The sequence below is a fragment of the Ruegeria sp. SCP10 genome (assembly GCF_040329495.1).
In the GTDB taxonomy this organism is placed as follows: Bacteria; Pseudomonadota; Alphaproteobacteria; order Rhodobacterales; family Rhodobacteraceae; genus Ruegeria.
On the sequence record NZ_JBDZYF010000001.1, the window covers coordinates 223,720 to 449,942 of the forward strand.

At 58.5% G+C, this 226,223-nt stretch carries 220 protein-coding genes, 3 tRNA genes and 1 pseudogene (2 of these 224 only partly in view); 104 read left to right on the top strand and 120 right to left on the bottom strand.

Annotated elements, in window-relative coordinates; all coding sequences use genetic code 11:
- Positions 1–653 carry the 3' end of a TRAP transporter large permease gene (locus ABLN87_RS01170; RefSeq protein ID WP_353006655.1) on the top strand. Its footprint begins 1,702 nt before the window's first position, so 653 of the gene's 2,355 nt are visible here — the last part of the coding sequence; the start codon falls outside the window, past its left edge; its stop codon occupies positions 651–653.
- A gap of 137 nt (positions 654–790) precedes the next feature.
- Here ABLN87_RS01170 and ABLN87_RS01175 read toward each other — a convergent pair whose 3' ends face one another.
- The 4 genes from ABLN87_RS01175 to ABLN87_RS01190 form a co-directional block, all read right to left on the bottom strand.
- Positions 791–1,180: a VOC family protein gene (locus ABLN87_RS01175; protein WP_353006657.1), complete on the bottom strand. Its 390-nt coding sequence runs from the start codon at positions 1,178–1,180 to the stop codon at positions 791–793.
- A 6-nt stretch (positions 1,181–1,186) separates the two neighbouring features.
- Positions 1,187–2,011 carry an arginyltransferase gene (locus ABLN87_RS01180; protein WP_353006660.1) on the bottom strand — a complete coding sequence of 275 codons (825 nt, stop codon included), beginning with the start codon at positions 2,009–2,011 and terminating at the stop codon, positions 1,187–1,189.
- Between the two features lie 75 nt (positions 2,012–2,086).
- Positions 2,087–2,518: an RDD family protein gene (locus ABLN87_RS01185; protein WP_353006663.1), complete on the bottom strand. Its 432-nt coding sequence runs from the start codon at positions 2,516–2,518 to the stop codon at positions 2,087–2,089.
- A gap of 65 nt (positions 2,519–2,583) precedes the next feature.
- A complete protein-coding gene (locus tag ABLN87_RS01190; protein WP_170530529.1) occupies positions 2,584–3,006 on the bottom strand; it encodes a DUF2852 domain-containing protein in 423 nt (140 codons plus the stop codon).
- 143 nt (positions 3,007–3,149) lie between these two features.
- Here ABLN87_RS01190 and ABLN87_RS01195 point away from each other — a divergent pair, with 143 nt between their 5' ends.
- Genes ABLN87_RS01195 through ABLN87_RS01215 form a run of 5 tightly spaced genes read left to right on the top strand, consistent with a single transcriptional unit; the run spans position 3,150 to position 8,417 of the window.
- The gene (locus ABLN87_RS01195; protein ID WP_353006666.1) at positions 3,150–3,536 is read left to right on the top strand and encodes a nuclear transport factor 2 family protein; all 387 of its coding nucleotides are present in this window, start codon (positions 3,150–3,152) and stop codon (positions 3,534–3,536) included.
- Positions 3,537–3,585: 49 nt separating this feature from the next.
- A complete protein-coding gene (locus tag ABLN87_RS01200; protein WP_353006669.1) occupies positions 3,586–6,381 on the top strand; it encodes a glutamine-synthetase adenylyltransferase in 2,796 nt (931 codons plus the stop codon).
- Positions 6,365–6,637, top strand: a complete 273-nt coding sequence (locus tag ABLN87_RS01205) for a hypothetical protein (RefSeq protein ID WP_353006672.1) — start codon at positions 6,365–6,367, stop codon at positions 6,635–6,637. Before ABLN87_RS01200 ends, ABLN87_RS01205 begins: the two co-directional genes overlap by 17 nt.
- Before the next feature lie 38 nt (positions 6,638–6,675).
- A complete protein-coding gene (locus ABLN87_RS01210; RefSeq protein ID WP_353006675.1) occupies positions 6,676–7,878 on the top strand; it encodes an RSP_2647 family RNA methyltransferase in 1,203 nt (400 codons plus the stop codon).
- A complete protein-coding gene (locus ABLN87_RS01215) occupies positions 7,875–8,417 on the top strand; it encodes an RSP_2648 family PIN domain-containing protein (protein ID WP_353006678.1) in 543 nt (180 codons plus the stop codon). The genes ABLN87_RS01210 and ABLN87_RS01215 overlap by 4 nt, the downstream gene beginning before the upstream one ends.
- A gap of 64 nt (positions 8,418–8,481) precedes the next feature.
- On the opposite strand, the gene ABLN87_RS01220 is transcribed toward ABLN87_RS01215, so the two are convergent.
- From ABLN87_RS01220 to ABLN87_RS01230, 3 genes and pseudogenes are all read right to left on the bottom strand, one after another.
- On the bottom strand, positions 8,482–9,177 hold the full coding sequence (locus ABLN87_RS01220; RefSeq protein ID WP_353006680.1) for a M48 family metallopeptidase: 696 nt from the start codon (positions 9,175–9,177) through the stop codon (positions 8,482–8,484).
- Positions 9,178–9,280: 103 nt separating this feature from the next.
- Positions 9,281–9,994, bottom strand: coding sequence for an FkbM family methyltransferase (locus tag ABLN87_RS01225; protein WP_353006683.1), 714 nt, complete (start codon positions 9,992–9,994; stop codon positions 9,281–9,283).
- 164 nt (positions 9,995–10,158) lie between these two features.
- Positions 10,159–10,317, bottom strand: a pseudogene (locus ABLN87_RS01230) (VWA domain-containing protein); the annotation flags it as partial.
- A 426-nt stretch (positions 10,318–10,743) separates the two neighbouring features.
- Between ABLN87_RS01230 and ABLN87_RS01235 the strand changes: the two are divergent.
- Positions 10,744–11,874: a tetratricopeptide repeat protein gene (locus tag ABLN87_RS01235; RefSeq protein WP_353006686.1), complete on the top strand. Its 1,131-nt coding sequence runs from the start codon at positions 10,744–10,746 to the stop codon at positions 11,872–11,874.
- An 86-nt stretch (positions 11,875–11,960) separates the two neighbouring features.
- Here the strand turns inward: ABLN87_RS01235 and ABLN87_RS01240 are convergent, their stop codons facing one another.
- The 5 genes from ABLN87_RS01240 to ABLN87_RS01260 form a co-directional block, all read right to left on the bottom strand.
- Positions 11,961–13,145, bottom strand: coding sequence for a vWA domain-containing protein (locus ABLN87_RS01240; RefSeq protein WP_353006689.1), 1,185 nt, complete (start codon positions 13,143–13,145; stop codon positions 11,961–11,963).
- 3 nt (positions 13,146–13,148) lie between these two features.
- The gene (locus tag ABLN87_RS01245; protein WP_353006691.1) at positions 13,149–13,319 is read right to left on the bottom strand and encodes a hypothetical protein; all 171 of its coding nucleotides are present in this window, start codon (positions 13,317–13,319) and stop codon (positions 13,149–13,151) included.
- A gap of 7 nt (positions 13,320–13,326) precedes the next feature.
- Positions 13,327–14,691, bottom strand: a complete 1,365-nt coding sequence (locus tag ABLN87_RS01250; RefSeq protein ID WP_417750378.1) for a DUF2927 domain-containing protein — start codon at positions 14,689–14,691, stop codon at positions 13,327–13,329.
- On the bottom strand, positions 14,691–15,080 hold the full coding sequence (locus ABLN87_RS01255; RefSeq protein ID WP_417750379.1) for a GNAT family N-acetyltransferase: 390 nt from the start codon (positions 15,078–15,080) through the stop codon (positions 14,691–14,693). The genes ABLN87_RS01250 and ABLN87_RS01255 overlap by 1 nt, the downstream gene beginning before the upstream one ends.
- 158 nt (positions 15,081–15,238) lie before the next feature.
- The gene (locus tag ABLN87_RS01260; RefSeq protein WP_353006697.1) at positions 15,239–16,084 is read right to left on the bottom strand and encodes an AAA family ATPase; all 846 of its coding nucleotides are present in this window, start codon (positions 16,082–16,084) and stop codon (positions 15,239–15,241) included.
- Between the two features lie 378 nt (positions 16,085–16,462).
- On the opposite strand from ABLN87_RS01260, the gene dksA reads away from it, so the two are divergent.
- Both dksA and ABLN87_RS01270 read left to right on the top strand, forming a co-directional pair.
- Positions 16,463–16,885: an RNA polymerase-binding protein DksA gene (gene dksA / locus ABLN87_RS01265; protein WP_170450050.1), complete on the top strand. Its 423-nt coding sequence runs from the start codon at positions 16,463–16,465 to the stop codon at positions 16,883–16,885.
- Positions 16,886–16,955: 70 nt separating this feature from the next.
- Positions 16,956–18,107: an FAD-dependent monooxygenase gene (locus tag ABLN87_RS01270; protein ID WP_353006699.1), complete on the top strand. Its 1,152-nt coding sequence runs from the start codon at positions 16,956–16,958 to the stop codon at positions 18,105–18,107.
- Between the two features lie 4 nt (positions 18,108–18,111).
- On the opposite strand, the gene xth is transcribed toward ABLN87_RS01270, so the two are convergent.
- Together xth and ABLN87_RS01280 are read right to left on the bottom strand one after the other, a co-directional pair.
- Entirely contained in the window at positions 18,112–18,891 is a 780-nt protein-coding gene (xth, locus tag ABLN87_RS01275) for an exodeoxyribonuclease III (RefSeq protein WP_353006701.1), read from the bottom strand.
- 207 nt (positions 18,892–19,098) lie between these two features.
- Positions 19,099–19,422, bottom strand: coding sequence for a HesB/IscA family protein (locus tag ABLN87_RS01280; RefSeq protein ID WP_170530516.1), 324 nt, complete (start codon positions 19,420–19,422; stop codon positions 19,099–19,101).
- A gap of 76 nt (positions 19,423–19,498) precedes the next feature.
- Between ABLN87_RS01280 and ABLN87_RS01285 the strand changes: the two genes are divergently transcribed.
- Complete coding sequence (locus ABLN87_RS01285) at positions 19,499–20,641, top strand: deoxyguanosinetriphosphate triphosphohydrolase (RefSeq protein ID WP_353006703.1); 1,143 nt, start codon at positions 19,499–19,501, stop codon at positions 20,639–20,641.
- On the opposite strand, the gene ABLN87_RS01290 is transcribed toward ABLN87_RS01285, so the two are convergent.
- The gene (locus tag ABLN87_RS01290) at positions 20,642–21,193 is read right to left on the bottom strand and encodes a hypothetical protein (protein ID WP_353006705.1); all 552 of its coding nucleotides are present in this window, start codon (positions 21,191–21,193) and stop codon (positions 20,642–20,644) included. It abuts the gene before it with no gap.
- A 133-nt stretch (positions 21,194–21,326) separates the two neighbouring features.
- On the opposite strand from ABLN87_RS01290, the gene argS reads away from it, so the two are divergent.
- The 6 genes from argS to ABLN87_RS01320 all read left to right on the top strand — a co-directional run bounded on the left by argS (position 21,327) and on the right by ABLN87_RS01320 (position 26,913).
- Positions 21,327–23,072 (top strand): arginine--tRNA ligase, encoded by a 1,746-nt coding sequence (gene argS, locus ABLN87_RS01295; protein ID WP_353006707.1) that lies wholly within the window; start codon positions 21,327–21,329, stop codon positions 23,070–23,072.
- Positions 23,073–23,158: 86 nt separating this feature from the next.
- Complete coding sequence (locus ABLN87_RS01300) at positions 23,159–24,190, top strand: SPOR domain-containing protein (protein ID WP_353006710.1); 1,032 nt, start codon at positions 23,159–23,161, stop codon at positions 24,188–24,190.
- Entirely contained in the window at positions 24,187–25,194 is a 1,008-nt protein-coding gene (gene nagZ / locus ABLN87_RS01305) for a beta-N-acetylhexosaminidase (RefSeq protein WP_353006713.1), read from the top strand. The genes ABLN87_RS01300 and nagZ overlap by 4 nt, the downstream gene beginning before the upstream one ends.
- On the top strand, positions 25,184–25,978 hold the full coding sequence (locus ABLN87_RS01310; RefSeq protein ID WP_353006715.1) for a segregation and condensation protein A: 795 nt from the start codon (positions 25,184–25,186) through the stop codon (positions 25,976–25,978). Before nagZ ends, ABLN87_RS01310 begins: the two co-directional genes overlap by 11 nt.
- The gene (scpB, locus tag ABLN87_RS01315; protein ID WP_353006717.1) at positions 25,971–26,621 is read left to right on the top strand and encodes an SMC-Scp complex subunit ScpB; all 651 of its coding nucleotides are present in this window, start codon (positions 25,971–25,973) and stop codon (positions 26,619–26,621) included. The genes ABLN87_RS01310 and scpB overlap by 8 nt, the downstream gene beginning before the upstream one ends.
- Before the next feature lie 64 nt (positions 26,622–26,685).
- Complete coding sequence (locus ABLN87_RS01320) at positions 26,686–26,913, top strand: hypothetical protein (RefSeq protein ID WP_170530508.1); 228 nt, start codon at positions 26,686–26,688, stop codon at positions 26,911–26,913.
- A 3-nt stretch (positions 26,914–26,916) separates the two neighbouring features.
- On the opposite strand, the gene ABLN87_RS01325 is transcribed toward ABLN87_RS01320, so the two are convergent.
- From ABLN87_RS01325 to ABLN87_RS01360, 8 genes are all read right to left on the bottom strand, one after another.
- Positions 26,917–27,996, bottom strand: coding sequence for a 2'-deoxycytidine 5'-triphosphate deaminase (locus tag ABLN87_RS01325; protein WP_353006720.1), 1,080 nt, complete (start codon positions 27,994–27,996; stop codon positions 26,917–26,919).
- A gap of 61 nt (positions 27,997–28,057) precedes the next feature.
- Positions 28,058–28,134: transfer RNA gene (locus tag ABLN87_RS01330), tRNA-Pro, on the bottom strand.
- 60 nt (positions 28,135–28,194) lie between these two features.
- Positions 28,195–28,779, bottom strand: coding sequence for a MerR family transcriptional regulator (locus ABLN87_RS01335; protein ID WP_353006722.1), 585 nt, complete (start codon positions 28,777–28,779; stop codon positions 28,195–28,197).
- Positions 28,780–28,797: 18 nt separating this feature from the next.
- Positions 28,798–29,100: an integration host factor subunit alpha gene (ihfA, locus tag ABLN87_RS01340; protein ID WP_008755922.1), complete on the bottom strand. Its 303-nt coding sequence runs from the start codon at positions 29,098–29,100 to the stop codon at positions 28,798–28,800.
- A gap of 96 nt (positions 29,101–29,196) precedes the next feature.
- Positions 29,197–30,168 carry a beta-ketoacyl-ACP synthase III gene (locus tag ABLN87_RS01345; RefSeq protein WP_353006724.1) on the bottom strand — a complete coding sequence of 324 codons (972 nt, stop codon included), beginning with the start codon at positions 30,166–30,168 and terminating at the stop codon, positions 29,197–29,199.
- A gap of 21 nt (positions 30,169–30,189) precedes the next feature.
- Entirely contained in the window at positions 30,190–31,278 is a 1,089-nt protein-coding gene (plsX, locus tag ABLN87_RS01350; protein ID WP_353006727.1) for a phosphate acyltransferase PlsX, read from the bottom strand.
- 24 nt (positions 31,279–31,302) lie between these two features.
- Positions 31,303–31,509 carry a 50S ribosomal protein L32 gene (gene rpmF / locus ABLN87_RS01355; RefSeq protein ID WP_170530503.1) on the bottom strand — a complete coding sequence of 69 codons (207 nt, stop codon included), beginning with the start codon at positions 31,507–31,509 and terminating at the stop codon, positions 31,303–31,305.
- A gap of 206 nt (positions 31,510–31,715) precedes the next feature.
- On the bottom strand, positions 31,716–32,252 hold the full coding sequence (locus ABLN87_RS01360) for a YceD family protein (protein ID WP_353006728.1): 537 nt from the start codon (positions 32,250–32,252) through the stop codon (positions 31,716–31,718).
- Between the two features lie 125 nt (positions 32,253–32,377).
- Between ABLN87_RS01360 and ABLN87_RS01365 the strand changes: the two genes are divergently transcribed.
- The 3 genes from ABLN87_RS01365 (at position 32,378) to ABLN87_RS01375 (ending at position 35,533) form a co-directional block, all read left to right on the top strand.
- Positions 32,378–32,815 carry an outer membrane protein assembly factor BamE gene (locus ABLN87_RS01365; protein WP_353006730.1) on the top strand — a complete coding sequence of 146 codons (438 nt, stop codon included), beginning with the start codon at positions 32,378–32,380 and terminating at the stop codon, positions 32,813–32,815.
- Between the two features lie 100 nt (positions 32,816–32,915).
- The gene (locus ABLN87_RS01370; RefSeq protein ID WP_353006733.1) at positions 32,916–33,656 is read left to right on the top strand and encodes a GNAT family N-acetyltransferase; all 741 of its coding nucleotides are present in this window, start codon (positions 32,916–32,918) and stop codon (positions 33,654–33,656) included.
- Between the two features lie 68 nt (positions 33,657–33,724).
- Positions 33,725–35,533, top strand: a complete 1,809-nt coding sequence (locus ABLN87_RS01375) for an ABC-F family ATP-binding cassette domain-containing protein (RefSeq protein ID WP_353006736.1) — start codon at positions 33,725–33,727, stop codon at positions 35,531–35,533.
- Here the strand turns inward: ABLN87_RS01375 and ABLN87_RS01380 are convergent.
- Positions 35,530–36,078, bottom strand: a complete 549-nt coding sequence (locus ABLN87_RS01380; protein WP_353006739.1) for a sugar O-acetyltransferase — start codon at positions 36,076–36,078, stop codon at positions 35,530–35,532. The genes ABLN87_RS01375 and ABLN87_RS01380 overlap by 4 nt on opposite strands.
- 9 nt (positions 36,079–36,087) lie before the next feature.
- Positions 36,088–36,843 (bottom strand): 3-hydroxyacyl-CoA dehydrogenase, encoded by a 756-nt coding sequence (locus ABLN87_RS01385; RefSeq protein ID WP_353006742.1) that lies wholly within the window; start codon positions 36,841–36,843, stop codon positions 36,088–36,090.
- A 213-nt stretch (positions 36,844–37,056) separates the two neighbouring features.
- On the opposite strand from ABLN87_RS01385, the gene ABLN87_RS01390 reads away from it, so the two are divergent.
- The gene (locus ABLN87_RS01390; RefSeq protein ID WP_353006745.1) at positions 37,057–37,884 is read left to right on the top strand and encodes a hypothetical protein; all 828 of its coding nucleotides are present in this window, start codon (positions 37,057–37,059) and stop codon (positions 37,882–37,884) included.
- Between the two features lie 81 nt (positions 37,885–37,965).
- Here ABLN87_RS01390 and tyrS read toward each other — a convergent pair whose 3' ends face one another.
- Positions 37,966–39,210, bottom strand: a complete 1,245-nt coding sequence (gene tyrS / locus ABLN87_RS01395; protein ID WP_353006747.1) for a tyrosine--tRNA ligase — start codon at positions 39,208–39,210, stop codon at positions 37,966–37,968.
- 87 nt (positions 39,211–39,297) lie between these two features.
- Positions 39,298–40,590 (bottom strand): MFS transporter, encoded by a 1,293-nt coding sequence (locus ABLN87_RS01400; RefSeq protein WP_353006749.1) that lies wholly within the window; start codon positions 40,588–40,590, stop codon positions 39,298–39,300.
- Between the two features lie 260 nt (positions 40,591–40,850).
- On the opposite strand from ABLN87_RS01400, the gene ABLN87_RS01405 reads away from it, so the two are divergent.
- The 3 genes from ABLN87_RS01405 to ABLN87_RS01415 all read left to right on the top strand — a co-directional run bounded on the left by ABLN87_RS01405 (position 40,851) and on the right by ABLN87_RS01415 (position 42,767).
- Positions 40,851–41,924, top strand: a complete 1,074-nt coding sequence (locus ABLN87_RS01405) for an anhydro-N-acetylmuramic acid kinase (RefSeq protein ID WP_417750380.1) — start codon at positions 40,851–40,853, stop codon at positions 41,922–41,924.
- Positions 41,925–42,004: 80 nt separating this feature from the next.
- Positions 42,005–42,295 carry a hypothetical protein gene (locus tag ABLN87_RS01410; RefSeq protein ID WP_353006754.1) on the top strand — a complete coding sequence of 97 codons (291 nt, stop codon included), beginning with the start codon at positions 42,005–42,007 and terminating at the stop codon, positions 42,293–42,295.
- Positions 42,296–42,305: 10 nt separating this feature from the next.
- The gene (locus ABLN87_RS01415) at positions 42,306–42,767 is read left to right on the top strand and encodes a hypothetical protein (RefSeq protein ID WP_353006756.1); all 462 of its coding nucleotides are present in this window, start codon (positions 42,306–42,308) and stop codon (positions 42,765–42,767) included.
- Between the two features lie 64 nt (positions 42,768–42,831).
- On the opposite strand, the gene ABLN87_RS01420 is transcribed toward ABLN87_RS01415, so the two are convergent.
- Together ABLN87_RS01420 and ABLN87_RS01425 are read right to left on the bottom strand one after the other, a co-directional pair.
- The gene (locus tag ABLN87_RS01420) at positions 42,832–43,722 is read right to left on the bottom strand and encodes a fatty acid desaturase (RefSeq protein ID WP_353006758.1); all 891 of its coding nucleotides are present in this window, start codon (positions 43,720–43,722) and stop codon (positions 42,832–42,834) included.
- Positions 43,723–43,725: 3 nt separating this feature from the next.
- Complete coding sequence (locus ABLN87_RS01425) at positions 43,726–44,145, bottom strand: cupin domain-containing protein (protein WP_353006761.1); 420 nt, start codon at positions 44,143–44,145, stop codon at positions 43,726–43,728.
- Positions 44,146–44,231: 86 nt separating this feature from the next.
- Between ABLN87_RS01425 and ABLN87_RS01430 the strand changes: the two genes are divergently transcribed.
- From ABLN87_RS01430 to eno, 5 genes are all read left to right on the top strand, one after another.
- Positions 44,232–45,650 carry a protein adenylyltransferase SelO gene (locus ABLN87_RS01430; RefSeq protein WP_353006763.1) on the top strand — a complete coding sequence of 473 codons (1,419 nt, stop codon included), beginning with the start codon at positions 44,232–44,234 and terminating at the stop codon, positions 45,648–45,650.
- Between the two features lie 76 nt (positions 45,651–45,726).
- Positions 45,727–46,431 carry an endonuclease/exonuclease/phosphatase family protein gene (locus ABLN87_RS01435; protein WP_353006766.1) on the top strand — a complete coding sequence of 235 codons (705 nt, stop codon included), beginning with the start codon at positions 45,727–45,729 and terminating at the stop codon, positions 46,429–46,431.
- Between the two features lie 84 nt (positions 46,432–46,515).
- The gene (locus tag ABLN87_RS01440) at positions 46,516–46,929 is read left to right on the top strand and encodes a Fur family transcriptional regulator (protein WP_170530477.1); all 414 of its coding nucleotides are present in this window, start codon (positions 46,516–46,518) and stop codon (positions 46,927–46,929) included.
- A gap of 137 nt (positions 46,930–47,066) precedes the next feature.
- Positions 47,067–47,945 carry a DMT family transporter gene (locus ABLN87_RS01445; RefSeq protein WP_353006768.1) on the top strand — a complete coding sequence of 293 codons (879 nt, stop codon included), beginning with the start codon at positions 47,067–47,069 and terminating at the stop codon, positions 47,943–47,945.
- A 138-nt stretch (positions 47,946–48,083) separates the two neighbouring features.
- Positions 48,084–49,358 (top strand): phosphopyruvate hydratase, encoded by a 1,275-nt coding sequence (gene eno, locus ABLN87_RS01450; protein ID WP_353006770.1) that lies wholly within the window; start codon positions 48,084–48,086, stop codon positions 49,356–49,358.
- 48 nt (positions 49,359–49,406) lie between these two features.
- On the opposite strand, the gene ABLN87_RS01455 is transcribed toward eno, so the two are convergent.
- The 4 genes from ABLN87_RS01455 to mazG all read right to left on the bottom strand — a co-directional run bounded on the left by ABLN87_RS01455 (position 49,407) and on the right by mazG (position 52,155).
- A complete protein-coding gene (locus tag ABLN87_RS01455; RefSeq protein ID WP_353006772.1) occupies positions 49,407–49,688 on the bottom strand; it encodes a hypothetical protein in 282 nt (93 codons plus the stop codon).
- 160 nt (positions 49,689–49,848) lie between these two features.
- Positions 49,849–50,298, bottom strand: a complete 450-nt coding sequence (locus ABLN87_RS01460; protein ID WP_353006775.1) for a GNAT family N-acetyltransferase — start codon at positions 50,296–50,298, stop codon at positions 49,849–49,851.
- Positions 50,295–51,236: a nucleoside hydrolase gene (locus ABLN87_RS01465; protein ID WP_353006777.1), complete on the bottom strand. Its 942-nt coding sequence runs from the start codon at positions 51,234–51,236 to the stop codon at positions 50,295–50,297. Before ABLN87_RS01465 ends, ABLN87_RS01460 begins: the two co-directional genes overlap by 4 nt.
- 61 nt (positions 51,237–51,297) lie before the next feature.
- On the bottom strand, positions 51,298–52,155 hold the full coding sequence (gene mazG, locus ABLN87_RS01470; protein WP_353008363.1) for a nucleoside triphosphate pyrophosphohydrolase: 858 nt from the start codon (positions 52,153–52,155) through the stop codon (positions 51,298–51,300).
- A 66-nt stretch (positions 52,156–52,221) separates the two neighbouring features.
- Here mazG and ABLN87_RS01475 point away from each other — a divergent pair, with 66 nt between their 5' ends.
- From ABLN87_RS01475 to ABLN87_RS01495, 5 genes are all read left to right on the top strand, one after another.
- Positions 52,222–53,385: a M20 aminoacylase family protein gene (locus ABLN87_RS01475; protein ID WP_353006779.1), complete on the top strand. Its 1,164-nt coding sequence runs from the start codon at positions 52,222–52,224 to the stop codon at positions 53,383–53,385.
- An 11-nt stretch (positions 53,386–53,396) separates the two neighbouring features.
- Complete coding sequence (speB, locus tag ABLN87_RS01480) at positions 53,397–54,371, top strand: agmatinase (RefSeq protein ID WP_353006781.1); 975 nt, start codon at positions 53,397–53,399, stop codon at positions 54,369–54,371.
- 89 nt (positions 54,372–54,460) lie between these two features.
- The gene (speB, locus tag ABLN87_RS01485; protein WP_353006783.1) at positions 54,461–55,408 is read left to right on the top strand and encodes an agmatinase; all 948 of its coding nucleotides are present in this window, start codon (positions 54,461–54,463) and stop codon (positions 55,406–55,408) included.
- Positions 55,409–55,464: 56 nt separating this feature from the next.
- On the top strand, positions 55,465–55,860 hold the full coding sequence (locus tag ABLN87_RS01490; protein ID WP_353006785.1) for a DUF1499 domain-containing protein: 396 nt from the start codon (positions 55,465–55,467) through the stop codon (positions 55,858–55,860).
- A 39-nt stretch (positions 55,861–55,899) separates the two neighbouring features.
- Positions 55,900–56,253 carry a DUF6404 family protein gene (locus tag ABLN87_RS01495; protein ID WP_353006788.1) on the top strand — a complete coding sequence of 118 codons (354 nt, stop codon included), beginning with the start codon at positions 55,900–55,902 and terminating at the stop codon, positions 56,251–56,253.
- Positions 56,254–56,256: 3 nt separating this feature from the next.
- Here ABLN87_RS01495 and ABLN87_RS01500 read toward each other — a convergent pair whose 3' ends face one another.
- The gene (locus ABLN87_RS01500; protein WP_353006790.1) at positions 56,257–56,547 is read right to left on the bottom strand and encodes a hypothetical protein; all 291 of its coding nucleotides are present in this window, start codon (positions 56,545–56,547) and stop codon (positions 56,257–56,259) included.
- 63 nt (positions 56,548–56,610) lie between these two features.
- Here ABLN87_RS01500 and prfA point away from each other — a divergent pair, with 63 nt between their 5' ends.
- The 4 genes from prfA to ABLN87_RS01520 all read left to right on the top strand — a co-directional run bounded on the left by prfA (position 56,611) and on the right by ABLN87_RS01520 (position 60,135).
- Complete coding sequence (prfA, locus tag ABLN87_RS01505; RefSeq protein ID WP_353008364.1) at positions 56,611–57,666, top strand: peptide chain release factor 1; 1,056 nt, start codon at positions 56,611–56,613, stop codon at positions 57,664–57,666.
- Positions 57,663–58,508, top strand: a complete 846-nt coding sequence (gene prmC, locus ABLN87_RS01510; protein WP_353006793.1) for a peptide chain release factor N(5)-glutamine methyltransferase — start codon at positions 57,663–57,665, stop codon at positions 58,506–58,508. Before prfA ends, prmC begins: the two co-directional genes overlap by 4 nt.
- 241 nt (positions 58,509–58,749) lie before the next feature.
- Positions 58,750–59,340, top strand: a complete 591-nt coding sequence (locus ABLN87_RS01515) for a DUF4167 domain-containing protein (RefSeq protein WP_170530454.1) — start codon at positions 58,750–58,752, stop codon at positions 59,338–59,340.
- Between the two features lie 237 nt (positions 59,341–59,577).
- A complete protein-coding gene (locus tag ABLN87_RS01520) occupies positions 59,578–60,135 on the top strand; it encodes a hypothetical protein (RefSeq protein WP_170530452.1) in 558 nt (185 codons plus the stop codon).
- 197 nt (positions 60,136–60,332) lie between these two features.
- Here the strand turns inward: ABLN87_RS01520 and rsmA are convergent, their stop codons facing one another.
- The 5 genes from rsmA to lptG form a co-directional block, all read right to left on the bottom strand.
- Entirely contained in the window at positions 60,333–61,175 is an 843-nt protein-coding gene (gene rsmA, locus ABLN87_RS01525) for a 16S rRNA (adenine(1518)-N(6)/adenine(1519)-N(6))-dimethyltransferase RsmA (RefSeq protein WP_353006798.1), read from the bottom strand.
- A gap of 84 nt (positions 61,176–61,259) precedes the next feature.
- Positions 61,260–62,225 carry a 4-hydroxythreonine-4-phosphate dehydrogenase PdxA gene (pdxA, locus tag ABLN87_RS01530; protein ID WP_353006801.1) on the bottom strand — a complete coding sequence of 322 codons (966 nt, stop codon included), beginning with the start codon at positions 62,223–62,225 and terminating at the stop codon, positions 61,260–61,262.
- A complete protein-coding gene (locus ABLN87_RS01535) occupies positions 62,222–63,475 on the bottom strand; it encodes a peptidylprolyl isomerase (protein WP_353006804.1) in 1,254 nt (417 codons plus the stop codon). Before ABLN87_RS01535 ends, pdxA begins: the two co-directional genes overlap by 4 nt.
- Entirely contained in the window at positions 63,466–65,625 is a 2,160-nt protein-coding gene (locus ABLN87_RS01540) for an LPS-assembly protein LptD (RefSeq protein ID WP_353006807.1), read from the bottom strand. Before ABLN87_RS01540 ends, ABLN87_RS01535 begins: the two co-directional genes overlap by 10 nt.
- The gene (gene lptG / locus ABLN87_RS01545) at positions 65,625–66,725 is read right to left on the bottom strand and encodes an LPS export ABC transporter permease LptG (RefSeq protein ID WP_353008365.1); all 1,101 of its coding nucleotides are present in this window, start codon (positions 66,723–66,725) and stop codon (positions 65,625–65,627) included. The genes ABLN87_RS01540 and lptG overlap by 1 nt, the downstream gene beginning before the upstream one ends.
- Before the next feature lie 229 nt (positions 66,726–66,954).
- On the opposite strand from lptG, the gene ABLN87_RS01550 reads away from it, so the two are divergent.
- The 3 genes from ABLN87_RS01550 to ABLN87_RS01560 are packed head-to-tail and all read left to right on the top strand — an operon-like array spanning position 66,955 to position 69,964.
- The gene (locus ABLN87_RS01550) at positions 66,955–68,421 is read left to right on the top strand and encodes a leucyl aminopeptidase (protein ID WP_353006810.1); all 1,467 of its coding nucleotides are present in this window, start codon (positions 66,955–66,957) and stop codon (positions 68,419–68,421) included.
- Positions 68,422–68,424: 3 nt separating this feature from the next.
- On the top strand, positions 68,425–68,883 hold the full coding sequence (locus ABLN87_RS01555; protein WP_353006813.1) for a DNA polymerase III subunit chi: 459 nt from the start codon (positions 68,425–68,427) through the stop codon (positions 68,881–68,883).
- 34 nt (positions 68,884–68,917) lie between these two features.
- The gene (locus tag ABLN87_RS01560) at positions 68,918–69,964 is read left to right on the top strand and encodes an aldo/keto reductase (RefSeq protein ID WP_353006816.1); all 1,047 of its coding nucleotides are present in this window, start codon (positions 68,918–68,920) and stop codon (positions 69,962–69,964) included.
- 69 nt (positions 69,965–70,033) lie between these two features.
- On the opposite strand, the gene ABLN87_RS01565 is transcribed toward ABLN87_RS01560, so the two are convergent.
- On the bottom strand, positions 70,034–71,020 hold the full coding sequence (locus ABLN87_RS01565) for a GlxA family transcriptional regulator (protein ID WP_353006819.1): 987 nt from the start codon (positions 71,018–71,020) through the stop codon (positions 70,034–70,036).
- Positions 71,021–71,151: 131 nt separating this feature from the next.
- On the opposite strand from ABLN87_RS01565, the gene ABLN87_RS01570 reads away from it, so the two are divergent.
- From ABLN87_RS01570 to ABLN87_RS01580, 3 genes are all read left to right on the top strand, one after another.
- Positions 71,152–72,069 carry a 3-keto-5-aminohexanoate cleavage protein gene (locus tag ABLN87_RS01570; RefSeq protein ID WP_353006822.1) on the top strand — a complete coding sequence of 306 codons (918 nt, stop codon included), beginning with the start codon at positions 71,152–71,154 and terminating at the stop codon, positions 72,067–72,069.
- A 117-nt stretch (positions 72,070–72,186) separates the two neighbouring features.
- On the top strand, positions 72,187–73,650 hold the full coding sequence (locus ABLN87_RS01575; protein ID WP_353006825.1) for a carnitine 3-dehydrogenase: 1,464 nt from the start codon (positions 72,187–72,189) through the stop codon (positions 73,648–73,650).
- Complete coding sequence (locus ABLN87_RS01580; protein ID WP_353006828.1) at positions 73,647–74,408, top strand: SDR family oxidoreductase; 762 nt, start codon at positions 73,647–73,649, stop codon at positions 74,406–74,408. Before ABLN87_RS01575 ends, ABLN87_RS01580 begins: the two co-directional genes overlap by 4 nt.
- 6 nt (positions 74,409–74,414) lie before the next feature.
- Here ABLN87_RS01580 and ABLN87_RS01585 read toward each other — a convergent pair whose 3' ends face one another.
- Positions 74,415–74,597, bottom strand: coding sequence for a hypothetical protein (locus ABLN87_RS01585; protein WP_353006831.1), 183 nt, complete (start codon positions 74,595–74,597; stop codon positions 74,415–74,417).
- Between the two features lie 85 nt (positions 74,598–74,682).
- Positions 74,683–75,555, bottom strand: coding sequence for a helix-turn-helix domain-containing protein (locus ABLN87_RS01590; protein WP_353006834.1), 873 nt, complete (start codon positions 75,553–75,555; stop codon positions 74,683–74,685).
- A gap of 108 nt (positions 75,556–75,663) precedes the next feature.
- On the opposite strand from ABLN87_RS01590, the gene ABLN87_RS01595 reads away from it, so the two are divergent.
- From ABLN87_RS01595 to ABLN87_RS01605, 3 genes are read left to right on the top strand one after another with little or no spacing between them, the layout of a single operon-like run.
- Positions 75,664–75,867, top strand: a complete 204-nt coding sequence (locus tag ABLN87_RS01595) for a DUF2061 domain-containing protein (RefSeq protein ID WP_353006837.1) — start codon at positions 75,664–75,666, stop codon at positions 75,865–75,867.
- Positions 75,860–76,762 (top strand): fatty acid desaturase, encoded by a 903-nt coding sequence (locus tag ABLN87_RS01600; protein ID WP_353006840.1) that lies wholly within the window; start codon positions 75,860–75,862, stop codon positions 76,760–76,762. The genes ABLN87_RS01595 and ABLN87_RS01600 overlap by 8 nt, the downstream gene beginning before the upstream one ends.
- A gap of 21 nt (positions 76,763–76,783) precedes the next feature.
- Positions 76,784–77,686, top strand: coding sequence for an EamA/RhaT family transporter (locus tag ABLN87_RS01605; protein ID WP_353006843.1), 903 nt, complete (start codon positions 76,784–76,786; stop codon positions 77,684–77,686).
- Here the strand turns inward: ABLN87_RS01605 and ABLN87_RS01610 are convergent.
- The 4 genes from ABLN87_RS01610 to ABLN87_RS01625 form a co-directional block, all read right to left on the bottom strand.
- The gene (locus tag ABLN87_RS01610; protein WP_353006846.1) at positions 77,683–79,041 is read right to left on the bottom strand and encodes a DEAD/DEAH box helicase; all 1,359 of its coding nucleotides are present in this window, start codon (positions 79,039–79,041) and stop codon (positions 77,683–77,685) included. The two genes, ABLN87_RS01605 and ABLN87_RS01610, sit on opposite strands and share 4 nt — an antisense overlap.
- A 184-nt stretch (positions 79,042–79,225) precedes the next feature.
- A complete protein-coding gene (locus ABLN87_RS01615) occupies positions 79,226–80,155 on the bottom strand; it encodes a glycosyltransferase family 2 protein (RefSeq protein WP_353006849.1) in 930 nt (309 codons plus the stop codon).
- Positions 80,152–80,907, bottom strand: coding sequence for a hypothetical protein (locus ABLN87_RS01620; RefSeq protein WP_353006852.1), 756 nt, complete (start codon positions 80,905–80,907; stop codon positions 80,152–80,154). Before ABLN87_RS01620 ends, ABLN87_RS01615 begins: the two co-directional genes overlap by 4 nt.
- A 49-nt stretch (positions 80,908–80,956) precedes the next feature.
- Complete coding sequence (locus ABLN87_RS01625; RefSeq protein ID WP_353006855.1) at positions 80,957–82,564, bottom strand: peptide chain release factor 3; 1,608 nt, start codon at positions 82,562–82,564, stop codon at positions 80,957–80,959.
- Between the two features lie 110 nt (positions 82,565–82,674).
- On the opposite strand from ABLN87_RS01625, the gene ABLN87_RS01630 reads away from it, so the two are divergent.
- From ABLN87_RS01630 to ABLN87_RS01670, 9 genes are all read left to right on the top strand, one after another.
- The gene (locus tag ABLN87_RS01630; RefSeq protein WP_353006857.1) at positions 82,675–83,037 is read left to right on the top strand and encodes a nuclear transport factor 2 family protein; all 363 of its coding nucleotides are present in this window, start codon (positions 82,675–82,677) and stop codon (positions 83,035–83,037) included.
- Positions 83,038–83,316: 279 nt separating this feature from the next.
- Entirely contained in the window at positions 83,317–83,784 is a 468-nt protein-coding gene (locus tag ABLN87_RS01635) for a hypothetical protein (RefSeq protein WP_353006859.1), read from the top strand.
- 55 nt (positions 83,785–83,839) lie between these two features.
- Entirely contained in the window at positions 83,840–84,619 is a 780-nt protein-coding gene (locus ABLN87_RS01640) for an SDR family oxidoreductase (protein WP_353006861.1), read from the top strand.
- Positions 84,620–84,621: 2 nt separating this feature from the next.
- Positions 84,622–85,734 carry a hypothetical protein gene (locus ABLN87_RS01645; RefSeq protein WP_353006863.1) on the top strand — a complete coding sequence of 371 codons (1,113 nt, stop codon included), beginning with the start codon at positions 84,622–84,624 and terminating at the stop codon, positions 85,732–85,734.
- 96 nt (positions 85,735–85,830) lie between these two features.
- On the top strand, positions 85,831–86,880 hold the full coding sequence (locus tag ABLN87_RS01650; protein WP_353006865.1) for a methyltransferase domain-containing protein: 1,050 nt from the start codon (positions 85,831–85,833) through the stop codon (positions 86,878–86,880).
- A 121-nt stretch (positions 86,881–87,001) separates the two neighbouring features.
- Complete coding sequence (locus ABLN87_RS01655) at positions 87,002–88,045, top strand: ABC transporter ATP-binding protein (protein ID WP_353006867.1); 1,044 nt, start codon at positions 87,002–87,004, stop codon at positions 88,043–88,045.
- Between the two features lie 112 nt (positions 88,046–88,157).
- On the top strand, positions 88,158–88,940 hold the full coding sequence (gene surE, locus ABLN87_RS01660; protein ID WP_353006869.1) for a 5'/3'-nucleotidase SurE: 783 nt from the start codon (positions 88,158–88,160) through the stop codon (positions 88,938–88,940).
- Positions 88,937–89,587 carry a protein-L-isoaspartate(D-aspartate) O-methyltransferase gene (locus ABLN87_RS01665; protein WP_353006871.1) on the top strand — a complete coding sequence of 217 codons (651 nt, stop codon included), beginning with the start codon at positions 88,937–88,939 and terminating at the stop codon, positions 89,585–89,587. Before surE ends, ABLN87_RS01665 begins: the two co-directional genes overlap by 4 nt.
- Positions 89,588–89,651: 64 nt before the next feature.
- Complete coding sequence (locus tag ABLN87_RS01670) at positions 89,652–90,833, top strand: peptidoglycan DD-metalloendopeptidase family protein (protein WP_353006873.1); 1,182 nt, start codon at positions 89,652–89,654, stop codon at positions 90,831–90,833.
- 63 nt (positions 90,834–90,896) lie between these two features.
- On the opposite strand, the gene ABLN87_RS01675 is transcribed toward ABLN87_RS01670, so the two are convergent.
- Complete coding sequence (locus ABLN87_RS01675) at positions 90,897–91,568, bottom strand: helix-turn-helix transcriptional regulator (RefSeq protein WP_353006875.1); 672 nt, start codon at positions 91,566–91,568, stop codon at positions 90,897–90,899.
- 21 nt (positions 91,569–91,589) lie between these two features.
- A complete protein-coding gene (locus tag ABLN87_RS01680; protein ID WP_353006878.1) occupies positions 91,590–91,895 on the bottom strand; it encodes a hypothetical protein in 306 nt (101 codons plus the stop codon).
- 221 nt (positions 91,896–92,116) lie between these two features.
- Between ABLN87_RS01680 and ABLN87_RS01685 the strand changes: the two genes are divergently transcribed.
- The 4 genes from ABLN87_RS01685 to ABLN87_RS01700 all read left to right on the top strand — a co-directional run bounded on the left by ABLN87_RS01685 (position 92,117) and on the right by ABLN87_RS01700 (position 94,629).
- Positions 92,117–92,332, top strand: coding sequence for a twin-arginine translocase TatA/TatE family subunit (locus ABLN87_RS01685; protein ID WP_170373887.1), 216 nt, complete (start codon positions 92,117–92,119; stop codon positions 92,330–92,332).
- A 6-nt stretch (positions 92,333–92,338) separates the two neighbouring features.
- Positions 92,339–92,797, top strand: coding sequence for a Sec-independent protein translocase protein TatB (tatB, locus tag ABLN87_RS01690; RefSeq protein WP_170530390.1), 459 nt, complete (start codon positions 92,339–92,341; stop codon positions 92,795–92,797).
- Positions 92,794–93,669, top strand: a complete 876-nt coding sequence (gene tatC, locus ABLN87_RS01695; protein ID WP_170530388.1) for a twin-arginine translocase subunit TatC — start codon at positions 92,794–92,796, stop codon at positions 93,667–93,669. The genes tatB and tatC overlap by 4 nt, the downstream gene beginning before the upstream one ends.
- Positions 93,670–93,786: 117 nt before the next feature.
- Positions 93,787–94,629, top strand: a complete 843-nt coding sequence (locus ABLN87_RS01700) for an ATP-binding protein (protein WP_353006882.1) — start codon at positions 93,787–93,789, stop codon at positions 94,627–94,629.
- Between the two features lie 61 nt (positions 94,630–94,690).
- Here ABLN87_RS01700 and ABLN87_RS01705 read toward each other — a convergent pair whose 3' ends face one another.
- The 10 genes from ABLN87_RS01705 to alr all read right to left on the bottom strand — a co-directional run bounded on the left by ABLN87_RS01705 (position 94,691) and on the right by alr (position 103,834).
- The gene (locus ABLN87_RS01705; protein WP_353006884.1) at positions 94,691–95,335 is read right to left on the bottom strand and encodes an SDR family NAD(P)-dependent oxidoreductase; all 645 of its coding nucleotides are present in this window, start codon (positions 95,333–95,335) and stop codon (positions 94,691–94,693) included.
- 41 nt (positions 95,336–95,376) lie between these two features.
- Positions 95,377–95,625: a hypothetical protein gene (locus ABLN87_RS01710; RefSeq protein WP_353006886.1), complete on the bottom strand. Its 249-nt coding sequence runs from the start codon at positions 95,623–95,625 to the stop codon at positions 95,377–95,379.
- 252 nt (positions 95,626–95,877) lie between these two features.
- Entirely contained in the window at positions 95,878–97,401 is a 1,524-nt protein-coding gene (gene purF, locus ABLN87_RS01715) for an amidophosphoribosyltransferase (protein WP_353006888.1), read from the bottom strand.
- Positions 97,402–98,046: 645 nt separating this feature from the next.
- Positions 98,047–98,637 carry a CvpA family protein gene (locus tag ABLN87_RS01720; protein WP_353006891.1) on the bottom strand — a complete coding sequence of 197 codons (591 nt, stop codon included), beginning with the start codon at positions 98,635–98,637 and terminating at the stop codon, positions 98,047–98,049.
- A gap of 40 nt (positions 98,638–98,677) precedes the next feature.
- Positions 98,678–100,039: a DNA repair protein RadA gene (gene radA, locus ABLN87_RS01725; protein ID WP_353006894.1), complete on the bottom strand. Its 1,362-nt coding sequence runs from the start codon at positions 100,037–100,039 to the stop codon at positions 98,678–98,680.
- Between the two features lie 93 nt (positions 100,040–100,132).
- Positions 100,133–100,582: a paraquat-inducible protein A gene (locus ABLN87_RS01730; protein ID WP_353006897.1), complete on the bottom strand. Its 450-nt coding sequence runs from the start codon at positions 100,580–100,582 to the stop codon at positions 100,133–100,135.
- On the bottom strand, positions 100,579–101,265 hold the full coding sequence (locus ABLN87_RS01735; RefSeq protein ID WP_353006899.1) for a hypothetical protein: 687 nt from the start codon (positions 101,263–101,265) through the stop codon (positions 100,579–100,581). Before ABLN87_RS01735 ends, ABLN87_RS01730 begins: the two co-directional genes overlap by 4 nt.
- 12 nt (positions 101,266–101,277) lie before the next feature.
- A complete protein-coding gene (locus ABLN87_RS01740) occupies positions 101,278–102,024 on the bottom strand; it encodes an ABC transporter ATP-binding protein (RefSeq protein WP_353006901.1) in 747 nt (248 codons plus the stop codon).
- Positions 102,021–102,803: an MlaE family ABC transporter permease gene (locus ABLN87_RS01745; RefSeq protein ID WP_170530368.1), complete on the bottom strand. Its 783-nt coding sequence runs from the start codon at positions 102,801–102,803 to the stop codon at positions 102,021–102,023. The genes ABLN87_RS01740 and ABLN87_RS01745 overlap by 4 nt, the downstream gene beginning before the upstream one ends.
- Positions 102,800–103,834 carry an alanine racemase gene (gene alr, locus ABLN87_RS01750; protein WP_353006903.1) on the bottom strand — a complete coding sequence of 345 codons (1,035 nt, stop codon included), beginning with the start codon at positions 103,832–103,834 and terminating at the stop codon, positions 102,800–102,802. Before alr ends, ABLN87_RS01745 begins: the two co-directional genes overlap by 4 nt.
- A gap of 228 nt (positions 103,835–104,062) precedes the next feature.
- On the opposite strand from alr, the gene ABLN87_RS01755 reads away from it, so the two are divergent.
- A complete protein-coding gene (locus ABLN87_RS01755; RefSeq protein ID WP_353006905.1) occupies positions 104,063–104,602 on the top strand; it encodes a GNAT family N-acetyltransferase in 540 nt (179 codons plus the stop codon).
- A gap of 3 nt (positions 104,603–104,605) precedes the next feature.
- Here ABLN87_RS01755 and ABLN87_RS01760 read toward each other — a convergent pair whose 3' ends face one another.
- From ABLN87_RS01760 to ABLN87_RS01780, 5 genes are all read right to left on the bottom strand, one after another.
- Positions 104,606–106,096 (bottom strand): replicative DNA helicase, encoded by a 1,491-nt coding sequence (locus ABLN87_RS01760; RefSeq protein ID WP_353006907.1) that lies wholly within the window; start codon positions 106,094–106,096, stop codon positions 104,606–104,608.
- A 200-nt stretch (positions 106,097–106,296) separates the two neighbouring features.
- Entirely contained in the window at positions 106,297–106,974 is a 678-nt protein-coding gene (locus ABLN87_RS01765; protein ID WP_353006909.1) for an orotate phosphoribosyltransferase, read from the bottom strand.
- Between the two features lie 285 nt (positions 106,975–107,259).
- Positions 107,260–107,736: a CinA family protein gene (locus tag ABLN87_RS01770; RefSeq protein WP_353006911.1), complete on the bottom strand. Its 477-nt coding sequence runs from the start codon at positions 107,734–107,736 to the stop codon at positions 107,260–107,262.
- Entirely contained in the window at positions 107,733–108,230 is a 498-nt protein-coding gene (locus ABLN87_RS01775) for a phosphatidylglycerophosphatase A family protein (RefSeq protein ID WP_353006913.1), read from the bottom strand. Before ABLN87_RS01775 ends, ABLN87_RS01770 begins: the two co-directional genes overlap by 4 nt.
- On the bottom strand, positions 108,227–109,357 hold the full coding sequence (locus tag ABLN87_RS01780; protein ID WP_353006916.1) for a bifunctional 2-C-methyl-D-erythritol 4-phosphate cytidylyltransferase/2-C-methyl-D-erythritol 2,4-cyclodiphosphate synthase: 1,131 nt from the start codon (positions 109,355–109,357) through the stop codon (positions 108,227–108,229). The genes ABLN87_RS01775 and ABLN87_RS01780 overlap by 4 nt, the downstream gene beginning before the upstream one ends.
- 184 nt (positions 109,358–109,541) lie before the next feature.
- Here ABLN87_RS01780 and dusB point away from each other — a divergent pair, with 184 nt between their 5' ends.
- The 7 genes from dusB to ABLN87_RS01815 all read left to right on the top strand — a co-directional run bounded on the left by dusB (position 109,542) and on the right by ABLN87_RS01815 (position 118,596).
- Positions 109,542–110,525, top strand: coding sequence for a tRNA dihydrouridine synthase DusB (gene dusB, locus ABLN87_RS01785; protein WP_353006919.1), 984 nt, complete (start codon positions 109,542–109,544; stop codon positions 110,523–110,525).
- Positions 110,522–111,604 carry a two-component system sensor histidine kinase NtrB gene (locus tag ABLN87_RS01790; RefSeq protein ID WP_353006921.1) on the top strand — a complete coding sequence of 361 codons (1,083 nt, stop codon included), beginning with the start codon at positions 110,522–110,524 and terminating at the stop codon, positions 111,602–111,604. The genes dusB and ABLN87_RS01790 overlap by 4 nt, the downstream gene beginning before the upstream one ends.
- Positions 111,604–112,971, top strand: coding sequence for a response regulator (locus ABLN87_RS01795; RefSeq protein WP_353006924.1), 1,368 nt, complete (start codon positions 111,604–111,606; stop codon positions 112,969–112,971). Before ABLN87_RS01790 ends, ABLN87_RS01795 begins: the two co-directional genes overlap by 1 nt.
- 99 nt (positions 112,972–113,070) lie before the next feature.
- Positions 113,071–115,359 carry a sensor histidine kinase NtrY-like gene (locus ABLN87_RS01800; RefSeq protein WP_353006929.1) on the top strand — a complete coding sequence of 763 codons (2,289 nt, stop codon included), beginning with the start codon at positions 113,071–113,073 and terminating at the stop codon, positions 115,357–115,359.
- Positions 115,356–116,765: a sigma-54-dependent transcriptional regulator gene (locus ABLN87_RS01805; protein WP_170530335.1), complete on the top strand. Its 1,410-nt coding sequence runs from the start codon at positions 115,356–115,358 to the stop codon at positions 116,763–116,765. Before ABLN87_RS01800 ends, ABLN87_RS01805 begins: the two co-directional genes overlap by 4 nt.
- 27 nt (positions 116,766–116,792) lie before the next feature.
- The gene (locus ABLN87_RS01810; protein ID WP_353006932.1) at positions 116,793–117,389 is read left to right on the top strand and encodes a helix-turn-helix domain-containing protein; all 597 of its coding nucleotides are present in this window, start codon (positions 116,793–116,795) and stop codon (positions 117,387–117,389) included.
- A gap of 43 nt (positions 117,390–117,432) precedes the next feature.
- The gene (locus ABLN87_RS01815; protein ID WP_353006935.1) at positions 117,433–118,596 is read left to right on the top strand and encodes an MFS transporter; all 1,164 of its coding nucleotides are present in this window, start codon (positions 117,433–117,435) and stop codon (positions 118,594–118,596) included.
- Here ABLN87_RS01815 and ABLN87_RS01820 read toward each other — a convergent pair.
- Positions 118,588–119,067 carry a hypothetical protein gene (locus tag ABLN87_RS01820; protein WP_353006938.1) on the bottom strand — a complete coding sequence of 160 codons (480 nt, stop codon included), beginning with the start codon at positions 119,065–119,067 and terminating at the stop codon, positions 118,588–118,590. The genes ABLN87_RS01815 and ABLN87_RS01820 overlap by 9 nt on opposite strands.
- Positions 119,068–119,163: 96 nt before the next feature.
- Here ABLN87_RS01820 and trkA point away from each other — a divergent pair, with 96 nt between their 5' ends.
- The 4 genes from trkA (at position 119,164) to hflX (ending at position 123,719) form a co-directional block, all read left to right on the top strand.
- Positions 119,164–120,540 carry a Trk system potassium transporter TrkA gene (gene trkA, locus ABLN87_RS01825; protein WP_353006941.1) on the top strand — a complete coding sequence of 459 codons (1,377 nt, stop codon included), beginning with the start codon at positions 119,164–119,166 and terminating at the stop codon, positions 120,538–120,540.
- Positions 120,540–122,078: a TrkH family potassium uptake protein gene (locus tag ABLN87_RS01830; RefSeq protein WP_353006943.1), complete on the top strand. Its 1,539-nt coding sequence runs from the start codon at positions 120,540–120,542 to the stop codon at positions 122,076–122,078. Before trkA ends, ABLN87_RS01830 begins: the two co-directional genes overlap by 1 nt.
- A gap of 130 nt (positions 122,079–122,208) precedes the next feature.
- Positions 122,209–122,448, top strand: a complete 240-nt coding sequence (hfq, locus tag ABLN87_RS01835) for an RNA chaperone Hfq (protein ID WP_010440340.1) — start codon at positions 122,209–122,211, stop codon at positions 122,446–122,448.
- Positions 122,448–123,719: a GTPase HflX gene (gene hflX, locus ABLN87_RS01840; protein WP_353006946.1), complete on the top strand. Its 1,272-nt coding sequence runs from the start codon at positions 122,448–122,450 to the stop codon at positions 123,717–123,719. Before hfq ends, hflX begins: the two co-directional genes overlap by 1 nt.
- 8 nt (positions 123,720–123,727) lie before the next feature.
- Here hflX and ABLN87_RS01845 read toward each other — a convergent pair whose 3' ends face one another.
- The 4 genes from ABLN87_RS01845 to hemB form a co-directional block, all read right to left on the bottom strand.
- Complete coding sequence (locus ABLN87_RS01845; RefSeq protein ID WP_353006949.1) at positions 123,728–124,117, bottom strand: SgcJ/EcaC family oxidoreductase; 390 nt, start codon at positions 124,115–124,117, stop codon at positions 123,728–123,730.
- A gap of 107 nt (positions 124,118–124,224) precedes the next feature.
- Positions 124,225–126,687 carry a penicillin acylase family protein gene (locus ABLN87_RS01850; RefSeq protein ID WP_353006952.1) on the bottom strand — a complete coding sequence of 821 codons (2,463 nt, stop codon included), beginning with the start codon at positions 126,685–126,687 and terminating at the stop codon, positions 124,225–124,227.
- A 161-nt stretch (positions 126,688–126,848) separates the two neighbouring features.
- Positions 126,849–127,421: a YSC84-related protein gene (locus ABLN87_RS01855; RefSeq protein WP_353006955.1), complete on the bottom strand. Its 573-nt coding sequence runs from the start codon at positions 127,419–127,421 to the stop codon at positions 126,849–126,851.
- A gap of 144 nt (positions 127,422–127,565) precedes the next feature.
- The gene (gene hemB, locus ABLN87_RS01860; protein WP_353006958.1) at positions 127,566–128,564 is read right to left on the bottom strand and encodes a porphobilinogen synthase; all 999 of its coding nucleotides are present in this window, start codon (positions 128,562–128,564) and stop codon (positions 127,566–127,568) included.
- A 118-nt stretch (positions 128,565–128,682) separates the two neighbouring features.
- Here hemB and ABLN87_RS01865 point away from each other — a divergent pair, with 118 nt between their 5' ends.
- Both ABLN87_RS01865 and mfd read left to right on the top strand, forming a co-directional pair.
- On the top strand, positions 128,683–129,207 hold the full coding sequence (locus ABLN87_RS01865; RefSeq protein ID WP_353006961.1) for a component of SufBCD complex: 525 nt from the start codon (positions 128,683–128,685) through the stop codon (positions 129,205–129,207).
- 21 nt (positions 129,208–129,228) lie between these two features.
- The gene (mfd, locus tag ABLN87_RS01870; RefSeq protein ID WP_353006964.1) at positions 129,229–132,684 is read left to right on the top strand and encodes a transcription-repair coupling factor; all 3,456 of its coding nucleotides are present in this window, start codon (positions 129,229–129,231) and stop codon (positions 132,682–132,684) included.
- Here the strand turns inward: mfd and ABLN87_RS01875 are convergent.
- The 5 genes from ABLN87_RS01875 to ABLN87_RS01895 all read right to left on the bottom strand — a co-directional run bounded on the left by ABLN87_RS01875 (position 132,681) and on the right by ABLN87_RS01895 (position 138,537).
- Positions 132,681–133,358: an SH3 domain-containing protein gene (locus ABLN87_RS01875; protein WP_353006967.1), complete on the bottom strand. Its 678-nt coding sequence runs from the start codon at positions 133,356–133,358 to the stop codon at positions 132,681–132,683. The genes mfd and ABLN87_RS01875 overlap by 4 nt on opposite strands.
- Positions 133,355–135,019 (bottom strand): tetratricopeptide repeat protein, encoded by a 1,665-nt coding sequence (locus ABLN87_RS01880; protein WP_353006970.1) that lies wholly within the window; start codon positions 135,017–135,019, stop codon positions 133,355–133,357. The genes ABLN87_RS01875 and ABLN87_RS01880 overlap by 4 nt, the downstream gene beginning before the upstream one ends.
- A gap of 42 nt (positions 135,020–135,061) precedes the next feature.
- Positions 135,062–136,288 carry a multidrug effflux MFS transporter gene (locus ABLN87_RS01885; protein ID WP_353006973.1) on the bottom strand — a complete coding sequence of 409 codons (1,227 nt, stop codon included), beginning with the start codon at positions 136,286–136,288 and terminating at the stop codon, positions 135,062–135,064.
- A gap of 78 nt (positions 136,289–136,366) precedes the next feature.
- Positions 136,367–137,023 carry a DsbA family oxidoreductase gene (locus tag ABLN87_RS01890; protein ID WP_353006976.1) on the bottom strand — a complete coding sequence of 219 codons (657 nt, stop codon included), beginning with the start codon at positions 137,021–137,023 and terminating at the stop codon, positions 136,367–136,369.
- Entirely contained in the window at positions 137,020–138,537 is a 1,518-nt protein-coding gene (locus tag ABLN87_RS01895) for a class I adenylate-forming enzyme family protein (protein WP_353006979.1), read from the bottom strand. The genes ABLN87_RS01890 and ABLN87_RS01895 overlap by 4 nt, the downstream gene beginning before the upstream one ends.
- Positions 138,538–138,601: 64 nt before the next feature.
- Here ABLN87_RS01895 and ABLN87_RS01900 point away from each other — a divergent pair, with 64 nt between their 5' ends.
- A complete protein-coding gene (locus ABLN87_RS01900) occupies positions 138,602–139,225 on the top strand; it encodes a helix-turn-helix domain-containing protein (RefSeq protein ID WP_353006982.1) in 624 nt (207 codons plus the stop codon).
- Here the strand turns inward: ABLN87_RS01900 and ABLN87_RS01905 are convergent.
- Positions 139,214–139,453 (bottom strand): hypothetical protein, encoded by a 240-nt coding sequence (locus tag ABLN87_RS01905; protein ID WP_353006984.1) that lies wholly within the window; start codon positions 139,451–139,453, stop codon positions 139,214–139,216. The genes ABLN87_RS01900 and ABLN87_RS01905 overlap by 12 nt on opposite strands.
- A 533-nt stretch (positions 139,454–139,986) precedes the next feature.
- The gene (locus ABLN87_RS01910; RefSeq protein ID WP_353006987.1) at positions 139,987–141,813 is read right to left on the bottom strand and encodes an extracellular solute-binding protein; all 1,827 of its coding nucleotides are present in this window, start codon (positions 141,811–141,813) and stop codon (positions 139,987–139,989) included.
- Between the two features lie 299 nt (positions 141,814–142,112).
- Between ABLN87_RS01910 and ABLN87_RS01915 the strand changes: the two genes are divergently transcribed.
- Both ABLN87_RS01915 and ABLN87_RS01920 read left to right on the top strand, forming a co-directional pair.
- Entirely contained in the window at positions 142,113–142,886 is a 774-nt protein-coding gene (locus ABLN87_RS01915) for a 3-hydroxybutyrate dehydrogenase (protein WP_353006990.1), read from the top strand.
- 60 nt (positions 142,887–142,946) lie between these two features.
- Entirely contained in the window at positions 142,947–143,975 is a 1,029-nt protein-coding gene (locus tag ABLN87_RS01920) for a patatin-like phospholipase family protein (protein ID WP_353006993.1), read from the top strand.
- Here the strand turns inward: ABLN87_RS01920 and ABLN87_RS01925 are convergent, their stop codons facing one another.
- The 3 genes from ABLN87_RS01925 to ABLN87_RS01935 all read right to left on the bottom strand — a co-directional run bounded on the left by ABLN87_RS01925 (position 143,976) and on the right by ABLN87_RS01935 (position 146,519).
- Positions 143,976–144,653, bottom strand: coding sequence for a DUF502 domain-containing protein (locus ABLN87_RS01925; protein ID WP_353006996.1), 678 nt, complete (start codon positions 144,651–144,653; stop codon positions 143,976–143,978).
- 64 nt (positions 144,654–144,717) lie between these two features.
- Positions 144,718–145,629, bottom strand: a complete 912-nt coding sequence (locus tag ABLN87_RS01930) for a pseudouridine-5'-phosphate glycosidase (RefSeq protein WP_353006999.1) — start codon at positions 145,627–145,629, stop codon at positions 144,718–144,720.
- Complete coding sequence (locus ABLN87_RS01935; protein ID WP_353007002.1) at positions 145,626–146,519, bottom strand: PfkB family carbohydrate kinase; 894 nt, start codon at positions 146,517–146,519, stop codon at positions 145,626–145,628. The genes ABLN87_RS01930 and ABLN87_RS01935 overlap by 4 nt, the downstream gene beginning before the upstream one ends.
- 152 nt (positions 146,520–146,671) lie before the next feature.
- On the opposite strand from ABLN87_RS01935, the gene ABLN87_RS01940 reads away from it, so the two are divergent.
- On the top strand, positions 146,672–147,787 hold the full coding sequence (locus ABLN87_RS01940; protein ID WP_353007004.1) for a hypothetical protein: 1,116 nt from the start codon (positions 146,672–146,674) through the stop codon (positions 147,785–147,787).
- On the opposite strand, the gene ABLN87_RS01945 is transcribed toward ABLN87_RS01940, so the two are convergent.
- Complete coding sequence (locus ABLN87_RS01945; RefSeq protein WP_353007006.1) at positions 147,780–148,403, bottom strand: thiamine phosphate synthase; 624 nt, start codon at positions 148,401–148,403, stop codon at positions 147,780–147,782. The two genes, ABLN87_RS01940 and ABLN87_RS01945, sit on opposite strands and share 8 nt — an antisense overlap.
- 163 nt (positions 148,404–148,566) lie before the next feature.
- Between ABLN87_RS01945 and ABLN87_RS01950 the strand changes: the two genes are divergently transcribed.
- From ABLN87_RS01950 to ABLN87_RS01965, 4 genes are all read left to right on the top strand, one after another.
- Positions 148,567–149,310, top strand: coding sequence for an RNA methyltransferase (locus tag ABLN87_RS01950; protein WP_170373836.1), 744 nt, complete (start codon positions 148,567–148,569; stop codon positions 149,308–149,310).
- 62 nt (positions 149,311–149,372) lie between these two features.
- Positions 149,373–150,518, top strand: a complete 1,146-nt coding sequence (gene ctaA, locus ABLN87_RS01955; protein ID WP_353007009.1) for a heme A synthase — start codon at positions 149,373–149,375, stop codon at positions 150,516–150,518.
- Between the two features lie 4 nt (positions 150,519–150,522).
- Positions 150,523–151,992, top strand: a complete 1,470-nt coding sequence (locus tag ABLN87_RS01960) for a carboxypeptidase M32 (protein ID WP_353007012.1) — start codon at positions 150,523–150,525, stop codon at positions 151,990–151,992.
- An 88-nt stretch (positions 151,993–152,080) separates the two neighbouring features.
- Positions 152,081–153,337, top strand: a complete 1,257-nt coding sequence (locus ABLN87_RS01965) for a DsbA family protein (RefSeq protein ID WP_353007014.1) — start codon at positions 152,081–152,083, stop codon at positions 153,335–153,337.
- Here the strand turns inward: ABLN87_RS01965 and trhA are convergent.
- Entirely contained in the window at positions 153,334–153,996 is a 663-nt protein-coding gene (gene trhA, locus ABLN87_RS01970; RefSeq protein WP_353007016.1) for a PAQR family membrane homeostasis protein TrhA, read from the bottom strand. The genes ABLN87_RS01965 and trhA overlap by 4 nt on opposite strands.
- A 131-nt stretch (positions 153,997–154,127) precedes the next feature.
- On the bottom strand, positions 154,128–156,824 hold the full coding sequence (gene gyrA, locus ABLN87_RS01975) for a DNA gyrase subunit A (protein WP_353008366.1): 2,697 nt from the start codon (positions 156,822–156,824) through the stop codon (positions 154,128–154,130).
- A 144-nt stretch (positions 156,825–156,968) separates the two neighbouring features.
- On the opposite strand from gyrA, the gene ABLN87_RS01980 reads away from it, so the two are divergent.
- Entirely contained in the window at positions 156,969–157,490 is a 522-nt protein-coding gene (locus ABLN87_RS01980; protein WP_353007019.1) for a DUF4760 domain-containing protein, read from the top strand.
- A gap of 62 nt (positions 157,491–157,552) precedes the next feature.
- On the opposite strand, the gene ABLN87_RS01985 is transcribed toward ABLN87_RS01980, so the two are convergent.
- Positions 157,553–158,506, bottom strand: coding sequence for a radical SAM protein (locus ABLN87_RS01985; RefSeq protein ID WP_353007021.1), 954 nt, complete (start codon positions 158,504–158,506; stop codon positions 157,553–157,555).
- Between the two features lie 175 nt (positions 158,507–158,681).
- Between ABLN87_RS01985 and zwf the strand changes: the two genes are divergently transcribed.
- From zwf to ABLN87_RS02005, 4 genes are all read left to right on the top strand, one after another.
- On the top strand, positions 158,682–160,136 hold the full coding sequence (zwf, locus tag ABLN87_RS01990) for a glucose-6-phosphate dehydrogenase (RefSeq protein WP_353007023.1): 1,455 nt from the start codon (positions 158,682–158,684) through the stop codon (positions 160,134–160,136).
- Positions 160,133–160,804: a 6-phosphogluconolactonase gene (gene pgl / locus ABLN87_RS01995; RefSeq protein WP_353007025.1), complete on the top strand. Its 672-nt coding sequence runs from the start codon at positions 160,133–160,135 to the stop codon at positions 160,802–160,804. The genes zwf and pgl overlap by 4 nt, the downstream gene beginning before the upstream one ends.
- Before the next feature lie 5 nt (positions 160,805–160,809).
- Positions 160,810–162,417, top strand: a complete 1,608-nt coding sequence (gene pgi / locus ABLN87_RS02000) for a glucose-6-phosphate isomerase (RefSeq protein WP_353007028.1) — start codon at positions 160,810–160,812, stop codon at positions 162,415–162,417.
- Positions 162,418–162,593: 176 nt separating this feature from the next.
- Positions 162,594–164,213 carry a long-chain-fatty-acid--CoA ligase gene (locus tag ABLN87_RS02005; RefSeq protein ID WP_353007031.1) on the top strand — a complete coding sequence of 540 codons (1,620 nt, stop codon included), beginning with the start codon at positions 162,594–162,596 and terminating at the stop codon, positions 164,211–164,213.
- Between the two features lie 21 nt (positions 164,214–164,234).
- Here the strand turns inward: ABLN87_RS02005 and ABLN87_RS02010 are convergent.
- The 3 genes from ABLN87_RS02010 to ABLN87_RS02020 form a co-directional block, all read right to left on the bottom strand.
- Positions 164,235–164,309: transfer RNA gene (locus ABLN87_RS02010), tRNA-Asn, on the bottom strand.
- A 129-nt stretch (positions 164,310–164,438) separates the two neighbouring features.
- Positions 164,439–164,513, bottom strand: a tRNA-Asn gene (locus ABLN87_RS02015).
- A gap of 77 nt (positions 164,514–164,590) precedes the next feature.
- A complete protein-coding gene (locus tag ABLN87_RS02020) occupies positions 164,591–165,505 on the bottom strand; it encodes an MBL fold metallo-hydrolase (RefSeq protein ID WP_353007033.1) in 915 nt (304 codons plus the stop codon).
- Between the two features lie 44 nt (positions 165,506–165,549).
- Between ABLN87_RS02020 and ABLN87_RS02025 the strand changes: the two genes are divergently transcribed.
- Positions 165,550–166,869, top strand: a complete 1,320-nt coding sequence (locus ABLN87_RS02025) for an ATP-binding protein (protein ID WP_353007035.1) — start codon at positions 165,550–165,552, stop codon at positions 166,867–166,869.
- A 57-nt stretch (positions 166,870–166,926) separates the two neighbouring features.
- Here ABLN87_RS02025 and ABLN87_RS02030 read toward each other — a convergent pair whose 3' ends face one another.
- The 6 genes from ABLN87_RS02030 to acs form a co-directional block, all read right to left on the bottom strand.
- Positions 166,927–168,339, bottom strand: a complete 1,413-nt coding sequence (locus ABLN87_RS02030) for a 3'-5' exonuclease (RefSeq protein WP_353007037.1) — start codon at positions 168,337–168,339, stop codon at positions 166,927–166,929.
- Between the two features lie 2 nt (positions 168,340–168,341).
- On the bottom strand, positions 168,342–168,860 hold the full coding sequence (locus tag ABLN87_RS02035; RefSeq protein ID WP_353007040.1) for a hypothetical protein: 519 nt from the start codon (positions 168,858–168,860) through the stop codon (positions 168,342–168,344).
- A gap of 73 nt (positions 168,861–168,933) precedes the next feature.
- A complete protein-coding gene (locus tag ABLN87_RS02040) occupies positions 168,934–170,757 on the bottom strand; it encodes a DUF294 nucleotidyltransferase-like domain-containing protein (RefSeq protein WP_353007042.1) in 1,824 nt (607 codons plus the stop codon).
- A 109-nt stretch (positions 170,758–170,866) separates the two neighbouring features.
- The gene (locus ABLN87_RS02045; protein ID WP_353007044.1) at positions 170,867–172,651 is read right to left on the bottom strand and encodes a sodium:solute symporter family protein; all 1,785 of its coding nucleotides are present in this window, start codon (positions 172,649–172,651) and stop codon (positions 170,867–170,869) included.
- A 7-nt stretch (positions 172,652–172,658) separates the two neighbouring features.
- Positions 172,659–172,943, bottom strand: a complete 285-nt coding sequence (locus tag ABLN87_RS02050) for a DUF4212 domain-containing protein (protein ID WP_170530242.1) — start codon at positions 172,941–172,943, stop codon at positions 172,659–172,661.
- A gap of 243 nt (positions 172,944–173,186) precedes the next feature.
- Entirely contained in the window at positions 173,187–175,151 is a 1,965-nt protein-coding gene (acs, locus tag ABLN87_RS02055) for an acetate--CoA ligase (RefSeq protein ID WP_353007046.1), read from the bottom strand.
- A gap of 427 nt (positions 175,152–175,578) precedes the next feature.
- On the opposite strand from acs, the gene ABLN87_RS02060 reads away from it, so the two are divergent.
- From ABLN87_RS02060 to ABLN87_RS02070, 3 genes are read left to right on the top strand one after another with little or no spacing between them, the layout of a single operon-like run.
- Positions 175,579–176,595: a C4-dicarboxylate TRAP transporter substrate-binding protein gene (locus ABLN87_RS02060; protein ID WP_353007048.1), complete on the top strand. Its 1,017-nt coding sequence runs from the start codon at positions 175,579–175,581 to the stop codon at positions 176,593–176,595.
- A 60-nt stretch (positions 176,596–176,655) separates the two neighbouring features.
- Positions 176,656–177,285, top strand: coding sequence for a TRAP transporter small permease subunit (locus ABLN87_RS02065; RefSeq protein ID WP_170530236.1), 630 nt, complete (start codon positions 176,656–176,658; stop codon positions 177,283–177,285).
- Between the two features lie 3 nt (positions 177,286–177,288).
- Positions 177,289–178,692, top strand: coding sequence for a TRAP transporter large permease (locus ABLN87_RS02070; protein WP_353007050.1), 1,404 nt, complete (start codon positions 177,289–177,291; stop codon positions 178,690–178,692).
- A gap of 260 nt (positions 178,693–178,952) precedes the next feature.
- Here ABLN87_RS02070 and ABLN87_RS02075 read toward each other — a convergent pair whose 3' ends face one another.
- The 3 genes from ABLN87_RS02075 to rocF are packed head-to-tail and all read right to left on the bottom strand — an operon-like array spanning position 178,953 to position 181,843.
- Entirely contained in the window at positions 178,953–179,993 is a 1,041-nt protein-coding gene (locus tag ABLN87_RS02075) for an ornithine cyclodeaminase (protein WP_353007052.1), read from the bottom strand.
- A 9-nt stretch (positions 179,994–180,002) separates the two neighbouring features.
- Positions 180,003–180,923 (bottom strand): citrulline utilization hydrolase CtlX, encoded by a 921-nt coding sequence (gene ctlX / locus ABLN87_RS02080; RefSeq protein ID WP_353007054.1) that lies wholly within the window; start codon positions 180,921–180,923, stop codon positions 180,003–180,005.
- Complete coding sequence (gene rocF, locus ABLN87_RS02085) at positions 180,923–181,843, bottom strand: arginase (protein ID WP_353007057.1); 921 nt, start codon at positions 181,841–181,843, stop codon at positions 180,923–180,925. The genes ctlX and rocF overlap by 1 nt, the downstream gene beginning before the upstream one ends.
- 86 nt (positions 181,844–181,929) lie before the next feature.
- Between rocF and ABLN87_RS02090 the strand changes: the two genes are divergently transcribed.
- The gene (locus tag ABLN87_RS02090) at positions 181,930–182,358 is read left to right on the top strand and encodes an Lrp/AsnC family transcriptional regulator (RefSeq protein ID WP_170530226.1); all 429 of its coding nucleotides are present in this window, start codon (positions 181,930–181,932) and stop codon (positions 182,356–182,358) included.
- 90 nt (positions 182,359–182,448) lie between these two features.
- Positions 182,449–185,058, top strand: a complete 2,610-nt coding sequence (gene mprF / locus ABLN87_RS02095) for a bifunctional lysylphosphatidylglycerol flippase/synthetase MprF (protein ID WP_353007059.1) — start codon at positions 182,449–182,451, stop codon at positions 185,056–185,058.
- A 3-nt stretch (positions 185,059–185,061) separates the two neighbouring features.
- On the opposite strand, the gene ABLN87_RS02100 is transcribed toward mprF, so the two are convergent.
- From ABLN87_RS02100 to ABLN87_RS02125, 6 genes are all read right to left on the bottom strand, one after another.
- Complete coding sequence (locus ABLN87_RS02100; protein ID WP_353007061.1) at positions 185,062–186,621, bottom strand: efflux transporter outer membrane subunit; 1,560 nt, start codon at positions 186,619–186,621, stop codon at positions 185,062–185,064.
- 11 nt (positions 186,622–186,632) lie between these two features.
- Positions 186,633–187,778: an HlyD family secretion protein gene (locus tag ABLN87_RS02105; RefSeq protein ID WP_353007063.1), complete on the bottom strand. Its 1,146-nt coding sequence runs from the start codon at positions 187,776–187,778 to the stop codon at positions 186,633–186,635.
- Positions 187,779–187,799: 21 nt separating this feature from the next.
- Positions 187,800–188,156: a DUF3302 domain-containing protein gene (locus tag ABLN87_RS02110; protein ID WP_170518099.1), complete on the bottom strand. Its 357-nt coding sequence runs from the start codon at positions 188,154–188,156 to the stop codon at positions 187,800–187,802.
- A gap of 35 nt (positions 188,157–188,191) precedes the next feature.
- Positions 188,192–188,761: a disulfide bond formation protein B gene (locus tag ABLN87_RS02115; protein ID WP_353007066.1), complete on the bottom strand. Its 570-nt coding sequence runs from the start codon at positions 188,759–188,761 to the stop codon at positions 188,192–188,194.
- Between the two features lie 10 nt (positions 188,762–188,771).
- Positions 188,772–188,927 (bottom strand): DUF5993 family protein, encoded by a 156-nt coding sequence (locus ABLN87_RS02120; RefSeq protein WP_353007068.1) that lies wholly within the window; start codon positions 188,925–188,927, stop codon positions 188,772–188,774.
- A 110-nt stretch (positions 188,928–189,037) separates the two neighbouring features.
- Positions 189,038–189,799: a DeoR/GlpR family DNA-binding transcription regulator gene (locus ABLN87_RS02125; RefSeq protein ID WP_353007071.1), complete on the bottom strand. Its 762-nt coding sequence runs from the start codon at positions 189,797–189,799 to the stop codon at positions 189,038–189,040.
- Between the two features lie 179 nt (positions 189,800–189,978).
- Here ABLN87_RS02125 and glpD point away from each other — a divergent pair, with 179 nt between their 5' ends.
- Together glpD and ABLN87_RS02135 are read left to right on the top strand one after the other, a co-directional pair.
- The gene (glpD, locus tag ABLN87_RS02130) at positions 189,979–191,556 is read left to right on the top strand and encodes a glycerol-3-phosphate dehydrogenase (protein ID WP_353007073.1); all 1,578 of its coding nucleotides are present in this window, start codon (positions 189,979–189,981) and stop codon (positions 191,554–191,556) included.
- A gap of 192 nt (positions 191,557–191,748) precedes the next feature.
- Positions 191,749–192,306, top strand: a complete 558-nt coding sequence (locus ABLN87_RS02135; RefSeq protein WP_353007075.1) for a DUF2087 domain-containing protein — start codon at positions 191,749–191,751, stop codon at positions 192,304–192,306.
- Between the two features lie 63 nt (positions 192,307–192,369).
- Here ABLN87_RS02135 and ABLN87_RS02140 read toward each other — a convergent pair whose 3' ends face one another.
- From ABLN87_RS02140 to metG, 3 genes are all read right to left on the bottom strand, one after another.
- Positions 192,370–195,507 carry an efflux RND transporter permease subunit gene (locus ABLN87_RS02140; RefSeq protein WP_353007077.1) on the bottom strand — a complete coding sequence of 1,046 codons (3,138 nt, stop codon included), beginning with the start codon at positions 195,505–195,507 and terminating at the stop codon, positions 192,370–192,372.
- Between the two features lie 3 nt (positions 195,508–195,510).
- The gene (locus ABLN87_RS02145; RefSeq protein ID WP_353007080.1) at positions 195,511–196,677 is read right to left on the bottom strand and encodes an efflux RND transporter periplasmic adaptor subunit; all 1,167 of its coding nucleotides are present in this window, start codon (positions 196,675–196,677) and stop codon (positions 195,511–195,513) included.
- Between the two features lie 284 nt (positions 196,678–196,961).
- Complete coding sequence (gene metG / locus ABLN87_RS02150) at positions 196,962–198,680, bottom strand: methionine--tRNA ligase (RefSeq protein ID WP_353007083.1); 1,719 nt, start codon at positions 198,678–198,680, stop codon at positions 196,962–196,964.
- A 256-nt stretch (positions 198,681–198,936) separates the two neighbouring features.
- Here metG and ABLN87_RS02155 point away from each other — a divergent pair, with 256 nt between their 5' ends.
- On the top strand, positions 198,937–199,653 hold the full coding sequence (locus tag ABLN87_RS02155) for an OB-fold-containig protein (protein WP_353007086.1): 717 nt from the start codon (positions 198,937–198,939) through the stop codon (positions 199,651–199,653).
- A 32-nt stretch (positions 199,654–199,685) separates the two neighbouring features.
- A complete protein-coding gene (locus tag ABLN87_RS02160; protein ID WP_353007088.1) occupies positions 199,686–201,362 on the top strand; it encodes a flotillin family protein in 1,677 nt (558 codons plus the stop codon).
- Positions 201,363–201,406: 44 nt separating this feature from the next.
- Here the strand turns inward: ABLN87_RS02160 and ABLN87_RS02165 are convergent, their stop codons facing one another.
- Complete coding sequence (locus tag ABLN87_RS02165; protein WP_353007090.1) at positions 201,407–201,628, bottom strand: hexameric tyrosine-coordinated heme protein; 222 nt, start codon at positions 201,626–201,628, stop codon at positions 201,407–201,409.
- 102 nt (positions 201,629–201,730) lie between these two features.
- On the opposite strand from ABLN87_RS02165, the gene ABLN87_RS02170 reads away from it, so the two are divergent.
- Positions 201,731–202,174: a MarR family winged helix-turn-helix transcriptional regulator gene (locus ABLN87_RS02170; protein WP_353007093.1), complete on the top strand. Its 444-nt coding sequence runs from the start codon at positions 201,731–201,733 to the stop codon at positions 202,172–202,174.
- A 14-nt stretch (positions 202,175–202,188) separates the two neighbouring features.
- On the opposite strand, the gene ABLN87_RS02175 is transcribed toward ABLN87_RS02170, so the two are convergent.
- From ABLN87_RS02175 to ABLN87_RS02200, 6 genes are all read right to left on the bottom strand, one after another.
- Positions 202,189–203,415, bottom strand: coding sequence for an MFS transporter (locus ABLN87_RS02175; RefSeq protein WP_170530197.1), 1,227 nt, complete (start codon positions 203,413–203,415; stop codon positions 202,189–202,191).
- Positions 203,416–203,497: 82 nt separating this feature from the next.
- Entirely contained in the window at positions 203,498–204,094 is a 597-nt protein-coding gene (locus ABLN87_RS02180) for a YceI family protein (protein WP_353007096.1), read from the bottom strand.
- Positions 204,095–204,324: 230 nt separating this feature from the next.
- Positions 204,325–204,951, bottom strand: coding sequence for an ImuA family protein (locus tag ABLN87_RS02185; protein ID WP_353007099.1), 627 nt, complete (start codon positions 204,949–204,951; stop codon positions 204,325–204,327).
- 48 nt (positions 204,952–204,999) lie between these two features.
- Positions 205,000–205,581: a retropepsin-like aspartic protease family protein gene (locus ABLN87_RS02190; protein ID WP_353007101.1), complete on the bottom strand. Its 582-nt coding sequence runs from the start codon at positions 205,579–205,581 to the stop codon at positions 205,000–205,002.
- Positions 205,582–205,622: 41 nt separating this feature from the next.
- Positions 205,623–206,243: a MarC family protein gene (locus tag ABLN87_RS02195; RefSeq protein WP_170530189.1), complete on the bottom strand. Its 621-nt coding sequence runs from the start codon at positions 206,241–206,243 to the stop codon at positions 205,623–205,625.
- Positions 206,240–208,093 carry an ABC-F family ATP-binding cassette domain-containing protein gene (locus ABLN87_RS02200; RefSeq protein ID WP_353007103.1) on the bottom strand — a complete coding sequence of 618 codons (1,854 nt, stop codon included), beginning with the start codon at positions 208,091–208,093 and terminating at the stop codon, positions 206,240–206,242. Before ABLN87_RS02200 ends, ABLN87_RS02195 begins: the two co-directional genes overlap by 4 nt.
- Positions 208,094–208,202: 109 nt before the next feature.
- On the opposite strand from ABLN87_RS02200, the gene ABLN87_RS02205 reads away from it, so the two are divergent.
- Positions 208,203–209,405, top strand: a complete 1,203-nt coding sequence (locus tag ABLN87_RS02205; protein ID WP_353007105.1) for a multidrug effflux MFS transporter — start codon at positions 208,203–208,205, stop codon at positions 209,403–209,405.
- A 103-nt stretch (positions 209,406–209,508) separates the two neighbouring features.
- Positions 209,509–209,931, top strand: coding sequence for a nucleoside-diphosphate kinase (gene ndk, locus ABLN87_RS02210; protein ID WP_008757405.1), 423 nt, complete (start codon positions 209,509–209,511; stop codon positions 209,929–209,931).
- A 52-nt stretch (positions 209,932–209,983) separates the two neighbouring features.
- Here the strand turns inward: ndk and ABLN87_RS02215 are convergent, their stop codons facing one another.
- Complete coding sequence (locus ABLN87_RS02215; protein ID WP_353007108.1) at positions 209,984–210,331, bottom strand: TfoX/Sxy family protein; 348 nt, start codon at positions 210,329–210,331, stop codon at positions 209,984–209,986.
- Positions 210,332–210,428: 97 nt separating this feature from the next.
- On the opposite strand from ABLN87_RS02215, the gene ABLN87_RS02220 reads away from it, so the two are divergent.
- Genes ABLN87_RS02220 through ABLN87_RS02230 form a run of 3 tightly spaced genes read left to right on the top strand, consistent with a single transcriptional unit; the run spans position 210,429 to position 213,160 of the window.
- Entirely contained in the window at positions 210,429–211,937 is a 1,509-nt protein-coding gene (locus tag ABLN87_RS02220; protein WP_353007111.1) for a CHAD domain-containing protein, read from the top strand.
- 3 nt (positions 211,938–211,940) lie between these two features.
- Positions 211,941–212,696 (top strand): ParA family protein, encoded by a 756-nt coding sequence (locus ABLN87_RS02225; RefSeq protein ID WP_353007113.1) that lies wholly within the window; start codon positions 211,941–211,943, stop codon positions 212,694–212,696.
- Positions 212,693–213,160, top strand: coding sequence for a CYTH domain-containing protein (locus ABLN87_RS02230; protein WP_353007115.1), 468 nt, complete (start codon positions 212,693–212,695; stop codon positions 213,158–213,160). The genes ABLN87_RS02225 and ABLN87_RS02230 overlap by 4 nt, the downstream gene beginning before the upstream one ends.
- A gap of 2 nt (positions 213,161–213,162) precedes the next feature.
- On the opposite strand, the gene ABLN87_RS02235 is transcribed toward ABLN87_RS02230, so the two are convergent.
- The 9 genes from ABLN87_RS02235 to ABLN87_RS02275 all read right to left on the bottom strand — a co-directional run bounded on the left by ABLN87_RS02235 (position 213,163) and on the right by ABLN87_RS02275 (position 224,757).
- Positions 213,163–214,527, bottom strand: a complete 1,365-nt coding sequence (locus tag ABLN87_RS02235) for an ATP-binding protein (protein WP_353007118.1) — start codon at positions 214,525–214,527, stop codon at positions 213,163–213,165.
- A complete protein-coding gene (locus ABLN87_RS02240) occupies positions 214,520–215,200 on the bottom strand; it encodes a response regulator transcription factor (RefSeq protein WP_170530173.1) in 681 nt (226 codons plus the stop codon). The genes ABLN87_RS02235 and ABLN87_RS02240 overlap by 8 nt, the downstream gene beginning before the upstream one ends.
- Positions 215,201–215,393: 193 nt before the next feature.
- A complete protein-coding gene (locus ABLN87_RS02245) occupies positions 215,394–216,830 on the bottom strand; it encodes a Do family serine endopeptidase (RefSeq protein ID WP_353007121.1) in 1,437 nt (478 codons plus the stop codon).
- A 742-nt stretch (positions 216,831–217,572) separates the two neighbouring features.
- Entirely contained in the window at positions 217,573–218,190 is a 618-nt protein-coding gene (locus tag ABLN87_RS02250; RefSeq protein WP_353007123.1) for a nucleotidyltransferase family protein, read from the bottom strand.
- A 31-nt stretch (positions 218,191–218,221) separates the two neighbouring features.
- Positions 218,222–220,639 (bottom strand): GcvT family protein, encoded by a 2,418-nt coding sequence (locus ABLN87_RS02255; RefSeq protein ID WP_353007126.1) that lies wholly within the window; start codon positions 220,637–220,639, stop codon positions 218,222–218,224.
- A gap of 122 nt (positions 220,640–220,761) precedes the next feature.
- Positions 220,762–222,078: an HlyC/CorC family transporter gene (locus ABLN87_RS02260; RefSeq protein ID WP_353007129.1), complete on the bottom strand. Its 1,317-nt coding sequence runs from the start codon at positions 222,076–222,078 to the stop codon at positions 220,762–220,764.
- Positions 222,079–222,141: 63 nt separating this feature from the next.
- Entirely contained in the window at positions 222,142–223,095 is a 954-nt protein-coding gene (locus ABLN87_RS02265; RefSeq protein WP_353007131.1) for a site-specific tyrosine recombinase XerD, read from the bottom strand.
- Between the two features lie 5 nt (positions 223,096–223,100).
- On the bottom strand, positions 223,101–224,618 hold the full coding sequence (locus tag ABLN87_RS02270; protein ID WP_353007134.1) for a hypothetical protein: 1,518 nt from the start codon (positions 224,616–224,618) through the stop codon (positions 223,101–223,103).
- Positions 224,608–224,757 carry a hypothetical protein gene (locus ABLN87_RS02275; RefSeq protein ID WP_170530159.1) on the bottom strand — a complete coding sequence of 50 codons (150 nt, stop codon included), beginning with the start codon at positions 224,755–224,757 and terminating at the stop codon, positions 224,608–224,610. The genes ABLN87_RS02270 and ABLN87_RS02275 overlap by 11 nt, the downstream gene beginning before the upstream one ends.
- Positions 224,758–224,836: 79 nt before the next feature.
- Here ABLN87_RS02275 and ABLN87_RS02280 point away from each other — a divergent pair, with 79 nt between their 5' ends.
- Entirely contained in the window at positions 224,837–225,424 is a 588-nt protein-coding gene (locus tag ABLN87_RS02280; protein ID WP_353007137.1) for a shikimate kinase, read from the top strand.
- Positions 225,425–226,223 carry the 5' portion of a 3-dehydroquinate synthase gene (aroB, locus tag ABLN87_RS02285; RefSeq protein ID WP_353007140.1) on the top strand. It continues 314 nt past the right edge of the window, so 799 of the gene's 1,113 nt are visible here — the first part of the coding sequence; the start codon lies at positions 225,425–225,427; the stop codon falls past the right edge of the window. It begins immediately after the preceding gene.

A 226,223-nucleotide genomic window follows, 5' to 3' on the forward strand; every position in this document is an offset into this window, starting at 1 on the left:
TCATCTGTCTGTTGCTGGGTGTGAACTTTGACCTGCGGGTAAACCAGAGCGGAGCAAACGCCGAAACTTGGATCGCCTTTGGTCTGGCCTATTCGGCTTATCTCTATGCGCTGTTTGGCCTGCTCTATGGCTGCTGGGTGCTGTTTTCGAGCGGGGTTTTAACCCCTGTGGTACGGGAAACGGCCAAGGTGACCTCGATGGTGTTCACCATCCTGATCGGATCGCAGTTGCTGAACCTGGTGGTGATCTCGTTCGGGGGTGAGCACTATATCCAGCAGTTCCTGAAGAGCTTTGACAACGAGTTCACGGTGTTCCTGATCGTGATGCTGGTGCTGTTCATTCTGGGCTTTGTGCTGGATTTCCTCGAGATCATCTACATCGTGATCCCGATTGTGGGCCCGGTGATCTATGGCGGATCGTTCGATCCGAAATGGGTGACCATCATGGTGGCGGTGAACCTGCAGACCTCGTTCCTGACGCCGCCCTTTGGGTTTGCGCTGTTCTATCTGCGCGGCGTTGCGCCGAAAGAGGTGACCACAGGCCATATCTACCGAGGGGTCGCGCCATTTGTGATCATTCAAGTGGTTGGGATCGCAATCCTGTGGTTCTTCCCGGCGATTGTGACCATCGTTCCGGATCTGATCCCGAATTGATCTGATCGGATCGTCAAATTGAAAAAGGGGGCCTGATGGCCCCCTTTTGCTTTTTGTGTTGGGGGTAAGGGGCCAGCCCCTTCTTGGCCTGTGGCCAATTCATCCCCGGGATATTTTCTGGCCAGATGAAGAGTGGATCAGGTGAACTGGATCAGATCCCATCGATTGCCGAACGGATCTTGCCAGACGGCGACAATGCCATAGGGTTCGGTGCGAGAATCTTCTTCGAAGTGCACACCGCTTGCGCGCATTGCTGTGTGATCACGTTGGAAGTCATCGGTTTGCAGGAAGAACCCGACGCGGCCTCCGGTCTGGTTGCCGATGGCAGCGTTTTGATCAGGACCAACGGCTTTGGCCAGCAGAAGCGAGGCGCCATTGCTGCCGGGTGGGACAACCCGCACCCAGCGTTTGCCGCCACCCAAATCGATGTCCTGTTCAAGGGTGAAGCTGAGCGTTTCGGTGTAGAAGGCGATCGCTGCGTCATAATCCGGCACCACAAGGGTGACGGCATGCAGGCTTTGTTTCATATCGGATCAGCCCTTGGTGGGGTGGCGGTCGGGCAACTGTATATTGGCAACCTGTTCCGCGATAGGGGCCGCAGAGAGCGGATGATGCGACTCATCTGAAAAGGTCGCAGGGTCCTGAACCTTTTGCCATTGTCCTTGAACATAGGCTTCGAGGCCTGAGAATTTGGCCTTGTATCCCATCTTCGGGCTGCCGGGCACCCAGTAGCCGAGATAGATATAAGGCAGGCCCGCCTCGCGCGCGATGTCGATGTGATCAAGGATCATATAGGTGCCCAGAGAGTTCTGCGGTTGCTGCGGGTCGTAGAAGGAATAGACCATGCTGAGCCCGTCATCGAGCACATCGGTCAGGCTGACGGCGATCAGGTCACCGGTTTCGGGGTCCAGATATTCGACCACGCGGCTGCGGATCGGGGTTTCCTCTATCATCGCGGCAAATTCGAACACATCCATATCCGCCATGCCACCATCGGCGTGGCGGGAATCGAGGTAGCGGCGGAACAGCTCGTACTGTTCATCTGTGGCCCAGGGCGACGTGGCGCGCCGCTGCAGGTAGGCGTTGCGTTTGGCAGCCCGTTTCTGGCTTTTGGTCGGACGGAAGGCGGCAACATCAATCCGGGCAGACAGACAGGCAGCGCAATCGGTGCAGGACGGGCGATAGAGCACGTTTTGAGACCTGCGAAACCCTTGTTGAGACAGGGAGTTGTTCAGCTGGTCTGCACCTTCGCCTTGCAGGGCGGTGAACAGCTTACGCTCCAGCCTGCCCTCAAGGTAAGGGCAGGGTTGTGGGGCCGTCACATAGAATTGTGGCGCAATTGGCAGCGTATGTCGCATGAAGGTCCCATGTAGCCTCGGACCTGATGATAGCAACGGTTTTTGGCGCCGCCAAGTGATTCACGCGATGGGTGGTCAGGCCCGTTGATTGATCATGACGGTGCCAAGGAAGGCGTCTGTCAGACCCTGACAGCGCGCGCTGGTCAGCATCATGATGACCGAGATGATCTGGACTACGAAAAACGTCATGCTGACAAAATATCCGGCGGTATGCGCAAGCGCTTTGCCCATATCCATACGCTCGCCAAACGCATCGCGCAATTCGATCCCCATGAAGCGCATGCCCAGCGTGGCCGAGCCGTTCGAGATGGTGATGACCCGATAGACAAAGCTGATGACCGCATAGATCAGGGGCAGAAAAAACAGCCCGGCACCAAAGGTCAAAAAGACGGGAACAATACACAGCAGCGAGATCAGCGCGATATCGAACAGCCAGGCGACAAAGCGTTTGGATGTGACGGACTGATAAAACTCGGGCTGTGTGTCAGGGTTGGGCAGGTGGGTCATAAACAGATTTCCGGAAATGAAGGTCGCGTTACCCTGTCCCGAAGGTCGGGACAGGGCAAGGGGGATCAGGCAGGTTCGCCTTTACCGTCCTCTTCGTGGTTGTCGCGGGCGCGTTCATCCATGAACTGGTCGAACTCGGCCTTGTCTTTGGCTTCGCGCAGGCGATGCAGGAAGGCTTCGAAATCTTGCTGCTCACGTTCCAACCGGGCCAGCGTGTCGGCCTTGTAGGCGTCGAATGCTGTGTTGCCCGAAGGTTTCATTGCGCTCATGTGGCTGTGCCAGGATTTGCGGCGGCTGCAAGATTTGCTGAACATGCGTTTGCTCCAGATCATATAGGCCAGAAGGGCGAGGCCCACGGGCCAGAAGAAGATGAAACCAAGGACCATGGCGGCGATCCAGGCACCTTTGCCTTTGTCGTCCATCCAGGCCTCGGCGCGGTGCAGCCATCCCGGGTTTGCAGGGACGGTAGGTTCGGACAATGCGGTCATTTGGTCTCTCCAGGGGTTGATGTAAATTCCTTTCACATTATCTAGATGGGAAGTGCTTGCGGGGTTGCAAGGGGTTTATGTGAAAAAGATTTACATTTCCGGATTTGGTTGACGACGTAAGCCTCGGGTCGCAGGGTGTCGACATGATGAATGAGAACACAACCGCACCGACGCTTGCAGAGATCTTGGAGCTGGAAAAGCAGGTATGGTCTGCTTTGGTAACAGGCGACGCCCACGCTGACAGGGCGCTTTTGAGCGCCGACTTTCTGGGTGTCTACCCATCAGGCTTTGCCAATCGGGACGATCACGTTGGTCAATTTGCCGATGCGCCTACGATGGCTGAATTCAGGCTGAGCGAGGAAAAGCTGCGGGTTCTGACTGCAGATATCGTCTTGCTATCCTATCGCGCCGATTACGTGCGACCTGGCGCTGCCGAGTGGGAGGCGATGCTGATTTCCTCGCTCTGGGAGCGTCGGCATGACAAGTGGGTTAACAGTTTCAGTCAGGACACGCCGGTTCAGAACGCGTGATGCGTTTGACCCATTGACCTTGGGGTGAGGCAATGCGCAGGGTCGCGATATGAGTCACAGTCTGGCCATTACCCGTTTGCCACGCGCGTTCGACCCGTCTTTGGGCGATGAAGCACGTGATTTGCTGGCGGATTTGACACCTGAACAAGGAGAGTTGATCGCCGGAACCGCCGGAACCAGCCCCTATCTGAAAGGGTTGATTGAGCGCGAGAGAGACTGGCTACCGAAGGCGTTGTCCGGTCCGGATCAGGCCATGGTTGAGCTTATGGATGTGGCGCGGGCTTTGGCCCCAGATCAGCTGAAGCGGGGTCTGAGGGTCGCCAAGCGCCGAATGGCGCTGCTGACAGCGCTGGCCGATATCTCGGGCGCGTGGCCCTTGGAAAAAGTGACCGCTGCGCTCACTGATTTCGGAGCGTTGGCGGCAGATGTCGCGGCGAAGGCTGAGATCGCCGCCCTGATCCGGCGCAAGAAACTGCCCGGAATGACCGAAGACGATGTCGAAACCGCTGCCGGGATGGTCATTCTGGCGATGGGCAAGATGGGCGCGCATGAGCTGAACTACAGCTCGGATATCGACCTGATCGTTCTGTTCGATGAAACACGTTATGACCCGGATGACTTCTACGATGCACGGCATGGGATGGTCCGCGCCACACGCAACTTCTGCGCCACGCTCAGCGACAAAACCGCTGACGGCTATGTCTTTCGCACCGATTTGCGCCTGCGCCCTGATCCGGCGGTGACACCGGTCTGTATGGCGATGGAAGCGGCCGAGCGGTATTATGAAAGCCTTGGCCGAACATGGGAACGCGCCGCCTATATCAAGGCGCGCGCGTGTGCAGGCGATATCGCTGCCGGAGAGCGGTTTCTGGAAACTTTGCGCCCCTTTGTTTGGCGTCGACATCTGGATTTTGCCGCTATTCAGGATGCGCATGACATGCGCTTGCGCATTCGTGAGAACAAGGGGACGGGTGGCAGCCTCTCGATTCCTGGCCATGATATGAAACTGGGACAGGGTGGCATTCGTGAGATTGAGTTCTTCACCCAAACTCGACAACTGATCGCGGGGGGGCGCGACCCGGATCTGCGGGTACGTGGAACGGTTCCCGGTTTGGCTGCTTTGGCTGCAAAGGGATGGGTGCCCGACGACGTCGCGTATAAACTGACCGATCACTATCGCGCGCATCGTGAGGTCGAACATCGCATCCAGATGATCCACGACGCCCAGACACATAAAGTGCCGCAATCCGAGGATGGTATCGAACGCGTTGCCTGCTTGATGGGGATCAGCAGCAGTGAACTAAGCGCCGACCTGACCCGCCGATTGACTGAGGTGCATAACCTGACCGAGGGGTTCTTTGCTCCCGGGCCCGGTGCAACTCCGACGCCAGAGCAGGAGGTCACGTTCGACAAAAGCATCCTGGCCCGTTGGGCCTCTTACCCGGCGCTGCGATCGCAACGGGGCAGGCGCATCTTTGACCGGCTCAAACCAGAACTCCTGTCGCGCCTCGCCAAAACCGCGCAACCCGAAGAGGCGCTGGTGGCTTTGGATGGGTTTCTGGCTGGCTTGCCTGCCGGGGTGCAGCTGTTTTCCCTGTTCGAGGCCAATCCGCAGCTGATTGATCTGTTGATCGACATCGTGGGTACGTCCCACGCGCTGGCCTCGCATCTGTCCCGCAATGCATCGGTCTTTGATGCGGTCATAGGCGGCAGTTTCTTTGCTGACTGGCCCGGGCAGCAAGACCTGCAGGCCGAGCTGGAACTGGCTTTGGCGGCAGAGGCCGATTATGAAACCCAGCTGGATCTGGCACGGCGCTGGTGCAAGGAATGGCATTTCAGGGTGGGGGTGCACCATTTGCGCGGGCTGATCGACGGCGCACAAGCGGGTCGTCAATACGCAGAACTGGCGCAGGCTGTTATCGCTTCGATCCTGCCTCGTGTGACCGAGGATTTCGCCCGCAAGCATGGCCCCGCTCCGGGGCGTGGTGCTGCCATTCTGGGTATGGGGTCGCTTGGGGCAGGGCAGATCAATTCGCAATCCGATCTGGATATGATCGTGATCTACGACCCGCTGGATCAGGAGATGTCCGAAGGTCCGCGCCCACTGGCCACCCGCACCTACTATGCGCGGTTCACGCAAGCACTGATCACGGCAATTTCGGCCCCGATGTCTCAGGGGCGGCTCTATGAGGTCGACATGCGCTTGCGCCCGTCAGGCAATCAGGGGCCGGTGGCGACCAGTTGGGCCAGCTTCACCAATTACCAGCAGAACGAAGCGTGGGTTTGGGAACATCTTGCCCTGACACGCGCTCATGTGGTGGCAGGTAATGCTGGGCTGGCTACGGATATCGAAGCCTTCAGGGCTGATTTCCTGTCGCGTCCGTGCGATATGAAGAAGGTTTTGCACGAAGTGGCCGAAATGCGCACGCGGCTTGCCGCCGCAAAAGCCCCTGCCGGAGTCTGGGACGCCAAAAATGGCCCCGGTCGCCTGATGGATATAGAGTTGATGGCGCAAACCGGCGCGCTGACGGCAGGTCTCGCGGATCGCGATGTGTCCTCCGGCCTTGATGGCGCCGTCGCTGCTGGGTTGCTGGATGTCGCGCAGGCACAAACTCTGAAAGACAGCTACGAACTATGCTGGTCCGTGCAATGCGCAGCGCGGCTGCTTTCGGGCAAGGTGATCGAGGCTGACAAGATTGGTGAGGGTGGTGCGGCTTTCCTGTGCCGGGCCACTGGGTTCGAACAGGTTGAGCAACTGCAATCCGCGCTGCAAGACACTTACACGACCGCTGCCGCAATCATCGGCCGCGTCATCAAAGAGGGCGAAGATGGCACTCAGCACTGATCCCAATGACCCAAAGGGCCTGATCCGCGAAGCCTATAACATCGAAGGTATCGCCCTGCCAGAATGCCGCAGCATCTTCCTAGATTGGGCGCTCAGCCTGCCGGAGGGGCAGGACCAAAAGCAGGCGTTGACCACCCTGCATGCCGCCTATGCCGCGCAGGATGCCGACCACCCGATGACACAGGTCATGGCCGAGGGGTTGCTAGCTTCAGAAGCGCCAAAACGACGTGGCGGTTGGCGCTCGCGCCCGCGTTAGGGCTTTTCCCCCGGCGCGCGCATCACTAAGAGGGGGCCATGACCAATACCACTGATCGCCCACGTATCCGACTGAAACCGAAAGCCAATGCGCGCGGCCTGCGACATGGGTTTCCCTGGGTCTATGCCAATGACATCGTCACCGACCGCCGCACTCGCAAAATCCCGGCCGGGGCGCTGGCCGTTCTTGAGGATGAAAAGCGCGCACCTATCGCTTTGGTCGCGGTGAACCCCGACTCAAAAATCATGTGTCGCGTATTGGATCGCGATATTGATGCCGATCTGAACGCCGATTGGTTCAAAACCCGCCTGCGCCGTGCGCTTGAGATGCGCGAACGCCTGTTCGACGCGCCATACTACCGCCTGATCCACGCCGAGGCCGATGGTTTCCCCGGCGTGATCATCGACCGTTTCGGAGACGCCTGTGTCATTCAGCCCAACGCCGCTTGGGCAGAAGCGCATTTGGAAATGCTCACCGATGCGTTGGTCAAAGTCACCGGAGTTACAACTGTCTTGAAGAACGCCTCAGGCCGCACCCGCGGTTTGGAAGGGCTGGATGACGTGAACCAAACCCTACGCGGTAGAGCACCACACGCACCGCTGCCGGTGCCCATGAACGCAGCAACCTATATGGCCGACCTGACCGGAGGCCAGAAAACCGGCCTGTTCTACGACCAGCGCCCAAACCACGCTTTCGCTGCCCGTTTGGTTCATCCCGAAGCAACGGTGCTGGATGTGTTTAGCCACGTAGGCGGCTTTGGCCTTGCCATGTTGGCCGGAGGGGCCGCGCTTGCGACATGCGTCGATGGCTCAGCCGCCGCTTTGGACTTGGCAAGCAAAGGGGCCAAAGCCACAGGCTGCGCGGATCGTTTTCAGACCCGCCAGGGCGATGCGTTCGACGTTCTGACCCAACTCGGCGAAGAGGGCGCCCTATACGATGTGGTCATATGCGATCCACCTGCCTTTGCGCCCTCGAAACAAGCGCTGGATGCAGGTCTGCGCGCCTATGAACGTATCGCGCGCCTAGCCGCTCCTTTGGTCAAGCCCGGTGGCTATCTGGGCCTCTGCTCCTGCTCACACGCCGCTGATCTGGGCCGCTTCCGCGATGCGTCCTCGCGTGGGATTGGCCGCGCTGGCCGGCAGGCACAGCTGATCCACACTGGTTTCGCAGGCCCCGATCACCCGCAACTGCCTCAACTGGCAGAAAGCGGTTACCTCAAAGCCGTGTTCTACCGTCTGTGAGGGCGGTTCTCGATACCTGCGTCATCTACCCGACAGTGATGCGAGAGATGTTGCTGGGCGCTGCAAGCCTGGGCCATTTCACCCCGATCTGGTCCGCCCGTATTCTGGAAGAATGGGCCCGCGCCGCCCGCAAGCTGGGTCCCGAGGGCGAGACGCAAGCCCGCGCTGAAATTGCCCTGACGCAGACGCACTGGCCACAAGCCGAACGCGCGCCCGCACCGGGGCTCGAAAACCGCCTTTGGTTGCCTGATGCTGCAGATATCCACGTTCTGGCAACAGCCATCGACGCCTCAGCCGACATTATCGTAACTGTAAACGCGAAGGACTTCCCGAAAAATATCCTGGCAGAAGAGGGACTCGACCGTCGTGATCCCGATGGCTTGCTGCACGGTTTCTGGCTCTCGGACTCCGACGGTATGGCCACTATCGCCAACCGCGTTCTCGATGAGGCCAACCGCCTCTCTGGTGACCAATGGAACCTGCGCGCGTTGATGAAAAAGGCGCGCCTCCCACGCCTGGGCAAAGCCCTTTCCCAATAGGCGTGATCCCCCTTCATCTGGCTATAAATATCCTGGGGAGCGCGAGGGGCTGGCCCCTCGCTGCCTAAGCCTGGCCACCCGCACTCCAACGCTGCTCTAGTGCCTCCAGCGCTGCAATCCGCTCACCCGTCTTCGGATGGCTCATCAACCATGCTGGCACCATTCCAGCCCGTTGCTGGGTCAGGTCCTCCAGTTTGTGAAACAAGGATTTTTGCGGTTCGATCCCGATCCCGGCCTTGGTCAGCAAGGCGGCGGCGTATTCATCGGCCTCATATTCATCCTGGCGCGACAAGCGCGAGGCCAGCAATGAGGTCAGCGCATTGGCGATCATCGCACCGATAAAGGGAATGAACCGGTTCAGCACCATGATCAGCGCTGTCCGCATCGCGTTCTGACCGGAAAAATCGATCATTCGCCGCTTGGCATGACCCAATGCCACATGCCCCAGCTCATGCGCGATCACGCTGGCCATTTCCTCGGCTGAAACTTCTCCGTTGCGAAACTTGCGATAAAACCCGCGGGTGATGAAAATGCGCCCATCGGGCGCGGCCAACCCATTCACCGGATCGATCTCATAGATATAGACCGGAACCCGCGCGATATCCAAAGCGGCGGCCAACCGGTCGGTCATGCGTTTCAATACAGGATCGGCCAGTTCGGTTGATTTCTGATCCAGCTCACGATGGGTGCGCCAGACCGAAATCCGGTACATCACAAGGCCATAAGCAATGACCAGCAGGATTGGTGTGAAACGCAACATGGCTCTGATATGGGGGCGCCGCAGCAGCAGGGCAACATAATTCTTCAGCAGATCAATTGCCTGGGAAACAGGTACACAGGCCCATCACCCGGATCCCTCGGTCTCACTCCGCGAAGTGATCCATGTTTAGAAAGGTGAGTACATCACCCGCTCGTGGGGCACGGATATCCAGAACAAACCCCTGATCCATCACGGCCTGAAACACCTTGGCCAGTCCGGTTTGACCGTAAATTCCCGGATGAACTTCAATCACAAGGCGAGGTACAGAGCGGAGGTCACATTTCTGGAAAAGCTCCAACTCGCCGCCTTCTATGTCGCAAATGATCATCGTCGGGGCAAACTTTGCAATTAACGCGTCGAAATCCAAAATCGGTACCTCGACTTTGTCAATGTAGGCGCGTTCGTCGCCATTCAGGGACGACGCCCAGAAGTTCTTTCGGATATAGAAATCGATTGTGTCGCCAGCTGAGGATTGCCCCAGAATGCCATGAAGGCACTCGGCCTTTTGGGAAACTTCGTTCGCTTCAAACGTCGTGCGTATTACGTCAATCAATGCGGGGTTTGCTTCGACTGAAACAACTTTATCCACCTTTTCGATCTGCGCGATCTTGGTCGACAAGAAGCCAACTCCAGCCCCGATATCCAGAACACGCTCGCCTTGTCCGATGCACCGCTCGGCATGACGCAGTTCTGCTGTTTCATACCGCCCCAATCTCATGGATTTCAAAATTCGACGTGTGAACAATCCGGGCGCCTTTTGAATCCTGACCCCGCGATAAGACACCGAGCCATCGTCTTCAAAGAACTCTTCTGACATCAATAAACCTCAGATCTGGCATGGAATATCGAACGCCCAGAAACGCAGGCGCAAGTTCCACTGTTCCGGATGCACATTAGTCGGAGTGGCCGGGTTGTAAAACCTTAAAGATCAACGGCCTTTTGCGCTCGAACCATCAGCGCGATGGCCTCAAGGAGCATCTCCTACCGCGTCAACTCACGCATGCCTTGTTCCAGGCCGGACAGGGTCATCGGCACCATGCGGTCCTCGAAAATCTCGCGGATCATGCCGATGGAATGGGTATATCCCCAGTATTTCACGGGCACCGGGTTGATCCACAGGTTTGACGCCCATTGTTCGCGCGTGTTTTGCACTCCTAATAAGAGAAGGCTCCAGACGCAACAAACGTCTTTCTGTTTGTTATGAGCTGCAAGTTCCCTTTTTAGGGACGCATGAAGTGACGCGGGTTGCCTCTCGTGATTGACGCGCGATGCTGAGAATGTATGTAACTCTAAAGAGTTATTCTGCCCCATTCCATACTTCGAAAGCATCTCATGAACAAAATTCGACTGGCCGCTGTAGGTGTCGCTCTGGCCGCCGTTGTTCTGGCGGTTTCCGCGCCCTTTGGCGTTGAAGCGAAAGCCCAGAAGTGCCTCTTAAGAGGCAATTCCAACAAGGAGGTCATCGCTGGTTGCACATCGCTTCTGGCCTATGACGATCTTGCAGAACACACTCGATCGCAGGCCCTGTTTCACCGCGCGCTGCGTCTGGCTAGACAAGATCCCGGTTTGGCCGAGGCCGACTATCTTGCAGTTCTTGAAATCACGCCGGATTGGACAGCGCCTCTACACAATCTGGGTCTGATCTACTTGAACAGAGATGAGTATGATAAAGCCTTGTCGCTGTTCAACCACCTTCTGGAGGTTGACCCGGCATCGGATTTTGGCCACAGCGGTCGGGCGAATACGTACTATGAAATGAAGCGGTATTCGGAAGCTTTGGCAGATACGAGGTTTGTTCTCGCGTCCGATCCCAACGCAGTGATAGATCAACATCGCGAAGGGCGAATTCTGGATAGGCTTGAGGATTTTGATGCGGCGCTTGAGGCATACTCCCGAACCGTTTTGCTTGACACCAACTATGCTCTAGTGCGACTGGATCGCGCCTGGCTATACTACCAGCATCTTGAACTGCCGTATCACGCAGAAGTCGACCTCAATCATGTTTTGGCTCTATACCCAAATGACCACGTTGCATGGGCCGTCCTTGGTGATGTCCTGCTGCGACTTGGTCGATACGCAGAATCTGAGACGGCGATTGAACGTGCTTTGGGAATCAAACCGGAATACGACTTCGCGCTCCGTACTGCAGAGCGGTTTGTACGGGAAACTGCCGAAGCAATAGCAAGGAGCGAAAGGCTGAGTACACCCGCTGCTCGCGAGATTGCTGGGCCTTCTTTTGGTACACTGCTGGCTCGAAGCTTTGCAGATCTTGGTGAGCCAGAGCGCGCGCTTGCCGAATTCGACACGGTTCTTGCGAAGCTACCGGACAATGCCTTTGCACACGCCGGGAAAGCAGATGTCTATTATGATCTCGGCAACGACGAAGCGGCAATCAGCTCACTTAATGATTTCTTTGAAGTTGCATCGAAACGGGAAGAGGGCAATGAAATCTCGGACGAGGTGATTGATCGACAATACACGAGACTCGGCTTTTCTCACCATCGTCTTGGGGACCCGCAAGCTGCGCTTGCCGCATGGCGCCGAGGTTTGGAAAGCGCAAGTTCAGTAGACATTTCGCTCTGGCAGCTTCGCCTTCAATCCGCTGGTCACTATGCGGGCGGGCCAGATGGTGAAATCAGTGATGCGTTGCTGGATGGGCTTTCAAAATGCGCGTCAGACCCTGAGTGCCTTGGCTGAACACAAAAGACGACGGCTAAGAAATGTCGCTCTATCGCAATGCATGTCAGTGAAGGTGGCTTTAGTCTCGAAGCAAATCTTGCGGCCTACCGGGTCAACTCACGCATGCCCTGTTCCAGGCCGGACAAGGTCATCGGCACCATGCGGTCCTCGAAAATCTCGCGGATCATGCCGATGGAATGGGTGTATTCCCAGTATTTCTCGGGCACCGGGTTGATCCACAGGTTTGACGCCCATTGTTCGCGTGCGCGTTGCAGCCAGACTTGACCGGCCTCCTGGTTCCAATGCTCGTTCGCGCCACCGGGATAGGCGATCTCGTAAGGGCTCATCGAGGCGTCGCCGACGAAGATGCATTTGTAGTCGGGGCCGTAGGTGCGCAACACTTCATGTGTGGGCGTCTGCTGGTCCCAGCGGCGGTGATTGTCGCGCCACACGCCCTCATAGAGGCAATTGTGGAAGTAGTAGTATTCCAGATGCTTGAATTCGGTCCGCGCGGCGGAAAACAGTTCCTCGACCACTTTGATATGTGGGTCCATTGACCCGCCAACGTCCAGAAACAGCAGAACCTTGACCGCGTTGTGACGTTCGGGCCGGGTCTTGACGTCCAGATAGCCATGTTCCGCCGTGGCGCGGATCGTGCCGTCGAGATCAAGTTCTTCGGCAGCGCCCTCGCGCGCCCAGCGGCGCAGGCGTTTTAGGGCGACCTTGATGTTGCGCGTACCTAGTTCGACAGTGTCGTCCAAGTTCTTGAATTCGCGCTTGTCCCAGACTTTCACAGCCCGCTGATGACGGCTTTCCTTCTGGCCGATCCGCACCCCTTCGGGGTTGTAGCCATAGGCCCCGAACGGAGAGGTTCCGGCGGTGCCGATCCACTTATTGCCGCCCTGATGGCGGCCTTGTTGTTCTTTCAGACGCTGGCGCAGAGTCTCCATCAGCTTGTCGAACCCGCCAAGCGCTTCGATCTCGGCCTTTTCCTCCTCAGACAGGTGCTTTTCGGCCATTTTCTCAAGCCAGTCGGCGGGAATGTCGACCGCTTCCAGAACCTGATCAAAGCTGATCTCACCCAATCCTTCGAAACTGGCGGCAAAGGCACGGTCGAACTTGTCAATATTGCGCTCATCCTTCACCATCGACACACGGGCGAGGTAATAGAACGCCTCGACATCATAGATGGCCAGACCCTTTTTCATCCCTTCCAGAAAGGTCAGATACTCCCGCAGAGAAACGGGTATGCCAGCCTTACGGAGGTTCTCATAAAAGGGCAGGAACATCGGTCAGATCACCAGTCGGACCAGGATCAGTGACATCACAAGTCCCAGCAAGGCAAAGGCAATGCCATAAACAGCTGCATACTGAGCTATATCGGCACCGTTCCCGTTGCGTTTGCGCGCGTTCCAAGCGCCAAGTATCGCACCCAAAACAGCCATTCCCAGAACTACCAGCATGTATTTGTCATCCGTCTATATTGTTACCGGCTGATCTGGTCGCGCGGCTTTCCGCCAGGGATTTCACCACCACATCTGCGCCAAAGCCGTATCGCGCCCACCCCAGACTGTCCAGCCTGACGGCACGTGCCTGCTGAACCTGACCGGCCTGCATAAGCGCTTCGGATTTCAACAAGAGGAGCGTCGCAAGAAGCGAAGCGTTTTCAGCTCGCGTCATCACATCAATGGCCTTATCCAGATCAGGTAACACGTTGGGGCCTTGATCCTGAGCCAGCGCGAATGAGGCGGTTTGCGCCGTGACATGGGCGCGATGTACCTCGGTTCCCGGCGTAGCATTCAGGAATTGCAGGGCGATCTGATATTGCTGAAGGGCTGCTGCGGGATCGCGGAACTGGGTCATGCGCCCCATCAGATAGTGCGGATAGGCACGGCGGTGATCGGTCCAACCCTGTTGCTGGCCAATCTCTGCGGCCTTTTGCGCAAAGCGGAATTGTCGAGGTGATCCGGGGCCGGGGCCAAGCGTTTTGTTGATAGCGTCAATCCACGCGCGCGGTGTTGTTGTGAAGGGTTGAACTGGCAACCTTTCTCCACGCAGGTTCAGGCGGCTCAGCACTGCGGGAAGGGCGGCCTCAACCTGTTCGCGCGTCATGCCTGTTTTTAACTCGGGCGCATAGGCCGTCCGCAGGATCAACATGTCAAAGCCGGTCAAGACGGTATGGATGTTATCGTCGTTGAACACGGAATCGGGCAGGTGATACAGGTCGTTCAGCGGCCCTAGCGCCTGCGCCAGTTCCTCGTGCAGGCAATCGCGCATTTCCTGCGGGCTGACGTCATAAGGGATGAATATGCCCAGGCGTTCCCGCTGACGCAGTTCGGTCCAGCTGCTTTTGGCCTTGCGACGATCCCGGCGGTATTCTTCGAGGCTGGAGGAATTAGGCACAACAAAGCACGCAGCATTCGGCAGGATACGGTGGATGTCGCGCTGGCTGACGGCCTCAATGGTGATATTGGCCTGACCTTCAGAAACTTGCCGGATATCGATCCCCGCTTCGCGCCGCAGACGGGTCAGCAATCTGGCGAGATCGCTTTGCATGCTGGGGGTGGGCTTGCCCGTCAGCCGCACTGTGACAGGGGTTTCAAATCGAGTGAAAGCGGGCAGCTGCATGCCACTTTCCAGGGCAAAGTGCAGATCGAGGAAATCAGCTGCTATGTTTTTGTTGGACCTGGCCGGAGGGGTGGGCCGAGACGTCGTAAAGCTGTTGGCCGGGGGCAGGGCCTGTTCAATAGTCGTCACATTGCCCGGCAGTTCAATCCGCTCGACCGATGCGCAGGCCGAGAGCAGGCATACCGCAGCAAGGGCGCCCCATCGCATCATGAGCGGTTGTACTTGATAAAGGGCGTCAGCGTGCCGATCCGGTCATAGAGCTGGCGTGCTGTCTGGTTATGATCCTGTGTCAGCCAATAGACCGTTGGCGCACCCTGCCGGTCGGCCTCGTCATACACCGCTTGGATCAACGCGCGCCCTACACCGGTCCCGCGCGCCTCGGGGCGGGCATATAGGTCTTGCAGATAGCAGACCCGCTCCACTTTCCAGGCGTGACGGTGAAACAGATAGTGCGTTAACCCAACCAACGCGCCGTTCTGTTCGGCAATGAAGCAGGAAAAATCCTGCGGATCGTCCCCAAGCAACCGTGCAAACGTGGATTCATAAATCTCATCGGGCAGGGTGGTTTCATAGAAGGCCAGATAGGCCTGCCACATCTCGGTCCATTGATCTTTGTCCGCAGCCCGCAAGGGGCGAATTTCTGGTGCGTTGGCCAAGCGATACGTCCCTATTGATAAACTGAGCCCGGGTTGCCCGATGCTGACATCCGCCCCGCCCCAAGGCAAGCCGCGTTCACGACCTATTCAACAGCAGGCTAACGCTTGTTGCGCGCCATAAAGGCCAGCCGCTCGAACAGATGGACGTCCTGTTCGTTCTTCAGCAACGCCCCATGAAGCTTGGGCAACGCGTTTGCCCCGTCGCGCTTTAGATCCTCGGGTGTCAGGTCCTCGGCCAACAGCAATTTCAGCCAATCCAACACCTCAGAGGTAGAAGGTTTCTTTTTCAAGCCTTGAGTCTCGCGGATTTCGTAGAATTGCGTCAGGGCCGTGGTCAGCAGAGCGTCCTTAATCCCGGGATGATGTACTTCGACGATCCGGCGCATCGTCGCCTCATCCGGGAAGCGGATATAATGGAAGAAACAGCGGCGCAGGAAGGCGTCGGGCAGTTCCTTTTCGTTGTTCGAGGTGATGATGACGATCGGGCGATGCTTTGCCTGGACCGTTTCACCGGTTTCGTACACGTGGAACTCCATCTTATCGAGTTCCTGCAAAAGGTCGTTGGGGAACTCGATATCGGCCTTGTCGATCTCATCGATCAGCAGCACGACCTTTTCGTCGGCGTCAAAGGCCTGCCACAGTTTGCCCTTGCGGATATAGTTCGACACATCATGCACACGCTCATCACCCAGCTGGCTGTCGCGCAGTCGGCTGACGGCGTCATATTCGTACAGGCCCTGCTGTGCGCGGGTGGTGGATTTCACATTCCACTCGATCATCGTCAGGCCCAAAGCACCTGCCACCTGTTTGGCCAGCTCGGTCTTGCCGGTGCCGGGTTCGCCTTTGACCAGCAAGGGGCGTTCCAGCGTCACGGCCGCGTTTACGGCGATGGTCAGGTCATCAGTGGCAACATATTCGGCTGTGCCTTGGAAACGTGCAGTCATGGGCCCCTCAAGCTCTTGCGCGCGGCTGCGCGTGGTGCAATCCCGGTTACAGAGAGCCAGTGATTTTGACAACCCGGGTCGCTGCGTCGACTCAACCGCAATTTGCCGTGCAAACGCCATCGCCTAACGCGATTCGCGGCGATTTTTCTGCTCCACTGATTGTGAACTGCCACAAAATCACCCTTAGAAGTTCACCGAAAAACGCGTTTTTTCCGTTTCAAGTATCACATTTAGACCAGTCAGGCGTTGGGCGCGCCTGACCTAAGTTTGTGTAGTGACAATCCCGTGCCCGTCGGATAAACGCTGCGCAGAAGGGGGTGCCAAATGTCAGGTGATACAACCGCGACCGACGTTTCTGGCCATACCGAGGGAGCAGATATGAAGCAGGAAGTTTTTCTGCCGGATGATTACCGCCCGGCCGAAGATGAGCCTTTCATGAATGATCGTCAGCTTGAGTATTTTCGACGCAAGCTGCTGGATTGGAAGACAGAGTTACTTGCAGGCAGCCGCGACACGATCGAAGGGCTGCAGGACAATACCCGAAACATTCCCGATGTCGCTGATCGCGCAAGCGAAGAGACCGACCGCGCGCTGGAACTGCGCACGCGGGATCGCCAGCGCAAGCTGGTCGCCAAGATCGACTCGGCCCTGCGTCGCATCGACGAGGGCGAATACGGGTATTGCGAAAAGACCGGTGATCCGATCTCGTTGAAGCGTCTGGATGCGCGACCCATCGCGACCATGACACTGGAAGCGCAAGAGCGCCACGAGCGCCGCGAAAAGGTTCACCGCGACGATTGATCGCTGAAAATCGCAAAAAATCGGAACGCCGGGGCCTGTCGCCTCGGCGTTTTTGCGATAAGCCCTAGGGATGAAACTCGACGGGCTGAAATTCTGCGTTGTGGGCTGTGGCATAGGTGGTCTGGCCGCCGCGCTTGCCTTGCAGCAACGCGGGGCGCGGGTGACCGTATTCGAGCGGGCCGCCGCCTTGGCCGAGGTGGGTGCGGGTTTGCAGATCAGCCCAAACGGGATGTGTGTACTGCGCGCATTGGATGTCGTGTCCGATACACCGGCGTTGGGCCAAAGGTCCTATGGAACCGTGCTGCGTGACTATCGCAACGGTCGAGTGATCAGCCGTCTGCCGGGTCCGAAGGCTGGGCCGACATATTACTATCATCGTGCTGATCTTTTGGACTTGTTGCACAAGGCGGCGCAAACCGCCGGGGTCGATATCCGTTTGGGCGCATGTGTCGCTGAGTTGCGCAAACACCCGACCGAGGTCGAACTTGTATTTGAAAGCGGCGAGCCTCTGCGCGCCGATTGCGTCATCGCTGCCGATGGCGGGCGCAGTACCCTCCGGTCCAGCTTGAACGGGTCTGAGACACCCGTATTCACTCATCAGATCGCTTGGCGCGCGACGATTCCATGGCAGGAGGCTGAGGCCGAACCGCGCGCCGCACTCACCATGGGTCCATGCCGCCATGTGGTGACCTATCCGCTACGTGACCAGAGTCTGATGAATATTGTTGCCATCGAAGAACGGTCGGATTGGCAGGAGGAAGGCTGGCGTAAACAGGGCGATCCGGATGATCTGCGCGCCCGCTTTGCGGATTTCGGAGGCGAAGTGCGCGACATATTGGCCGACGTGGAAGAAGCACATCTTTGGGCGCTTTTCCTGCGGCCTGTTGCGCGAACATGGCAGGATGGCCGCATGGCTTTGTTGGGCGATGCCGCGCATCCAACACTACCCTTCATGGCGCAAGGGGCATGCCTGGCGCTGGAAGACGCCTGGGTTTTGGCCCGGTGCTTTGACGACCACTCAGAGATGAGCAGCGCTCTGGCAGCTTATGAGGCGGCGCGTCTGCCGCGCGCAGAGCGCATTGTTGCAGCCGCTGCCGCAAATGCCCGCAACTTTCACCTTCAAGGCCCCAAAAGGATCGCGGCGCAGCTTGCGCTCTCAGTGATCGGCCCACATCTGTCGCGCCGCTATGAGTGGATCTACGGCCACGATGTGACGGCCTGACCAGTCAGATATCCAGATCCACCCAGACCGGCACATGATCTGATGGCTTCTCGTGCCCGCGAACTTCGGCATCGATCCGGCAATCCCGCATCAGATCAGCGGCTTGCGGCGTCAGCAGGAAATGATCGATCCGGATGCCGTCGTTTCGGTTCCAAGCACCGGCTTGATAGTCCCAAAATGAATAATGTCCGGGACCTTGCGTGCGGGCGCGAAAAGCTTCGGTAAATCCAAGATTCAGGATTTTGCGAAACGCCGCGCGGCTTTCGGGGCGAAACAGCGCATCCTCGCGCCAAGCGTCGGGGCGTTTGGCGTCCTCGTCCTGCGGGATGATATTGTAATCGCCGGCCATCAATGCGGGCTCCTCGCTTGCAATAAGGTCTTTGGCGCGCGCATAGAGACGCTCCATCCAGGCCAGCTTATAGTCGTATTTCGGCCCGGGCGCCGGATTGCCATTCGGCAGGTACAGCCCACAAATCCGGATCGCCTGCTTGCCGACAACGGTGGCCTCGATCCAGCGCGCCTGTTCGTCCTCGTCATCGCCGGGCAAGCCGCGCGAGACGTCCTCGAGCGGTAGCTTGGACAGAATGGCAACGCCATTAAAGCTTTTTTGGCCATGGGTTTCGACGTTGTACCCTCGGTCTTCAAACATCTCGCGCGGGAAGTTTTCGTCGACGGATTTGATTTCCTGCAACAGAACCACATCGGGCTGCGCGTCATCCAGCCAGCGGGGCAGCGCCTCGGCCCGCGCTTTGATGCCGTTGATGTTGAACGTGGCGATTTTCATACGCGGTCCTCCGATGCCTTAGGGCAACCTATCGCGCAGAACCGGCCCAACGGCAAGATGGAGGGTAGGGTTGCGAGGCTCTGCCTCGCGCTCCGAGGTATTTGGGAACAGAAGAAGGTGGGCGGTTTCTCATGCTTCTTCTGTTTGAAAATACCTCGGGGGAGGCGCGGCTTGCCGCGGCGGGGGGCAGAGCCCCCAGGTGTTACGTTACATCGAAAACGAAGTGCCACAGCCACAGGAAGACGTGGCGTTTGGGTTTTCGATCACAAACCGCGCACCAATCAGTTCCTGGGTGAAATCGATGACAGCATTTTCCAAAAACGGCAGAGAGATCGAATCTACGATGACTTTTTGCCCTTTGCCTTCCAGCACCAGATCGTCCTCTTTTGGCTGGTCCAGTGCAATTTCGTATTGAAAACCGGAACATCCGCCGCCTTCCACTGCGACGCGCAAAGCTTGCCCCTGATCCGCCGCACCGATTTCGGCGAGGCGCTCAAAGGCGCGTTCAGTCACTGTGGGGGGCAGATTCATGCCAGACTCCAAAGGTTTATTTCCTTCTCGCGCTGCAATATATGCAACCAAAGGACGGGCGACAAGGACAAGACCTTTGGACAGAGCGGGTTTTGCCTCGGATCCAGGCCGTGCCAGGGGGCGGCTGGTGCCAGAGGAAGAAAGCAGTTTCCGATCATGCTTTCAGCGGGATCGGGACAGGATCATTCATGCCAGCGCCTTTCGGCGGCTGAAACACAAGACGCAGGTCTTTGTCGAACATGAAGGTGACAGCTATCGCACCCGGCTGACGCATTCCATCGAGGTCGCTCAGGTGGCGCGTACGATTGCCGGCGCGCTTGACCTCAACCCGGAACTGACCGAGGCGGTGGCGCTGGCGCATGATCTGGGCCACACACCGTTTGGGCATACCGGTGAAGACGCCCTACACGCATTGATGCAGCCCTATGGCGGTTTTGACCATAACGCACAGGCCATTCGGATCGTGACCCGGCTGGAGCGACACTATGCTGAATTTGATGGCTGCAATCTGACCTGGGAATGTCTGGAAGGCATTGCGAAACACAACGGGCCGGTTGTCGGAGAGCTTCCGTGGGCCTTGGCAGAGTGCAATGCCGGTTTCGATCTGGAACTGTACACTCATGCGAGTGCCGAGGCGCAGGTTGCAGCGCTGTCAGACGACATTGCCTATAACAATCATGATCTTCTGGATGGCTTGCGTGCTGATCTGTTCACGGATGAGGACATTCAACAATTGCCGATCGTCGGCGATTGCTATGCTGAGGTGGATCGCAAATATCCGGGTCTGGATCCATATCGCCGCAGGCACGAGGCGCTGCGACGGGTGTTTGGCGTTATGGTTTCGGACGTGATCGACACCTCGCGGGACCTGATTGTCCAGTCCGGGGCGCAAACCGTCGAAGATATCCGCCATTTGGGCCATCCGGTGGTCCAGTTTTCAGCTGCGCTTTGGACACAACTGAAAGAGATCCGCGCCTTCCTGTTTGCGCGCATGTATCGCGCGCCCAGCGTGATGCAGGTTCGGGCCGAGGTCAGCGCGGTTGTTGAGGAACTGTTTCCGATTTACCTCAATGACCCCAAACAGATGCCTGTGCGCTGGCATGGGGATATCGAGGCTGCGCAGGATGAAACTGCACTGGCCCGGATCGTTTCAGACTATATCGCCGGGATGACGGATCGGTTCGCGCTGCAGGATCACGCCCGGCTGACCGGGCGTTGATTATTCAACCTCGATGTAAGCCAGCGCCCAGACCTGCTGCCCGGCTTGCTCTTGCGCCAGTTCTTCATCATCTGTCGGACGGAACACGATCATCGTTGGGCCGTAGCCGCCGATCCCCATCGGGAACCCATCGGCATGCGTGGCCAAGATGGGTTGATGTGACGTGATGCTGTCCCACGAAATCTCCGACTGATAGCCGTCCATGGCCATGGGTTTTGCGGTTTTGCCGACAGCGCCCGCCAAAGTCATAACATCTGCCAAAAGAGGCCCAGAAAAAGCGATCTGTCGCTGGTTGCCTTCGGGGCCGTAAGCGATAGTGATCTCGACCTGCTTCATGCTGTCCAGTGTCACCGCGTCGAACCCGGCGGCGCCCTCGTGCTGAACATCTAGAAAGCCCAGTAGACCGCCGTCATTCTCGCCACGGGGTGGCAGATTGGTTTCGGTCACCGCACCACCAAGCGTCAGCAGGACGTGACCGGTGGGGGCGGGCATCTCAGCCACCGCAGGCAGTGAGGTTGTCAGCAGCAGGGCAAGGGGCAACGCAAGGCGCATAAGGTAGTCTCCGATTGGTCAGGCCCTATCGAGATTAGCGGGCTCTGGTTTGAAGCCAAGCGCAAACTTGCGCGATCCATTGACCTTGACGCTTTGCGTGGTAAACCGCCGGGCAAGCAAAAGGACATCCGTAATGAACCTGTTTTCCGAGATCCGCGGCCTTGTACTGGACGCGCTGGCGCAGATGCAGTCCGAAGGCGCGTTGCCCGAGGGGCTGAGCTTTGACAACGTGGCGGTCGAGCCTCCGCGCGATGCGGCGCATGGCGACATGGCGACCAATGCGGCGATGGTGCTGGCGAAACCGGCGAAGATGAAGCCGCGTGACATTGCGGATGTGCTGGCCAGGAAATTGGCCGAGGACGCGCGGATCACCAGTGCCGAGGTGGCCGGGCCGGGTTTTCTGAACCTGCGGCTTGCGCCGACCGTCTGGCAGGGCGTTCTGGCGGCTGTGTTGGAGCAGGGCACTGATTATGGCCGTTCGACCATGGGGCAGGGGCAGAAGGTCAACGTGGAATATGTCTCGGCCAACCCGACCGGTCCGTTGCATGTGGGCCATACGCGGGGCGCGGTGTTCGGGGATGCTCTGGCGAGCTTGCTGGACTATTCCGGCCATGATGTGACGCGCGAATACTATATCAACGATGGCGGAGCGCAGGTGGACGTGCTGGCTCGGTCCGCCTACGAGCGGTATCGCGAAGCCAACGGTCTGAGCCCCGAGATTGCTGAGGGCCTCTATCCCGGTGATTACCTGATCCCGATCGGCGAAGCGCTGAAAGAGAAATACGGCGACAGCCTGATCGACAAGCCAGAGGCCGAGTGGCTGGAAGAGCTGCGGGAATTCTCGACCGACGCGATGATGGACCTGATCCGCGCTGACCTGAAGGCGCTGGGCGTTGAGATGGACGTATTCTTCTCGGAGAAATCCCTCTATGGCACGGGCCGGATTGAGGCCGCGCTGCAGTCGCTGACCGACAAGGGCCTGATCTATGAGGGCGTACTGGAGCCACCCAAAGGCAAGAAGCCTGAGGATTGGGAACCGCGCGAGCAGACGCTGTTCAAGTCAACCGAACATGGCGATGACGTCGACCGCCCGGTCAAGAAATCGGACGGTGCCTGGACCTATTTCGCCCCGGATATCGCCTATCATTATGACAAGGTGAGCCGTGGTTTCGACGCGCTGATCGACGTGTTTGGCGCGGACCATGGTGGCTATGTCAAGCGGATGAAAGCAGCCGTCTCGGCGCTGTCTGACGGCAAAGTGCCGCTGGACATCAAGCTGACCCAGCTGGTGAAGCTGTGGAAAAATGGCGAGCCGTTCAAGATGTCCAAGCGGGCCGGGAACTTTGTTACCCTGCGCGATGTGGTCGATCAGGTTGGCCCTGATGTGACCCGGTTCGTGATGCTGACCCGCAAGAACGACGCGCCGCTGGATTTCGATTTCGACAAGGTATTGGAACAAAGCCGCGAGAACCCCGTGTTCTACGTGCAATACGCCCATGCCCGCGTCATGAGCGTGCTGCGCCGCGCCGCCGAGGCCGAGATTGCCGCCGATGATGCGACCCTTGTGGGCGCGGATCTGGGCAAGATCGACCATGCCTCAGAGCTGGTTGTTGCCAGGAAACTGGCGGAATGGCCACGGCTGGTCGAGATTGCTGCGCGGACCAATGAACCGCACCGGGTTGCCTTCTATCTCTATGAATTGGCTGGGGATTTCCACGCGTTGTGGAATAAGGGCAATGACGAAACCCAGCTGCGTTTCATTCAGGATGGCGATGTTGCCACAAGCCAGTCGAAAATCGCACTAGCGCGCGCCGTTTCTGTTGTGATTTCAGCAGGCTTGGGTATTCTTGGCGTTACTCCGGCGCAGGAGATGCGGTAACCAATACCGCCCGAACCGCCGGTCTGAGGCAGACAAGAAATGACCCGCGCGCTTTGATTTCAGGCGCAATCGGGCGGTGAGGCAACATGGCGAGTTACGATTACTCGGGGCATCACGACCCCGAGCATATGCATTATCCGAATCAATCACAGGCTCAGGATGTGTATCCCGAGGATGAACCACGCGGTGCGTTTGGGCTCGCGCGGATGGTGAATGTTCTGGGGGCGGTGGCCTCTTTGGCGTTGGTTGCCGGTGTTGGTGTCTGGAGCTACAAGCTAGTGATGCGCGACGTCAGCGGTGTACCGGTCGTGCGTGCCGCCGAAGGTCCGATGCGTATTCAGCCTGAAAACCCCGGCGGGCAACCCGCTGATCATCAGGGGCTTGCGGTGAACGCCGTGGCCGCCGAAGGTACGGCTGCGGCCCCTGCGGATCGTCTGATCCTTGCACCGCGTCCAGTGTCGTTGACGGATGAAGACCTGCCAGCGGGCGAATTGCAGCCCACTCCGGCGTTGCATGTGGTGGAAGAACCGATCTCAAACCAGGAGGCTGCGGCGCTGCGGCAAAACGCGGTTGATGCTCTGGTGGCGGAACTGGCAGGCGAGGCGGCGCGTGCCGATCAAGAGGCCGCATCAGGTGTGCAGGTTGCATCCCTGGCCGCGCCCGAGGAAGAACCCGCCATCGACCCGGCCGATCTGGCCGCTGCATTGCCGGACCCGGCGATTGCGGAACTGCCCGGTGTGCGCCGGTCATTGCGCCCGCATACGCGCCCGGCGCGCCGCGCGCCTGCTGTCGATACCTCCGAGGCGTCGATCAATGCTGCGGTAAAGGCGGCTGTTGGATTGGATATCGACCCCGACACACTCAGCAAAGGAACCCGGCTGGCCCAGCTGGGTGCCTTTGAAAGCCCGGATGTGGCAAAGGCCGAATGGGTGCGTCTGAGCGACCAATTCGGTGAGTATATGGATGGAAAACAGCGTGTTATCCAGAAAACCTCAAGCGGAGGACGCACCTTCTATCGACTACGCGTGCTGGGGTTCGAGGATCTGAGCGATTCTCGTCAGTTCTGTGCCGCACTCGTTGCACAAGGTGCTGACTGCATCCCGGTCGCCGTCCGGTGACATTTGGCGCTGCGATCACCGATGCTGAGGGCCTGCGGTTAACCGACAACGAACGGGCCCTGTTCCGCGAGATGAACCCGTTTGGGTTCATCCTGTTTGCCCGTAACATCGACAGCGCCGATCAGGTCCGGGCTTTATGCGATGATTTCCGCGAGGCGGTCGGACGTAATTGCCCGATCACCATCGATCAGGAAGGTGGACGCGTTCAGCGTCTGCGCGCGCCTCTGGCCCGCGAGTGGATGCCTCCGCTGGATCACGCAGAGCGGGCCGGAGAACAGGCTGAACGGGCCATGTATTTGCGCTATCGCCTGATCGCGCATGAGCTGTTCGAGCTCGGGATCGATAGCAACTGCGCACCGACACTGGATCTGGCTCGGGCCGAAACTCATGCGTTTTTGCGGAACCGGTGCTATGGAGATGACGTGGACACCATCGGAAAGATCGGACGCGCCGTGGCGCAGGCGCATCTGGTTGGCGGTGTACTGCCCGTGGTCAAACATATGCCGGGTCATGGACGGGCGACACTAGATACCCATTTTGACCTACCTCTGGTCAATCTGCCTTTGGAAGCGCTGCAAGATACTGATTTCGCACCGTTTCGTGCGTTGAACGATCTGCCGATGGGCATGACGGCGCATCTAGTGTTCGGGCAGATTGACCCACTCCCGGCGACCATCTCGCCCGAAATGATGACGGTGATCCGAGACGTCATAGGTTTTGACGGTCTGATCATGACCGACGATATCTCGATGAAGGCGCTGAGCGGTTCTGCGGCCGAGCTGTCGCGTCAGGCGATTGAGGCCGGGTGCGACGTGGTTCTGCACTGCAATGCCAACTTGGCCGAACGCGCCGAGGTGCTTAAGGCCGCCGGTCAGATGACCGATCTTGCTCAGGCCCGCGCCGAACGGGCCTTGGCGATGCGCAAACCCCCGCAGGAACTTGACATCGAGGCCACCGAAGCGGAACTATCTGCCCTAATGGGCGGGCAGGTATATGAACGATAACCTTTTCAGCGAAGACCCGGTCTCGGTCGCCGATCGGCTGGCCGCCGAGGCGTTGATCGTTGATGTCGACGGGTTTGAGGGCCCGCTGGATGTGCTGCTAACTCTGTCGCGCACCCAGAAGGTCGACCTGCGGAAAATCTCGGTTCTGGCACTGGCGCAGCAATATCTTGCCTTCGTGGAAAAGGCCCGCGCGCTGCGGATCGAACTTGCGGCGGATTATCTGGTCATGGCCGCATGGTTGGCCTTCCTGAAATCCCGCTTGTTGCTGCCACCGGACCCGGATGACGAAGGCCCCTCGGGCGAAGAACTGGCTGCGCATCTGGCGTTCCAGCTGGAACGCTTGCAAGCCATGCGAGACGCTGCTGCACGTCTGATGGCACGAGACCAATTGGGGCGCGATTTTTTCAAGCGCGGGCAGGGCGAGGATGTCACCCGCATCCGTACGGTGACCTATTCCGCGACGCTGCTGGATCTGATGCAGGGCTATGCACGTATCCGCACACGCGATGAGTTCCGGCCCTTTGTGATGGACCGTGATGCGGTGTTCACCATGGAACAGGCGCTGGAACGGATGCGCCCACTGATCGGGTTTGCCGGGACCTGGACCGATATGGAGACCTACCTGCCGGACGGATGGGAGGCTGATCCAGTTCGCCGCCGCTCAGCCACGGCGGCGACCTTTGCGGCCTCGCTGGAGTTGGTGAAAGAAGGACATATGGAGATGAAGCAAAGCGAGACCTTTGCTCCGATCCAATTGCGCAAGAGGACCGAAACACGTGACTGACACCCCCGAAGAGACCGGCACCCTGTTTGAAGCGCCCCCGTTGGCCGAGCAGGAACGCATGGTCGAAGCGGTGCTGTTCGCCAGCGCTGCGCCAGTGACGGTTGCCGATCTTGAGGCGCGGATGCCTCATGGCAGCGACGCGGCGCAGGCGGTTGAACTGCTTCAGAAACGGTACGAAGGGCGCGGCGTGCGCGTGATCAAGGTGGGTGAGGCCTGGGCGATCCGCACGGCCCCTGACCTCGGATTTTTGATGCAGAAGGAAACGGTTGAAACCCGCAAGCTGAGCCGCGCAGCGATCGAGACGCTGGCCATTGTGGCCTATCACCAGCCCTGTACCCGGGCTGAGATCGAAGAGATTCGCGGGGTTTCTGTGTCACGCGGGACGATTGATCAACTGCTGGAAATGGAGTGGATTCGTCTGGGCCGTCGACGTATGACACCGGGTCGTCCAGTAACCTTTGTGGTGACCCCAGAGTTTCTGGATCATTTCGGGTTGGAAAACGCCCGCGATCTGCCGGGCCTCAAGGAATTGCGCGCCGCCGGGCTGCTGGAAAACCGCCCGCCACCGGGTGCCATGCCGTTGGGCGAGGGGCAGGACGAGGCAGAAGACGAGGATCAAACCGAGCTGTTCGAGGAAGAGTGATCAGCTGGCCCTTTTGTTGCCGCAGATGAACGCTATCTTGAGGCATAGGAAACGGAGTTGAGCAATGAATGCCAATCGGATCATCGACATGATCGTGCGACAGGTCATGCGCCGCCTAGTGAACAAGGGGATCGACAAGGGCATTGATATGGCCAGCCGTCGGGGTGGGAATCCGGATCAGGCACCCTCGGACGCGGGTACGCAGAAGAAAACCAGCGCGCCGCGTCACGGGCAAAACCTAAGACAAGCGCATCGGGTAACACGCCAGATGCGCCGGTTCATGAAGTTCTGAAGCTTAATCTACAGCCTTGAAATGCTTGGACAGTTTCAGGCCTTGTCCCTGATAGTTCGACGCGATGCCAGCGCCGTATAGCTGCGTGGGCATCTCGGCCATTTTCTCATAGACCAATCGCCCGACGACCTGCCCGTGTTCCAGCACGAAAGGTGCCTCGTGGCAGCGAACCTCAAGCACACCGCGTGATCCGGCACCGCCAGCCTCGGCATGGCCGAAACCGGGATCGAAGAAGCCTGCATAGTGCACACGGAACTCTCCGACCATGGCCAGATAAGGGGCCATCTCGGCGGCGTACATTGGTGGGATATGCACCGCTTCGCGGCTGACAAGGATGTAAAAGGCACCGGGATCCAGAATGATGCGCCCATCCTTTGTGCGCACCTCTTCCCAGTATTCCTGCGGGTCGTATTCGCCGATCCGGTCCAGATCGATAACGCCCGTATGCGGCTTGGCACGATAGCCGACCAGATCAGTATCCGGCAGTTGCAGATCGACCGAAAAACCCAGCCCATCTTGGATGACAGCAGGGCCATCGACCAGTGGCGAGTCTGCATGCAGATCGTTCAGTTCGGCGTCGGTTAGAACCGCCTGACCCTGACGAAACCGGATCTGGTTCAGACGCATGCCTGGACGGACCAGAACCGAGAAGGAGCGGGGGCAAATCTCGGCATAAAGTGGCCCGGTATAACCTGCCGGAATACGGTCAAACTCGGTCCCGCCATCGGTGATGGTGCGGGTTAGCAGGTCCAGCCGCCCGGTCGAGCTTTTGGCATTGGCCACGGCGCTGGTATGGCCGGGCAAGTCCAGTGCTTCCATCAGCGGCACGAGATAGACACAGCCTTTTTCCAGAACGGCCCCATCGGTGATATCGATCCGGTGCATCTCGAACTCGGTCAGACGGTCAGCGACGGATCGGGTTTCACCGGCCAAAAAGGATGCGCGAACCCGGTAAGCCACTGTTCCCAAACGTAGATCAAGGCTGGCTGGCTGCACCTGAGCAGGGATGACATCGGGTGTGGCGGTGATCTCACCGCGCGCGATCATCGCTTCGATCTGCTGGTTTGGGCATACACCTGTCATTCCGATCCCCCCTGATGCCAGAGCGGGATCTGGCCAATGTGCCACAAACGTCGGTGTGATATGGTCGGGCTAGCAGGACTCGAACCTGCGACCTTCCGTCCCCCAGACGGACGCGCTACCAGGCTGCGCCATAGCCCGACGTTGGAGTGTTCATAAAGAAATTCCCGGCAGGGGCAAGAGGAAAACAATGCCTTTTTCCTATCCCGCCGTCTTGGCTTCGACCCGGTCCAGCCAGTTGCGCAGGTCCCGTGCAATGGGTTCGATTTTGTTCAGAAGATCGGCGTCGAACTCGGTACGATTCCAGACCAATGACGTCAGGCCACCTGTCAGAGGTGCCGTGTCAAGCACGGGCTCTTGCGGCGCCGGATCAGCCACTGGCTCTGTTTCTGCGTCTGCTTGAGCCGCGACAGGTGCGTCGAGGTTCATGTCGATCTGTTCCGATGCAGGCGCAGGCGAGAAGGGGACAACGGTGTCTTCACCAGCTTGGGGCGCTGCCACGGGTGTGTCATCCAACCCATGGGACAGCCCAATGACATGGGCAACGCCGCGTTCGCGCAAAATCCGCTGAACGCCTTTGATCGTCACACCATCTTCATGCAGCAGCTTTTTGATGCCGCCCAGCAGCAGCATATCGTTCGGGCGATAATATCGCCGCCCTCCAGCGCGTTTGACGGGTTTGACTTGGGTAAACCGGCTTTCCCAGAATCGCAGAACATGGGCCTGTACACCGAGCCAATCCGCAACTTCAGAGATCGTGCGAAATGCGTCGGGGGATTTGCTCATGTCCGCAGAGCTCCGGCGTTACTTGCGATTCCCGGCGGCGACGCGATCTTTCATCAGATGCGACGGGCGGAAGGTCAGAACGCGGCGGGGTTGAATAGGAACCTCTTCGCCGGTTTTGGGGTTGCGACCGATACGGGCGGTTTTGTCCCGAACGCTGAAGGTACCAAAAGACGAAATCTTGACCTGTTCGCCACGCACAAGCGCATCGGACATGTGGTTCAGAACGCTTTCGACCAGCTGCGCGCTTTCATTGCGTGACAGGCCAACCTCGCGAAAGACGGCCTCGCTCAGATCCATTCGGGTCAGTGTTTTGTCGCCCATGTTTTTTCCCCTGTTGCTACCAAACCATAGGGTCAGGGCAAATTCACTGTCAATATCAATGAATTGCGCGCGGCTGTGTAAGCTGGAATGCGCTTGTTACCAGCGCAAAAGGACTGATCCCCAGGCCAAACCGCCACCGATCGCCTCGGTCACCAGCAAATCGCCCGGTTTGAACTGCCCGCGCTGCTTGGCCACGGACATGGCCAAGGGAATCGAGGCCGCCGAAGTGTTGCCGTGATCTTGTAGGGTGACAACAACGTGATCCATAGGCACACCCAGTTTCTTGGCGGTGCCCTGAATGATGCGGATATTGGCCTGATGCGGTACGATCCAGTCTACATCCTCATGCTTCAGCCCAACTTTTTCCAAACAGGTTTCGGCGGTTGAGGTCAAACGCTCAACCGCTTGTCGGAACAATTGGTTGCCCTTCATTCGCAGATAGCCGGTGGTCTGGGTCGACACCCCGCCATCGACATAGAGCAGATCCTTGTAGCGCCCATCCGAGTTCAGATCGGTGGCCAGAATCCCGCGATCGTCGGAGGTGCCATTGCCGTCCTGCCGTTCCAGGATCAAGGCACCTGCGCCGTCTCCGAACAGCACACAGGTCGACCGATCCGACCAGTCCATGATTCGAGAGAATGTCTCGGCCCCGATCACTAGAACGCGTTTGGCCTGATCAGACAGGATCAGCGCATTGGCATTGGTCATCGCATAGACGAACCCCGCACAGACCGCCTGTACGTCAAAGGCAAACCCTCTCGTCATGCCCAAGCGAGACTGCACCATCGTCGCAGCGGAAGGGAAGGTCAGATCCGCGGTTGAGGTTGCAAGCACGATGGCATCGATATCATCTACGGATAGCCCCGCATCGGCCAAGGCGGCCTCGGCGGCTTTGGTGGCCATATCCGAGGTTGTTTCCCCTTCGGCTGCAAAGTGGCGGCGTTCGATACCGGAGCGCGTTCGGATCCATTCGTCCGACGTATCCAGAGTTCGTTCGAACTCGGAATTCGGGACGATACGTTCGGGCAAATAGTGCCCCACACCTACAACGACTGAACGGCCTGCCATTCTTGGGTACTGCCTTCTTTGTTATTCTTCCGCCTGCGGCGCGGCATGCGCGGCATCTTGTGCAAGCTGGGCTGTTGATGCAACCCGTGCGGCCAATTTTTCGGCAAATCCGGACTCGGCCAGTGTAAAGGCCAGCTTGACGGCCGCCGAAACACCGGTTGCGTCCGCACCGCCATGCGATTTCACGACTGTGCCGTTCAGGCCAAGGAATACCCCGCCGTTAACTTGTCGAGGATCGATGCGTTTCTTCAGACGCCGCAACGAAGTAATTGCCAAAACCGATGCAAGACGTGAAAGAGGCGTATACTTGAACGCCTGCCGCAGCAGATCGCCGATCAGGCTGGCGGTGCCTTCACCTGTCTTGATGGCGACGTTGCCAGTGAACCCGTCTGTTATGATCACATCTGCCTTATCACCGGGAATATCGCTGCCTTCGACAAAGCCCACAAAATCGAAGTTTGCGGGATCGGCAAAGTCGGCGATCAAGGCATGCGCCTCTTTCAACTCGGCCCGGCCTTTGTGTTCCTCGGTGCCGACGTTCAGCAGGCCGATCCGGGGGCGATTCAGCGCCATACCGTTGCGGGCGTAAGAGGCCCCCATCAGCGCATATTGCAGCAGGTCCTTGGCATCGGCCCGGACATCGGCGCCCACATCCAGCATCACGTTGAAGCCCTGGGGATTGCGCGAAGGCCAAAGGATCGCAATCGCCGGACGGTTGACCCCCGGCAATTTGCGCAGGCGCATCATCGACAGCGCCATCAGGGCACCGGTGTTGCCGCACGAAACCGCCCCGTGTGCTTCACCCTGGCGCACGGCTTCCAGTGTCGACCACATCGACGTCTGCTTGCCGTTGCGAACAACCTGGCTGGGCTTATCTTCCATCGTGACCACGTCGGTGCAATCACGAAAATCGACGCGCCCATCCAGGACGCGCCGTTTCGCTACGAGCTTGCGTAGCGTGTCTTCGGGACCATGCAGCAGAAACCCGATATTGGGGTTCTTCTTCGCTGATCGCGCAAGGCCTGCAACAACAACTGCGGGACCTGCGTCCCCACCCATAGCGTCAACCGAGATGGTGATCCGTTCGGCGTGCGTGGGCTGTTCAGTCATTCCTGGGCCAGCGTTCAATCAGGCTTAGGCTGCTTCGTCGTCCAGGTCGATTTCGTCGGCCTGTGCGATCACCTCACGGTCATCATAATGGCCACATGCGCCACAGACGTGGTGAGGGCGACGCAGTTCGCCACAGTTCGGGCATTCGTTCGGGTTTGCAGCAACCAGAGCGTCGTGTGCGCGGCGGTTGTTGCGACGCGACTTGGAAACTTTGTTCTGTTGGACGGCCATGGTCTCAACCTTTGTCTGACTGTGGGCCAGCAGATTCGCTGCCGACCGGGTTTCGTATTTCATTTTATCGTGGTTTGACGCGCGTTTAGGGTACATGCCCCACGTTGTCCAACCTAAAATCCGATGAGCGCGCGAAAATACTGCGATTCTCGTCATGATCAAGCGATTTTTCTGACCGCCTGCTATGACAGGAAATCAAGGCTCTGTCACTCGTCTTTTTTCAGCGCATCCCGCAGTTCGGCCAACCCAGCAAAGGGTTTGGCATCTTCATCTGTCATCGCCTGTTTGCCGGGTTCTGTATAGTCAGCCTGACCCAGCTCGGCCCCGTCCTTGCGGGGATATTGAGGCAGGGCCAGCGACAGCGCTTCGATCATCACGATCTCGGGGTCGATCTCGGCCCCAAGCGGCTCAGTCTCGTCGCCTTCCGGGATTTCGTATTCCGGTTCGTCCGGATCGGACCAATCGGCCACATACAGGCGTGAAACAGGCATATCGATCCGGGTTGTCACCGGTTCCAGCGTCACGACACAGCGCTGGATCACCGTTGCACCCAATGTGCCGGTCAGGACCCAGTCGCGCCTACCATCGGCGCGCACTTGCCCAACAAAGCTAAGTTTGCGCAACCCAAGCAGGCCCAAATCCTGTTTGATTGCCTCAAGCGCGTCCTTTTCCGGGCGCAGCTCAAACGAGGTTGGGGTGTTTTGTGGCAGGTCGGCCACCCGCAGGGATGTAAAGTTCCCCATGTCCTGAGCCTTTCTATGTGTTGAACCGTGGCTGCGGTTTCTGTAATCGGATAGAAGCCGCAAGAGGCCAAGGCAAGAGGGTGAACAAGTTGATGGTTGGAATCAGGTCGAAATCGGCGATGCGAATGGTTGCGTTCCTTGCTTGCCTTACTGCGATTACCGCCTGTACGCCGATTTTCAGGAATCACGGTTATGTGCCGCCTGCGGATGAACTGGCCGAGATCAAGGTCGGCACCGACACGCGCGATAGCGTAACCGAGGCCATCGGCGCACCTGGCATTTCCGGTGTTGTGAATGATTCTGGCTTTTATTATGTGCGCTCACGCGTGCGCCATTACGGCCCCAAACGGCCCGAGGTCGTTTCGCGAGAGCTGGTTGCGATCAGCTTTGATCAGCGCGGGGTGGTCCGGAATATCGAAAGATTCGGGCTTGAAGACGGGCTTGTGATCCCGCTGGAACGCCGTGTGACCGAATCCAGCGTCGGCGACACAGGTTTCCTGCGTCAGCTGCTGGGCAATATCGGCAACTTCAACCCGGCGAACATTCCGGGCGCGTCCGAATAACATAGCTGACCGTCTTGTTTGCTTCACATGGCGGTCACATCTTCTGTGGTAACGGGAGCGTAACTCAGAAATCCGGTCCGCAAGCGCGGAGGAAGCGACCATGACCAAGGCCGTCTTGTTAAGCAAGGGACGCTATCAGGCGCGACTGGCGCAAAGTGCCGATGATCTGGAGGCAGCGCAGCGCCTGAGAACCCTGGCCTTTGGAACGGATCAGATCGATACGGACGCGTTTGATGCCGGCTGCGCCCATGTTCTGGTCGAGGATTTGCGGGCCGATGGGCAGTTGGTTTGCTGTTTTCGGATGCTGACCATGGCAAATGGTGCGGATATCGGGCGCAGCTATTCTGCCCAGTACTATGATCTCTCCAGTCTCGAAGATTTCGATGGCCGCATGGTCGAGATGGGGCGATTCTGTATCCATCCGGACTGGACTGATCCGGATATACTGCGCGTCGCGTGGGGTGCCATGACCGCCTTTGTTGACCAGAACCGGATCGAAATGTTGTTTGGCTGTTCCTCATTCGCTGGAACCGAGACCGCGCATTATCTCGATGCGTTTGCGATGCTGAAGCATCGCCATCTGGCCCCAAAACGGTGGTTGCCACGGGTCAAGGCGCCGGATGTCTTCCGCTTTGCTGCCCGGTTGCGGCGAAGACCGGATGCGAAAAAGGCGATGCTGAGGATGCCGCCCTTGTTGCGCACTTACCTGATGATGGGCGGCTGGGTCAGTGACCATGCTGTGGTCGACCGACATATGAACACGTTGCATGTGTTCACCGGGCTGGAGATTGGGTCGATTCCTCCAGCGCGGAAACGTCTGCTGCGGGCGGTGGCCGGGTAAGTCGCGTATTTCCGAAAAGGTGGAGCCGGGGCGTTGACGCCTTGTGCCTGCCGGTTTAGCTGGCGGGCATGGCGAGAATTCCTTTGTTGCAGATGTCCGACATTTCCCTGACCTTCGGGGGCGATCCGGTATTTTCCGAGCTTGATCTGGTGGTTCAGCCCGGCGACCGCGTGGCGCTTGTGGGGCGGAACGGTTCGGGCAAGTCTACACTCATGAAAGTGATGGCTAGTTTGGTTGAGGCCGATCAGGGCGATATCATCGTGCCCCCCGGCAAATCCGTTGGGTATATGGAACAAGACCCCGGAATGGAGGGGTTTGCCACGCTGGGCGATTATGCCTGCAGCGGGTTGGAGCCCGGCGAGCTGTACAAGGTGGAACGCGCGGGCGAGGGGCTGAAATTTGATCCCGAACGTGCGGTCGAAACCGCCTCGGGCGGGGAACGTCGGCGGGCAGCTTTGGCCAAGCTGATGGCCGAAGCTCCGGATTTGATGCTGTTGGACGAGCCAACCAACCATCTGGATATCGAGGCGATTGGCTGGTTGGAACGCGAATTGGGGTCAACTCGTGCAGCTTTTGTGCTGATCTCGCATGACCGTGCGTTTCTACGCGCGTTGACCCGGGCGACGTTGTGGATTGATCGCGGTGCCGTCCGGCGGCAGGAACAGGGGTTCGAGGCGTTTGAAGCCTGGCGCGACAAGATCTGGGAAGAAGAAGATCAGCAGCGGCACAAGCTGAACCGTTTGATCAAGTCCGAGGCCAAATGGGCCGTGGAAGGCATCAGCGCCCGGCGTAAACGCAATCAGGGCCGGGTTCGGGCATTGCAGGCCTTGCGGGCCGAAAAGGCAGCGCAGATCAAACGCCAGGGCTCTGCCGCGATGACGCTGGAGGCCGGACCGAAATCCGGCCGAAAGGTGATTGAGGCCAAGGGGTTGGTCAAATCCTTTGGCACCCAGCAGATCGTGCGGAATTTTGATCTGCTGGTGCAGCGCGGCGACCGTGTGGCCTTTGTGGGCCCCAACGGTGTGGGCAAGACCACCCTGCTGAAAATGCTGTTGGGGCAGGAATCACCGGATGAAGGCAGTGTCGCTTTGGGCACCAACCTTGAGTTAGCCGTATTCGACCAGACCCGCGCGCAATTGGACCCAGAGATGACCCTGTGGGACAGTCTAACCGGTGACCCCGAAATGCGGGTCTCTGGCAAGGCCGATCAGGTGATGGTGGGCGGGCAGCCCAAACATGTGGTGGGCTATCTCAAGGAATTCCTGTTCGACGAACAACAGGCCCGCGCCGCCGTTAAATCTCTGTCCGGGGGCGAAAAAGCGCGGTTGCTGCTGGCCAAACTAATGGCCAAATCCTCGAACCTTTTGGTGTTGGACGAACCAACCAACGATCTGGACGTGGAAACACTGGATTTGTTGCAGGAGCTGTTGGACGAGTATGACGGCACAGTTCTGCTGGTCAGCCACGACCGGGATTTTCTGGATCGCGTTGCCACGACGACCATTGCCATGGAAGGCACCGGGCGGGCCACGGTTTATGCCGGGGGATGGTCAGACTACATTGCTCAGCGTGGCGACGTGTATGAGAAAAAGGACGAAAAAGCAAAAGCTTCAAAGCCAAAGGTAAAGCAAGAGGTAAAGCCGAAAACAGGTCTGTCATTCTCAGAAAAACATCGGCTTGAGAAACTGCCAGCCGAGATTGCACGGTTGGAGGCCGAGATCGCGAAGCTGGAAGAATTGATGTCCGACCCCGAGTTGTTCACCCGCGAGCCGGTCAAGTTCCAGAAAGCAACTGACGCCTTGGTGGAACGGCAGGAAAAGCTGGTCTCGGCTGAAGAAGAGTGGCTGACGCTGGAAGAAAAGGCCGAGGGCGCTTAAGCGTTCATTGGCCGGGCAGGGTTGCCAACAACGGTTTCACCGGCGGCCACATCCTTTGTGACCACAGCACCCGCACCGACGATGGCATTATCGCCGATTGTCACGCCGGGCAGGATAAGGGCGCTACCGCCAACCCAGACGTTGTTACCGATTGTCACTGGCAGTGCGATTTCCAGCCCGCGGGCGCGCTCTGCCGGGTCTTTGGCGTGTTGCGCGCAATAGATTTGTGCCTGAGGCCCAAACATCGTGTCATCGCCGATCTGCACCCGTGCCGTATCCAGAACCACGCAGCCTGCATTGAAATAGACCCGTTTGCCCAAGTGAATATTGAGGCCATAGGCGCAGTGAAATGGTGCCTCGACATAGCAATCTTTGCCCGGATCACCCAGCAGTGCATGCAGCGCTGGGTCCATGTTGCCGCGCGTATCAGGATCGCACGAGTTATGTGCGTGAACCGCGCGCCGTGCCGCGGCGCGCAGGGATTCGAGTTCGGGATCGAGGCAGCAATACCACGCACCAGCCTGCATTCTTTCGCGTTCAGTCATGGGGCAGATTTACCGCATCCGCAGCGCTCCGTCGATGCGAATGACCTCTCCGTTTAGATACCCCATCTCGACGATGAAACCGGCCAGTCGGGCGTATTCCTTTGGATCGCCCAGACGGGCTGGGTTGGGCACGTCAGCGGCCAGTTGCTGCTGCACCTCTTCGGGTAGGCCTGCCAGCATCGGCGTCATGAAAATACCCGGCGCGATTGCCATAACCCGGATACCGGATGAGGCAAGATCGCGCGCCATCGGCAGGGTCATCCCGACCACGCCGCCCTTGGACGCGGCATAGGCCGCTTGGCCTTTCTGCCCGTCAAAGGCCGCAATCGACGCTGTGTTGATGATCACGCCGCGTGCGCCATCCGGTTCTGGCTCATTTTTGGCCATCTCGGCAGCGGCAAGGCGCGAGACGTTGAAGGTGCCGACCAGATTGATGTCGATGGTACGCTGGAACGCGTCCAGCGGGTGCGGACCGTCCCGGCCCACAGTTTTGATGCCATAGGCGATGCCTGCGCAATTCACCGCCGCATTTATCCGACCCATTTTCTCCATTGCCGTGGCGATGGCCGCCGAGACCGAGCTTTCCTCGGTCACATCGGTCTGTGCAAAATGCCCCCCGATCTCACGGGCGACCTGTACGCCGCGATCCTGATCACGGTCCAGAATAGTGACCTGTGCGCCTTGATCCGCAAAATGGCGGGCGGTTGCTTCTCCCAGCCCCGAGGCGCCCCCGGTGACGATGGCAGCGGTGTTTGACAGGTTCATGGCGGCCCTCCAATTTTTCTGAACAATTGTTCAATAACGGGGTGAGGCGGGATCTGTCCAGACAATTGACTCTGCCTCTCTGAACTATGGTGTCAGGTAACCCTAGGTTAAGAAATCTTCAGCTTGCGCTCATCCAGTTTTTACGGACCACCACCATCTGCTGATCGAATAACCTGACATGTTCGGGTGTTTCTAGGTCAGGAGGATCTGAAAATGTTAACGAGTACCAAAGGTAAACTGGGCGCATTTGCAATTGCGCCATTTGTTGGAATTCTGATGGCAGGCAGCGCGGCTGCCGCAACAGAAGTCTGTAACTGGAAAACCGCTCGCACGGCGGCGAATAACGGAGATTACGCCACACTCTGCGCCTGTTCGCAGGTCACGCCGAGTTTTCTGAAGCAACTGCAAAGGCGCGCAGATTTTGAGACGACCTTGCAGAATACCGGCGCCATGTGCCCGGGTCTTGCTGCCTTGTTGACGGATTTGCCAACGGCGTCGATTTCCGACCCGAACAGCAATCGCGGAGAAGACCGCAGCTCGGATGGCCCATCACAAGGCGCACCGGGTGCGGGTGAAAACGGTGATGGTGGTGATTCCGGTGGCGGAGGCCAAGGGCCGGGTAATGGCGGCGGAGACGATCCTGGCAATGGCGGTGGAGATGGCCCCGGAGATGGGGGCGGCGATCCCGGCAACGGTGGCGGTGACGGTCCTGGTGATGGCGGAGGCGATCCCGGCAATGGCGGCGGTGACGGTCCTGGCGATGGCGGTGGCGGCCCCGGTGATGGCGGTGGTGATAACCCCGGTAACGGGGGAGGAAACGGCCCCGGCAAAGGTGGTGATGGCCCTGGTAAGGGTGGCGGCAAAGGCGGCGATGGTCCCGGCAATGGCAACGGGAATGCTGGAAATCCCGGTAACGGCGGCGGAAACAACAATGGCTCGGGACCGGGTTCTGGCAACAACGGCAACAACAACGGTCAGGGCAATGGTTCCGGAAACGGAAAAGGCGGTGACGGCAAGGGAGGCGGTAAAGGAAAGCGTTAAACCATCTTGCTTCGCAATGGCACAAGAAAAAACGGCCACCATCTGGTGGCCGTTTGTCTTGTTGAACCTTTTGGCGTCAGTTTATCCCATTTGCACCAGCGCATGCCGTTTCTTGCCTGCGCTGAGTTTGATGGGTGAGGACAGGGCAGCCGCATCGATCATCAAACCGGCATCGGTCAACGGCGCGTCGTCCAGCTTGGCCCCGTTTTCGGAAATCAGGCGTTTGGCCTCTTTGCCGGATTTGGCAAGGCCGGATTTGACGATCAGTTGCACAATCGAAACCGGCAGATCATCGCCCGACAGGGTCAGGGTCGGCAGATCATCACCAACGCCGCCTTTTTCGAACACTTCGCGCGCGGTGGCCTCGGCGGTTACGGCGGCCTCAGATCCGTGCAGCAGGGTTGTGACCTCATTTGCCAAGCGGATTTTGGCCTCGTTGATCTCGGATCCTTGCAGCGCGGCCATCCGGTCGCATTCGTCCACAGGCAGCTCGGTGAAGATTTTCAGGAACCGGCCCACATCGGCGTCGGTGGTGTTGCGCCAGAACTGCCAGAACTCATAGGCCGACAGCATATCGCCGTTCAGCCAGATGGCACCGCCCTGCGATTTGCCCATCTTGCGCCCGTCGCTGGTGGTCAGCAGAGGGGTGGTCAAACCATAAATCTCATGATCCAGCACGCGGCGGGTCAGGTCGATCCCGTTGACGATATTGCCCCACTGGTCCGAGCCGCCCATCTGCAGAACGCAGCTATACCTGCGGTTCAGTTCGAGGAAGTCATAGGCCTGCAGGATCATGTAGTTGAATTCGAGGAAGGACAGCGATTGCTCCCGGTCCAGCCGGGATTTCACCGATTCAAAGCTCAGCATCCGGTTGACCGAGAAATGCCGCCCGATATCGCGCAGAAAATCGAGGTAGTTCAGGCTGTCGAGCCATTCGGCATTGTTCAGCATCAGCGCGCCGGTTTCGCTGTCGTCATAGGACAGGTATTTCGAGAACACCTGCTTCATACCCGCGATATTCGCGTCGATCTGCTCAGGGCCAAGCAAGGGACGTTCATCCGAACGGAAGGAGGGGTCGCCCACCTTGGTGGTGCCGCCACCCATCAGAGTGATGGGCTTGTGTCCGGTCTTTTGCAACCAGCGCAGCACCATGATGTTCATCAGGTGGCCCACATGCAGCGACTGCGCGGTGGCGTCATAGCCGATGTAAGCCGTCTGCACCCCAGAGATCAGCGCGTCGTCAAGGCCCTGATAATCGGTGCAGTCAGCCAGAAAGCCGCGCTCGATCATCGTGGCGATGAAATCCGATTTGGGGTGGTAGGTCATAGTTTGCCCTTTGGGTTTATGTTGCGGGGCACTGTATAGGCGGCAGATGGGGTAAGGGAAAGGCACCAATTCGCAAGAAATGATGGCCTAGTGCACCGGCGCTTCGCCTTTGGCCGGGGTGAGGGGCAGCTTGAACGCGTAGAGCATTGCGCAGACGTTCAAAATGGCCAATGCGATGATAGGCGTTACCGGGTCGTGCAGGTGTGCCACCGCTCCGAGGCCTGCCGCAAAGGCAATCCCGAACAGGCCCGCCGTCACATCGCCCAACGCGACCAGATAGGGGCGCTCTTTCTCGCCGGTCATTTCGATCAGATACAGGTAGCGGCCATAGATTACGCCGTTGCCACCCAGCGATAAAAGCAGAATGACAAAGGCGTAGATCCAGACATTGGAAGCATAGCCCATCATCGTGAACCCAAGCGCTGCGATAGCCGAGATTGCCGAGGTCAGGCAGCCCAGCCACATCACATGTTTGACCGAAACGCGACCACTCAGCCAACCCCAAAGAAGCGAGCCGATGACCACACCGGCGCTGGCTCCGATCACGAAATAGCTGAGCGAGTGTTTGGTGCCGATATGGTAGGTTGCGGCGTGGATCGTGTAGAATGGCATGGCCAGTTCGACCGAGACGAACAGCAGCCGCGCAATCAGGAATTTGCGATACCAGGGCATGGCCATTCCGGTTTCAAAACCAGTTGCCAGTTCTTTCAGCGGCTTTGGCTTTATTGCCGGTTTTGGCGGACTTCTTATTTCATCCTCGAACAGCTGCACACCGGCAAAGCTGATCCCGGCTGCAAACATGGCAATCACGCCGCACCACATGACCACGATATGCCGTTGCATCGGCTGGTCTGAGGACAACAGATCCTTGGTCGCCCATACCACGATGATTGCAAGCACACCCGATATGGTCGCCTGGGCAAAGACCATTCGGTTGCGTTTCGCCTCGGGGACCGAGGTGCCATAAATCTGGCTCGTCCCAAGGCTGGTAATGCCTTGACACAGGCCCATGATGATCGCCGTCAGCAGAAACAGCAAAATGACCATCGTTTGCGGCAGGTTGGTCGCAAACAGGGCGACGAGGGCCAGGATCGCTCCGGTCAGCAGGTTTGGGATATAGACCGCAACCTTTGCACGGGTGATGCGGTTGATCAGCGGCGAAACAAAGATTTCAGCGATCAACCGTGCGCCTGTGACGAACGGCAACAGCAGCCCTGCAACAAAGGCTGGCGCCCCCAAAGCCAGGTATAGAAAGGGCAGAACAAGGCGCGGGTTCACCAACTGGCCGCCAATCGTGGCCAGAGACCCGGACCAGAAGATCAGTTGATAATTGCGGCTTTCGACCGTGTGGACGTCCTTGGGTGCTTGTTGCTGTGCCATATGCTGCGTGTCGTTCGAAAGAGTCGGTGTATTGCGAAGATACTATGCTGACGTGAAACTGAAAATTGCTCAACCACCACATTAATCTTGGGTGTTGATCCCGGGTCGCGCATGGCAAAAAACACAAACCGCACGGGTATTCGCCTTGCCTTGGGATTCGAAAAGCGGGCAGTGTCGCAGCAGCATCTAACCCTTGGGCAGGAGAGCAGCAGGTGCGCCGAACCATAAGAACAAACGGACCGATCCGCGCGCTGGGTGCGATGTCGGGCACCTCGCTGGACGGGGTGGATACGGCGGTGGTCGAAACGGATGGGCACAGGATCTTTGGGTTCGGTGAAAGCGGCTATCGCGCTTATTCCGAGGCAGAGCGCGCGGTGTTACGGGCCGCATTGGGCCAGTGGCATGGCGCGGACGTTGATGCGGCGGCTGAGCTGGTGACTGTGGCCCATGCCGAGGCGCTGTCCGAGTTCGATGAGATTGATCTGATCGGTGTCCACGGCCAGACCTTAGCGCATGAACCGCGCGGACGTGGCACGCTTCAGGTGGGCGATGGGCTTGGGTTGGCGCAGGCGCTGGGCGTTCCAGTGGTCTGGGACTTCCGCAGTGACGACGTGTCGATGGGGGGTGAGGGGGCGCCACTCGCGCCATTCTATCACTTTGCCTGTGCCAAATGGATCGGCGCGGATGCGCCCCTGTGTTTCCTCAACCTCGGCGGCGTGGGCAATCTGACCTATGTGGACCCCAACTTTGACGGTCCCGAGATGCCGGGCGCATTGCTGGCCTTTGATACCGGGCCTGCGAATGCGCCTGTCGATGATCTGATGCAGGCGCGCCTTGGCCTGCCGATGGACCGAGACGGGGCATTGGCGCGGGAGGGGACTGTAGAAAATGGCGCCCTGGAGCTGTTTCTGGATGAACCGTTCTTTAGCAAAATGCCGCCGAAATCGCTGGACCGGAATGACTTTGCCGAGATGATCGGACTGGTTCAGGAACTCAGCGACGCTGACGCAGTAGCAACCCTGACAGGTATGTGCGCCGCCGGGGTGGTGCAGGGGATGGATCATTGCCCCAAACCTCCATCACGGCTGCTGGTCACCGGGGGCGGGCGGCACAATCCGGTACTGATGGAGATGTTGCGGGTGGCGCTCGACTGCCCGGTCGAACCGGTAGAAGCGGTGGGTTTGGATGGCGATATGTTAGAGGCGCAGGCCTTCGCCTTTCTTGCGGTACGAGTCGCGCGCGGTTTGCCGACCTCATGCCCGGGAACAACGGGGGTTCCAGCTTTGGTGGGCGGTGGTGTTGTCAGTGCGGTCTCGGCCCGAAGCGCTGGTTGAGGCGCGACCGGAAAACAGTTCAAAAAAACAACTCATTGTGCGACGGTTGGGTGGGACCCATGCAATGAAGGTAAGGTAGAATGGCCACAAAAGCCGAGCTTGAAGCCGAACTTGATAAGCTGCGAAAACGCAATGCTGAGCTGGAGGCAAAGACCGGATCAGCCCCAGAACCCGAAGATCAGAGCGAACCGGTCAAAACGTCGGATGAAATCCGCAGATTGCTGGCCGATCACGGGATCGATCTGAGCAAGGCGCAATCGCTGGGCGAGGATGTGGTCGAGGAGTTCGGGCGCTTGCAGAAAGACTATCCGCTCACTGCGCTCGTGATTGCCTTTTCGCTGGGCTACGTGGTCGGACGGGCACAGGGTTAGGAGTGACGCGATGAGCAGATTGAGCAGAAATCTGGTGACGATCTACCGAACCGAGCATCTGATCGCGCGTCGCCGTTTGGCTGTTATGCGTCAACAGACCATTTTGATGGTGCTGGCGGGAATATCGGCCTTGTCTGCCCTCGTTTTATTGGATGTTGCTCTGTTTCTGGCCTTGAAAGACGTGATGTCGCCCGCAGGGGCGGCTGCGGTACTGTCGTTCGGCAATCTTGCTTTGGCTGTATTGCTTGTCCTGATTGCGCGGCGATCGAATGTCGAAGATGAGGTCGCGCCGGCAGTAGAAGTTCGGGATATGGCGATAGCAGATATTGAAGATGAACTGGAGGAACTGGCTACCGAGGCGCGCGATGTTGCGCGTGCGGTCAAAGGCATTGGTGCGAATCCTCTGGGGTCACTCACTGCGGTGCTGGTTCCCCTGATCAGCCTGCTGCTAAAGTCCCGCAGCAAGGAGTAGGGGGCTCTGCCCCCGTCGCTGGGCGACTCCCCCGGGATATTTATGGCCAGATGAAGACTGGATCCTAGGAATTGAGGCTTCGGGCGTAGTCCTTGGTGAATTCGGTGTAACCGTTTGATGTGGATTTCAGGTGGGTTTGGGTCCAGTTGTGAAGCGCGGGAAGTTGGTGGAAGGGCACATTCGGAAAGGCGTGATGTTCTGCGTGATAGGGCATGTTCCAGGCCAGAAACCGGATCATCCGGTTGGTGAATGTGGTGCGCGAGTTTTCCAGCATGTTGGCCACGGGCGGGCAGAGGCCGTGTTCGGCTAGCAGATAGAGGCGCAGCGCAGGCTGGCAGATCAGCACCGGTAAAATCCAGAGCCAGAACAGAATTGGCGTGAAGAACAGGCTGAATATCGCCAGCGCATAGAGCCCCAGCAGAATGCGGGCTTCGGTGCGGATCGCGCCATGTTGGCGGGCAGGCAGATAGGGGGCGTCGATCCTCCCCCTTGCATTGCGCAGCAGTGTTTTGACCATCCCGAGCCAATAGGGCCAGCCGCTGAGATAGAGGAGTAGGCTGGTCCAATCCTCGGGGCGGGGTTTGCCTGCAAGTTCCGGGTCGTTTCCGGGGTGGTTGGTCCATTTATGGTGGGCCAGATGGAAGTATCGAAACCATGTGAAGGGCAGAATGATCGGCACCGAGACCAGATGCCCCGCTGCTTCATTAATCCAGCCGGATTTGAACGGGGTTTTGTGGGTGCATTCGTGGCTGAGCGTGAAGAGGAACACAAGCAGCAACCCCTGTGGGATCAGCAGCATTGGCCAAAGCGGGACCTGCACTGCGATGCCTGCCGTGCTTGCCCCCAGCAAAGCGACATAGAGCGTCAGGTGGCGCAGCCCGGCGCGGTCAGTCCTTTGTTGCAGTTGCTCTTTGGTCTGGGCCGGGATGGCTGCGATCAGGGCGCGGTGGTCCATCAATCACACTCTTGGAATTTCGAACCCGGGCGTGGCCAGTTCGAAGCCCTCAAACTCGAACCCCGGTGAAACGGTGCAGCTGACCAAAGTGAAATCGCCAGTGCTGCGCGCGGCTTGCCAATGGTTCTTGGGCACGATCAACTGCGGTGCACCTGCGGTCAGGTCCGGGGTCAGCAGGTGATCGGTGGCCGGACCCTGATCCGTTGCGCTGAGCGACAGGATGAGCGGCGCGCCCGCGTGATACAGCCAGATCTCGGTTGAATCTACGCGGTGCCAATGGCTGTTCTCTCCGGCTTGCAGCAGAAAGTAGATACAGGTGCCTGTGGCGCGGCCCGGATTATCGGCGCGCCAAGTTTCCTTGAACCAGCCGCCTTCTGGATGGCGTTGCAGGTTCAGGTGGGTGATGATGTCGTCGGCGGTCATAGTATCCTCGGCGTTTCTGTGTGGATTATGCACGGGCGGGCGTGATCTGCTATGGCAATTGTCGGCGCAGCTCATATGTTTGCGACATGACCCTGACGATCCCGTTTGACAACAGTTACGCCCGTTTGCCTGACGCATTCTTCTCCCGGCAAGCACCCGTGCCCGTGCGGGTGCCAACGCTGATCGCGTTCAACGAAGATCTGGCGCGGCTGCTGCAGATTTCGCCCGGCGAAGCGCAAGAAATGGCCGAAGTCTTTGGCGGGAATGCGCTGCCAAACGGGGCTGAACCCTTGGCGCAGCTTTATTCCGGGCATCAGTTTGGCACCTACAATCCGCAACTGGGCGATGGGCGCGCCGTGTTGCTGGGTGAGACCATTGGGGCTGATGGCGTGCGGCGGGATATCCAACTTAAGGGCTCGGGGCCCACGCCGTTTTCGCGCCGGGGGGACGGGCGCGCCTGGCTGGGGCCGGTTTTGCGCGAATATGTGGTGTCCGAGGCGATGCATGCGCTGGGCGTGCCAACCACCCGGGCACTGGCGGCCGTGGAAACAGGTGAGCCTGTCTATCGCGAAGCGGCGATGCCAGGTGCGGTGTTGACCCGCGTGGCCCGCAGCCATCTGCGGGTGGGCACGTTTCAGGTGTTTGCGGCGCGCGGGCAGTTGGAAAACCTGCGACGGCTGACTGACTATGCCATCGAACGCCACTACCCGCAGGCCGACGGGCCAATGGGCCTGTTGCGCGGGGTGCGTGATGCGCAGGCGCGGCTGATTGCGCATTGGATGAGCGTTGGGTTTATTCACGGGGTGATGAATACCGACAATTCCTCGATTGCCGGTGAGACCATCGACTATGGCCCTTGTGCGTTTATGGACAGCTATCACCCGAACACCGTCTACAGCTCGATTGACCGGATGGGGCGCTATGCCTATTCCAACCAACCGGATATCGCGGTTTGGAATCTGGCGCAGTTGGCGACCGCTCTGATCCAGCAGATGGAGGATAAAGAGGCCGCCGTGGAAGAGGCAACCGAGATTGTGCATGCGATGCCCGATTTGTTGCAGGAACAATGGCTGACGCGGTTCCGCGCAAAGATTGGTCTGACGCGCGCGGAAGAGGGAGATCAGGATCTGATCTCGGACCTGTTGAAGCGCATGGCTGAAAATCAGGCGGATTTCATCAATACGTTCCGTGCTTTGGCAGGCGATGCTGCGCGGGACCAGTTCACCGACCCGAGCGCCTTTGACGGCTGGGCGGACGGTTGGACCGAGCGCCTGGATAGGGAAGACGATCCACAAGTGGTGATGATCGCCGCGAACCCCGCTTTCATTCCGCGCAATCATCGCGTCGAGCAGATGATCGAGGCCGCTGTAAAGGGCGATTATACCCCGTTCCATCGACTGAACACGGTTCTGGCACAGCCTTATGAGGATCAGCCCGAGGCGGCAGACCTGATGCGGCCCCCGACATCCAGTGAGGTTGTTCAGGCAACGTTCTGCGGGACATGAGCGGCGCGGGCTTGTTTCGCGTCTGGCTTTGTCGCTACATAAAATGACCGTTTGCTCAGCTGCTTAGACTGCGATCATGACTTCAGCCCAGACCTTGCGTCTTGCCAGTTACAATATCCAGAAATGCGTCGGGCTGGATTTCCGACGTCAGCCGCAGCGGATCATGCAGGTCCTTGACGGGATGCAAGCGGATATCGTTGTACTGCAGGAGGCCGACAAACGCCTGCCACCGCGCCCTGCCGCTTTACCGCATTTCATGCTGGATGAAGCGGGCTGGCAGATCGTTGATCTGGGCGGGGCGGGCAGCCTGGGCTGGCATGGCAATGCGGTCATCTGGAGGGGCGACCAGATCTCGGTTCGCACAACAGGTCACCACGATTTGCCGGGGTTCGAGCCACGCGGCGCTGTTCGGGTCGAATTCGACACACAAATCGGGCCACTGCGGGTAATGGGGGTGCATCTGGGGTTGCTGCCTGCGTCCCGGCGTCAGCAGATCACGCATATCCGGCGGTGTGATGACGGGCTGGATGAAATGCCCACCGTGTGGGCCGGGGATTTTAACGAATGGTCACGCCAGCCCGTGCTGGACAAGCTGGTGCCCGAGATGCGGTTTTTGCCACCGGTTGCCAGCTTTCCCGCGGCGCAGCCGCTGGGAGCGCTGGATCGGATCGCCCTGGGGCAGGGGATCACGGCACTGGATCACGGGGCGCATCAGGATCGCCCAGCCCATATCGCCTCGGATCATTTGCCGATCTGGGCAGATTTGCAGCGTGCGGGATGATCTCAGCCTGAGGCGTCGAATCCCTGTAGCGCTGGGCGTTCAGACCGGTTATGACAGCAACCCAAGAAGCGGCTGAGGGGCACCATGTCGGATACGATTATCTCGCGTTGTGAGGCCAAGGGCCTGCGCATGACAGGCCAGCGGCGCATCATCGCGCAGGTGCTGGAACAGAGCGCCGATCACCCCGATGTGGAAGAGCTGTATGCCCGTGCCTCGGCACTGGATTCCGGTATTTCGATCGCCACGGTATACCGCACCGTCAAACTGTTTGAAGAAGCGGGGATTCTCGAACGGCTTGAGTTCGGTGACGGGCGCGCCCGCTATGAAGACGCAGAACGTGATCACCATGATCATCTGATCGACATGCAATCGGGCGAGGTGATTGAATTTGTCGATCCTGAGATCGAGGTTCTGCAGGAAAAAATCGCTGCCAAGCTGGGCTACAAACTGAAAGGCCATCGGCTGGAACTTTACGGTGTGCCGTTGGACAAAGACTGACATATCACAAAAAGCGATTGGTCGGCGCACGGGAATTCATTGAAAATTGAAGCAATTTTGCTTGCGACGTCGCAGGCGTTTCGGTTCTGGTGACCATCGGGCCTGCTGGTTTGCGGTCCGATCCAATGGATACGCGCATGAACAACGTAAACGGCATCTTGCTGCTTGTCGGGTCGATGGCAGCTTTTGCAATCGAAGATATGTTTATCAAACACCTGTCAGCCACTGTGCCGACCGGGCAGATTCTGATTGCGCTGGGCATCGTCTGTGGTGGCAGCTTTGCCATCTTGGCGGTCGCATCGCGTAAGCGGATCTTTGATCCGGCTGCATGGGGGCTCTTGCCGCTTGCGCGCGCGGCCTCTGAAGGGCTGGGCGCGGTGTTGTTTGTGACCGCACTGTCTCTGATCGATCTGTCAACGGTGGCAGCGGTGTTTCAGGCGCTGCCCTTGGCGGTGACAATGGGGGCCGCGCTGTTTCTAGGCGAACAGGTGGGCTGGCGCCGTTGGAGCGCCATTGGCGTCGGATTCATCGGCGTTCTGATGATCATCCGCCCGGGGCTGGAGGGGTTCCAGCCCGAAACCTTGCTGGTTGTTGCAACTGTCTTTCTGATTGCAGCGCGTGATCTGATCACCCGCAGGCTGGACGTTCGGGTCGCCTCGACCGTGGTTGCGATGCAGGCCTATATCGCCGCGATCATCGCCGGTGGCGTGTTGATGATAAGCACAGGGCAAACATATGCTCCGGTGCAATCGGCTCAGGTTTTGCCATACCTGGCCGCCTTTGTGTTCAGCATGTTGGGCTATTACGGCATCGTGGCTGCAATGCGGGTGGGTGAGGCGTCGGCCATGATGCCCTTCCGCTATACCCGGCTTGTGTTCTCGATGATCGCAGGCATGTTGATGTTCAGCGAGCGCCCGGATGCGCTGACCCTGGCAGGGGCTACGTTGATCATTGGCTCGGGGCTTTACACCTTTGTGCGCGAACGCCGGCTGGCGCGTCAGATGGTCCCGGCCTGATCCCGTGTTGGCGCAAACAGCAAACTGTTAGCCCTAAAGGCCAGAGAATATGGGTGTTAGCGATAACGCGATAGGTTTACTTTTTGCTGGTTGGTGCTATGAGGCGTGCAACTGATTTCAGCCATAGGGACGGGCCTCATGAGCACCATCATCGACATCCATGCACGCGAGATTCTGGACAGCCGGGGCAACCCGACGGTCGAAGTGGACGTGATTCTGGAAGACGGCACCATGGGCCGCGCCGCCGTGCCATCAGGCGCATCGACCGGAGCTTATGAGGCGGTCGAGAAGCGGGATGGCGACAAGGCACGCTACATGGGCAAGGGCGTGCTAGAGGCTGTCGCTGCGGTGAACGGTGAAATCGCCGAGGAACTGGTTGGGTTTGACGCGACCGAGCAGGTGGCCATCGACCAGGCAATGATCGAACTGGACGGGACGGAAAACAAGGGCCGTCTGGGTGCAAACGCCATTCTCGGTGTCTCGCTGGCAACCGCCAAAGCGGCGGCGGATTTCACTACTCAGCCCCTGTACCGCTATGTCGGCGGCACCTCAGCCCGCGTTCTGCCCGTGCCGATGATGAACATCATCAATGGCGGCGAACATGCCGATAACCCAATCGACATTCAGGAATTCATGATCATGCCGGTCTCGGCCGCGAATATCCGCGAGGCGGTGCGCATGGGGTCCGAGGTGTTCCACACGCTGAAGAAAGAGCTGTCGTCGGCAGGACTGGCGACCGGTGTGGGCGACGAGGGTGGGTTCGCTCCGAACATCGCAAGCACCCGCGAGGCGCTGGATTTCATCCTGAAATCCATCGAAAAAGCGGGCTACAAGCCCGGTGAGGAAATCCATCTGGCGCTGGATTGCGCGGCGACTGAATACTTCAAAGACGGCAAATATGTTCTGGCGGGTGAGGGCACGACCCTGACATCGGACGAAAACGCGGCCTATCTGGCTGCGCTGGTGAATGACTATCCGATTATCTCAATCGAAGATGGCATGTCCGAAGATGACTGGGACGGTTGGAAGGCCCTGACCGACGCGATCGGTGACAAGGTGCAACTGGTGGGCGACGACCTGTTCGTGACCAACCCCGCGCGTCTGGCCGAAGGCATCGAACGTGGCTGCGCGAACTCGATGCTGGTCAAGGTGAACCAGATCGGTTCGCTGACCGAAACGCTGCGCGCCGTCGATATGGCCCACCGCGCGCGGTACACCAACGTGATGTCGCATCGCTCGGGCGAGACCGAAGACGCCACGATTGCCGATCTGGCAGTTGCGACGAATTGTGGTCAGATCAAAACTGGCTCGTTGGCACGGTCGGACCGGTTGGCCAAGTACAACCAGTTGATCCGCATCGAGGAATCTCTGGGCGAAGTTGCCGAATACGCGGGCGCATCGATCCTGAAGTAAACAAAAAACGGGGGCCAAGCGCCCCCGTTTTTGCTGGTGCAGAAGGTGTTAGCCCTTGATCTTCTTGATGATCATGCCGACAACGACTTGAACAACCAGCCCGGCGACCCCGCCGCCGACAAAGTTTGCCGCAAGCGCACCAATATCCATTCCGCCTGCTGCTGCGCCGCCTGCGCCCAGCAGGCCGCTAAGCAACTGACCTCCGCCGACGCCGCCAACGGCACCGGCGAGCATGTTGCCCAGATTGCCCATATCCGAGCCTTTTACGATTTTACCACCGCCGGTGCCACCAATTGCACCGCCGATCAACTGTCCGATCAACTGTTCCATCTTCATACCCCTTCAAATGTTCGTTTTTTGGTGGTGCACGCTGTCTAATTGGCAGAGCAACAAACGGTCACGGGGAAAGATGGATCAAAAACAACCGTTATAGCCCTGAAAGCTGGGCCATGCGGACACAAGGGGTTGCGGAATGCAAAGAGTTGAGCGCTCAGAGGATCTTGCTCATCAGCATGTACCGCTCACGCGCTTTGAAGCCGGTGCGCAGATACAGCTTTTGCACAGCCTCATTTGTGCGATCGACCTCAAGATGCAGGGCGGTCAGGCCGGCGCCAGCCAGGGCTTTGGGCAGTTCCAGCAGAACTTCGGTTGCGATGCCTCGGCCCCGAACGGCAGGGCGGATGTAAATCTCATCGACAAACGCATCCATGCCGCCAAACTCGACCGACCAGCCAAAGGTGAGGATGACATAGCCCAGTGGCGCGCGACCCGGTCCGATCAGATAAACGCATCCATGCGGTATACCCTCCAGCAAGGGGGTTAGCGCGGCGCGGCGTTTCTGGTCGTCCTGTTCAATACCCTCTTCGCCATGGAAGGCCGAAACCAGCGTCATCAGGCGATCCAGATCCTCGGGGCGGGCCAGGCGGAGCGCGGCGGTCATAGGCGGGCCAGCCTTTCTGTCAGAAGCGTGAAAAAGCCATGCGCGTCCACGTTGCCCATGAACATGGCGTTTGGTGTACGGTCGGTTACGCCCCACCAATCCGCGACGGTCATGCCCAAAGTCAGTTCTGATTGCGTTTCGATTTCAACGTTGATGTGACGGCCCGAGAACAGCTCTGGCTGGATCAGATAGGCGGTCACACAGGGGTCGTGCAGCGGCGCACCTTCTGATCCGTATTTCTCCTTGTCGAACCGTTCAAAGAAATCGGTCATTTCGGCAACCGCATGGCCAACCTGGCTGCCGAGCGCGCGGAACGCATCGTTGCGATGGGGTGTGACCAGCGCATCATGGGTAACATCCAGCGGCATCACGGCGATATGAATGCCGGATTTGAACACAATTTCAGCAGCTTCCGGATCGACATAAATGTTGAATTCGGCGGCTGGTGTTATGTTTCCGACCTCGAAATACGCGCCGCCCATCAGGACGATTTCCTGTACCCGCTCGATGATATCAGGCGCTTTCTGGAACGCTGTAGCGATATTGGTCAGCGGCCCCAACGGGCAGAGCGTTACTGTGCCCGGCTCATGCGCGCGCAGGGTTTCGATGATAAAATCCACCCCGTGACCCTCGGCCAGAGGCATCTGTGGGTCCGGCAGAACAGGGCCGTCCAGCCCGGTTTTTCCATGGACATGTTCTGCTGTGACCAGCGGGCGTTTCAGCGGGCGCTCGCACCCAGCATAGACAGGGATATCCGTGCGCCCCGCCAGTTCACAAACGATGCGTGCGTTCTTGGCCGTCAGTTCCAGCGGGACGTTTCCGGCAACGGCGGTGATGCCCAGAACCTCGATCTCTTCCGGGCTGGACAGGGCCAGCAGAATGGCGACGGCGTCGTCCTGTCCGGGGTCGGTGTCGATGATGATCTTGCGCGGTGCCATTGTGCCTCCGGTGTCTTGAAGCGCGGACACTCGCAAGTGTCACCACACTTGTCCAGCGGTTTCAGGCCCCAATCTTCGCATTCGCAGGCAGAACTTTGCCGTTGGCGCGATGCTCTTCGGTTTTGACCTCATCCCACAGCGCATCCATCTCGGCCAGATCGCTTTGGGCAGGGGTTTTGCCGCGGTCGGCCAGCCGCGCCTCGACTTTCTCGAAACGGCGGGTGAATTTGGCATTGGTGCGACGCAGCGCGGTTTCAGCCTCGATGCCCAAATGACGGCCCAGATTCACCATGACGAACAACAGATCGCCAAACTCATCCTCGAGCGCGTCCGCATCCATACTGTCGCGCGCCTCTTCCAGTTCGGCAGCCTCTTCGGTGATCTTGGCAAGCACATGGCTGGCATCGGGCCAGTCAAATCCAACGCGGGCAGCGCGTTTTTGCAGTTTTTGTGCCCGCAGAAGGGCGGGCAGGTTGGCGGCCACACCGTCCAGCGCGCCTTTCTGTTCCTTGCCTGCGCGTTCGGCAGCTTTGATCGTTTCCCAATCCTTGGTCTGCTGATCAGCGGATTTTTCACGGGATTCGTCGCCGAACACATGCGGATGACGGGCGACCATCTTGTCGGACATGGTGCGGACCACGTCCTGAAAGCTAAAATGCCCAGCCTCTTCAGCCATTTGGGCGTGAAAGACGGACTGGAACAACAGGTCGCCCAATTCTCCCTTCAACTCATCGTAGGCCTCACGCTCGATGGCGTCGGCGACCTCATACGCCTCTTCGATCGTGTAGGGGGCGATGGTCGAAAAATCCTGTTCGATATCCCAGGGGCAGCCAGACTCCGGGTCGCGCAGGCGGCGCATGATTTCCAGCAGGCGCTCGATACCCGCATCGCTGTCATGGATCAGAGGATTTTCAGCCATTGCGAACCCTTTCGTTCCGGTGTCAGATGCATCCATTCCGCAGTCCCGATCAGGAGTCCACCCCAGATGCCCGTCGTCAACCGAATTGCCGATTTTGCCGCCGATATGGCCAAGTGGCGCCAGCACTTGCACACGATCCCTGAACTGGAGTTCGAATGCTATGAGACAGCCGCTTTCGTGGCAGAGCGTTTGCGGGAGTTTGGTGTGGATGAGCTGCATGAAGGGATCGCCAAAACCGGTATGGTGGCGATCATCAACGGGCAGGGCAAAGGCCCGACCATAGGGTTGCGCGCGGATATGGACGCGCTGCCGATCCCGGAGGAGACGGGCGTTGAATATGCCTCGAAAAACCCCGGAAAGATGCATGCCTGCGGGCATGACGGGCACACCACGATGCTGCTGGGCGCTGCACGCCACCTGGCTGAGACGCGGAATTTCGCGGGCCGTGTGGCGCTGATCTTTCAACCGGCTGAGGAAGAGGGCGGTGGTGCTGATGCGATGGTGCAGGAAGGCATCATGGACCGGTTCGATATCTCTCAGGTCTATGGTATCCATAACGATCCGGGAAACCCCGAGGGCGCATTTTACACTACGGCCGGGCCAATCATGGCCGCTGTCGATACGTTTGAGATTCATGTACAGGGCGTTGGTGGCCACGGGGCCTTGCCGCATCAGACCAAGGATCCGGTGATGGCGGCCTGTGGGATCGCGCAGGCGATCCAGACGATTGTCAGCCGCAACCATTATGCAGTCGATGATTTGGTGGTCTCAGTTACTCAAATCCATGCCGGGACCGTGAACAACGTGATCCCTGATACCGCCTATCTGAACGGCACGGTCCGCACGTTTGACCCGTCGGTGCAGAAGATGGTGATGGAGCGGATGGAGCAGATTGTAGCGGGGCAGGCGACTTCTTACGGGGTCGAGGCGACGCTGGATTATCAGATCGGCTATCCGGCGACTATCAATGACGCTGAGAAAACAGCCTTTGCCGCAGATGTGGCGCGCGAGGTCTCAGGCGAGGACCGCGTTGTCGACAATATGGGGCGCGACATGGGTGCCGAGGATTTCTCATACATGCTGCAGGCGCGTCCAGGGGCCTATCTGTTTCTGGGTCAGGGTGAGGGCGCCGGGCTGCACCACCCGAAATACAACTTCAACGATGATATCGCGCCGGTCGGGGCCTCGTTCTTTGCCCGGATCGTGGAAAAGGCGCAGCCGCTGGGCTGAGGGGACAAGACATGGCACTGGAAGACGCAAAACATCAGGTCGATGAGGCCTTTACCAACCCCGACCTCAAGGGCCTGTCCTATGAGAACACCTTTGGCGGCGCGACTTCGTTCCTGCGGCGGCTATATACCAAGGATCTGAAGGGTGTGGATATCGCCGTCACCGGAGTGCCCTTTGACCAAGCGGTGACGAACCGCCCGGGCACAAGGCTCGGCCCCCGCGCGATCCGCGAAGCGAGTGCCTTGCAATCCCCCGACGCGCCCTATGGCTGGCCCTTTGACGCGCTGAGCGAACTGGCCATCGTCGACTATGGCGATATGGCCTATGATTACGCCAATATTCCGGCCTTTCCGGACACGCTGACCGACCATATCCGCACGATTCTGGCGGCTGACGTGGCCTCGGTCACCTTGGGCGGCGATCACTATATCAGCTTTCCGATCCTGAAAGCCTATGCCGAGAAATACGGGCCCATGTCGCTGCTGCAGTTTGATGCGCATACGGACACCTGGGCGGACGATGATATGTCCCGCGTCGATCACGGCACCATGTTCTACAAGGCGGTGAAATCGGGGATCGTGGACCCGAAACGCTCGGTTCAGGTTGGTATCCGTACCAGCAACGAGGATACTCTGGGCGTCAATATCATCAACGCGCGCGAGGTTTACGAGTCCGGCCCCGCCGCCGTGGCGCAGAAGATCAAGTCCATTCTCGGCGGCCGTCCCGTCTATCTGAGCTTCGATATCGACGGTCTGGACCCAGCCTTTGCGCCCGGTACGGGAACGCCGGTTTGGGGTGGGATAACGTCGATTCAAGCGCAGATCATCCTGCGTGATATTGCCGGGATTAACATCAAGGGCGGGGATGTGGTCGAGGTCTCTCCGCCCTACGACACGTCTGGGGCAACGGCGATTGCCGGCGCGCATGTGGCGACGCAGATTATTTGCCTGCTGGGATGGAACAGGCTCATGGCTGACAAAAAGTAAACGCGCAACGGCGCGCGTTAACGGATGATTAGCCATACCTCCGGTATGTGCTTAAGCAAGTGAATGGACGGGATGGGACCCAAACGCGCATGACTGAATATAATCAACCCATTAGCGGCAACGACCTGGCGCGGTTTTCCGGGCCGAACACGTTCATGCGGCTGCCGCAGGCGACCTCGCTGGCGGGGCTGGGTGTGGCGTTGCTGGGCATACCGATGGATATTGGAACCTCGTGGCGGTCGGGCACGCGGTTCGGACCCAAGCAAATCCGCAGTGAAAGCGCGATGATCCGGCCCTATAACATGGCCACATCGGCAGCCCCGTTTGATGCATTGCAGATTGCCGATATCGGTGATCTGGCGATCAACACCTTCTCGCTGTCTGAAAGCCTGAAGATCATCAAGGACAGCTATGACGGAATACTAGCTCAGGGCGTGACCCCTGTCGCTATGGGTGGCGATCATTCCATCACCCTGCCGATCCTAAGGGCGATTGCCGCGAAACACGGGCCGGTGGCGCTGGTGCATGTGGATGCCCATGCGGATGTAAACGATGAGATGTTTGGCGAACGTGAAACCCACGGCACCGTCTTCCGCCGCGCCTATGAAGAGGGGCTGATTGTCCCCGATAAGACTTTTCAGATCGGCATTCGCGGCTCGGGCTATGCCGCCACCGATTTTACCGAGGCCAAGGGCTGGGGTTTTCGCCAGTTTCCCGCGTGGGAGTTGTGGCAGCAGAACCTGACGCAGATCGGCTCGCAAATCCGCAAAACGGTTGAGGATCACCCTGTCTACATCACCTATGATATCGACAGCCTTGATCCGGCCTATGCCCCTGGAACCGGCACGCCCGAGATCGGCGGTCTGACCACACCTCAGGCGCTGCAACTGATCCACGCCTTGCAGGGGATCAATGTGGTGGGCTGTGATCTGGTCGAGGTCTCACCGCCTTACGACCCCTCCGGCAATACAGCACTGACGGCAGCAAACCTTTTGTTTGAGTTGCTTTGCATCCTGCCGGGCGTGACGTCACGGTAGGGGTGTGGCCGAGGCGCGATGCCGATAGGCTGCACGCAAATGGATTGAGCGGACAGATGAAGATGGTGCTTTGGGTATTGATCGCGATGGGCGTTGCAATGAGCGCTTATATCCGTCTTTCGCCTTCAGACCCTGCGCGCTGGCACGTGGCCCCTGAAGGCGCGGAGAGAAATCTGCCGGGTGGAGTAGTTCGGATCGTCGAGACCGGTCCTGATGGGCTGGCGCGCCTTGACAGCATCGCTGGTGCAACACCGCGTACCCGCGTTTTGGCCGGTTCGGTGAGCGACGGGATGGTCACCTACATCACCCGCACTAAGGTGTTTGGCTTTCCCGACTATACCACAGCTCAGCAGGACGGAGACACGCTGCGAATCCATGGCCGGTTGCGCTTTGGCCGCAAGGATTTCGGGGTGAACAAAGCCCGCGTTGATGGGTGGTTGGCGCAGATATAAGTTATTGAAAACACAATTTTCTAGAGCCGTAAGATCTGAATGAGCGACTATAAGGAAAAACTTTGCAGAGCGTTTGACGAACTAGGGGTATTGGGTTTCGAACAATCGCACACATTACCCATAGGCTTTAGTATTGCGCGAAAGCTTGGCCTTCAGCCACGACCTTTGCCGTACATGTCAAACACTGGCCAGTTTATCTATTACTCGATGGGCTTTGGGCTTACCATGAACGGGTATATTTGCCTGCTTCATTGGTGGTTATGTCGACCTGTGGGCAGCATCGTCGTTCTAGGAATGTGCATCTTGGGTGGATTTGCTTTCGCAGCCTTTGTTTTGCTCTGGGAGCGTTTGTTTGGCGAAAAGAAAGCTGTGACTTCTTGGAATGAACTTTGAGGATCAAGAGTCAAACTCGTCGAACGGTAAAGGCACGATGTTCGGCCATTTCGTCTGCAAACCTGACGACAAACACCCCTCCTGCACCTCGCGCCACATCGGCACATTCAACGACATCTGGCACTGAGCCGTGAACATGCGGCCATCGACTTGCAGGCAAATCATCTCGCCCAGCTCCACGCGTGAACCGGCTTTGTCGGTGCAGTAGCAATCGCGAACCTTGCCATCCGGGCCGACATAGTCGGCCATTGCGGGCATGGCGAGCAGCGATAAAACGATAGTCAACCCCTTCATGCAGGGCAGCTTAGCACAAGGCAGGCCCTTGACCAAAGCCCCCGGATGATAGACACCGCCGGGATGATCCCCGAAGAACGCCTTGAGCAGATAACCCAGCGATTCCAATACCTCGAAGCGGCCATGGCCGATGGTGCCTCGGGCGGGGATATTGCGGCTTTGGCTAAAGAGTATTCCGACCTCAAGCCGGTGGTCGATCAGATCATGGGATGGCGACAGTTGGTTGCTGATCTGACCGAAGCCGAGGCGATGCTGGCCGACCCGGATATGAAAGAGCTAGCCGAAGAAGAAATCCCCGAGCTGAAGGCACGCATCCCCGAGGCAGAACATGCGCTGCAACTGGCGCTGTTGCCAAAGGATGCCGCCGATGCACGTCCGGCAATGCTGGAAATCCGTCCCGGAACCGGGGGGGATGAGGCCGCGCTGTTCGCCGGTGACCTTCTGCGGATGTATCAACGCTATGCCGAGGCACGCGGGTGGCGGTTTGAGATTATCGAGGAACAGGCCTCGGACCTTGGAGGGATCAAAGAGGTGGTGGCCCATATCAAGGGCGACAACGTCTTCGCCCGGATGAAATACGAATCCGGTGTGCATCGGGTCCAGCGTGTGCCGGAAACCGAAAGCGGGGGCCGTATCCATACCTCAGCCGCCACAGTGGCGGTTTTGCCCGAAGCAGAGGATGTGGACATCCAGATCGACGCCAATGACATTCGCATCGACACGATGCGATCTTCGGGCGCGGGAGGTCAGCACGTCAACACGACCGACTCGGCGGTGCGGATCACCCATTTGCCGACAGGTTTGGTTGTGACCAGCTCAGAGAAATCCCAGCACCGGAACCGCGAAATCGCGATGCAGGTGCTGAAGACACGCCTGTACGATCTGGAACGCCAGCGCATTGACAGTGAACGCTCGGCTGATCGGGCCAGTCAGGTGGGATCGGGGGATAGGTCTGAGCGGATCAGAACCTACAACTTCCCGCAGGGCAGGATGACCGACCACCGCATCAACCTGACGCTTTACAAGCTGGATCAGGTGATGCAGGGCGACCTGGACGAGGTGATCGACGCGCTGACCGCTGATGATCAGGCCCGGCTGCTGGCCGAGATGGCGCAATGACTGGCGCGCAAACGGCAGCGCAAGCGATGGTCGCCGCGACGGCCCGCCTGCGGGCGGCTGGCGTCGACGATCCGGCGCGCGATGCCCGTGTCTTGCTGGCGCATGCCGCCCGGATCGAAGCCAGCCGCGTGACGCTGATTGCGCCCGAGGAGTTAGCCCCCGATATTGCCGAACGCTATGATCAACTGATCTCACTCCGTGCGATCCGAGTCCCGGTTTCCCATCTACTGGGCGAGCGTGAGTTCTATGGACGCCGCTTCCGCGTAAGCAGCGATGTGCTGGATCCGCGCCCCGAGACCGAAGCACTGATCGAGGCCGCGCTCAGCGAGCCCTTTGATCATGTACTGGATCTTGGTGTGGGCTCTGGCTGCATTCTGATCACGCTTTTGGCTGAACGCACCAGTGCCACAGGCGTTGGAGTTGATTTGAGTGAAGCTGCCTGCCTTCAAACCAGCGCCAACGCCGTGCAGCACAAGGTGCAGGATAGGGTGGAGGTGGTCCAGTCCAACTGGTTCGCGACGATTGATGGACAGTTCGATTTGATCGTATCCAACCCCCCTTACATCTCGTTGTCCGAGATGACTGGGCTGTCGCCCGAAGTGCGCGAGCATGAACCCCGGATGGCGCTTACCGATGAAGGCGACGGGCTAAACGCCTATCGCCACATCGCCGCGGATGCGCCAGACTTTCTGCTGCCTGGCGGGCGGCTATTGGTTGAAATTGGTCCGACACAGGCCCAGCAGGTTTCAGCGTTGTTTGACGCGTCAGGCCTGTCTGACATCCGCATTGTCCCCGATCTGGACGGTCGTGACCGTGTGGTCGGGGCCCGTTTGCCAGGATGAAAACCAGAAACTGAGGCCGAAAAACGCCGGTTTATGTAAAAAACCTGCGAAAATTCTGAGAATCCTCTTGTCTGTCGGTGCCGGACATGCTTACTCAAGATTAGTCGGCGAGGTTGACGCTGTTGCAGCGCACCCCTGACGCCAAGCCCAAAAAGTCGAGATTCCGTCGCGGCAAACGCCTAAGAGCAGTGCAAAAACGGGGTTGATCGACATCGTATTAATAAGGCTGACGAAAAGTAAGATGAGATCTTCCAAATCCCGCTCGCGGGCCAAGAACAACCGCAATCGTCCTTCCGGCGGTAACGTCGTTAACCGTGTTTTTGACAGCTCGGGCCCCGAAGGCAAAGTGCGCGGTACCCCGCAGCAGATCATTGATAAATACAACCAGCTTGCGCGCGATGCGCAACTGTCCAACGACCGTGTTGCGGCCGAGAACTTTCAACAACACGCAGAGCATTATCTGCGCATGTTGAGCGAAGCGCAGCGTGAAATCGAAGCCCGCCGCGAAGAGCAGGAACGCCAGAATCGTGAACGTCAGGCCGAGCGGGATCGCGAACGCGCCGAACGCCAGGAACGCGAAGCGGCCCGTCAGGCGGACCCTGCCGAGGCACCCCAGCCCGATGTCATGGGTTTTGACGCGCCCGCTGCATCCCCGGAATCGGGTCTGGTGGAAACACCTGAAAATCAAGGTGGTGAGGCCGAAGCCCCTGAGCCGAAAGAGCGCAAGGAAAAAGCCCCGCGTCGACCGCGCCAGCGTAAGCCAAAGCCTGCGGCTGAAACCAATGACGAACCGGCCGCAAATGGCGGCGACACGCCCGAAGCGGCGGAGTGAGATAGCGTCAAAATGCGAAGAAGCCCTGCCGTTAAACGCAGGGCTTTTTTGTTGGATGTTAACATTCTGATTATACTACCAGCTGCGGGTGCTGCGGGCCCGAAATCAACGCAAGCCGCAGCGCGTTTGGACGTCGGGAAAGCTGTGACAGCAGGACCATCGCTTATTGAGAGTTTGTGCAAACTTCCGCAGGATGGCGCCTATGCCGTTCGCATAAACCATCCTTTGGGGGGCAGAGTGACAGAAGTTGCCGAAGACGAGCCATATTTCGATGTGCGTCAATCCGTTCGGCGAAGAAACCGAACACGGCTCATCATCGCTCCGTTGTTTGCCGTGGGTCTAATCTGGTTTGGGATACGGCTGCTGTCTGAAGACAAGATCCAATCACTCGATATTGACACAATCGAAGCGTTGACCGTTTGGTCCTTTTTCGGGGCCATAATGATAGGCACCGGGATTTACAGGCTGTTGAAGGAACTGGTCTTTGCGCTGCGCGCGTGGTCAACGACGGGCGAGTGGCATTTCCGGCTTACCGACCGCGATCTGCTTTGGCAGATCCCTGACCACGCACATGGCAAAGAGCAAGGTTTCGCCGCGCCGTTAACTGAGATCGAGCGGATAGAATTCAAGACCATTCAAAAACATGAAGACATGGATGAGCGTCAGTATTGGGTGCATTTCCATGCGCGGGATCCGATCCAACTCAGGTCATTCTCCGGCATCAGCCTGACTTGGTTGGTTGACAAAATACGGGCCGTTGGCGTGCCCTATGAGGAAACGTTTGAAAACTATTAGTTTCGCTAGGGCAGAACGCACACTTGTGGGCTCAAAGACCGACTAAGTCCATTGAAACGTGAACCTTTGTTATAGCGACGCGAATGGCCGCATTATCTTGCATGGCGGAAATATGCGTGCCGGTGTATATTGATTACCCGACGAACAAGAAGACCGAATTCCGACTTCGCGTGACCTTACAGGTCAGGTTCTCATTGTCAGCCTTTACGGATTTCCCGGGCCAAGGCACAAAACGCCTCCAACGGCACCTGCTCTGCGCGCTCTGTGGGTTTGATGCCAGATGCGATCAGGCGGTCTTCGATATCCGGGGCCACACCTTTCAGAGAAGCGCGAAGCATTTTGCGACGTTGGTTGAACGCGGCTGCGACCACGCGGGATAGGGTTGCGGCATCCGCAGGATAGCGCGGCTCTGGTAGGGCGGTCAGGTGAACCACGGCGCTGGAGACCTTGGGTGGCGGCGTGAACGCGCCAGGGGGCAGAGACATGGCAATGCGCGCTTCGGCCCGCCATTGGGCCAGGATGGCGAGGCGGCCATAGGCTTTGCTGCCGGGTTGGGCGATGATGCGTTCGGCCACTTCGCGTTGGAACATCAGGGTCAGGCTTTGCCAGAAGGGTGGCCATTGGGGTGGCGTAAGCCAGCGAACCAGAAGCTCGGTGCCTACATTATAGGGCAGGTTGGCGGCGATGCGGATCGGAGGGGTCAGGTGTTCGAGCGGGTCGATTTCCAGCGCGTCGCCGTTGATCACGTCAAGCTGGCCGGGATAGGCGGCGGCGATGTCGTTCAGCGCCGCGATGCAGCGCGTGTCTTTTTCCACCGCAACCACCTTGCGCGCGCCCTCAGAAAGCAACCCCCGGGTCAGGCCGCCGGGGCCGGGGCCGATTTCCAGCACATCGCATTGGGTCAGATCCCCTGCCTGGCGCGCTATTTTTGCGGTCAGGTTGAGGTCGAGCAAGAAGTTCTGGCCCAGCGATTTGCGGGCTGAAAGCTGGTGGGTGGCGATGACCTCACGCAGCGGGGGAAGGGTGTCGATAGCGCTCATGATCCGGTTATCGTCGCGCGGATTGATGGGCCAGCGCTAGAGGTATTTTGCCTCCGGCGGGGATATTTTCAGCCAGGTGAAGGATCAAGGTGTGCGCGCCATCTGTTGGGCCAGTTTCAGGGCCTCAATCAGGCTGGTGGGATTGGCTATACCTTGCCCGGCGATATCCAGCGCGGTGCCGTGATCGGGCGAGGTGCGGATAAAAGGCAGGCCCAGCGTGACATTCACGCCCCGGTCGAAATCCAGCGTCTTGATCGGGATCAGGGCCTGATCGTGATACATGGCGATGGCGGCGTCATAACGGGCGCGGGCGGCGGCGTGGAACAGCGTATCCGCCGGGTGCGGGCCGGTGACGGTGTAGTCGGGGCTGTCCAAGCCTTTTAACAGTGGGGCGATCCAATCCAGTTCCTCTGTGCCCATCTTGCCGCCTTCCCCTGCGTGCGGATTCAGCCCTGCTACGGCGATCCGGGGATGTGTGATGCCGAACTGTTGTTGCAGGCCCTGCGCAGTTAGCGCGATGGTTTGGATCAACAGATCTGGTGTCAGTTCTTGTGGCACGCGCGAGAGGGGGATGTGGATCGTGGCCGACACGACACGCAGCTGCGCGCTGGCCAGCATCATCACCACATGTTGGCGCCCGGCCAGAGCGGCGAGAAACTCGGTATGGCCGGGATAGGCGAAATCGGCCCCGTCGATCAGCGCTTTTTTGTTGATAGGCGCGGTACAGAGGGCCGAGGCCGCGCCCGATTTAACCAGAGAAACGCCGCGCTCGATTGCGTCAATGACCGAGGGCGCATTGGCCGGTTCCGGTTGACCCGGGATGTTGGAGACCGGGAAATCCACGTGCAGAACGGGCAGTGTTTGGGCGCTTGCGTCCATCGCGTCAGCCGGATCGGCGATCCGGGTGACTGGCGTATCTGCGGGCAGGTGGGTTGCGTCGCCAATCAGGAAAAACGGGCAGTCATCGCGCAGCTCGGCCCAGGCCTTGGCAGCGATTTCCGGGCCTATACCAGCCGGATCGCCACAGCTGAGCGCGATGGGCGCAATCATTGCTCGACGATAGTGGCGTCGGCACGCAGCTGTTCCAGAAGGCTTTCCGAGAAGGCTTGCAAGCGCTGCTGTGTCAGGGCGTTGGCCACGTCCACGCGCGATGTATCTTCGCCCAGATCGCGTGTGCGGTTGCACAGCATCAGAAACACCAGCGTTTGACCGTTGTTGCGGGTCAGGGTGGTCGATACTTCGTTGCGGTCCAGTTTGGCCAGTTCAACGGCGACATCGCGCGGGATATCAGATGGTGCGGCTTCGATCCGCTCCAACACTTCGGCGGGTTGTCCTTTGGCGACGCCGTAAAGATCATCGCAGGTGTCAATCTCTTCGCTCAGGCGCGCGGCCTGTGCCTGCGCGTCCGCACTGCGACCACCAGGCAAGTAGTAAATCGCATAGTCGATCTTGGAATAGTTTGGCGCCCCGGTTGAGACTTCGCGCACGCCGCGCATCTGGAACAGCGCAATGGCGTTGGGCAGACTCAGCGGTTCGGTTATCTCACTGTTTTTGAGACCCAGAAGAACGGGTTGCAGCGCGGGTGGTAGGTTACTGATGTTCAACCAGTCCAGACGACCGCCATTGTTGCGGGTGTCAGCGGCTGAATATTGCGCGGCCGCTGCCGAGAAGGCGTCATACCCTTCGAGGCGCGAGATTTCCTCTGCCAGCCGTTCCGCCTGCGCGACGGTTTGCTGATTCACCGGGATAATGATCTCGGACAGCAGAACCTGCAGACCACCACCGCCGGATTGCCCCAGGGCCCGGTTGATCTCGTCTTCACTGGGGCGGGCCTGCGACAGGAAGCGTGCGCTGATATAGTCGCGCCATGACAATTGATCCGCAACAAAATCACGAACGGTTTCAGGCTCGATACCCGCTTCGCCGAGCAGTTGCAGGAATTGTTCTGTGCTGAGCTGCCCGCGGGCGGCGAGCTGATCAATGCCAACCTGTACGTCCTCAGGTGCGGCTTGAACCCCGGCCTCGCGCATGGCCTGTTGGCGCAGGCGATCGTCGATCAGGGCCTGGCGTACTTCTGCTTCGGTCCCGCCCGGGACGCCGAGCGCAGTGAGAAAACCCAGCCGTTGTTCCAGCTCGAACCAGGTGATGATATCCTGATTGACGCGGATCGCAGGGGAAAACAGGCTTTGCGCACTGGCCTGCGGGGCAGAGGCCGCCAGAACAGCGGCAGCCAACCCCGATAAGATCGAACGGGCGCATCCGCCCCGGAGAAACCTGAAGAAACCTGAAATCAACTGCATTTTCTCTTGTACGTCTTTCCGCCGCCTTCAACGGCATATCCTGTCAGGGTAACGGTAAACCCGAATTCGGTCGAAGGCTCAATAGTCGTTGTTGAGGTAAAGCGTCTGTTTACGGACATGTTAAACTGAACGCATTCGTTCTGATAAGTCACACCCAGACCCAGGCGGATGGGTTCGGAATTGGCAAGATCGTAGCGGGCCGAAGCACGCGTCAACCAGTTCTGATCGATTTGGTGCCGCCCGCGCAACCAGATCTCGGACACTTCTTCATCCAGATTTTCAGCCGGATCAGGTTCTTGCCAGACATAGCTGCCTGATATCGCACTATTCTCACCTGTCCAGGCGCCGCGCAGCTCGGCGCGTGTAAAGCTGAAATCGCTATCGAGCAGGCCCCGCCCGGCCAGCGACCAGCCATTGGCGGTTTTAATCTGACCAGCCACCAGCAGATCGGATTTGGTACCCTGCAGGCCCGAGGTCAGGTTGAAATTCGGGTCGGCATCAGCGCGGAAGACCTGACCGATTGTGGCCAGGGCTTGCCACCCGTTCGATTTGTAGCGCGCCCAATTCACGCCAACCACCGCTGTCGCCCCGTCTTCGCGCTGATCTTCGGCAGGAAAGCGGGACAGGGACAACAGGTTGCCCTGATCGAATTCCTGAAACGTGCTTTCATCGATTGGAACATCTGTGTCCGAAACATCGGTCCAGCCGAATTGCACGATTGGTTCCAGAAACTGGGTCGCACCGGTTTGTTCACGCCGTGTCATGGGATAGCGCAGGGTCAGCGCCGCGCGGGGCGTGGTGCGCGTGACGTTGCTGGGAAATGCGTCGTCATTGCGGATGTTAAACGTATCAATCGCAGCGCCGATACGGGCATCCGCGCGCAGCCCCGATGCAAAGGTCCAGCTGCGCAGCCATTCCGCATCAAACGTCGCGCGCGCGATATCGCGCCCGACAACATTCTCGTCACTGGTGCGTTCATGGGCATGGGCCACAAAGGCAAGCCGCATTTCGCCCCCAACTGTGTTTGGGAAGAACCGTTTCTCGTAGTTCAGGTCAAACACGCGCGAGGGGATCTCATCCTGTTCCTCACTGTCGCGCAGTGTCTTGTAGTGGATCAGGCTGGTTTTGAAGGCCGTATCACGCTTGATCCGAGTCAGGGCGATTTCACTGCGCAGCCGGTCGAGATCGGGCAGGCCGTAATCCGCCAGATAGGCATCGTCCGACGTGGTCTTGAGGTCGAATGTCAGCCGGAAGTCATTCCTGAGATTGAAGAAGCCGTTGGCAAACAGATAGCCACGGTCCTGATCGCGCTGCACATCATCGCGGGTATAGGCACCTTCGAACTGGATGCGCCCGTTCACAAAGGCTTGCCGATAGCGATAGCCCAGCGTTCGGGTGCTGGCCGAGACAAACGGTGTCAGCGTCAGGTCCTTGTTGTCGCCCAGCTTGATGAAGTATGGCACTTGCAGACCCAGACCCAGCTGCGATGTTCTGCGGAAGGACGGTGCCAGAAACCCGGTCGCGCGTTCAAGCGTCGGGTCGGGTAGGCGCAGATAGGGAAAATAGAAGACCGGGTAGTCCAGCACGCGCAATTGCGCGCCTTCAAAGTAAAGCTGCCGCTCCAGCTGATCATGGGTCACTTTGCGCGCCCGGATTTGCCAAAGCGGAGGCTTTCCATTCGCACAAACATGGCAGGAGGTGGCCGCGACCTTGCTGAACTGTGTGTAGCGCCCCGAGGCGCGCCGCGCCTGGACCGAGGCGACCTGAACCTGCTGATCAAACACCATACGCGCACCGATCAGCAACCCGTTTTGCAAGCCATCATCCAGCTCGGCTGAATTTGCCAGCAAGGTTGTCCGCCCGCCCTGATCGATCCGAATGGGTCCCTCAAGTGACAGTTTTCCGGTTTCGCGGTCAAAGGTGATACGCTGCGCGCTGACCTTGGCATCACCCTGAAACGCCTCGACATTGCCTTCGGCGACCAGCACGCGTTCGGGCGTGATGAATATCTTATCCGCGACCAACAGGGCGGGCTCATCCTGTTGGGTGGCCTGATTGGTCGCGGGTGCTGGTGCAGTTTGAGCCAGCAGCGCAGCAGGGGCCGTGACAGCCAGGGCGCTTGCCATCAGCGCAGGCAGAATGCGCGGCATTAGCCGTCCTCCGCATGTAGCAACAGGCCGAGTGACAGTAAGATGGCAGCAACGGGCGGTGCCCAGGCGGCGACGTAGATGGGCAACTGTCCGTTTTCCCCGAGTATTTGCGCAAAGTTGCGCACGAAATAAATGGCAAACCCCAACAATACCGCGGTCAGCACCGCAGCGCCGGTGCCGCCGAAGCGTACATGCCGCATGGTAAAGGCTGCGCCGATCAGAACCATCGAAACCAGAAAGATCGGGCGAGCAAGTTGGACTTGTAGCCAGACCTCATATTGTTTGGTTGAGAAGCCGGCCTCACGCAGGTCCGCTATCAATTGGGGTAAATCGTAGACCGACACAGAATCCTGCTGCCCCAGAGTATCCAGAATGCGTTGGCGGGTCAGCGTCGTTGGAAGGTCAAGCTGAGCATGCTCAACCGACTGTGTCTCGGGGTTCTGGCCGTCTTCAAGGTTCCAGACTTTGGCGTTGCTCAGGACCCAGCTGCCATCGATCAATCGGGCCTGTTCGGCGGCAATCTGTTGTGTTGGTTTTCCGTCCGGGTTGAAAGAAACGATGGTCACATCGCTCAATTTCAACTCATCGCCATTTGCTGTACCGCGCGCGTGTATCACGGCCTGGCCCGTCTCGGTGCTTTGGCGCAGCCATAGACCCTCGCCGCTGATCGACAGCGCTGAGCTGCCATTGTTTCGATAGGAATCAGAAAGGCGGTTGTACTCTTCCGAGGTGGCTGCTGCGATCGGGTTCAGAAGGGTCACGGCCAGAGCCCCGATAACAAGCGCCAGCAAGACCGGGGCTACCAGCGCGCGTATGCCGGATCGGCCAGTCGCGCGGGTTACCACGAGTTCCGAGGTGCGCGCCAACCCGACAAACAGCGCTATGGTTGCCAGGATCACCAGCAGGGGCAGCATTTCGCTGATCGCGGCAGGTGTGTTCAGCAATGTCAACTGCAACAGTCGGCCAAAGGACAGATCAACCTCGTCGAACCGGCGCACTTGTTCGATCAGGTCGATCAGAATCATCAGTGTCAGAAAAATGCCGCCGATAACCAGAAAGCTCTGCATAAAGCGGCGGGCAAAATAGCGGTCCAAAATCACAAGCGTGACCCCGCTGGGTTTGCAGCGTTGGCGCTCAGGCCAATATTGCCCTTGCATAAACCCACGCGCGACGGTCTATGCCTGCCCTGTCGTGCCACTGTCGTCTCCCCCGAGCCTGCCGGATATTTTTGGGGGACCTTAATGCAATTGGCGGTCAGGGAAAACTGCTATCTGGTCAAGCCGGGCGGCGCGGGCTAGGTCTTGGGGAACACAGTTTCAGGAGCGCGCAATGAGCAGTCTAGTCCCAATCCGTTTTCAAGCCTTCGACGTGGAAGCCATGGCGCAGGCCGAAGGGCGCGTTGCCATTGTGATTCCCGCGGACCGCAAGATGAGCCCGGCAGCCCGTCGCGCTAATCGCCTGACCAAAGGGGCCGTTGCACGACTGGTCGAGAGCGACGCATTTGGCAAGGCAAAAACCGGCGATGTTATCTCGCTGGCTTGGCCGGTTGGAATGGCTGCCGAGGCGCTGGATGTTCTGGTCCTGCCCCGCCGCCCCGAGGCGGATGAAGCGCGCAAGGCTGGTGCCGTGTTGGCCAAACTGGCGGCCGGGCGCGAGATTCTGGTGATGGCAGGCAATCAGGCACGGGCCGAGGATCTGGCGATGGGGATCGCCCTGCGCAGCTATGATTTTGATGCGCATAAAACAAAGGATAGCGACGCCGCGGGCTCGGTCACAATCTCTTGCAACAAGCCCGAAGAGGCCGAGGCCCAGTTTGCACCGATGTATGCGGTTGCGGATGGGGTGCGGATGACCCGCGATTTGACCAATGAGCCTGCAAATGTCCTGACCACTAGTGAATTTGCCGCCCGTCTGGACGAGATGAAGTCTCTCGGCCTTGAGGTCGAAGTGCTGGACGAAGACAAACTGGCTGAGCTGGGCATGCGTACTTTGCTTTGCGTGGGGCAGGGTTCGGACAGCCCGTCCAAAGTGGTGGTGATGCAGTGGAATGGCGGTGACCAGGACGACGCGCCGCTGGCTCTGGTCGGCAAGGGGGTTGTGTTCGATACTGGGGGTATCTCGCTCAAGCCTGCTGGCGGCATGGAAGACATGACCATGGATATGGGCGGTGCAGGCGTTGTGGCCGGCACCATGCGCGCACTGGCCAAGCGCAAGGCTAAGGCTAATGTTGTCGGTCTTGTAGGTCTGGTCGAAAACATGCCCTCGGGCAATGCCACGCGACCGGGTGATGTGGTCAAATCGATGAAGGGCGACACCGTCGAGATCATCAACACCGACGCCGAGGGGCGTTTGGTTCTATGTGACGTCATGTGGTACGCGCAGGAACGGTTCGCGCCTGTTGGCATGATCGACCTTGCCACACTGACGGGTGCGATCATCATAGGGCTGGGGCATGAGAACGCAGGCGTATTCTCGAACAACGATACCTTCTGTGATGCCTTCCTGAGGTCGGCCAAGGCCGAGGATGAAGGCGCTTGGCGGATGCCGTTGGGGACTGCTTATGACAAGCTGCTGAAATCGCGTATCGCGGATATGAAGAACGTGGGCGGTCGACCTGCGGGTTCGATCACTGCGGCGCAATTCCTGCAGCGGTTTGTCAAAGAGGAGACACCGTGGATTCATCTCGACATCGCCGGGGTGGCCTCGGTCGCGTCCGAGACCTCCTACGCGCCGAAAGGGGCCACTGGCTGGGGTGTCCGTGCGCTCAGCCGCTTTGTGCAGGACAATTTCGAGTAAATTATGGGCGTCGTCTATTTCTACCACCTGACCCAAAGGCCGCTGGAGCACACCTTGCCGGTGCTGCTGGATAAGGCGCGGCAGGCCGGGTGGCGGATTGCGGTGCGGGGTACTGATCCCGCCCGGTTAGACTGGCTGGACGAAAAGCTTTGGCTGGGCCCCGAGGACGGGTTCTTGCCCCATGGCCGTGCAGGCGGGCCGCATGATGGGATGCAGCCGATCCTGCTGACCTCGGACAAACAGGCGGGCAATGAGGCCACCTGCGTTATGTCGGTGGACGGGGCCGAAGTGGTCCCGGATGAGGTCACCGCGCTAGAGCGTGTCTGTATCCTGTTCGACGGCAATGACGACCAGGCCGTTCAACACGCGCGCGACCAGTGGAAGACGCTTACGCAGGCGGGCTGTTCAGCGCAATATTGGTCCGAGGAATCGGGCCGTTGGGAAAAGAAAGCCGAGGCCTAGCGCACGGCGATTGCAGAAATCAGGAGAGTGACGGATGGAAATGAAGCCTTTGGGCCGCACTGGCATCATGGTGTCTGACCTGTGTCTGGGAACAATGACCTTTGGAACCCAGACTTCAGAACCCGAGGCGCATGCACAGATGGACCTGGCGCTGGGTGCGGGGATCAATTTTGTGGATGCCGCCGAGATGTACCCGGTCAACCCGATCTCGAAGGAAACTGTCGGCCGAACCGAAGAGATTTTGGGGAACTGGAACGCCGCGAACGCATCGCGACGAAGTGATTATGTGTTGGCCACCAAACATTCAGGTGCCGGGTTTGCCCATACCCGCGATGGCGCGCCAATTTCGGCACAGACCATTCCCGAGGCAATCGAGGGATCACTGCGGCGGTTGAAGACTGACTATATCGATCTCTATCAGTTTCATTGGCCCAATCGGGGCAGCTATATGTTCCGCCAGAACTGGGATTATGCGCCTTCGGGGCAAAACACTGGTGACGTGCTTGAAAATATGCAGGGCTGCCTGACGGCGCTGCAGGAGCAGGTCGAGAAGGGCAATATCAGGGCCTTCGGTCTGTCGAATGAAAGTGCTTGGGGCACGGCGCAATGGCTGCGGCTGTCCGAGCAGATGGACGCGCCGCGTGTGGCGTCGGTGCAGAATGAGTATTCGCTGCTGTGCCGCCACTTCGACACGGATATGGCTGAGCTGAGCATGCATGAGGATGTGGGCCTGATGGCGTTTTCGCCGCTGGCCACCGGGTTGTTGACCGGCAAATATCAGGGTGGTGCAGTGCCCGCTGGATCGCGCAAGTCGATCTCACCCGAACTGGGCGGGCGTGACTCGGACCGGGTTTATGACGCCGTGGCGGCCTATCTTGAGATTGCGTCGGGCCATGGATTGGACCCGACCCATATGGCACTGGCCTGGTGCCGGACCCGGCCTTTCATGATGTCGTCAATCTTTGGTGCGACGACGGTGGCGCAGTTGGAACATATTCTGGATGGTGATGATCTGACGCTGTCGTCGGAGGTTCTGAACGCAATTAGTCAGGCGCACCGCGCGCATCCCATGCCGTTCTAGGGGGCTCTGCCCCCGCCGCGCTGCGCGCGTCTCCCCCGGGATATTTTTGGCCAGATGAAGAGGATCCGGTCAGTGATGGGTGTGGGGCGAGCGCTCGTGCCTAAGGTCGCGGGCTGAGAGGCCATGGGCTGTGCGGAAGGCGCGGGCAAAGCTGGATTGTGAAGCGAAGCCTGTGGCCAGAGCCACATCCATCAAGGGCATGTCGGTGTCGGTGACCAGACGGCGCGCCTCGGCCAGCCTGAGTTGCAGGTAGTGATCCTGTGGCGTAGTGTTCAGGCGGAGGCGAAACTGTTGTTGCAATGTGCGCGGGCTGGTGCCCAGCCGATCTGCGATTGATGCAAGCGGCAGCGGGTCGTCGAGCGAGGCCTGCATCAGGCGGTTTGCCTTCGATGTCAGGGGGGTGTGGCGGTGCGGGGCGCCGGTGCGGCTTTGCGGTTTGGTCGGTTCGGGTGCGCCCTCGTAGAGGAACAGGCCCGAAACGCGCGCAGCGAAACCCGCGCCATGACGTGCCGCTATGATGTGCAGCATCATCTCGACCGCAGGGATGGCGCCGCCCGAGGTCAGGCGATTGCCGGACACGGTGAAGCGGTCTGGGCGGACGTCGATGTCAGGGAAACGGGTGGCGAAATTATCCAGATCTTCCCAATGGGTGGTGGCAGCGTAGCCATTCAGAAGGCCGGCCTCGGCCAGCAACCACGGCCCGCCATCAATGCCGGCCATGGTTGCGCCAGTGCCTGCGATGCGGCGCAGTCCGGCCAGTAGGCTGGGGGTGGCGTGGCGGGCCAGTTGGAACCCTGCAACAACGATCATCAGGTCGCAGCTTTGCAGCCGGGCCAGCGGGGTGCCGGGGACGGTCAAGGCGCTGGTCAGCATTGCAGGGTCAGATGTTGCGGTCACGTAGTCCCAGTCAAAGGCCGGGCGATCGGCCAGCCGGTTGGCCGCACGCATCGGATCGACAGCCGAGGCAAAGCTGAGCGTGTTGCATTCGTCCAGCACCAGCACCGCCGTTTTCAGGGCGCGATGTTCTGGTTCCAGGATGTTTTTTGCGGATTTCATCAAGTTCGATTCGCATTCTGGCAAGTGTTTTTCCAAAGCTGCGCCAGACTTGCGCGCAACGCAAATCGATAACCGGGGAGAAGTCTGGGGAAAACCCGACGGGAAACCCGGTATAACCTGGGGAAAACGCCATGCCTTTGGAAATGAACCGCGACGTCTTTATCACCTGTGCTGTGACCGGATCGGGCGGGACGCAGGATCGCAGCCCGCATGTGCCGCGCTCACCCAAGCAGATTGCCGACAGTGCGATTGCGGCGGCCAAAGCGGGGGCCGCAGTGGTGCATTGCCATGTGCGTGATCCTGAGACGGGTGCGCCTTCACGCGATCTGGCGCTGTATCGCGAGGTGACGGACCGCATCCGGGATGCCGAGGTTGATGCCGTTCTGAACCTGACCGCCGGTATGGGTGGTGATATGGTGTTTGGTGGGATCGAAAACCCGCTGCCACTGGCAGAGGCCGGAACCGACTTGGTTGGAGCGACCGAACGGGTGGCACATGTGGCCGAGTGCCTGCCCGAGATTTGCACTTTGGACTGCGGCACCATGAATTTTGCCGAAGCGGACTATGTCATGACCAACACGCCCGGCGCGTTGCGGGCAATGGGGCAGATGATGACCGATCTGGGTGTGAAGCCCGAGATCGAAGCCTTTGATACCGGCCATCTGTGGTTTGCCAAACAACTGGTGAAAGAGGGCGTTCTAGAGCCAAATGCTTTGGTTCAGCTATGCATGGGCGTGCCTTGGGGTGCGCCGGATGATCTGAACACCTTTATGGCGATGGTGAACAACGTCCCTGATGACTGGACCTTCAGCGCCTTCTCGCTGGGTCGGAACGAGATGGCCTATGTGGCCGCGTCGGTTCTGGCGGGCGGAAATGTGCGTGTCGGGTTGGAAGACAATTTGTGGCTCGAGAAGGGTGTGTTGGCTGAGAACTGGCAGTTGGTCGAACGCGCAGGCAGCATCATCGAAAATATGGGCGCACGGGTGATTGGACCTGAAGAAGTGCGTGAGAAGTTAGGGCTGGTGAAACGGGCACCGGTGACGAAGTAGGTACAACACCAGGCCGCGACCGATCCTGGGAGGGTGCGAATGCGCCCTCCCGTGGGGAGGGTCGGGCGCGGCCGGGTTCGCGGTGCGAACCCGGCGGGAAATTTGGAGGACAGGGCAATGAAAACCGCAGCGATCATTGGTGGCGGAGTTATTGGTGGCGGCTGGGCCGCACGGTTCTTGCTGAATGGATGGGACGTCCGGGTGTTTGACCCGGATCCCGAGGCCGCGCGTAAGATCGGTGAGGTTCTGGATAATGCACGGCGCTCGTTGCCGGGGCTGAGTGATATGCCGCTGCCACCTGAAGGCACGCTGACGTTTCATGAGGACATGGCGGATGCCGTTCGGGATGCAGCTTGGATTCAGGAGAGTGTTCCAGAGCGGCTGGACCTGAAGCTGAGGGTTTACAAGAGCTTGCAAGAGGCCTGCGATCCCGATGCGATCATCGGCTCGTCGACCAGCGGGTTTAAACCTTCAGAATTGCAGGACGGTGCCTTGCGCCCCGAGCAGATCATGGTGACGCATCCGTTCAACCCGGTCTATCTGTTGCCATTGATCGAACTGGTGCCCACCGACAAGAACCCGCCCGAGATGGTTTCCAAGGCCAAGGATGTACTGACATCGGTGGGGTTCTTCCCGCTCCACGTCAAGAAAGAGATCGATGCGCATATCGCGGACCGGTTCCTTGAGGCGGTCTGGCGCGAGGCGCTGTGGCTGGTCAAGGATGGTATCGCCACAACCGAAGAGATCGACGAAGCCATCCGCATGGGCTTTGGCATTCGCTGGGCGCAAATGGGACTATTCGAGACCTATCGCGTGGCAGGTGGCGAAGCTGGCATGCGGCATTTCATGGCGCAGTTTGGGCCCGCGCTGAAATGGCCCTGGACCAAACTGATGGATGTGCCCGAGTTTACCGATGAATTGGTCGATATGATTGCCGATCAGTCGGATGCGCAGTCCGGAATGCACTCGATCCGCGAGCTGGAGCGTATCCGTGACAACAACCTTGTCGGCATGATGCGCGCGCTCAAGACGCAGAATTATGGCGCGGGGGCCGTGTTGAACCAGCACGACGCGGCGATGAAATCCGGTGCTTTGCCGACACTGGATCAGGCTGACTTGAGCCAGCCGATCCTGACCCTGTCGCGCGCGGTTCCTTTGGACTGGACCGACTATAACGGCCATATGAATGAAGCGAAGTATCTAGAGGCGTTTGCCGCCGCAACGGACCGCTTCATGGAAATCATCGGATGTGACATGGAGTACATCACTTCCGGTGGAAGCTACTTCACCGCCGAGAACCATATCCGGTATCTGGACGAAACCCATGCCGGGGCCCGGATCGAGGTGCGTACTCAGATGCTGTTGGGCCAAGGCAAGAAGCTGCACGTGTTTCACAGCATGTATGAGGGCGACAAGCTTTTGGCGACGGGCGAGAGTTTCCTGTTGCATGTCGATCTTGAAACACGACGCCCCTCAGCACCTTCGGATCAGATCGAGGATGCCATGGCACGGATTACCCAGGCGCAAGCCGATCTGCCTTATCCCGAGGGGGCAGGTGCCGCGATCCGGAAACCCGTATGACGCAGCGGGTTCTGATCACGGCGGGTGCCTCGGGTGTTGGGCGCGCGATGGCCGAGGCGTTTGATGCAGCAGGGGCGCGGGTCTGGGTTGTCGATATCGACGATGCGGCGCTGAATAGCTGCCCGGAGAACTGGCAGACATGCAAAACCGATGTCTCGGATGAGGCGCAGGTGGCTGATTTGTTCGACCAGATTACCAAGGCGTGGGGCGGGCTGGATGTGCTTTGTGCCAATGCGGGTGTCGCCGGGCCAACGGCCTTGGTTGAGAATGTGTCTTTAAGTGATTGGAAAAATTGCCTTTCAGTCAATCTTGAAGGGGCGTTTCTGTGTTCGAAATACGCGGTTCCCATGCTCAAGAAACAGGCGCGCGGGGCTGTTTTGATCACGTCATCGACCGCTGGACAATATGGCTATCCGAACCGCTCGCCTTATGCCGCCGCGAAATGGGCGATGGTTGGATTGGGTAAGACGCTGGCGATGGAGCTTGGTCCACATGGCATACGCTGCAATGTGATCTGCCCCGGCTCTGTCGAAGGCCCACGCATGGAAGGGGTATTGCAGCGCGAGGCCGTGGCCAAGGGCATGACCCGCGATCAGGTCTATGAGGGTTATGCCTCGGGCACCTCAATGGGGCGCTTTGTCGAAGCGCGGGATATTGCTGATATGGCGGTATTCCTGGCCTCGGATGCGGCGCGGCTGGTTTCGGGTCAGGTCATCGCTGTGGACGGACATACGGTCAATCCCGACCCGAAACTCTGATTTGGGTCAGCCTTGATTCGGGCCTCTGATCTGGCGGATCGTGCTGCGGACGGCTTGCCAGTCTTTGGCCTGCTGTGCGTTTCCGGCAGCTTCAGATTCGCGCATCTTTTGAGCGGCTTCCGCCTCGGCCCGGTCTCCGTGAACCGAGTACAAGGCACGTGCATATTGCGCTGTTTTGAGTGCGTCCATTTCGGTCATCCTCCGTGGAATGTCTGAGGGTTCGCGCAGTCACTATACTACACGGCCAGTCGGATCGCACGATTGGGGGATTCCCTTAAACAGTTGCCTTTTCAGCTTCGGCCCGCAATTCGCGCAGATGCTGAGGGAAATGACGGGCGGTCATATCGGCCTCGCGGATCAGCGTGTCGAAGTGGCGGGTAAACACCTCTATCCGGTCCCGATCGCGGAACGCCATGTAATGGCTGCCGGCATAGAAGACGCACAGCAGTGGGCCAAAGATCGTCACCGGCGCAGAATACAAGCGTTTGGCGTCAAACAGATAGATCCGCAGACGCGGGTAGAGCTGTTCGCACAGGGCCAGAAGGTGGTCGATCTGCTCCAGCCGAACCTTTAGCGGTAGGCCTTGGTAATAGCCTTCACCAAGGGCAAAGCTGCGCATTTCGAATAAGGGCATCGCGATCTCATAATCCGATTGCGCACTGCGCATCCATGTTAGCCGATCCTCGGAGGCCCCAATTGCCTGATCCGCCGTGCGGCCCAGATGCGGGGCGTATTCCCATTCCAGCACGGCGCGGGTCTTGAGCATATCGGGCAGGGTGGCCGGGACATAGCGGATCTTGTAGCCCGCAGCCTCTTGATGCCATTGGAAAATCCGCTCATCCACCAATGCGCGCGGGGCCTCTGTCATGCTTAGGGACCCGGCCAACAGTTCCGCCGCGCTTTCGGGTCGGTCTGATAGGCTGAGAAGCCAATCGGCCGAAACACCCAGCGCCGCTGCGCAGCCACCAATCACATGGGCATTGGGCAGGCGCGCGCCGTCATCCGCCAGCAGTTGCGAGACGGTGGACCGGTCCACGCCAATGCTGCGGGCCAGGGCGCTTTGGCTGGTTTGGCGGTCTTCCATCGCGCGGGCCAAGCGTAGGCGAAACTGCGCGGCGCGCACTCGTTTGTCGAGTTTTTCATCCATGTGTTTAAAAATATCACATTTGATGAATTTTGTTAATCATATTCAGAATTCCCAACAGGTCGCCCCGTAGATAACGCTTTTGTGAGAACAATAAAAACGGGGTCCGGAATGGAGACGCGGCAAAGATCGGTCGTGAAGGCACTGATTTGGAACGTCATGGGGTTGGCGGTCATGACTGTGGTCGGTCTGATTGCCACCGGGTCAGCGGCTGTTGGCGGTGCGTTGGCACTGGTCAATACGGCCATCGGTGTGACGCTGTATGTCGCCTATGAACGGGTTTGGGCTGGGATCGCGTGGGGCCGCAATGGCTGAACCAACGCTGCCTAAAACGCCTGAATGGGGGACATTTGCCCTGATCATCGCCTGTTACGCCGCCTGGTTGGCGGGTTTGTTCTGGCTGGCCGCCTGGTCCCTATGGCTGGCCACCCCGGCCTTGGGTCTGGTTGCTGCCTTGCATTCCTCACTGACGCATGAGGCATTGCATGGGCATCCGTTTCGCGCCAAATGGTTGAACGAGGCGCTGATGGCCCTGCCGCTGACTTTGTTCATCCCATTTAACCGCTTCCGCGATCTGCATTTGGCGCATCATCAGGACGCCAACCTGACCGACCCCTATGACGACCCCGAAACGAACTATTTGGACCCGAAAGTTTGGGCGCGATTGTCGTGGTGGCAAAAGCGGCTGTTTGTGGCCAACAACACGCTTCTGGGCCGGATCGTGCTGGGCCCGGCAATCGGACAAGTGATGTTTCTGCGCGATGAATGGCATGGGACGATCCGAGGGGACCGCGCCATACTTCTGGCTTGGGCAATGCATATCCCCGGCGTAGCGGTGGTTTTGTGGGTGGTCGCGCAATCGGCTATGCCGATCTGGGCCTTTGTTCTATCGGCCTATGTCGGGCTGGGGCTAGTCAAAATCCGGACCTTTCTTGAACACCGCGCGCATGAGAAATCTCGCGCTCGGACGGTGATTGTCGAGGATCGAGGGCTGTTGGCCTTTCTGTTTTTGAACAACAACCTGCACGTTGTTCATCACATGAACCCTTCGGCCCCATGGTACCGTCTGCCTGCACTCTATCAGGCAGGAAAAGACCGCTATCAGGCCTGCAACGAAGCCTATGTCTATCGCTCATACGCGCAGATTTTCAAAGAATACTTCTGGCGCGCGAAAGATCCGGTGGCGCATCCGCTCTGGCCAAAGCCCTGATTTCACGACAGAAGGGACGCCATGAGTTTATGGATTCCCGTCACCATCGCCGCCGCTTCGTTCCAGACGGTGCGGTTCATGCTGCAGAAGTCGCTCAGCAGCGTGAAACTTTCCGCCGCTGGTGCAACCTTTGCGCGGTTTGCCTATTCGATGCCGCTGGCGGTTCTTGGATTGATTGTTGCGATTTGGGTAACGCAGGCCGCGATACCATCCCTGACCGCACAGTTCTGGCTATTTGTAGCCATTGGCGGGACGGCGCAGATTTTGGCGACCATCTGCGTGGTTGCCCTGTTCAAACAGCGCAATTTCGCGGTCGGGATCACCTTTAAGAAAACCGAAGTGATCCAAACAGCGATTGTCGGGTTTCTGGTGCTTGGGGATGAGGTTTCTGCCGGGGCGCTTGGTGCGATCCTGTTGGGGTTGTTGGCGGTTCTGGTACTGTCCAAAACACCGGACGGAGACGGAGCATGGTGGCGCCATCTGACCAACCGCGCGTCGCAACTTGGGCTTGGGTCTGGTGTGCTGTTTGCGTTCTCGGCCGTCAGTTATCGCGGCGCATCACTAGAGCTTGGCGACATCGATGCATGGTTCCGCGCCCTGATCACTCTGGCGGCGGTGGTCACGTTTCAGTTTCTCAGCATGGGGCTGTGGCTGCTGTGGCGTGACCGGGCCGAATTGCTAGCCGTCTGGGAGACACGATCCACCGGCGTCTTCGTTGGATTGACCAGCCTTGGCGGGTCGTTCTGCTGGTTCTTGGCCTTTACGCTGCAGAACGCGGCTTATGTCAAAGCACTAGGGCAGGTGGAGCTGATCCTCAGCCTTTTGGCTTCGATCCTGTTCTTCCGTGAGACAATCACCCGGCGCGAGATTGCCGGGATGGGCTTGCTGGGTATCTCGATACTGGCGCTGGTACTGGCGATCTAGCTGGCGCGACGCTCGTCGAAGCTGAGCGCGATGAAGCTGGGCAGATGGTCGCCCATGCCGACAACCTTTGGGCCATGGTCGTCCCGACGACCACGCCCCTTGGCAGGCTTGTCCTGCTTGCGCTCATCCTTCTTGCGGTCGTGCTTTTTGTCGTCCGAGAATCTGGTCTTTTTCTCGGGCTTTGAGACCTCTGGCTTGGGCTCTTCCTTCACCGGATTGTCGATACGCGGAATGTCCTTCTGGATCAGCTTCTCAATCGCATCCAGAGCCTTTTCGTCCCGACCCGAGCAGATCGTGATGGCCTTGCCTTCGCGCCCGGCTCGGCCTGTACGGCCAATGCGGTGGACGTAATCCTCGGCATGACCGGGCACGTCGAAATTGAACACATGGCTGACCGACGGAATATCGAGACCACGCGCCGCCACGTCAGAAGCAACCAGCAGGCGTAAAGACCCATCACGGAAGCCGTCCAGCGTTTTCATCCGCTGGGACTGATCCAGATCGCCATGGATCGCTGCGGCGTTATAGCCGTATTTCTTCAGCGACTTGGCGCAGATATCCACGTCCGTCTTGCGGTTGCAGAAGATGATCGCGTTGGTGCATTTGTCACCTTCGGCGTCGATCAGTGCGCGCAGAACCTTGCGTTTTCCGCTGGCCTCGCGATCCCGGCGACCGCCTTTGAACATGACAACACCCTGTTCGATGGTCTCGGACGCGGTGGCCTGACGGGCAACCTCGATCCGGGCGGGGGCGGACAGGAAGGTGTCGGTGATCCGCTCAATCTCCGAGGCCATGGTGGCCGAGAAGAACAGCGTCTGGCGCGTAAACGGCGTCAGCGAGAAGATACGCTCGATATCAGGGATGAAGCCCATATCCAGCATCCGGTCGGCCTCATCCACCACCATGATCTGAACGCCGGTCAGCAACAGCTTGCCGCGTTCGAAATGGTCCAGCAGACGGCCCGGAGTGGCAATCAGTACGTCGACGCCCCGGTCGATCAGCGCATCTTGTTCCTTGAAGCTGACTCCGCCGATCAACAGCGCCTTGGTCAGCTTTACATTCTTGGCATAGGTGTCGAAATTCTCAGCCACCTGCGCGGCCAACTCACGCGTAGGACACAAAACCAGCGAGCGCGGCATGCGCGCACGGGCGCGGCCACGGGCCAGCAGTGTGATCATAGGCAGCGTGAAGCTGGCGGTTTTACCCGTGCCGGTTTGCGCAATCCCAAGAACATCGCGCCCTTCAAGCGCAGGTGGTATCGCGCCTTCCTGGATCGGAGTGGGGCTTTCGTATCCGGCTTCCTCAATGGCTTTGAGGACCTTCGGGTTCAGGTTCAGTTCGTTAAACTTTGTCATGTATGTCCGGTTCATGCGGACACTTGACCTGGCCCGCGCGTCTGAAAAATGCCGGGCCCGGATGGCCATGCGCTTTTTGCGCATTTCGGCTTGGGCGCGGACATAACAAAAAGGTAGGTCAGGGTCAAACAAAGACCAGCTTGTCGCACATGCACGGCGTCAATGCGGGATTCTACGCAACAATTCAGCCACTTCCGGGGAAATGTTGTGAGATTTTCTGACTCAGGTTCAATGGCCTGTGCCGGATCAGGCCGTAACGTTCCAACCGCGCGCGCACGTCAGGGTCCTGACCGCTGATCTCGGCATAGAAGGCGCGCAGACCGTCCATGCCTTGTTCGTCCTTGATCCAGCTGAACAACTCATTCTTGTTCAAGCCACCTTTTTCGCGCGGCACGTTGGGCGACATGCCGGGCTGGTAAGACCCTTTGGTCATCCGAAAATCATAGTGCGCGATCCAGTGATCCCAATCCGGTGCGTGTCGGTGGCAGAGTTCAAACTGAGGCTGTTCGTGTTTGCAGGGCAGTAGTTTCTTGTTCTGAAACAGGTTGTGTATCCGAAAGCTGAGGTTTTCCAGCCCTGTACGCACGATCAACTTTCCCTGCACATGACTCAGGAACCCGCCCAGCACAAAGGCGCCATAGGTTGGGTAAATCTCTTGCACCATTGCCTCGCGATTGGGGCTTTTGGGGATATGTGCCTTATACAGGTCATCGCCGCCTGACATCGCCTCTGACGGCCGCACGCGGACCGCAGGGATATCTTGCGGGACTGTCGCCAGCACATCCGCGACCGGCTCTGACGACCACAGAAATTCATCCACATCGATATGGGCCAGCCAGTCCAAATCGGCACGTCGATAGGTATGGGTCGCGATAAAGGTCTGGCGAATCTGGTGCTTGTCCGGGCGTCCGCGCGTGCGTTTTGACCAGAATGCATCATCGCACGACTGCACCTGCACCTTTGGATGCTGGCTGAGCGCCTGAAAGGCAGCCCGGTTCGGCTCGTCCAGAAAGATGTAAAGCCGGTCCGCCCCCAGATCGAGGTGATGTGCCGCAAAGCCAAGGATATCCTTGGCCCGGCCACGTACCATCGAGACAATGCCCCAACGGGTCATGTACGGGACCGCAGCGTCGCGCGGCGGTTGCGCATGTGTTTTAGCCGGCGAAACACGGTGCCGGGATCGGCGTTTAACGCGCTCAGCAAGTGATCGGCAAGCGGGGCGATTGTTGGGTCATTCAGGGCTTTGGTCCAGATGGGCGCAATCAGATTGGTATCCAGCCCGCCGGAATCCAGTGAGAAGGATTTCATTTGCAGGGGCAAGGACGTGTGGACCTTGTTGCGTGATCCATAGGCAGTTTCCGGCGCCGTGCCGGAAAACAGGCGTTCGTATTCGTAAATCTTCATCAACCCAAACAGCATGCGCAGTGCTTGCCCGACCTCGCGCTGTGTTGGGGTTTGCCCGTGATCGGCGAAGGTCTGGACCGAGGAGACGAGCCAGCGCAGGTCCAGCACAGACAGAAGATGCTCGGATTGTTCAGCCCAGAGCCGCTGAAACAGATCGGGGGCCTGGCGCGGGAACGACCGTTTGCGCAGATTTGCAACCAGTTGGGCGTTCAGAAAGGCGAGTTCTGACTGTCCAATGAACTCTTCCGCGATTTTCACGCGTTTGCGATCCCAAGATGACTGGATGTCCAAGGGCGGCAATTCGGTTGCACTTTGCGGAACGGTTTGTCCGGCCAGTGCCTCTAGGTCTGCTTCCAGCGGGGGCAGCGTGTTCGCGCCGAACTCAAACGGGGTTCGGCGCTTGTCATAGCCATCCAGCATGTCGGGCAGGCCGCCAGGAAAGGTCAGATCGTCATCGCTCATGCCTGCAGGATTGCACAGCCTGAGTCTGCTGTGCAATCAACCCTTTGCCTTAAACCATCATCTCTTTGGTGGCCGTCAGGTTCAGCGCCGGATAGTCACGCACGACGCGGTCAATATCCCATTGCAGGCGGGTCAGATAGACAATGTCGCCGTCGTGGTCATGAGCGATGTGCTGCTTGTTGGCGTTGACGAATTTCTCAACTTCGGCCTTCTCACCGCTGACCCAACGGGCCGAGGTGAACTGAGACGCCTCGAACCGAACCGGCAGGCCGTATTCCATCTCGATCCGGCTGGCGAGCACTTCAAACTGCAATGCGCCCACGACACCCACGATAAAGCCCGAGCCGATCGAGGGTTTGAACACCTTGGCTGCGCCTTCTTCGGCAAACTGCATCAGCGCTTTTTCCAGATGCTTGGCCTTCATCGGATCGCCCGGGCGGACGGTTTGCAGCAGTTCCGGTGCAAAGGACGGGATGCCGGTCACGCGGATCGCTTCGCCTTCGGTCAGCGTATCGCCAATGCGCAGTTGCCCGTGGTTCGGAATGCCGATGATGTCTCCGGCCCAGGCTTCCTCGGCCAGTTCCCGGTCCGAGGCCAGAAACAGCACAGGGTTCGAGATCGCCATGGGCTTTTTTGACCGCACATGGGTCAGCTTCATGCCGCGTTTGAAATGCCCCGAGGCCATGCGTACAAAGGCCACACGGTCGCGGTGCTTGGGGTCCATATTGGCCTGAACCTTGAAGACAAACCCGGCGACCTTCTTTTCATCCGGGGAGATCTGGCGTGGCTCAGCCGATTGAACCTGCGGCTGCGGACCATAGGCGCCGATGCCCTCCATAAGCTCTTTCACTCCGAAGGAATTGATCGCAGAGCCGAACCAGATCGGGGTCATGTGCCCTTCCAGAACCGCTTGCGGATCGAGGGCAGGCAGCAATTCGCGCGCCATCTCGACCTCTTCCAGCAGTTTCTCAAGCAGATGTTCGGGCACGTGTTCGGCCAGTTTGGGATCGTCCAAACCATCGATCTGAATGCTCTCGGCCACTTTGTTGCGGTCGGCGCGGTCCATCAGTTCCAGCCGGTCGCGCAGCATGTCATAGCAGCCGATGAAGTCGCGACCCACGCCGATGGGCCATGCGGCGGGTGTGACGTCGATGGCCAGCATTTCCTGAATTTCGTCGATAATCTCGAACGTATCGCGGCTTTCGCGGTCCATCTTGTTACAAAAAGTCAGGATTGGCAGGTCGCGCAGGCGGCAGACCTCGAACAGTTTCTGAGTCTGGCTTTCGACACCTTTTGCACCGTCGATCACCATCACAGCCGCATCCACGGCGGTCAGGGTGCGGTAAGTATCTTCCGAGAAGTCGCTGTGACCGGGAGTGTCGACAAGATTGAACCGGAAGTCGCGATAGTCGAACGACATCGCCGAGGCGGACACCGAGATACCCCGATCCTTCTCCATCTGCATAAAATCCGAGCGTGTGCGCCGCGCCTCGCCTTTGGCGCGGACCTGACCGGCCATCTGGATCGCACCGCCGTACAGAAGGAACTTCTCGGTCAGCGTCGTTTTACCCGCATCCGGGTGCGAGATGATGGCGAATGTCCGACGACGAGCGATCTCGGGCGGCAGAGTAGGTTGGTTCGAGGCGGTATCAAGCATAAGCGCGCGTATAGGCGGGGAAACCTGCCGAGGCAAGACAAACGGGGTGGCACGAATCGGCTGCTTGTGGCAAAAAGAACAAATAGTGAACAAAATGATGGAGCTGACCGATGAATTTGAAAGATATTGCTGACGAACTGGTTGCAGGCTGCCGCGAGAACAGGGCTAAGGAAAATCTGACCAAGCTTTATGCGCCTGATGCCGTATCCGTCGAAGCACAAGATATGCAAGGCATGGGCCGCGAAACGCAGGGCCTCGATGGCATTGGTGGCAAGCATGACTGGTGGGAAAACGCCCACGAGGTGTCGGGCGCGTCCGTAAGCGATCCGTTCCTGCATGGTGAGGATCGTTTTGCCGTGATCTTCGAAGTTCAGGGCACAGTAAAGGAAACCGGTGAAAGCTTCGACATGCGTGAAGTGGCGATTTATCATGTTGCCGATGGAAAAATCGTGAGAGAGGAGTTTTTCTACTGACGCCGCGCGACATTTCTGATCTGTTTGAGCCGATTTTTATTGTTGCGTGCAGCAACCCACTGGCTAAACAGATCAGATCATCAAGGACCGAGCCTGGAAATGAGCAGTGTTTTCAACAAACTGGCGATGGCATTCATGGCCGTTATCATATTCATTGCCCATCAATCAGATTTAGTTCTTGCCCATCCGGGTCACGGCCCTCCTGACCGACCGGGTTTATCGCGAGGTGGCTCGACCTCGGCGGGTCCTCAGCGGAATGGAAGCGATCGCGACAGGCTTATGACTAAGGCTCAGCGCCTTTCAGCGGATGCCGAGGATCTGGTGAAGAAAAGCGCTCTGTTGCAACGTCGGATTGCAACGGTCGACGCCCGTGTCACGAAATCTGCTAAGGCCTTTCAAAGCACCGGAGAGCTTAGGGACTCAGCGCGCAAACAGGTTTTGCGGTCGGTGCGTTCAGCTCGTCGCGCGACTGAGCAACTGATCAGTGAATTGGAATTGTTTCTGAAAGAGTACTCGGCAGACCTGACGCCAGATGTGCGCAACAGTCTGGATATGCGCCTTGCGCATCTGAATACCCGCGAGACTTATCTTGCTGATCATGAAGAGAAGCTGGCTGACGTTGATGCATGTAGCAGTACGCAGTGTGCGGAGGTTGTGCAAAATCTATATCAGCAGGGTGATTGGACAGGCGAGAGCGCTGAACTCAACGCATTGTCTGAGATACTGACATCGCTCGAAAAAGCGTGAGTCTTGTGCGCTGAATCTATGTGACACCGCTGTTCGATGCGAAAAGGGGAAGTAAATGGATCTGGGAATTCGAGGAAAACGTGCTTTGGTGTGTGCCAGCAGCAAGGGGCTGGGTCTGGGATGTGCCGAAGCTTTGGCCGAGGCCGGTGTCGATCTGGTGATGAATGCGCGCGGTGTCGATGCGTTGGAGGCCGAAGCTGCACGGTTGCGTTCTACATATGGCGTTGATGTGCAGGCCGTCGCGTGTGATGTGACAACCTCGGATGGACAGGCCAAGGTGATCGAAGCAGCGCGGGGCGTTGATATTTTGGTCAACAATGCCGGGGGTCCTCCTCCCGGGATGTGGTCGGATTGGGATCGCGATGATTTCATCAAGGCGCTGGACGCGAATATGCTGACACCGATTGCCTTCATGAAAGCGCTGTTGCCTGCGATGATGGACAAAGGCTGGGGCAGGGTGGTCAATATCACCTCGCAATCCGTGCGCGCACCCATTGCCGTGCTTGGCCTATCGAATGCGGCGCGCACCGGTCTGACCGGCTACGTAGCGGGGACGGCACGGCAGGTGGCCCCTCATGGGGTTAACATCAACAACCTGCTGCCGGGTATTCATGCAACGGATCGCGCAGATGCGCTCGACAGCGGCGTTGCCACACAGCAGAGCATTTCGATCGACGAAGCGCGGGCTGCGCGGGCCGCAACAATCCCGGCGCGTCGCTATGGCACGCGGGCAGAATTTGGCGCCACCTGCGCCTTTCTGTGCTCGCAACAGGCCGGGTTTATCGTTGGGCAGAACATCCTGCTGGATGGCGGCGCAACCAACCTGACGATGTAGCCATGTCACAAGGATATTCGCTGAAAGATCAGCTGTTTAATGATGAGAAGACCCGATATCTGGCCGGGCTTTTTGCCCAGGCGGCCCCGTCTTTTGATCCGGATGCCTTTCATGAGCAGGTGATGTCTCGCCTCACCGAGCTGGAATTGAAAGAGCGCATGACTTGGATTGCAGATTGCCTGCAATCGGCCCTGCCGGGAACACTGCCCGACATCGCCCCCCTGATCCTGCGCGCGCTGCCACCGCCTTTGGACCCGACCAAAACGGATGATGATTTCGGGGATTTTATCTTTGCACCTTTGGGCGAATGGGTGGCCGCGATTGGGCTGAATGCGCCGGAGGATGCTCTGGACCTGTTTGAGGAACTAACCCAAAGGTTTTCAATGGAATGGGCGATCCGCCCGTTCCTGAACCGCTGGCCCGATTTGGTTCTGAACCGGATGCAGGACTGGTGCGCACATGACAGCTATCATGTCCGCCGATTGGTCAGTGAAGGCACGCGCCCGCGCCTGCCTTGGGGGCAGGCGATTGGGTTGGAGCTGAATGATCCTATGCCTTTGCTTGATCGGTTGCATGGCGACAAAACACGCTATGTGACCCGCTCGATTGCCAACCATCTGAACGATATCTCAAAGAAACAGCCCGATCTGGTTCTGGCGCAGCTTAAGGCCTGGCAAGGGGCGGGCAAACAAAATGCGGATGAGCTGGACTGGATGATCGGTCACACGCTGCGTGGCCTTGTGAAGGCCGGTCATCCGGGGGCGATGGCCATGCTGGGCTATGATCCTGACGCCGAACTGGCCGTTGATATCAAGCTTCTGGCAGAGGCGTGGATTGGAGAGGCGCTGGAGTTTTCCGTGGACCTGACAGGCCAGGGTACGCAGCCGGTTCTTGTGGATTATATCATTCACTTTCAGAGACCTGGAGGGAAAACTTCAGCCAAAGTGCACAAGCTGAAACAAGCTGCTTTGAAGGACGGGACATTGCGTTTGGAGAAGCGCCACAAGCTCAAGGCCAACGCGAGCACATTCCAGCTTGTCCCCGGTGCGCATCGGCTTGAGATTCAGGTGAATGGCAAGGTGCGGGCGGGTGTTGATTTCGACCTGCTGGGCTGAGACTTCTCACAGTTTTGTCAAATCGGGCCGGGTGGATTGCCCGGGCCGAAAAGTTACACTAGCTGCTAAGCAGATATCGAACAGAGGACATCCGCGATGAAGCATGAATCGGTGCAGAACTACTATGGCGAAGTGCTGCAAAGCAGTGCGGATTTGCAGACCAATGCCTGCTGCACCCCCGATGACATGCCGGATCATCTGAAGAAAATCCTTTCGAAACTGCATGATGAAGTGCTGACCCGCTACTACGGCTGTGGCCTGATCGCGCCGCTTGACCTTGAGGGGATGAGTATCCTTGATCTGGGCTGCGGCGCTGGCCGGGATGTTTACGTCCTGTCGGCGATGGTGGGTGAGAGCGGACGCGTGGTCGGCGTCGATATGACCCAGGAACAGCTGGATGTGGCTCGTGCGCATCAGGACTACCACGCCAAGGTCTTTGGCTATGCCACCAGCAATGTTGAATTCCACCACTGCTATATCGAAAAACTGGATGAGCTGGATCTGGAACCGGGCTCTTTCGATATCATCGTGTCGAACTGCGTGATCAATCTCGCGACTGATAAAGAGGCGGTTTTGCGCGGCGCGCATCGGTTGCTGAAAGAGGGTGGCGAGATGTACTTCTCGGACGTCTATGCGGATCGCCGTATCCCGCAAGCTATGGCCGAGGATGAGGTTCTTTATGGGGAGTGTCTCTCTGGTGCTTTGTACTGGAACGATTTCCTGTCCATTTCGCGCAAGGCGGGCTTTGGTGATCCGCGCCGCGTGACACACCGGCCCCTAACTATCGAAAACCCGGTGCTCGAAGAACGCGTTGCCCCGTTGAACTTCTTGTCGGCCACGTACCGTTTATTCAAACTGCCCGCGCTGGAGCCCGCATGCGAAGACTACGGTCAGGCCGTGATCTACAAGGGCACCATCCCCAACGCGCCCCATCTGTTCGAACTGGACGACCATCACGCGATTGAAGCCGGCAAGGTCTTCCCGGTTTGTGGCAACACATGGATGATGCTGAAAGATACCCGTTTTGCCCGCCATTTCGACTTTATCGGCGATTTCTCGACTCACTATGGCATTTTCGAAGGCTGTGGCGGTGAAAGCCCATTTGAAGCGATGGGGGCTGAGGCCACTGCCAGCGGCTGCTGCTGATCCCTTGCGCCCAACGGGCGGGGTTGCTATCCCCGCCCAAGCCCGATGGTTTTGATCGGGAAAGGTTACGGGGTCATCGGTGACAGCAGAGGCAACTCCACCACGTTTAGAAGTCCGCAACATGATCCGCCGGTTCGACGGGCGGGTTGTGGTGGATGACGTCTCGCTAGCCGTGCAAGCAGGGCAGGTGACTTGCCTGCTTGGGCCATCGGGTTGCGGCAAATCTACCACGCTGCGGATGATTGCCGGGGTCGAAATGCAGGATTCGGGCGAAATCTACGTCGATGGCAAGCTGATCTGCGATACCGTGTTTCGGGTGCCGCCGGAACGGCGTGAAATTGGCCTGATGTTTCAGGACTTTGCGCTGTTTCCGCATCTGAGCGTCGCCAATAATGTGGCCTTTGGCCTGACCGGCAGCAAAGACCAGAAACGCGCCCGCGTCGAAGAGCTGCTGCGCAAGGTCGATCTGATGCGCTTCATCGATGGCTTCCCGCATCAACTTTCGGGTGGTGAGCAGCAAAGGGTCGCATTGGCCCGTGCGCTGGCGCCGCGCCCCCGGATCATGCTGATGGACGAGCCATTTTCGGGCCTCGACAACCGATTGCGCGATGGTATCCGCGATGAAACCCTGGCGATCCTGAAAGAGGAAGATGCCGCGGTATTACTGGTCACACATGAGCCCGAAGAAGCAATGCGGATGGCGGATGAGATTGCCCTGATGCGCCGGGGCAAGATCGTACAACAGGGCGCGCCCTACAACGTTTACACCCGGCCCGCAGATAAAGAGGCGGTGGCCTTCTTTAGCGACGTCAATGTCTTGCGATCCAATGTGAACGGCGCCCTGGCAGAAACACCGTTTGGTCAGTTCCTGGCCCCCGGCATTCCCGACGGGACGGAGGTCGAGATCGTGTTTCGCCCGCAGCACATCAAGCTGGATTTCGACCGCAATGGCAAAGGCCCATCGCCCACGCCCACTGAAGGGGTTGCCGCGCGCGGCGTTGTCGAACGTGCCCGCTTTTTAGGCAATGAAAGCCTGGTCGAGTTTCGCATGGACTATGACGGTTCGATCCTCAAAGCCACGGTGCCCAATGTGTTTGTCCCCAATCCGGGGCGGGTCATGTGGCTGACGATCCGCCGCGATCGCTGCTTCGTTTTCCCGCTCTGACGCTCAGTTTCCGTTTAAGTGGTGCGCGAAAGCCTCAGATTGCGTGCGCCCCTTGCTTGCCGCAACGCAAGGGCGGGTCTATCAAGGGCCAAACGTGGGGATGTTCGGGCAGATGCGCATACTTCTAACCAATGATGACGGGATCAACGCGCCGGGTCTGACGGTGCTTGAGGCGATTGCAGCCGAAGTGGCAGGGCCAGATGGCGAGGTCTGGGTCGTGGCCCCCGCATTCGAGCAGTCGGGCGTTGGGCATTGCATCAGCTATACGCATCCGACCATGGTGGCCAAGCTGGGCGAGCGTCGCTATGCCGCCGAAGGCTCGCCTGCGGATTGCGTATTGGCCGGTTTGTATGACGTGATGAAGGACGCGCCGCCTGACCTGGTGCTGTCTGGCGTCAACCGGGGCAATAACTCGGCCGAGAATACCGTCTATTCCGGCACAATCGGTGGCGCGATGGAGGCCGCTTTGCAGGGTGTGCCCGCGATTGCATTGTCGCAATACAATGGCCCGCGCAACCGGAATCTGGCCGATCCGTTTGAGGCCGCCGTACGACACGGCACCGATGTGGTGCGCAAGATTTTGGCGGCCAATCCTGCGGATCAGACGGATTACCGGTTGTTTTACAATGTGAATTTCCCGCCCGTTCCTGCGGATGAGGTTCTGGGTGTTCAGGTCTGTGCCCAAGGGTTCAGACGCGAGACACGCCATACGGTTGAGCCACAGACATCACCTTCGGGTCGGCGTTTTCTGTGGGTCCGGGGTGGGCCGCAGGACAAACCGACCGAGCCGGGTACAGATGCGGCGGCCAATCTGGCCGGATATATCTCAGTCACGCCGATGCGGGCGGATCTGACGGCCTATGATGCGCTAGAGGCGTTGAAGTCGATCGAATGAGCGGACTGGACCCCGAAACCGTCATGCAATTCCTGTTTGCCCTGCGCAAACGGGGGGTGACGGACGCGCGTGTGCTGGCTGCGATGGAGCAGGTGGATCGGGGCCGCTTTGTCACTGGGCTGTTCGCGGATCGTGCCTATGAGGATATGCCACTGCCCATCGCCTGTGGGCAAACGATCAGCCAGCCCTCGGTCGTGGGGCTGATGACGCAGGCGTTGGACGTGCGCCCACGCGATACGGTTCTGGAGGTCGGGACAGGCTCGGGCTATCAGGCGGCGGTTCTGTCGAAACTGGCCCGACGGGTCTATACGGTTGAACGCCACAGGCGGCTGGTGAATGAAACCGGCCAGCTGTTTCGCGAGATGGGATTGACCAATGTGACCGCGATGCTGTCGGATGGGTCCTTTGGTTTGCCCGAACAAGCCCCCTTTGATCGGATCATTGTGACAGCCGCGGCAGAGGACCCTCCGGGACCGCTCTTGGCGCAGCTCAAAATCGGGGGTATTATGGTGTTACCCGTAGGACAGTCGGATGCGGTGCAGCAGTTGATCAAGGTCACGCGCACCGAGGATGGTCTGGACTACAACGAATTGTCGTCCGTCCGTTTCGTACCCCTGCTTGAGGGGCTCGGGAAGGATGAGACATAACAGGTATTGAAAGTTTGGTCACCGGAACCCCGGAAAGCAGGGGCAGGTGTTGAGGGCAAACGTGATGAGAGCAGTTTCCAAATCGGCAATGCGCCGTTGTGCGACCGGAGTGGCAGCACTGGCCATATTGGCCGGGTGCGAAGGACCACTGGACTATGACCTGCGCGGTCAGATTGGCGGGTTTTCAACCACAGGGGCGGCGCAATCCGCCACCGCCAGTCGCCCGACGCCCGATGCGCGTGGTGTCATCACCTATCCGAATTATCAGGTGGCTGTTGCCCGACGCGGCGATACCGTCCGCGATGTGGCTGCCCGAGTGGGGCTGCCAGAGAGTGAGCTGTCACGGTTCAACGGCCTGCAAACCACGGACACACTGCGCGAGGGTGAGATCCTCGCGCTGCCGCGTTCCGTTGGTGCGGCCAGCGGGGTCGATATCGCCTCGATCGCCGGGTCCGCCATCGATCAGGCCCCCGCAACGGGCGGCGTGCAGACTACAACACTGGAACCTGCCAAACCGGTAGCGGCCCCGGCACCAGCGCCGACCGGGCCCGAACCAATTCAGCATAAGGTGAAGCGGGGCGAGACGGCCTATACGATTTCGCGTCTGTACCAAGTACCTGTTGAATCGCTGGCCGAGTGGAACGGGCTGGGTCCGGATTTCGCAATCCGCGAAGGTCAGTACCTTCTTATCCCGGTCAAGAACCAGCCAGCTCCGCGCGGGGCCGCTCCGGCAGCGCCTGCGGCGGGTGCGACTAACGTTACACAGCCAGGAGAAGGCTCCCCAACCCCAACGCCTCCGAGCGCCACGCAACCTTTGCCGGACGAACAGGTCGAACCCCGCAGCGAAGCACCGGAGGCCCCTGATGTGACAGCAGAGGCCCCCAGCAACGCAAGCCGCTCCGCATTGGCCTTGCCGGTGACGGGCAAAACCATTCGGACCTATGAGAAGGGCAAGAACGAGGGCATCGACATCGCAGCTGCGCCGGGCACGCCAGTAAAGGCCGCCGATGCCGGCACCGTTGCTGCGATCACTGCGGATGCGGATCAGGTGCCGATCATTGTGATCAAACACAAGAATGACTTGCTGACCGTCTATGCCAATGTCGACGATATCACGGTTAAGAAAGGTGACCGGGTCAAGCGTGGACAACAGATTGCCGCGTTGCGGGGTGGGGATAATGCTTATGTGCATTTCGAAGTCCGCAAAGGGTTCGAATCCGTTAACCCAGAGCCCTATCTGCAGTGAAGCAAATGGCCCGTACCGGGCCATGCCTCCGGCGGGGATATTTTTAGCCAGATGAAGCTGGGATCACGCCTGGGGGTCGTAGTCGCTAAGCCGTTTGCCGGCTTCATCCGTGAAAAGTTCGGGCTGGGGCGTGACCGTTTCGATCAGGTCGATGCGGAAAACGCGAAAGCCATCGCGCAGCTCGCACCAGGCGGTCAGCGTCCAGACGCGGCCCCAGTATTCCATATGCAGGGGGCGGATCGTGCGGTCGGTCAACGTGCCGTCGATACGGCGATAGGACAGGTGCAGTTTCTGACGTGATTTGATCGCAGCACGGATGGGGGCCATATGGGCCAAACCGCGTGCGGCGTCGGCAAAAGGGTAGACGGCGAATTTCCAGGCATCGGCCTCGGCTACGACCTGTGTAGGCAGCACGGCGTCGATTTTCTCGGCAAGGGAATCGGCTGCTGCCTTGAGATCCGGGTCGGCGGCTTCGGCGACGATGGCCATGCCGAGGTTCAGCGCCTCAAGTTCGGACGAGGTCAGGTTCAAGGGGGGCAGAGTGATCTGCTCGCGCACCATATAGCCCACGCCGCGCTCGCCCTCGACCGGAACGCCAGAAGCCACCAGCGTGTCCATATCGCGGTAGATCGTGCGGACCGACACCTCAAGTCGGTCCGCGATGTCCTGCGCGCGGTGCAGTTTGCCGTCGCGCAGGATCTGGATGATATCGAACAGGCGATCAGTGCGGCGCATGACGCGCCATTCTGACCGCAACTAGGCAGTCATGTTCCATAATACGTTCTCATGCCGCATCTGTAGGCTGTCTGGGTTAATGGCTGCCATCAGGGCGGGGGCAAATTCCTGTTCCGGGAATTGCGCAGCAGCGTTTTGCGCCGCCTGCATATCCTGCCAGACCACATAGTCGGTCCAACGCCCGTCATCGCCCTGGCTGAGTTGGCGATGGGCAAATCCGGGGGCCGCGCGCACGAAGGATTCGGTGGATTGGCTAAGCGCGACGAACGCCTCGGGCGAGGTGTCGTCGTTCAAGGTGAAAGTGACGATTTCTGCGACATGGGTCATGTGAGTCTCCGTTGACCAGGTTGCGATATCGCTGTTGTAGTCACATACAACTGACATAAACCTGTCAGTTGTGAAAGGCGAGCTTTGTAAAATCGTATGTTTGGACCGGATTCTGGAGGCGCTACCGTGAAAGCCCCCTTTTTGTGATGGGGGTTTGGGGCATAAACACAAGACCAGATCATATTCCCGGCGTGCTGCGCCGACGTTAAAGGAGAAGAAACATGCTCAATAATATCGGCCTTCCCGGCCTTCTGCTGATTGCTGTTGTGGTGCTGGTGCTGTTTGGTCGTGGCAAGATCAGTTCGCTGATGGGCGAAGTTGGCAAAGGCATCACGTCGTTCAAGAAAGGCGTCAAGGAAGGCGCGGACGAGCTGGAGCAGGATGCAGCCGAAGTTGCCAAGGACGTTACACCGGAAACCGAAAAAGACAAGGTCTAAGCGCAGATGTTTGATCTGGGCTGGACCGAGCTTCTGGTCATCGGCATCGTTGCGCTGATCGTGGTAGGCCCCAAGGACCTGCCGGTGTTGTTTCGCAATGTTGGCCGCTGGGTTGGCAAGGCCCGCGGTATGGCGCGCGAGTTCAGCAGCGCGATGAACGAAGCTGCTGACCAGGCAGGCGTGAACGAGATCAAAAAGGGTTTGAATGCCGCCGCCAATCCGGTGAATACCGCAATGGATGGTGTGAAACAGGCGGCTCAGGATTTGGGCAAGAGCATCGATCCCACCAAGTTCGATCCTGAGAGCGAGACGGGCAAGTTGGCCGCTGAACGGGCCGAACAAGCCAAGAAGATTCAAGCAACAAGCGCGCGCGCGACGGCCGAGCGCAAAGCCAAAGAAGCCGCAGATGCTTTGGCCAAGGCCGAAGAGGCCGAAGCCGCTTTGAACACTGAAGGCAAAACATGAGCAAGACCGACGAAATCGAAGACAGCTCGGCCCCATTGATCGAACATTTGGCCGAGCTTCGCACGCGTCTGATTCACTGCGTTGTGGCGTTTCTGATCGGTATGATCATCTGCTTCACGGTGGCCACGCCGATCTTCAATTTCCTGACGCACCCGTTGTGCGAGGTGCTTAATGAGCGGGGACAGGATTGCGGGCTGATTTTTATCTCGCCGCAGGAAGGCTTCTTTGTTGCCATCAAAGTTTCGCTGTTGGGCGGGTTCATCCTGGCCTTTCCCTATATCGGAATGCAGATGTGGCGGTTCGTTGCTCCTGGGCTCTACCGAACCGAAAAGAACGCGTTTTTGCCGTTCATGATCGCGTCACCCTTCATGTTCCTGTTGGGCGCGAGCTTTGCTTTTTATGTCGTAACGCCCTTGGCGTATGATTTCTTTCTAGGCTTCCAGCAGTTCGGAGCTGAGGGCGAGGCCGTAACCGATGGAGCGACAGCCGCACCGCTCAGCGTGGTGTTTCAGGGCTCGGCGCAGGAATACTTGAACCTGACGATCAAGTTCATCGTGGCCTTTGGTCTCTGCTTCCAGCTGCCCGTATTGCTGACTTTGATGGGTAAAGCAGGATTGGTCAGCGCCGAAGGGCTTGGGTCCGTCCGCAAATATGCGGTCGTCGCAATCTTGGTGCTTGCCGCGCTGGTCACGCCCCCTGACGTGATCACTCAGGTCATATTGTTCGTTGTGGTCTATGGTCTCTACGAGATTTCGATCTTCCTTGTCGCACGGGTCGAGAAGAAGCGCGAAGAACAGCTGCGCGCTGATGGTTACTATGATGACGAGGCTGATGCGGATGAGGAGATCATTCAGGAGGAAGAGGGCAAATAACCCGCTCTGAAGACAAAGATAGGCGCGCCCGGTTTGGCGCGCCTTTTTCGTTTGAGGCCCTTGTTGCATCGCTCGGATCATGGTTTGACAGCGCCACACCAAGATCCGGAGGCCCCGATGGATGACCAAGCCCTGAACCGTATCGCCGACGCACTGGACCGCATGGCCCCTGCGCCTTTGGCTGCCCCGGATTTTAACGCGGCCCCCGCCTTTGTCTGGCATGTCGGCCCGGATCGGTTAGAGCCTGTCACACAAGTCAACCGGGTCGATCTGAACCTGCTGGTCGCGATCAACCGCTCCCGCGATACGTTGCTGGACAATACCCGTCGCTTTGCCGAAGGCTATAAAGCCAATAACGCGCTGCTTTGGGGCGCGCGTGGAATGGGGAAATCCAGTCTGGTGAAGGCCGTGCACGGCACGCTTCAGGATGATCACCCAGACCTGAAACTGGTCGAGCTGCAACGTGAAGACATGGGCTCGGTCGCGCGCCTGCTAAACCACCTGCGCGCGGCGCCGCACCGGTTCATCCTGTTCTGTGATGATCTGTCGTTCAGCCATGATGACCAGCACTACAAATCGCTCAAGGCCGTGCTGGATGGCGGTATTGAAGGGCGGCCCGAAAATGTGGTGTTCTATGCCACTTCAAACCGCCGCCACTTGATGCCGCGGGATATGATTGAAAACGAACGTTCCAGCGCCATTAACCCGTCCGAAGCAGTCGAAGAAAAGGTCTCCCTTTCTGACCGGTTCGGCCTGTGGTTGGGCTTCCACCCGTGCGATCAGGATGAGTACCTGGCCATGATCGACCGCTACTGCGGTGCCTACAGGGTTTCAGTCGACCCGGAAACCTTGCGTGCCGAAGCCATCGAATGGCAGGCCACCCGAGGCGCGCGCTCGGGCCGCGTCGCCTGGCAATTCTTCGTCGATCTGGCAGGGCGCAACGGCGTTCATATCGCCTGATCCCAGCTTCATCTGGCTAAATATATCCCCGCCGGAGGCATAGCCCAAAGGGGCCATTTCCTTAAAGCAGCGCCAAAATCCGCGCAGCCTCAACCGAGGTGCTGGTCAACACATCCCGATCTTCACCGGGATGAAACCGGGCCCGTACGGCGGTGGGCATCGGCGCGGGTTCCACGATGGAAACGCGCGGCCCGGTGCGTTCGGTCTCAACCTGCCAACTGCGGGCCAAAGCCATTTGCGCGGCTTTGGTGGCCCCATAGATGCCATAGAACTTCTCGCCCGCTTTGGGGTCGTCGAAGAACACCGCATGACCCGTTTCGCCCAGCAAAGGCGTCACATAGGGGATCAGGACCGAAGTGGCATTGGCGTTGGTGTTCATCGCCTTGGCCCATTCTTTCGGGTCGACAAAATGCGCGGGCGTCAGGGCCGAGCTATGGACGGCTGTGTGCAACCACAGATCCACCTTGCCCCAGCGATCATGTATGCCCCGGCACAGGGTGGCCATGGCATTGGGATCGGTGATGTCCATTGGGGCCAGGGTTGCAGATCCGCCCTTGGCCTTGATCCGGTCGTCCAGCTCTTCTAGCCCACCGGTGGTGCGGGCGACGGCGACGATATGATATTCGGGGGCCAGCGCCTCGGCCAGGGCTGCGCCCAGCCCGCGAGAGGCCCCGGTGATGAGGGCGATTTTGGTCTGATCGGTCATGGCTGCGGTTTGGACCCCATCGTGCAGGCCGTCAAGAGGCGTCAGCCTCCAGGGATCGCGATCCGCCGGGTCTGGCCGCTTTGTCGCAGCATCACGCCGTGCTCGTCGATGGCCACGATGGTACCCGACCCAACGCGGCTGCCGGTTTTCACTTCTTTGACGCGACCCGAGGACATTCGCATCAGCGCGCGCAAATCCGCCTTGGGACCAAATATCCCAAGCACAGACACAGAGTTTTTCTTCAGCGCGCCTTTTTGCGTTGCCGCGCCTTTAACAGTGGCATTGGACATAAGCTGCGGTCGGGTAGGACCCAGACCCCTTTGGTGAGTGGTAGCAGCGGGTTGGTTAACAAAGGCCAAAAAGGAACAAAAGACTGCCGCAGCGTCGCATGGCCTGACCTGAATCTCAGGGTTTGCGAAGTCTTTGCATTCGCTACGATTTCGCGATCATGCTCGTGTGTCACGTTTTCATGAACGATAGCGAGCTGGTGAAAAACGCGAAACGCGGTGTCTCAACCAACCCATCTGATTCGAGGCGTCAGATTAGCCCGAGGCCAGTTTGGCCCCGTTCCACGATCCGCCCACAACCTCCATATCCTCGCGCTTTTTGCTGACACGGCTGCTGTTTTCCAGGCTGTCGAGGTAATCGTCGCTGACGCTGCCGGTGATGTAGTCACCGTTGAAGCAAGAGCAATCGAAGGCCTCGATCTCAGGGTTGCCTTCCTTGGCGGCCCAAACCAGATCATCAAGATGCTGGTAGAACAGGGCATCTGCGCCCAGCTCTTCGCGGATTTCTTCGATCTCTTTGCCGTTGGCGATCAGCTCATGTTTTGTGGGCATATCGATGCCGTAGACATTGGGATATTTCACCGGAGGAGACGCGCTGGCGATATAGACTTTCTTGGCTCCGGCCTCGCGGCACATCTGTACAATCTTCTTGATCGTATTGCCGCGCACGATTGAATCGTCGATCAGCAGAACATTGTGATCTTTGAATTCCAGCGGAATTGCATTCAGCTTGCGGCGCACGGATTTCTGCCGCTCTTCCTGACCTGGCATGATGAAGGTGCGGCCGACATAGCGGTTTTTCACCAGACCCTCGCGATAAGGGATGCCGGTGATCTTGGCGGCCTCGAGCGCGACTGGGCGGGCGCTGTCCGGTACTGGAATGATCCGATCAATATCCAGCCCCGAGTCCTGAATTTGCTTGGCCAATGTCTGACCCATGCGCATCTGGGTTTTGTAGACGGATACTCCATCCAGCAGCGAATCCGGGCGGGCCAGATAGACATATTCGAAGATACAGGGCGTCAGCTTGCCCTCGACTGCCTGGACTTCATGCATATTGCCATCCAGATCGATCAGGATGGCCTCACCCGCGCGCAGATCGCGCAGCTTGTTAAACCCGTTGATGCCAAAGGCTACATCCTCGGACGCAAAGGCGTAGTCATTGCCGCCGCCTTCGGTTTCACGAACGGCGACAGACAACGGGCGGATACCGTATGGATCACGGAAGGCCAGCATGCCCACGCCTGCAATCAGGCAGATCACGGAATAGGCACCCTGTACCCGCTCCATTGTCATCTTCACCCCGGCAAAGATGTTGCGAATGGGTTCGACATTGCCGTTGACTTTGATCGCGTCGGCCACCTTGTCGGCCAGCACATTCAGCAGGATTTCAGAATCCGAGGTGGTACGCAGGTGGCGGCTGTATTTGCCCGTGACCTTTTCGCGCTGCTCAGCCGTGTTGGTGATGTTGCCATTATGGACCAGATAGATCCCGTAAGGCGCGTTCACGAAGAAGGGCTGCGCCTCAGCCGCGCTGAGTGAACCGGCGGTTGGATAACGTACATGCCCCATGCCGACTTTACCCAGGAGGGTTTCAGCATCCGTGGCGTTGAAGACATCCTTGACCAGACCGTTGGCCTTTTTCTCGCGGAAGAATTCACCGTTATATGTGACGATCCCCGAGGCGTCCTGCCCCCGGTGTTGCAGCATCAGCAAGCCGTCATAGATTTCCGCAAACACATCATGTGTCCGGCTTGCGATCCCCAAAATCCCACACATGTACGGGCTCCAATTCCTATGGCGTTGTGACGAGAGGTTTGACCGACTGTCGGGATCGATAAGGGGATGCTACCTGCACCTTGTGCGCGATTGTCTGTGTTTCATAAGCCAAATGGCCAATCATCGATGCGACGCACGCAGATGAAAACACAAAGAACAAGACCGACAGCTCCGATTCCGTGGCGGGTTGGACCCCACATACTGCCTTAGAACGCCCCTGTCATCAAAGGATCACATTTACACAATGCCGCAGGTGAGATTTGTGTTGTCTCGACCGCGCGGCAAGTCTGATGACATATGAATGCAATTGTGCTGACATGGTAGAAACCGGATCAAAACACGCATGTTGAGCGGACAAGGGGGTGTGATGTGGCAGAACAGGCCGCCGCCTAAGAAAGAAGAAACACCCAAGCGGCGGTGCCATCGGTGTCGCGGTATGGGGCGTGCACCTTGCCAGATTTGCAATGGCGCCGGACAGGTCGTCAAAGGCCGCGATATTCATGGCAAGCCGATTTTCAGCCGGTGCGATGGGTGTTTTGGATTGAAAACCATTCGATGCACGGTGTGCGGCGGAGAAGGCTTTGTCTGATCCATGAAAAAAGCCCGGGCAATGCCGGGCTTTTCAATATTGTAATGTGTATGGGATCAGTTGTCGGTGGTTTCCGCAGCAGGCGCTGATCCATTCGAGGTGCAGCTACCCACCAGTTCTTCATACTGAGTTGTAACCCAGCCCAAAGCGGCTTCGGGATTTTGCTCTTCGATCTGTGTGCTGAATTGTTCGAACACCTTGGCCGAACGGCTTTCATCGACAATCGTATATGATTGGCCAGTCATGACCGTGTCGTAGACAAAGAAGGCGATGGCGACCAACAGAATGCCACGTGCGATGCCGAAGAAGAAGCCAAGCGCCTGATCCAGACCACCCAGGGCCGAACGCTGCACCAGCGACGAAAACAGGGGTGTGAAGATGCTGACCACGATCAGCGCGATGGCGAATACAGCGGCAAAGCCTGTGATCACTGACAATTCACAGCTGTCACGCAGGAAATCTCCAACTACCGGGATTTCTTTGACCAAAGGCACAGCCTGCGGTGCAAAGATGAATGCCAGGACCGCCGCTGCGACCCAGCCCGCGATGGCCAGAACCTCGCGCATGAACCCGCGCGAATAGGCCAAGAGGCCTGACAGCACGATGATCAGGGCCACAACCCCGTCAATTATTGTAAAACCTTCCATGGCCCTCGCCTGTTCTTTTTCTGCCCCTCGCGGCGCGACTTTAACCTGCTCCGAAGGTTTCGCCAACAAACCCAACCAAATCAGAGGGTCGGGTGAGTGTCAGACCTGCCACAGTGCCGGTTTTGCCACCTGCCGGAGCAATTGCCGATGTGAAACCAAGTTTTTGGGCTTCTTTCAACCTATTTTCGGTCTGCGGGGCCGGTCTAAGTGCCCCGGATAACGAGATTTCTCCGAAAACAACGGTGTCAGCGGGCAGGGCTGTGTCTTCGCGCGCACTCAGCAGGGCCGCGGCCACGGCCAGGTCAGCGGCGGGTTCGCTGACTTTCAGCCCTCCGGCGACGTTCAGATAGACATCAAGCCCGGCGAAAGGAATGCCGCAACGGGCCTCAAGCACTGCAAGGATCATGGCAAGGCGCCCGCTGTCCCAGCCCACAACCGTGCGGCGGGGTTGGGAATGAGGGGAGGGGGCGACAAGCGCCTGAAGTTCCACCAATACGGGCCGTGTGCCTTCAATTCCGGCAAAAACGGCCGATCCGGGGCTGGGTTCTCCGCGTTCCGACAGGAACAGGGCCGAAGGGTTGGTGACCTGCGCAAGCCCCTTGCCGGTCATTTCAAATACGCCGATCTCATCAGCGGGGCCAAAGCGGTTCTTCACGGCACGCAAGATGCGGAACTGGTGGCCGCGTTCCCCTTCGAAATAAAGCACGGTGTCCACCATGTGCTCGACCACGCGCGGCCCTGCGATCTGACCTTCTTTAGTGACGTGGCCCACCATCACAATCGACACGCCATGTCGTTTCGCTAACGTGGTCAATTCATGCGCTGCGGCCCGGACTTGTGACACCGAACCCGGTGCGCTGTCTACATTGTCGGCCCACATGGTCTGAATCGAGTCGATGATGGCGAGGCCGGGCTTTTCGGTTTCCAACGTCGTCAGGATATCGCGCAGGTTGGTTTCAGCAGCCAGCTGAACAGGTGCGTCCTCTAATCCCAATCGCCGCGCGCGCATGCGAACCTGAGCGCTGGCTTCCTCGCCAGAAACATAGATCGTCTTGACGCCTGCGCGGGCAAAGCGCGCTGCGGCTTGCAACAACAGGGTGGATTTTCCGATACCGGGATCGCCGCCCACCAACAGGGCCGAGGCAGGAACCAGACCGCCGCCCAGGACGCGGTCCAACTCGTCCACCCCGCTGAGTGTTCGGGGTGGTGGTGTCTCTTCGGTCGACAGGTCCGTGAGCGTGACAGACTGTCCCCGCTTGCCGCCGAGGGATTTCTTGGCCGGGCCAGCCGAAAGCGGCACGTCTTGGGTGATGGTATTCCATTCCCCACAGCCATCGCAACGCCCGGACCATTTTGTGAAGCTCGCACCGCAGGCCGAGCAAGAATAAGTTGGTTTTGCCATTGGGCTTTGGTGCCTTAGGATGGGCGGTTCTTCAAGCCCTTGTGGGCTTTCATCTCCGCCGGTAGCGCGCAGCGGGCGCATCCACGCCGGGCGTCAGGTGGGGGTTTGGGCCTTTGCCTGCCGGTCGGTCAAAAGACCCAGCACCAGCGAGGCTAGGATGCAGAGCGTGAACAGGTAGAGGCCCCAAGCGGTCTCAATCGTGGCGTAAGAGATGCCTTTGGCCAGCGTGATATAGAGCGCGATCAGGAAGATATCGGCCATCGCCAGCTTGCCGAGGACGTTCAGCGCGGGTTGGACGCGGGCATCGAGCAGGTTCCACTGGATCAGAGCTGTGCCGATGGTTTTGACATACGGCGCGAAGAGGGCGAAGATGGTGACGACCAGCGCAAGGAAGACGTCTGATTTCCACAAGGACTGAAGGCCGGTGATGACGCTGATCTCGCTGAGCCCGAAGATCGGCAGGAGCCCTGCGCGCATCAGTGGGGCGAACCACGCGATGGGGTACAGAACAAGGAGGGAGAGGGTGGCGAGGCGGAGGATCATTCCTCGCTTTCTTCTCTCATATCTTCAATTTGCAAAGGATCCTCGTCTTTCTCTATTGCAAGCGCTTGTTGCCTTTGACCACGTACCGCGTTTGAAAGTTGTTCAATTCGGTCAAATGCGGGTTTGGCTCTTTCGCCTGCTTTCCCAAGTGCGTCACCGAGGTCAACTATCTTACCTAGAACCAGATGGAAGTTACTCGTTTCCTTGTCAACTTCAGACTGCACTGAATTCACAGCCTTCAAAACACGCTGTTTCTTCTCCTTGTCCATCCATGAGCTTTCGTTAACTTCATCTCTCAATTTGCCGATAATACTCTGGATTTTACTTCGGTGTTCACGGTCAAAGGATATTGCTTCAGACAATTCAACCGATTGCTCTACATACTCGAGAGCTACCTCGTTTTCTATATTTGTGATAAGTATCTTTCTCTTCCAGCCAGCTACGATCTCGTCAAAACGCTGGCAAACAACTCCCATCTGTGTTTGTACATCACCTGCCGGTGGGTCATCTGGGTATGAGAAATCCAAGTTTTTCGCTGCAAGTCTAAATCTGGCGTCCGCACGATAAAATTCTAGAAAGAAAGCTTCATTCCAAGCTTCTTGGCCGCTGTTTTGACTTTCATGTATCCGTAATTTTTCAAATGCTGAGATGTGTTTCATCAATTGGTCAATAAGTTGATTCATGCCAATTCCTTTTCAACGCACCGCCTCAATCGGCCCCTCAGCGCTGCCGCTGATAAACTGCTCCAAATACGGATCACCCGAGGCGTCCATCTGACCCACCGGACCGGTCCATTGGATCACTCCGCCATGCAGCATCGCCACGTTGTCGGCAATGGCGCGGACCGAGCTCATGTCGTGGGTGATGGTCATGGCCGTTGCGCCCATCTCGGTCACGATTTCGCGGATCAGGTCGTTGATGACGCCGGACATGATCGGGTCCAACCCGGTGGTGGGTTCGTCGAAAAAGATGATCTCGGGCTCGGCGGCGATGGCGCGGGCGAGGCCGACGCGTTTTTGCATGCCGCCGGACAGTTCGGCGGGCAGGCGGTCGGCCACGTCGGCTTTCAGGCCCACGCGGCGCAGCTTCTCGATGGCGATCTCGCGCGCCTCATCCACCGGGCGTTTCAGTGAGCCACGCAGCAGGCGGAACGCGACGTTTTGCCAGACGGGCAGTGAATCAAACAGCGCCGCGCCCTGAAACAGCATGCCGAACCGGGCCAGAAACGCATCGCGGTCGCCTTTGGTGGCGTCCTTGCCGTCCACATAGATCATGCCGCTGTCGGGTTGGATCAGCCCCAGAATGCATTTCAGCGCCACCGACTTGCCGGTGCCTGAGCCGCCGATGATGACCATCGAGGTGCCCTTGGCAATCTCAAGGCTCATGCCTTGCAGCACGCGGTTGTCGCCAAAGGCTTTTGTTACGTTCTCCATCCGGATCATAGCGAGAAGAACACTCCTGTCAGAACGAAGTTGGCGGCGAGGATCAGCACGGCGGCGGCCTCGACCGAGCCTTTGGTGGCGCGGCCCACGCCTTGTGCACCGCGGCCCGAGGACATGCCGTAATAGCAGCCCATGATGGCGGCGATCATGCCAAACGCGGCGCCTTTGACGAGTGACGAGACGATGTCGCGCGTCTCAAGAAAATCCACGGTGTTTTTCAGATAGGCCGCCGGGTTGAAGCCCAGATTTTGCGTGGCAACGGTGTAGCCGCCCATGATGCCGATGATATCCCCAACCGCGACCAAAGCAGGCACGGTGATCAGCGCCGCCAGCACGCGCGGTGCGGTCAGGTATTTCATCGGGTGGGTGGACAGGGTGACCAGCGCGTCAATCTGTTCAGTCACTTTCATCGTCGCGATCTCAGCCGCGATAGATGAGGTCACGCGGGCGGCGATCATCAGGCCGACGAGCACCGGGCCAAGCTCTCGCACCATGCCGATGGCAACGATCTGGGGCACCACAGCTTCGGCATTGAAACGCGCGCCGCCTGCGTAGATTTGCAGGGCCAGCGCGCCGCCGGTGAAGATTGCGGTCAGGCCAACCACGGGTAGGGACAGCCAGCCGATATTCAGCAGCGCCATGGCGAATTCGCGCGGGTAGAACGGAGGGCGGAAGATATGAGAGATTGCGTCCAGCGCAAACAGCGCGACGCGACCAAACGCGGCCAGCACGGTCAGGACGGCACGGCCCAATCCGCTGAGCAGTAATACAGGGTTCATTCCACATAACCCCGCGAATACCGGCGACCCATCGAGGTCAGGATTTCATAGCCTATGGTCCCCGCCGCTTCGGCCAGATCATCCACGGTTTGATGCCCGTTCAGAATGCGCAGGCGTTCCGGGTCCTCGGGCAGGTCGGTGACATCGACCGTGATCAGGTCCATCGAGATGCGTCCCACGACGGGGCAGGGCTGATCGCCTGCAAATGTGTCGATCCCGCCACCGATGGCGCGGTGCAGGCCATCCGCGTAGCCCGCTGCAACCGTTGCGATGCGCGACGGGCGTCGGGCGGCCCAGCTGTTGCCGTAGCCAACGGTTTCGCCAACCTCAAGCGCGCGCACCTGGATCACCGGTAGATCAACGGTGACAACAGGCCGCGCCCCGGCAAAGGGCATCCCGCCGTAAAGGCCGATACCGGGGCGGCAGAGCTCGAAATGAAATTCTGGCCCCAGAAGCGTGCCACCGGTGGCCGCCAGCGAGCGCGGCGCGGTGATGCCATCAGTCATTTCCCGGAAGGTTTTCAGCTGTTGCTGGTTCATCGGATGATCGGGTTCGTCCGCACAGGCCAGATGAGACATCACGACAACCGGGTTTAGCGCTTCGGCCTTGGGGCGTAGATCGGTCCAGTCGGCTGGTTCAAGACCCAGGCGGTTCATGCCGCTGTCTAGCTGAATGCCAAAGGGGTGATCCGGCAGGGCCTGCATATGGCGCTGGAACTGCTGGGGTGCGTTGATCAGGGGTATCAGGTCATGGGCGCGCAGTAGGTCTGCATCCCCCTCCATATGGCCGGAAAACACGCAGATTTGCGGCCCCGGACCAATGGCCTGACGTACGGCTGCGCCTTCTTCGGCGACCGCGACGAAAAACTTGCGTACGCCTTCCTCAGCCAACGCATTGCTGACCGGCCCGGCGCCCAGCCCATAGCCATCGGCCTTGACCACGGCGGCGGTTTCAACATCGGTCTTTGCATCCAGCGCCCGCCAGTTGCTGGCAAGGGCCTGGAGATTGATTGTCAGTCGTGCGGTACTCATGGCGTTGTTCATGACATTGCGCTGAATAAGGTCAAGGGGGAATGACGCTTTTGCGACGCCGTTTGAGCGTTGTATGCGCGACAACCGGCGAAATTTGCCAAGTTCTTGTGAATTCTGGCAGTTTGTTGCTGTGATCATGGTATGTGGGATCGCGAAGGCGCGCTGCTTTGTTCAGGTGCGGCCTTCCAGTTTTGAGCGATAGAGCAGATGCAGTGCCCGGAGGGGATCATGGAGTTTTCGACCGGTAGAGGATCAGATGTTCAGGCTGTGGTCGATCTGTTTCAAGACGTCTTTTCAGCCTCGGAGGGCGCTGATGAAGGCGTGCTGATTGGCGCGTTTGTGCAAGATTTACTGAGCATGACGCCTGAGGCGGATGTGAAGATTTACACCGCGTATCAAGACATGGAACTGGTGGGCGCTGTTGCGTTTTCCCGGATCACATACCCGCAAGACAGCCGAGATGTCTTTATCCTATCACCGATGGCGGTGCGAACGGACCGGCAGAAATCGGGGATTGGGCAGGCTTTGATAACCTTCGGTCTGGACCAACTGCGCAACTCTGGCGTCGATGTGGTGCTGACCTATGGCGATCCAAACTACTATTGCAAAACTGGGTTTCTGGCCATTTCGGAAGAGAGCGCGCAGCCGCCGCTGAGGCTCAGCTATCCGCATGGTTGGCTGGGGCAATCTCTGGACGGGCGCGAACTGACCCCGCTAAAGGGGCCATCGCATTGCGTTGCGGCGCTGAACAATCCTGCCTTGTGGTAGGGGTCAGTATCCTTCGATCTCGCCGCCCTGTTGCCAGGGTTTGACGAGATTGCCAAAGCGGGTGAACTGGGCCTCGAACGACAGCTCGACCGTGCCAATGGGGCCGTGGCGCTGCTTGCCGACGATCACCTCGGCCTTGCCATGCAGGCGCTCCATGGCCTGCTTCCACTCTTCCATCTTGTCCAGCTCGTGGTCGCCGGGCTTTTCACGTTCTTTGTAGTATTCCTCGCGGAACACGAACATCACTACGTCCGCATCCTGTTCGATCGAACCGGATTCCCGCAGATCAGACAGTTGCGGGCGTTTGTCGTCGCGGTTTTCGACCTGTCGAGAAAGCTGAGACAGGGCGATGACCGGGATGTTCAACTCCTTGGCGATGGCTTTCATGCCCATCGAAATCTCGGCAATCTCGTTGACGCGGTTGTCGGCCATGCCGCGGCACAGCTGCAGATAGTCGATCACCAGCAGGTCCAGCCCATGGGTCCGTTTCAGCCGCCGCGCCCGTGCAGCAAGCTGCGCGATTGGCAGGGCCGGGGTGTCGTCGATGAACAGCGGGCAGGCTTCCAGTTCTTTGGCGGCATCCACGAAGCGCCGGAACTCGGCCTCGGTCATGTCACCTTGACGGATTTTGTGAGACGAAATTTCAGAAGCTTCAGCCAGAACACGGCCCGCAAGCTGTTCGGCGCTCATTTCCAATGAGAAGAACCCAACCACGCCGCCATCAATCGCGCCTTCGCTGCCATCAGGCTTGGTGCCGCGTTTGTAGGCCTTGGCCACGTTAAACGCCACGTTGGTCGCAAGCGAGGTTTTACCCATAGAGGGACGGCCGGCAAGAATGATCAGGTCCGATGGATGCAAGCCACCCAGCTGCTTATCCAGATCGGCCAGACCGGTCGAGATGCCGGCCATCCCGCCCCCACGTTGGTATGCTTCGTTGGTAACGTTGACGGCTTCGGTGACCGCCTTGAGAAAGGATTGAAAGCCCTGTTCTGTCTGGCCTTGCTCGGACAGCTGATAGAGCTGCTGCTCGGCCTCGACGATTTGTTCCTTCGGCTCGCTGGACACATCAACCCGCGCGGCCTTGTCCGAGATATCTCGGCCCAACCGGATCAGCTCGCGCCGGATGGCCAGGTCATAGATCATTTGGGCGTAGTCATGGACGGCAAAAGCACTGATCGAGGCCCCGGCCAGTTTGACCAGATAGGCCGGGCCACCCAATTCCTTTAGCCCTTCATCCTCGGCCATGAAGGATTTCAGCGTCACGGGTGAGGCCAGCGCATTCTTGGCGATGCGGTTGGCCGCGACCTCATAGATGCGCGCATGGACCGGGTCATAGAAATGTTCGGACCCGATAATCGAGGCAACCCGGTCATAAAGATCATTATTGGTCAGGATTGCACCCAGAAGCTGCTGTTCAGCCTCGATGGAATGCGGCATGGTTTCAGAGTTTTGAATCTGTGCCGCTGCCTGTTCGATACTGCTGATCTCGTTCATTGCTGCTCTCTATGCCCCTTGGGACAAAGTCCATAGCTTAGCCCCGTGAGTCGGGGCAAATTGTATGTTTTTGGGGATAGGCTGTGCATATCTCCGGGCCCCATCATATTGCCGTATGAAGGGTTGATCCGTCAACATCTTGTGCGAATTGGGCCCGCTGGTCTGCCACTGTTTCTGTTCTGAAAACAGATTTCGCGACGTTAGCCTTTGTTCGCGTCCTGCCACCCGCGCGGGTCGTTCAGGAAGGCTTCGACACCGCTAAGGGTCTCTTCGTCAAAGGCCTTTTGCGCCTTGGCTTCGGCCAGAACGTCCCACCAAGTGCAGAGCGAATGCAGCTTCACGCCATGATCGCCCAGCGTCTTTTCGGTCTCGGGGAAAATGCCATAGTAAAAAATCACCGCGGTATGCCCGCAGGTCGCGCCAGTTTCGCGGATCGCATCGACGAAGGACAGCTTACTGCCGCCATCGGTGGTCAGGTCCTCGACCAGCAGCACGCGTTCCCCTTCGCTCATTGCGCCTTCGATGCGGGCGTTGCGGCCATAGCCTTTGGGCTTCTTCCGCACATAGGTCATCGGCAGGGCCATCCGCTCAGCGACCATGGCGGCGAATGGGATGCCCGCTGTTTCGCCCCCAGCGATATTGTCGAACGCCTCAAAGCCCGCTTCGCGCATCACGGTCACGGTCAGGAAATCCATCAGGGTCGAGCGGATGCGTGGGTATGAGATCAGCTTGCGGCAATCGATATAGGTCGGGCTGGGCAGGCCCGAGGCCAATGTGAATGGTTCGCGCGAATTGAAGTGAACGGCCTTGATCTCCAGCAGCATCCGCGCGGTCAGGCGGGCGATTTCGGTGCTGTCAGGAAAAGAACTGGGGATCATGGCGCAAACCTCTGGGCTGAAAGAGTGTTGCGGGCTGATAGCCTGTCCCTTGGGCCGGAGTCGAGAGGGCGGCAAAAGAAAAGCGGACCCTTGCGGGGTCCGCTTTTTGCCCTTTCGGGCCTTGCGGCCAAGGTGGGCTTGGCCGCTTGGGTCTTCGAGCCGGTCACGGTGTGCTGACTGATCGAGCCCGTGTTCCAGTCACCGCGTGTATGCGACCTAGGGCGATCCGTGCAACCGGTTTGATCGGTGCAAGGGGCGCAATTGACGCCAAGGCATCCATGCCATTTAGGTGAATTTTAAAAGCGCGTTTTGCAACAGGTCCAACGCATGATCGCGCGCTGCCAGCCGCACAGCGTCGCGCCCGGGTGCGCCGAACTCCACCGTTTCGGTGTGGGTGGTCAGCCCCTCACCAGCCAGCCCGAAACACACACGCCCCTCGGGTTTGAATTCGGACCCCCCGGGACCCGCGATGCCGGTGATCGAGACGGCCAATTGCGCCTGAGAGTTTCGCACTGCGCCTTCGGCCATTTCGCGCGCGACCTTTTCTGAGACTGCACCATGGGCGTCCAACGTTTTGGCCCGGACACCCAGCATGTCCTGCTTGGCGCGGTTGGTGTAGGTGACGAATCCACGCTCGACCACCGCGGAGCTGCCGGGAATGTCGGTTAGCGCGGCGGCGACCATACCGCCTGTGCAGCTTTCGGCAGTGGCGATCATCACGCCACGAGCCTTTGCCAAATCGAGCAGTGCAGCGACGGTCATAGCCCCAACACTCCGTGTGCGATCCCGGCCAGAACCATTACACCGACGGCGGCAAAGACCCCGGCGATTACATCGTCAAGCATCACGCCCATCGCGTCTCCTTTGCGATCGGCCCAGCCGACCGGGCCGGGCTTGGTGATGTCGAACAGTCGGAACAGCAGGAACCCCGCGACCCAGCCGGGCCAGAGTTCGGTGATCTCGATCCCACGCACCCAGCTTGGATAGGAAATGGCCCAGAGCGCGATGAACTGGCCTGCGACCTCATCGACCACGATCTCGGACGGGTCGTGATCCTCTTGCCCGGCGGTCATCACTTTTGTGGCCCACAGCCCTGCGATGAAAACGACGAGTGTCGCGAGGACGAGCAGGGGGAAGCTGCCCAAAACGTGTAGGACCCAGACCAGGGGCAGAGCCGCAAGCGATCCCCATGTGCCGGGGGCAGGGCGCAGATAGCCAACGCCACAGACGGTTCCGATCAGACGCGCGATGCTCATGCTTTCACCAGACATGCGGTGGCGAGCGACGCGATGCCTTCGCTGCGGCCAGTGAAGCCTAGACGCTCGGACGTGGTTGCCTTGACCGAGACCTGGTCGACCTGCAACCCCATGATTCTGGACATTTCCTGACGCATCTTTTCGGCATGGGGCCCGATCTTTGGGTATTCGCAAACCAGCGTACAATCGGCGTTCGAGATGCGGTAGCCCATTGTCTGGGCAAGCTCGACCGCGTGGCGCAGGAAAATCTCGCTGGCGGCCCCTTTCCACTGCGGATCTGAGGGGGGGAAGTGCTGGCCGATATCGCCCTGCGCCAACGCGCCATAGATCGCATCCGTCACAGCGTGCATGCCGACATCAGCATCGGAATGACCTTGCAACCCACGATCATGCGGTACTTTCACACCGCACAGGATCACATGATCTCCGTCACCAAACCGGTGCACGTCATAGCCGTTGCCCAGTCTTACATCCATATTCAGCCCCAATATCCGTTCTGCCCGGGCAAAATCCTCGGGTCGTGTGATTTTGATATTGTCCGGATCGCCCGGCACGATGGTCACGTCCAGCCCGGCGGCGCGCGCGACCTCGACATCATCCGCCGCGCTGCCTGAATGGGTCGCATGCGCGGCCGTGATTGCGTCATAGTGAAAGCCCTGCGGCGTTTGGGCCGTGAACAGACCCGTTCGATCCCGCGTTCCGGAAACCGTGCTCTCATCCCCGGTCCAAAGCGCGTCTGTAACGGCCAATCCGGGTGCGGCAGCCTGGCTTTTGCTCAGCGCGTGCAGCACGTTCTGAATGACGTCCGCACCCACGCAGGGGCGGGCAACATCATGAATCAAAACGTAATCTACTTCCCGGTCCTCCAGCGCATCCAGCCCGTTGCGGACAGATGTCGCTCGATCCGCGCCACCCGGGGCGAGGATCAGATCACTGTCCCGATAGGCCTCCCAAGCCCCCGAATCGTCGGGTGATAGCACGAGTACAATATGTTCGACTTGTGTGCGAAATCTGTCGATCGTCCAGTCGGCTACCACGCGCCCGCCCAGCATGCGCCATTGCTTGGGCGTGCCTCCGCCTGCGCGGGTTCCGCGGCCGGCAGCAACGATGATGGCGGCGGTTGTCATACTGGCGTTTGCTCCTGCGATTTAGGCCATTGTTTAGGGGGCGGTGAATGCAGAGGCAATCACCCGCGTCAATCTGCCTAAAAATTAAGCGAGTGATGATTTTGCAGGCTTGTGGGTGGTCGTTTTGTTGTTCATATGCACTGGATTCGATATCAAAACCCCAACTGCTCAAGGATTAGGCACGTTGACCCTGCATCTTGCTGACAAAACTCTGAACCCACCTGTGCTGCTGGCGCCGATGGCTGGAATCACGGATCGCCCGTTCCGCGATCTAGTGATGCGGTTTGGGGCGGGCATGGTCGTCAGCGAAATGGTCGCGAGCCAGGAGATGGTGCAAGCCAAGCCGGGCGTGCGCGAACGGGCGGAACTGTCGGCAGATGTGGAAAACACTGCGGTTCAACTGGCCGGGCGCGAGGCGCATTGGATGGCCGAAGCTGCCCGTCAGGTCGCCGATCGCGGCGCGCGCGTAATCGACATCAATATGGGCTGCCCGGCCAAAAAGGTGACCAATGGCTATTCCGGCTCGGCCCTTCTGAAAACGCCAGATCACGCCCTGACCCTGATCGAAGCGGTGGTTGAGGCGGTCGAAATACCCGTAACTCTTAAAACGCGGCTGGGCTGGGATGATGCGCTGCTGAATGCGCCTGATGTGGCGCGCCGGGCGGAAGGGGCGGGGATCAAGATGGTCACGATCCATGGGCGCACACGCTGCCAGTTCTACAAAGGCCACGCCGACTGGCAGGCGATCCGAGCGGTGAAACAGGCTGTGTCGATTCCCGTCATCGCCAATGGCGATATTATTGATACCAAAGCGGCCCACACGGCGCTGGATCAGTCCGGCGCAGATGGCGTGATGGTCGGGCGGGGTGCGCAGGGAAAACCCTGGCTTCTGGCACAGATTTGCCACGACATCTACGGCACCGACGCACCTGAAATCCCCAAGGGCGCTGAATTGGTCGCGATGGTGCGCGCCCATTATCAAGCCATGCTCGAATTCTACGGCACCGATCTGGGCCTGCGCGTCGCCCGCAAGCATCTGGGGTGGTACATGGATGAAGCCGGAACACCCGCGCCCCTGCGTCGGGCTGTTTTGACCTCACGTGATACGCAAGAGGTACTGCGCCTGCTTGATGAGGCGCTGGATTGCGCAGCCGAGGTGGCCGCATGAATTCGGATCAGAGCATCTGGAACTCGCTACCCGTTCCGGCCTTCATCATAGACCAGGCGGATCGGATTTCCGATGTGAACTCCTCGGGCGAGGGTTTCCTGAACGCGTCGCGCAAATCGGTGATCGGTCATCCGGTCTGGGACCAGATCGCTGTGGATGCCCCACTGGAAGAGGCGTTCCTGCGCGCGCGTCATCAAGGCACGCCGCTGTTCGTCAACGATGTCGATGTCGGGTCGGGTAACCGCGCACCGCTGCAATGCGCGCTACAGATCGCGCCGCTGGTCGGGCATCCGGGATCAATGATCATGATCATCTCGCCACGCGAATTGGCGGGGCGCATGACACGCGGCAACACGGTTAAGTCAGCAGCGCAATCCGCCATCGGTATGGCAGAGATGCTGGCGCATGAAATCAAGAACCCGCTGGCTGGTATCACCGGTGCAGCGCAGCTCCTCAGCATGAATATCTCAGCGCAAGACCTTGAACTCACAGATCTTATCGTGGCCGAAAGCCGCCGTATCGTGAAGCTGTTGGAGCAGGTTGAGCAATTCGGAAACCTGCAGCAACCCGACTTCAAACCGGTGAACATCCACGACGTTCTGGACCGCGCGCGCCGTTCGGCCTTGCTGGGGTTCGGCGCGGATATGACCATTATCGAGGACTACGACCCATCGCTGCCGCTGGCCTATGGTGACCCGGATCAAATCCTGCAAGTGGTTCTGAACCTTCTGAAAAACGCGTCCGAGGCCGCTGGACCGAATGGCGGCACAATTCGCCTGCGCACTTATTTTGAACATTCGTTCCGCCTGCGTCGCAGTGACGGCTCGGGTCATTCGCTGCCATTGCAGATTGAGATCATCGATGATGGCCCCGGACTGCCGGAGGATATTCGCAGCGACATTTTCGACCCGTTTGTCTCGGGCAAGGAAAATGGAACGGGTCTAGGGCTGGCGCTGGTCAGCAAGATCATCTCGGACCATCGCGGCTGGATCTCGGCTGATTCCGTTCCGGGACGCACGGTTTTCAAACTGTCGCTGCGCCGCGCGCCGGCAGAGAGCATAACGAAGGAGAGCACCTGATGGATGGCACCGTTCTGGTTGCAGATGACGATCGCACGATCCGCACAGTACTGACTCAGGCCCTGACACGGGCCGGATGCAAGGTGCATGCCACCTCTTCGCTGACTACGCTGATGCGTTGGGTAGGTGAAGGCAAAGGGGATGTGGTGATTTCAGATGTCGTCATGCCGGATGGGAACGGTTTGGAAATGCTGCCGAAAATCGCGCAAGATCGTCCCGGTTTGCCGGTGATTGTGATTTCGGCCCAGAACACCATCATGACGGCGATCCAGGCGGCTGAGGCGGATGCCTATGACTACCTGCCTAAACCCTTCGATTTGCCAGATTTGATGAAACGCACTGCGCGCGCACTGGAACAAAAGCAGCGGCTGCAATCGGAACCTGAGGCAGAAGCAAATGAGCGCCCGGATGAGTTGCCTCTGGTCGGGCGCACATCCGTCATGCAGTCTCTGTATCGATTGGTTGCGCGAGTGATGAATACCGATCTGTCCGTCATGATTTCTGGTGAAAGCGGGACCGGTAAGTCTCTGATCGCGCGGGCAATTCACGACTTCTCGGACCGTCGTACATTGCCCTTTGTCACCGCCACTGCCGCAGACCTGCGTGATTTGGAGGGGCCCGCCCGCGTCATGGCGCGTGTGCGTGGAGGCACGCTGTTGATTGATGAGATCGCCGATCTGGATGATGAGCTTCAGGCCCGTATTGTGCGCATGATGGACACCCCCGGCGATCACGTGCCGCGTTTCATGGCCACGAGCCAGTCGGATCTGGCCGAAGGTATGGAAGGTGGTCGCATCCGGCAGGATCTGTACTACCGCCTATGCGGCGCGACGATCCATGTACCGGCCCTGCGCGAGCGTGTGGATGATATCACCTTGCTGGCCGAGCATTTTCTGGCCCGCGAAGAGCGTGATAGCGGCACTAAGCGCTGGCTCAGCCCGGATGCGGTTGAACTGATCCGCCGCTACTCCTGGCCCGGCAATGTACGGCAGTTAGAGAACGCGGTCCGCCGTCTCAGCCTGACCAGCCGGGCCGATGAAATCTCGAAAGCCGAGGTTGAGATGGTGCTGGGCAGCCAGCCCGAGGCTGAACCTGTGTTGGGCGGGGGCGAGCGCGAGAAGCTGTCCACCTCGGTCGAGCGGCATCTGAGGCGATATTTTGACCTGCACGGCAATATGCTGCCGCCTCCGGGCCTGTATCAGCGTATATTGCGTGAGGTTGAGGCCCCGCTGATCGAAATCGCGCTGGAGGCAACCGGTGGCAATCAGGCAAAATGCGCTGATTTGCTTGGGATTAACCGAAATACGCTGCGGAAAAAGATCACAGACCTCGATATTCAGGTGACACGCCGTCGCAAACTGATGTAATATCGCCACACAAGCCGTGGCATCCGGGTATCTCCGGGGAAACGACCACGACATATGGCGGTCAGTCGCACAAGCGACACATCAGGATGAGGGCAGACGGTGGCAACCCGAGCACAGAGCGGGATAATCCCATCGATTATTCGATGGCGAAAGTCCCGAAAACTGCGCAATTTCGGCACCTTGGGGCTTGTTCTTCTAGGGCCAGTGCTGGCGCTTGCGACCTATCTGGTCATTGGTCCCTTTGAGCTGGGCGCGACCGCGCCGACCCTTCGTCTGATTCTGCTTGCCGACCTTGTTTACGTCCTTGTCGTGGCGGCCCTCGTGCTTAGCCAGCTCGGCTCGCTGGTCGCAGCCAGACGCGCGAAATCGGCGGGGTCTCGCCTGCATTTGCGCCTGATCGGTGCTTTCACGCTCTTGGCTCTGGTGCCTACGGTCACAGTTGCGATCTTCGCCGGTCTGACCGTGAATATCGGTCTTGAGGGCTGGTTTTCGGACCGTGTGCGTCAGGTCGTCGGATCATCGCTGACTGCGGCTGAGGCGTATGAGCTGGAACACCGGCAGGGTCTGACCCAGGATGCAGCTGTTCTGGCGCTGTTTCTGGACAATGCGCGAGCCCGCGATTTCTATATCTCGGATGCGGAATTGCGTGAGGTTCTGGCACAGGGGCAGGCGCAAATCCAACGGGGTCTGCGCGAGGCTTACGTGATCGATGGGAGTGGCGAAATCCGGTCGCGCGGGGATCGATCCTACCTGTTCAGCTACGAAAAACCCACGCCTGAGCAAATGGTTGAAGCGGCTGATACCGGCCTGTTGATTATCGCCGATTGGGAGAACAACGAATTCCGCGCGCTTGTTCCGCTACAGGCCTATCTGGACCGATACCTCTATGTTAGCCGCGATGTCGATGGTCAGCTACTGACCCTCCTGGACGATACCAAGGAAACTGCGCAGTTCTACCAGCAGCTTGAAAGCGAACGCGGCAGGGTGCTGTTTAACTTTGGCCTTCTATATTTGGGGTTTGCCCTGATCCTTATCCTTGCGGCGATGTCTTTGGGCATGTGGTTTGCCGAACGCCTGTCGCGCCCTGTTGGCCGTCTGACCACAGCCGCGCAACGCGTCGGTGCCGGGGACCTGAGCGTACAGGTCATTGAAGAGGCCAGCGACGACGAAATTGCGATGCTGGGACGGTATTTCAACCAAATGACCCGGCAGCTTAAAGGCCAGCGCGATACACTACTGGAAAACACACGCCAGATCGAAAGCCGCCGCCGCCTTTTCGATTCCGTTCTCAGCTCGGTCACATCAGGCGTTGTCGGTGTTGATCCCGAAGGCGGTGTGACCTTCGTAAACCGATCAGCCGAGCGTCTGCTGGACTGGTCGCGGGGCGAACAGCATCTGTTAATAGGTATCGCAGTGCCCGAATTCCTGCCGCTGTTCGAAAGCCTGAAAGAGGGCGGGCAAGAGGCCGTACAGGGCGAGATCAAGGTGACCCGCAAAGGACAGTTGGAAAACCTGCTTGTGCGCATGGCCACGCGGCGGGGTGAGGATGGCGCGCTTGAGGGCTACGTGGTGGCCTTTGACGATGTGACCGATCTGGTCAGCGCCCAGCGTATGGCTGCCTGGGGTGATGTGGCCCGGCGCATCGCGCATGAGATCAAGAACCCGCTGACACCGATTCAATTGAGCGCGGAACGGATCAAGCGCAAGTTCTCATCCAAGCTAGATGAGGTGGATTGCGACACCCTAGAATCGATGACCGATGTGATTGTGCGGCAGACCAATGACCTACGGCGCATTGTAGACGAGTTCTCAAAATTTGCCCGTATGCCGGAACCAGAGCGGCGACAGGAGGATGTGGTTGCGCTGGTGCGCGAGGCCGTTTTGTTGCAGCAGGCGGGGCAACCGGATGTGCAAATCGATGCGGACTTGCCGGAACAGCCGATCACGGCTGATCTGGATGCAACCATGCTGAACCAGGCCTTGACAAATTTGATCAAGAACGCGGGCGAAGCTATTGGAACGTTGAAAGAAAAAGGCGCGCCTGAAAACCTGAGGCCACAGATCAAAGTGACTGTTTCCACGGATGATGCGGGAACGATTGTCACGATTGCCGACAATGGTATCGGCCTTCCCGAGGATCGTGCGCGCTTGTTTGAGCCTTATGTGACCACGCGCGACGAAGGGACCGGGCTGGGCCTGCCCATCGTCAAGAAGATTATCGAAGAACATGGCGGAGCGCTGACTTTGGAAGACGCGCCCGTATTCGACGGACAGGACCATTTCGGCGCAATGGCCGTGATCCGTTTGCCGGGAGCAAATCTCCCACCAAATTCAGCGCCACAAAAACAGGCGATTAAAACCAACAAACTGAAAGCAGGCCAAAGATGAGCGACATTCTGATCGTAGATGACGAACGCGATATTCGCGAGCTGGTGTCCGACATTCTGGAGGACGAAGGCTATTCCACCCGACTGGCGGCAAACTCGGATGAGTGCATGTCGTCGATCAATTCCGAGCCGCCGGGGTTGTTGATCCTGGATATTTGGCTGAAGGACAGCCGCATGGACGGGATCGATATTCTGAAAGCGGTCAAGCGCGACAATCCGGATGTGCCGGTGGTGATAATTTCAGGCCACGGCAATATCGAGATCGCGGTCGCCGCGATCAAGCAGGGGGCTTATGATTTCATCGAAAAGCCCTTCAACATCGACCAATTGATGGTGGTGATACGCCGCGCGATGGAGACCTCTCGCCTGCGCCGCGAGAATGCTTCGCTCAAGCGTAAAGAAGTCAGCAGCTCGGACATGATCGGCAAATCCGCCTCGTTCCGTGCAATGCAGGGCCAGTTGGACAAGGTCACAAAATCGAATGGTCGCGTGATGCTGAGCGGCCCAGCAGGGTCAGGCAAGGAGATTGCGGCCCGGTATATCCACGCGCATTCAAACCGCGCCAACGCGCCATTTGTGACGGTCAACTGTGCCGGGATTGAACCCGAGCGGGTCGAAGAAGTGTTGTTCGGGCGCGAAAGCTCTGAACGTGGGGTCGAATCGGGCTTGCTGGAAGAGGCCCACGGCGGTGTGGTCTATTTTGACGAGGTTGCCGATATGCCCTTGGGTACTCAGTCGAAAATCCTGCGAGTGCTGGTGGATCAGCAGTTCCAGCGCGTGGGCGGCAGCGACAAGGTAAGGGTGGACTTGCGCGTTATATCATCCACCAACAAGGATCTGGACGAAGAGATTGCAGCCGAACGGTTCCGGGAAGAGCTGTATCATCGTCTAAACGTTGTGCCGGTGGACGTGCCCTCGCTGGAAGACCGACGCGAGGATATCCCTGTTCTGGCCCAGCATTTCATCGAAATGTGCAACGAAACCCAAGGCCTGCCAATGCGCGAGCTGTCGGAAGAGGCCGTGGCTCTGCTGCAAACTATGACCTGGCCCGGCAATGTGCGTCAGTTGAAGAACCTGATCGAACGTGTTCTGATCCTTGGTGATGGCACCGGCCCGATTGAGGCGCGCGAGCTGCCAAGCGACGAAGACAAAACCGAGGATTCGGGCCGTGTTGTCCTGTCGGGTGCTCTGGCGACCCTGCCGTTGCGCGAAGCGCGTGAGGCGTTCGAGCGGGAATATCTGCTGACCCAGATCAATCGCTTCGGTGGCAATATCAGCCGCACTGCCAGCTTTGTCGGGATGGAGCGCAGCGCGTTGCATCGCAAGCTGAAATCACTGGGTGTTGTGACCTCGAACAAGTCCGGGGCGCGGGTCGCGCAAATAGATGAGCCGGAACCGGCAGAGTAATCTGCTGGTCACATAAGGCAGGGGTCGATGCATACAGTTCCGTCAAAACCGGGTGGTATCAGCCTTAGGTCTCGCGCCTATCCTGGTTTCGGCAAACGCCTGAAACGGCTGCGGCAATCCATTGGCTTTAAGCAATCTCATCTAGCCGAGTTGTTGCAGGTCGATCAGGCGACCATCTCCCGATGGGAACGAGGTGGGCAAACCCCGCCACCGGATATGCAACAGGGTGTGTTTGCTGTACTTGGACCTGCGCGCGTAGATGACAGCGCCCTGCGACGACTGGTTGAGACCTCATCGGACTGCCTTCATCTGGTCGAGGAAGCCAGCCATAGATGCCTTGCCTATTCCGCCAGCCGGGCAAAGGACTGGAAAACCAGCCAGAACGCGCTGTTGGGTGTTTCGCTCTGGCAGTTTGCAACCGACGAGATTCAACAGGCCGAGGCTGAGCTGGACCAGGAAGGGTGGTGGGAGGCCCACACACCCACGCCAAAGTCCTTTCTGACCTCTGAGGCTGTGCATGATCGCATTCGCATCAGCGCCGGAGAGATCATTTGGGAACGGCTGTATCTGTCGGATGGAACGCCCGTGCGGCTGGTCAGCGGGTCGCGGCGCCAGGCCGCATAATTTATGCGTTCCCCGACCTGACCGGGCGCTGTAGAAGCGCCTTATGACGCAGCTTTTTCAGGTTCTCTTGCTTTGGTTGGCCGGGTTGGGCGCGGCGACGCAGTTTGCCAAGATTGCGGTGCCATTCCCAGAGGTTCTACAACTCTACCCCGATCACGCCGAAACCATGGGTTGGCTGCTGTCGATCATCAGCCTGCTTGGTGCAGTTCTTGGCGCCGTATCCGGGTCAATCGTGGGCCGTGTGGGGCCGGTCAAACTGTTGATATTCGGCCTTGTACTTGGTGGCGCACTTTCGATCTTTCAGGCGACGGGGCCGGGGTTTCAGATCATGCTCGCCAGCCGATTTGTCGAGGGCCTGTCCCATCTGGCAATTGTTGTGGCGGCACCAACCTTGATTGCGCAGATCACAACCGGCAAAGCGCGCAACATGGCCATGGTTTTGTGGAGCACCTTCTTCGGCGTGGCCTTTGCTCTGAATGCGTGGCTTGGGCTGCCCTTGGTCGAAAACTATGGCCTGCCCGTCTACTTTGCTTTGCATGGCATCCTGATGATCGCGATCGCGGCATTGATCCCGATCCTTCAGCTAAAGGACATACAGGCGGCCGAGCCCGCACCGTGGCTTTGGCGAGAGCTTTGGGCAGTGCATCTGCGCACCTATCGCTCTCCCTTCGTGTCGGCCCCCGCAATAGGCTGGTTTTTTTACACCCTGACGTTCGTTTCACTGCTGGCGATCCTGCCTGGGCGCTTGCCGGATGACATCAGCGCGACTGTTGCGGGTCTGATGCCGCTGGCCGGGATTGCGCTGAGCCTGGTTGCGGTGCCGGTCTTGCTGAACGTGATGTCCGGCGTTGCGGTGGTTAACCTGGGGTTCGCGCTTGCGATCCTGTCTATCTTGGGCGTTTTTGCTGGCCTGCCGTTGGAGTTGACCTGTATTGCGTTGTTTGCGGTGTTGGGACTTGTGCAAGGGGGCAGCTTCGCGGCCGTGCCGATTCTGAACCAAACCGCTGAAACTCAGGCACTCGGCTACGGAGCGATGGCGCAGATGGGCAATGCGGGCAATTTGCTGGGCACCCCGGTTTTACTGGCGGTTCTGTGGCGGGTCGATGAGGCTGGGATGCTGATCAGTGTGATCGCTATTTACGCCCTTGCCATCCTGGCGCATTGGGCGCTGGCCCGAAGGCGGGCCGCTCAAACGGGATCAGCCTGATTGACCGGGCGAAATAATCTGGAATGAGCCGTCATCGAATTTGACGAAACAAGATTGTGTTGTCAGCGGTGGTAGTGTCGTGGTGCGCTGCACGGGAACACCTGATTTCACAGCCCGTTTGCAGGGCGGCAGACTGACCGGGCGATAGCCCTTTTGGGCCATGCATTGTGCCTCGACCTTGTTGCGCAGGTTCTTGTTCACATCGACCGTGTAGATCTGACCGGGCTCCCACCAGCCGGGCGAGCGATAACAGGACCCACGCCCATCGCAATATGTTCTGCCCGGCCAATAGGTTGGCGGCCCTTGCCGGACCTGATTTGCAACCGGTGCATCCTTGAGCGCCTGAACCTGACATTGCGTGGTCTCGGTCTGCATGCGCGAGACGCTTTCGCCCTCTTGATAATACAGTGACAGCGGTCCACAGGCGGACAGCGCCATCAGTGAAATCAGAAGGGGGCCAAGCGTTTTCATATGCTTATCTTGCCCCACACAGATGGGGATGACAATTCAATTGACCGTATCGGGGGCATCTGTCATTCAAAGATTTCAGGCAGAAGGGCCAGAAACATGAAGGTCATCATTTGCGGTGCGGGTCAGGTTGGCTGGCAGATCGCACGGCATCTTTCCGGCGAATTGAACGACGTGACCGTGGTGGATAACAATCCTGATCTGGTACGCCGCGCGACCGAGACACTGGATGTTCAGGGTATCGCAGGTTTCGCCAGCTATCCCGACGTGCTGGAGCGGGCGGGGGCCCGTGATGCCGATATGATCATCGCCGCGACCCACTCGGATGAGGTGAATATGGTCACCTGCCAGATGGCCCATTCGGGTTTCGCCATTCAGCGCAAGATCGCGCGTCTGCGGTCGAAATCCTATCTCGAAGCGATCCATTCCGACCTCTACCGCCGCGATCACCTGCCCATCGATGTTGTGATCAGCCCTGAACGCGAGGTGGCTGCCGCTGCGATGCGTCGCCTGTCTGCCCCGTCGGCCTTTGACACCGAGATGTTTATAGATGGCAAGGCACAGTTGTTGGGCATCCGCATCGAAGAGGATTGCCCGATTGTCAACACACCCCTGCGCCAACTGACGGATTTGTTCTCGACCCTGAGTTCGATTGTTGTGGGTGTTCGGCGCGAAGGAACATTATTCGCTCCGGAATCCGAGGATCAGCTGTTTGTCGGCGACGAGTGCTATGTCTTTGCCAGCGTACAAGACGTGGATCGTACGATGGAGGTGTTCGGCAAGTCGCAAAAACGCCAGGACCGGGTGGTGATCGTTGGCGGGGGTAATGTTGGTCTGGAAGTCGCACATACCTTAGAAGAGCGTGAAAGCCGCGTTCGCGCGAAGATTATCGAACGTGATCGTCACTGTGCCGAAAAGGCCGCCGAGGCGCTGGAGCGTACGATTGTTCTGAATGGTGACGGGCTGGATTCGAACCTGCTGAGAGAGGCTGGGATTGACCGCGCCGATGCGATGTTGGCCGTCACGGATGACGATCGCACCAACATGCTGGCGGCTGTACGCGCCAAGGCCGAGGGCTGTGCCTTGGCGATTGCGCTGATCAACGATCCGTCGATGGTGGCCTTGATGGGCCCGCTTGGTATTGATGCCTATATTAATCCGCGCGCGACAACCGTCAGCTCAATCCTGCGCCATATTCGCCATGGCCGGGTGCGGCAGGTCTATTCCATCGGCGATGCCGAGGCCGAGGTGATCGAGGCCGAGGTTCTATCGACCTCGCCCATGGCCGGGCAGAAACTGCGTGATATCGATTTCCCCGAAGGCGTTCTTGTTGGGGCAGTTCGCAAAGGCGATGAATTGTTGCGACCCACTGGCAGCCTGCGGATCAACGAAAAGGATGTGGTTGCCATCTTTGCCATGGCCAAGGATGTGCCCGAGGTGGAACGGCTGATGCAGGTCTCGATCGATTTCTTCTGATGGCGCGCGTTAGACCACAACGGGTTGGGGTATTGCGGCGGTTGCCGCTGTTTCTGCTGATCTGGGGGTGCGTTTCGGTTTCGATGTGGATACCCGCGATCTTTGCATTGGTGCTGGACGACCACGACACGTCCCGGTCTTTTTTCTATTCAGGTCTCTTGGGTCTGTTTCTCGTGGCGACTATCGCACTGGCGGCGTCTAACCGAGTGCCGCGGCGTGGTACATTGGGTCAGTTGGCGGTGCTTTTGGGATGTTTCACGATCCTCCCGATCTTTCTGGCGATCCCGTTTCACGACGCGCTTGGCAACACCACCTTTCTGAACGCCTATTTCGATATGGTGAGCGCGCTGACGACGACCGGAGCCGATTTGTTTCCAAATCCGGACCGCCTGAGTGCGCCGCTGCACCTTTGGCGCGCGCTTGTGGGGTGGATGGGCGGTTTGCTGATGTGGGTTTCTGCTGCTGCGATCCTGGCGCCTTTGTCGTTGGGCGGCTTCGAAGTTACGGCGCAGGGCCAACCCGGACGCCCAGTCTCGGGCGTGGCGCAAAGTGAGAAGATTGATCCGCGCGGTCGTCTGATCCGAGTGACCATAACCCTGACGCCGATCTATGCCGGGCTGACCGCTGTAATCTGCGTGCTGTTGTTGATCGCCGGAGAGCGAGAGCTGACTGCCATCTGCCATGCTATGTCGATTATGGCGACTTCTGGTATCTCTCCTGTGGGCGGGCTTGAAGGCGCACAGGCCGGTTTCACGGGTGAGGCAATCCTGTTTCTGTTCCTGTTCTTTGCCTTGTCCCGGCTGACTTTCTCGACTGACACAGCGACAAGCGGCTTTTCACGCTTGGACAAGGACCCGGAATTCAGGATTGGCCTGATGATCGTACTTGGGGTTGCCGTTTTGCTTTTTGTTCGCGTCTGGGCCGGTGTGAGTGAGATCGGGGGCCAGATGCAGCCCTTGCAAGCTCTTCATGTCCTATGGGGTATGCTTTTTACAGGCTTGTCGTTCCTCACAACCGCCGGGTTCGAAAGTGCCAATTGGAATGATGCACAGCAAATTTCAGGTCTGGGGACACCAGGCTTGATCCTAATGGGTTTGGCGCTGGTTGGTGGCGGCGTGGCCACAACGGCAGGTGGGGTCAAACTGTTGCGGGTCTTTGCGCTCTACCTGAATGGCGCGCGCGAGATTGACCGCCTGATACATCCCTCATCCGTCAGCGGCGCCGATGGCGGCAATAGGCGGATCCAGAGTGACGGCGCCTTTATCGCGTGGATCTTCCTGATGCTGTTTGCCCTGACGCTGGCGGTTTTCAACCTGTTGCTTGCCGCAATGGGGGCGGGATTTGAACAGGCCATGGTTCTCAGCGTGGCCGCGCTGAGTACAACCGGGCCGTTGATCGAACTGGCGACCGACGTGCCGATCCGCCTGATCGATCTGTCGGCAGGGGCGAAACTGACCCTGTGCGCCGCTATGGTAATTGGCCGGTTGGAGGCTTTGGCCATCATCGCCCTAATAACCCCGTCGCTCTGGCGGGATTAAGCCAATGAGCGGTTGCGGCGTTACTGCCTGATTTTTAATCTGGAATATCTGTGCGCAGCACTCCATACTCCCCCAGAGGGAGCGCGTTGGTCCGCAGCGCGTAGCAAGAACAACGGCGAGTTAATAAAATATGGCTTCGGACAGACAGAATCTTCAGGACGCGTTCCTGAACAATGTACGGAAAGCAAAGGTCCCGGTCACGATTTTCCTGATCAATGGTGTAAAATTGCAGGGTGTGATCACCTGGTTCGACAATTTCTGCGTATTGTTGCGCCGCGACGGACAGTCGCAGTTGGTATACAAACACGCGATTTCGACGATCATGCCATCGCAGCCGATCAGCCTGTATGAGGGCGAAGACGCCTCTTGATGGAACATGAGAGGGCGCGCACCCGGGCCTGGGTGCTGCATCCTGAAATCAAATCAGATGAACAGCGCCGCGTTCCTGAACCAGCGCTGGAAGAGGCGGTGGCACTGGCTGCCGCATTGCCCGATCTGGATGTGATCGGGTCCGAAGTCGTGCGCCTGCAACGCGCCCAACCTGGGCTGCTGTTCGGCAGCGGCAAAATCGAGGAACTGGCCGAACGGCTGCATGATGCTGAAGTCGAGCTGGTGCTGATCGATGGTCCGGTGACCCCGGTTCAGCAGCGCAATCTGGAAAAGGCGTGGAAGGTTAAAATACTCGACCGGACCGGTTTGATCCTGGAGATATTCAGCGATCGCGCTCGCACCCGCGAGGGCGTGTTGCAGGTCGAGATGGCGGCGCTCAGCTATCAGCGTACGAGACTTGTCCGGGCGTGGACCCACCTGGAGCGGCAACGGGGCGGCTTGGGTTTTGTCGGTGGTCCTGGTGAAACTCAGATCGAGGCCGACCGTCGCGCTATTGATGAACAACTGGTCCGGCTGCGCCGCCAATTGCAGAAAGTGGTCAAAACGCGGACCTTGCACCGCGCGGCGCGGGCCAAGGTGCCGTATCCGATTGTGGCGCTGGTGGGCTACACCAACGCGGGTAAATCGACGCTGTTCAACCGCCTGACTGGTGCTGAGGTGATGGCCAAGGACATGCTGTTCGCCACACTGGACCCGACCATGCGACGGGTCGTTCTGCCGGATGGGCCTGAGGTGATCTTGTCGGATACGGTGGGGTTCATCTCGAACTTGCCCACCGAACTGGTTGCCGCCTTCCGCGCCACGCTGGAAGAAGTTCTGGGCGCCGATCTGATTGTCCATGTGCGCGACATCAGCCATGAAGACTCGCAAGCGCAAGCCGAAGATGTGCAGGCGATTCTGACCGCGCTGGGTGTAGGTGATGAACGCCCGATGCTGGAGGTCTGGAACAAGACCGACCTACTGGAGGCTGACGAGAAAGAAGCGACGCTGGCGCGGGCCGAGCGTGATCCGGCGATCTTTGCGATTTCGGCTGTGACCGGCGAAGGGGTCGACCCGTTGCTGGCAGAGATCGCGCGGAAACTGCAAGGGGTGCGTCATCAGATCACGCTGTCACTGGGCTTTTCCGAGGGCGACAAGCGCGCCTGGCTGTTCCGTCAGGATGTGGTTCGATCTGAAGAGCAAACTGAAGACGGGTTTGAAATCACCGTCTTGTGGACCGAGAAGCAGGCCGCGCAATACGCGGGGCTCTAATTCGTATTCTAACCAATTTGCTTTTGATACTCTGCCAGATCAAACCACCAGTTTGAGGACCGTATCTTGTGGCTTGAATCCAGCTCCCATTCCTCCCATCCGCGGGTCACGACCGCATTGCCGGTCTCTGTATGTTTGCCTTCCAGCGTCCAGACGAACAGGGCTCGGGGCCCAGCCCATCGCAGCATGTCGCATCTCAGGTCAAGATCAGGGATCTCGGCAAACAGGTCTCGCGCCATAGCAGAAATCGCATCCTGGCCTTCCAAAGGTTCGCCGCCGTTGATCACCATCTGGCAATCCGCCGCGAAATAAGCGGCGACGGCCGCAGCGTCGCCGGAACTCCAGGCGATGGCATAGTCGCGCGCAAGGTTGTTCAGGACGTCCCGAATGCTGGCCATGATTGCCCCCTTGGTCCCAGAAGATCGGTGTAGGGATGGTAGGGGAAATTGTCCAATCGTTCCATCACGCCCCGCCAATCAGGGCGGGGAGTCGCCGAATGGGCGGATTATTGCGGGATCAGATTGGTCACACCAACGGCGGCGGCGCGGGCCAGATCGATATCCAGCGACATCGGGATGTATTCACCGCGTCGCCAAAGCTGTGCCTGATCGTCGTAGTAGCGTGACAGGAAATGCCCGGATTGCCCGGTCGAAGTGATAAAGACCGAACTGTCGGGATCAGCGAAGTCATAGACGCCGCGATAGCCTGCGCCGTGCACGTTCTGGAACGGGTCAGGCCCTTCGCCCGAGGTGCGACCGCGCAGCAATGTATTGTCCCCTCCGCTGGTCGATTGGCGGATGTTCACGAAATAGCGCAGCACCGGGACCTCTCCCAAAACCGGATGGTCATGGGTTGCCTGATGGGCATCGCCCCAGCGCAGCGTTTCCAGCGCGCGGCCATAGTTCTCGGCGATCCAGATCAGGGCATCGTCCAGCGCCAGTCGCGCCATATCAGTGCAGGTTTCAACCGGAGCGCTTTGGCGCACATCACACCAGACCGAGGCGCCATCGATATCGCGGTAGACGCGTTCGATGAACAAGGGCTGAACATGTTTGTATTCGCTGGCCAGCGGGCCAAGCTCATCTGCGACTAAACGGATTTGCAGCGCGCGCAGCCAGGCGGCGTAAATCAGCGGTTCGGGCAGATGTTCATTCATCTCACCATTCCAGTCGGCCAACAGGGACAGGGCGATTTGGCGCTGACGTTCCGGTGTACCCTCGGGCGCAGATTCTCCGGTAAACCACAGATCAGCCCCTATCAGTGGCAGCAGAGACCGTGCCGTAAAGCTGACCGTGTCCAACTGCGCTTCGATAAAGCTGTCGCGGGTATGAACCTCACGCGATTGCATCAGACGTTCCCAACGATGGACGCGCTGGGTATCGCCCCATTCGTAAGAGACATGGTTGGGGAAGGGCCGGTCGATGATCTTGTTGTTGGTGTTGCCCAACAGCCCCCCGATAGGAGACACAAATTCCGGGTTATTGGCGTAAGGCAGGCGGCCTTGCCATCGGTTGGCCTCGATCCAGCCAGGTGTAGGGATGCGACCCTTGCTTTGATTGCGCAGATCGCGCTGGGGCATTGCGCCGATCAGCTTCATGCCAATGGTGTCCGTATCAACCAGCGACAGGTTTTGCGAGGGTGAGATGAACAGTTCGGCGGTTTCGATGGCCTCTGATACCGAGTTCGCGTTCATCAGACCCATCGACGCGGTCATCGAAGTGTCGTTGGGGCTCAGCGCCGTCCACGACAAGGAGACGACATGACCCGGTGGCGTTACGGTTTCAAGATCGTAGTGGCTGCCGGGTAGCACGGGACCATTCTCGGTCCAGCGCAGGGTCAGGGTGATTGGCGCCTCATCTTTGATCTCAATGATCGACGGGCGAGTGCGAAACTCCTTGTATCCGTCGGGCGTCAGGTATTCTTCCGGGTTGTCTGGGTTCAATTGCTCGATATGCAGGTCCTGATCGTCCAGATAAGATGAGGTGAGACCCCAACCGAGCTGGTCACTGCGCCCGCTCATGACGGCGGGAATGCCGGGGATCGTCGCCCCGATCACGCCACCGTTTTCCAGCCCCAGATGAGCCAGATACCAGATGCCGGGCGCGGTGAACCCCAGATGCGGATCATTTGCCAGCAAAGTGCCACCGCTGGCTGAACGTGCGGGCGCTGCGGCCCAGGCGTTTGAGGCCCCCGCAAGCCCGCGTTTTGGAAAGGGCGACAGGGGCGTATCGGGCATCTCTGTGCCGGCCGCGTATTGGGGCAGGCCCGGGAACAGATCGGCATATTCCGGCAAAGCTGCAATCCCGGCACCCGGAACGTCTGGCAAAATGTCGGCAAGCCGTGCTGGGTCGTTCAACATCAACGACGTGCGGGCGCGTAGAACTTCGTCTTGCAAGTGGCCGGAAAGCTGCAGTCCCATCAGCTTGATAACAGCGATGCTGTCGCCCGGTTGCCAAGGCGACACCGGCGCGTTGAACAGGAACATCTCAGGCGCGCCGCGCCCCAGCGCGTCTTCGTTGATTTGGCTCAGACGGGCGTTGACGCCTGCCGCATAAGCGCGCAACGCAGCTTTGGTATAGTCATCCTGGGCATCCAACGAACGATGGGCCAAGCCATACAGATCAAGGCGGCGCAGCAGCTTGTCGATGGGCACGGTACGGGCCCCGAAGATTTCGGACAAACGGCCCTGCGCGGTGCGGCGCATGACCGTCATTTGCCATAGGCGGTCCTGAGCATGGGCAAAGCCCAAGCCAAAGAACACATCCGGGTCCGTTTCCCCCAGAATATGGGGGACGTTTGCGGTATCCCGTATGATCTCAACAGGGGCGGATAACCCTTGTACTTCAAGGGTTTGATCATAATCGGGCAGGGACTGGCTGGCCAGGTAATAGATCAAACCTATCGCTGCAAGCACCAGCAGGATCAGGCCTGAGGTGATACGCACCAGCCAGCGAAAAACAAGACCCATAGTTGCCCCACTTACCCGTTCAGTTTCTGTTTGCGCAAAGACTAAAGGATGGGACCCTCAACCGAAAGAGGAACGCGGGGGGAACTTGCGTCAAACCCGGACAAAGACAAACCCCGCCGTAAAAATCACGACGGGGTTGGCCAAGGGGGGGTGTAACTGGTTCAGGGAATGATGCGGGTGTATTTGGTGCCTTCGACCGTGGCACCGATTTGCAGACCGGCCTGTCCGAAGACGGCGGCCAGAACCGGTGAACGCAGCGTTGTGGTGTCGGTCGACAGGGATTCACCCTGATCACTGACCACATAGCCCACATCGGCCCCGGCGGTCCAACCGCTGGAGCGGCGGAAATCATTCAGCGCGTCTTCGGTCATGAAGAACAGCACATGGGCGTATTGCTGGGCCCCGATTTGCAGACCCGCTGTGCCCTTGACGGCCGAGTAGTAGTCAACCGATGCATCATTGATGCGCAGTGCGCCGCGACCATATCCACCGCCAAAGACAAATCCGGCTTCGGTGATCAAAGGCATGACCAGCAAGCCATTGGCCTTGTTGGCAATTTCAACCGTGTTGGGGTAACGGCTATACATTTCGGTCAAGGTTGCATCGACGCGCGCATCAATCGTCGCAGCGTTCGAGTTGCCTACTCCGTTGCCGCAAGCGGCGGTCACGGTCAGACCGGCCATGCCAAAGGCAAAGCCGCGACGGCTTAGTCGGGGGGATTGGGAACTGCTCATGTTTCCTGTCTCTTGTATTATGTGCCTGATATGTCGGGTGATCCCGATCTTATGTGCAAGAATACGCCGATTGCCGCGCCATGTCACGGGAAAGCTTTGGTCTGTGCAGTGGAGATCGGCGAAATGCCGCGACAAACTGGGGTTTTAGCCCTGCATGATGCGCGCGACTTGTGGGGCGAAATAAGTCAGGATGCCATCACATCCGGCGCGTTTGAACGCCAGCAAACTCTCCAGCATCACCTTGTCTCCATCGATCCACCCGTTTTGCGCTGCCGCCTGGATCATCGCGTATTCGCCCGAGACCTGATAGGCATAGGTCGGTGCGCCAAACGTGTCTTTTACGCGCCGACAGATATCAAGATAGGGCATGCCGGGCTTGATCATCACCATATCGGCCCCTTCGGTCAGATCGCGTTCGATCAGGCGCAGGGCTTCGTTCGAATTTGCCGGGTCCATCTGATAGGTCTTTTTGTCGCCCGTCAGCGCGCCGGAAGCGCCCACTGCATCGCGAAAGGGCCCGTAAAAGGCGCTGGCATATTTCGCGGCGTAGCTGAGGATCATCACGTTGTGGTGGCCTGCGTCCTCCAGCGCTGTACGCATAGCGCCGATCCGGCCATCCATCATATCAGAAGGTCCAATGATATCGGCCCCGGCCTCTGCCTGCGCAAGGGTCATCTTGACCAGTGCCTCAATGGTCTGATCATTCACGATCTCGCCATCCACCACATAACCGTCATGGCCGTTGATGTTGTACGGATCCAGCGCAACATCGGTCATGATTGCAATGTCCGGCGCCGCCGCTTTGATAGCGCGGATGGCCCGGTTCGACAGGTTGTCAGGGTTCCAGGCCTCGGCGCAGTCTTCGGTTTTCAGCGCCGCGTCAGTATAGGGAAAAATGCAAATCGCAGGGATACCAAGCGCTTGCGCTTCAACTGCTGCCTTTGCAATCAGATCGACCGAACGGCGCATCACGCCAGGCATCGACGGGACAGGTTCTTCGATCCCTTCTCCATCGCGCACGAAGACGGGCCAGATCAGATCATCTGTGGTCAGCGTGCTTTCGCGCACCAGAGCCCGGATTGCACCAGATTGCCGCGCGCGGCGAAAGCGGGTCAAAGGGTAGGGGGCGATGGTTGGTTTCATGGCGCGTGCTCCTTGAACATTGCTGCATTGGGTGGCATGAATTCGCCAAGGGCTCAAGGGTACCAATGAACGCGCCGCTGCGATAGAACCCCCTGAGGATTTGAATAAAGGGCTGGGTTTGGACTGGTACACTTCGATCTTCGAACTCATCGACATGCGCAGCTTTTCGAATCTGTGGTTCTGGATCGTCCTCGCCGTGATATGGTCGACGGCCAGCCATTGGGTGATGGGGGTGCCCTACGATTTGGTCGTTCGCGCGCGTCGGGTTGGCGGCCAGGTCGAAGTTGACCTGCTGGATATCGTGCGGATCAACACCAATCGTTTGCTCTATTTCCTTGAAATGTCCGGGGTCATTATGCTGGCGTTGGTCTGCTTTGTATTTACCGGCATGGCGACGATGGGCTTTTACTATGGGGTCGAGTTTGCGCAGGCTCTATTCCTTTTGATGTTTCCGATGGCCATCGTCACCCTCATCAACATCTTTCACGCCCGCCGCTTACAGCAGCATGAATTGACCATGGACAGGGTCGCAAAAACTCTGTCGCGATGTCGCTTGTACACACAGATTATCGGCATGATCTCGATACTGGTCACTTCGCTCTGGGGCATGTATCAGAACCTCTCGATTGGCGTTCTGGGATAGCGAAATCTGAAAGGCAAGGCGATGAAGGCTCCGAACCACGTGACAGTCGGCGGCGCCCCGGAAGGGTATGACGCGCAGCTTGTTCTGAACGAGATTGCGCGTTCTGGGGCTCCGGTGTGCCACGTCGCACGGGACGACAAACGGATGGAAGCGATGCGCGCCGCATTGGCCTTCTTTGCGCCCGACATGCCGGTATTTGTCTTTCCGGGGTGGGACTGCCTGCCCTATGACCGCGTCTCGCCCAACGCCGATATCGCGGCGGCGCGGGTGGCGACGTTGGCGGCTTTGGTCCACCAGATGCCGGATCGGTTCGTATTGCTGACCACGCTGAATGCCGCGACCCAACGCGTGCCTGCGCGGGATGTGCTGCGCGAGGCTGCGTTTACGGCGCGTGTGAACCACCGGGTAGATGAGGATGCGCTACGGCAGTTTTTGGTGCGCATGGGGTTCACTCAAAGCCCAACGGTCATGGAGCCCGGCGACTACGCCATACGTGGAGGCATCATCGACATCTTCCCGCCGGGCGAATCCGGCCCAGTTAGGCTGGACCTGTTCGGAGACGTTCTAGACGGCGCGCGCCGCTTTGATCCGGTCTCGCAACGTACAATCGAAAAGCTTGAAGTGGTCGAGCTTGCCCCCGTCTCCGAAGTCATTCTGGACGAGGCAGCCATCACCCGGTTCCGTCAGAACTACCGCATCGAATTCGGCGCTGCCGGAACTGATGATCCGCTCTATGAAGCCGTCAGCGCGGGCCGCAAACATCAGGGCATCGAGCATTGGCTGCCGTTCTTTCACGAGAAGCTTGACACCTTGTTCGACTATCTGCCCGGCGCAACCATCTCTCTGGACGATCAGGTCACGCCAGCGCGGCTGGCGCGTTGGGCCTCGATTGAGGACCAATATGAAACCCGGCGTCTGGCGCTGGAAAATCGCTCGCGCATGGATACGGTTTACAAGCCGACCTCGCCCGAACTGCTCTATCTGGACGACGCGGAATGGGAGCAAGTCGTAGGCGACCGTCGGGTGATGCAGTTCAGCCCGCTGCCGCAGGCCAGCGGGCCGGGCGTCATAGATGCAGGCGGTCGGATTGGGCGCAACTTTGCCCCGGAACGCCAGCAGGAAAGCATTAGCCTATTTGGCGCTCTGGCCAGCCATATCACCAACAAGCTTACCAAAGGCCCGGTCCTGATCGCGTCTTATTCTGAGGGTGCGCGTGAACGTCTGACAGGCCTGATCGAGGATGAGGGGTTGGCCGAGGCCATCCCGGTCACCAACGGCACTCGCGTCGGCAAGCGTGGGCTGCATCTGGCAGTCTGGGCACTGGAACACGGGTTCGAAACCCCTGACCTGACGGTGATCGCCGAGCAGGATGTGCTGGGCGACCGGCTGATCCGCCAGCCCAAGAAACGCCGCAAGGCCGAGAACTTCCTGACCGAAACCCAATCACTGTCCCCCGGTGATCTGGTCGTGCATGTGGACCATGGCATCGGGCGTTACATGGGGATGGAGGTCGTCACGGCGGCCGGCGCGGCCCATGAATGCCTGCTGTTGGAATATGCAGAACAATCAAAGCTGTACCTGCCGGTTGAAAACATCGAACTGCTGTCGAAATACGGCCATGACGAAGGCCTGCTGGACCGTCTGGGCGGGGGCGCATGGCAGGCCAAGAAGGCCAAGCTGAAAGAGCGCATCCGCGAGATGGCGGACAAGCTGATCCGCATCGCGGCTGAACGTGCCTTGCGCAAGGCTCCGGTGATGGACCCACCACCTCATGCGTGGGACGAATTCAGTGCCCGCTTCCCCTATCAGGAAACCGACGACCAGCTACGCGCGATCTCAGAAGTTATGGAAGATATGCACTCTGGTGCGCCAATGGATCGCTTGATTTGCGGCGATGTTGGCTTTGGCAAGACCGAGGTCGCCATGCGCGCGGCCTTTGTCGCCGCCATGTCTGGTGTGCAGGTGGCGGTGGTTGCGCCGACCACCTTGCTGGCCCGTCAGCACGCCGCGTCGTTCAGGGAACGGTTCCGGGGCTTCCCGCTGGAAGTGCGGCAATTGTCGCGCTTTGTCTCGGCCAAAGAGGCGCAACAGACCCGCGATGGGATGGCACGTGGGACAGTGGACATTGTGATCGGTACCCATGCGCTGCTGGCAAAGGGGGTACGGTTCCATAATCTGGGTCTGCTGATCATTGACGAAGAACAGCATTTCGGTGTGGGTCACAAGGAACGCTTGAAACAACTGCGCTCGGATATTCACGTCCTGACCCTGACCGCAACGCCGATCCCGCGGACGCTACAACTGTCGCTGACCGGCGTGCGGGACCTTTCGATCATCGGTACCCCGCCTATCGACCGGCTGGCTATCCGCACCTATGTCAGCGAGTTTGACGCAGTGACGATCCGCGAGGCGCTGCTGCGTGAGCACTATCGCGGCGGGCAAAGCTTCTATGTGGTCCCGCGCATATCCGACCTGCCCGAGATCGAGGAGTTTCTGAAGGAACAGCTGCCCGAGCTGACCTATGTGGTCGCGCATGGACAGATGGCAGCAGGCGAACTCGACGACCGGATGAACGCGTTTTATGACGGCAAATATGACGTGCTGCTGGCCACGACGATTGTGGAAAGCGGACTGGATATCCCGACCGCCAACACGATGGTTGTGCACCGGGCGGATATGTTTGGCCTCGCGCAGCTCTATCAGATCCGGGGCCGGGTGGGGCGGTCCAAGACCCGCGCCTATGCCTATCTGACCACCAAACCCCGCGCGCGCCTGACTGCAACGGCTGAAAAACGCCTGCGGGTGCTTGGATCACTCGATACGCTGGGGGCCGGGTTCACGCTGGCGTCGCAGGATCTGGACATTCGCGGTGCGGGTAATCTGCTGGGTGAGGAACAGTCGGGCCAGATGCGCGACGTGGGCTATGAACTCTACCAGTCTATGCTGGAAGAAGCGATCGCCAAGATCAAAGCGGGTGAGATGGAGGGGCTGTCGGATGCCGATGACCAATGGGCGCCGCAGATCAATCTGGGCGTTCCGGTTCTGATCCCCGAGGATTATGTGCCCGATCTGGATGTGCGGTTGGGCCTTTATCGCCGTTTGTCCTCACTGTCGACCAAGGTGGAACTTGAGGGCTTTGCGGCTGAACTGATCGACCGGTTCGGTTCATTGCCGAAAGAGGTCAACACGTTGATGTTGGTCGTGCGGATCAAGGCGATGTGCAAACGGGCCGGGATTGCCAAGCTGGACGGCGGGCCAAAAGGTGCGACCATCCAGTTCCACAATGACAAATACGCCTCGCCCGAGGGGCTGGTTGAATTTATTCAGAACCAGCGCGGTCTGGCCAAGGTCAAAGACAACAAGATTGTGGTCCGGCGCGACTGGAAGAAAGACAGCGACAAGATCAAAGGGGCCTTTGCGATTGCCCGTGATTTGGCGGAAAAGCTGATGGCCCAGAAGAAAAAGGCGAAGGCCTAGTCGCCGGTTACAAAGGTGCAAAGCTGCCAGTTGCCTGCGTCGGATTTCACAAAAGCGGCGCGGTAGCCGACCATGGACCACAAAAAATCGCTGTGCATGTAGCCGAACGTGCCATCGGTCAGTCGCACCAGTTGGTATTCGGCCCCTTCCTGATAGTCGGGGATCAGGACGACCTCGTGGCTGATGAAATCCAAGATTGCGCCGCTGCGCGCCGGTGAACGACGCAGAGTGACCCGGTCTCCGGTCACAAAATAGGCCAGAAACGGGTCCAGCGTAGCGGGCAGACTGATCCGCCATTGATGCGGCATCCAGAACTCGCCCTGATCGTCGAAGTAACCGGGTTGGGACAGGGTGTTTTCTAGCGCGGACCAGTATTCCGCGCGCATATCGTCGGCCTGATCCCGGTATTCCTCATCCAAAGTTTCGGGCGGCACCGTCAGGCCTTCGCGAAATGCTTCGGGGCCGCTTTCGGTGCCGTGGCTGATATGGATATCCGGGCAGGCGGCGGCGATCACGGCCTCGGTATCGCGGGCGGCGACTTTGGTCAGAAGGTCTTCTCGGAACGCGGCAAGCGACGGGTCATTGCCCGCCTGATCCACAGGAGGAAAGCTTTGACGGTCGGCCCAGGCTGGCGCGCAAATCAGGACAGCCAGCGCGAGGTGGTGTGATTTCATTCGGCGGCTCTCATCGCGGCTTGGGCGCAGAAACAGGACGCGCCGACGGCACCGTCGGCTCGCGCCAGCGCAAGGTCAAGCCGTTGTTTGATCTGTTTGATCTCAACCGTCTCGCCGCGCGCTTTCAGGCAGTCATGCAGGCCCTTTAGGCTCCAGACATTGTCCGGGTGGATCGAGGCGCGGCTGAGGTCGCCGCTCAGACCCAAGTCCTCGCGATAAACCGCTTCAGCCTCGGCCACATGGCCCTGTTCGAACAGCAAGGCCCCAAGGGCGTCGCGCGTGGGTTGCATCCAGCCCCACGGCTCATCATAGGGCAGGGTGTCGTCCAGCTCGACCGAACGGCGCAGATGCGCGAAGGCGATCTTGAAATTGCCTTTGCGATATTCGATCTCACCGCGCAGCATTTCCGACGCGATTTCTAGCAGGTCGATAACGCGGTTGTTGTGCAGCCGCCGCGCCTCGGGCACGCAGGCTTTGGCGCTGAGGAACAGCTGTTCCTCGGTCTCGGCCTGCGCCACGTCGCCGGTTGCGGCATGGGCAATCGCGCGGGCGTAGTGCGTGGTTGCCGTCAGCGTGCGGAACAGGTCGGGGTCTTGGGGCAGGTCCAGGGCCTTGGCCTCGGCCCAGCGGCCATAGCGGATCAGTATATGAGGACCCATCGACATATAGCTTTCGAAGAAATCCGCCATGGGCGGGCTTTCGACGCGCAGCATTTCTTCGGGCGTGGTGTCCCACATGGATTGATTGGCCCGGATCGCAGGTTCGATCTGTCCCAGAAATAGCGCGCCATAGATGGCGAAGTGATAATTGTGCAGTCGGTACCCGCTGTAAATGTTGAACGCACCTTCACGCTCATAGTACTTAATGTCGGCGATCGAGGCCTTTTCGTTCCAGTGCACCACGTTCTTATAGTGCCCGCACAGCACGTCGATATGAGTGGGCATATGCACCAGGTGCCCGGCATCGGGGACCAGCGTGCGAAGCACGTCGCCTGCTTTCAGAGCCTTCTCTGGGGTTGGCGACATCTCCATCAGATGAACGTACAGATGCAGCAGGCCGGGATGAGACATGGCGGCGGGGTCATTCTCCATCGCCCATTCCAGCGCCTCTTGCGCCTCGTGCGTGGCGGCCCCGTCGGCGGGTTTGCCGGTGCCCAGGTCCCACATTTTCCAAGGGGTCAAGTTCAGCAGGGATTCGACGTAGATGGTGCGTAGGTCCAGATGTTCCGGCTGGGCGGCGAAGGCTGCGCGCATGGCGTCGGCGAAGTCGAAATCCCATCGATGGATATCCTCGACCGGGTCCCGTTGCGGGTAACGAGCGGGCAGAGCCTGGATCAGCACCTTTTCAACTTCGGTGCATCCATCCATCAGCGCTAAGGCTTGCTGTGTCGCATCGTAAGCCTTTGCCAGCGCTTCTTGCCGCCCTCGGTCATCCTGCAAATCCCAAGGCAGGTTATAGTTCGGCCCGGCAGCATAGGCGACGCCCCAATGGGCCATAGCGCAATTGGGATCATGCGCGACAGCCTTTTCGAAACATGCCACCGCTTCAGTGTGATTGTAGCCATAGGTCCAGACCAGACCACGGTCGAACCATTGTTGCGCTTCGGCTGAGGACGTGGTCACAGGGCAGGTATGGCTGCCCAGATCATAATCATAGCTCATTGCAGAAGCTCCCCCCCGAATATGGAAGCAGGGTACCGCGATTTAACCTGTCTGCACAGGGTCAGGCGGAAATCTGTTTTCGATTCGCCCCATGTGAACCATCAGGCCAAAGGCTGTGATACACATGGTCAGAATGCCAATGGTCAAAGGCGTGATCGAGCCATCGAATAGCAACCCGATCGGGGCGGCAATAGCGGCTGCCAACACGGTGGCAACTGATCCGATGACCGAAGCCGCCATGCCCGCGATATGGCCCATCGGCTCCATCGCGATGGCGTTGAGATTGCCCATGGTCACGCCGGCCATGAAGAACACGGTTGTCTGCCATGCCACAAATAAGGCGAAGGACGCGTCGGGTGACATTGGTATTGCGCTCAACGCGATGACCAATGACGTGATCAGGATTTGCCCCCCAAGTGCCCATGTCACCATGCGGCGCATTCCGATACGCACCACCAACGCGGCGTTCAGCAGGCTGGCTGAACCTGAGATCAAAGCCACAAAGCCAAACCAGAACGGAAAGCTGTCAGCACGATCGTGGATCACGTCATAAACGGGCTGCACCATGGTCAACATGGTGAACAAGATGCCCATGCAGAGGGTCTGCACCAGGATCGAGAGGCGCACGGTAGGGTGGGCAAACATCTCTTTCGTGGCAGCAACCATCAACGGCAGGCGGAACGGGCGGCGGTTTTCTTTCGCTAGTGACTCGGGCAGGCGGGTGCCCATCCAGACGCACACGATCACTGCGAACAGAATGAACAGGGCAAAGATGCTGCGCCAGCCGAACAGGGCGATAACACCTGCGCCCAGCATGGGGGCGACGGCAGGCACCAGAGTAAAGATCATCATGGCGATCGAGATGATCCGAGCCATGATCCGACCGGAATACAGATCGCGAATGATCGCCATCGCCACAACGCGCGGACCTGCGGCGCCAAGGCCCTGCGCCACGCGGGCGGCCAGAACCAGCTCGAGCGACGAACTGGCCCAAGCCACGGCAGAAGCCGCGATATACAGCGCGACGCCGCCATAAATCACCGGCTTGCGCCCGAACGCATCTGACAGAGGGCCGGTGAAGAAAGTCCCGACCCCCATGCCCAACACAAAGGATGTCAGGATCAACTGCGCGCGGTTGATATCATCCGGGCTGAGCTGCGCGCCGATCTCGGGTAGGGCGGGCAGCATCGAGTCGATGGAAAAGGCGATGGTCGAGAACATCATTGCGATCAGCGCAATGAATTCCCCTCGGGACATGCGATTGGCCATGGGCGCTCCTTACCTGTTCGCGCTATCACGGCAGATCAGGTTGCGCCAGACCGGAATTTTGCACAGAGCTCTGTGCTTCTATGCAGAGGAAGCCTCAAGTTGAGACATGATCTCGCCAATCACTTTCTCCCACATTTCAGGAGGTTGAGCACCTGGAACGGCGTGTTGATTGGCAACGATGAAGGTCGGCACAGAACCAACACCCATTTCGCGTGAATGGGTATCGCGGTTGCGGATATCCTCGCGGTCGGCGTCAGATTTCAGCAGTTTCAGCACCACTGCCGCATCCATACCTGCACTGTCGGCAATGTCAGACAGAACCTCCGGGTCACCGATATCGCGGGCCTGAACGAAATAGGCGTCGAACAGAGCATCGACAACGGCGTTCTGCTTTCCCTCGATCCCGGCCCAGTGGATCAGGCGATGTGCGTCCAGAGTGTTCGGCGTACGCTTCATCCCTTCAAAGTCAATCCTGAGGCCCGCATTCTCGGCATGTTCAACCACGGGTGCATAGGCGCGCACCGCACCGTCCTTGCCGCCGAATTTCCGCTCCAGATATTCGCGCCGATCCATGCCTGCGTCGGGCATATCGGGGTTCAGCTGGAACGGGTGCCACTCGATTACAAAGGGGTGGTCCGGCACCTTTGCCAAGGCCTTGTCCAGATGGGTTTTGCCGATATAGCACCACGGGCAGATCGGATCGGACAGGATATCAAGCTTGACGGTCTGGGTCATTCGGTGATCGCCTTGAAATAGGCCGGCAATGCGCGGCGCAGGAGTTTGCCGTTGCCGCCGGTCGGCAACTCGGGAAGGTGAACGAAGGCGCGCGGTTGTTTGTAGCGTGCCAGATTGGCTTGGACATAGGCGCGCAGGGTGTCGTCGTCCAGTCTTTGGGGGCCGGTATAGAAGGCTGCTATCACAAATGTGTCCGGTTTGACCTCGACCGCTGCCGCGCCGACCTGGGTGATGCCTGGGTGTTGGGACAAGGCGGATTCGACCTCGACCGGAGAAACACGGTAGCCGCCTGCATTCATCATGTCGTCATCCCGGCCGAGATAGGTGATTTGACCATCCACAGCCATGGCGCCCTGATCGCCGGTCAGGAACCAATCGCCCTGCATACGCTGCGCAACCTCATCCGGTGCATTGAGATAGGTCAGCATCAGGCCTGGGTCAGATCGATGGATAGCGATGGTGCCATCCTGTCCTTGTGGAACGGGGCCGTCGGGCCCAAGGATCGCAACGCGGCGACCGGGTTGTGGCTGTCCCAGCGCTTCACCACGTGCGGGATGAGCAGGGCTGGAGGAGATCAAGGTTGAACATTCCGACATTCCATAGGCCTCGAAAAGGTCGGTGCCAGTGGCGGACTGCCAGCGCATATGCAACTGCGGAGACAGCTTTTCTCCGGCACAAAGCCCATGACGCAGATCGGGCAGATCGATCTGTTCCGGGCCTTGCAGCATCTTTCGGAAAACGCCGGGTGCTGCGGCAAAGATCGTGGCGCGGCTGCGCCCTAGCAATCCGGGCAGCGCGGCGAGGTCGGTGCCGGGTTCCGGGATCAGAGCCGTCGCGCCGATGGTCCACGGATCCATCAACCCCGTGCCCAGCGTGTAGGTCCAGTTGAACGCCCCGGCGTGGCACAGGCGATCCTGCTGCGTTAGCCCATACCAGCCATCCACCATCATCTGTCGCGCCCATATGGCACGGTGGGCGTGCGCCACCGCACGCGGTTTGCCCGAGGTGCCTGAAGTATAGACCACATAGGCCAGCCGCTCAGGGTCGCCCAATTCAAATTCGGCGGCGGGCAGGTCTCGCATTGCTTTCAGCGCTGACAGGTCGATCTGATGCGGATGCGTAGCGCAGTGCACGGATGGATCACGCAGGATGACAGACGGGGAAAGGTCGGAAATGATGCGGGCCGTTTCCGGTTCGGTCAGTTGCGACGAGGTCGGCACAGGCACGATCCCCACCGCAATCGCGCCAAGATAGGCGATGGGGAAATCCACTGTGTTTCCCAACCGCATCAACGCGATATCACCGGGTTTCAAACCCGCCCGCAACAGGCCAGTGCCCGTTCCCAGGACGGCGCGGTTTAAACGGTTATAGCTCCAGTCATCCGTGCCGTTCGCACCCAGAACGGAGAGGGCCGTTTTGTCTGACAAGCGATCCGCATGGCGCAGCACATGGGCGGCCAGATTGAACGGAATGGGGCAGGGCGCGGGTGGCCCCTGATCAAAGATCGATAACATGCAGTCTGGCTAACGCGGCGTCTGCTGCGTTGCAAGCAGGGCTGGCTGGTCCTATAGAAAGGCCATGAGCACGCAAGATCCCAAATCCCTAATCCGCATTGCCCGCGAATCCGGCGTTGAGGCCGAGGTTGAACCTCTGGACCTTGGCGTGCGCGTGCGCGAGTTGCGCAAGGCGCGCAACTGGACGCTGGAACAGGCGGCCACGCAGGCCGGGTTGGCGCGCTCGACCCTCAGCAAGATCGAAAACGGGCAGATGTCGCCCACCTATGATGCGTTGAAAAAGCTGGCCATCGGGTTGGAGATTTCGGTGCCGCAACTGTTCACGCCACCACAGCGGGATCAGGTGATCGGGCGCATGGCAGTGACTCGGGTAGGGGATGGCACGGCCCATGCCACCGCAACTTATGAGCATGAGCTGCTGGCAGAGACGCTGACCAAGAAGCAGATGTTGCCCTACCGCGCGCGGGTGCGCGCGAGGTCAATGGACGAGTTTGACGGCTGGGTGCGCCATGATGGTGAAGAATTCTTGTATGTGCTGACGGGTGTTGTGCGACTGTATACCGAGTTTTACGAGCCTGTTGAAATGCGCCGGGGGGATAGTGCCTATTATGATGGCAGCATGGGGCACAATGTCGTGTCGGTCAGCGACGAAGATGCCACGATCCTGTGGGTGACGTCACTTGGCTAAGGCTGCGTGCGCCAGTTCGTGGTTTAGGCGTTCGGTGAACAGGAAATCCTCGACCTCTTCATGGGCTTCATTCACCGTCAGATGATGGCGTTCGGCTAGATAGGCCTCGAACCGTTCACGATTGTTCCAGACGCTGTCCATGTCCTGATCTCTCAGGTTTGGAAAACGCCGTTTTGCGCGGGCATAGGTAGCGCCCAGCTCTTTCGTAAGTTCTGCCCAGTTCAACATGTGCGAGCCTCCCGTGATCCGACCTGGACTGCTCTCCCCCACCGATAGGGTACGAAGCTGTTACAGTAACGTGAGACATGACAAAATGTCGCAGGTGTTGTGCGGGTTGTTTGCCAAAGAAAAACCCGCTGCGGGTCGTCCGCAACGGGCCTTTGGACCTGAGTTTGTGAGTGAGTGGTAGCCGGTCCGATGTAACGAGGTCAGGGTCAATGTCCCGCCTGTTTAGGTGTCTGATATGAAAGAGCTAATTTTCTGCTGATCGTGTGTTTCCCTACGCTCAGGCTATATCACTAGAATATGATGAGTAAAGTGAATTGATGACTATGATCGGAAACCTACCAAATTTAGATGTCTGAGACGTATGTTGCCGATCTTTCTTTATCACTACACTAAACATGGGGCGTATGTCACCCTGTGCTGATTATTGCCGAAGCAGGATAGCAAAAGGGTCGGGGCGCGATCGGAGCCTCGCATCCGGTGTTCGTTTCAACAGGCCATTTGCTTTGTCAGGCTTTCGCGCGGCGCAAGGGGGTTTAACCTTCGTACCACCAGATCTCTGGCATGTATTGCGGCCCGTCGCCGTAGATCGGCAGCGTTTCAGGGAATTTCAGCTCCCGGATATGCGCGATACGGCCAACATCGAAATTCCAGATCGGAATGACATACCGACCTGCTGTCAAAACCCTGTCCAGCGCGCGGGTCGCTGCGATAAAATCCTCGCGGGATTCCGAGGCCAGCATGGCGTCGATCATGCCGTCTACAGCCGGTGAGGCAACGCCCATAAGGTTACGCGTTCCTGGCGTATTGGCGCTTTCGCTGCCCCAATACAGGCGTTGTTCATTGCCCGGAGACAGGGACAACGCACGGCGGAAGGGGGTCATGTCAAAGTCTTGCGCGTCGATACGAGAGGTGTACTGCGCGTCATCGACCTTTGTGACCGTCAATTGAATCCCAAGACGTTCCAGAGCACGCGCATATATTTCTGCGATCACACTGACATCCTGTACCACGTTCAGGCTGCCTTGGCTGATCACAAGTTCTATTTTGAAGGGCATACCATCAGTATTGCGCAGTTGACCATCCTGAATGGTCCAGCCGGCCTCTTCCAGCAGGCCCAGCGCTTTGCGAATACTGCGGCGATTGCGCTCGGTGCCATCCCCCTCGGGCAGCTCATAGCCTTCCAGCGTGCCCGGCGCTAAATCAGAGGCATACGTTTCCAGCAGTTGTTTCACACGACCGGTGGCCGGGCCCGGCTTCATGCCTAGCTCAGAACCTGAGAAATAAGAGGTTATTCTTGGCTGCGCACTTCCCGTGATGGTGTCGTTGATAAACTCGAAATTGAACGCCAGCGTCAGGGCCTCGCGCACGCGCCAATCATCGAATGGAGCTTTGCGAGTGTTCATGACAAAACCAGTCATGCCAGAGGGTTTTTGATGCGGGATTTCGGTTTTTACAACGTCTCCACGTTGCACTGCAGGGAAGTCATACTGAGTGTTCCATTTGTCTGCGTTGAACTCACGCACGGCCGATAGCTCACCGGCCTTGAACGCTTCGAAAGCAACTGTTCCATCACCATAAAACTCGATCCGCATCTCATCAAGGTTCATCGTGCCGCGGCGGAATGGGATGTCTGCGCCCCAATAGTCAGGGTTTCGGCGCAGGTTGACGTATCGGCCAGCCTCAAAGTCATCGATCACATAGGGGCCTGTACCGATCGGGATGTCTTGCAGCGAGGCGTCGGCAAAGCTCTTGCCCTCCCACTGAGCCTTTTTGAGGATCGGCCGCAGCCCAGCGATCAGCGCCAATTCGCGATCGGGTTCATTGAACGAAATCCGGACCGTGCGCGGGCCGGTTGCTTCTATACTGTCGATCTTGGACCACAGACCGCGATAACGCAGATGACCTTCGGTGCCCAGTGTCTGGAACGACCAGATCACATCCTCGACCGTGACCGGTGTTCCGTCGGAGAACGCAGCCTCTTCCCGAAGCGTGAATTCGACCCAGGACCGGTCCGGCGCCGTCTCAACCGATTCGGCTAACAGCCCGTAAAGAGTGAAAGGTTCGTCCCAGGACCGGCCCATCAGGCTTTCATGGGTCCAAAATCGCAATTGCCAGGGAGAGGTGCCTTTTTGCACAAACGGGTTCAAACTGTTATAGCCGCCCGTATTCCCAAAAACGACCTTGCCACCTTTGGGCGCATCCGGATTTGCATAGGGCAGAGACACAAAATCCGGTGGTAAAGCCGGATCGCCATACATAGCTATGCCATGTGACGAATCTGCTTGGGCCAAAGGGGCTGCCAAAATGCAGGCGATTCCCGCTGCGAGTAAACGAAGAGGGCGTAGAAAATCCGGGCTCATTTTGGAAACAATCCTGCTCTGGCCTTATTTTGTTGGGTATCATCGTACCGATGATTTTTCTTATTTTCAAACTTTTAGCTTGGATGAAGGCATGGAATTGCTTATAAAGGTCTCACTGCTCGATAGGTTTCTTGCCTGTATGAAACCTGCCTCAATAACTTAACGCCCGCTTCGTGCGGGCGTTTTTTTTGGCTACGGCAAGCCGTATCACCGCGATACTTTATCGGCGTCTTTCCCCGTTTTCTTTGCAGGTGCAGCATGGCATGCTGCGTTTGAACAGAGGTCATCGGAGAATGGTTATGAGCCTGTCGGGAAAAACAGCGATCATCACAGGATCGAATTCGGGGATCGGTTTGGGCATTGCACGCGAACTGGCCAAGGCCGGGGCAGATGTGGTCCTAAACTCATTCACGGATCGGGATGAGGATCATGCGCTCGCTGCCGAGATCGCAAAAGAAACGGGAACCAAAACACGTTACATCAAGGCCGACATGTCCAAGGGCGATGAATGCCGCGCTCTGATCGCGACGGCCGGGGCTTGCGATATCCTGGTGAATAACGCGGGCATTCAGCACGTCTCGCCCATTGATCAGTTCCCGGTCGAGAAATGGGATGCGATTATCGCGATCAACATGAACTCGGCCTTTCACACGACGGCGGCAGCCCTGCCGTTGATGCGTGCTGCGGGATGGGGACGGGTCGTGAATATCGCGTCGGCCCATGGTCTGACCGCATCACCCTACAAGACGGCCTATGTCGCGGCCAAGCACGGCGTTGTCGGGATGACCAAATCGGTTGCTCTGGAGACAGCGCAGGAGCCGATCACCTGTAATGCGGTTTGTCCGGGCTATGTGTTGACGCCGCTGGTTGAGGCGCAAATCCCCGACACGATGAAGGAATACAACATGAGCCGCGAGGACGTGATCAAGAATGTCATGTTGGAGCGGCAGCCATCCAAAGAGTTTGCGACCGTCGAGCAACTGGGTGGCACAGTGCAGTTCCTCTGTTCCGACGCGGCGGCGCAGATCACAGGTACGACGATCTCGGTGGATGGGGGCTGGACGGCTTTGTAGTTTTCATGGGGGCTCTGCCCCCATACCCCCGAGGTACTTTTAAACAGAAGAAGGCGCGCGATGGTGAAACAGATCAATCTGGCATTGCAGGGTGGTGGGGCGCATGGGGCCTTCACCTGGGGCGTTCTTGACCGAATTCTGGATGAAGAGGATATCGAGGTTGCGGCGATCACCGGAACCTCGGCCGGGGCGTTGAACGGGGCGGCGTTCAAATCTGGGATGGTGCATGCTGGCCGCGACGGCGCGCGGGCGCGATTGGATGAGTTGTGGAAACAGATGGGCGCTGTGGGTGACATGCGCCTGACCAACTGGTTTCACCGGTTGGAGCCGTCGAGCATTGCGCAGGCCATGGAGTATTCGCTGCCCTATTCGGTGGGCGAGGCCTGGTCGCGGATGGTGTCGCCTTATGCCTATGGGCCGTTCTATTCCAACCCGCTTGAGCCCGTTGTTGACCGGTTCAACTTTGAAGAAGTATGCGCCGATCAGGGGCCACGCCTGTTTGTCTGTGCGACCTGCGTGCGCAGCGGCAAGATCCGTGTGTTCACGGGCGGCGAGATATCAACGGATGCTATTCTGGCCTCGGCCTGTTTACCGACCTTGTTCAAGGCGGTTGAGATTTATGACCCAGAGACCGAACGGATCGAAGCCTATTGGGATGGCGGGTATACGGGTAACCCGGCCTTGTATCCTTTGTTCAGTGATGACCTGCCGGATGATGTGGTGATTGTGAATATCAACCCGCTGGAACGGGATGAATTGCCCATCACGCCGCAGCAGATTCAGAACCGCATCAACGAGATCAGCTTTAACTCATCGTTGTTTCGTGAATTGCGGGCGATCAGTTTTGTGCAGCGCCTGTTGAAAGAAGGCAAACTGAAAGCGGGTGAGATGAGCCGTGTGTTGGTGCATATGATCGCGGATAACGATTTGATGAACAGCCTGTCTGTTGCCACCAAGACGGTGCCTAATCCGGTGATCCTGCATAAGCTGAAACAGGCGGGGCGGGATGCCGCGGATGGGTTCCTGTCGCGGCACAAGGATGATCTTGGGCAGAACAGTACCGTCGATCTACCTGCGATGTTCGGCTGATCACTCGGGCGGCTGGGTCGGGTCTTTTTCGTTCGGATAGACCAGCCCGGCCGAAATCACCAGTTTAGCCGCATCTTCGATGCTCATATCCAGCAAGATGACGTCTTCTTCTGGGAAGAACAGCAAGAAGCCTGAGGTCGGGTTGGGTGTGGTCGGGATGAATACGCTCAGCAGGTCGCCGCCGGTTTCGGCCCTGACATTGACTTCGCCCTTGGCTGTGGTCGACACGAACCCTATGGCCCAGATGCCGCGACGTGGGTATTGAACAAGACAGGCTTTTTCAAAGGACCGCTCGGTCTGGGCAAACACGGTTTCCGAGATTTGTTTGATCCCGGAATAGATCGACCGCACGATGGGCATGCGGTTTACCAGACCTTCGGCGAACGAAATCAACGAGCGGCCAAGGATGCCTTTAGCGATCCAGCCGACCAGAATAGTGAAGATCAGGAAGATAATGACGCCAACGCCGCGCAGGTTGATACCCACATATTGCTCAGGCTGGAATTGATGTGGCACCAAAGGCAGCACCGCGCTGTCGATCCAGCCAACGACGGACCAGATCAGCCAGACGGTTAGCCAGACCGGCGCGATCACCACGATTCCCGTTAGGAATGACGCACGCAGGCGCGCGAACAGACCGGGGCGGCGATGGGGCTTTTCGTCAAACGGTGTATTCATTGCAGATCCGAGTGGCTTGCCGGACTAGTTAAGCAGTCCGGCGGGCCGGTGCAATAGGGCAGAATTACGTGCTGTTTGCCAGTGCTTTAGCAATATTCGCAGCCAGTCGCGCGTTGTTGCGGACCAATGCGATATTTGCGGTCAGCGACCGGCCTTGGGTCTTTTCGAAAATCCGCTGCAGCAGATAGGGTGTGACGGCCTTTCCGGTGATGCGGTGCGTATCCGCGTCGGCCTGCGCCTCGGCGATGATCGGGGCCAGTTCCTCGGCTGGGATTTGATCGGCGGCGGGGATCGGATTGGCGACCAACTGACCGCCGGGCAGACCCAGAGCGCGGCGGGTGGCATGGGCCTTGGCGATGGCTTCGGCGCTGTCCATCCGCAGGGGCGCAGCATAGGGGGATTTGGCCGACCAGAAGGCCGGGAACTGGTCCTGGCCATGGGCGATGACGGGCACACCCAACGTCTCCAGCACTTCAAGTGTTTTGGCCAGATCAAGGATGGCTTTGGCCCCAGCAGCCACAACCGTGACCGGGGTTTGGCCAAGCTCGTGCAGATCAGCAGAGATATCGAATGAGGTTTCAGCCCCCTGGTGCACACCGCCAATACCGCCGGTCGCAAAGACCTCGATCCCCGCATACTGCGCTGCGATCATCGTCGCGGCGACGGTGGTGGCACCGGTACCACCGGTCGCAAGACACGCTGCCATATCCGCGCGCGAAAGCTTGGCGACGCCTTGCGCTTGGCCCAAAGACTGCAAGCGATCGGGTTCAAGCCCCACATGCAGCACGCCATCTAACACCGCCATGGTGGCCGGCACGGCGCCTGCATCGCGGATGTCTTGTTCAACCTGGGCTGCGACCTCGACGTTCTGGGGGTAGGGCATACCATGGGTGATGATGGTGCTTTCCAGCGCCACGATGGGTTGACCTGCGTCCTTGGCGGCGCGGACCTCGGTGGAATAGTGGATGTTGATCACAGGGGAGTTTCTCCAGATACGTAGGTTGCGGCCGCGTTCAGAGCACGGGTCAGGGCCGACTGCTCATCTGCACCGTTTGATTCTGAGGCGATATGGGCCGCCATGAAAGTGTCGCCCGCGCCGGTAACGCGGGTCACCAGAACGGATGGGGGTGTCTGGGTCAGAACGCCTGTTGCTGATCCCACAGTCGCGGAACTGCCGCCATCGGTGACTAGGACCCGCAGCGCACCGCGATCCAGCAGGCCTTTGGCGGCGGATTCGGAATCGGTGAACTCGCGTTGGCAGAGCAACCCAGCCTCTTCCAGATTCACGTATAGCGTCGCACGGGCGTGTTTCAGGAAAGGTAGCAGGCGTTCGGCCTTGCCAGGCGAAGCAGGCGCGACTCGCAGGTCTGCCTTGGCAAAGGCCGGGCTCTGCGCGATTTCTTCCAGCAGGTTCAGTGTCAGGTTTCCATCCAGCGCAATCGGGCCTTCAAAGGGGGCGTTTTCGTACCCCAAGGGACCGTTCATCAACGGGCGCAGGATTTTGGCCCCGGCCGCCTCAAGCGAATGTGCATCGGCGATGGCAGCAATTAAACCATTCGCCCCTTCGACCGCCATGTAGCGGTCAGTGGGCAGGTCTTGCGAGCGGTAGATATGTTCGGTCACCATACCCAGCCGTGCGCAGGCGTTTGCCAATTCGTCACCTTCGGGGTCGCGGCCAATCGCGGTCAGCAGGGTCGGGGTCATGCCAAAGCGCACCAGCGTCATGGCGATGTTCATCGCAACGCCACCGGGCAAACGCGTGATCCGGCCTGGCACGTCCGATCCTTGTCGCATGGCGCTGGCGGATCGCCCGATCACGTCCCACAGGACAGAACCGATACACAGGATTTCGCTGTTCTGAGTCATGCTGCTGTCATGCCGCAGCACCGGGGGGCGTGCAAGAGGGTGCTCGCAGATAAAGCCACGCGCTCAACTGTTCGGGCTTGCGATCCGACGCGTTCGGCGGGAAACTTGCCGCATATGGTTTCTGATTTGATTTTATTCGCAGAGTGTCACGCATGAGCGGGTTGGTCCGCCTTATCCTGATATTGCCGGTCGTTTTGACCTTGTTTGCTGCGCCGCTTAAGGCGCAAACGCATCCGCCGAGCATTGTCGAATTCTGGACCAAAGCAGATAGCCTGCTGATCGAGATCAGCCTGAATGCCGAGATGTTTCTGGCCGGGCTCGACCCCGACACGCAACCGGATGTTGCGGGCAGTGCGCGTTACCGCGAACTGCGCCGGCTGGTCTCATCCGAGTTGGAGGCCGAGGTGCGCGGCTTTGTTGATGGCTGGGCGGCCTCCTTGCAGGTTGAGATCGATGGCCCGGTTCGCCTTTCCTATGAAGGCGTGCGCATCCCGGTGGTAGGGGATCCGGACAAGCCCCGTCTCTCAAAGCTTTTGCTGACGGCACCCTTGCCCGAGGGGGCATCGGCGCTGCGGCTGACCTGGCCTTCCGGTCACGGCCCCGTTGTGATCAAACAGCAGCGTGTCGAGGCACCCTATACCGGCTACCTGATGGCCGGAGAGACCAGCCCGCTGATCCCGCTGCAAGGTGGCGCGGCGCTGAGCGGACAACAAACGATACAGGTGTTTCTGGTCAAAGGGGCGGAGCAGATCGTAACGGACGGTATGCGTGTATTTGCGTTGGCCCTAGCTTTGGTCTTTCTGTCGCTGATCCCAAGGTCACTGGTCCTACAATTGGTCTTTTTGTCCCTAGGCGCGGTTTTTGGGCTGGCGTTGTCAGCTTACGGAGCATTGGTGCTGTCGTCCGTTGTTACGACGATGTCGTTGACGGCAGCAGTTGTGGTGCTGGCGCTTTGGAATCTGATCCTGCGCGGTATTCATGTGTTTCGCCTGTTGGCGGTGTTTGCCATTGGCCTGCTGTTGGGCAATGCCCTAAGCCAATCGCTTGGTGCGATCGGTGCGCCGCCGGATCACCTGCCGCCGGCGCTTTTGGGGTATGCGATTGGCTATCTGGCGGTCCTGTCAGCGGCTGCTGCTGCCGTGTTGGGTGTTGTCACAGTAATCGCGGGCGGATCCCATCGTCTGCGCGGTCGCATCTCGGTGTTGGGCTCGATCCTGGTTGCCGGTCTGGGCGTATATTGGATGATCGAGCCTTTCTTGCTTAGCTAACCATACTCTCTAGCAGAGCGTTCAGCGCCGCCACCGGGTCCTCGGCAGACCAGATTTCATTGCCGATGCCAAAGAAATCTGTGCAGGGGGACAGGCTGCGGATCAGGTCGGGGGTCAGGCCGCCCTCGGCCACCACCGGAACTTCGATCATTTCAGACCACCATTGAAACAGGTCGTTTTCTGCCAACGTACCGTCACCTAGGGAAGAGGTGCCCACTGGGCCGAAGGCGACATAGTCGACGCCTGCCTCACCTGCGGTCATGCCGTCATGGCTGGAGGCCCCGCAGAAACTGCCAACGATGGCATCGACACCTAGTTCCTTGCGCGCGGCGCGCACCGACCGTGCCCCGTCATCCAGATGCACGCCATCCAGCCCAAGCCGCTGCGCCAACAGAACATGGTTAGACATCACAATCGCCACATCGCGCGCATGGGCTACCTCGCGGCAGGCATCAGCGGCGCGCGCAATGGTATCCTCATCACTCCCGGCCAGAGCGAGGCGAATGCACGCAATCTCGGACCCGTCGAGCACCCGCGCCAATTGGTCCGGAAAGGCGCTGAGCGTGATGGTCGGGGGCGTGATCAGGTAAATCTGCGGCTGCTCTGGGGTGTCCATGTGCGCGTCCTTCGGTATTCAGGTCCTGGCGCGGTTTAGCGGATTGCGGCAGGGAAGCAAACTTATATGACCGCCGAGCGGGTATTTACGAATGGATGAAGCGGATCGGGTTGCCCTACTAAGGCTGGCGGATTAGAGCGTGCGGAAGTTTTTGGAGACAGCCATGCCCAGCGATACCTCTCAGCCTTCTTTCGTGCTTGTGCGCCCGCAGATGGGGGAAAACATCGGTGCCGCCGCGCGGGCGATGTGGAATTTCGGGTTGGACCGGATGCGGATCGTCGCGCCGCGCGACGGGTGGCCGAACCCGAAGGCGGTGGCAATGTCCAGTGGGGCGGGGCGACTGCTGGATGAGGCGCAGTTGTTTGATGATCTGGCGGGGTCGCTGTCTGACACCACATTTGTCTTTGCGACGACGGCGCGGCAACGCGGGCTAACCAAGCCGGTCTACAGCCCGGAACGCGCCATGCAGATCGCGGCGGAGAAGGTGGCGGCAGGCGAAAAGGTCGCCGTTTTGTTTGGGCCCGAGCGCGCTGGGCTGGAAAATGAAGACATCGCCAAAGCCAACGCGATCATCTCGGTTCCCGTAAATCCAGAATATGCCTCGCTGAACCTGGGCCAATGCGTCTTGCTGACCGCCTATGAGTGGATGCGCCAGACCGGTGATGTGGTGCATGAGGCCACCGATCTGGGCAAGGGCGACTGGGCCACGGGGATCGAGGTCGAGAAGCTGGTTGAACACTACGAGGATCGGCTGGAGGAGGCAGGCTTTTTCTATCCGCCCGAAAAGGCTGAAGGCATGAAGACCAATCTGCGCAACCTGTGGTCGCGGATGCGGATGACACGGGCGGATGTGCAGATGTTGCACGGTGTCATGCGTCAGATGGTCCGTTGGAAAGACAAAGGGTAAGGCTGGACCTTACACCTCACTGGCCCTAGCTTGCGACAAAATCCAGGACTTATGAGGACAGCATGAGCGCCAAGCGCAGCATCTTCGAAGACGTCTCAGACAGCGAAAAACAACAAGCCGTTCAACCCGGTATGATCGACAAGGGCAGAGGCGGGGCACGCAAGGCGATCCGGGCGTGGCTGATGATCTTGTTCGCTCTGGTTGTTGTGATGATCGCCGTGGGCGGCCTGACCCGTCTGACGGATAGCGGGCTGTCGATCACCGAATGGCGTCCGATCACCGGGGCCATTCCGCCGATGACCGAGGCTGACTGGCAATCCGAATTCGACAAGTACAAGGAAATCGACCAGTGGCGCATTCAGAACCAGTGGATGGAGCTGACTGATTTCAAATTCATCTACTGGTGGGAATGGGGCCACCGCCAATTGGGCCGCGTGATCGGTCTGGTCTGGGCGATTGGCTTTTTTGGCTTCCTTGCTGCTCGCAAAATCCCCACGGGTTGGACCATGAAGCTGCTAATCCCCGGCGCCTTGGGCGGCGTTCAGGGTGCGGTCGGCTGGTGGATGGTCGCCTCGGGCGTGACGCAGGGCGAGGGGATGACGGCCGTTGCAAGCTATCGCCTTGCGACACATCTCGGCTTAGCCTTCGTGATCCTTGGGTTCCTCGCGTGGTATATCTTTGAATTGGGCCGGGATGAGCGCGACCTGATGCAGGCCCGCCGCGCGAAAGAAGCGAAACTGTTCTCGCTCTCGACCGGCTTGCTGCATTTCGCTTTTTTGCAGATTCTCATCGGTGCGCTGGTCGCCGGGATCGACGCCGGACGGTCCTACACCGACTGGCCCCTGATCGGTGGGCAGCTTTTGCCGCCAGATGCGACCATGCTGGAACCGATGTGGCGCAACTTCTTCGAAAGCCCCGGTCTGGTGCAGTTCATCCACCGTTGTGCGGGATATCTGCTGTTCATCTTCGCCATCATCGTCTGGCGTCGCGGGCAGACCAGCGCCCATCCGCAGACCCGTTTTGCTTTCAATGCAGCCTTTGCGGCCCTGTCGCTGCAGGTGGTGGTCGGCATCGTCACGGTCCTTTACGCAGCACCCTGGCAGATTGCCATTTTCCACCAGTTTATGGCCGTTGTCGTCTGGACCCTGATCCTGCGCGCGCGCTTCCTGGCGGCCTACCCAATTGCAACTTCAGTGCGCGGAGTTTGATACCATGACCGCATTCAATGACCTGATGGCCTTTCAGCGTGAAACCTCGGCCTTAGCTCAGATCGCAGGGCGGTTGGGCTGGGATCAGGAAACGATGATGCCACGTGGCGCTGCCGCTCAACGGGCCGAGGAGATGGCCGCGATCGAGGCTGTGCTGCATGCCCGCCGGTCTGACCCGCGTGTGGCGGATTGGCTGGATCAGGCCGCCCCTCAGGATGAGGCAGGCAAGGCACAGCTGCGCGAAATTCGCCGAGCTTATGAACGGACGGTCAAAGTACCGGCCGATCTGGCAACTGCAATTGCCCGCGTGACCTCTGCAGCCCAGGGCAAATGGGCGCAGGCGCGGGCGGACGAAGATGTCTCGGCCTTCCTTCCCGTGCTGGAAGAGGTGGTTGGGCTAAAGCGGCAAGAAGGTGAAGCGCTGGCGCAGGGCGGTGATGTCTATGATGCCATGGTCGAGGATTATGAGCCCTATACCACAGGTGCTCAGATCGCCGCGATCTTTGATGAAATGCGCCCGCGTCTGGTGGCTCTGCGCGCTGCGGTGCTTGCACGCCCACAGCCCGCGGAATTGACCGGTCACTTCGATGAGCGCATTCAAATGCAGCTTACCGAAAAGCTGGCGGTTGCCTTTGGGTATGACCTGAACAATGGCCGTGTGGACAAGGCGGTACATCCGTTCAGCTCGGGCAGCGGGCTGGATGTGCGGATCACCACCCGCACCAGCGAAGCCGACCCGTTCAATTGCCTCTATTCGACCATTCACGAGGTCGGCCACGCGGCCTATGAACAAGGAATTGACCGCGACTATCTGCTGACACCGCTGGGTCAGGGCGTGTCGATGGGTGTGCACGAAAGCCAAAGCCGGATTTATGAGAACCAGTTGGGCCGGTCACGTGCCTTCGCCGGATGGTTGTTTGGCCAGATGAAAGATGCGTTTGGTGACTTTGGCATCGCCGATGCAGACGCGTTCTATGCCACCGTCAACCGCGTCCACAACGGCTACATCCGCACCGAGGCGGATGAGGTGCAGTACAACCTGCACATCATGCTGCGCTTTGATCTGGAGCGTGCTCTGATGGCGGGTGATCTGCAAGTCAGCGATCTTGAGGCCGCGTGGAATGACCGGTTCAAGGCTGATTTCGGCTATGCGGTCGACAAGCCTTCGAACGGGTGTTTGCAGGATGTGCATTGGTCAGTGGGTTTGTTTGGTTATTTCCCGACCTATTCCTTGGGCAATGTCTATGCCGGGTGCCTCTATCAAGCCCTTCAGAAGGCGGTGCCGGAACTGGAGGCCCAGCTGGCCGAAGGTGACACATCGCAGGCAACCGGATGGCTGCGCGAAACGGTTCAGCGCCACGGCGGTCTCTATGCGCCGCGCGACATCATTCGGCAAGCCAGCGGGATCGAACCTGGGCCGGGTCCGTTGTTGGACTATCTGGAGCAGAAATTCGGGGCGCTCTACGGTCTTTGACAGGTTGTCGTCACGTTGTCGTGCGGCAACGTGGCGTTTGATGTCTGGATCGGTAGAGTAGGCGGCACCATACCCGACGGAGAGCCGCTTGTCCCTGAAAACAAATCTGAAATCCTATCTGGCAGCGGCCATCACAAGTGATCAATTGCTGAACGCTCGCAGGCGGGTGCATGATCTGCGCCGCCGCCTGTGTGGTGCAGATCATGTGGTGCATTACTTCCATGATGGCGCTGATCCTTATTGTACGCTGACCGCGCAAATCCTGCCCGCATTTCAGGCAAAGTATGGGGTTATGTTGTGTCCGCACCTCATCTCGGGCCCACCATCCGAAGCTGTGCCCGAACCCGAATCTTATCAGAAAAACGCTATGGTTGATGCGACCCGATTGGCGTTGAAACATGGGTTGAACGCGCCTGTGAAGCCCTCCATCGAAAGGATACAGAAGGCCAATCGTCTGTTCGCAGCCGCGATTGACACCCCGGATTGGACTGATCGATTGAGCGACGTTTCTGCGGCCCTCTGGACCGGTCGCGCGCTGCCGGACGAACCGGGCGCGGACCCGACCCACGCGATGGCTGCAGGGGATCGAGCCTTGGCGTCAAAGGGGCATTATCTGGGTGGCACATTCTTCTATGGCGGCGAATGGTATTGGGGGATCGACCGTCTCTATTATCTGGAACAGCGGTTGCAGCGGGCAGGGTTGGGCGGGGACCCTTTGATCGTTCCGGTTTCTGATCCCACGGATCAGCCTCTTGCAGGTGATGCACAAGAGCTGGAGTTCTTTTTCTCGTTCCGCAGTCCCTATTCCTATCTGGCCTTCGATCGAGCCGTTAATCTTGGCAAGCGGCACAACGCCCGGCTGGTACTTAAGCCGGTGCTGCCTATGCTTATGCGTGGATTGCCGGTTCCCAAAGCCAAATCGCGTTACATTCTAAGGGATTGCACGCGCGAGGCGCGGCGCCTGGGCATCCCGTTTGGCCGGATTTGCGATCCGTTGGGGGCCGGGGTCGAACGCGGCTATGCGCTGTTCGACTATGCCGACGATCAAGGCAAATTGGCACCATATTGCACGGCCTTCATGCGGTCCGTCTGGTCGCAAGGCGTGGATGCTGCGACCGACAAAGGGATGGAGCGGATCGTGACCAGCGCAGGTCTGGAATGGAGCGTCGCGCGGCCCTTGCTAAACGCGCAGGATTGGCGCGGTCGGGTGGAGGCAAATCAACACCGCCTGCAAGAGGTTGGCCTGTGGGGCGTTCCCAGCTTTTGCGTCGATGGGCAAAGCCTGTGGGGGCAGGATCGGCTTTGGGCGGTCGAGGATCTGTTGACGGCAAACCGCACGCGCTAGACGGCAGGCATCAACTGGATCCGCGCGGCAACGGCGGCGAAGAACAAGACACTGCCCACCAGCACAAAGACATGCCAGATCGTGTTGTGATAGGCCATCCAGTCGGACAGGTAGAACACCACGCCAGCGGTATACACCAACCCTCCGGCGATCATCAGCACCAGAACGGTGGGCGAAAGCTCTGCCAGCATGGATTGCCCGGCCCAAACAGCGGCCCAACCCATCATCAGATACAGGGCTAGGCCGAACCAGCGGAAGCGGTTTGGGTCGAGCATCTTGAGAACCGACCCCAAAGTGGCCGAAGACCACAAGCCCAGCAAAAGCCCGGTCGCCTGCGTACCAGATAGCAATAGGAACGGCGTATAGGTGCCTGCAATTTTTACATAAATCCCCGAATGATCAAGGCGGCGCAGAAGCTCGGTCCAATCATCGCTTTCGATCATGTTGTACAAGGCGGACAAGCTGAGCATCAGGATAAGCGTAACGCCATAGATCGAAACGCCAACAACCGCCGCCGGATCATACCGATAAAGCACGGTCATGGTGATCAATAGAGGCACGCCGATGGCCGCGGCGCATATGCCCAGAACATGAACCACCCCGTCACTCAAGCGCTCGGCTCGGCTATAGGCGGGGCGGATATGTGCGAAGGACCACATGGGAAAAAGTTAAGCAGCAGCAGAGTTTCGGGCAAGTTAACGGGCCGTTTCGATGCCAATAACGTGATCCGAAACGACAAAACGCCCGCATTGCGGACGTTTTGTTTCAGTTTTGTTGTGGAATGTGAGGGCTATTCCTCGGCCTCTTCATCCCCCTGATCGGCGATCCAGGCCACGGAAACAACCTCTTCACCTTTGCCGGTGTTGAACACCCGCACACCACCTGCGCTTCGGGAGCGGAAGGAAATACCATCAACCGGCACCCGGATTGATTGGCCCTTCGAGGTGGCCAGCATGATCTGATCGTCGATCTCAACAGGGAAGGAGGCAACAAGTTCACCGCCCCGCATGGCCTTGTCCATCGCGGCGACACCCATGCCGCCACGTCCACGCACCGGGTAGTCGTGGCTGGAGCTCAGCTTGCCCGCGCCGCCAGTAGTAATGGTCAGGATCAGGTTTTCAGCGGCCGACATCTCGGCATAACGTTCCTGGGGCAGGACACTGTCGGCATTACCTTCGTCTTCATCGCTTTCGGTCTCATCCGTCACCCCGGCCATCAGGCGTCGCATTTTGAGATACGCGGCGCGCTCGTCCGACGTGGCCTCGAAGTGACGGATCACCGACATTGAAACAACCCGGTCGCCATTGGATAGCTTAATGCCGCGCACACCGGTCGATTTACGGCCCTTGAAGACGCGCACATCGGTGGTCTGGAACCGGATCGCACGGCCCGAATTTGTGACCAGCATGACGTCGTCATCTTCGGAACAGATGCGCGCATTCACTAGTTCCACGCCTTCGGGCAGGTCCATGGCGATCTTGCCGTTGCGTTTGACATTGGTGAAATCGCTTAGCGCATTGCGGCGCACGTCACCGGCGCTGGTGGCGAAGACGATCTGCAGGTTTTCCCATTCTTCATCCGGGACATCCACAGGCATGATCGCCGCAATGGAAACCCCGGTTGGGATTGGCAGGATGTTGACGATCGCTTTGCCCTTGCCGGTCCGGCTGGATTGCGGCAGGCGCCAGGTCTTGAGCTTGTAGACCATCCCGTCGGTGGTGAAGAACAACAGCTGTGTATGGGTGTTCGCCACGAAGAGGTTGGTGACTACATCCTCTTCCTTGGTCTGCATACCCGACAGGCCTTTGCCACCACGCTTCTGCGCCCGGAAATCGGCCAGCGGCGTGCGCTTAATGTAGCCGCCCGAGGTGACCGTCACGACCATATCCTCGCGTTCAATCAGGTCCTCATCTTCCATGTCACCGGACCAGTCGACGATCTCGGTGCGGCGCGGCACAGCGAATTGCTCGCGAACGCTGCGCAGCTCGTCGCCGATGATCGACATGATCCGTTCGCGCGAGGACAGAATATCCAGGTATTCCTTGATCTTGGCGGCCAGTTCCTCCAACTCGTCCGTGACCTCTTTGACGCCCAGCTGGGTCAGGCGCTGCAGGCGCAACTCGAGGATCGCGCGGGCCTGAATCTCGGTCAGGTTATAGGTGCCATCGTCATTCATTTTGGACAGCGGATCGTCGATCAGGCGCAGATAGCCTTCGATCTCGGATGCGGGCCAACGGCGGGTCATCAGTTTCTCGCGCGCCTCGGCGGCGTCGGCTGAGGACCGGATCGTGGCAACCACTTCGTCCACGTTTGAGACCGCAACGGCCAGACCACACAGAATATGGCTGCGCTCGCGCGCTTTGCGCAGGTCATAGGCGGTGCGGCGCGCTACAACATCCTCTCGGAAGTCGATGAACGAGGTCAGGAAGCGTCTCAGGGTCAACTGCTCGGGCCGACCGCCATTCAAGGCTAGCATGTTGCAGCCAAAGGACGTCTGCATCGGCGAGAAGCGATAGAGCTGGTTCAGCACAACCTCGGGCGTCGCGTCACGCTTCAGTTCAACAACAACGCGCACGCCGTTGCGGTCGGATTCATCCTGCACATGCGATACGCCTTCGATGCGTTTCTCACGCACCGCTTCGGCGATTTTTTCGATCATCGAGGCTTTGTTCACCTGATAGGGGATCTCATCCACGATAATGGCGTATCGATCCTTGCGGATTTCTTCCGTACGCGTCTTGGCGCGGATGATGACGCTGCCGCGACCTTCCAGATAGGCCTTGCGCGCGCCGGACCGGCCCAACATCACGCCGCCGGTCGGGAAATCGGGGCCCGGGACGTATTCGATCAGCTGTTCGGATGTCAGATCGGGATCGTCGATCAGCGCCAAAGTGGCGTCGACCACTTCGCCCAAGTTGTGCGGTGGGATGTTGGTTGCCATACCCACGGCAATGCCGCCAGCGCCATTGACCAGCATATTCGGGAAACGCGCGGGCAGAACCGTTGGTTCCCGGTCCTTGCCGTCATAGTTGTCCTGAAAATCGACCGTCTCTTTTTCGATATCAGCCAGCAGGGACGCGGCGGGTTTGTCCATCCGCACTTCGGTGTAACGCATCGCCGCCGGGTTATCGCCGTCCATCGAGCCAAAGTTACCTTGACCGTCCAATAACGGCAGTGACATCGAGAAATCCTGCGCCATCCGCACCAGAGCGTCATAGATCGCCGAGTCTCCATGCGGGTGGTACTTACCCATCACATCACCCACCGGACGGGCCGATTTGCGGTACGCTTTGTCGTGGGTATTTCCGGTCTCATGCATCGCATAGAGGATGCGCCGATGCACCGGTTTCAACCCGTCGCGCAGATCGGGGATCGCGCGGGACACAATGACCGACATCGCATAGTCCAGATAGGACGTGCGCATCTCGGATTCGATGGAGACCGTCGGGCCGTCATAGACAGGGCGCTCGGGCGGGGTTTCGTCCATGTTTTCAGGGATTTCTGGCGTATCGCTCACGTAGGCTGCCTGTCTTATTTATTTTGACTACATTTTGTCTATTGGTTTATATCAGGTGCAGGATGTTGTGCGCAATGCCCTTCACGTTCAGCAAGTGTAGCGATGTGAACTATTTTGAGTTCAAGCAAACTTTCCAGAATTTCAGATGAAGCGAGGTTTTTTATGGGACTATTGGAAACGGTGTCGTTGAATGTATTCTGTGCGCTAATGGGCGCGCTTATAGGTGCGTATGCGGGCTTTTCTTTCGCAAATGCTAGGGATAGGCGCATACTCACCATTCAAATGTTGCGTGAGATGCTATGTGAAGAGTTTACGAAAAAGCGCATATCATTTCAGGATGCATTGAGTGAACCAAATCCCAATCTGGCTAGTTTCGCCGCGTCGGACACAGATGCAATGCGTCAATTGAGGTTGAACTTGGTTGAAGTGTTCAATTTCTATGATTTGATCTGCGATCTTTATGTATCAAAGGACATTGATAAGAAACTGTTCGAAAAGTACATGCGGAGCATCATTGCTGATGACTACAAAATGGTCGATGAAGTCTTGCGCAAGATTGAAATTCAACAATTGCACACTGAGGGGGATCTGAGGCGCCCGTTCTTTCCTTCGATAGGCGAAGTAGTTGGGCGCTGACAACGCCCCCTGCTTGTTTTGGTGTTTGGTAAGTCTTGGTTGGAATGAACGAAGCGCGCAGGTTAACCCGAACAGCTGGCCCCGCCCAAGACGCAGAACTTTGCGCAGTGGGGGTGGTTCAAATGCACATCTGCCTCGGCCTCGGCCAGTGTTTCACCCAGCTCGAACTCAGGCGAATAGGGTAGCAAGGTGCAGGCTAGAACGGCCGGACGCTCGGCGCCTTTGCGTTTCACCACCATGCGCGCGCTGGCACACATAACCGCGTCGGGGGATTTGTTCAAAATGCCCCAGCAGGCGGTGGTGATTTCAGGAACCTCAACCGTTTCGTCCATTTCCGGGAACAGAACGGTCTGCGCGGGGTCGTTTGCATCGATATCAAATCCGTGAGCGTCGAAAAATGCAGCATAGCCCGCGCGGCTGTCCGCATCGCTGTCACCCCAGACGGTGCGCCCTGCCACGGCTATGTTAAAGCCGTGATCGCGCAGCCATTCCATCCCTGTCAGCGTCTTGGCAAAGCTGCCTTTGCCGCGTTCTTCGTCGTGCAGTTCGGGCCGATAATGATCGACCGAAATGCGCAGGGTCAGCTTTGCAGCATAATCACGCTGAAGCTCCAACAAACCCTCGCGCATCTTGCGGCGCATCATCGGTAGCATCGCATTTGTCAAGATCAGCACTTCATACCCACGAGCCAACGCGGCGCGGGTGATCTCGATCATCTCGGGATTCATAAAGGGCTCACCGCCGGTGAACGCGATCTCTTTGACCGGCCAGTTGCGCTGTTCGATCTGGTCCAGATAGTCGGTGACTTCGGCGGCTGTGATATAGACCAGCGCATCATTGGTGGGGCTGCTTGCGATATAGCAGTTCACGCATTCGATATTGCACAGCGTACCGGTATTGAACCACAGGGTCTGCGGGTTTGACAGGGCAACTGACGCGCGGGTCTGTCCGTCTGCCGTCACCAATCTGTCTTGAAACTTACCGATATTGGCAAGCTGAGGGGCGTTGTCTTTCATTCCCACATCCGGTTCTTTGAAGTCGTTTGAATGATTTATCTGTTTGTTGTCGCTATGGTAAGGGTCTGATGGCGTTCTGACAGAGTTTTGATGAATGAGAGTTTTCCCGCCAAAAGGTTCGAAAATGATTGCGCTAACATTGGACATGTCGATGGGGGCAGGATAAGGACAAGCCATGGTTTCTCGTGTCATTCCTGTTGACCCATTTGATCTGGTCATTTTCGGCGGCACTGGTGATTTGGCGCAGCGCAAGATTTTGCCAGCCCTGTTTCACCGGTTTTGTGCAGGCCAATGGCCAGAGGACGCACAGATCATTGGCGCGGCGCGGTCCGATCTGACGACGGATGCATTTCGCCAGATCGTGGCGGAGTCGCTGCGACGAGACGCGCCCAGGCGGGCTGAGAACACTGAAGCGCTAGACGGGTTTCTGCAACGGTTGGATTACGTCGCGCTGGACGCAATGTCGGCAGAGGGATGGCCTGAACTGACGGGGCGGCTGACCAAGGACCGTATACGTGCGTTCTATTTCTCGGTTGGTCCGCGCCTGTTTGGGCCTTTGGCCGATCAGATCAGATCGCATGGCATGGTTTCAGACCAGACGCGGATCGTCGTCGAGAAACCGTTTGGCCATGACCTTCACAGCGCGCGCGGTCTGAATTCAACCCTGGCGGCACATTTTGACGAGGGGCAAATCTACCGGATCGATCACTATCTGGGCAAAGAAACAGTCCAGAACCTGATGGCCGTGCGCTTTGGCAATATGCTGTTCGAGCCGCTCTGGAACAGCCAATATGTCGATCACATCCAGATCACCGTTGCCGAAACGGTCGGCGTGGATGGGCGCGAGGAGTATTACGAACGTGCCGGGGCTATGCGGGATATGATGCAGAATCACCTGATGCAGTTGCTCTGCCTGATCGCCATGGAACCGCCTGCCAAGTTCGACCCCGATGCGGTGCGCGATGAAAAGCTGAAAGTCATTCGTGCGCTTGATCCGGTCGAGCCGCATCACATCGTGCGGGGCCAATTTGCAACGGGCGAGGGAGAGCCGGGCTATCGTGAGGTGGTGAACAATCCCCGTTCGACAACTGAAAGCTATGTGGCTTTGAAAGCGCATGTCAGCAATTGGCGGTGGGCTGGCACTCCGTTTTATCTGCGTACCGGCAAGCGGCTGGTCGCGCGATCCTCGGTCATCAATGTGCAGTTCAAGGATGCGCCGCATTCGATCTTTGGTGAGGCTGCGGGACGGCACGCAAATGCCTTGTCTATCCGGTTGCAACCGAACGAAGGCATCACGCTGAAGGTAACGATTAAGGAACCGGGGCCGGGCGGTATGCGCCTGATCGACGTGCCGCTGGATATGAGCTTTGCCGATGCGCTGGGACCTGAAAACCAGGACCCACCCGACGCCTATGAACGCTTGGTGATGGACGTGATCCGGGGCAACCAGACCCTGTTCATGCGCGGCGATGAGGTCGAGGCCGCCTGGGCCTGGACCGATCCGATCATCGACGGCTGGCAGGCGCGCGGTGACGTGCCCAAACCCTATGACAGCGGCAGCACAGGCCCCGGCGACGCCGAGCTGCTGATGAAACGTGATGGTCGCCGCTGGCAAGGAATAAAGCCATGAATATTCAGGATTATGCCGATCGGGACATGCTGGCCATCGATGTCGCAAATATGCTGGCCGGAGAGCTTGAAGCCGCATTGCTGCACAATGAAACCATCGCGCTGGCGGTTCCGGGGGGGACAACTCCGGGCCCAGTGTTCGATGTTCTCTGCGCGGCTGATCTGGAATGGGATCGCGTGCGTGTCATGCCCACCGATGAACGCTGCGTTCCTGCCGACAGCGAGCGTTCGAATGAACGCCTGATCCGACAGCGGTTGCTGACCAATCGTGCGTCAGCGGCGCAATACATCCCGCTTTATGTTCCGGGGACCGCGCCTGAGACGGCGTTGCCAGAAATAGAATCTCTGATCGCACCGGTTCTGCCGCTGTCGGTTCTGGTATTGGGTATGGGAGAAGACATGCACACAGCATCCCTGTTTCCGGGTATGGAAGGGCTGGAGGCGGCCCTCGACAGCCATGCTCCTACGCTCGCCGTGGCCCGCACTCAGGTTCAACCCGAGCCGCGTATTACACTGACGGGGCCGGTTCTGGATGGGGCTTTATCCAAGCACCTGATCATTTTCGGGGCAGCCAAGCGTGACGCATTGGAGCGTGCTATGGCTCTACCACCGGAAGAAGCACCAATCGCGGCAGTGCTGAGTGGTATGACCGTGCATTGGGCGGAGTGAGTGAGATGGACCTGAGCAATCTCAAAGCGCTGGCTACTGCGCAGACCGACCGCATCGTGGATTTGTTTGCGGCTGACCCGGACAGGGCACAAAACTTCTCGGCCTCAGCTGGGGATATGGTCTTTGACTATTCTAAAACCCGGATCGACGCTGATATGCGCGACGGCCTGATCCGACTGTGCGACGAGGCCAATTTGGCCGAGCGGCGCGCTGCCATGTTTTCGGGTGAGAAAATCAACGAAACCGAGGGGCGGGCTGTTCTTCACACGGCTTTGCGCAATCTGGATGGCGGCGCTGTGCAGATCGATGGGCAAGACGTCATGCCAGATGTGCTGGCAACCTTGCAGCGCATGCGTGTCTTTGCCGAAGAAATTCGCGGAGGGGCTATAGCGGGGGTAGGCGGCAGCTTCACGGATGTGGTGAATATCGGTATCGGCGGGTCCGATCTGGGGCCGGTGATGGCGACACATGCGCTGTCACCCTATCATGACGGGCCGCGGGTTCACTATGTCTCGAATGTGGATGGGGCGCATATCGCGGATACGCTGCGGCAGCTTGATCCGACACGGACCTTGGTCATCGTGGCCTCCAAGACCTTTACGACCATCGAAACCATGACCAACGCACGCACCGCGCGGGCATGGATGAGCGACGGTGGGGGCGACCCGGCAAAACAATTTGCCGCCGTGTCCAGCGCTTTGGACAAGACCCAAGAATTTGGTATCCCGGCGGACCGTGTCTTTGGCTTCGCCGATTGGGTCGGCGGGCGCTATTCTGTCTGGGGGCCGGTGGGTCTGCCGGTGATGATCGCGGTGGGCTCGAACGCGTTTGACGCGTTCTTGCGCGGCGGGCAGGCTATGGACTTGCATTTCCGATCGGCCGACTGGGCCGAGAACATGCCCGTAATGCTGGCCCTTGTCGGCATTTGGCACCGCCAGGTTCTGGGCTATGCCAGCCGCGCCGTTCTGCCCTATGATCAGCGCCTGCTGCGTCTGCCAGCCTATTTCCAACAGCTTGAGATGGAATCGAACGGGAAATCCGTGGCGATGGATGGCGCGTCTCTGACCTTACCATCGGGCCCGGTTGTCTGGGGCGAACCCGGCACCAATGGTCAGCACGCGTTCTACCAGCTGATCCATCAGGGCACGGATGTCATCCCCTGTGAGTTCATGGTGGGGGCCGAGGGGCATGAACCAGAACTGGCCCATCATCACCGGCTGTTGCTGGCCAATTGCCTGGCCCAGTCCGAGGCGCTGATGCGTGGCCGGTCGCTGGAGGAAGCCCGCGCACGAATGGCCGAAAAGGGTTTTGAGGGGGATGAGCTGGATCGTCAGGCCCGCCATCGCGTGTTTGCTGGCAATCGGCCGTCGACCACCTTGATCTACCCGAAACTGACCCCCTTTGTGCTGGGGCAGATTATCGCGCTCTATGAACATCGTGTCTTTGTCGAAGGCGTCCTTCTGGGTATCAACTCTTTCGATCAATGGGGTGTTGAGCTGGGCAAAGAACTGGCAACCTCACTGGGTCCTATCGTGGATGGTGAGGAAAGCGCAGAAGGCAAGGATGGCTCGACTACGGCGCTGGTTGCTTACGCGTTGAAACACCGAGACTAGCGCAGAATCTAATGGCTTGCCCTTAGGGCAGGCTGCATTCTGATATTGTCAGACAATTAAATGCTTGGCAGGGTTCCTCCTGAGGAGAATGGAATTGACCCATGGGGCATTGCCCCTAGGTTTCGATGACACGGCAACGGCCGCAAAGGCTAAGCCGAGAAATGGGGAGGACGTCCATGCTGGGACAGATGATGACGCAGCCTTTGCTGATCTCGTCGCTGATCGAACACGCCGAACGCTATCATGGCCAGACCGAGATACACTCGGTCGAAACGGATGGAACCGTAACGCAGACCAGTTGGTCTGAGGTGGCCACCAATGCGCGTAAACTGGCCTCGGCGCTGGGCAAGCTGGGGCTAAAGCCGCAGGACCGCATCGGAACGCTGGCTTGGAACAACCGCCGCCATCTTGAAATCTACTACGGCACCTCGGGCGCCGGATATGTGTGCCACACGATCAACCCGCGCCTGTTCCCCGAGCAGCTGACCTATATCATCAACCACGCGCAAGACCGGGTTCTGTTCTTTGATGCCACCTTCATTCCATTGGTTGCTGCGCTAAAGCCATCGTTGACCGAGGTTCGCCATTTTGTCCTGATGGGGCCGCGCAACGACGAGGCGCTGGCCCAGATCGATGGGGTCGCGTTCTATGACGAACTGATCGAAACCGGCGATGCAGGCTATGCCTGGCCCAGCTTTGACGAAAACACGGCGTCCAGCCTTTGCTATACGTCGGGCACCACCGGCAACCCAAAGGGGGTTCTGTATTCGCACCGGTCAACTGTGCTGCACAGCTTTGGATCGAACACGCGGGACGTGATCGGCTATTCGGCCATGGATGTGGTGATGCCGGTTGTGCCGATGTTCCATGTCAATGCTTGGGGTTCCCCTTATGCCTGCGCGATGTCGGGATCCAGAATGGTCCTGCCGGGGCCGGGCTTGGATGGCGCGTCTCTGGTCAAGCTGATCGACACCTATGGCGTGACATTAGCCATGGGAGTCCCCACGATCTGGCAGGGATTGCTGGCGCAGGCGGCTCAATCCGGTAGCGAATTGACCAGTTTGGAACGCACCGTGATTGGCGGCGCGGCCTGTCCGCCGTCAATGATCGAAACCTTCCGCGACACTTATGGTGTCGATACCGTTCACGCCTGGGGCATGAGCGAGATGAGCCCGCTGGGCACAGCAAATACCCCGATGGCCAAACACCGGGATCTGCCAATCGATCAACAACATAAGCTGCGCGAAAGCCAGGGGCGACCGCCTTACGGGGTCGAGCTGAAAATCGTCGATGATGATGGCAAGGAACTGCCGCATGATGGTGTCACCCAGGGCGATCTTCTGGTGCGTGGCCCATGGGTGTTGGACAGCTACTTCCTGATGCAGGACCAGGCGCTGTTGCAGGATGGGTGGTTTGCCACCGGAGATGTGGCGACACTGGACCCAGATGGTTACATGACGATCAGGGACCGGTCCAAGGACATCATCAAATCGGGTGGCGAATGGATCAGCTCGGTCGAGCTGGAAAACATCGCCGTGGCTCATCCCAAGCTTGCCACAGCTGCTGTTGTGGGTGTCCCGCATCCTAAATGGGATGAACGGCCCTTGCTCGTGGCGGTCAAGGCCGACGGCCAGAACCCCAGCGAAGAGGAACTATTGGCCTTCTTCGAGGGCAAGATCGCCAAGTGGCAAACCCCGGATAAGGTTGTTTTTGTTGAGGCTTTGCCCCTGAACGCCACGGGTAAAGTGCTGAAACGGAACCTGCGTGCCGATTTCGAAACAGCCCTGACCGGCTGATCCTGCGGATTTGAGGAAGAATGGCTCCGGCGGTAGGGATCGAACCTACGACCAATTGATTAACAGTCAACTGCTCTACCGCTGAGCTACGCCGGAACGGTTCGCGCCGTATAGCAATCAGATTTGGCCCCGTCCAGAGGGGGCAGGCAGTTTTTCGACGAAAAAACGGACCCCCACATTCACGATGTCATGGCGGACGAACTAACGCTCTTCTAAGGGGAAGAATGGCTCCGGCGGTAGGGATCGAACCTACGACCAATTGATTAACAGTCAACTGCTCTACCGCTGAGCTACGCCGGAACGGTTCGCGCCGTATAGCAACCCCGTTTTTTGTCGTCCAGTAGGGAAGCGCTCGATTTAGGAAAAAACTTTTGTGCCTATGCGTGCCGGTGAAAGACGGCCTCGGTCGACAGCGCTCCCGCGTGCGCTACTTTGGATTTTCCAACCAGATCAACCAGATGGGCAAAGACATTCCGTTCTGCTGCGGGCAGCAGCGCTTTGGGCGTTTCGGTGTAGATGCGCTGGGCCAATTGCCGGGCGGTGCCGGGCTGATCTTCCAGCGCCGACAGGATTTGCGCCTCACGGCCCAGCCTGTGTTGAATCAGCCATGTCAACCGTCCGGCAGGGTCGGTGATAGGTGCGCCGTGGCCCGCATGAAACACCGACCAATCGCGCTCCTGCAGCCTGTAACAGGCCGCCATGAAATCCGTCAGATCACCATCCGGAGGGGAAACCAGTGAGCTGGCCCAACCCATCACATGATCGGCGGTGAAGCAGGTCTGACCCCAGGCCAGCGCGATATGATTGCCCAGATGCCCAGGTGTATGGATCACCTCAAGTTGCCAATCGTCGCCTTCGATCAACTCACCATCCGCGATTTCAACATCCGGGCGAAACGTTTGATCAATCCCTTCACCGCCGCCCACCAGACCGTTATGCGCCAGTTCAGTCATCACGGTACTGCGCCCGGCCTCCGGTCCTCCAAACGCGTGGATTCGCGCGCCTGTTCGGGCGGCCAATGGCGTAGCCAGCGGCGAATGATCCAAATGGCTGTGGGTCACGAAGATATGGCTGATCTTTTGACCGGGCTCTAGTGCGCCCAGAATCGCCTGCAAATGCGCTTCGGACGCAGGGCCGGGGTCGATCACTGCGACATCCCGTGTGCCCAGCAGATAGGTATTGGTCCCACGATAGGTCATGGGCGATGGGTTGGGGGCCAGAATGCGCCTTAGTCCGGGTTGCAATTCCATCGCAAGCCCAACAGGTGGGTCGAAATCATCTGGCGCCTGCATTCTGTCCCCTTCCTCTTGCCCGGGCAGCCCGCTAGGTTTAGCGCATGTCTTCGCAATGGCTCAAACCTTATCTGCCACGCAGCCTTTACGCCCGGGCGGCGTTGATTCTGGTTTTGCCGGTGATCGTCCTGCTGCTGGTTGTTGGAAATGCGTTTCTCCAGCGACATCTCGAAGACGTCACAGCGCAAATGGTCCGCACCGCAGCGCGTGAGGTCAATCTGGTGATCAGTGCGATGGAGGGCGTTGAGACCCAGCAACAGGCGCTGGCTGCTGTGCGGCCCGATCTGGCCGCACTTGAGATGAGCGTTCGGTTTCTCGATCTCAACGAAGCGCCGGATATTGGCACCGGGCGCTGGTATGATTTCATCGCCCCGCAGATTGAGGCGGATTTGCATGCGCTGCTGCCTGATCTTAAGGCGGTGGCTTTACCCAATGGACCGGACGCGCGGCTCTACATGGACACGCCATTGGGCACACTGGAACTTGTGTTTGACCGCAGGCGTCTTGCGCCCACGGCCCCGCATCAGTTGATCGTGACAATGGTGTTTTTCGCCATCGTCATGACTTCGATATCGTTTCTTTATATGCGCAATCAGCTGCGCCCGATCACACGGCTGTCCAAAGCCGCCGAGGCCTTTGGGCGGGGGCGGGTGGTCGACTACACACCCGGCGGAGCGATTGAGGTGCGCGCAGCAGGCAATGCCTTTCTGGACATGCGCGCCCGGATCGAAAGGCAAATCGAACAACGGACGATGATGCTGTCCGGTGTCAGCCATGATCTGCGAACGCCTTTGACTCGGCTGAAGCTGGGCCTATCGATGCTGCCAGAGGACGAGGCCGCACCTATGCAGCAGGACGTGACCGAGATGCAATCTCTGCTGGATGCCTTTCTGGATTTCTCGCGCGGGGCAGCCGAAGGCGCGCCGGAAGAGGTCGACATCGAAATCCTGGTGCATCAGATCGTTGAAGATGCCAAGCGAGCGGGCCACGCGGCCGCATTGGTCGAGGTGGACGGGCAGGGCAGCGTCATGCTGCGACCGATGGCCTTAAGGCGAGCGGTTGAGAACCTGATCAGCAACGCGGTGCGGTATGGAAGCCGTGCCGATGTGAGCCTGTCGATCACCCCAAAATCGTTGCGTATCCGGGTCGAAGACGATGGGCCGGGCATTCCTGCTGATCGGCGTACCGAAGCGGTAAAGCCGTTCTCGCGCCTTGATCCGGCCCGAAACCAGAATCAAGGCAGCGGCGTCGGGCTGGGTTTGGCAATTGTCGCGGATGTGGCGCGGGCGCATGGCGGCGTTTTGCGGCTGGCTCAAAGTGAGCGATTGGGCGGTTTGTGCGCCGATATCATAATCGGACGGTAGGGCGCACTAAAGAGGTACACCCGCCAAAGAACCGAGTGTTAGTGCGCTGCCTCGAACTCAGTTCAAATCTTCCAGCAACCGCCCATGTTTGCGGGTCTCTGAAATCACCGCGCCGAAGGTGGTCATACCGCGGGCCTCAAGCATCGGCAGCATCTTGACCAGTGCATCCGCAGTCGCCACCGCATCCCCCAGTGCCGTATGGCGCAGAGCTTCGGGGATGGTGATGTCCAGCCTCTCACACAGGGCGTCCAGCGTGTGCGTCTCGCTGGCGCCAAACAGAACTGCGGACATCAGCACGGTATCCAGAATCGGGTGGTTCCATTCCACCTCCATTCGTTGCGCATGACGGCGCAGGAAAGCCATGTCAAACGGCGCGTTATGGGCGACGATCACCGCATCCTGAGCGAATTGATGGAACACCCGCCCCGCCTGACCAATATCTGGCGCGCCCTGAACCATGTGGTCGCTGACCTTGTGCACCTTGGTCGAAGCCGCAGGGATGGGAATGCCTGGGTCGACCAGCATATCCAGCTGTTCCCCTGCAACGATTCGGCCCTTGATGACGCGCACCGCGCCGATTTGAACGATCTCATCCTTGTGGGGTAGCAGGCCGGTTGTTTCCGTATCGAACACCACAAAGCACAAATCCGACAGATTCCGGGTTTCAAACGCTTCCTCAGCCGCGCTCGTCAGCAGGTCGAAATCATAGACCAACGGGCGTGCTGAATCCGGGGCAATGCGGGCCGCGCTATCGTCGAAGATCAGCATATATCCTGGTGCGTCCCCCAAGGGTTTCATCCGCGCCTGATAACTTTGCTTGTCGTCGGCACTGTGCAAGGTGCAATCCACATCCAGCCCGGTTTTCATCAGGCGTTTATATGCGGCCTCCAACGAGTCCGGCTTGAGATACTCAAACAGTGAAGCATTCAGGCGCGGATGCGCAATCTGGGCCAGAACCTCAGCCGCCTGCGCATCGTAAAGAACGATCTTGTGCGTCGGACTTGCCAGCAACATGGCCACTGGAATTTCGGTGAGCAAAGCGGTCAGGCGTTTTTTTTCGGCTGCCAAAGCAGCCGTTTCAGTCGCCACAGCCTCGGCTATGTTCAACGTCTTATCCGACAGTTGATCGGCAAGCCCCGCGGCTGCAGGGGCCAGATCGCCAAGGTAGCGCGCGGCTTGCATATCCATGTCCGTACTGACGCCAGCATGGGCACGGGCGCGAAGCTGTGCCGAAATGCGCTCGATCGGTTTTGCGATATTGTCGTCAAACAGCAGCCAAATCCCTGCGACCAGCGCCAGCAGGCCAAACCCGATCAGAAGTCCAGAGAAAATGAATGCATCCAGAAGTTCCGGCTGGCCTGCACGGGTATAGCTGAGCCCCAAAGCCAAAGCCGTCACCAATAGCCCACCCAAGGCGAGCAAACAGAAGAACAGGAAAATCCTAAGTCGAAGGCTGAGGCGGGTCAGCATAATTACACTCCGCAGGTGGCCTCAATGATTGGATCACTGCTACCGGCTGTGAACCAATCGGCATTTACCAGTTGTCCGTCAGCCCCAAACTCGGCCCCGTCGGCCAGATTGGCGCGCCGGTTTTGGGCGCAGTCAACTGCGACGGGGACCATCGAACGCGGCGCCCAGCGGCCAAAGAAATACAGGTCAATCAGACGTTGATCCGGCACCTGATCATTGGTCCTCAGCGAGACGGTGTCGATGGCGGCAAAGCGATCGACAAAGGGCACTGCATAGGTCCAGGGGCGATAGATCGCGCGGCTTTCGACCTCTTGTATCACGGTCAGACTGTCAGGCAGCGTGTCGCGGGTGCGGTCGTACCAAGAATACTCGCTGGCGATGGTCATTCCGATCATACCCAATCCCGCCGCAACAGGAGTTGCCCAACGAGGAAGTAAACCACCGGTGACTTTGTTCAGCACCATCACGACCCCGGCAAAGGCGAAGCCTGCGAATATTGTGCCGATCAACTCCAGAAACATCTGTTTCCTCCACTTTCAGGGCGCAGACGGCCCTTTCTTTAATTCATTTGCTCTATCAGAGCGTTAACAGTTCCTAACCCAGCATCCCTTTGCCATGACCAACCGCAGATTGCATTGTCTTAATCACGACAAAGGCGTCGCGCAGGTGGCTGCGTTCGAAATCCGATAGATCCGAGGGGGGCAGGTAATTGTCCGGGCCCGCGCCTGATTTGACCCTTCGAACCTGATGTTCCAGACGGCTTTCAGCGATCAGGTCATAGGCATCCAGCAGGTCCCTTGCACCCGAGGGGCTGAGCACGCCTGCCGCCTCAGCCGCTTTCAGTCGCGCGCGGGTATTGGCTTCGGTCAACTGCCCCTGTAGGGCGTAGATGCGGCCCAGATCAACCACAGGCACCACGCCATTATGCTTTAGGTCCAATGTGTTGCGATGTTCTCCTGACCGAACAGTGGCAAACCCGCGAAACAGCCCCAAAGGTGGAGTATGCTTCAGCGAGTTTGCAATCATATGGGCCACAAAGATTGAATTCGAACTGGCCGCTTTCAGCGTGTTCGCCTGAAGATCGGCAAACAGTTCAAACGTGCCGCCGATGGGACGCAGGTCAAACATGACCGAGGCCAGCATCTGTGCCTCGGGGTTGGGTTTAGCGATCCAGCCGTTGAAATACTCGCGCCAGACCCGCAGAGGCTGACACCAGCGCGGATTGGTCGCCATCATATCGCCGGGGCAATAGAAATACCCGCAGACATCCAACCCGTCCGAGACGAATTTGGCCAGAGATTGAAAGTAAGGCATGTCGCCGTTGGTGACACTATCATCCAGCATCAGGCAATTGTCCTGATCCGACACACCTGTCTGTTCTTGACGCCCTTGCGAGCCACAGGCCAGCCAGAGATAGGGAACAGGCGGTGGACCTAGTTTATCCTCTGCCAGCGTCAGCAGGCGCCGCGTGGCGGTATCAGCGATATCGGTGATCAGACGTGTCACGATCTCGTGCCGGTTCCCTGCGGCCACAAGCTGGACTAGCAGTTGCGGTATCTCGGCCGTAACGGTTGCCATTTCGGCGGGGGAATCGGCATGGGCAATTCTGCGCACCAACTCTGCCGAGTTTACCGCTTGATAATGGGTCAGGTCGGTTTGAGTCACAATCCCGACCAGCTGACCGGCCTTGCAAATGGGGATATGACCGATCCCACGCTCCATCATGATGTGCAGCACATCAGACCCGATATCGGTCGGCGAAAGCGTAATGGGGTTTGAGGTCATGATCTCCGATATTGCCGTATCCGGGGGCAGTGAATCCGCTACGTATTTGCTAGAGATATCGCGCAGGGTTGCGATCCCTAACAACGCGTCGGCATTTGTCACGCAAAGGGAGGAAATCTTCTTGTCGCGCATAAGGCGCGCGGCCTCGGGAACGGGGGTATCGGGTAGGCAGGTCGCTGGATCACGGGCCATCAGAACGTCGATGGCACTGGTGGCCAGGCTCTGCGGGCCGGAACGATCCCCACGGGTTCGGTTGAAAAACCGGGATACGATCTCATGCGAGTTCACCAGATCCTGCACCAGATCGGGCGGCAGGATGATCAGGATAGATGCGCGTTGCGCGCTTGCACGTGTCGCGGCTTTGCCATTGCGCAGCAAGCCCCGTTCGCCGAAGGAATTGCGCAATCCCAGTTGCGAGACAACAGCGCCGTTTTCATCCGTGATCTCGACCAGCCCTTCGTAGATTAGAAACACGCCGGGCAGGGTGTGCCCCAGATCATAAAGCTGCGCATCCGCGTCCACATCCTGAATGTCAGCCCGGCGCGCGATATCTTCCAGCACGTCCTCGGGCAACGCATCATAGGGATGAACGGATTTCAGAAACCGGGTGATCTGCGATTGGGACAGGGGCATCAGAACGCTCGATGATCTCCAAGCAAAAATCCCGCCCGGTGGAATGCCGGGCGGGAACAGTAAGTCGAAAGACGCGGCACATAGAATCTATCCATGCGCCGCATCATGCTCATTTATTCTGAGCTGCGCCAGCACCACGGGGAATGCGAACGCTTTCGACCAGATCTTTGATCTCCTGCGGAGTCTCTTTGGTCATGCCGGCAACGACGTAAGCAACGCCGAAGTTGATCATTGCACCGATGGCGCCGAACGAGGTCGACTTGATCGGACCCAGCAGCGGGTCAGCATCGGTGAACGAGTTGGTGCCCGGAATGAACAGCCAGCCCTTGTGCAGGAAGATGTAGACCAGGGTCACGACCAGACCAGCCATCATGCCAGCGACCGCGCCGGTGTTGTTGATGCGGGTCGAGAAGATCCCCATCATCAGCGCCGGGAAGATCGAGGCTGCCGCCAGACCAAACGCCAAGGCCACGGTTTGCGCCGCAAAGCCCGGTGGGTTCAGACCCAGCCAAGTTGCGACCACGATGGCCACAGCCATTGCAATCCGCGCCGCCAGAAGCTCACCCTTTTCAGAGATCGACGGGTTGATAGCCCCTTTGACAAGGTCGTGGGACACCGCTGACGAGATTGCGAGCAACAGACCCGCAGCCGTGGACAGGGCGGCAGCCAGACCACCGGCAGCAACCAGACCCACAACCCAACCTGGCAGGTTGGCAATTTCCGGGTTCGCCAGAACCAGGATGTCGCGGTTAAACTTGGTCAGCTCGTTACCAACCCAGCCTTTTTCTTCCGCAATGGCCTGCATCGCTTCGGATTTGTCGTTGTAGTACTGGATTTTGCCGTCGCCGTTCTTGTCTTCCCAGTCCAGCAGACCGGTTTTCTGCCATGTGGCCATCCAGTCGTACTGCGGGTCATTGTCGATCTGTTCGACCGATACGGCTCCGCCTTCGATGCCGCCATTGGGCCACATCATGTCACTGATGTTCAGACGCGCCATGGCACCAACCGCAGGGGCGGTCAGATACAGCAGCGCGATGAAGACCAGCGTCCAGCCAGCGGACCAACGTGCGTCAGACACTTTGGGAACGGTGAAGAAGCGCATGATCACGTGCGGCAGACCGGCGGTACCGATCATCAGCGACAGCGTGAACAGCACCATGTTCAGCGTGTTCGAGTGGTGAGCTGTGTATTCAGCAAAGCCCAGCTCGGTCACGATCGCGTCCAGCTTGGTCAGCAGCGGCTCACCACTTGCAGTGTCGCCAAACAGACCCAGCGCCGGGATCGGCGTGCCTGTCAGTTGCAACGAGATGAAGATGGCCGGGATGGTGTAGGCAGTAATCAGCACGCAGTACTGAGCGACCTGAGTGTAGGTCACGCCCTTCATCCCGCCAAACACCGCGTAGGCAAACACAACTGCGGCACCGATCAGCAGGCCTGTGGTGTTGTCGACCTCAAGGAAGCGACCAAAGGCCACGCCCACGCCGGTCATCTGACCGATCACGTAGGTCACCGATGCAACGATCAGACAGACAACCGCAACAACACGTGCGGTTTGGCTGTAGAAACGGTCGCCAATGAATTCCGAGACGGTGTACTTGCCGAACTTACGCAGGTAGGGCGCAAGCAGCAGAGCCAGCAGCACGTAGCCACCGGTCCAACCCATCAGGAAGGTCGAGTTGTCATAGCCGGTGAAGGCGATGAGGCCCGCCATCGAGATGAACGAGGCCGCAGACATCCAGTCCGCCGCTGTCGCCATACCGTTGGTGACCGGGTGAACGCCGCGACCGGCCGCGTAGAACTCAGATGTGGACCCAGCGCGGGCCCAGATCGCGATGCCGATGTAGAGCGCGAAGGATGCGCCAACAAACAGCAGGTTGATGGTAAACTGATCCATGGCTCGCTTACTCCTCGTCCACGCCGTATTCAGCGTCCAGTTTGTTCATGCGCCAGGCGTAGTTGAAGATCAGCACCAGAAAGACCAGGATTGATCCTTGCTGAGCGAACCAAAAGCCCAGATCGGTGCCGCCGATGGCGATCCCCGACAGAAGCGGACGCAGCAGGATGCCGAATCCAAACGACACCAGCGCCCAGATAACGAGGCTGATGTAGATGAGGCGCAGGTTGGCCTGCCAATAGCCCTTATCGGCATCGGCAGCCTGCGCGGAGTTTGATGAATGATCCGCCATGCGGTGTCCTCCTTCGCTTCCCTCTTGGGCGACGCTGCACAACTCCTCCAGTGCGATGCGCCGCTTCTTGGTTGTGCCAAACGCCCCGTGACGTCCGGCAAAACTCCGCTGTTCCGCCAAGGCGGTTCAATCGAAGTATTCGGTTTCAGGATCAAAGCCTTGCGGCCTATCTCCTCCCATTCTTGTGTCTCATCGCCCGCTAGGTCCTCCAGCGCGGGCGATGAGGTCGTCTTAGACCAGGGCCTAAGTGTTGGCCCTGTTTTCGATCAGGTCTTCAACCACTGACGGGTCTGCGAGGGTTGAAGTGTCGCCCAGGCTGCCAAAGTCGTTTTCCGCGATCTTGCGCAGGATGCGGCGCATGATCTTTCCCGAACGGGTCTTAGGCAGGCCGGGGGCCCACTGAATGACATCCGGGCTGGCAATCGGTCCGATCTCGGTCCGAACCCAAGTGCGCAGCTCTTTCAGCAGTTCATCCGAAGGCTCACGATCATTCATCAAAGTGACGTAGCAATAGATGCCTTGTCCTTTGATTTCATGGGGATAGCCTACTACGGCGGCTTCGGCCACGGCGGCATGCGCCACCAACGCGCTTTCGACTTCGGCGGTGCCCATGCGGTGGCCCGAGACGTTGATCACGTCGTCAACGCGACCGGTGATCCAGTAGTCACCGTCCTCATCGCGGCGGCAGCCGTCACCGGTGAAATAGTAGCCTTTGTAATCCGAGAAATAGGTTTTCTCGAACCGTTCATGATCCCCCCAAACGGTGCGCATCTGACCGGGCCAGCTGTCTTTGATGCACAAAACGCCTTCGACGCCGTTGCCCTCGATCTCTACCCCGGATTGCGGGTCCAGAACCACCGGCTCGATGCCAAAGAACGGTTTCATCGCCGAGCCGGGCTTCATCGCGTGCGCGCCGGGCAGGGGGGTCATCAGGTGACCGCCGGTTTCGGTCTGCCACCATGTGTCCACGATGGGGCATTTGCCCTTGCCGACAACCTCATTATACCAGTTCCAGGCTTCCGGGTTGATCGGTTCACCGACAGTCCCCAGTGTGCGCAAATCACTGAGGTCGCATTTCTCGACGAACTCAGTGCCCTGGCCCATCAACGCACGGATCGCGGTTGGGGCCGTATAGAACTGGTTCACCTTGTGCTTCTCGCACACCTGCCAGAAACGCGAGGCGTCGGGGAAGGTCGGCACACCTTCGAACATCAGCGTGGTCGCGCCATTGGCCAACGGTCCATAGACGATATAGCTGTGGCCGGTCACCCAGCCCACATCCGCGGTGCACCAGTAGATATCGCCTTCATGATAGTCGAACGTGATCTCATGTGTCATGGCCGCATAGACCAGATAGCCACCGGTGGTGTGCACAACGCCCTTGGGCTGACCGGTCGATCCCGAGGTATAAAGGATAAACAGCGGATCCTCGGCGCTCATCTCAGCAGGTGCGCAATAGTCATCCGCTTCCAGCGCCATTTCATTGTAGTCGCAGTCGCGACCGTCAATCCAAGTGGTCTGACCGCCTGTGCGTTTGACAACAAGGCATTTCACCGTGTCCTTGCAATGCAGTAAAGCCGCATCGGCGTTTGATTTCAGCGGCGTCTTACGGCCCCCGCGCGGGGCTTCGTCTGCTGTGATGACGACCTTGGCGTCACACCCATTGACGCGCGCAGCCAGGGCGTCTGGCGAAAAGCCTGCAAACACAATGGAATGGATGGCGCCGATCCGTGCGCAGGCCAGCATCGCATAGGCCGCCTCGGGGATCATCGGCAGATAGATCACAACCCGGTCACCTTTGCGCACACCCAGCGTTTCCAGAATGTTCGCCATCCGGCACGTACGGCGGTGCAACTCAGCATAGGTGATGTGCTGGGCGGGATCATTTGGGTCATCGGGTTCCCAAATGATCGCGGTCTGATCTCCGCGTGTCTCAAGATGACGGTCCAAGCAGTTGGCAGATACGTTGAGCGTACCGTCTGCGAACCAGTTGATCTTTACCGAGCCGAAATCGTAGTTGACGTCTTTGACCTGAGAGAAGGGTTTGATCCAGTCGACACGATTGCCTTGCTCGGCCCAGAAAGCGTCGGGGTCACTGATAGAAGCTGCATACATCGCGTCATATTTGGCGGCATCAACATGTGCGCGGGCGATGGTATCTGCGGATGGCGCATATGTCTTGGCATCTGCCTGGGCAGCGGTAGTCATTTTTGAGGCTCCTCCCTCTGGACTGGATAGTTCTGGATCTTCTTTGCCCGTTGAACGGGTAATGTCGATCCCATTCCTCCCCGAGCGCAGTATTGCTGCGTTCTGAAAATAAATAAATAAATTGCCGTAATCCCTGCATTTGTTTGTCAAAAAATTTCTTGACTTGGAGTGTATTTGTAAAAATAGTCCTGGACGCCTAAAATAATTATATAAAATCAAAAGGAAGGCTGTAACACAGATCGCTGCGGTTGAAACAGCTCTAGTCGCCGCTTGGTCTCAGAGTCAGAGTAAACCCAAGCGTGAAACACAGCCGAGTCCAGAGCTTCAGGTATCCGTTGCCGCGTCTGTGGGGTTGGCAGATGCGGGGGTTGGCGCTAACTTTTCGCCAAGCGCTTCGGGAAGAGGCGCACATAAGGGAGACATCAGAATGAAAAAGTATTTGAGCGGTGCCGCTGTCGCCGCCCTTGGGATTGCCTTTGTGACCGAGGCGGCTGCAACAGAGTGGAATGCCTCGGTCTGGGGCAAGCGGCGCGCCTTTACCGAGCATGTTGAAAAGCTATCCGAACTGGTGAACGAAAAAACCGGTGGCGAATTCACGATCAATGTCAGCTATGGTGGCCTGTCCAAGCCGCGCGAAAACCTGGACGGGATCGAGATCGGCGCTTTTGAGGTCGCGCAGTTCTGCGCAGGTTATCACCGCGACAAGAACCGCGCAATCACCGTGCTGGAACTGCCTTTCCTGGGCGTGAACAATCTGGAAGAAGAAGTTGCTGTCAGCCATGCGGTTTATGATCATCCGGCTGTGGCTGATGAAATGGCGCAGTGGAATGCGCGCATCCTGATGACCTCGCCTATGCCGCAATACAATCTTGTGGGCACCGGCGATCCGCGCGATCAGCTGGCTGATTTCGAAGGCATGCGCGTCCGTGCAACCGGCGGTCTTGGTCAGGCGTTCGAGGCCGTGGGTGGCGTTCCGACATCAGTTCCCGCAACTGAGGCTTACAACGCGATGGAATCCGGTGTTGTTGACACCGTGGCCTTCGCTCAGCACGCGCATCTGTCCTTTGGTACAATCAATGAGGCAGATTGGTGGACGGCAAACCTGAACCCCGGCACTGTGAATTGCCCGGTTGTTGTGAACATCGATGCCTATGAGGCATTGTCGCCGGAGCATCGCGAAGCGCTCGACAGCTCGATTGACGAAGCAATTGCGCATTATCTGGCGAACTACGGCGGTCTGCTCGAGCAATGGGATAGCGTTCTGTCCGAAAAAGGCGTTCAGAAAGTGATGATCGACGACGCAGTCATCGAAGAGTTCCGCACAAAGGCGGCTGACCCGATCCGCGAACAGTGGATCGCGGATATGTCTGCGCAGGGCCTTCCGGCGCAAGAGCTTTATGATCTTGTTCAAGCCACGCTGCAGCAACAGCGCGGCGGGAACTGATCTTACTTTCGGGCACCCTTATCGGGTGCCCGTATAGCTTCACTTCAAAGGATCACCGGAATGGCAGGTCAAGCCACGGTGCTGGAAGATGGCAGCCGCCTCAGCCAGCTGGATCAGCGCTTGCTGACGCTTGAAAAATTCATGGCGCTGATCAGCGGGCTGGCCGTGTTCAGCCTTATGGTTCTGGCCGTTGTTTCGGTTAGTGGCAGGAACGCCTTTAACGCGCCACTGCCTGGCTATGTGGATTGGATCGAACAGGCGATGCCGCTGATAGCCTTTTTGGGTATTTCATATGTGCAGCGCGATGGCGGGCATATCCGCATGGACATCGTGATCTCTCGCCTGCAGGGGCGGGCCCTGTGGCTGTTTGAACTTATTTCGGTCCTTCTGATCCTTGTTCTGATGCTGGCCCTGGTCTGGGGCAGCTGGTCACATTTCGACCGGTCCTTCGATTTCGGCGCTCCACTGTGGAGCCGCGACAGTTCAATCGACATTGGTATACCGCTTTGGCCTGCAAAACTGCTGGCGCCAGTCGCGTTCTCGGTGTTGTGCATGCGGCTGGTTCTGCAGGTTTGGGGATATGGGCGCGCCTTGGTGCTGGGTCTTGAGACGCCGGTTGCCGTTCCATTGATCCAGGACGCCGCCGCCCAAGCCGCTGCCGAGGCAGAACAGTTCGAAGGGCAGGACTAGCGTATGGATACGATTGAGATTGGCCTTTGGGTCACCGGAGGCCTGCTGCTTCTTGTTGTAACCGGGATGCGCGTGGCCTTTGCTGCGGGTCTGGCCGGGTTAATCGGGCTGATTTGGATTTTTTGGGCCAAGTTCGGCTACGATCCGGACCGTTTTGGCAAAGCCGTTACAGTGGCCGTGAAAACAGCCGGTCAGGTGCCACATTCCAAAGTGGCGGCCCATACGCTCAGCTTGATTCCGACGTTCATCCTGATCGGCTATTTGGCTTATTACGCCGGTCTGACGCGGGCGCTTTTTGAAGCCGCCAAACGCTGGATCGCTTGGGTGCCCGGCGGGCTGGCTGTTTCAACTATTTTCGCCACCGCTGGGTTTGCCGCAGTATCCGGTGCCTCTGTTGCGACATCTGCCGTGTTCGCGCGCATTGCAATCCCAGAGATGCTGAGCGTCGGCTACAACAAACGCTTTGCCGCAGGCGTCGTCGCGGCAGGCGGTACTCTGGCCTCTCTTATCCCGCCTTCGGCGATCCTTGTGATCTACGCCATCATCGTCGAACAAGACGTCGGTAAGTTGCTTCTGGCGGGGTTCATACCCGGAGCGTTCTCAGCGCTAGTGTACGGCCTATTGATCGTCGGCATCGCGGTCGTGTTCAAATCGGTGGGTCCTCCGGTGACAGGCTTCAGTTGGAAACAGCGCTTCGCCGCACTGCCCGGTGCCATTCCGATCGTGGCCGTGATCCTGATCATCATCTGCTTTGTCTACAACCCCTTCGGCGACAAAGCCTGGGGCACCCCGACCGAAGGCGGCGCAATAGGGGCTTTCATCGTGTTTTGTTTTGCCCTGTTCCACGGCATGCGCTGGCCCGAGTTCAAATCCGCCCTGCTGGAAACCGCCAAACTGACAGCGATGATCTTTTCGATCATCTGGGGCGTCTTGATCTATGTGCGCTTTCTGGGCTTCGCAGATTTGCCGGGCGCATTCTCGGACTGGATTACGTCCCTTGAGATGTCCCCAATGCTGATCCTGATCTGCATTCTTCTGGCCTATGCGGTGTTGGGCATGTTCATGGATGCCATTGGGATGCTCTTGTTGACCCTTCCGGTTGTCTACCCGGCGGTGATGGCCTTGAACGGCGGTGAAACCGTGAGCGCGGCTGACAGCGCCTTTGGCATGTCCGGTCCGATGTGTGCGATCTGGTTTGGTATTCTGGTCGTCAAAATGGCCGAGTTTTGTCTGATCACGCCGCCGATTGGCTTGAACTGTTTCGTTGTCGCCGGCGTGCGGCCTGATCTGAGTGTTCAGGATGTATTTAAAGGTGTGACACCGTTCTTCATTGCCGACGCGTTGACGATTGCACTGCTTGTGGCCTTCCCGGGCATTGTTCTCTTCCTGCCATCCTTGGCGGGGTAGAGTTTAGCGAGGCTCTGCCTCGCGCTCCGGGATATTTATAGCCAGATGAAGCAGGGATCCACTCTCTGAACTTCCGCCCAGAGAGCTTCACCTTGCGCGGTCATCGGCATCCCTGCCTGTACCGCCTCTCTCTATTCGGTGGTTTTGGTTAATAATCCACTACTTCATCTGGCCAAAAATATCCCGGGGGAGACGCCCGAAGGGCGGCGGGGGCAGAGCCCCCTTTTTGCATGGCCCGGCGGTGAATTGGCGTCGGTGAGTTATTGCGCCCGCATCAACATGCCAAACAGATCGCGCGGATCATCCGGGTCTGCCAGCATATCCAGTGGCTCGAAGAATTCTGTCTCGGCGACCACGTTCTTGATGACCCGCAGGGCCGAGAAATCTTCGATGGCGAAGCCGACGCTGTCAAACAGAGTGATCTGCCGATCATCTTTGCGCCCCTCGGCTTGTCCCGTCATTACCTGCCACATCTCGGTCACCGGATGATCGCCTTCAAGCGCTTGAATCTCACCTTCGATCCTTGTCTGCTCGGGGTATTCCACGAAGATTTCAGAGCGTAACAAAATATCGCGGTGCAACTCGGTTTTGCCCGGGCAATCGCCGCCAATGGCGTTTATGTGCACGCCGGGGCCGACCATGTTGTCGGTCAGGATGGTGGCATACTTCTTGTCTGCGGTGCAGGTCGAGATGATCTGCGCGCCTTCAATGGCGTCTTCGGCGCTCTTGCAGGATACGACTGTCAGGCCTTTGCCCTGTAGGTTGGCGGCGCATTTGGCGGTTGCGTTCGGGTCAATGTCATAAAGACGAACGGTCTCGATACCGCACATGGTTTTAAAGGCCAGACACTGGAATTCGGACTGCGCACCATTGCCGATCATGGCCATGGTCTTGGCGTTTCTGGGGGCCAGGTACTGGCCGACAAGGGCTGATGTTGCTGCGGTACGCAGGGCCGTCAGCATGGTCATCTCGGTCAGCAGGGTCGGGTAACCCGTGTATACATCTGCCAGCAGACCAAAGGCGGTGACGGTCTGAAGACCTTCGGAGGTGTTCTTCGGATGGCCGTTGACATATTTGAATCCGTAAGCTTCGCCATCCGAGGTCGGCATCAACTCGATCACGCCATGTGGGGAATGGGCCGGGATGCGGGGGGTCTTGTCGAAACTTTCCCACCGTTTGAAATCAGCCTCGATCTGCGCTGCGATCCTGGTGATCATCTGCTCGACCCCGATATGGTGAACCAGCCGCATCATGTTGTCGACGGAAACAAATGGGACGAGGGCCTTATCTGACGGCTGCATTTATTGCTCCTATCGGCGGGACAGGTGGATGCCCGCGATCATGCAGCGTACCGATCCACCGGCAGTTTCTATTGTTGGAACCGAAAGAGGCAATAGCGTTGCGCTTTCCTCAATCGTGGCAATCTGGTTAGGCGTCAGTGCCGCCAACGCCCGGCTGGAAAGCGCCAGCACCAACCCGTTCTTACCGGTCAGCTCAATCGCGTTTCCGGCGAACTCAGCGATTTGTTGATGAGACAGATCAACGACCGTTCGTCCGGATTCCTCAAGCCGGGACTTGACGGTTTCCCGCCGTTCGGCATCAGGGATCATGTCCAGACAGATCAGTGCATATTGCGTGCCAATCGCCATGAGGACATTGGTATGATACACGTCGCGATTTGCGGCATCACGAGCTTCGAAAGCGATGGGTTCATAGTTGAAATGCGTGCAGAACCTTTCCAGTAGAACCGGGTCGGCGCGGTTTGATTTCACGGTGTATGCAATGCGGCCAACGTGATCGAGGACCATCGCCCCGGTCCCTTCCAGGGCGAGATCATCTTGCTCAAGCCCCGAATAATCGATGACATCCTGCACCCGGTATTCGCGCTTCAGCAATTCGATGACATCCGAGCGCCGCTCACGTCTGCGGGACGGAACGAACATCGGATAGATCGCCACGTGGCCTCCGGGATGAGTGGAAAACCAATTGTTGGGGAAAACACTGTCTGGCGTGTCCAGATCCCCGTGGTCGTCAAAGACATGCACGGTAACGCCCGCAGCGCGCAGCTGTTCAACGGCTTTGTCATGCTCGTCGCGTGCCGTGGCGGATGTGGCTTTGGCCGATCGGTCGGCCAGTGTTTGAAACGCATTGTCGTCGCGCGTTTCCGGATTGGATGTAAAAGCATGCGGGCGGACCATGACGACTGCGGAAGGCGCTTGAAGAGACAGCATCAGAAGCTCCGGGTGGGGCGGTCAAAGATCCGGCGCCCCAACAGGGAGGCAGCCAGATCGACTACCAGCTTTGCGGTGCGCCCGCGCTCATCGAGAAACGGGTTCAGCTCGACCAGGTCAAGCGAACAAACCAGCCCGCTTTCATGCAACAACTCCATGGCCAGATGGGCCTCGCGCTCGGTCGCGCCACCGGGAACGGTGGTTCCAACAGCCGGGGCGATGGAAGGGTCAAGGAAATCTACGTCCAATGAGACATGGAGCATTCCGTTTTCGGCGCGGACACGGTCCAGAAAGGCCATCAATGGGGCTTTGATCCCATGTTCGTCTATGCTGCGCATATCAGCCAGCATGGCGCTTTTCTGCTCCAAAACTGTACGTTCCGCAGGGTCGACCGAGCGCAGCCCAATCATCCCGACGCGATCTGTGGGGATGGTTGCTGGAAGCGCGGGGAAGGCCTCGAACCCCGATTGCCCGGTGAAATAGGCCACTGGCGTGCCATGCAGATTGCCGCTGTCTGTGCTTTGCGGCGTATGAAAATCGCTGTGCGCATCAAGCCAGAGCACGAAGAGGGGGCGGCTCAACTGTTGCGCATGCGCGGCCATACCCGCAACCGTGCCCATCGACAGCGCGTGATCGCCACCCATAAAGATAGGCGTGCCCTCGGAGGCAGCCTTTTCAGCGGTTCGGCTCAGGGCGCGAGTCCAGCCGATGCATTCGGGTAGTGAGAACAGATGCGAATCCTGTGGTAGATCAACCTGATCGGGATCGACATCGCCCCAGTCCGCAACCTTATGCCCCAGATCGGCAATTGCCTGTTCCAGCCCTGCTACGCGAAGCGCATCGGGGCCCATCCGGCATCCCTGACGCCGTTTTCCCGAATCCATCGGGGCTCCGACCAAAATAATCTGCTTGTTATCCATAGGCTCATTTAGCCGCTCAATATATCTTGCTGGAAGCCCGCAAATTGTTCAAAATGGGCTTTGAAAATCCGAAATGGAAAGGTCTAATGGACGAACTGGATACGCGCCTGATCAGCGCTTTGCATCGGGATGCGCGCGCATCCCTGTCGGAACTTGCGGAAACATTGGGCGTGACCCGCACGACCGTACGCAGTCGGATGCAGCGGCTGAAACAGTCTGGCGAGATTGTTGGTTTCACTGTGCTGACCCGGCGGGATGAGGCTCAAAGCCCGGTGCGTGGCCTGATGATGCTGGAAATTGAAGGGCGTGGCACTGAACGAACCATGGCGCGTATCGGCGCCATGCGTCAGGTGCGTGCCGTACATTCGACCAATGGCAGTTGGGATCTGATTGCTGAGATTGGCACCGAAACGCTGGTAGAGCTGGATGAAGTTCTGTTTCAGATCAGACGTATGGAGGGGATCACCCGATCCGAAACCAACCTGCTGCTGTCAACGCGGAAGGGGCGGTTGTAACACCACATCTTAGTTGCCCTAGCGCTTTGAACCGGAAGGAAATTGTGACACAGTTCCGCCAAAGCTGATCCACAGGCAGGGGCCAGAGCCATGACCGCACAAGACCAAGGCGTTGAGCCCAAAGCCCTGCAATGGGCTGAAAAGCTAACAGGCCTTCTGGAAAAGCCGTGGGTGCGGATTGCCATTCCTGTTGTGATCACGCTGGTCGCTTTGACGATACTGCATGACCTGTCAGCGCATGTGAAATGGTCGGATGTGCAATCTGATATCGCGGCAACCCCGTGGACCGTGTTTTTCATCGCGCTGTGCTGGACGGCTGTCAGCTTTTTGTCGCTGTCCTTCTACGATGTCTTTGCTGTCCAAAGTGTTGCTGACGGCGAGGTACCATTACCGGTTGCGGGCATGGCCGGGGCCAGTGGCTATGCGGTTTCGAACTGTCTGGGATTTTCATACATCACAGGTACCGCAATCCGGTATCGTATCTACGCTTCGCTGGGGTTGGATCTGGCACGGGTCGCAGGGGTGATCGCCACGTCCTGGGTGGCGTTCTGGATGGGGCTAACTTTGATCCTGGGGGTGCTTTTGACGTTGCACCCGGATGGGATATCCAAAGTTCTGCCCATCAGTGAAACGGTTGAGACGGCTATTGGCCTGTTTTTACTGGCCGGATTGGTGGCGGTTTTTGTCTGGTTGTCCAGCGGTGGGCGTAGGTTTTCATTTGCAGGGTTCGAATTCGATCTGCCCGGTGGGAAACTGGCCAGCCTGCTGACTCTTGCAGCCTTGGGCGATGTGTTTGGCGCATCCATGGTGCTCTATGTGCTGATGCCCGATGATCTGGGTGTTGGTTTCCCGTATTTCTTTGCGATTTATGTCGGTGCCATTGCGGTGGGTATCCTAAGCCATGCCCCCGGCGGGATCGGCGTCTTCGAGGCTACTATCATCGCAGGGCTGGGCGCGTCGGGCAGGTCGGATGTGATCGCGGCGCTACTGTTGTATCGCGTTGTCTACACGTTTCTGCCTTTCGCTATCGCAAGCTTTACGATCGCCGTCGCCTCGGCCCTGACGCAACGCCACCGGATCGGCGGAGCGGCGATCTGGGTCTATCGAGCGATCCGCCCGATTGTTCCGATGGTGGCGGCGGGTGTAGCAGCGATTGCCGGCGTGATTTTGCTGGTTTCAGGCGCGTTACCATCGAACTCGCAAAACCTCAGCGTCTTGCGCGATGTGCTGCCCTTGTCATTCGTCGAAGCCTCGCATCTGGCGGGCAGTGCAGTCGGCGTTTTGCTGTTATTGATCTCCAGGGGTCTGTTCCGCAAACTCTACCGCGCTTGGGTCGTCGCCATGTTGCTGATGGCGGCGGGATTTGCCGCATCGCTTGCCAAGGGATTGGATACTCACGAAGCCATCAGCATGCTGGGTACAATCGCTGTTCTTGCGCTGTTCCGCGGGGCGTTTTACCGGGTCAGCGGGGCGTCGATCTTCCGGCTGAACATTCCGTGGCTGATCAGTGTAGTCGTTCTGTTGGCCGTGATTTTCTGGATCGGCCTCTTTGCTTATTCGCACGTCGAATACCAAAATGCGCTGTGGTGGGAATTCGCTTGGAACGGCGATGCTTCACGCTTCCTACGTTCGAGCCTTGTTGTGGCGGTGATCGTGGGCATCGTCGCGGTTACCTCGCTGTTCGGGCGCGAGATTCCGGTGCCCGAGCGCGTTGACATCCCCGAGGTCGTGGAACGGCTGGTGATGCAGAGCGAGGACACAGAGTCCCAGATTTCGCTGACCGGGGACAAGCAATTCCTGATTTCACCGGATGAGTCGGCCTTTATTGCCTACGCGGACACTGGAAATGCGATCATTTCCAAGGGCGAGCCAGTGGGGGATGAAAAGGCAGGGCAGCAATTGATCTGGCAACTGCGCGAGATGGCGGATCGAGAGGGCAAGCTGTGCGCCTTCTATAGCGTTTCGACCAAATACCTGCCGACCTTCCTTGATCTGGGTCTATCGATCCTAAAAATCGGCGAAGTCGCCCGCGTTCCGCTTCGGGATTTTTCGTTGGACGGCAAATCTCGCAAACGGTTCCGGCAGGCCAAGAACCGGGCTGAACGGGAAGGCTATGTGTTTGAGATCATCCCAAAAGAGAAGCTCGCGCCGGTGCTGCCGGAACTTCGGACAATCTCGGATGATTGGCTAGCGCAGAAGGCGGGGGCTGAAAAGGGGTTTGCATTGGGCGGCTTTGATGACGCCTATCTGTCCTATTTCGATCATGCGGTGCTGAGAAACGGTGAGACCGGGCAGATCAAGGCCTTCGCCAATCTGTTTCAGGGTGGCAATAAATCCGAGCTCTCGCTGGACCTGATGCGGTACGAGCCCGACAGCCCCAGCTTTGTCATGGATGCGCTGTTTGCCGAAATGATGGTCTGGGGATCCGAGCAGGGCTTTCATTGGTTTTCGCTCGGCGCGGCCCCGTTTTCGGGGATCGAGAACCGCCAACTCGCTTCAATCTGGAACCGGATTGGCGGGTTTGTGTATGAACACGGGGAACAGTTTTATCACTTCGAAGGGCTGCGTGCGTTCAAACAAAAGTTCGACCCGGAGTGGAGCCCAAATTATCTGGCCAGCCCCGGTGGGTTCTCTGCTCCACGCATCCTCTATGAGGTGAACATCCTGATCTCAGGCGGTTTGCGCGGGTTGACCAAGTAGGGGTTAGTTCAGGCTGGCTCCGGTTGGTGCCTGTTGCAACAGGTCTCCCCAATCGGTGCGATACGCCATCTCGGCCAGAACCGTATCCGGCAGGAATTCCCGGTTCTGACGGATTTGCCAGCCGCCGCCCAGACCCTTGTAGACAGCGACCAGATTGCTGGACACCTCTTGCCGCGCCTCGATCAGATTGGCCTGAGACCGCAGCAACGCGGTCTGGGTGTTCAGAATGCGAGAATAGCTGGCGATCCCATCACGATACTGGCTGATCGCGATCTCTGCAGCCTTGCGTGAGGCGTCGACACTTTGCTGATAGAACCCGACCTGCTTGCGTGCCTGTGCATAGGCGACCATGGCGCTTTCGACCTCGGAATAGGCCGTCAGCACGGTGTTCTGGTAGTTTGCGATCAAAGCCTGATAGGCCGCGTCCTGCGCCCGCACGTTGTTCTTGATGCGCCCATAATTCAGTACGTTCCAAACCGCACCCGCGCTGGCCAGACCCGTCGTGCTGTTCGAACTGAACAGGTCGCGCCCGCCCGAGGCCTGCAACCCGATTGAGCCGGACAGAACAAACTGCGGATAGAGGTCCGCCATGGCGATACCCACCTGCGCCGATTGGGTGGCCGCGGCCAGTTCGGCGGCGCGGACATCAGGGCGACGGCGCAGCAACTCGGCCGGAACGCCCACGGCGACATTGGAGCGCGCCGAAGGGATGCGACCGGAATTGCCCAGAAGGCCGGTCATCCGCGAAGGTGTCGCACCCAGCAATACGGCCAGCGCATTCTTGGTCTGTTGCAGATCGCTCTCTAGCTCGGGCACCAGCGCCTTGGTGTTGTTCAACAGGGCGGTCGATTCCTGAACGTCCAGTTCGGTCGTGACGCCGTTGTTGAACCGCAATTGCGTCAGATCTGCCGATTCCTGTTGTAGCTTGATGTTTTCGCGGGCAACGGCCAGCGACTCCTGCAACGCGCGGATATTGACGTAAAGCGCCGCGACATCCCCGGTCAGCGTGACCAACGCGTCATCATAGTTCGCCACCTGCAAGGCGAGGTTCGACCGTGCCGCCTGCACGCCGCGACGTTGTGCGCCCCAGACATCCAGCTCCCATTGGGCATCAAAGCCCACTTGCGAGGTCGAAAACTCTGTATCCAACGGGATGATCCGATTGATGTCTGCAATCGGGCCAAGATTGTCACTGATCTCGCGCCGTTGCAGAGACCCGCCAAGTGCCTGCGATTGCGGATAAAGCTCACCAAAGGCGATCCCCAGCTGCGCCCGCGCTTGCAATACGCGTGCCCCTGCAACCTGCAAACTCAGGTTCTGGGCATAGGCTTCGGCCACCAGTTTGTTGAGGGTGGGGTCATTGAACGTCTCCCACCACTTCACAACCGGCGCGCTGCGCGCAGTCAGGCCACTTTGTCCGGCGCTTGGACTGTTGACCTCGATCCATTCTTTCACGACCGGCGAATTCGGGCGCACAAAATCGGGGCCCAGCGGAGTGCAGGCAGCCAGCATCGCCGCGCAAAGGGCCGTTCCTATCAAATTGCGAAAGGTGGCCCGTTTCATGGTCTGCGTCCTCAAATGTCCAGCGGTCGGATGAAGTTGGCGAAGGAATAGAGGCGGATGTTGATGCGCCTCAGGAACTCAAAGCTTTTGCCCTGACCGGTGTAGATGGCAACGGCGGCGTGGCCGCCCGCTGGCAAGATATGTTCTTCAGGCATCTCGACCGTGATCTGAACCGCGATCCGGCCGGGCAGTTTCGGAAGCTCAAAACCGGGCAGGCGGCCCGAGGGCAGATACTGCCCCTGACGTGTGGCCCACCAGATCGCCTCGACCTTGCCGGGCAGGATCTCTCCGGGGTAGAGGTCTAGTGCGACCTCAACCTCTTGCCCAACCTCGACGAATTTCAGGTTCTGCTGACGGAACGTGGCCAGAAGATAGGGGTTATCTTCGGTCACGAAGCTGGCAATCGCGCCCAGACGTATATCGCCAACGACCAGACCGGGACGGGCCTGTTGCGAGACGATCATCCCGTTTTCTGGGGCGTAGATCGTCGTGTTGTTCAAGAAGTATTCGGCCTCGGCCAATTGTGTCTGTGCTTGCAGAATGCCGGTATTCACCCCGTCGATCTGGGATTCCTGCGCCAGAACCGCCTTTTGCAGGTTCGCGGTTGCCTGTTTAACACCTGCTGTATCTTCGGCCACCTGTTCGTTCCAGCGGTCCAGCTCATCCTGACGTGCGCCACCCGCCGGAACCAGGTTCTCGTACCGGGCTTGCTCGGTCAGCGCATAGTCCAGCTGTGCATTTGCCCGCTCGACTGCTTCGGTCTTGGCAATCACGTCCTGTTCCAGGATTTTTGCGTTCTGCTGCGCCGCGACCAATTGAGCCTGCGCATTGTCTACAGCCAACGAAAAAACCGTATCATCAAAGCGATAAAGCGGATCGCCCTTTGTCACAGGTGTGTTCGGTTCAACCAGAACTTCGGTCAGGATGGTGGGCTGCGTCAGCTTCGGGACGATCTGAATGGTGGATCGCACCACATGGCTGTCGACTGAGAAAGGTTGAAAGAAACGCAACGCGACAAGGAAAATCAGCAGCAAGTGCGCACCCACCCAGAACGAGACCATGCCCCAGGCGATGTTGAACTTGAGCCACTCCATCTTGAAGAAGATGAACCAGACGAAAATGATGTAGAATAGCGTAATGCCGAGGGCGACGAACATGTCAGAGTGTTTCCTTTGGCCTTAGCTTTTCTGCGTCTCGTCGGACGCGGCCTGATATTCTTCTTTCACCGTTCCTCCCAGACGTTCAATGTCTTTGCGAATGGCTTCTTTTTCTTCATCCGGCCCACGGCGCATATCGACCGTGATGCCGTCATGGAATGCCCACATAAAAGCATGGACCCAAGGCACAACGGCCAGAAATCCCATCCAGCCCATGATTTTGACCGCTTCGGCATGCGGGTGGTTGCGTTTGATCGCAATGCGGCCGGGCAGTCCCATGATGAACAGGAACAACGCCATCACGGCGGCCAGCAGCAGGATCAATGCCACGAAAGTCAGGTAGTCGTAGTAGCCTAACGGCTGTCCCAATAGTCCCATGCTCGCGCCTCCTGTTTGGGAAGGTTAATCTATCTTCAGTTGCCTGCATCCAATTCGTCAATCAACTTGTAGCTTGTCGGAGGGTCAGCGCATATGCCGGGGCCGCATTCCAACAAGGTCGAACCCGCATTCAGCACAGCCAGAGCCAGCATGACGAAGAAAGCGATCTTTGCCAGTGTATTGCCGCCAAAGCGAGGTTCATGATCTGAAGACCCCACGTATTGGCGTTCAAACAGCAGCATGATTGATGTGCCAAGTAAGACAAGGAAAAAGGCGATTCCGGCCCACGTATAGTAGTGCAGCCCCAAAACCGGAGACCCGTAATGCCCGGTTCCCGGCACGATGTGCAAAAGAATTTGCCGGATCGATACACTGCCGCCATACAAGGCTGCGATCAATACGATGGCATAGTGTTGCGGTCGTGCGCCATAAAGCAGGTTTAGGCCAAGCCCAACACCCACAGCAACAAAACCGACACGCTGCAATAGGCAAAGTGGGCAGGGCAGTTCATAAAGAACAAGTTGATAGAAAAACGCCAACGCCAGAACGAGGCTCACGGCCAGCATGCCGATCGCGTTGAGGGTGCGGGACAGTTCAGGTGTCATGGCAAATCCCTCAGAGTTGAATTGTCAGCGGGGTGGTGGCGTGAAATTTCAACCAGTAGATACAAATGGCCAGCGTGACAAAAAACAGAGCGTTGCCCGCTTTAGTAATATTGAAATAGTTGAGTCCCATCGTGGCAATAAACAATACAAACAAAAGAGCAATCATGGCCCGGTGCTCCCCTTCCCGTGCACAAGTTCGTATTTCTTGGATTGTGTCAGGACAGTTTCCATCTGGCAAGCCGCGCAACTCGCCCAAGCGTTGAAAATGGTATGTCTTTAGTCGCACATGATGACGTCTGTTTGCCACTCGCGGCAGTGTTGCGGCAACTTACCGGGCAGCACCTGATCGGTATAGACGCTGTCTATCTCGGCCAGAGAGGTAATTCGCGCCGGGGCTGAACGTTGGAACTTCGAATGATCTGCAACCAGAAGGCTGTGACGCGCTTGTGCGATGATAGTTTGGCTGACATGGACTTCCTGGAAGTCAAAATCCAGCAGATCGCCATCTGCATCCAGTGCGGAACATCCAATCACCGCGTAGTCGAATTTGAACTGGCGTATGGTCGACACGGTCAGGTTGCCGATCAGCCCTCCATCTGAGCGTCGCAAAATACCACCCGCTACCACGATCTCACAATCGGGGTTATCGACCAGAATATTGGCGACATTCATGTTGTTGGTCACCACCATCAGGTTCTTGTGGTTCAGCAACTGGCGGGCAACGGCTTCGGTTGAGGTTCCGATGTTAAGGAAAACCGATGCACCATCGGGAATATCCTGCGCGCAGGCCTGCGCCATCAGGGTCTTGGCATCCGCGTTCAGGGTACGGCGATCCTCATATCCGATATTGGCCAGGCTCGACCGTAGAACCGCGCCGCCGTGCACCCGGTCCAGTTTGCCGGCCTCGGCCAGCTCGGTGAGATCGCGCCGGATGGTCTGGACGGTAACCCCGAACCGCTCGGCCAGCCCATCGACCGTGACGCGCCCTTCGGCGCTGGCGATCTCAAGAATATCGGCTTGGCGAAAGGATAGCGACATCGGCGTTTCCGTGTGGTTCAGACATCTTCGTTTATGTTCTTTCTTGTCGATTTGGCAAGTTTCTCTGCGTAGAATTCATAGCAGTATTGCATAACGAAAATAAACGAACATAAAGCTTGATTCTACGAAGAGTGCTCTGATTAATGCAGACAACCGGATTTGAGTGGGAATCACAGACCATGACGTCAACCGACAATCAAATCACAGACCTGTTCATCATCGGTGGCGGGATCAACGGCTGCGGTATCGCGCGCGACGCCGCCGGGCGCGGGTTGTCGGTGACTTTGGCTGAGATGAACGATCTGGCGTCTGCCACCTCGTCAGCCTCGACCAAGTTGTTTCATGGGGGTCTGCGCTATCTGGAGTACTTCGAAATCCGGCTCGTACGCGAAGCGCTGATCGAGCGTGAGACGCTACTGCGCGCGATGCCGCATATCAGCTGGCCAATGCGCTTTGTGCTGCCGTACCACAAGGATATGCGGTTTGATTCCGAAACGCCGACCTCAAAACTACTCAGCACCGTGATGCCGTGGATGCGCGGGCGGCGTCCAGCCTGGCTGATCCGGTTGGGGTTGTTTCTGTATGACAATCTCGGTGGGCGCAAGATCCTGCCGGGAACCAGCTCGCTGAATCTGAGCAGCGCACCCGAAGGCGCGCCATTGCAGAAAAAGTTCGAAACCGCCTACGAGTATTCCGATTGCTGGATCGAGGACGCGCGGTTGGTCGTGTTGAACGCCCGCGATGCCGAGGCGCGTGGGGCGCAGATCATGGTGCGGACAGAGGTGGTATCGGCCCACAGGGTTGACGATCTGTGGGAGATTACGATCAGGGATCGTGACAGTGATGAAACGCGGGTCATCCGCGCTAAGATGCTGATCAACGCCGGTGGCCCTTGGGTCGGGGACATTATCCAATCCAAAATCCACGTGAACTCGCGCGAAGGCGTGCGGCTTGTCCGTGGTAGCCATATTGTGACGCGCAGGCTGTACGATCATGACAAGTGTTACTTCTTCCAGGGCGAAGATGGGCGCATCATCTTTGCCATCCCGTATGAGCAGGATTTTACGCTGATCGGCACAACTGATCAGGACCATGCGGATCCGTCTGAACACCCGGTTTGTACCGAGGCTGAGAAAGACTATCTCTGCGCCTTTGCAACCAAATACTTCGCGCAGCCTGTGACCAAGGGCGATATCGTCTGGACCTATTCCGGCGTGCGCCCGCTCTACGATGACGGGGCCAGCAGCGCGACGGCGGCAACGCGTGACTATACGTTGAAGGTGAACGCAATCGGCGGCGCGCCGGTGCTGAACGTGTTTGGCGGCAAGATCACCACCTATCGCCGTCTGGCTGAAAGCGCGCTGGAGAAGGTGGGTGAGCACTTCCCGGATTTGCCAGGCCCCTGGACAGCGGGTGTGGTACTCCCCGGCGGGGATTTCCCTGTTGATGGTGTGCAGGCGCTTAGGGACAAGCTGGTTGCAGACTATCCATTCCTCGACATCGCATGGGCAGCGCGCCTGATCCGTGCCTACGGGACCGAGGCGCAAGAGATCCTGGGCGATGTAGCAAAGGCTGCCGATCTGGGCGAGGATTTCGGCGCAACGCTCACCGCGCGCGAGGTTACCTGGCTCATGGACAAGGAATACGCGCGCAGGGCCGAGGATGTGGTCTGGCGGCGCAACAAGCTGGGTCTGCGGCTGAAGCCTGAGCAGATCGAACGGATCGATCAGTGGATGGCGCAGCGCCTACAGGCATAGGCCATCGAAGGCTTGGCTGCCGGGGCTGAGCATGTTAGCCGTTGCGTACGGTCGGCAGTCACCGAGGCGTCGCTGCTCCTGCGGGAGAGCTAAACCTGCCATTCAGATTGAAACGACATCGCAATTCCTAGGGGCGTTGTTTCGTTAAGTCAGCGACCGACGAGCGTACAAAACGCCCGATATGGATGCATGATGACCAAAACTCCTATCCCTTTGCACGTGGATGACCTAACCGGGTTCGCGCGTGCTTTGAACCACCAATTGGGTGAGGCCAGCCCGCCTCATCTAAGCCTGATGAACATGCTGGCCCGCGCGGCCGGGTTTCAGAACCTGCAGCATATGCGGGCTTCCAACGCGGCCAAGCGGCGTATCGAAACGCGACCCGATGCAGAGCCGCTGGATATGCGGACGGTCGAGCGGGCGTTCATTCAATTCGACGCCGCAGGGTGCCTGAAACGATGGCCGTCCAGACGTGCTGTGCAGACCCTTGCCCTATGGGCCTTGTGGGCCAGCATCCCTGCTGGCATCAGCCTGACGGAGACAGAGGTCAATGAACGGCTTGGGCAAGAGCACCTGTTCGATGACCCGGCGACGTTGCGGCGCACTATGATCTCCTGTGGGCTGCTGACACGACAAATCGACGGTAGTGACTATCGCCGGATTGAGCAGTCCCCGTCACCAGAAGCACAGGCCGTAATCCGCGAGGTTACTTTGCGGCGACGCAACCGGGCAGCGGTCGGTGCCGCATAGCGTCGCAGCAAAGAAAGCCCCGTGACTAGCACGGGGCTTTATCATGTTTCATGGCCGTTGATCTCAGCTGGTCTCAGTTGCCGGATCAGGATCACGTTTGCTGCCCTTTAGCCATTCGCGCAGGCTTTGCATCAGGGCATACAGCACAGGCACAAGGATCACGCCCACCAGGGTAGCTGCGAGCATGCCGCCGAACACGGCCACACCGATGGCCTTCTGGCTGGCGGCACCAGCCCCGTTGGCCGCCAGCAGCGGAACAACCCCCAGCAGGAAGGACAGCGCCGTCATCATCACCGCGCGGAAACGCTGATAGGCGGCCTCGGCTGCCGCGTCCTTGATCGACAGACCTTTGGCGCGCTGCTCCATGGCGAATTCCACGATCAAAATCCCGTTCTTCGAGGCCAGACCCACCAACATGATCATCCCGATCTGGGTATAGAGGTTGATATCACTGCCCACGATGGCCACGGCGGCCACCGCTCCGAAGAGGGCAACGATCACCGATAGTAGGATCGACACGGGCATAGACCAACTCTCATACTGGCCGACAAGGAACAGGTAGCCAAACAGGATGGCCAGCCCAAGGATGATGATCACCAGACTGCCCGAGGCCAATTGCTGCTGTGCCGTCCCGGTCCATTCGAAGGCATAGCCGGGGGGCAGGGCGGTGGCGGATTCCTCAGTCATCACGCTGATTGCGTCGCCGCTGGACAGCCCTGGTGCGGGCACGGCCGTGACCGTGGCCGAGCGGAACAGGTTATGCCGTTTCAACAGAACCGGGCCCAGCACGTTTTCCACATCGATCAGCGTGCCCAGTGGTACCATCTCGCCTTGTTGAGAACGCACGTAGAGGTTCGAGATATCTTCGACATTGTCCCGATAGGTCCCATCTGCCTGGATCATCACCCGATAGACCCGGCCAAACAGGTTGAAGTCGTTCACATAGTACGATCCCAGCTGCGCCTGCATGGTCTGGAAGATCTCAGCCACTGAAACCTGCAGGGTCTTGGCCTTTTCCCGATCCAGATCGACAAACAATTGCGGAACGTTGGCGCGGAAGGTCGTGTAGGCTTGGCCGATTTCTGGCCGTTGATTTGCCGCGTAGACAAAGGATCCCACGGCCGAGGCCAAATCCTGCGGCGTACCACCTCCGGTTTGCTGCACCTCCATCTCAACCCCGGCGGACATGCCGAGGCCCTGAATGGGGGGCGGATTGAACGCCAGGACCGAGGCTGCGGATTCGCCATTCGCAATCGCCAATATCTTGGCGAGAATGGCATCAGCACTCAGATCATCCTCTTGCCGGTCATTCCAGTTGTCCAGGTTGACGAAAATCGCAGCGCCGTTGGTGGTGGTGCCGTTGAGCAATGAAAAACCGTTCACCAGAACCGTACTGGCAACACCGGGTATCTCGCGTATCTGATCGTCCAGACGCGCGGTCACCGTCTCTGTCCGCTCCAGCGTGGCCGCATCGGGCAGTTGAACATCAACGAACAGATAGCCGTTATCCTCAAGCGGGATGAAACCGCTGGAGGTGTTGGACATGATCGTTCCGGTTCCCATCGCAAGCGCTACGATCACGCCCAGGGCAACAATCGGCAAGATCAGCAGCTTGCGCACGATCGAGACATAGCCGTTCCGCACTGTTCCGATGAATCGTTCGAACAGAGCCAGCACACCTTTTGGAGGGCCGGAACGCGCCCTAAGAACCAACCCGCACAGTGCTGGCGATAAGGTCAATGCGTTGATGGAAGAGATCACAACAGCGGTCGAAATGGTCACCGCAAATTGCGAATATAACTGGCCTGAAATGCCAGGCATGAAGGTCACGGGCACAAACACCGCCAGCAGTACCAACGTGGTTGCGATGACGGGGCCTGTGATTTGGCCCATGGCTTTGCGGGTGGCTTCGGCCGGGGACAGGCCTTCGTCTGCGATGATCCGTTCGACGTTTTCCACGACCACGATGGCATCATCCACCACGATCCCGATGGCCAGCACCAAAGCGAACAGCGAGATCGTGTTCAGCGACATGCCAAAAGCCAAAAGGAAGGCAAAGGTGCCGATCAGTGACACCGGAATGGCGACGGCTGGAATGATAGTAGCCCGCCAACTGCCGAGGAAAACAAACACCACCGAAATCACAAGGATAAAGGTCAGGATCAGGGTCGAGACCACATCGTTCAACGAGGCTTCGACAAAATCCGTAGTATTGAAGGGCACATCATATTCCACATCCGTTGGGAAGGAACGCGACAGCCTTTCCAACTCGGCCTGAACCCGTTCGGAGACAGCCAGCGCGTTTGCGCCCGGGGCCTGATAGATGCCAATCACGGTGGCGGGAACGGCCTGAAAATAGCCCGAGGCCGAATAGAACTGTGCCCCAAGCTCAACCCGCGCAATGTCACGAACACGCACGATCGACCCGGCATCGCCTGTGCGGATCACGATATCCCCGAATTCGGCAGCGGAGGTCAGGCGACCCTTGGATTTGATCGTGTACTGAAAGGTTTGCCCCTCGGGCACTGGGGGCGAACCGATTGAACCCGCCGAAACCTCGATATTCTGTTCCCGAATAGCGTTGATCACGTCTCCGGGTGTGATCGACAGGGCCGCCATCTTGTCTGGGTCCATCCAGATGCGCATTGCATATTCCAGATTGGTCAGAACATCCGCCTTGCCCACACCCTGAATCCGCGCCAGCGCGTCTTTCAGATTGATCGACGCGTAGTTCGACAGAAACACGCTGTCATAGGTCTCGTTGGGCGAGGTCAATGTCACCAGTAACAGCATGTTGGTCGATGCTTTCTGCGTGACCACGCCCGAGGATGTTACCTCGGTTGGAAGCGAAGACATGGCCTGCGCCACGCGGTTCTGCACATTGACCGAGGCGATATCGGGGTCGGTGCCGACCTCGAAGGTAATATTCAGCGAATACGAACCGTTATCGGACGAGGTTGACGTCATGTAGATCATGTCGTCAACACCGTTTACCTGCGCCTCAATCGGTGCGGCGACAGTGTTTTCCACGGTCTCGGCATTGGCACCGGTATAGGTGGTGGTCACACTGACAACGGGTGGCGTGATGTCCGGGAACTGGGCGACCGGCAGAACCATATAGCCGATGCCGCCCATGATCGTCAGGACAAGCGAAATGACAAGCGCCAGCTTGGGCCGGCTGATGAAGAGGGCCGAGAACATGTGTTACTCTCCCGGCTGCTCTGAGGCCACAACCGCGTCAACCGCGACGCCCGGGCGTACCCTTTGCAAACCTTCGACGATCACGCTTTCGCCCTCACGTAGGCCGTCCAGTACAATGATCGCAGTATCGACCGTATCACCCGTGGTGATATAACGCTGTTCCACCATTTGCTTGTCATTGACCACAAGAACAAATTCACCGCGCTGGTCGCGTTGCAAGGCGGCCTGCGGGATCAGCACCTGCAGCGTAGGCTCCAACGCCTCAATGTGAACGGTCAGGAATGCGCCGTCAAGGATCAGTCGTTTGGCATTGTCGAACTCGGCACGCATTGTGATCGCACCCGTCAGCGGGTCGATGCGGTTGTCGACAAAGACGATTTCGCCGGTCTCATCCAGTTCCGTGCCGTTCGGCAGGGTCACATGGACATTCGGGCTTTGGTCACTTTCCGCAAGTGAGGCTGCGTTTTCGTTAAATTGCTCAAGGATCGAGGTGAACTGCTTTTCGTTCAGAGAGAAATTCACGTAGATTGGGGCTTCGCTGACCAAATTGACCAATGCCGGGTTTGTGGGGCCAACCACATCGCCAACGCTGGTGGTCACGCGCCCGATCCGCCCGTCAAACGGGGCGTGGATTTGAGTATAGCTCAGGTCCAACTCAGCCTGTTGAATTGCAGCGTTTGCGGCTTTGACCTCGGCCTCAGCAACCAATTCGTTTGCGCGGGCTGTATCGCGTTCGGATTCAGGCGTTGCGTCGCGTTTGAACAATTCTTCTTTACGATCAAGGTCGATCTTTGCCAGTTCCAGATTGGCTTGGGCCCGGTTCAGGTCGGCTTTGCGGGCCTCAAGCGTGGCCTGATACAGGTCAGGCTCGATGGTGAACAGTAGCTCATCCTTGGTGACGAGCGCACCGTCTTCGACATTCTGGCTTTCCAGAAATCCATTCACCCGCGCCACAATATCGACCTTGTTGATCGCTTCGGCCCGTCCGATGAACGCCGCCTCATCTGTGATCTCTTGCGTATAAGCCGCCGCGATTGACACTTTAGGGGCTGGCGCCTCGCTTTGATCCTGCGCCAGCGCAGTATAGCTGACGCCCAAACTGGCCAGGGCGGCGATGGCCAAAGCCGGACCCTGATAGCGGAGGATAGAGTTCTTCAATTCAAGGGGCATGGCGGACGCCTCGTTAAAAAGGAATATGCGTCATGGCAGGAGGCCACGACGAGTCGATTGATGTCTAAATCAGGATGGCTCGTTTAGAGACATATCTCAAGCGCCTTGAATACCGCGGTGAGTTGGAGTGGGCCGGAAATTGTTCTGATTGCAGGCCAACTTAGATGTGCAACAGATGTAGATATGGGTGCTGAACCCGTGGATAATCGGGATGCCGAACACAAATAAGGCGAAGGTTGGAACCTTCGCCTTAGGTCATAGAGTCGAGCGAATATGCCAGCCTATCAGTCGCGTGTTCCGGCAAAACGGGTTTGCCAATCTTCGCGTTGTTCATCCGTGATCTTGGCGAACAAAACGTCCGGAACCGCAAACCCATGTCCGGCGGGCAGGGCGTTCAGCGCCGCATCAGCACTGTCGGGCCAGCCTGTATCCAGCGTGTTCATGGCGCTCAGCATCCGTGCTGAAGCGTCGGGGATGAATGGCGCGCTGAGCACGGCGTAAAGACGGATCAGGTTCAGGCCCAGGCGCACCTGCGCGGCGGCTTGTTCCGGGTCTTCCTTGAAGGTCGACCAAGGGGCCGCGGATTGTAGATATTCATTTCCCGCAACCCAGATCGCGCGCAATTCCTGCGCCGATTTGCGGACCTCCATCGATTCCATATGTTCTTCGTACGCGCGGATACGGCGGGTCAGCTCGGCGATAAGCTCTTGTTCGCGAGCACCGAATTCTCCACCTTCGGGCACGGCCTCGCCGAATTTCGAGCGGCAGAACTTGGTGATCCGGCTGACAAAATTGCCCAACACGTCGGCGAGGTCTTTGTTCACCGATTGCTGGAAGTTCTCCCAGGTGAACTCACTGTCGCTGCTTTCCGGCGCATGGCTCAGCAGCCACCAGCGCCAGTAGTCGGCGGGCAGGATCTCCAGCGCCTGATCCATAAAGACGCCACGGCCTTGAGAGGTCGAGAATTGACCACCGTCATAGTTCAGATAGTTGAAGGATTTCAGGTGGTCGACCAGCTTCCAGGGCTCGCCCGAACCCAGAATGGTGGCCGGGAAGGAAAGCGTGTGGAAGGGGACGTTATCCTTACCCATGAATTGGACATAGCGCACGTCATCCGCGCCTTTATCGGTGCGCCACCAACGCTCCCAATCGGCATCCGTCTTGCCGTTGGCGTCGGCCCATTCCTTGGCGCAGGCGATGTATTCGATCGGTGCGTCGAACCAGACATAAAAGACCTTGCCCTCCATACCGGGCCAGTCCTGATCGCCTTTCTTGACCGGAACGCCCCAGTCCAGATCGCGGGTGATGCCGCGATCCTGCAGGCCGTCGCCGTCATGCAGCCATTTCTTGGCAATGGATGTGGTCAGGATCGGCCAATCGGTCTTGCTGTCGATCCAGGCATCCAGCTGATCCTTCATCGCCGATTGGCGCAGATAGAGGTGCTTGGTTTCACGCACCTCAAGATCGGTCGAGCCGCTGATTGCGCTGCGTGGCTCAATCAGGTCGGTCGGGTCCAACTGCTTGGTGCAGTTTTCACACTGGTCACCGCGCGCATGGTCGTAGCCGCAATTGGGACAGGTGCCCTCGATATAGCGGTCTGGCAGAAAACGACCATCGGCATTGGAGTAGACCTGTTTCTCGCTGACTTCACGGATCAGACCGGCCTCATCCAATTTGCCCGCGAAATGCTGCGTCAGATGCCGGTTCTGTTCGCTGGACGAGCGCCCAAAGTGATCGAAGCTGAGGCCAAAGCGTTTGGCGATATCGGCCTGCACCGCATACATATCGGCGCAATATTCGGCCACCGGCTTGCCTGCTTTGGCGGCAGCCAACTCAGCAGGCGTGCCGTGCTCGTCGGTGGCGCAGAGGAACATGACCTCATTCCCCCGGCCACGCTGGTAGCGTGCGTAAAGATCGGCAGGCAATTGCGAGCCGATCAGGTTGCCGAGGTGTTTGATCCCGTTGATGTAGGGGATCGCCGAGGTAATAAGAATCCGGGCCATTTTGCGTTTCCACGTATCTGTCTGCGCGCCCGTCTACCTTATGTGATCGGCCAGAAAAACCCCGGCTTTCATCTGGATGACATTTTCGGTGCCACGATATGGAAAAAACAGGTTGACCAAAGGTCACCGATTGCCGAAGTGTCGCGCGCCAAACTACCCATAGGTTGTAATATTGAATCACAACCTCTTGAATTTCGACAATGAACTCCCATCTTTTAAGTATACCAAAGTATACAATAACGAGGGCTATTTCCTTATGTTCGACTTTTTGCTCGAGGGTGCTTTTGCGCCCTTTACCCTGGCGCTTGCATTGCTGTTCGGCCTTCTGGCGCTTGAACTGATCGCTTTGCTGCTGGGGGCTAGCCTGATGGCGGGCGAAGGCGATCTTGATTTGGATATGGCTGACGGGCCGGATCTGGATGTCGGCAGTTTTGACCTCGACATCGATGCGGATGTCGATCTGGGCGATTTTGAACTGGCGGATGTCGAACCTGACGCGCCCACGGTCGCCTCAGCGGGTCCGTTGGCCTGGCTGGGTATCGGCAGGGTACCGGTCATGATCTGGCTTGTTGTTCTGCTGGCCGGTTTCGGCCTGTCAGGCATGGGCCTGCAGCTTGCACTGCGCGATCTGCTGGGCTTTGACCTGCCTGGCTGGGTGGCTGCCCTACCTGCTGGAGCCTTTGGTCTTTGGTTTGCACGCGGCTTCGGGGGCGTCTTTGCGCGCCTTCTGCCCAAGACCGAGACTGAGGCAATGTCCGAGCGGATGCTGGCCCGTCGCCGTGGCTTCATCTCGCAAGGCACTGCATCGCGGGGACGCCCGGCTGAGGTTCGGGTCATGGATCGCTTTGGCAATGCGCATTACCTGCGGGCCGAGCCGCTGCAAGACAGTGACACGCTGGAACAGGGTACCGAAGTGCTGGTGCTACGCGACCGACGGCAAGACCGGTTCGTTCTGGTCGGCCTGTCGAACTGACAAAAGTTTAACCCTAAATCGGAGGATTTTGCATGGAACTTACTTTCCTGATCACCACAGTTGCGACCATTTTGGCGGTCGTTCTGTTCATCGGCCTTGTGTTGGGCCGACTTTATAAACGCGCGACCCGTGAAGTCAGCCTGGTGAAAACCGGGGCAGGCGGCAAGAAGGTCATCATGGATGGCGGCGTCATCATCGTGCCCTTGCTGCACGAGGTCAGCCCGGTCAACATGAAGACCCTGCGCCTTGAAGTGCAACGCAGCGGTGAGGCTGCTTTGATCACCAAGGACCGTATGCGGGTTGATGTGGGTGTCGAGTTCTACGTCTCGGTTATGGCCACCGAAGAAGGGATCGCACGCGCTGCGCAGACCTTGGGTGACCGGACTTTTGATGTCGAACAGCTGCGCGAGATGATCGAAGGCAAGCTGATCGACGGTTTGCGCGCCGTGGCGGCGCAAATGACCATGGACGGTTTGCATGAAAATCGTGCCGACTTTGTTCAAGAGGTGCAGAATGCAGTGTCCGAGGACCTGTTGAAGAACGGTTTGTCGCTTGAATCCGTCTCTCTGACTGCGCTGGACCAGACGCCCTTTGAGGCGCTGGACGAAAACAACGCCTTTAACGCGGTGGGTATGCGCAAGCTGGCCGAGGTGATTGCGACCTCAAAGAAAGAACGTGCGCAGATCGATGCCGAGGCCGAGGTTGAGGTGCGCCGTGCCGCGATGGAAGCCCAGCGTCAGAAGCTGTTGATCGAAAAGGATGAAGAGCAGGCGCGGATCGAACAGACGCAGCAGGTTGAAACCCTGCGCGTCGCGCAAGAGGCTGAGATTGCTGCACGGACCGAGGATTCGGTGCGGGAAACCGAACGCGCCCGGATCGCGCGGGAAGAAGCCATCCGCTCAGCCGAAATCGAACGCGAACGCAAGATCCGCGATGCCGAGATCGCCAAAGAGCGTGAGATCGAAGTGGCCGAGCAAGAGCGTCAGATCATCATCGCGCAGAAATCCGAAGAGGAAAGCCGCGCCCGTGCATCGGCTGACCTGGCCCGGGCCGAGGCGACCAAGGCGACCGAAGCCGTGGCAACCGCCCGTGAGGTGGCCGAGGCCGAGCGTCAGAAGCATATCGTTCTGATCGAAGCCACGCGTGAGGCGGAACGTCAGGCCACAGCGATCCGTCTGTCTGCGCAGGCCGAGAAAGAGGCCGCTGCCGACCGTGCCGAAGCCCGCCGCGAAGAGGCGCAGGCCGAAGCTGACGCGCTCAACATTCGGGCCGAGGCCAAGAAGAACGACATGTTGGCCGAGGCGGAAGGTAAGCGCGCGATTGTTGAGGCTGACAATGCTCTGTCCGCAGCGCAAATCCGCATGAAGGTCGATATGGCACGGATCGAAACCATGCCCTCGATCATCTCTGAAATGGTTAAGCCTGCGGAAAAGATCGACTCGATCAAGATCCATCAGGTTGGTGGTATCGGTGCGGGCGCGCCTGGTGGGGCAGCCAACACCGACAAGCCGGTGGTCAATCAGGCGCTTGACTCGATCATGGGTATGGCGGTGCAGATGCCCGCGCTCAAGAAGCTGGGTGAAGAACTTGGCCTGTCGATGGAAAACGGTGTTGCCGGTGTCGTGAACGGGGCGCTGGAGGCAACGCCAGCGATCTCATCGCCAGATAATGCCGATCTGGTCGAAGACGAAACGCTTAGCGACCAATAAACCAAATGGGCCGGGATTACCCGGCCCATTTTCTTTTCAGAGCGTTACTTCCAGAAATTGTTTGCATGCGAGACGGTCTGAAAGTTGACGGCCACAACGTGAGAGACACCAATCAAACTATCCGCGTTATTTGCATATTCAGGGCGCATCCGGTTGCGGGCTGCATCATCGGGTTGCGTCAGTTTGACTGCCATACGGGACAATTTCACTGCAAGCTCATAACCTTCTTCAGGTGTTTGAGTTTTCAAACTGGGTAGCCAGGACATTTCACTCTCCATTTATATCGTGCGCGACCTAAAATGCAAAGTTGACGAAACCAATGTTTATGTCAAGAATAATATCGCGCGCGATATAAATGGGGCTTTGAATTGGACAGCTTTGATATTCCTAAGCAGGCGGATGATCTGTTTTGTTTTGGCGTTTATACCGCGTCGCACGCAATTAACCGTGCCTACTCACCACACCTTAAGAAATTGGGTCTGACCTATCCGCAGTACATCACGCTCACCTTGCTGTGGGAGCGTGATGGACAAAAGATCAATACGCTTGCCCAGAAACTCGAGATGGAGACCAGCACGCTGACACCGTTGGTCAAGCGACTGGAGAACCTGGGCCACGTAACCCGGTCGCGCAGTCAAACTGACGGACGTGCGGTGGAGGTTTTCTTGACTGAGCAGGGTGTAGCTCTCAAGCACAAAGCGCCAGAAATCACCTCTTGCATGAGTGAGCAAACAGGGCTGGACAAATCGGAACTGCAAAAACTGCAAACGCTGTTATTTCGACTGAGAGACGGATTGAATGGTGGCCGATGAGATGCCAATCGAGCTTACTCTTTCCCCTCGCGCGATCGTTTTAACAGACCTCCGATTGTGAACGAGGTGCGCGGGGCATAGACGTAGTTGGTCCGCGCATCAGGTGTTGGGCGAGACCGCATGCGGGCCAAACCAAACCCGATCAGCCCCAGATGTCCAACGGCCACAAAGGCGAACAAAGCGCCTGGGCCGAATTGTTCGATCAATGTCGAAGACACATAGGGCGAGGCGATTGCGCCCAGCGCGTACCAGAACATCAGGGCCGCAGACAGTTCGACCCGTTGTTCGGTGGTAGCAAAATCATTGGCATGGGCGGACGATAGAGAGAAAATAGGGAAGGTGGTCAGACCAAAGAAACCTGCCGCCAGCATCACGCCCAGTGTTCCCGCCCCGCTGGCGGCCATGGTGACCCCGCAGCTGAGTACTGCGGCAGCGGAAAGCCAGATCAAAACCCAACGCCGGTCGTATTTGTCGGCCAGCCAGCCAAGCGGATATTGGGCCAGTGCGCCACCCAAAACGAAGGACGCGAGGAAAAACGCGATCTGATCCAAGCTCAAACCCACCTCTTGCCCGTAGACCGGGCCGACCATTCGGAAAGACGCAGAGCTCAGCGCCGAAACGATCACGCCAGCAACGGCCAGCGGTGAACAGGCCCAAGCCAGTTTGGGCCTCAGCCGTGGGGCGCTGGGGGTCTGAGGTTGGCTGGCCCGTGTTAATGTCAACGGCAGCAGCGATGCACAACACAGGATCGCCAACAGGTTATACGAAACATAAGATGCAGGCGGCAAAACCGCGATGATCAACTGCGCGCTGAGCGAGGCCCCCAGATCCGCGATGCGATACGTTCCCATCGCCCGTCCACGCGTTTCATTCGTGACCTTGGCGTTCAGCCAGGCCTCGATCACCGTGTAGCACCCGGCCACGCAGGTGCCTGACGCGATCCGCAACGCGGCCCAGACATAGGGGTTTTCGGTCAGGGTATGCCCGATCAAGCCCATCGCGCCCAGGGCCGTGCACACTGCAAAGGCGCGCGAATGCCCGACGCTGCCCATCAGGCGTGGCGCCCACCAGCAACCGATAAAGAAGCCAATGAAATGCGCCGACCCCAGCAGACCGATCTGTTCGGTTGTGAAGTTCAGCGTTATGCCCGAGATCGCATCCAGTGGCCCAACGCCGCCTGTCGACAGTTGCAACAGAATGACGGACAGGAAGAGGGCGGCAAAGGAAATGATCGTGCGCATAATGAGACCACGCTCTACCGGTCTTGCAGAACTTGCGCACGTTTAATCGACGCCTTGGTGTCGTTTTTCGCGAATTCTCGGATTAGTTCAGGCGTGTGATCTGCGCCATGATGTTAAGGCCAACCGTCTCATCGACCAGATCGGGATAGCCGGAGGCCCCATATGCATGACGGTCCAGCGCACCAGTCAGCTGGATCGACAGGGCATCAAGATTATCCGCCGCGCTGCCGGGTGCACGATAGAGCGCTGCATTAAGGTTCACCGGCCGGGTAATGCCGCGTACGGTCAGGTCGCCTCTGATCGAGGCCCCATCCGAAATGCGCCCACCCGGGCCAAGCTGGATTTTGGTCGAGGTGAAGCGAATGGTCGGATGCGCATCAGCATTCAGCACGCTTTCGCCCAACATGGGCCCGCGCGCAAAGGGCAATCGCGTTCGTGCAGCCGCCACATTCAGGATGACGTCGACCTTGCTGTTTCGCAGGCGTTTTGTATCCAGCTGAATGTTTGCCGATTGGATCGGCATGGTACCCGATTGCGCCACCCCGGACAGATCAAAGGTGAACCCGACCGATGTGCCCTTAGGCGCAAGCGCATAGGGGATCATCACGGATTGTGCCGCCCCCAAACTGGGCCATAGTGCCAATCCAGCTACGAAACTGCGTCTGGTCATTCTGGTCATGCCGATCCCTTTCGCCTGTGTTGCCCATGCCGGATGTGGTCTGATCCGCCCCTGTGCTGATATCTGCTGTCCTGACGCTAGAACGCAGGACGTAATGATTGGTTAACACGCGAGCTTGCAGTCTTATTCGCTCCGACCTCAAATCAATTGCCGCTGGTGGTTCGCCGGCAACAATCGATGAGCGCGTTTATTTGTTGAAAACGCTAGGGCGATGGCCTTTGCCCGGCCAATCATATCTTGCGTGAACAGTCTTCGCCGCTTCTCGCAGGTTGCAGATGCATCTGTGCGCGAGGGGCTGCCATAGTGGCCTGCCAACTCGCTGGGGGCAGGGCGCGGGCGCGGCGGCGGGTCAGGGTCCAGCGGTTTGCCTCATCCCGATGTGCAGCGGCCATGTGCCAACGCGTTTCGACCCCCTGCGCACCACCGTCGCCGGGGGTCAGCAACAGACCCAGCGGGGGCTGCCCTATATCACCCTGTTCCGCTGCCAGATGCAGCCGCCGCACCGGTGTCAGGCCCGGCGCGCCGGGCAAATCGCTGATGACCAGCGGAACGGCTCGGCTGCGCAGGGCTTCTTCCATGCACCACAGCAGGTCCTCGGCCCGTTTGGGGCGGGCAAAGAGAAATCTTCCGGGGTCAGCAAAATCGACCATTCCGTGGGGGTTCAGCTGGCCCAGCTCCCATGCGGGAGAAATCCACAAGACCGGGCCTTGGGTCTGCCCGGCAAGCCACATGGCGAAGCTGCGCCGGGCGGGGCCGCAGGCTTCGTGCACGCGGCCCTGTTGCAGGGTGACTTCATCATGAAGTTTGACCCCCGGCGCGGGGCGCGCGGGTTTGGCGCCAAGAAGCTGAGCAGACATGATATGCACATATCATGTTCTTATTTTGTTCTCAAGTTGCGAACGCGCCTAACGTGACAGGATCATCCGGCCATCGGTGAACTGGATGTTGGAAAACCGGTGCAGATAATCCATGCCCAGCAGCGACTGGTGTAGCTCTCCTTCGTTGATCCAGGCCGAGACATTGCGATCGGCAATTGGACCCAGTTCGAAACTGTCCAGCCGCACAGGTGCTGTCCGAACCTCTCCGTTCGCCGTGATTGCGCGCCCGAAATAGTTCAGCTGATCAGGGTCAATGCCCACACGCTCCGCATCCTGCGCGCTGAGCACGATTTGGCTGGCCCCGGTATCCACCAAGAATACGATGGGTTCGCCGTTTACAGTGACCGGAATGTAATAATGCCCGTCCTGGGCGCGCGGCACCTCGATCAGATCACCAGTGACGGCCATCTGCGGGGTAGGGGTGACCGAGGATCGTATATCCTCCCACAGACCAATGACCGCAATGACACCCACGAAGATAAAAACCCAGGCCATGACCTGTTGCAGGGTTTTGTTCAGGGACTGACGGTTCTGGGCGACAAACCACAGCAATATGGCCGCGCCAAGCACGACCAGATACACCAAACGCCCGATATCGTCGCCATTCATGCCGTTGCCCTTACAGTTTATTCTGCACTCTATATGGGGATTTACGACGCAAACCCAAAGGCCTTAAGACCATCCAGAATGAACTGAACAGACAGAGCCGCCAGCAGCATGCCCAGCAGACGGGTCAGCACATTCAAGCCCGTTTTGCCCAGAATACGCGCGATCAGGCCGCCTGCCAGAAAGAACAGCAGGACCACCGCCATGACAGCCAGCATTACGGCCACTGCCGCCGCAATTCCTTGAAGACCCGGATGCTGTCCGGACAACAGAATAATCGTCGCAATCGATCCCGGCCCGGCGACCAGAGGGATGGCGAGTGGAAAGACCGACGGATCATTATGTTCCTCTTCCTCGGCCCGATCCTCGCGCCGTTTGGTGCGGCGTTCGAACAACATGTCCAGCGCGGTCAGGAACAGCAGCGCCCCACCGGCAACCTTAAACGCCTCCATCGAGATGCCGACAAAGCCCAGAACCGCCTCACCAAAGGCAGCGAAGGCAATCAGAATGCCGGTTGCAACCAAACAGGTGCGATAGGCCGTGCGCCGCCTTGCGCGCGCGTCCATATCCTGTGTCATGGCGACAAAAATGGGCGCGGTGCCGAACGGATCGATCACGACGAACAAAGTGGTGAAGGCGGTGATGAAGAAGGCAGCGTCAATCATGCCGCATTCTCCGCCTGCTCCAGTTTTTCGGCGGCCGCGACCCACAGCGCCTCGGCCTTTTGCATCGCCTCGGTCACCTCGGCGAATTTGCGGTTCCAGGTTTCCAGATCATCGATCCTGTCATCTTCGTACAAGGCCGGGTCCGCCAGTTTGGCCGAGAGCTTGCCGTGCATATCCATCAGCTTCTCAATCCGGTCCTCGCACTTGCGCAGTTCGGCGCGCAGGGCCAGCATGGTATCCCGCGAGGGGCGTTTGGGCTGTGTTGCCTGAGGCTTTTGCTTCACCGGCTTGTCGCGGGCCAGCAACATCGCGCGATAGGCTTCGAGGTCTTGATCAAAGGGTTTTACGGTGCCGTCCGAGACCAACCAGAGCCGATCCGCCACCAGCGACAGCAAGTGCATGTCGTGGCTGACCAAAACGACGGCGCCGGAATAGGCGGTCAGCGCCTCGACCAGCGCCTCGCGGCTTTCGATGTCTAGATGGTTGGTCGGTTCGTCCAGGATCAGCATATGTGGCGCGTCGATAGTGGCGATCAGAAGCGACAGGCGCGCCTTTTGACCACCCGACAGACGCCCGACTTCGGTTTCTGCCTGATCGGCGTTCAATCCGAACCCAGCCAGACGCGACCGCCACTTGCCCGGAGCCTCATCCGGGCGCAGACGGCGCAGATGATCCAAAGGCGTTTCGTCCACATAAAGCTCATCCACCTGATGCTGAGCGAAATAGCCGATGCGCAGTTTGTTGGAGCGGGCCATCTTACCTGCCATCAGGGGTAATCGGTCGGATAGCAGCTTGGACAGGGTCGATTTACCCTGACCGTTCTTGCCCAGCAGCGCGATGCGATCATCCTGATCAATGCGCAGGTTCAGACGGCGCAGCACTTCGGTCTGGCCATAGCCCGTGACACCGCCTTCGATCTGGATAATCGGCGGCGACAGTTCTTCGGGTTCGGGGAATGAAAACGCGCGAAGCGCGGCTTCTTGCGGGGTCGAGACCAACTGGATGCGTTCGATCATTTTTAGGCGGGATTGGGCCTGCACAGCCTTCGACGCCTTATAGCGAAAGCGATCCACAAAGCTTTGTAGATGGGCGATGCGGGCCTTGGCCTTGGCGTTCTCAGATTCAGCCTGTGCCAGACGTTCCGCGCGGCGTTCGGCAAATTTGTCATAAGGCACGGCGTAATAGGTGAGCTTGCGGTCTTCCAGATGCAGGATCGAGCCCACCGCGCGGTTCAGCAATCCGCGGTCATGGCTGATAATGATCACTGTATGTGGGTATTTCGCCAGATAGCTTTCCAGCCACAGCGCGCCTTCCAGATCCAGATAGTTGGTCGGCTCGTCCAACAACAATAGATCGGGCTGCGAGAACAGCACTGCCGCCAGTGCAACGCGCATTCGCCAACCGCCCGAGAAATCGGAGCAGGGTTTCAACTGGTCTTCGTCATCAAACCCGAGCCCCTTGAGGATCGACGCCGCCCGGGCCTCAGCCGACCAGGCATCAATATCAGCCAGACGGGTCTGAATATCGGCAATACGTGCTGGGTCCGAGGCGCTTTCAGCCTCGGCCATCAGCGCGCTACGTTCTGTGTCAGCCGCCAGAACGGTGTTGATCAGGGACACATCGGATGAGGGCACTTCTTGCGCCACCCCACCAATCCGCGCGCGTTTCGGGATCGAGATGGCGCCGGATTCCAACGCCAACTCCCCCCGGATCAGGCGAAACAGAGTGGTTTTTCCAGTTCCATTGCGACCCACCAGACCAACCTTGTGGCCATCGGGGATGGTCGCGCTGGCCCCTTCGAACAAGGGGCGGCCTTCAACGGCATAGGTGATGTCTTCGATCCGTAGCATGAGGGGGCTCTTAGCAGAGCCGTGATGCAGCCGCCAGCGGCTTGGCATGTTCAACTGACGGGCAATGTGTTAGCGCTGTGTCGTTTGCTTTTCTGACACGGTTTTCGACATGCGCGCGGCCCGGACGCCCCCAAATTTGATCACGCTGATCTTCGCCACCGCACTTTCCGTGTTGTCGCTGAATATGTTCCTGCCCTCGCTAGCGCATATGAGCGACGACTTCGCGATCGACTATGGCCTCGTGAACTTGTCAGTGGCAGGATATCTGGCCGTCTCGGCGGTGCTGCAACTGATCATGGGGCCGCTGTCAGATCGGTTTGGGCGCAGGCCGGTTCTGTTGATCTGCATGACCGTCTTCGTGATCGCATCAATCGGGTGCACGCTGGCCGAGTCGATCTGGGTTTTTCTGGGTTTCAGGCTGTTGCAGGCCGTCGTTGTAGCCGGGTCGGTTCTTTCTAGCGCCTCGATCCGGGATCGGTATCCGCCCAACGAAGCCGCCAGCAAGCTAGGATATGTCGCGATGGCCATGGCGCTCGCGCCTATGCTGGGTCCAATGCTGGGCGGCGCGCTGGACATGCTGTTCGGCTGGCGCGCGGGGTTCGTTCTGTATTCGGTGCTTGGGGCAGGGCTGTTGGCCTTGCTGTGGTTCGACATGGGAGAGACCAACACAGACCGTTCATCAACCTTGGCCGCGCAATTGAAAGAATACCCGCATTTATTTCGCGCTCGCCGATTTTGGGGCTATGCGCTATGTGCCGCGTTCTCGATCGGCGGGTTCTACAGCTTCATCACTGGCGCGCCCCTGGTCGCCGCTGCGTGGTTCGACCTTAGCCCGGCGATGCTGGGCTTAGGGATCGGGATCATTACAGGTGGCTTCATGGTGGGCAATTTTGTCACTGGACGCATCGCGGCGCACACGCGGCTAACCACGATGATCCTATGTGGACGGATCGTAGCCTCGGTTGGACCGTTCTTCGGTTTGTTGTTGTTTGTAGGTGGCCACGGCTCAGTCTGGGTGTTTTTCGGGTCTGCCATCTGTGTGGGATTTGGCAATGGTTTGACCAACGCCAATGCCTCGGCCGGAGCGATGTCGGTACGGCCCAAACTGGCAGGCAGCGCCGCGGGGTTGTCTGGGGCGATGGTCGTGGCGCTTGGTGCCATCCTGACTTCGATGACAGGTGCATTCGTCAGCCCCGAAAATGGCCCGTATCTGGTACTGAGCATGATGAGCGGCAGCAGTTTTGTTGGCCTGTTAGCGGTGCTTTACGTCCGCAGGTTGGACAGGATCGACCCGCTGCCCGAGGCGATCTGAGCCGTGAACCATCATAACGCTTTTCATACGCGCCGTACCATGTTACCCGGCGCGCGATGGATTTCGGCGCATACCCTGCGCCACATTGTAAGGAGAGGCCGACATGGCACTGGAACGCACATTCTCAATCATCAAACCCGATGCAACCCGCCGTAACCTGACTGGCAAGATCAATGCCAAGTTCGAAGAAGCCGGCCTGCGCATCGTGGCGCAAAAGCGCATCCACATGACCAAAGCTCAGGCTGGCAAGTTCTACGACGTGCACGCCGAGCGTCCGTTCTATGACGAACTGTGCGAATTCATGTCGTCGGCTCCGGTCGTTGTTCAGGTTCTTGAAGGCGAAGGCGCCATTGCCAAGAACCGTGAAGTTATGGGCGCAACCAACCCTGCAGATGCAGCCCCCGGCACCATCCGCGCCGAGTTCGCTGAATCGGTTGGTGAAAACTCGGTCCACGGGTCGGACGCGCCGGAGACGGCTGCAGTTGAGATCGCATATTTCTTCTCGGGTATCGAGCTGGTCGGCTAAGCCGACGCCTCGTGCTGATATCGGGCCGCTCCGTTTGGGGCGGCCTTTTCGTTCAAACCTGTTTCAGATCACTTGCGGACACGCGCACCCCGATCGCGTTCAGGTCTGAGACCAACTGGCTTTCCGCTGCGGGCTTGGCGCTGGCTTTGATCGCGTCAAACCTTTCACGCAATTGCTTCTTCTCTTCGCCCTTACAATCGTTCCATGGGCGACCCTGAAGGCCCATGACCAACACGTAGTACCCGATGAAATGTGCCTTGGTTCCGGCCTGCAACAGCCGGGTATAGGCCTCATCCGCGCCCAGTTCACGTAGGTCCTGCGCGGAGTGTATCCCCGCACGGGCGCAAGCTTCTTCGAAGGCAGGGCCAAGATTTCTGATGGAGGATACGGGATCGGACATGGGTTTGGTTTAAACGTCCAACCCAGCGCTGTCACCCCAGCATTGGCGCATTCCGGTTTTGCTTGTGTTCCGACGGATCTGAAGATTTCATGTCCTCATGAGTTTCGAGACTGAGACGTTGTTTGTCCTGCGCGGCGCGTTTGATCCAGCAAAGTTTGTCGGGCTGAATCTGCGATATGATCCGGAACGGGCCTCCAAGCCCTTTGTTCTGTTGGATTGTCATGACCAGTCGATCCGCGCATCCGGTCGGACGCTGCTGGAGTTCGGTGGGTCATTGCACTTGCTGGATGGTCAAGGCGCGCGTTGGAGCCAAAGGTCCAAGGGTGAGGGGCGTTTTGCACAAGACCTGCCAGGCGGTCCGGTCCGCGATGCATTGCACCGGTTTCCAAAATTGCGCGCATTGATGGAAATTACTTCGGGCGTGGTCGAGGAGGGCAGCCTTGCGGTTCTCGATGATCTCGAAAAAACACAGGTGCGAGGTTGCGTCACGGTTTTGTCGACCGCAAACGGGCAGGTGACGGTTATACGCCTCAGTCGTCTGCGGGGGTATGACAAGGCCTACCTCCGTGCCTGCGACGCGATGTTGGCGGCTGGTTCGGACAGAGCTGACCTGTCTGCAATTGTTCAAGCGTTAGAGCCTGGTGAGGCCCCATATCGGGCAAAGCCCGAGATCACTTTGGGACGATCAGAGCCTTCCATTCAGGCGGCTATTGATATTATTCATACTTTTCTGAAAGTTGCGCAGCAAAATGAAAGTGGAGTTGTCGCTGATATCGACACCGAATTCCTGCATGATTACCGCGTTTCTCTGCGCCGAATACGATCCGTCATCAGCTTGTTCAAAGGGGTTTTCTCTGACGATCAGACCGCTACGCTGAAAAAGACCTTCTCAGATCTGATGGACCCGACCGGGCGCTTGCGGGATCTGGATGTCTACCTTCTGGAAAAAGACATATATTACAGCCTTGTACCGCACACACTTCAACCCGGATTGGATGCCATGTTCGGGCAGTTCCAGAAAGAGCGTAGGCAGGAACTCTCGCGGCTGACCCGCAGGTTACGCAGCAAAGCCTATCAAAGTCAGATGGCAGAGCTAACGGCGCTGTTCAGCACCACCGAGTGTCTGCAACCGGGGCCAAACGCGCAGCGCGGGGCCTATGACTATGCCTGCGCCCTGATCTGGAAGCGCTATCGCAAGGTCTGTAAAATTGCGCGCAGCATCACGCCTGAAACGCCGGAAGAGGTTGTGCACGATCTGCGGATCGATTGTAAGAAATTGCGCTATCTGATGGAGTTCTTTGCGCCCCTTTTCGATGTGAAAGATTTCAAATCTATTCTCAAGCCACTAAAAAAGCTTCAGGATAATCTGGGCCTGTTCAATGACTACTCGGTCCAGCAAGAGGCGTTGCAGCAGTTTGCTGCCCAGCAATCCAACGCCCGAGGACGCGTTGATGTAAAGATCGGTTTGGCGATCGGAGGGCTGATCGCGGTGCTGGATCAACGGCAACGGGCGGAGCGTGACCGCGTGATCGCCAATTTCCAGCACTTCGATGCCTCTGACACCCGTCAGATGTTTCGCCACCTGTTTCATCGGTCCAAGGAGTGAGGAATGAAAATCATTGCCTGTTACAGCAACAAAGGCGGTGTTGGAAAAACCGCCACTTCGGTCAATCTGGCCCACGCCTATGCGGCGGCGGGAAAGCTGGTCTTGCTGTGCGATCTTGATCCGCAGGGGGCGTCAGGGTTCTATTTCCGTGTGAAACCTTCGAAGAAGCTGACGGATGCGCGGTTCTTCGAGGATGTTAAGCGCTTCACCAGCGCCATTCGTGCAAGTGATTTCGAAGGGCTGGATATTCTTCCCGCGAACCTGACCTTTCGTGACTTTGATGTGTTTCTGTCGCGCATGCGGAACAGTCGGTCGCGCTTGAAAAAGGCTCTGACGGCGGCGGGCAGTGATTACGATGTCATCATCCTGGACTGTCCGCCCAACTTTTCGACCCTGTCCGAAAACATCTTTAAGGCCGCAGACCAGATCGTTGTGCCGGTGATCCCGACAACGTTGTCCGAACGGACCTTTGAGCAGCTGGTTGGGTTCTTCGACCAGCACAAACTGCCGAAGAAGAAGCTGAAAGCGTTCTTTTCGATGGTGCAGCAGCGCAAAACGTTACATCAGCAGACGATGGCGGCGATGCGCAAAGCCTATCGTAAGCGCTTCATGCGCAGCAGCATTCCATTCGCGGCGGATGTCGAAAAGATGGGTCAACATCGCACCCCGGTGGTGACCTATGCCCCGCGCAGTGCGGCGGGGGCGGCCTATCAGGCACTTTACAACGAGTTGGAAAACGGGGTGGTTTCGACCAAATGAGCAAGGAAATCGAACGTAAGTTTCTGGTCTACACCCTGCCAGACCTGAGCGGCGCACAAAAGGCTGTCGTGCGACAGGGCTATCTGACGGCCCCCGAGGATTCGACCGAACTGCGCCTGCGGCAGAAGAATGACCAGTATTTCCTGACACTCAAAGGTGCAGGGGGGTTGGTTCGGGTGGAGCGTGAGACCGAGATGTCCGCTGAACAGTTCGAAACCTTTTGGCCCGAAACCGAGGGGCGACGTGTTGAAAAAGAACGCTTTACCAACAGTTTGCCAGATGGGCGGGTTTTCGAGCTGGATATCTTTCAGGGTGCGTTGGCACCATTGCGGCTGGTCGAAGTGGAATTTTCCAGCGAAGCCGAGGCACTTGGTTTCACGCCGCCCACGTGGTTTGGTGCTGATGTGACCGAAGATAAACGCTATAAAAACAAGAACCTGGCCATTGATGGGGCGCCTGGCTAGACTCAGCGCGACAGGTTTAGCGTAACCTCAAGGCCCGGATCACAGTTGCGGGCCACGAACTTCCCTCCATGCATATGCGTGATCGCAGCAACCAGCGCCAAACCAAGCCCGGCATTGCGCTCGGTTCGGGCTGGGTCGAGCGTGACAAAAGGCAATTGCAGGCGGGGCAGGTCTTTGGGGGGGACGCCTGGCCCCTGATCGCGCACGCTGAGCTGGGCGAACTGGTCGTCCTCACCAATTGTGATGGTAATAGTCGTGTTCTTGGGCGCGTATCGCATTGCGTTTTCCAACAGGTTCGACAGCGCTTGTGATAGCAACGGGCGGTGACCCTGCACTGGTGCGGCCTCTCCTTCGACCTTGAGTTGGATGTTTTGGTCAGCGGCAACCGGGTCGTAGAGTTCGATCACATCGCCAACGAGGTGCTGCAGATCGATTTCTTCGAACTGTTCGCGGCCCAACCCGGCCTCAGCCCGTGAAATTTCGGTTAGCTGCCCCAGCACGCGCAAGACGTGGTCGATTTCCAAAGTGGCGCGGGTGATATCAGCCTCGCGCTCCTGCTCGCTTTTACCCGGGTCAGACAGCGCCTCGACCCGTTGTTTTAGACGCGACAGGGGGGATCGCAGATCATGCGCAATCGAATTTGATGTCGTGCGTAGGTTGCTGATCAGCTCCTCGATCCGGTCGAGCATGTTGTTCAACGTTCCCGCCACTTGGTCGAACTCATCGCCGGTACCACGCAAGGGCATGCGCCGCGACAGATCACCCGAAACGATGTTTTCCGCGGTGCTTGCGATGTCCGACAGGCGGGAAAAGACCAAGCGGGTGAACAGCCAGGCGGTGAGCACGCTCAGAAACAGAGCAATGCCAAGGGCCAGCGCCACGGATCTCAGCAAAACCCGATCAAACTGCTGACGCGCGACAGCATCTCGACCGACGATCAGGCGCTCTTGGCCGGGCAGGCGGATCGAGGCGGCTGAGACTGGAACAAGTTGGTCGTTGTCAGCGCGGCGCAGTTCCAGTTCCACCCAGCCACTGCCAGCCGTAATATGTTCGGGCCATTGCTTGAGGTTTCCAACCAGCTTGTTGCCGAACCGATCCGTCAGCAGGTACAGCGCATCGCGCTCCGATGCGCTGGGAAGGCGGCGTTCGATGGCTGTGATCAAACCGATCAATCCACGACGTTCATATTCGTCGGCCAGCCCTGTGAGTTCCGCTGAAACGACCGAGCGGGTCTCGGATTCAATGCTGCGATTTGCTGTGAAATAGACCAAGGCCAGTACGGTCGCTGTCAGAAAAATACTGAGCACCATACTGGCCAGTACCAGACGTGTTCGGGAATTATTCAGAGAAAGCCGAAGGTTATCCATCAGACATCATGTAGCCTGAACCTCTGACGGTTTCAATCAACGGTGCTTCTCCACCCTCATCCAACTGGCGACGCAGTTTCGAGATATGGACGTCGACAACATTGGTGTTCGGGTCGAAGTGATAATCCCAAACGCCTTCCAGCAGCATGGTGCGCGACACGACGCGGTTCTTACGGCGCAGGAAGAACTCCAGAATCTGAAACTCGCGCGGGGTCAGGGTGATCTCATGCCCGTCGCGGGTGACCTTGCGGGTCAGCAAATCCATCTCAAGGTCTTTGCAGGTCAGCGTTGGTGTCTCTTCCGATTCCTGGGGGCGGCGCAAGAGTGCCTCGATCCGCGCATGTAGTTCCTGAAACGAGAAGGGTTTGACCAGATAATCATCCGCGCCCGAATTGAGCCCCTTTACACGCTCGTCCACCGCACTCATCGCGGTCAGCATCAGAACCGGTGTCTTCAAACCGGCTGCGCGCATGGATTTGATCAGCGACAGCCCGTCCAACCCGGGTAGCATCCTATCCAGCACGACGGCGTCGAATCCACCATCGGTGGCGTGATACAGACCCTCGCGGCCATCAGCGGCAACCTCGACCACATATCCTTCTTCGCCAAAGCCCTTGGCGATGAAGTCCCGTGTGTCTTCGTCATCTTCAACAATCAGAAGGCGTCGGCTCATGATCGGGTTCCTTTCTATCGGAATTTAAACACAATTTCCGTACAAAGCACATGGTTTTGACGGGGCTGCCTCAACAACTCTGTGCCGGGTGCAGCCTCGCGCACCCGGCACGCCCGACGGATTGCGGACAAACCAATCCAGCCGGGAGGCGCACGCCAAATATCCCCATCATGAGGCGTGCGCGGGTTTGGGATCAGGCGATCTCGACCGCTACGAAAATCTGGTTGCCGCCGCGATTGATCAGCACCAGTGCCGGGTCGGTTTTTTCGCTGTCCAACGCGGCCTTGAGCGCGTCGGGTGTCAGCGTGTCCTGGCTGCCCAGTTTGACGATGACATCGCCGCGCTGCAGACCGGCTTTAGCCGCTGGGCTGTCAGGCTGCAGATCAGTCACAACCACGCCGTCGACACCCTGTGCCACGCCCATCTCGGCCCGTGCGGTATCGGTCAGCGGAGCGACGGTCACGCCCAGTTGAGTGCCCGAGACCTCGGGATCGACCGGGATATCCGCCTCGGCTGATGCCGATTGATGCTGCCCGATGGTCAATTGAAGCTCTTGCTGGTCACCATTGCGTAGCACCGTCAGAGTGCTTTCAGTGCCCACCTTGGTGGTGCCAACCAAAAGCGGCAGATCGCCACTGTTATCAACGGCTTCATTGTTGAAGCTCAGTATCACGTCACCTTGTTGCAGGACGCCTTCCGCTGGGCTGCCAGCGACAACATCCGAAACCAGAGCACCAGTCGATTTATCGATGCCAAGGGCAGCGGCAAGCTCCGGGCTGACATTCTGGATCGAAACACCCAGCCAACCGCGGCTGACCTGACCATCGTCGCGCAGGTCGGCTGCGATATGTTCAACAATGTTCGAGGTGACGGCGAAGCCAAGACCGACAGATCCGCCACTTGGCGAATAGATGGCCGAGTTCACGCCAACAACTTCGCCTTCCATGTTGAACAGGGGGCCGCCGGAATTGCCTTTGTTGATTGCTGCATCTGTCTGAATGAACTCGGCATATGGCCCTTGTGAGATGTTGCGGCCCTTGGCCGATACGATACCTGTGGTCACGGTCGAGCTGAGCCCGAACGGGTTGCCGATGGCCACCACATCTTCGCCAACACGGATTATGTCACTGTCACCCAGTTCGACGGCTTGCAGCGCTTCACCCGCATCAATCTTTAAAACGGCAATATCGGTCAGCGGGTCGGTGCCGATCACTTCAGCCTCAAAGCTCCGATCATCGTTCAGGCGCACGGTCACGCTTGTGGCGTTGTCGACAACATGGTGGTTGGTGATGATGTACCCGGCCTCATCCAGCACAAATCCAGATCCCAATCCCTGTGCTGGACCGCGTTGTGGTGCCTGGAAGCCTTCGGGCCCACCGAAGCGCTTAAGAAATTCACCAAACGGATGGGAGTCGAGGTCAAAGTCTTGGCCGGATGCGGGGCGAGTGGTCGGATCCTGCTCGGCGATGATGGTCACGACCGAAGGGGATACGGTTTCGACCAGATCAGCCAGCGCTTCATCCGCCAGCGCGGGCAGGGCAGTGGATGCAAGCAACGCGGCGCCCAATGCGCTTGCGCCGATCCAGCCGGATTTCTGGGGCAAAAGAAGCGAGGATTTACGGATGCTCATTTAGGTCTCCTGTTTGTTTCACGCGATTGCAATCGCGCGTTAAAACCGGAGATATGCCGATAATCTGGCTGTTACCTGATGGTTTCGTTAAGAAAACTTAATTTTGCCACAAAGGGGCGGTTGAGTGCAGAGCATCGCCGCCTGGGGATTCGTTGAGTCCTTAATGGTCGCGTCGAAGAATCAGTGGATTGTTGCCAAAATCGGCGTCAAACAATCAAATCTATTGCATTGCCTTTCTTTTGAGGACAATGCGCACCACTCAAAATTCGAAAATTAGGTGATCGTCCTTGGGTTGAGCGTTGAATTTGCTGGTGCAGAAATTCATGTACTAACTGGCTATTTTTATTGCCTTTGGGTCAATTATGCGTGCTCATAAATGGTGTTTCGCCGCAAGGGCCCTATCTCGGACACAACTTAAAGTAATGTTGACAAAAGCGGGATGTTGCTCAAAAGCCAGAAGAGCAGTCCTGAACTGGTTCGTTTTGCCCAATTTTATATTGTTTTGAGAGATCAGATCGGGGTAAATGATCTTACCCAAGTGAGGGGGAGCCGAAAGCACTAGGGGGTGCCGACGGTGTTCTCGATCTCAGGTAGTGTATGTTGCATGTTAACGAGGGGGTCTTGTTTAGGTTTCGCAGCATAGTCGACCAGCCCGTTTGGCGTTAGGTTGCGCATTTGAGATTGAAGAAAGTGGTAGTCCTTTATTGGGTACGCGGCCCGGTTGGCAACAACCGGGTCGCAGCTATTTGGGGGGCGGGGTATTGCCGTCCCGAAACTTTCGCCAGTTCGCCCAGTCTTCCGGTGTATCCAGGTCATACAGCGCGTTTCGACCGGGAAGGGGCACCAAGCACAGGCGCGCACCGTTCGAACGTATGACGGATTGCGCACCAGTATCTCCGGTCAATTGCGATAAGGTGGCAAAAAGGCTTTGGTCGAACAGAACCGGATGACCGGGTTTGCCGCTTTGGGTAGCACCTCGCCAGATCAGATGGTCTGGGTTCTGCTGACGAGCGCGCAACACCGCCTTCAGATCGTCTGGCGTCAGGTCCGGTAGGTCTGCGAGCATAACCATGGCCGCGGGCGAAACGGGGCTGACATAGGCCAAAGCGCCCCGCAGGCTTGCATTCATACCTTCGGCTGCATCCGGGATTGGTACGATCTGCACATCAAGCCCCGATAATGCCTCGTACCGTGGATGAGGCCGTGGCGGTAGCGCGGCAATGACCGGTCCGGCCGCCATCGCGGTCAGAGCCGAGCGTCTTAACAGGGGAATACCGTCAATCTCTTGAACAAGCTTGTCGGTGCCGCGCATACGGCTTGATTGCCCTGCGGCCAGCAGCAGGATCGGTATCTGTATCATGTGGACAACATGCCGCCCCAGTGGCGGTAAGTCATCCCCTCATGCGTGCGCCATCCGCATCAAACAGCGGGGTCGAGATCACACGGGCCTTGCGCAGATCCCCCAGGATTTCGATTTCAACGTCCAGCCCGTCCTGCGCACGGTCAGTTGGCAGGAACCCCAAGGCAATGGATTTTTGCGCGTGGTGGGAATAGCCGCCGGAAGTACAGAACCCAACAACAGCGCCGTCCAGCCAGATTGGCTCATAGGCGTTGACGTCCGCATCTGCCGCATCGACTTCGAAGGCCACAAGTTTGCGTGCAGCGCCCGCTGCGCGATCCTCTTCTGCAGCAGCGCGTCCCATGAAATCTGCGTTCTTCGAAAATGAGATGAAGCGATCCAACCCGGTTTCAGCCGCAGTATAATCGGGCGAGAACTCCCGCATCCAGGAGCCAAAGAACTTATCCAGCCTCAGGGACATCATGGCGCGCATGCCAAAAGGCGTTATGCCAAACGGTTGCCCGGCCTGCCACAAGGTCCACCAAAGCTGCCTTTGCGCCATCGGATCGCAATAGATCTCATAGCCCAGATCGCCGGTGTAGCTGACCCGTTGCACAATGCAATCGGTCATGCCGATTGTCATCTGGCGCACATCCATGAATCTGAGGTTCAAAATATCCTCACGTGTGCAGGCCGACAGGACCTGCGCGGCCTTCGGGCCAGCGATCTGGAAGCCGTTAAGTTGATCGCTGATGTTGTCGATGGAAACTCCATCGATTGCGTTTTGCTGGAACCAGCGCATGTGGAAGGCCTGACTGCCATAAGAGGCGGTCAGGCGGAATTCGGTCTCACTCAGGCAAGACACAGTGAAATCCCCGATCAGTTTGCCCTTGGGCGACAACATCGGTGTCAGTGAAAGGCGCCCCGGCTGCGGAATCCGCCCGGCCATTATCCGATCCAGCCAATCCCGCGCCTGTGGCCCCGCGACCCGGTACTTGCCGAAATTATGCACCTCATTGATGCCAACACCGTTGCGGACGGCGCGGACCTCGCGGCCCGTCGCCTCGAATGCATCCGAGCGGCGGAAAGAGGGAGTCTCAGAGCCGGGCTCATCGCCTTGCGCGAAATAGTTTGGCACCTCCAGCCCATATTGCTGACCCCAAACCGCGCCCAGATCGCTGAAGATGTCATACATCGGCGTGGTGCGATTGGGGCGCGCGGCGGGCAGTTCCTCGTTCGGGTAGGCGACGCTGAACCGTTTCTGATAGTTCTCAATGACCTTCGGGCGGGTATAACCGGGGCTGATCCAGTTGCCGAACCGGGCGACATCCATGGCGAAGACGTCACGCTCCGGCTCACCCTCGATCATCCATTGCGCCAGCGTCAGGCCAACGCCGCCGCCTTGGCTGAACCCGGCCATCACCCCGCAGGCCGACCAATAGTTGCGCATTCCGGGCACCGGCCCGATCAGAGGGTTTCCATCCGGTGCAAAGGTGAACGGCCCGTGGATCACCGATTTCACCCCGGCCTCGGCCAGAACAGGGAAGCGGTTATAGGCAAACTCGATACTGTCGGTGATCTTGTCATAGTCATCCGGCAGCAGTTCGTGCCCAAACTCCCACGGCGTTCCATCCACGGCCCAAGGCTTGCAGGGTTGTTCGTAGAACCCGATGCACAGGCCACGCCCTTCTTGCCGCAAGTAGCTCTCTCCAGCAGGGTCCATTACGTGTGGATGTTCTCCTCCTGCGTCGATGATCGCCTCGATCTGGGGGATCGAGTCTGTGACCAGATATTGATGCTCCATCGGGTGCAGCGGGAAATAAACGCCCGCCATCGCGCCGACCTCGCGCGCCCAGAGGCCGCCTGCGTTGACAATATGTTCGGCGTGGATCGTGCCCTTGTCGGTGACTACATCCCAGGTGCCATCTACCCGTTGGTTGGTTTCGCGCACCATGCAATGGGTCTCGATCGTGGCGCCGCCCATTCGGGCTGCCTTGGCGTAGGCATGGGTTGTCCCCGATGGGTCCAAGTGCCCGTCCAGCGGATCATAGAGCGCACCGATGATGCCGTCGGTATTGGTGATCGGCGCGATTTTCTTGATCTCATCCGGGCCGACGATTTCGGTTTCCAGCCCCATGAACCGGTGCTTGGCGCGTTCGGCCAGCAGCATGTCGAACCGATCCTGATTGTCAGCCAGCGTCACCCCGCCCACATGGTGCAATCCGCAGGACATGCCGGTGATCTCTTCCAGCTCTTTATACAGGCGGATCGTATAGCCCTGCAGCGCCGCCATGTTGGTATCGCCGTTGAGAGTGTGAAACCCGCCCGCCGCATGCCAGGTCGAGCCCGAGGTCAGCTCGGACCGTTCCAGCAACATCACGTCTGACCAACCCAGTTTGGTCAGGTGATACAACACCGAACAGCCAACAACGCCACCGCCGATCACGGCCACACGGGTTTGAAGTTTCATGACTACCTCCGTCAGAATTGCGCTCAGTCTGATCGGAGGGTGGTGTTCTGCATGTGAAAATACGACAAAGTTTGTCGGTTAGAGCGCATCAGTTTTCACCGATGCGCTCTGATTGGCGCATGTTACAGCGTGGGAAGAGGTCTGATCTTCAGCTCCGTGATCCGATTGCCCTCGCGCGACGTCACCTCGAACCGGAAGCCGTGAAACGAAAAGACCTGACCCACAACGGGGATCATCTGAGCCTCATGGATCACCAGCCCGGCCAGGGTGTTGGCCTCTTCATCGGGCAGGGACCAATCCAGCGCGCGGTTCGCGTCGCGGATCGTCATCGCCCCTTCGACAAGGTATTGCCCATCCTCGGACCGTGTGACGGGCACGTCCTCTTCGATATCGAATTCGTCTGCGATCTCGCCCACGATTTCTTCGAGAATGTCTTCGAGGGTGATCAACCCTCTCAGTGATCCGTATTCGTCGACCACAAGCGCGAAGTGGCTGTGCATCCGCAGAAACTCACGCATCTGGTCATCCAGAGTGGTGGTTTCCGGAACGAAATAGGGGTCATTGGCGACCTTGGCGATATCGAAAGACTTCAGCCGATCCGCATCGCCATCGGTGCCGCCAACCTGCGCATACATGGCGCGGAACAGGTCTTTGGCATGGACGACGCCAACGATGTTTTCAGGTTCGTCGCGAAAGACGGGCAGGCGGGTATGCTGGCTTTCCAAACATTGCTTTAGAATGGCCTCGGGCGCGTCATCTGCATCGATCATTTCGATGTTGGATCGGTGAAGCATGATCTCTTCCACCACCCGGTCACCCAGGTCGAGCGCGCCCAGAATGCGGTCCCGGTCTTCCTTTTCAACCACGCCTTCAGAATGGCCCAGCTGCAAGGCGCCCGCGATCTCTTCCCGAACGGCGAGGATGTTGCTGTCGGGGTCAATCCGCACACCGAACAGGCGCAGAACGCCGCGCACCAGCAGTCGTACTGCGGCCACGATAGGCGAGAATACGGTGACAACGACGCTGATGATGGGCGCAACTGCCGAGGCTGCTTTTTCCGAGTTGGTGATCGCATAAGTCTTGGGCAGAACCTCGGCAAAGATCAGAACCAGCAGGGTCATGACCAGCGTCGCCAGCGCCACGCCGCTTTCGCCGAACAGCCGTGTGAACATAGCAGTGGCGAGCGAGGCCGCTAGAATGTTCACCAAATTGTTGCCCAGCAGAACCGATCCGATCAGACGTTCATTATCTTCAGTGATTTCCAGCGCTTTTTTCGCTCCGCGAGAGCCTTTGTCGGCCTGCGCGCGCAGCTTTCCGCGGGATGAGGCCGTGAGTGCGGTTTCCGAGCCGGAAAAGAAGCCTGACAGGAAAAGCAAAAGCAGGATGGCGCCAGCGGTAAGCCAGAATGCGCCGTCGATCAGAGAGGATGTGGGTTCCATCGGTCCTTGGTTGTTCGTGTTTCTGCACCCGTTATGGGGATGCTGCCCCTATGGATCAAGGGTTTAGCCCTGATCTTTGGGGTCTTTGGCCAGCGGGTGATGCTCTAACACCAGTTCGGCCAGTCTTTCGTCCAGAACATGGGTGTAAATCTCGGTCGTGGCGACATCTGCATGGCCCAGCAGGGTCTGGATCGAGCGCAGATCAGCCCCATTGGCCAGAAGATGCGTGGCAAACGCATGGCGCAACGTGTGCGGCGTGACCTTTGCAGGGGAAACGCCGCCAGCAACCGCCAGGTCCTTGACTAGAAGAAAGAAGCGGTGCCGTGTAAGGTGCCCCGATTTCCCGCGCGAGGGGAACAGGAACCGTGATTTCTGCCCGCCTTTCTCAAGTGCGTTCTCTTCGGCCTCATCGCGCTGCACCAGCCAATCGGCCAGCGCGTCGCGGGCGGGTGGGGACAAGGGCACCATACGCTCTTTGCCGCCTTTGCCCAGAACCAACAGCATGCGTGGGTCGCCGCGCGCCGAGGAGACTGGCAGCGAAACCAGTTCGGTCACGCGCATGCCGGTGGCGTATAGCAACTCCATCAGGCAGGTGTTCCGGATCCGGTCTAATGCGCTGCGCCCGGTTGTACGTGCGGCCTCAAGCAGGCGGTCCACTTCTGCGACGTCGAGCGTTTTTGGTAGCCTCTTGGACCGGCCGGGGCCTTTGATCTGAATTGCGGGGTTGGCGTCTCTCCATCCTTCTTCAAAGGCAAATCGAAAGAGTTGTTTGATCGCTGACAGACGGCGCGCGCGCGTGGATTTCGATAAGCCTTGGGCGTCGCAATCGATCAGATAGGCTTCGATCTGGTCGCGGTCTGCGTCTCCTAGCGCAATCTTCCGATAGTCCAGCCATGCGGCAAAATCCTTCAGGTCGCGTCCATAGGCTAGCAACGTGTTGGTCGCTGCCCCAAGTTCTGCTGCTTGTGCCTGTAGAAAGGTAGAAATCCACAACTCATGAGAGGCTGGCGCGCTCATCACGGTCACCGTTGCAGGATCAAAAGGGTTAAGGCGGCGCGTCTTGCCGTGTCCTCCAGACCCACACGTCGAAAAGCAGCGATGGCGGCAGACAGGTCCACAAGGTTCCCGCGTGCGCCATGTGCGAACATCTGCATGGCTTCCAGCAGCGCTTCACCCAATTGGCCTTGGTCCAGCAAAGCGTCAATATCAGGCGGCACCGGAGCGGCCCATTGAAACCCCTGCGACACCGCATCCGCCAGGGGTGATGGAGAAATCGCACGCCCCGGGTCGCCTTGTGCGAGGGCGGTCAGGAACTGCGTCTCGGTCGAGGCGTCCGGTGGGGACATGGCGGCCTGTTCATAAAGCTCGGACAGCATCAGAATGCGCCACCGCAGCGCGTCTGTCGCGGGCACGGGCAGGTTTGCGCGCGCCAACTGATCAGCGAACAGCTCGGCAAACGGAACCTCAAGCCCGACGCTGCGCATCTGATCCCAGACGCGGGGCAGGGTCTTGCCGATTGCCTCGGCATTGCCGGTTTTCAGAGCGCTTTCGAATTGTTGAATCGCTGACACCCGGTCCCAGACGGCGCCCGAAGCGGCTGGCTCACGCTCGGTATATAGCCCAAGCAACTGGTTGGGGGTGAGCGCGCCGATCCGGGTCAGGCGTTCGGCGGCTTCGATCTGAGCTTTCCAGCCAGCCACATCGCGCAGGTCCGCATTGGCAAAAGCGCGCGGCAACGGCGCTGAAGGCAACCGCTCTCCGATCGCTTCGAACAGGCGAAAGGTCAGGGGGTTCGGATCGTCCGGTTGGGGAAGATAAGCCGCGTCTTCATAAAGTTCGGGGCTCAGAAACCGATCCAGTAGGTCCAACTCCTCGGGTGGGAGGATGTTCAAGGCATGTGCGGCCTCAAGCGTCAGAGCAGCCGACGCCCAATCCCCCCGGCGCGCCTTGCAGAAGATCTGCACCGCATAGTTAGAAGACAGGTGCGGCTGCGCGATCAGAGCGGTGCAGCTGCGATCCTCATCCCCGGTCAACAGCGTGGCATCAAACCAGCGCTGAAAGCGCGCCATCGTGTCAGTAGGGCCGGCCAGTTGAACAAGCGACTGCGCGGGATCGGCGGCGCCAAGCTGTATCAAACGATCCAGCCGGGCCAGCAACAGGGTCTCCTCAGCACCTGACCCAGCAGGCGCACGGGATTCCGACAGCAGAAGCGTAAACAGCAGGCGCTGCATAGCCGGGTTGGTCTTGACCGGAACGCGCGCGATCAGTTCAGCCAGACGCGCGGGATCGCTGCCCTGCCATAAGTCGACCGGCAGCCCGGTGACCGAGGATGACACAAGGCCCAGCGGCTGAGACAGTGCCTCAAGCGGCGTCACCTCGACCTCGGGCTGAATGCCGTTTTGTGTTACGGGCGGTTCCAGCAGGACCGTGCCAGGTAAATTTTCTGGCGGTTCGGTCAGCCATTTGATGGCCGACAGGGGCTCCTGCGCGCTCGCGGCCCCGGCCAACAGCACTGCCACCGCAATGTGCTTAGTCGACATCCAGAGTAACCGGCTCACGGATTTCGCTTTGAGGGGCCGAGAAATCGGCCCCAAAGAACGGGCCGATATAGGCATAGCCCACGAGCCCGATGAAGCACAGGCAAATTATATATATCAGGAACTTGATCAGACGGCCCATGGCGTCACGCTGCCTCAATTTTTGATTTTGGCCAAGTTATAACTGGCATTTTTTCCAAGATCACGTCATTCACGATGAAATGAGCGAAATTAAGCATAACACGCGGCTTGCGGATAACGGATCATCCTATGATCTGCACAAAACGGTTGTGCTTGTAGGCATGATGGGGGCCGGAAAGACAGCCGTGGGCCGGGCTTTGGCCGCACGGCTGGGTGTTCCGTTCCTCGATAGCGATGCCGAAATCGAATCGGCGGCCAACATGACAATCTCCGAGATATTCGAACGCGATGGAGAGCCGTTCTTTCGCCAAAAGGAAACACAGGTCATTGGTCGTTTGCTGGATGAGAAGCGGGGTATACTCTCCACCGGTGGTGGCGCGTTTATGTCTGCCGAGAACCGACGCATGATCAGTGAACGCGGCGCAGCGGTTTGGCTGCGCGCGGATCTGACTGTGCTTTGGAACCGGGTGCGTCACAAGGATACGCGCCCCTTGTTGCACACCGCCGATCCATACGCCACGCTCAAGGCCCTGTACGACGAACGCGTTCCGATTTATGCCAAGGCCGATCTGATCGCTGACTCGGATGGCGAAACTTCGATCGACAATATGGTGGACCGCGTGGTCGAGGCCTTGTTGGCCCGCCCGGATGTTTTGGAACGAAAATAAATGCATCAAACCGTACATGTAGAGCTGGGCGAACGCGCATATGATGTCGAGATTGGCCCCGATCTGCTGGCGCAATCGGGCGCACGGATCGCGCCTTTGCTGCATCGCCCAAAGGTAGCGGTTCTGACCGACGAAAACGTGGCCAAGCTGCATCTGGAGGCTTTGCGTGAAGGTCTGGCCGCTGCCGGGATTCAGATGTCTGCGCTTGCACTACCCGCAGGTGAGGCGACCAAAAGCTGGCCGCACTTTGAACGCGCCGTTGAATGGCTGCTGGCCGAAAAAGTCGAACGCCGCGATGTTATCATCGCCTTAGGCGGCGGCGTGATCGGAGACCTCGCGGGCTTTGCTGCCGCCGTGCTGCGCCGTGGGGTTCGGTTTGTGCAAATCCCTACCTCTCTGCTGGCGCAGGTCGACAGTTCGGTGGGCGGAAAAACCGGGATCAATGCGCCGCAGGGCAAGAACCTGATTGGGGCGTTTCATCAGCCTTCGCTCGTGCTGGCCGACACCTCGGTTCTGGGCACCATGACCCAGAGGGATTTCCTGTCTGGATATGGTGAGGTCGTTAAATACGGCCTGCTGGGCGATGCCGCGTTTTTTGACTGGCTTGAGGCCAACGGCCCTGATGTTTCGACCGGTGATATGGCCGCGCGGGTCAATGCGGTCACACGGTCGGTGCAGATGAAGGCTGACATCGTCGCGCGGGATGAGACAGAGCAGGGTGACCGGGCGTTGCTGAACCTCGGCCATACCTTCTGCCATGCGCTAGAGGCCGCGACCGGCTATTCCGACCGTCTGCTGC

Coding starts and splice junctions, on each gene's coding strand:
- ABLN87_RS01175 (WP_353006657.1), bottom strand. CDS start 1,180: ATGAAACAAAGCCTGCATGCCGTCACCCTTGTGGTGCCGGATTATGAC.
- ABLN87_RS01180 (WP_353006660.1), bottom strand. CDS start 2,011: ATGCGACATACGCTGCCAATTGCGCCACAATTCTATGTGACGGCCCCA.
- ABLN87_RS01185 (WP_353006663.1), bottom strand. CDS start 2,518: ATGACCCACCTGCCCAACCCTGACACACAGCCCGAGTTTTATCAGTCC.
- ABLN87_RS01190 (WP_170530529.1), bottom strand. CDS start 3,006: ATGACCGCATTGTCCGAACCTACCGTCCCTGCAAACCCGGGATGGCTG.
- ABLN87_RS01195 (WP_353006666.1), top strand. CDS start 3,150: ATGATGAATGAGAACACAACCGCACCGACGCTTGCAGAGATCTTGGAG.
- ABLN87_RS01200 (WP_353006669.1), top strand. CDS start 3,586: ATGAGTCACAGTCTGGCCATTACCCGTTTGCCACGCGCGTTCGACCCG.
- ABLN87_RS01205 (WP_353006672.1), top strand. CDS start 6,365: ATGGCACTCAGCACTGATCCCAATGACCCAAAGGGCCTGATCCGCGAA.
- ABLN87_RS01210 (WP_353006675.1), top strand. CDS start 6,676: ATGACCAATACCACTGATCGCCCACGTATCCGACTGAAACCGAAAGCC.
- ABLN87_RS01220 (WP_353006680.1), bottom strand. CDS start 9,177: ATGTTGCGTTTCACACCAATCCTGCTGGTCATTGCTTATGGCCTTGTG.
- ABLN87_RS01225 (WP_353006683.1), bottom strand. CDS start 9,994: ATGTCAGAAGAGTTCTTTGAAGACGATGGCTCGGTGTCTTATCGCGGG.
- ABLN87_RS01240 (WP_353006689.1), bottom strand. CDS start 13,145: ATGTTCCTGCCCTTTTATGAGAACCTCCGTAAGGCTGGCATACCCGTT.
- ABLN87_RS01245 (WP_353006691.1), bottom strand. CDS start 13,319: ATGCTGGTAGTTCTGGGAATGGCTGTTTTGGGTGCGATACTTGGCGCT.
- ABLN87_RS01250 (WP_417750378.1), bottom strand. CDS start 14,691: ATGCGATGGGGCGCCCTTGCTGCGGTATGCCTGCTCTCGGCCTGCGCA.
- ABLN87_RS01255 (WP_417750379.1), bottom strand. CDS start 15,080: ATGTGGCAGGCCTATCTGGCCTTCTATGAAACCACCCTGCCCGATGAG.
- ABLN87_RS01260 (WP_353006697.1), bottom strand. CDS start 16,084: ATGACTGCACGTTTCCAAGGCACAGCCGAATATGTTGCCACTGATGAC.
- dksA (WP_170450050.1), top strand. CDS start 16,463: ATGAAGCAGGAAGTTTTTCTGCCGGATGATTACCGCCCGGCCGAAGAT.
- ABLN87_RS01270 (WP_353006699.1), top strand. CDS start 16,956: ATGAAACTCGACGGGCTGAAATTCTGCGTTGTGGGCTGTGGCATAGGT.
- xth (WP_353006701.1), bottom strand. CDS start 18,891: ATGAAAATCGCCACGTTCAACATCAACGGCATCAAAGCGCGGGCCGAG.
- ABLN87_RS01280 (WP_170530516.1), bottom strand. CDS start 19,422: ATGAATCTGCCCCCCACAGTGACTGAACGCGCCTTTGAGCGCCTCGCC.
- ABLN87_RS01290 (WP_353006705.1), bottom strand. CDS start 21,193: ATGCGCCTTGCGTTGCCCCTTGCCCTGCTGCTGACAACCTCACTGCCT.
- argS (WP_353006707.1), top strand. CDS start 21,327: ATGAACCTGTTTTCCGAGATCCGCGGCCTTGTACTGGACGCGCTGGCG.
- ABLN87_RS01300 (WP_353006710.1), top strand. CDS start 23,159: ATGGCGAGTTACGATTACTCGGGGCATCACGACCCCGAGCATATGCAT.
- ABLN87_RS01310 (WP_353006715.1), top strand. CDS start 25,184: ATGAACGATAACCTTTTCAGCGAAGACCCGGTCTCGGTCGCCGATCGG.
- ABLN87_RS01320 (WP_170530508.1), top strand. CDS start 26,686: ATGAATGCCAATCGGATCATCGACATGATCGTGCGACAGGTCATGCGC.
- ABLN87_RS01325 (WP_353006720.1), bottom strand. CDS start 27,996: ATGACAGGTGTATGCCCAAACCAGCAGATCGAAGCGATGATCGCGCGC.
- ABLN87_RS01335 (WP_353006722.1), bottom strand. CDS start 28,779: ATGAGCAAATCCCCCGACGCATTTCGCACGATCTCTGAAGTTGCGGAT.
- ihfA (WP_008755922.1), bottom strand. CDS start 29,100: ATGGGCGACAAAACACTGACCCGAATGGATCTGAGCGAGGCCGTCTTT.
- ABLN87_RS01345 (WP_353006724.1), bottom strand. CDS start 30,168: ATGGCAGGCCGTTCAGTCGTTGTAGGTGTGGGGCACTATTTGCCCGAA.
- plsX (WP_353006727.1), bottom strand. CDS start 31,278: ATGACTGAACAGCCCACGCACGCCGAACGGATCACCATCTCGGTTGAC.
- rpmF (WP_170530503.1), bottom strand. CDS start 31,509: ATGGCCGTCCAACAGAACAAAGTTTCCAAGTCGCGTCGCAACAACCGC.
- ABLN87_RS01360 (WP_353006728.1), bottom strand. CDS start 32,252: ATGGGGAACTTTACATCCCTGCGGGTGGCCGACCTGCCACAAAACACC.
- ABLN87_RS01365 (WP_353006730.1), top strand. CDS start 32,378: ATGGTTGCGTTCCTTGCTTGCCTTACTGCGATTACCGCCTGTACGCCG.
- ABLN87_RS01370 (WP_353006733.1), top strand. CDS start 32,916: ATGACCAAGGCCGTCTTGTTAAGCAAGGGACGCTATCAGGCGCGACTG.
- ABLN87_RS01375 (WP_353006736.1), top strand. CDS start 33,725: ATGGCGAGAATTCCTTTGTTGCAGATGTCCGACATTTCCCTGACCTTC.
- ABLN87_RS01380 (WP_353006739.1), bottom strand. CDS start 36,078: ATGACTGAACGCGAAAGAATGCAGGCTGGTGCGTGGTATTGCTGCCTC.
- ABLN87_RS01385 (WP_353006742.1), bottom strand. CDS start 36,843: ATGAACCTGTCAAACACCGCTGCCATCGTCACCGGGGGCGCCTCGGGG.
- ABLN87_RS01390 (WP_353006745.1), top strand. CDS start 37,057: ATGTTAACGAGTACCAAAGGTAAACTGGGCGCATTTGCAATTGCGCCA.
- tyrS (WP_353006747.1), bottom strand. CDS start 39,210: ATGACCTACCACCCCAAATCGGATTTCATCGCCACGATGATCGAGCGC.
- ABLN87_RS01400 (WP_353006749.1), bottom strand. CDS start 40,590: ATGGCACAGCAACAAGCACCCAAGGACGTCCACACGGTCGAAAGCCGC.
- ABLN87_RS01405 (WP_417750380.1), top strand. CDS start 40,851: ATGTCGGGCACCTCGCTGGACGGGGTGGATACGGCGGTGGTCGAAACG.
- ABLN87_RS01410 (WP_353006754.1), top strand. CDS start 42,005: ATGGCCACAAAAGCCGAGCTTGAAGCCGAACTTGATAAGCTGCGAAAA.
- ABLN87_RS01415 (WP_353006756.1), top strand. CDS start 42,306: ATGAGCAGATTGAGCAGAAATCTGGTGACGATCTACCGAACCGAGCAT.
- ABLN87_RS01420 (WP_353006758.1), bottom strand. CDS start 43,722: ATGGACCACCGCGCCCTGATCGCAGCCATCCCGGCCCAGACCAAAGAG.
- ABLN87_RS01425 (WP_353006761.1), bottom strand. CDS start 44,145: ATGACCGCCGACGACATCATCACCCACCTGAACCTGCAACGCCATCCA.
- ABLN87_RS01430 (WP_353006763.1), top strand. CDS start 44,232: ATGACCCTGACGATCCCGTTTGACAACAGTTACGCCCGTTTGCCTGAC.
- ABLN87_RS01435 (WP_353006766.1), top strand. CDS start 45,727: ATGACTTCAGCCCAGACCTTGCGTCTTGCCAGTTACAATATCCAGAAA.
- ABLN87_RS01440 (WP_170530477.1), top strand. CDS start 46,516: ATGTCGGATACGATTATCTCGCGTTGTGAGGCCAAGGGCCTGCGCATG.
- ABLN87_RS01445 (WP_353006768.1), top strand. CDS start 47,067: ATGAACAACGTAAACGGCATCTTGCTGCTTGTCGGGTCGATGGCAGCT.
- eno (WP_353006770.1), top strand. CDS start 48,084: ATGAGCACCATCATCGACATCCATGCACGCGAGATTCTGGACAGCCGG.
- ABLN87_RS01455 (WP_353006772.1), bottom strand. CDS start 49,688: ATGGAACAGTTGATCGGACAGTTGATCGGCGGTGCAATTGGTGGCACC.
- ABLN87_RS01460 (WP_353006775.1), bottom strand. CDS start 50,298: ATGACCGCCGCGCTCCGCCTGGCCCGCCCCGAGGATCTGGATCGCCTG.
- ABLN87_RS01465 (WP_353006777.1), bottom strand. CDS start 51,236: ATGGCACCGCGCAAGATCATCATCGACACCGACCCCGGACAGGACGAC.
- mazG (WP_353008363.1), bottom strand. CDS start 52,155: ATGGCTGAAAATCCTCTGATCCATGACAGCGATGCGGGTATCGAGCGC.
- ABLN87_RS01475 (WP_353006779.1), top strand. CDS start 52,222: ATGCCCGTCGTCAACCGAATTGCCGATTTTGCCGCCGATATGGCCAAG.
- speB (WP_353006781.1), top strand. CDS start 53,397: ATGGCACTGGAAGACGCAAAACATCAGGTCGATGAGGCCTTTACCAAC.
- speB (WP_353006783.1), top strand. CDS start 54,461: ATGACTGAATATAATCAACCCATTAGCGGCAACGACCTGGCGCGGTTT.
- ABLN87_RS01490 (WP_353006785.1), top strand. CDS start 55,465: ATGAAGATGGTGCTTTGGGTATTGATCGCGATGGGCGTTGCAATGAGC.
- ABLN87_RS01495 (WP_353006788.1), top strand. CDS start 55,900: ATGAGCGACTATAAGGAAAAACTTTGCAGAGCGTTTGACGAACTAGGG.
- ABLN87_RS01500 (WP_353006790.1), bottom strand. CDS start 56,547: ATGAAGGGGTTGACTATCGTTTTATCGCTGCTCGCCATGCCCGCAATG.
- prfA (WP_353008364.1), top strand. CDS start 56,611: ATGATCCCCGAAGAACGCCTTGAGCAGATAACCCAGCGATTCCAATAC.
- prmC (WP_353006793.1), top strand. CDS start 57,663: ATGACTGGCGCGCAAACGGCAGCGCAAGCGATGGTCGCCGCGACGGCC.
- ABLN87_RS01515 (WP_170530454.1), top strand. CDS start 58,750: ATGAGATCTTCCAAATCCCGCTCGCGGGCCAAGAACAACCGCAATCGT.
- rsmA (WP_353006798.1), bottom strand. CDS start 61,175: ATGAGCGCTATCGACACCCTTCCCCCGCTGCGTGAGGTCATCGCCACC.
- pdxA (WP_353006801.1), bottom strand. CDS start 62,225: ATGATTGCGCCCATCGCGCTCAGCTGTGGCGATCCGGCTGGTATAGGC.
- ABLN87_RS01535 (WP_353006804.1), bottom strand. CDS start 63,475: ATGCAGTTGATTTCAGGTTTCTTCAGGTTTCTCCGGGGCGGATGCGCC.
- ABLN87_RS01540 (WP_353006807.1), bottom strand. CDS start 65,625: ATGCCGCGCATTCTGCCTGCGCTGATGGCAAGCGCCCTGGCTGTCACG.
- ABLN87_RS01550 (WP_353006810.1), top strand. CDS start 66,955: ATGAGCAGTCTAGTCCCAATCCGTTTTCAAGCCTTCGACGTGGAAGCC.
- ABLN87_RS01555 (WP_353006813.1), top strand. CDS start 68,425: ATGGGCGTCGTCTATTTCTACCACCTGACCCAAAGGCCGCTGGAGCAC.
- ABLN87_RS01560 (WP_353006816.1), top strand. CDS start 68,918: ATGGAAATGAAGCCTTTGGGCCGCACTGGCATCATGGTGTCTGACCTG.
- ABLN87_RS01565 (WP_353006819.1), bottom strand. CDS start 71,020: ATGAAATCCGCAAAAAACATCCTGGAACCAGAACATCGCGCCCTGAAA.
- ABLN87_RS01570 (WP_353006822.1), top strand. CDS start 71,152: ATGCCTTTGGAAATGAACCGCGACGTCTTTATCACCTGTGCTGTGACC.
- ABLN87_RS01575 (WP_353006825.1), top strand. CDS start 72,187: ATGAAAACCGCAGCGATCATTGGTGGCGGAGTTATTGGTGGCGGCTGG.
- ABLN87_RS01580 (WP_353006828.1), top strand. CDS start 73,647: ATGACGCAGCGGGTTCTGATCACGGCGGGTGCCTCGGGTGTTGGGCGC.
- ABLN87_RS01585 (WP_353006831.1), bottom strand. CDS start 74,597: ATGGACGCACTCAAAACAGCGCAATATGCACGTGCCTTGTACTCGGTT.
- ABLN87_RS01590 (WP_353006834.1), bottom strand. CDS start 75,555: ATGGATGAAAAACTCGACAAACGAGTGCGCGCCGCGCAGTTTCGCCTA.
- ABLN87_RS01595 (WP_353006837.1), top strand. CDS start 75,664: ATGGAGACGCGGCAAAGATCGGTCGTGAAGGCACTGATTTGGAACGTC.
- ABLN87_RS01600 (WP_353006840.1), top strand. CDS start 75,860: ATGGCTGAACCAACGCTGCCTAAAACGCCTGAATGGGGGACATTTGCC.
- ABLN87_RS01605 (WP_353006843.1), top strand. CDS start 76,784: ATGAGTTTATGGATTCCCGTCACCATCGCCGCCGCTTCGTTCCAGACG.
- ABLN87_RS01610 (WP_353006846.1), bottom strand. CDS start 79,041: ATGACAAAGTTTAACGAACTGAACCTGAACCCGAAGGTCCTCAAAGCC.
- ABLN87_RS01615 (WP_353006849.1), bottom strand. CDS start 80,155: ATGACCCGTTGGGGCATTGTCTCGATGGTACGTGGCCGGGCCAAGGAT.
- ABLN87_RS01620 (WP_353006852.1), bottom strand. CDS start 80,907: ATGAGCGATGACGATCTGACCTTTCCTGGCGGCCTGCCCGACATGCTG.
- ABLN87_RS01625 (WP_353006855.1), bottom strand. CDS start 82,564: ATGCTTGATACCGCCTCGAACCAACCTACTCTGCCGCCCGAGATCGCT.
- ABLN87_RS01630 (WP_353006857.1), top strand. CDS start 82,675: ATGAATTTGAAAGATATTGCTGACGAACTGGTTGCAGGCTGCCGCGAG.
- ABLN87_RS01635 (WP_353006859.1), top strand. CDS start 83,317: ATGACTAAGGCTCAGCGCCTTTCAGCGGATGCCGAGGATCTGGTGAAG.
- ABLN87_RS01640 (WP_353006861.1), top strand. CDS start 83,840: ATGGATCTGGGAATTCGAGGAAAACGTGCTTTGGTGTGTGCCAGCAGC.
- ABLN87_RS01645 (WP_353006863.1), top strand. CDS start 84,622: ATGTCACAAGGATATTCGCTGAAAGATCAGCTGTTTAATGATGAGAAG.
- ABLN87_RS01650 (WP_353006865.1), top strand. CDS start 85,831: ATGAAGCATGAATCGGTGCAGAACTACTATGGCGAAGTGCTGCAAAGC.
- ABLN87_RS01655 (WP_353006867.1), top strand. CDS start 87,002: ATGATCCGCCGGTTCGACGGGCGGGTTGTGGTGGATGACGTCTCGCTA.
- surE (WP_353006869.1), top strand. CDS start 88,158: ATGCGCATACTTCTAACCAATGATGACGGGATCAACGCGCCGGGTCTG.
- ABLN87_RS01665 (WP_353006871.1), top strand. CDS start 88,937: ATGAGCGGACTGGACCCCGAAACCGTCATGCAATTCCTGTTTGCCCTG.
- ABLN87_RS01670 (WP_353006873.1), top strand. CDS start 89,652: ATGAGAGCAGTTTCCAAATCGGCAATGCGCCGTTGTGCGACCGGAGTG.
- ABLN87_RS01675 (WP_353006875.1), bottom strand. CDS start 91,568: ATGCGCCGCACTGATCGCCTGTTCGATATCATCCAGATCCTGCGCGAC.
- ABLN87_RS01680 (WP_353006878.1), bottom strand. CDS start 91,895: ATGACCCATGTCGCAGAAATCGTCACTTTCACCTTGAACGACGACACC.
- ABLN87_RS01685 (WP_170373887.1), top strand. CDS start 92,117: ATGCTCAATAATATCGGCCTTCCCGGCCTTCTGCTGATTGCTGTTGTG.
- tatB (WP_170530390.1), top strand. CDS start 92,339: ATGTTTGATCTGGGCTGGACCGAGCTTCTGGTCATCGGCATCGTTGCG.
- tatC (WP_170530388.1), top strand. CDS start 92,794: ATGAGCAAGACCGACGAAATCGAAGACAGCTCGGCCCCATTGATCGAA.
- ABLN87_RS01700 (WP_353006882.1), top strand. CDS start 93,787: ATGGATGACCAAGCCCTGAACCGTATCGCCGACGCACTGGACCGCATG.
- ABLN87_RS01705 (WP_353006884.1), bottom strand. CDS start 95,335: ATGACCGATCAGACCAAAATCGCCCTCATCACCGGGGCCTCTCGCGGG.
- ABLN87_RS01710 (WP_353006886.1), bottom strand. CDS start 95,625: ATGTCCAATGCCACTGTTAAAGGCGCGGCAACGCAAAAAGGCGCGCTG.
- purF (WP_353006888.1), bottom strand. CDS start 97,401: ATGTGTGGGATTTTGGGGATCGCAAGCCGGACACATGATGTGTTTGCG.
- ABLN87_RS01720 (WP_353006891.1), bottom strand. CDS start 98,637: ATGGAAGGTTTTACAATAATTGACGGGGTTGTGGCCCTGATCATCGTG.
- radA (WP_353006894.1), bottom strand. CDS start 100,039: ATGGCAAAACCAACTTATTCTTGCTCGGCCTGCGGTGCGAGCTTCACA.
- ABLN87_RS01730 (WP_353006897.1), bottom strand. CDS start 100,582: ATGATCCTCCGCCTCGCCACCCTCTCCCTCCTTGTTCTGTACCCCATC.
- ABLN87_RS01735 (WP_353006899.1), bottom strand. CDS start 101,265: ATGAATCAACTTATTGACCAATTGATGAAACACATCTCAGCATTTGAA.
- ABLN87_RS01740 (WP_353006901.1), bottom strand. CDS start 102,024: ATGATCCGGATGGAGAACGTAACAAAAGCCTTTGGCGACAACCGCGTG.
- ABLN87_RS01745 (WP_170530368.1), bottom strand. CDS start 102,803: ATGAACCCTGTATTACTGCTCAGCGGATTGGGCCGTGCCGTCCTGACC.
- alr (WP_353006903.1), bottom strand. CDS start 103,834: ATGAGTACCGCACGACTGACAATCAATCTCCAGGCCCTTGCCAGCAAC.
- ABLN87_RS01755 (WP_353006905.1), top strand. CDS start 104,063: ATGGAGTTTTCGACCGGTAGAGGATCAGATGTTCAGGCTGTGGTCGAT.
- ABLN87_RS01760 (WP_353006907.1), bottom strand. CDS start 106,096: ATGAACGAGATCAGCAGTATCGAACAGGCAGCGGCACAGATTCAAAAC.
- ABLN87_RS01765 (WP_353006909.1), bottom strand. CDS start 106,974: ATGATCCCCAGTTCTTTTCCTGACAGCACCGAAATCGCCCGCCTGACC.
- ABLN87_RS01770 (WP_353006911.1), bottom strand. CDS start 107,736: ATGACCGTCGCTGCACTGCTCGATTTGGCAAAGGCTCGTGGCGTGATG.
- ABLN87_RS01775 (WP_353006913.1), bottom strand. CDS start 108,230: ATGAGCATCGCGCGTCTGATCGGAACCGTCTGTGGCGTTGGCTATCTG.
- ABLN87_RS01780 (WP_353006916.1), bottom strand. CDS start 109,357: ATGACAACCGCCGCCATCATCGTTGCTGCCGGCCGCGGAACCCGCGCA.
- ABLN87_RS01790 (WP_353006921.1), top strand. CDS start 110,522: ATGAATTCGGATCAGAGCATCTGGAACTCGCTACCCGTTCCGGCCTTC.
- ABLN87_RS01795 (WP_353006924.1), top strand. CDS start 111,604: ATGGATGGCACCGTTCTGGTTGCAGATGACGATCGCACGATCCGCACA.
- ABLN87_RS01805 (WP_170530335.1), top strand. CDS start 115,356: ATGAGCGACATTCTGATCGTAGATGACGAACGCGATATTCGCGAGCTG.
- ABLN87_RS01810 (WP_353006932.1), top strand. CDS start 116,793: ATGCATACAGTTCCGTCAAAACCGGGTGGTATCAGCCTTAGGTCTCGC.
- ABLN87_RS01815 (WP_353006935.1), top strand. CDS start 117,433: ATGACGCAGCTTTTTCAGGTTCTCTTGCTTTGGTTGGCCGGGTTGGGC.
- ABLN87_RS01820 (WP_353006938.1), bottom strand. CDS start 119,067: ATGAAAACGCTTGGCCCCCTTCTGATTTCACTGATGGCGCTGTCCGCC.
- trkA (WP_353006941.1), top strand. CDS start 119,164: ATGAAGGTCATCATTTGCGGTGCGGGTCAGGTTGGCTGGCAGATCGCA.
- ABLN87_RS01830 (WP_353006943.1), top strand. CDS start 120,540: ATGGCGCGCGTTAGACCACAACGGGTTGGGGTATTGCGGCGGTTGCCG.
- hfq (WP_010440340.1), top strand. CDS start 122,209: ATGGCTTCGGACAGACAGAATCTTCAGGACGCGTTCCTGAACAATGTA.
- hflX (WP_353006946.1), top strand. CDS start 122,448: ATGGAACATGAGAGGGCGCGCACCCGGGCCTGGGTGCTGCATCCTGAA.
- ABLN87_RS01845 (WP_353006949.1), bottom strand. CDS start 124,117: ATGGCCAGCATTCGGGACGTCCTGAACAACCTTGCGCGCGACTATGCC.
- ABLN87_RS01850 (WP_353006952.1), bottom strand. CDS start 126,687: ATGGGTCTTGTTTTTCGCTGGCTGGTGCGTATCACCTCAGGCCTGATC.
- ABLN87_RS01855 (WP_353006955.1), bottom strand. CDS start 127,421: ATGAGCAGTTCCCAATCCCCCCGACTAAGCCGTCGCGGCTTTGCCTTT.
- hemB (WP_353006958.1), bottom strand. CDS start 128,564: ATGAAACCAACCATCGCCCCCTACCCTTTGACCCGCTTTCGCCGCGCG.
- mfd (WP_353006964.1), top strand. CDS start 129,229: ATGAAGGCTCCGAACCACGTGACAGTCGGCGGCGCCCCGGAAGGGTAT.
- ABLN87_RS01875 (WP_353006967.1), bottom strand. CDS start 133,358: ATGAAATCACACCACCTCGCGCTGGCTGTCCTGATTTGCGCGCCAGCC.
- ABLN87_RS01880 (WP_353006970.1), bottom strand. CDS start 135,019: ATGAGCTATGATTATGATCTGGGCAGCCATACCTGCCCTGTGACCACG.
- ABLN87_RS01885 (WP_353006973.1), bottom strand. CDS start 136,288: ATGGCCAATCGCATGTCCCGAGGGGAATTCATTGCGCTGATCGCAATG.
- ABLN87_RS01890 (WP_353006976.1), bottom strand. CDS start 137,023: ATGACCCAGACCGTCAAGCTTGATATCCTGTCCGATCCGATCTGCCCG.
- ABLN87_RS01895 (WP_353006979.1), bottom strand. CDS start 138,537: ATGTTATCGATCTTTGATCAGGGGCCACCCGCGCCCTGCCCCATTCCG.
- ABLN87_RS01900 (WP_353006982.1), top strand. CDS start 138,602: ATGAGCACGCAAGATCCCAAATCCCTAATCCGCATTGCCCGCGAATCC.
- ABLN87_RS01905 (WP_353006984.1), bottom strand. CDS start 139,453: ATGTTGAACTGGGCAGAACTTACGAAAGAGCTGGGCGCTACCTATGCC.
- ABLN87_RS01910 (WP_353006987.1), bottom strand. CDS start 141,813: ATGAGCCCGGATTTTCTACGCCCTCTTCGTTTACTCGCAGCGGGAATC.
- ABLN87_RS01915 (WP_353006990.1), top strand. CDS start 142,113: ATGAGCCTGTCGGGAAAAACAGCGATCATCACAGGATCGAATTCGGGG.
- ABLN87_RS01920 (WP_353006993.1), top strand. CDS start 142,947: ATGGTGAAACAGATCAATCTGGCATTGCAGGGTGGTGGGGCGCATGGG.
- ABLN87_RS01925 (WP_353006996.1), bottom strand. CDS start 144,653: ATGAATACACCGTTTGACGAAAAGCCCCATCGCCGCCCCGGTCTGTTC.
- ABLN87_RS01935 (WP_353007002.1), bottom strand. CDS start 146,519: ATGACTCAGAACAGCGAAATCCTGTGTATCGGTTCTGTCCTGTGGGAC.
- ABLN87_RS01940 (WP_353007004.1), top strand. CDS start 146,672: ATGAGCGGGTTGGTCCGCCTTATCCTGATATTGCCGGTCGTTTTGACC.
- ABLN87_RS01945 (WP_353007006.1), bottom strand. CDS start 148,403: ATGGACACCCCAGAGCAGCCGCAGATTTACCTGATCACGCCCCCGACC.
- ABLN87_RS01950 (WP_170373836.1), top strand. CDS start 148,567: ATGCCCAGCGATACCTCTCAGCCTTCTTTCGTGCTTGTGCGCCCGCAG.
- ctaA (WP_353007009.1), top strand. CDS start 149,373: ATGAGCGCCAAGCGCAGCATCTTCGAAGACGTCTCAGACAGCGAAAAA.
- ABLN87_RS01960 (WP_353007012.1), top strand. CDS start 150,523: ATGACCGCATTCAATGACCTGATGGCCTTTCAGCGTGAAACCTCGGCC.
- trhA (WP_353007016.1), bottom strand. CDS start 153,996: ATGTGGTCCTTCGCACATATCCGCCCCGCCTATAGCCGAGCCGAGCGC.
- gyrA (WP_353008366.1), bottom strand. CDS start 156,824: ATGGACGAAACCCCGCCCGAGCGCCCTGTCTATGACGGCCCGACGGTC.
- ABLN87_RS01985 (WP_353007021.1), bottom strand. CDS start 158,506: ATGAAAGACAACGCCCCTCAGCTTGCCAATATCGGTAAGTTTCAAGAC.
- zwf (WP_353007023.1), top strand. CDS start 158,682: ATGGTTTCTCGTGTCATTCCTGTTGACCCATTTGATCTGGTCATTTTC.
- pgl (WP_353007025.1), top strand. CDS start 160,133: ATGAATATTCAGGATTATGCCGATCGGGACATGCTGGCCATCGATGTC.
- pgi (WP_353007028.1), top strand. CDS start 160,810: ATGGACCTGAGCAATCTCAAAGCGCTGGCTACTGCGCAGACCGACCGC.
- ABLN87_RS02005 (WP_353007031.1), top strand. CDS start 162,594: ATGCTGGGACAGATGATGACGCAGCCTTTGCTGATCTCGTCGCTGATC.
- ABLN87_RS02020 (WP_353007033.1), bottom strand. CDS start 165,505: ATGCAGGCGCCAGATGATTTCGACCCACCTGTTGGGCTTGCGATGGAA.
- ABLN87_RS02025 (WP_353007035.1), top strand. CDS start 165,550: ATGTCTTCGCAATGGCTCAAACCTTATCTGCCACGCAGCCTTTACGCC.
- ABLN87_RS02030 (WP_353007037.1), bottom strand. CDS start 168,339: ATGCTGACCCGCCTCAGCCTTCGACTTAGGATTTTCCTGTTCTTCTGT.
- ABLN87_RS02035 (WP_353007040.1), bottom strand. CDS start 168,860: ATGTTTCTGGAGTTGATCGGCACAATATTCGCAGGCTTCGCCTTTGCC.
- ABLN87_RS02040 (WP_353007042.1), bottom strand. CDS start 170,757: ATGCCCCTGTCCCAATCGCAGATCACCCGGTTTCTGAAATCCGTTCAT.
- ABLN87_RS02045 (WP_353007044.1), bottom strand. CDS start 172,651: ATGGATCAGTTTACCATCAACCTGCTGTTTGTTGGCGCATCCTTCGCG.
- ABLN87_RS02050 (WP_170530242.1), bottom strand. CDS start 172,943: ATGGCGGATCATTCATCAAACTCCGCGCAGGCTGCCGATGCCGATAAG.
- acs (WP_353007046.1), bottom strand. CDS start 175,151: ATGACTACCGCTGCCCAGGCAGATGCCAAGACATATGCGCCATCCGCA.
- ABLN87_RS02060 (WP_353007048.1), top strand. CDS start 175,579: ATGAAAAAGTATTTGAGCGGTGCCGCTGTCGCCGCCCTTGGGATTGCC.
- ABLN87_RS02065 (WP_170530236.1), top strand. CDS start 176,656: ATGGCAGGTCAAGCCACGGTGCTGGAAGATGGCAGCCGCCTCAGCCAG.
- ABLN87_RS02070 (WP_353007050.1), top strand. CDS start 177,289: ATGGATACGATTGAGATTGGCCTTTGGGTCACCGGAGGCCTGCTGCTT.
- ABLN87_RS02075 (WP_353007052.1), bottom strand. CDS start 179,993: ATGCAGCCGTCAGATAAGGCCCTCGTCCCATTTGTTTCCGTCGACAAC.
- ctlX (WP_353007054.1), bottom strand. CDS start 180,923: ATGCTGTCTCTTCAAGCGCCTTCCGCAGTCGTCATGGTCCGCCCGCAT.
- rocF (WP_353007057.1), bottom strand. CDS start 181,843: ATGGATAACAAGCAGATTATTTTGGTCGGAGCCCCGATGGATTCGGGA.
- ABLN87_RS02090 (WP_170530226.1), top strand. CDS start 181,930: ATGGACGAACTGGATACGCGCCTGATCAGCGCTTTGCATCGGGATGCG.
- mprF (WP_353007059.1), top strand. CDS start 182,449: ATGACCGCACAAGACCAAGGCGTTGAGCCCAAAGCCCTGCAATGGGCT.
- ABLN87_RS02100 (WP_353007061.1), bottom strand. CDS start 186,621: ATGAAACGGGCCACCTTTCGCAATTTGATAGGAACGGCCCTTTGCGCG.
- ABLN87_RS02105 (WP_353007063.1), bottom strand. CDS start 187,778: ATGTTCGTCGCCCTCGGCATTACGCTATTCTACATCATTTTCGTCTGG.
- ABLN87_RS02110 (WP_170518099.1), bottom strand. CDS start 188,156: ATGGGACTATTGGGACAGCCGTTAGGCTACTACGACTACCTGACTTTC.
- ABLN87_RS02115 (WP_353007066.1), bottom strand. CDS start 188,761: ATGACACCTGAACTGTCCCGCACCCTCAACGCGATCGGCATGCTGGCC.
- ABLN87_RS02120 (WP_353007068.1), bottom strand. CDS start 188,927: ATGATTGCTCTTTTGTTTGTATTGTTTATTGCCACGATGGGACTCAAC.
- ABLN87_RS02125 (WP_353007071.1), bottom strand. CDS start 189,799: ATGTCGCTATCCTTTCGCCAAGCCGATATTCTTGAGATCGCCAGCGCC.
- glpD (WP_353007073.1), top strand. CDS start 189,979: ATGACGTCAACCGACAATCAAATCACAGACCTGTTCATCATCGGTGGC.
- ABLN87_RS02135 (WP_353007075.1), top strand. CDS start 191,749: ATGACCAAAACTCCTATCCCTTTGCACGTGGATGACCTAACCGGGTTC.
- ABLN87_RS02140 (WP_353007077.1), bottom strand. CDS start 195,507: ATGTTCTCGGCCCTCTTCATCAGCCGGCCCAAGCTGGCGCTTGTCATT.
- ABLN87_RS02145 (WP_353007080.1), bottom strand. CDS start 196,677: ATGCCCCTTGAATTGAAGAACTCTATCCTCCGCTATCAGGGTCCGGCT.
- metG (WP_353007083.1), bottom strand. CDS start 198,680: ATGGCCCGGATTCTTATTACCTCGGCGATCCCCTACATCAACGGGATC.
- ABLN87_RS02155 (WP_353007086.1), top strand. CDS start 198,937: ATGTTCGACTTTTTGCTCGAGGGTGCTTTTGCGCCCTTTACCCTGGCG.
- ABLN87_RS02160 (WP_353007088.1), top strand. CDS start 199,686: ATGGAACTTACTTTCCTGATCACCACAGTTGCGACCATTTTGGCGGTC.
- ABLN87_RS02165 (WP_353007090.1), bottom strand. CDS start 201,628: ATGTCCTGGCTACCCAGTTTGAAAACTCAAACACCTGAAGAAGGTTAT.
- ABLN87_RS02175 (WP_170530197.1), bottom strand. CDS start 203,415: ATGCGCACGATCATTTCCTTTGCCGCCCTCTTCCTGTCCGTCATTCTG.
- ABLN87_RS02180 (WP_353007096.1), bottom strand. CDS start 204,094: ATGACCAGAATGACCAGACGCAGTTTCGTAGCTGGATTGGCACTATGG.
- ABLN87_RS02185 (WP_353007099.1), bottom strand. CDS start 204,951: ATGTCTGCTCAGCTTCTTGGCGCCAAACCCGCGCGCCCCGCGCCGGGG.
- ABLN87_RS02190 (WP_353007101.1), bottom strand. CDS start 205,581: ATGAATGGCGACGATATCGGGCGTTTGGTGTATCTGGTCGTGCTTGGC.
- ABLN87_RS02195 (WP_170530189.1), bottom strand. CDS start 206,243: ATGATTGACGCTGCCTTCTTCATCACCGCCTTCACCACTTTGTTCGTC.
- ABLN87_RS02200 (WP_353007103.1), bottom strand. CDS start 208,093: ATGCTACGGATCGAAGACATCACCTATGCCGTTGAAGGCCGCCCCTTG.
- ABLN87_RS02205 (WP_353007105.1), top strand. CDS start 208,203: ATGCGCGCGGCCCGGACGCCCCCAAATTTGATCACGCTGATCTTCGCC.
- ndk (WP_008757405.1), top strand. CDS start 209,509: ATGGCACTGGAACGCACATTCTCAATCATCAAACCCGATGCAACCCGC.
- ABLN87_RS02215 (WP_353007108.1), bottom strand. CDS start 210,331: ATGTCCGATCCCGTATCCTCCATCAGAAATCTTGGCCCTGCCTTCGAA.
- ABLN87_RS02220 (WP_353007111.1), top strand. CDS start 210,429: ATGAGTTTCGAGACTGAGACGTTGTTTGTCCTGCGCGGCGCGTTTGAT.
- ABLN87_RS02225 (WP_353007113.1), top strand. CDS start 211,941: ATGAAAATCATTGCCTGTTACAGCAACAAAGGCGGTGTTGGAAAAACC.
- ABLN87_RS02230 (WP_353007115.1), top strand. CDS start 212,693: ATGAGCAAGGAAATCGAACGTAAGTTTCTGGTCTACACCCTGCCAGAC.
- ABLN87_RS02235 (WP_353007118.1), bottom strand. CDS start 214,527: ATGGATAACCTTCGGCTTTCTCTGAATAATTCCCGAACACGTCTGGTA.
- ABLN87_RS02240 (WP_170530173.1), bottom strand. CDS start 215,200: ATGAGCCGACGCCTTCTGATTGTTGAAGATGACGAAGACACACGGGAC.
- ABLN87_RS02245 (WP_353007121.1), bottom strand. CDS start 216,830: ATGAGCATCCGTAAATCCTCGCTTCTTTTGCCCCAGAAATCCGGCTGG.
- ABLN87_RS02250 (WP_353007123.1), bottom strand. CDS start 218,190: ATGATACAGATACCGATCCTGCTGCTGGCCGCAGGGCAATCAAGCCGT.
- ABLN87_RS02255 (WP_353007126.1), bottom strand. CDS start 220,639: ATGAAACTTCAAACCCGTGTGGCCGTGATCGGCGGTGGCGTTGTTGGC.
- ABLN87_RS02260 (WP_353007129.1), bottom strand. CDS start 222,078: ATGGAACCCACATCCTCTCTGATCGACGGCGCATTCTGGCTTACCGCT.
- ABLN87_RS02265 (WP_353007131.1), bottom strand. CDS start 223,095: ATGAGCGCGCCAGCCTCTCATGAGTTGTGGATTTCTACCTTTCTACAG.
- ABLN87_RS02270 (WP_353007134.1), bottom strand. CDS start 224,618: ATGTCGACTAAGCACATTGCGGTGGCAGTGCTGTTGGCCGGGGCCGCG.
- ABLN87_RS02275 (WP_170530159.1), bottom strand. CDS start 224,757: ATGGGCCGTCTGATCAAGTTCCTGATATATATAATTTGCCTGTGCTTC.
- ABLN87_RS02280 (WP_353007137.1), top strand. CDS start 224,837: ATGAGCGAAATTAAGCATAACACGCGGCTTGCGGATAACGGATCATCC.